The organism is Notoacmeibacter marinus, assembly GCF_002238045.1.
GTDB classification, from domain to species: domain Bacteria; phylum Pseudomonadota; class Alphaproteobacteria; order Rhizobiales; family Rhizobiaceae; genus Notoacmeibacter; species Notoacmeibacter marinus.
On sequence record NZ_NBYO01000001.1, the window covers coordinates 1,082,252 to 1,305,253 of the forward strand.

A 223,002-nucleotide genomic window follows, 5' to 3' on the forward strand; every position below is an offset into this window, starting at 1 on the left:
ACCGGGCGGCCGGCACCGCGCGGCGGAAAGCGGAACAGCCATTTGCGAGTGCCGTCCTCGGAAATGCGCTCTTCGACGATCTCCGGCCGGGCAATGGTGAAATGGCTGTCGAGCTTGACCCGCAGATCCTTGCCGACATTGGTCATATCCGCGAAATCGGAAACGCCGCGCACATAGAGCCAGTGCCAGAGCTGGCTGACACGCATCTTCTGCTGCCGTTCCGGCACGCCGATCTCGCCAAGCGCATCGGCCATCTCATCACGCGTCAACCCGATCAGAGCCGGCTTTTCCGCCATGTTTGCGGGCATGGGCGACACAGGCGGGGCGGAAAGTGCCTCGCTCTTCGGATCGGTCAGATCGATGGAAACGGCCATGAATGCGGTTCCGCTGGTTACAAGAAACAGGTTGCGTCCGGCAGAGCCGGTAACGTCGGTTTTAGGGGCCACACATACGTTTCGCCCGCCCGAAGCGCAAGAAACGCTCCCGACGGGCTCATTCAACCGATGTCAAAGCCGTCTGGCTCTACGGCGTCAGCAGCCGGAGAAGCCGTCAATCGTGGCCGTTACGCCCGACAGCGAGAAGGTGTAGCTCGTATCGTTGCCGCGGCCGGACTGCGCCTTGACCGTCATGTTCGAGCCGGCCTTCATCGCCGCGACCAGGGCGTCGGACTTGCTGGAATCGGCAAGCCAAGCGCGGTTGCCTTCGGCGAACATGTCGAAGCTCTCATCGCCGACCGTGACCTTGACGGTGAACTTCTCGTTCATCGAATAGCCGGAAACGAATTGCGGAGAGACCTTCGCCTCATCCTTCATGACCATAAAGAAATTGTCGCCATGATTGAGGCTGGGCGGCTGCTTGCTTTTGGCCAGCGTGGCGGCGAAGCAGGTGCCGCCTTCCTGCGCCTTGTAGAGCGACCAGTCATTGTTGGCCTTGACGAGTTTGGCCTGGGCCATCGCCGGCCCGGCCATGATGCTGGCGATGAGAAAGGCGGCGATCGCTTTTCCTGTTAGGCTCGGCATGGTCTACGAAACCCTTTCAATCTCTTGGAAGCCGGCCCGAATGGCGAGCCGTTCTGATTTGGGCCAGTGTCGAACCGTCACGGTTAAGGAAACGTGAAGGATTGGAATGGTGGCTGCCGCTCCCCGCCGGTTCGACCCCGCCCAGCGTTCGCTGTCACTGAAACGCGGCAAATTCGGCAATTCTTTGGCCTTTGGCGATAGATCGGTCGCCACCGGCGCAGTGGTTCGGAGCATACGGCGTGCCGGGCGGGAAATGAGAGCGGTCAGGCGCGGCCCGGCTCTGCCGTGCCAATATCGATCTCTTCTTCGGCCAGCGCCTTTCTTGCGGCGGCGTAGTGCGCGTCGGTCATATGGCTTCGAATGGTCGAGATCGCATACATCAGGACGGCCATATCGTCGGTGAAGCCGATGCCCAGAATAATGTCCGGCAACAAATCGAACGGCAGGATGAAATAGGCGAGCGCAGCCAGAAGGATGCCCCTGGCGCGCACCGGAACGTTCGGGTCGAGCGCGCAATAATAGGCTGCCACAAGATCTTCGATGAACGGAATACGGCGCGCAACGCGTTTGAGCTTGGTCCAGAAAGAGCGGCGGACATGGTCTTCGCGCTCGGCCCGCTTCTTGTCCGAAACAGGCGCCAGAATGGTTTCGATCCGCGATTTCTCCATAGCCAGTGCTCCCGGACACTCTTTCCAGCCGTCGTGGCGATAGCCGACAAATGGGCATCTGGAACGCCTGGCGCAATATTAAACCATGTTTACGGGCCTTTGGGAGCGTGGTTCTCCATGGCTCGCGCCAGTTCGATATCGCGCTCGGTGACGCCGCCGGCATCGTGCGTGGCAAGCTCCACCTCGACCCGGTTGTAGCTGTTCGACCAGTCAGGATGATGGTTCATCCGCTCCGCATCCTCGGCTACCGCATTCATGAAAGCCATCGCCGCGCGGAAGTCGGTGAATTTGAAACTTTTGCGGATGGCCCTGCTCGATGGCGCCGCTTCCCAGTCGGGCAACCAGTCGCGAAGCGCTTTTTGCAGATCGTCGCCGGTCATGATGTTCGCCATCGCCATGCTCCATATGTTTATCGTAGAAGGCGTCAAAGGTTCGATCGCTCCAGCCGAAAATTGAAAGCAACGGACGATCCGCAGATTGTCTACAGGCAGAAAGATCGGCCGGCTCGGCCCGGCATGAGATGTTGGACTTATACGCGGTTTATCCACGTTCGAACATGCGTCAGCGTTCCGTTAAATTGCTATCTACCGGTGGATGTGGTTGCCTGCCGGCCAAACTGCATTTGGTAGTGGCGGGAGATTGGCGTGACGCAACAGGAACATGAGCTGGAAGAGATGCATCAGGGGGAGCCCTCTCCGCCGGACACCATTACCTATGAGACCGATTACGAACTGGGACAGGACAATATTCGCCCCTTCGGTCTCGATATTCACAATCCGGTCTTTCTGATTTCCGGGATCTCCATCGTCCTGTTCGTGGTGATTTCGCTCTTGAACCAGGAAGCGTCGGCGACGCTGTTCGGATGGCTGCGTCCATGGCTGACCAGCACGTTCGACTGGTTCCTCATGATCGCGGTGAACATTATCTTCCTGTTCTGTCTGGCGGTCGCCGTTTCGCCGCTCGGCAAGGTCACGATCGGGGGAGAGGACGCATCGCCCGATTATGGCTATCCGTCATGGATCGCCATGCTGTTTTCCGCCGGCATGGGCATCGGCCTTCTCTTCTTTTCCGTTCTGGAGCCGATGTATTATTCGCTACCGGAGCTGGAATCGCTGCCGCTCGGCGTCAATCCGATCGGCCCGGACGGCACCATTGGCAATATGGGACTGGCGGGCACCGTGTTTCACTGGGGATTTTCGGCCTGGGCCGTCTATGTGGTGGTCGGGCTGAGCCTGGCTATCTTCTGCTATAATCTCGGCCTGCCGCTCACTCTGCGCTCTGCCTTCTATCCCGTTCTGGGCGAGCGCGTCTGGGGCTGGTGGGGCCACGCCATCGACATTCTGGCGGTTTTCGCCACGCTGTTCGGCCTGACCACCACGCTCGGGCTCGGCGCGCAGCAGATCGCGGCAGGGCTGACCGACGTCTTCGGTATGGAGATCGGCCAGGGCGGAACGGTAATTCTCATTCTCGTCATCACCGCCGTTGCGCTCGGCTCGGTCATGCTCGGCATGGATGCCGGGGTGAAACGGCTGGCCGAGATCAATATGTGGCTGGCGCTGGGTCTATTCTTCTTCGTGCTGCTTGTCGGCCCGACACTGACCCTGCTCGGCCGCTTCGGTGGAACGATGGTGGATTACATCGTCAACTTCATCCCGCTTTCGAACCCGTTCGGGCGCGAGGATACCGGCTATATGCATGGCTGGACCACCTTCTACTGGGCCTGGTGGATCGCCTGGTCGCCCTTTGTCGGCATGTTCATCGCCCGCGTGTCGCGTGGCCGCTCGGTTCGCGAATTCATCGTCTGTGTGCTGATCCTGCCGTCACTCGTCTGCGCACTCTGGATGAGTGTTTTCGGCGGCATGGCGCTGGAGCAGCTGGCGGGCGGCTATGAAGGCGCAAAGGAAGTGGTCGTCGCCTATAAGCCGGAACTCTCATTCTTCCGCATGATCGACCAGTTCCCGCTCTACAATATCGTGGCGCCGATCTGCCTTGTCCTGATCGTGGTGTTCTTCGTCACTTCGTCGGATTCCGGCTCGCTCGTGATCGATACGATCACGGCCGGCGGCAAGATGGATGCGCCGGTGGCGCAGCGCGTCTTCTGGTGCACCTTCGAAGGGTTGGTCGCCATCGCGTTGCTTCTGGGCGGTGGGCTGAATGCGCTGCAGGGGGCTGCCGTTTCCATGGGCATTCCCTTCACCGTGGTGGTGCTGGCCATGTGCTGGTGCCTCTTCCTGGCGCTGCGGGCCGAGCGAACGAAGCTCGGCATGGCGGCAGGCGAAGAGGCAACCGCGCCGCAACCCGTGCGCAAGGACGAAGCGCCGCGCGGGGAGGCCTGGTGACAACATGCATTGACGGTCCGCCTGGCGGACCGTCATCTTCACGTTTCCGCGAACCGGTCAGACGGTATAGGCGTCCGCATAAGACTGGGACTGCCTTGCCCTTCCGGGTTCGGCCTTGAGCGCCCAGCTTTCCTCGACGACATAGGGCCCACCGCCCACACTGTCGCGCGAACTCATCAGCACGAAGCGCGAAACGGGGAAGGGCAGGGTCCGAAAGCCGCCTCGTCCGGAGAGCCAGCGGGCGACTTCGCGGCTATCGGGATTGCGCAGCCGGGCGAGTGTCACATGCGGGGTGAATTTCCGTTTGTCCGACGGTAGGCCAAGGCGCTTGGCGCGGCGGTCGATATCGGCAGCCAGTTCACTCAGCGGTACCGACGGCCAGACGCCGGCATAGATGGAATGCGGCTTCTTGCTGCCGAAGGCGTGAATGCCATCCAGTTCGATATCGAAGGCCGGCCGGCGTATCTGGTCCAGCGTCTCGACGATCTGATCGGCGACATGGCCTTCGACATCGCCGAAAAAGCGCAGCGTGATGTGGTAATTTTCGGGATCGATCCAGCAGGCGCCGTGCAGGCCGCCCTGAACAAGGGTGAGATTGCGCGCCGCGTCCTGCGGCACTTCGAGGGCGGCGAACAGGCGCGGCATGGCAGTCTCCCAAATCACCTCGGGTGCGTCAGCCGACCATCATTTTTCCGGCGCGGCAAGCCGGCGGAATGTTTTTCCCCGGCCTGTTGCGAATGGCCAAGCGGCTAACCCGGCAGGTCCTGCTGCCGTTCCAGCGCCTTCACCACGACCGGCAAAGCGTTGTTCACCATGGCTTTGACGCCTTTCGGATTGGGATGCATCCCATCGTCAAGAAGCATGGACCGGTTTGCGGCCACCCCATCCAGGAAGAACGGAACGAGCGGCACATCGTGCTTTTTGGCGAGTTCCGGATAGATCGAATCAAAGGAAGACACGTAATTGTCTCCGAGCTGCGGCGCGGCCTTCATGCCGAACAGAATGGCGGCAATGCCGCGTTCCGACAGGCGGGTCAGCATCGCATCAAGATTGGCGCGCGTCGCATCCGGCGGCTGGCCGCGCAGCATGTCATTGGCCCCCAGTTCCAGCAGAACCAGATCGGCATCGTCCGGCACGCTCCAGTCGATGCGCGCCTTGCCGCCGCTGGTCGTATCGCCGGATACCGCGCCGTTGATCACCTCGACCTGGAGGCCCCGCTCGCGCAGCGCAGCCTGCATCTGAGGGACGAACCCTTCCTGCGGGCCGAGCTGGTAGCCGGCCATCAGACTGTCGCCGAACGCGACGATCTTGAACGACTTGGCGGCAGCGGGGTGGGACATGGCAAGCACGCCCAGGAAAACAAAAATGGCGAAAACAACCGGCAGACTGGCCCGATTCGGTATCCATGCTGGTTTGAAGCCCATCGATGCGATCCCATATGCGAAACGCGCAGCGGCGTTTTGCCGTTCACGTATTATCCGACTCCATATAGGACATGCATCCCGTGAGCCCCAGCCCCGCCGAACCTGTCGTTCTTTCCCAGGCCCAAACGCCGGAGGAGACAGCGCCGGCGGTCATCTTTTCAGATGTCAGCCTGACACTCGGTCGTGACGCCGCGGCGGTTTCAGTGTTGAAAGACATCGATCTGACCATTCCCGCCGGCCAGTCGGTCGGGATCGTCGGGCCGTCTGGGTCGGGCAAGACGACGCTCCTAATGGTGATGAGCGGGCTGGAACGGGTGGATCGCGGCCGGGTTCACATTGCCGGCACGGACATCACCGATCTGTCCGAAGACGAGATGGCCAGGTTTCGCGGCCGTCATATCGGTATCGTCTTTCAGAACTTTCATCTGGTGCCCAATATGACGGCGCTCGAAAACGTCGCCGTGCCTCTGGAACTGGCGGGCCGGGCCGATGCGTTCGACGTGGCGCGGCGCGAACTCGATGCTGTGGGTCTTGCCGATCGCGTGACGCACCGTCCGAGCCAGCTTTCCGGCGGCGAACAGCAACGTGTCGCCATTGCCCGGGCGCTTGCTCCGACGCCAAGCCTTCTGATCGCCGATGAGCCGACCGGCAATCTCGATCAGGAAACGGGCCGGCAGATCGCCGACCTTCTCTTCCGGCGGGCCGATGAGGCCGGCACCACACTGGTTCTCGTTACCCATGACCCGACGCTGGCCGGACGTTGCGTCCGTTCGGTCGCCATGCGTTCGGGCCATCTGCAGGACGGTGTCGCCGCCGACCGTGGCGCGGCATGAACGCGACCGCGCAGAATTTACGGCTGGCCTGCCGCTTCGCCCTGCGCGAATTGCGGGGCGGGCTTTCCGGCTTCGTCATCTTCGTTTCCTGCATTGCGCTCGGCACCGCCGCCATTGGTGGGGTGAACGCGCTGTCTGCGGCCATTCAGGACGCGCTGTCATCGGAAGGCCGAACGCTGCTCGGCGGCGATCTGCGCTTTGAGATCGACCAGCGCGAAGCGCGCGAAGAACAGCGGGCCTTTCTTGCGCAGCAGGGCGAACTGTCCGAGACAATCGTCCTGCGCTCCATGGCGCGCCTGCCGGACGGTTCCGATCAGACGCTGGTCGAGGTCAAGGCCGTGGATGACAACTGGCCGCTGGTCGGGACGGTGGAGGTCGAAGCCGAGGAAACGCCTTTGCCGGCCCTTCTGGCAGAGGATGACGGTGTTCATGGCGCTCTCGTGCCCGACCTCCTTTTACAGCGTCTGGATGTGGCGGTCGGCGATACGATCGCGCTCGGCAATGCGCGCTTTCGGATCGCAGGCGAACTTCTAACCGAACCGGATGCCGCTTCGGAAGGTTTCGCTTTCGCGCCGCGCTTCCTGACTTCGCTCGACGGGCTGCGGTCCGCCGGCCTGCTCCGACCAGGCGCGCTGAGCGAATGGCAATACCGCCTCAAGCTGCCGGGCGATCCGTCCGACCGGGCGGTGGCCACGGTCCGCGAGAGCGTCGAAACGGCTTTTCCCGAAGCCGGCTGGTCGATCCGCGACCGCAATCGCGCGGCGCCCGGCCTTGCCCGCAATATCGACCGGTTCAGTCAGTTTCTCACACTCGTCGGCCTGACCGCGCTCGTCGTCGGCGGGGTCGGCGTCGCCAATGCCGTGCGCTCCCATGTGAGCGGTCGGCGCGAGGTGATCGCGACCTTGCGCAGTCTCGGTGCGTCGGGGGCCCTCGTATTCCAGGTCTATCTCATCCAGATCCTGATCATCGCCGCGCTCGGCATCGTGATCGGCTGCGCCATCGCCGCCTTCGTGCCCCCCTTTGCCGGTTTCTTTCTTCAGGGCCTTTTGCCGGTGTCCGTGTCGGGCACGGTGCAATGGGCGCCGCTTCTTACGGCGGCCCTTTGCGGCCTACTCGTCACGCTGGTCTTTGCCATTCCAGCGCTCGGACTTGCGGCGCGCATCCGCCCCGCCGAACTCTTCCGCGATGCGGCCAGCGGCGCGCTGACCGGACAGGCGGAACGGCGCTACCTCATCGCTGCCGCCATCGCAGCAGGGCTACTGGCGGGCCTGGCACTACTCATCGCCGGCAACCGAACGGTGGCGCTCACCTTCATGGGCGGGGTTCTCTTCGCCTTTCTGGTCCTGCGCATCGTGGGCTTTGGTCTCCAGGCGCTGGCGCGGCGTGCGCCGGCTGTCCGTTCCACGCCGCTGCGCCTTGCCATCGGCAATATTCACCGGCCCGGTGCGCTGACGCCATCGGTGGTGCTGGCGCTCGGCCTGGGGCTGACGTTGCTGGTGGCTATCGGCTCGATCGACACCAATCTGCGTAAGCAGATTTCCGGCTCGCTCCCTGAGATCGCGCCGAACTTCTTCTTTCTCGACATTCAGAGCGACCAGATCGAAACTTTCCGCGCTATCGCGGCGCAGACCGCTCCGAACGGCGAACTGGACGCCGTGCCCATGTTGCGCGGCCGCATTCAGGCAATCAACGGGATCGATGCGCAGGAATGGGCCGAAACGCGGGCCAATGGCGGCGAATGGGTTCTTCGCGGCGATCGGGGGCTCACCTATTCACCCGGCCTGCCCGACAATTCGAGCCTTGTGGACGGCGAATGGTGGTCGGAGGATTACGATGGCGCGCCACTGGTGAGTTTTGCCGAAGAAGAGGCGCTCGAACTCGGCCTGTCCATTGGCGACAAGGTCACCGTCAATGTGCTTGGCCGCGAAATTACGGCGGCCATCGCCAATCTTCGACGGGTCGAATGGGAGAGCCTGTCGATCAATTTCGTCATGGTGTTTTCGCCCAACAGCTTTGCCGGCGCCCCGCATAGCTGGCTGGCAACGCTGACCGACCCTTCGGCGACGGGGGACGATGAGGCAACCATTCTCCGCGCGGTGACCAATACGCTGCCGACGGTGACCACCATCGCCGTCAAGGACGCCATCTCCATCGTCGACCGGATTGTCGGCCAGCTCGCTGCCGCCATCCGCGCTGCGGCGGCTGTCGCCCTGGTCGCTTCGGTTCTCGTGCTCGCCGGGGCGCTGGCGGCCGGGCAGGCGGCACGGCGCCGCGATGCGACGGTCCTCAAAATGCTGGGCGCGACCCGCAACACGCTGATCGCCGCCTTCGCATCGGAATATGCGCTGATCGGCCTTGCGACGGCACTTTTCGCGCTGGCCGCTGGCGGCGCGGCGGCAGCCTACGTGATTTCGGGGTTGATGGATTTGCCGTTCACCTTCGATCCGGTGCTCGCGCTCACCATCATCGGAGCGGCGCTCGTTCTGACGGTCGGTTTCGGGCTTCTGGGCACATGGCGCATTCTGGGCGAAAAGGCCGCGCCGGTGTTGCGCAATTTGTAAGAGGGATATTGCCGGCGTCGGGGACACTTCATCAAGTGCACCAAAAAGAAAAGGGCCGGCGGATCGCTCCGCCGGCCCTTTCTCGATGCTTGTGCGATGGCTCAGGCCGCTTCGGCGGTGTCCGCCAGATCGCGCAGCACATATTGCAGAATGCCGCCATTCTTGAAGTAGTCGAGCTCGTCCAGCGTATCGATGCGGCAGAGCAGTTCGATATCCTTCTCTGTGCCATCGGCATATTTGATGTTCGCCTTGGCGGTCTGGCGCGGCTGCAGGCCTTCGAGGCCGACGATGGAGACCTGCTCGTCGCCCTTCAGTTCCAGATCGGCCCAGCTCATGCCGTCCTTGAAGACGAAGGGCAGAACGCCCATGCCGATCAGGTTGGAGCGGTGGATGCGCTCATAGCTCTCGGCGATGACCGCCTTGACGCCCAAGAGGATCGTGCCCTTGGCCGCCCAGTCGCGGGACGACCCATTGCCGTATTCCTTGCCGCCGAAGACCACCAGTGGCGTGTTCTCCTGCCGATACTTCATGGCGGCGTCATAAATGCTCATCTCTTCGCCATCCGGCTGGAAGATGGTGTAGCCGCCCGTCTTGCCGTCCTCGCCGAGCATGTAGTTCTTGATGCGGATATTGGCGAAGGTGCCGCGCATCATGACCTCATGATTGCCGCGCCGCGTGCCGTACTGGTTGAAGTCCAGCGGCTGGACGCCGTTATCCATCAGGTAGCGGCCCGCCGGAGAATCCGCCTTGATCGAACCGGCCGGTGAGATGTGGTCGGTCGTGATCTTATCGCCGAGCAGCGCCAGAATGCGGGCGTTCTCGATATTGGTGACGGGCTCGGGCGTCTTGCCCATGCCGACGAAGTAGGGCGGGTTCTGCACATAGGTGGAGTCATCGTCCCAGGCGTAGGTCTCGCCTTCCGGCACATCGACGGCCCGCCAGTTCTCGTCGCCCTCGAACACTTCGGCATATTTGGTCTCGTAGAGATCGCGGGTGACGTATTTGCTGATGAACTCCTGGATCTCGTGGCTGGTCGGCCAGATATCGCGCAGGAAGACGTCATTGCCGTCCTTGTCCTGGCCGATCGGCTCCTGGGTCAGATCCTTATTGACCGTGCCGGCAAGGGCATAGGCAACGACCAGCGGCGGCGACGCCAGATAGTTGGCCTGAACGTCCGGGCTGATGCGGCCCTCGAAATTGCGGTTGCCGGACAGAACGCCGGCGGCAATCAGGCCCTTGTCGTTGATCGTCCGGGAGACCGGCTCGGGCAGCGGGCCGGAATTGCCGATGCAGGTGGTGCAGCCAAAACCGACCAGATTGAAGCCGATCTTGTCGAGCTCGTCCTGCAGGCCGGAATTGGCCAGATATTCGGCGACGACCTGCGAGCCCGGCGCCAGCGACGTCTTCACCCAGGGCTTCTGCTTGATGCCCAGGCGGTTGGCGTTGCGCGCGACGAGGCCGGCGGCGATCAGCACCGAGGGGTTGGAGGTGTTGGTACAGGAGGTGATGGCGGCAATGGCGACGTCGCCATGGCCCAGATCGTAGTCCTGGCCCTCGACCTGATGGCGGTCGTGAAGCGTAGACGCGTCCTTCTTGTATTCGTCGGCCAGGCTTTTTTCGAAGCCGGCGGCGATGTTCTCCAGCGCGATGCGGCCTTCGGGACGCTTCGGACCGGCCATGGAGGGCACCACGTCACCGAGGTCGAGATCGAGCGTGTCGGTGAAGACCGGATCGTCGCCGGCGCTTTCACGGAACATGCCCTGCGCCTTGCAGAACGCCTCGACCAGTTCGATGCGGTCGGCTTCGCGGCCCGACATGTGCAGATAGTTCAGCGTCTCCGTGTCGACTGGGAAGAATCCGCAGGTCGCGCCATATTCCGGGCCCATATTGCCGATGGTCGCGCGGTCGGCGAGCGTCATGGAGTCGAGGCCCTCGCCGAAGAATTCGACGAATTTGCCGACGACACCCTTCTGGCGCAGCATCTGCACCACGGTCAGGACGATATCGGTGGCGGTGACGCCTTCCTTGGCCTTGCCGGTGAGGCGGAAGCCGATGACCTCCGGCAGCAGCATGGAAATCGGCTGACCGAGCATGGCAGCCTCGGCCTCGATGCCGCCGACGCCCCAGCCGAGCACGCCGAGACCGTTGATCATGGTGGTGTGCGAATCGGTTCCGACGCAGGTGTCGGGATAGGCGACGGTCTCGCCGTCCTCTTCCTTGGTCCAGACGGCCTGGCCGAGATATTCCAGATTGACCTGATGGCAAATGCCGGTGCCGGGCGGTACGACGCGGAAATTCTCGAACGCTTTCTGACCCCATTTGAGGAAGCGGTAGCGCTCGCCATTGCGCTCATATTCCAGTTCTACATTGCGAGCGAAGGCGGACGGCTTGCCGAATTCGTCGACGATGACCGAGTGGTCGATGACGAGATCGACGGGCACAAGCGGGTTGATCTTCTGGGCGTCGCCGCCAAGGGCGCGGATGCCGTCACGCATGGCGGCCAGATCCACCACCGCGGGCACGCCGGTAAAATCCTGCATCAGCACGCGCGCCGGCCGATAGGCGATCTCATAGCCGGACTCGCCCTTGTCATCGATCCATTTGGCGACGGCCTGTATGTCTTCCTTCTTGACCGTGCGCCCATCTTCGTTGCGCAGCAGGTTTTCCAGAAGCACCTTCATGGAGAAGGGCAGGCGGGAAATGCCGTCGAGACCGTTCTTCTCGGCTTCCGTCAGGTCGAAATAAACGTAATCCTTGCCGCCGGAATTGAGCGTCTTGCGGCACTTAAAGCTATCCAGGGATTTTGACATAGAACCTCACTCACTTTTGCGGAGCCAGAAAAGGGCAGAGTGTCGCGGCGCCAGATGCAAAAACTGGCACGGACATGCGGGTGCGGCCATTTCCGCCTGGTGTCCCTTACCGAAAGGCCCGACAGAGCGGGCGTCGTCCGGTTCGGCTCCAAAAAAGTTTCCACGCCGGCCGCTGGCATGGTTGCCGGGTTTATATGGACTTCGCTAGAAGGATTCCAGACTGGAAGCGTGGTTTTTCGCCCGTTCGATGCACGACTATGGGTCAACACAGGATCGGGCGCCCCTCGGCCAAGGGTTCCCGGAGCCAGGATTTAAGCAATGCGCCTTGTTCTCGACGGCCTGTCCGGCGCCCGTGGCGGGCAAACGCTCTTTTCGCCCATCTCGCTCAGTCTGGAGGCCGGCGACGCGCTGCTGGTAACGGGTCCCAACGGCTCCGGCAAATCGACCTTGTTGCGCATCATCGCCGGACTTCTGGCGCCAGCGAGCGGCCAGGCTCGGCTCGAGGATGCGGACAACGCCTTTCCCGATCTGGCGTCCGCCTGTCATTTCCTGGGCGATGGAAACGCGCTGAAGGCGGGGCAGACCGTTCGGCAGAATCTGGAGTTCTGGGCCAACTATCAGGGCCGTTCGGGCCGCTCCATCGCCGAAGCGCTAGACATGATCGAACTGCCGACCATCGCCGACCTGCCGACGGAGGCGCTTTCGAAAGGGATGCGCCGGCGAGTCGCCATCGCGCGCCTTCTGGTCTCGGACCTGCCGGTCTGGCTGATGGATGAGCCGACCAGCGGGCTCGACAGCGCGTCGGTGGAACGGGTGGAGCGGCTCATTGTGGACCACCGCGCCAAAGGCGGAATCGTGATCGTCGCCAGCCATCACGATTTGCGAATCGAAGGGGCGCTGTCGCTTGATCTGTATCATCGCCACCTCGGCCGGACCTCTCTACAAGACAATTCCGCATGACCGGTTTGTTCCTCAGAGATGTCCGCCTTTCGATCGCCGCTGGCGGCGGCGCGTTCGTCGCGCTGCTGTTCTTTCTGGCGATCGTCGCGATCATTCCGTTCGGGGTCGGCCCCGATCTGAAGCTCCTCGGCGAGATCGGTCCGGCGGTGCTCTGGATCGGCGCGCTGCTTTCTGGCCTTCTCGGGCTGGACCGGCTCTTCGCGCTAGACCGGGAAGACGGTTCACTCGATTTGTTCCTGATGGCTGCGGGGCGCCAGCCTCTCGTCCTGACGGTTTTCACCAAATGCCTGGCGCATTTTGCCGGGATCGTACTGCCATTGGTGCTGGCAGCGCCGCTGCTCGGCCTTCTTCTCAACATGACGCCGCTGTCCATCGGCGCGACGGTGCTGACCCTCCTTGTGGGCGCGCCAGCTATCAGCTTCGTCGGCGCGGTCGGCGCCGCCGTGACAGTTGCGCTGCCACGCGGCGGATTGCTGGTCGCCATATTAGTGCTGCCGCTTCTCATTCCGGTTCTGATCTTCGGCGTCGCGGCGGCCAATGGCGCGGTGCGCGATCCGGACCCCTTTCTGGCGCCCTTCCTCATTTTGGCGGCGCTTACCCTGTTTTTTGCTGTTATCGGCCCCGTGGCCGCCGCCTACGCCCTTCTGGTGGAAACGCATCCAATTGCTGACAATGCCGCCGATCCTTATGAAGAGGATGGCTGGTTCGAGCACTCCGACACGGTGGGTCAGGAAAAATGAACGAAAACACAGCGACCGCGAAACCGTCCTTCATCACGCGACTGGCCAATCCGTCGCGATTCATCGGCCTGGCCGACCGGCTGATTCCGTGGCTGACGGGCATCGGCCTGATCCTGACGGCGATCGGGCTTGTCGGCGGTTGGCTGGCGCCGGAGGATTACCAGCAGGGCGCGACCGTGCGGATCATGTATCTGCACGTGCCCTTCGCCTGGCTGGCGATGATGATCTATGGCGTGATGACGCTGGCGGCGCTCGGCACGCTGGTCTGGCGCCACCCGATCGCCGATATTTCGCTCAAGGCGGCGGCGCCCATCGGCGCGGTGTTCACGCTTCTGTCGCTCTTCACCGGTTCGGTCTGGGGCAAGCCGATGTGGGGCACATGGTGGGTCTGGGACGCGCGGCTGACCTCCATGTTCGTGCTGTTTCTGATCTATCTCGGCCTGATCGCGCTGACCCGCGCAACGCCAGAGCCGGGACAGGCGGCACGTGCGGCCGCCATCGTTACGCTGGTGGGCGCGCTGAACCTGCCGATCATCAAATTTTCGGTCGACTGGTGGAACACGCTGCATCAGCCGGCGAGCGTCTTCCGCGCCGGGGGGCCGACCATCGACTGGTCCATGCTGTGGCCACTTCTGGTCGCGGCGATCGGCTTCACGATCCTTTTCAGCGCCCTGCATCTGACCGCCATGCGCACGGAGATCTGGCGCCGACGGGTCCATACGATGCGCCGCCTTGCCGCCCAGCGCGCGGATCGCACGATGGGAGGGACGGCCTAATGTCGCATTTTGCCTATATCGCCGTAGCCTATGGCGGGTCCGCACTCGCTCTGGCCGGCCTGGCCTTGTGGCTGGTCAGCGATATGCGGGCGCGCCGCCGCGAACTCGATCATCTGCATGATGCCGGCCACCGTCGCCGGTCGGACCGTCAGGAGACGCTTCGTGAAGCCAAGTGAGAAGAAAGCGTCCCAACCTTCGGGGCCGCCACAGCCCGAACGCAAACGAGCCGTTCTCTTTCTGCCCGTCATTCTGTTCGCTCTGGTGGCGGCCATCTTTCTGGCCATGGAGATTTCCGGGCGCGACACCAGCACGGTGCCAAGCGCGCTGATCGGCCAGCAAGCGCCGCGCACCACGCTGACACCGCTGGAGGGGCTGGAACAGCCCGGTCTCGATACGGAGAAGCTGAAGGGCCAGGTGGCGCTCGTCAACGTCTTCGCTTCCTGGTGCGCGCCTTGCCGTGTGGAGCACCCAGTCCTGATGGATCTGTCGGAAGACAACCGGTTTCTCATGGTCGGTCTGAATTACAAGGATGCGTCGGACAATGCGCGGCGGTTTCTTGGGGAACTGGGCGATCCCTACGATGCGGTGGGCGTTGACCCCTCAGGCCGCGCTGCCATCGACTGGGGCGTCTATGGCGTGCCGGAGACCTTTCTGCTGGATCGTAACGGCATTATCGTCTGGAAACATGTCGGCCCGCTGACCACCGAGCGGGTACAGTCCGAACTCATGCCGCGCATCGAGGAGGCGCTGGAGGCGTCGCCGGGCGAAGAGCCTGGAATGGAAGCGCCGCCATCCAGCTGATCTTTAGCCATGATTTGGCGTTCGGACGCCGGTCAGGCGGCGATCCGCAGGCGATTGCGACCCTCGGCCTTGGCTTCGTAGAGGGCGCGGTCGGCGGCGATCAGCATCTGGGAGGGGTCCAGGCTGGCGTTGCTGCTCGTATGTGTGATGCCGAAGCTGGCGGTGCAGTGAATGGCCTGACCCGCTGTGATGACCGGATTTCCTTGAATTTCCCGGCGAATGGCCTCGGTGCGCCGTAACGCGGTCTCGAGGCAGACGTCGCTCAACAACATGCAGAATTCTTCGCCGCCGATCCGCGCGACAATATCGTCCGGCTGAATCGAGCCTGTCAGAACGGCGGCGACATTTCTCAGAACCTCGTCTCCGACCGCATGGCCATGGGTATCGTTGATGCGCTTGAAATGGTCGAGGTCGCAAAGAATGATGCCGAAGGCGGTTCCTTCGTCCGAGAGCGCTTTCAGCTTCTCCTCGAAAGCCAGACGATTACCAAGCCCGGTCAGAGGGTCGGTATTGGCCAGGTCGGACAGGATCAGGCGGGATTTGTGAAGCTGCTCGAGCGTCCAGATGAACCGCATTTCGATGATGACAATCAGGATCGACATGGTCGAGAGCGTGACGCAATAGGTAACGAAGCCGGCAACCGACATGGCCGAAAGCGAAAACGTCGCCGCAGCCAGCGATAGGATGGCGGTCACAAGAATGAACAGGCCGCCGGGAATACCGCCAATCACGAACGCGGCGCCCAAGGCCGGAAAGTGCCAGGCAAAGCGCATCTCGTCTGCCAGAACGAGCATATCGGCGGACAGCAACACGGTCGCCAGTCCGACAATATAGATCGGCACCGTATGGCGCATCGTTTCAGGTCGACGCGTGACAAGCATGTTCAGCCCGACAGACAGGAAGCCCAATGCGATCGTCAGCCAAAGATGAAGATCCGGCAGTACCCACAGACCACCCGCCGCTCCAAGGGCGGCTATGATGGATATGACAGCCGTGGCGTGCAGCATTCCATAGGACATCCAGGAACGGAAAGCTTCCAGTTCCGGAAATGTTCGGACGGCCCGGCGGCCGCCGAGCGTCTGGACGAAATGATTCATTGCCCCTTCTGGCATGTGCCAGATCCCTACCTAAGGTAAGGAAATTAGGAGAGAAATCTTAATCAGGAGTTTCAGATTTTACTTATCGCCCGTTCGAACGCTCATCTGGCAGGCTGTTTCTGGTGATGATCGGCAGCATGGCGAGCGTGAAGGCGAAGGTGATGGGCATGATACCCCAGACCTTGAAGGCCACCCAGAAATCGGTCGAGAAATTCCGCCAGACGATTTCGTTCAGAACGGCCAAGACAATGAAGAAGAGGCCCCAGGCCAATGTCAGCTTCTTCCATCCCTCGTCGGTCAGGCGAAAGGCGCTGTCGAAGACATAGGCCAGAAGCGAGCGGCCGAACAACAGTCCGCCCAGCAGGATGAAGGCGAACAGGCCGTTCACGATGGTCGGCTTGACCTTGATGAAGGTCTCGTCCTGCAGCCACAGCGTCAGGCCGCCGAACACCAGAACCACCACGCCGGAAACGAGCGGCATGATCGGCAGTTTTCGTGTCAGGAGCCATGAGACGGATAGAGCAATGGCGGTTGCGACCATGAAGGCGGCCGTCGCCAGAAAGAGCGGGCCGCCCAGTTCGCCGAGCGCGGGAAAGCGTTCGGCCAATGCCGGTCCCCGTGAATTGGCGAAGAAGAAGATCATCAGCGGGCCGAGTTCGAGCGTCAGCTTCAGGAGCGGGTTCATCTCCTTGCGTTCCGGACTGCCGGGCTTGGCCTCGAATAGATTGCCACCTGTCATGAATCGTTCTCCTGTCGCGCACGGCCACACATAGGGTATGTCGCAGCTGGATGGAAACTCTGTTGTTTACGCCGCTCCGAGAAGCGATCCGAACACGCCTATGGGTCGATCAGGCCCGGTCCGGCTCCATGCCGGCAATGACGCGTGCAAAATCGCGCGCCTCGAATGGTTCGAGATCCTCGACGCCCTCGCCGACGCCGATGAAGAAAACCGGCAGGCGGAATTTCTCGGCAATGGCAACGAGAATGCCACCGCGCGCCGTGCCGTCCAGCTTGGTCATGACAAGGCCGTTGACGCCGGAGATTCGCTGGAACATCTCGACCTGGCGCATGGCGTTCTGCCCGGTCGTGGCGTCCAGCGTCTGCAGGACCGTATGAGGCGCGCTGTCGTCGATCTTTCTTAGCACACGCACGATCTTGGCCAGTTCATCCATCAGCTCGGCCTTGTTCTGCAAGCGGCCCGCCGTATCGATGATCAGGACATCGGAGCCGTTCTCCCTGGCCCGTTCATAGCCGCGATAGGCAAGGGCGGCGGCATCGGCGCCGATCTCGCTGGCGACCAGCTCCGATCCCGTGCGCTCGGCCCATATCTTGAGTTGCTCGATCGCTGCGGCGCGGAATGTGTCGCCCGCCGCCATCGTTACTTTCAATCCACCGGCGGTCAGTTTGGAGGCAAGCTTGCCGATGGTCGTCGTCTTGCCGGTGCCGTTGACCCCGACGACGAGAACGACATGAGGCGCATGGCCGAGATCGAGTTCCAGAGGCGTCGCCACAGGAGCCAGGGTCTGTTCGACTTCGCGGGCGACGACTTTCCTGACATCGTCCATTGTCAGATCGCCACCGAAACGCGCATCGCGCAACGTCTCGAGAATGGACGATGCGGTCGGCACGCCGAGATCGGCGGAAACCAGCGCGTCCTCGATATCGTCGAGCGCGTCTTCGGTCAGCTGACGGCCGGCGAAAGCGACGGAAAGGTTCTCGCCCATGGCGCGGGAGGATCGTGCGAGCCCGCCGGTCAGCCGGCCCAGCCATGACGCGCGCGAAGGGGAAGCCGACGCGTCGCCCAGCCGTTCGACCGATCTGCCGACGCGGACGCGGTCCTCGCCGAGGCGACGTTCCTGCCGGCTCGGCGCATCGGGCTCAATCGGCGTTTCGGGGTCAGTCAGCTTCTCGTCGCCGCTGGCGAAGTCGCCGCTCTGCCGGTCCTCGGCCACCTCTTCGGCGAGCGTTTCGACAAAAGGCTCGGGGTTCGCTTCGGCGGCGATCTGCTCTTCCGTCGGCGGGGCCGGTGCCGCATCGTCGATATTGGCGGTTTCCGCACTCGGCTGAAAAGTGCCGTCCGGCGCGAAGCCCTCGGCCTGTGCGAAGGATTGGTCCTCGGAAACATCGTTCGGAGCGTCTGGCGCGCGTGGCTCGTCCTCCTCTTCCGCCTTGCGTCCGAAAGAGAAAACCTTGCCGAGAAATCCGCGCGCCATTGTGATCCGTTCGTCAGGTAAGAGGTCTATTTGCCGCTTTTGGCAGCGTCTTTACCCTCGGCATAGTCCTCGGGCATGTTCTTGATCGGCTCCGCGCCAGCCGTATCATTTGGTTCCGCGCCGGCCTCGGCATCGGCGATGACGTTGGCAGCAGCCGAGCCATGGGCGTCGGCATCCGGCGCGTCTGTCACATGGATGGCCGGTTTTTTCGGCTGGCCGGTCGCGGTTTCGACGTCGCCGTCCTCGCCGGGCTTGCGGTCGATCGTGTCTTTCTGAATGTCGCTCATGAATGGACGGGCTCCCTTTTGTCCAGAGCCGTCAGGCGGCCCTGAAGAGTCAAACCGTCATGGCCCGTGATGGTTGCCGAATGAACGGCGCCAGGTTCGATATCGGGCCGGTTGTTGAGCTGCACCGGCGTATAATCCGCCGTCCGTCCGAAGCCGTCCTTTTCTACCAGGACCGGTTCGGTCGCGCCGACCTTGCGCCGCAAATGGGCGGCAAGCGCCGCATCGCCGGCGCGGCGAAGACGGGCCGCGCGATCCTTGACGATGGCGCGGGACAATTGCGGCATACGCGCGGCCGGCGTGCCCTCGCGCGGCGAAAACGGGAAGACGTGCAGGAAGGACAGGCCGCATTCCTCGACCAGCGACAGGCTGTTTTCAAACGCTTCGTCGGTCTCGGTTGGAAAGCCGGCGATGAGATCGGCGCCGAAGGCGATGTCGGGACGCAGTTCGCGCGCTTTCCTGCAAAAGGCGATCGCATCGTCGCGCAAGTGCCGCCGCTTCATGCGCTTCAGGATCAGATCGTCGCCATGCTGCAGCGACAGATGCAGATGCGGCATCAGCCGCTCCTCATCGGCAAGCGCGGCCAGCAGATCGTCATCGGCTTCGATGGAGTCGATGGAAGACAGGCGCAGGCGCTTCAGTTCCGGCACGCCCTTTAGAATGGCGCGGACGAGGCGGCCAAGCTTCGGGCCGCCGGGCAGGTCGCCGCCCCAACTCGTCATGTCGACGCCGGTGAGCACCACTTCGCCATAGCCATTGCCGGTGAGGCGCTTGACCTCTTCGACGACGCCGCCAGCCGGAACGGAGCGCGAATTGCCGCGGCCATAGGGAATGATGCAGAAGGTGCAGCGATGGTCGCAGCCATTTTGGACCTGCACGAAAGCGCGCGCTCGGCCCTCGATGGCGTCGACCATATGGGCGGCGGTCTCGGTCAGTTCGAAGATATCGTTGACGCGGACCTTCTCATAAGCGTTGACGCCGAAATCCGGCAAGGCGCGATAGCTCTGCGCCTTCATCTTGTCGCCATTGCCGATGACGAGATCGACCTCATCCATCGCGCCGAAGGCCGCCGGCTCGGTCTGCGCCGCGCAGCCGGTGACGATGATCCGCGCATCGGGGTTCTCGCGCCGTGCCTTGCGGATCGCCTGACGCGCCTGACGGGTCGCTTCGGCGGTGACGGCACAGGTATTGAAGACCAGCGCGCCGCCCGGCAGTTCGCCAAGGCCGGCGGCATTCGCCTCGCGCTTCATCACCTCGCTCTCATAAGTGTTGAGCCGGCAGCCGAAGGTCACGACCGAAACGCCGGCCTTGCCATCGGGCCGTTCCTCTTCAGCGGCGTGCCAGTCCGAAGGAGCGAAAGCGTGGCTCATGCGCTCGCGTCTTCTCTATCGCGCATGAAAGCGCCGGTGATCGGGTTCACGCGGCCGGACCATTCCCATTCGGCCGGGCCGGTCATGATCACGTGATCGTCTCCCCGCCAGAGAAGGTCGAGCGGTCCGCCCGGCAGATTGACCGTCACGTGCCGGACGGTGCGATGACGGCGGACGCTAGACACTGCCGCTGCGCAGGCAGCGGAGCCGCAGGCCTCGGTCAGGCCGACGCCGCGCTCCCAGGTGCGCAGATCGATGGTCTGCTTGTCGCGAACATGCGCGAGAGAGACGTTCACCCGTTCCGGGAAGAGCGGATGATTCTCGACCAGCGGACCAAACTTCTCCAGCTCGTAGGACCAGACATCGTTATCGACGAAGAAGACCGCATGGGGATTGCCCATAGAGACGACCGCCGGCGAGTGGACGATAGGGTCGTCCGCCGGGCCGACCGCCAGTTCGATATGGCGAGTGTCCTGAAATGGTTCCGACAGCGGAATATCCTGCCAGCCGAAACGCGGCACGCCCATGTCGACGGCAATCTGGCCGCCATCGGTTTCCTCGGCATTCAAGATGCCGGCGGCGGTCTCAAAGGTGAAGCGGCTCTGCCCGGTCTCGGCGGAAAGCGCGCTGACAACGCAGCGCGTACCATTGCCGCAGGCGCCGGCTTCCGAACCATCGGCATTGAGGATGAGGATGCGCTGGTCGGTGCCGTTCAGACGCGGATCGTGAACCGCCATGATCTGATCGAAGGCCGTCTGCGGGTTGTTGGCCAGGGAAATGGCAGCCTGCGAAGTCACGTGCTCGCTCCGCCCGCGCATATCCACGACGAGGATGCGGTTGCCGAGCCCGTTCATGCGGGCGAATGGGACGGTCGTGTCGTCGGTCATCGGGCCGGTCGGTCAGGGTGGCACGGCATAGCGCAGCCGAAATGCCGCGCGATCTCCGCCGCTATATGGCGGAAACCGGCAGCTTTTTCCAGAGCGGACGGCCAGCCGAACTAGGCGATGGCAATAATGCCGAGCACCGCCAACAGGAAGAGAATCAGGACAATTGCGATGAGAATCTTCGCGCCGGTCATAGCAATGCCGGATATGCGGCCCAGACCGAGAAGCCCGGCGACGGCGGCGACGATGAGAAGAATGAGAATCCATTTGATCATTGCAAATCTCCCGATAGCGTAATGATTGAAACTAGTTGGCGTGCTGGGGATCGCCGACAAGTGCGGCTTGGATCGACTGTTGCCCTATGGCAACATGTGGCCTGCCGCGGGACTCGCTGGCATTTTGTTCTTCTCCTGCTCTTGCGGCGACCCCAAAACCGCCCTTTTCTGTGGCAAGAGGGACACAATGATTTGCGTAAGCGGTGGGGAACGACCCAATGATTCTTAAACGCCGAGGCGGAGCACGCGCTCCGCTGGTTCTGACAATCGCGGTAAGCGTGGCGGCGCTGACCCTGGCAGGCTGCACGTCCAGCCGCTTTGACGGCGCCTATAATCAGCCAGCGGCCTCGCCCGCGCCTCAGCCACTGCAGCCGGCTCCGGTTCAGACAGTGCAGAGCAACCAATTGCCGCCACCGGTCGATCCGGCGACGGCGGCACAGAGTGCCGATCCGCTCGGTAACCCGACGGACGGCTCCGTGGACGTCGCCGCGGTGAGCCCTACGCCGGAATCCAGCCCATCCGTTTCCGCTGCCGGCGCGCCGATCAGCAAGGGTGAGGTCGTTGGCAACTGGAAGACGCAGGCTGGCGGCGCAAGCTGCCAGATGTTCCTGACGCTGACGAAATATGGCAGCGCATCGCGCGGCGGCACCCGCGGCTGCTCGGGCGATCTGGCCAATCTTCGCGGCTGGGACGTCAAGGGCAGCCAGCTCGTGCTCTATGATGAAAGCGGCGGCACCATCGGTCGCCTCTATGGCGCAGGACCGGGCCGCTATTCCGGTCAGACCTCGTCCGGCACGCCCGTCACGCTGTCACGATAAGAGAAGGCCGATAGACGGAGTATGAAGGGCGTGGCGGTTGCTGCGCCTTTTCGCCATTCAGAGCATTCTTGACGCCATGGAAAGCGCGGCCTAATCGCCCAAATCATGAGCCATTCTTCCGCCGCCGATCACGCGCTTGCCGAGCCTTGCCCCGTCCGCAACGCCTATGAGCATAAGGTCTCGGCGGATGGGCTGATCGCCGATGCGATCCAGCGCAAGGCCGCCGACCGGCTCGACCGGCTCGTCAACGATCTGGCCGAAGCACGCCCGGCGACCAAGAGCAGCGCGCTCGGCTGGCTGTTCGGCAAGCGACGCGAAAAGAAGAATGTGCGCGGCCTTTATCTGCATGGGGGCGTCGGGCGCGGCAAAACCATGCTCATGGACATGTTCTTCGATCACGCGCCGCTCAAGCGCAAGCGGCGCAGCCATTTCAACGACTTCATGGCCGATGTGCACGACCGGATCGGCGCGCATCGCGAGGCGCTGAAGAATGGCGAGGCGAAGAGGGACGATCCCATCCCACCCGTCGCCGAACAGATCGCCGAGGAAAGCTGGCTGATCTGCTTCGACGAGTTCACCGTCACCGACATCGCCGACGCCATGGTGCTGTCGCGGCTGTTCTCGGCGCTGTTCGACAATGGCTGCGTGCTCGTCGCCACCTCCAATGTCGCGCCTTCCGATCTCTACGGGGACGGGTTGAACCGACCGCTCTTCACCCCGTTCATCGACGTTTTGAAAGCGCATACCGATGTGATGGAACTGGATAGCGGGCGGGACTACAGGCTCGACAAGCTGTCCGCCCTGCCGGTCTATATGAATCCGCTATCGGAGGAGACGGCACAGCGAATGGACGAAGCCTGGCAGACGGCAATCGATGGCGAGAATGAAGCGGCGGTTGCTGTCGAAGTGAAGGGCCGGACGATCGACGTTTCCCGCGCCGCTGGGCCAATGGCTCGCTTCACCTTCGAGGAATTGTGCGCCCGGCCCCTCGGCGCGCGTGACTATATGGCGCTGGCCGACCGGTTCGATCATTTCTTTATCGACGGTGTGCCGCAGATGGATCTGGACCGGCGCAACGAGGCCAAGCGCTTCATCCTTCTCGTCGATACGCTTTACGACCGGAAGAAGAGCCTGCATCTGTCTGCGGCCGCGTCGGCGGAAGAGCTCTATGTCGGAAAGAGCGGCACCGAATCCTTCGAATTTGACCGGACAATCAGCCGGCTGATCGAAATGCGCGATGAAAGCTGGCCACCACAGGCTGGCGATGCCGTCGAGTATTAGGCGACGCGCTGCCGACAGTGCGGATCGGACGCCTTGCCGGTAACGAAACAGGATAATCGTCTCGTCCGCCGACGATCCGAAGGAACGTTTCGCGTCCTGGAACATTGAGCGAACACGAAACAGGAGTGTTTGCATGATCAGGACCGAAGCCAAAGCGAAGCCGAAGGCCGAACCGGCCGGCAATGCCGAAAAGGATCCGGAGGACTGGGTCACCGGCGACGAGACGATGACCGGGGCGCAGGCAAGCTATCTGAAGACGCTCAGCGAGGAAGCCGGCGAGGCGTTCGATCCAAATATCACAAAGGCCGAAGCAAGCCAGCGGATCGACGAATTGCAGGCGAAAACCGGCCGGGGTCAGGCAGGCTGATCGTACAGGCAATCCGGCCTGAACGCTCTGGCCGAACCGGGCAAAGCGATGTAGAGCGCAGGCGGCGTGTCCCTGCCTCGTAAACCGTCGAGTTCCGCATGGCTCTTTCGATTGCCCTCGTTACCCTTGTCGTACCCGATTACGATGAGGCGATCGCCTTCTATTGCGGCGCGCTCGGCTTCCGGCTCCTTGAGGACACCGATCTCGGCGATGGAAAACGCTGGGTGCGCGTAGCGCCGGACGGCGTGGGAACAGCGCTTCTTCTTGCAAGAGCAGTGACGGACGAACAATCGGCCTCCATTGGTCGCCAGGCCGGCGGACGCGTTGCCTTCTTTCTGCAGACCGAGGCGTTCGCCCGCGATTGGCAGGCGATGAGCGCGGCTGGTGTTCATTTCGTGGAAGCACCCCGCAACGAAAGCTACGGCACAGTCGCCGTCTTTGAAGATCCGTTCGGCAATCGCTGGGACCTGATCGAACGGTCGCGGCCGTCCGAGGAGGGGCAATGAACCGCCCCATTCCGCTTCTACTCATCACCGGTGTCCTGCTCGGTCTCATCTTTCCGATGGGGCGCGTTGCCGTTGAATCCGGCGTACCGCCCATCGTCTGGACCTTTCTCATCGCCGTCGGATCGGGGGTCGGGCTCAGCCTGCCTTTGATCCGCCGCCTCGGCCGTCGCGACTGGCCCCGCGGTTTCTGGATCTACGCCGTCATTTCCGGCCTCGTCTCGAACGTGCTGCCGAACCTGCTGGTGTTCGCCAGCGCGCCGCGCCTCGGCGCCGGCCATGTCGGGCTGATGTTCACGCTATCGCCGGTCTGCACCCTCGCCCTGTCCCTTGCTGCCGGTATGCGGCGACCGAGCGGGATTGCGCTGGCCGGGATCGCGATCGGCTTCATCGGCGCCGTTATCCTCGTACTTGGAAAGGGTGAGACGCGCCCGGTCGCTGCGGAAACGCTCTGGCTTGCACTTGCCCTTCTCATCCCGGTCTTTCTGGCGCTCGGCAATATCTATCGGGGATTGGCCTGGCCGACAGGCGCGGGCGCGATGGAACTGGCCTCGGCCAGCAATCTGACCTCGGCGATCATGCTTTTGGCCGCTATTGCGATCTCCGGCGAGGGTCTCGCCCAGATCGTCAGCGTCGCCAATGTGCCTATGCTGGGTGCGGTGCAGCTCGTCCTGTCATGCGTCTACTATCTGGCGCTATTCGCCTTGCAGCGCGTTGGCGGACCCGTCTATCTCAGCCAGATCGGCTATGTGGGTGCGGCCGTGGCGCTGGCTGCAGGCGTTATTGCGCTTGGCGAGCGTTACGGCGCGTTGACCTGGACGGGCGCGACGATTGTTCTTGTCGGGATCGGCTTCACGATCCGCGCGCAAATGCGGCGGTGAGCGGCGCGCCATTCCATCGCGCGAGGCCACTCAGGAGGATTGCTTCGAAACGACGGAGCATATTTGACGTTTACGTAAGAAAAGTTTTGTTCAACCGTTTGAAATTCTTTGCGCCAAAAGAATCGGTTGCGGAACCGCCGTGTTCATCCTAATTCCAGTCCACCTTTTCGGCGCTGGTCTCCGCACGGGCCGGCGCCATTCAACACGCCGGCACTGGCCGGCATCGACCGGGAGACACTGTCCATATGGCACGCAACAAGATCGCTCTTATCGGGTCCGGCATGATCGGCGGCACGCTCGCTCACATGATCGGCCTGAAGGAACTCGGAGACGTCGTTCTCTTCGACATTGCGGAAGGTGTGCCGCAGGGCAAGGGCCTGGACATCGCCGAAAGCGCGCCGGTCGACGGCTTCGATGCCAACTTCACCGGAGCCAACGATTATAGCGCCATCGAAGGCGCCGATGTCTGCATCGTGACCGCCGGCGTGCCGCGCAAGCCCGGCATGAGCCGTGATGATCTGCTCGGCACCAATCTGAAAGTGATGGAGCAGGTCGGCGCCGGCATCGCGAAATATGCGCCGAATGCCTTTGTCATCTGCATCACCAACCCGCTCGACGCGATGGTCTGGGCGCTTCAGAAGTTCTCCGGCCTGCCGAAGAGCCATGTTTGCGGCATGGCGGGCGTGCTCGATTCGTCCCGCTTCCGGCACTTCCTCGCCGATGAGTTCGATGTCTCGGTCGAAGACGTCACCGCCTTCGTGCTCGGCGGCCATGGAGACACGATGGTGCCGCTGACCCGCTATTCGACTGTCGCCGGCATTCCGCTGCCCGATCTCGTCAAGATGGGCTGGACAACGCAGGGCAAGCTCGACGAAATCGTCCAGCGCACCCGCGATGGCGGCGCGGAGATCGTCGGCCTGCTGAAGACCGGCTCGGCCTTCTATGCCCCGGCCTCCTCCGCCATCTCGATGGCCGAAGCCTATCTGAAGGACAAGAAGCGCGTTCTGCCCTGCGCCGCCTATCTCAATGGCGAATATGGCGTGAAGGACATGTATGTCGGCGTGCCGACCGTGATCGGCAAGGGCGGCGTCGAGCGTGTGATCGAGATCGATATGAATGGCGACGAGCAGGCGCAGTTCGACAAGAGCGTGGAATCGGTTCAGGGTCTTTGCGACGCCTGCCGCAATATCGCGCCGCAGCTCGGCGAATAAATCGTCGCCAGGCGGTTTCGGGAGGACAGGGATGAGGCGATGGGCTCCGGCTTTGCTTCTGCTGGTGGCGGGGACGCTGCCGGCACAGCCTGCCGAATCCGCCTATTCCAAGTGCGACCACGCCAACCTTCATTTCATCACTGGCGGCCCGGAAGGTTTCGGCCGCCCGCTCCATCCCACCGAGCCGGAAGGCCGCTGAGCGAAACCTGCCCCCAGAGGAGTCAGAATGAACATTCATGAATATCAGGCGAAGGCGCTGCTGAAGGAGTATGGCGCGCCGGTTGCGGACGGCGTGCCGGTCTTCGAGGCGTCGGAAGCCGAAAGCGCGGCGAAGAAGCTGCCCGGCCCGCTCTATGTGGTGAAGAGCCAGATCCATGCCGGCGGGCGCGGCAAGGGCAAGTTCCGCGAACTGCCGGCGGACGCCAAGGGCGGCGTTCGGCTGGCCAAGAGCCTCGAAGAGGTCGTCCAGAACGTCAACGAGATGCTCGGCAACACGCTCGTCACCAAGCAGACGGGCGATGAGGGCAAGCAGGTCAACCGCCTCTATATCGAGGATGGCGCGGATATCGACCGCGAGCTCTACCTCTCCATTCTCGTCGACCGCTCGACCGGCCGCAACGCCTTCGTGGTCTCCACCGAGGGCGGCATGGATATCGAGGCCGTCGCCGAAGAGACGCCAGAGAAGATCCTGACCCTGCCGATCGATCCGGCAACGGGCGTCACCGAGGCCGATTGCAACAGGCTCTGCGAGGCGCTGAAGCTGGACGGCGCGGCGAAGGAAGACGGCAAGACGCTCTTCCCGATCCTCTACAAGGCCTACACCGAGAAGGATATGAGCCTTCTCGAGGTCAACCCGCTGATCGTGATGACCGACGGCCATCTGCGCGTTCTCGACGCCAAGGTCTCCTTCGACGGCAATGCGCTGTTCCGCCATGACGACATCATGGAGCTTCGCGACAAGAGCGAAGAGGACGAAAAGGAAATCGAGGCGTCCAAATACGATCTCGCCTATGTCGCGCTCGACGGCAATATTGGTTGCATGGTCAATGGCGCGGGCCTGGCCATGGCGACGATGGACATCATCAAACTCTATGGCGCCGAGCCGGCCAACTTCCTCGATGTCGGCGGCGGCGCGACGACCGAGAAGGTCACCGCGGCGTTCAAGATCATCACCGCCGATCCGGCGGTCGAGGGCATTCTGGTCAACATTTTCGGCGGCATCATGCGCTGCGACGTGATCGCCGAAGGCGTGATCGCCGCAGTCAAGGAAGTCGGCCTGAAAGTGCCGCTCGTCGTGCGCCTCGAAGGCACCAATGTGGAAAAGGGCAAGCAGCTCATCAATGACAGCGATCTGAACGTCATCGCCGCCGACGATCTGGACGATGCGGCGCAGAAGATCGTCAACGCGGTCAAGGGCTGAGGGACAGATTCGATATGAGCATTCTCGTCAATAAAGACACCAAGGTCCTCGTGCAGGGCCTGACCGGCAATACCGGCACGTTCCACACCGAACAGGCGCTGGCCTATTACGGCACGCAGATGGTCGGTGGCACGCACCCGAAGAAGGGCGGCCAGACCTGGCAGGGCTCCAATGGCGAAGAGCTTCCGATCTTCGCCTCCGTGAAAGAAGGCAAGGACGCCACCGGCGCCAACGCCTCTGTCGTCTATGTGCCGCCGGCAGGCGCCGCCGCCGCGATCATCGAGGCGATCGAAGCCGAGATTCCGCTGGTGATCTGCATTACGGAAGGCATTCCGGTTCAGGACATGGTCAAGGTGAAGGCCCGCCTCGCGGACAGCAATTCGCGCCTGATCGGGCCGAACTGCCCGGGCGTGCTGACGCCGGAAGAGTGCAAGATCGGCATCATGCCGGGCTCGATCTTCAAGAAGGGCTCGGTCGGCATCCTGTCGCGCTCCGGCACGCTGACCTATGAGGCGGTCTTCCAGACCACCAATGAGGGGCTCGGCCAGTCGACCGCCGTCGGCATTGGCGGCGATCCGGTCAAGGGCACCGAATTCATCGACATGCTCGACATGTTCCTCGACGATGACGAGACCGAGTCGATCATCATGATCGGCGAGATCGGCGGCTCGGCCGAGGAGGATGCCTCGGAATGGCTGAAGGAACAGGCCGCGAAAGGCCGCAAGAAGCCGATGGTCGGCTTCATCGCGGGCCGCACCGCGCCTCCCGGACGGACCATGGGCCATGCCGGCGCCGTCATCTCCGGCGGCAAGGGCGGCGCGGACGACAAGATCGCGGCGATGGAAGATGCCGGCATCACCGTTTCGCCGTCGCCCGCGCGTCTGGGCAAGACGCTGGTTGAGGTTCTGAAGGGTTAGACCCATTTAAGATCGATCACGGCCGATAAGGATCGGCCGTGATCACCACAAGCGGCCCTAAAGTCGCAGAAGCATAAGGCGAGGGCGCTGCCGGACCGGTCGGCGACGAATGATCAGGAGCCGGGCGACAGGCCCGGATGAGTGCCATGGCACGTAACGACCAACAGAACGAAACCTTCGCCGAAAGCTCGTTTCTTTATGGCGGCAATGCCGACTATCTGGAACAGATTTACGCGCGCTGGCAGGACGATCCGTCCTCGGTGAGCGAGGACCTCCGCAGTTTCTTTGAAAGCGTCGGCGACGATGCCGCGATCGTGAAGAAGAACGCGGAAGGGCCCTCCTGGGAGCGCCCCGACTGGCCGATCGCCGAGAATGGTGAAATGGTTTTGGCGCTCGACGGCGACTGGGGCGCGGTCGAGAAGACGCTGGAACAGAAGATCCGCTCGAAGAACGAGAAGGTTGCGGCGCTGCGCGGCGAAGCCGCCGTGTCGCAGGAACAGATCCACCAGCAGACGCGCGATTCCGTGCGCGCGACGATGATGATCCGCGCTTATCGCGCGCGTGGCCATCTGCACGCCAATCTCGATCCGCTCGGTCTGGCGGGCGACAAAGAAGATTACGACGAATTGTCGCCGTCCAATTACGGCTTCGAGGAAAAGGACCTCGACCGGCCGATCTTCATCGACAACATGCTGGGGCTGGAAACCGCGACCGTCCGCCAGATGCTCGACATTCTGCGACGGACCTACTGCTCGTCCATCGGCGTGGAGTTCATGCACATCTCCAATCCGGAGGAGAAACTCTGGATCCAGCAGCGCATCGAAGGCCCTGACAAGGGCGTCGACTTCACCGATATGGGCAAGAAGGCGATCATGCAGAAGCTGGTCGAGGCGGAAGGCTTCGAACAGTTTCTCGACGTCAAATATCGCGGGACCAAGCGTTTCGGTCTCGATGGCGGCGAATCGGTCGTGCCGGCGCTGGAGCAGATCATCAAGCGCGGTGGCCAACTCGGCCTGAAGGAGATCGTCTTCGGCATGGCCCATCGCGGCCGGCTCAATATTCTCAGCCAGGTGATGGCCAAACCGCATCGCGCGATCTTCCACGAGTTCAAGGGCGGCTCGTTCAAGCCGGACGAAGTCGAGGGATCGGGTGACGTCAAATACCATCTCGGGGCGTCGTCCGACCGGGAGTTCGACGGCAACAATGTGCATCTGTCGCTGACGGCCAATCCATCGCATCTGGAGATCGTGAACCCGGTGGTACTGGGCAAAGCGCGCGCCAAACAGGACCAGCATTTCGACCGCAAGCGCGAGGAGGTCGTGCCGCTGGACGATCGCGCCAAGGTGCTGCCGCTGCTCATTCATGGCGACGCGGCCTTTGCCGGCCAGGGCGTGGTGCCGGAGTGTTTCGGCCTGTCGGCGCTGCGCGGCCATCGCGTCGCCGGTTCGATCCATTTCATCATCAACAACCAGATCGGCTTCACGACCAATCCGCGCTTTTCGCGCTCTTCGCCCTATCCGTCCGATGTCGCCAAGATGATCGAGGCGCCGATCCTGCATGTGAATGGCGACGACCCGGAATCCGTGGTCTATGCCGCCAAGATCGCCATCGAGTTCCGGATGAAGTTCCACAAGCCGGTGGTGATCGACATGTTCTGCTACCGCCGCTTCGGCCACAATGAGAGCGACGAGCCGAGCTTCACCCAGCCGAAAATGTACAAGGTCATTCGCCAGCATCCGACGGTCGTGTCCCTTTACGGCGAGAAACTCGTCAATGACGGGCTGGTCAGCACGGACGAACTGGAAGCGATGCAGAGCGAATGGCGCAAGCATCTGGACGAGGAGTTCGATGCTGGCGATGCCTATGAGCCGAACAAGGCCGACTGGCTGGACGGCGCGTGGCGCGGGTTTCGCAAGGCCGATGTGGCCGATGAACAGCGGCGTGGCAAAACGGCCGTGCCCAAGAAGACGCTGGAGGAGATCGGCCGGAAGATTTCGACCGTCCCCGACGATCTCGAAGCGCACAAGACGGTGCGCCGCTTCATGGACAATCGCCGCAAGATGATCGAGAGCGGCGAGGGGATCGACTGGGCAACGGCCGAGGCGCTGGCCTTCGGTTCGCTCCTGATGGAAGGCAGCCCCGTACGGCTGTCCGGCCAGGACAGCGAGCGCGGCACCTTCAGCCAGCGTCATTCGGTGCTCTACGACCAGCGCACAGAAGACCGCTATGTGCCGCTCAACAATATGGGACCGAACCAGGCCTATTTCGAAGTCATCAATTCGATGCTCTCGGAAGAGGCGGTGCTCGGTTATGAATACGGCTTCAGCCTGGCCGAGCCGCGCGCGCTGACGCTCTGGGAAGCGCAGTTCGGCGACTTCGCCAATGGCGCGCAGGTGGTGTTCGACCAGTTCATCTCGTCGGGCGAGCGCAAATGGCTGCGCATGAGTGGCCTCGTCTGCCTTCTGCCACACGGCTATGAGGGGCAGGGCCCCGAGCATTCGTCGGCACGGCTGGAGCGCTTTTTGCAGCTTTGCGCCGAAGACAATATGCAGGTGGCCTACTGCTCCACCCCGTCGAACTATTTCCATATTCTGCGCCGTCAGCTGGTGCGCGATTTCCGCAAGCCGCTGATCCTGATGACGCCGAAGAGCCTTCTGCGCCACAAGCGCGCCGTCTCCAAACTGTCGGAGATCAGCGGCGAGAGCACGTTCCACCGCCTGCTTTACGACGATGCGGAGTACAACCCCGATTCGGTGAAGACCAAGCTTGTCAGCGACAGCAAGATCCGCCGCGTCGTGATGTGTTCCGGCAAGGTCTATTACGACCTTCTGGAAGAGCGCGAGGAACGCGGCATCGACGATGTCTACCTGCTGCGGATCGAACAGCTTTACCCGTTCCCGGCCAAGGCGCTGATCAATGAATTGTCGCGCTTCAAGAATGCCGAGATGGTTTGGTGCCAGGAAGAGCCCAAGAATATGGGCGCCTGGAGCTTCATCGACCCTTACCTGGAGTGGGTGCTGGCCCATATCGATGCCACGCATCAGCGGGTTCGCTATACGGGGCGGGCGGCAGCCGCCTCGCCAGCGACGGGCCTGATGAAGAAACATTTGGAACAGCTCGAGGCTTTCCTCGAGGACGCTCTCGGCGACTGAGCGGATCCACGAACACGAAGGACGGATCGAACATATGGCAACCGAAATCCGCGTTCCCTCTCTCGGCGAAAGCGTAAGCGAGGCCCAGATCGGCGAAATCTACAAGAAGGTGGGCGATACGGTCGCCAAGGATGAGAGCCTTCTTGAACTGGAAACGGACAAGGCGGCGCAGGAGCTGCCCTCGCCCGTCTCCGGCACCATTGCCGAGATTGCCGTCGAGACCGGCGACGAGGTCGAGATCGACACGCTGCTGATGACGATCGAGGAAGGCGATGGCGCTTCGCAGACCGATAAGGGTGACGATGCGGTGGCGCAGGCTGCCGGTTCGGCCGCGGCGGATGCCGATTCCAAGCCGGGCGAAGCCCATAGCGAAGACCAGTCCGGCGGCAAGGCGGACGAAGGCAAGGGTGGCAAGCTCGTTGCCGTGGAAACGCCCTCGGCCGGCGAGAGCGTCAGCGAGGCCGATGTCGGTGAAATTTTCGTCAAGGTGGGCGACACGGTGAAAGCCGACGATCCGCTGCTCGAACTGGAAACCGACAAGGCTGCGCAGGAAGTACCGGCTCCGGTCTCCGGCGTTGTGCGCGAGATCGCCGTGTCCGAAGGCGACACGGTCGAGCCCGGCGATCTGCTGCTCAAGATCGAAGAGGGTGCGCAGGGCAGCGCCAAGTCCGGCGATGAAAAGACGGCCGATTACGGCGGGGGCAAAGACATTCAGGGCGAATCCGGCACCACGGCCAGCCGGGACGAACGCCACGCCGGGGATATGGATGGCGAAGGCCGCGATCCGGCGCCGGCGGCGGCCAAGCTGATGCGCGAGAACGATCTGACGAAAAGCGAGATCGCCGGTTCAGGCAAGGGCGGGCAGATCCTGAAGGGCGATGTGCTCACGGCCATCGAGCGCGGCAAGGATGAGAACGGATCGTCTGCCGGCAAATCCTCTTCGAAGGAGAGCAAGCCCGCACCGAAGCGCGCCCCGTCCACGCCGGACGATGCGGAGCGCGAAGAGCGGGTCAAGATGAGCCGCCTGCGCCAGACCATCGCCAAGCGGCTGAAAGGCGCGCAGGACACCGCCGCCATGCTCACCACCTTCAACGAGGTGGATATGAGCGCGGTCATGGACCTGCGCAAGAAATACAAGGAGCTGTTCGAGAAGAAGCACGGCGTGAAGCTCGGCTTCATGGGCTTCTTCACCAAGGCCGTCTGCCACGCGCTGCAGGAAGTGCCGGCGGTGAATGCCGAGATCGACGGCACCGACATCGTCTACAAGCATTTCGCCCATATCGGCGTGGCCGTCGGCACCGATCGCGGCCTTGTCGTGCCGGTGGTGCGCGATGCCGACCAGATGACGATCGCCGAGATCGAAAAGGAAATCGGACGGCTCGGTCTGGCGGCCCGTGACGGCGACCTTACCATGGCCGACATGCAGGGTGGCACCTTCACGATTTCGAATGGCGGTGTTTATGGTTCGCTCATGTCGACGCCGATTCTGAACAGCCCGCAATCGGGCATTCTCGGCATGCACAAGATTCAGGAACGGCCGATGGTGGTCGGGGGCCAGATCGTGGTGCGGCCGATGATGTATCTGGCGCTTTCCTATGACCATCGGATCGTCGACGGCAAGGAAGCGGTGACCTTCCTCGTGCGCGTCAAGGAAAGCCTGGAAGACCCCGAACGCCTCGTTCTGGATCTTTAGAAGACATGCGGCCCGGCCTGTCAGCGCTGATCGTTCTGGCGGCCGGGTCTGCGACCATGCCGGCCCATGCCAGTTGTTCGCAGGGCCGGGCCATCTATCACACGCCCATCAGCCGGACAGAGCTTGCCTTCGTTACGCCGGAGGACGCGGCGGCCAAGACTCACGAAGTCGATGTTCGGCTCGGCGCGCTCGAAAGCCGGGCCTATATCAACCCGTCGGCCGATCTGAACCAGCCCGTAATGACGCTGCCTTACCAGTGTCCCGAGGACGATCTGACCGAAGCCGATCTGGACGCGTGCATCCTCTATCGCGGCGTCGTCTACGCGCTGTCGGCCGGCGAGACGCTGCGCACTCTGCCCGATGCCGACAAGGCGGCTGCCACGCAGATCCTCCTGCCGAATTTCAGCGCGTCGCTCTACGGCAATCCGGTACTCGACGCGATCGAGGCCGATGGCAAACAGGGCGACATCTTCACGCTATCGGGGTGCGGGGACGAATGATTTCTTGCGGGTCCGGCGAAGGCGCCGCCTGTGATGCGAACGAAGTGACGACAAGAACGGAAGTGACGACAAGAACGGAAGTGACCTTATGGCCTATGATGTCATCGTAATCGGAAGCGGGCCTGGCGGCTATGTCTGCGCCATCAAGGCTGCGCAGCTCGGCCTCAAAACCGCGGTGATCGAAAAACGCGAAACCTTCGGCGGCACATGCCTGAACATTGGCTGTATTCCCTCCAAAGCGCTGCTTCACGCCTCCGAAGAGTTCCACAAAGCCGGTCATGAATTCGGAGAGCTCGGCATCAAGGTCGGCACGCCCGAACTCGATCTGTCGGAGATGATGGTGCACAAGGACAAGGTGGTGAAGTCCAATGTCGATGGCGTGCAGTTCCTCTTCAAGAAGAACAAGATCGACAGTTTTCACGGCACAGGTCGCATTGCCGGCCAGGGACAGGTGATCGTTACCAAGGAGGACGGTTCGGAGGAGACGGTCGAAGGCAAGAACATCGTCATCGCCACCGGTTCCGATGTGGCGGGCATTCCCGGCGTCGAGGTCGATATCGACGAAAAGATCATCGTGTCATCGACTGGTGGGATCGCGCTCGACAAGGTGCCGGAGCGGATGATCGTGGTCGGCGGCGGCGTGATCGGTCTGGAGCTCGGTTCGGTCTGGAAGCGGCTTGGCGCCGATGTCACCGTGATCGAATATCTGCCGAAGATTCTGGGCGGCATGGATGGCGAACTCTCCAAACAGTTCCAGAAGCTGCTGAAAAAGCAGGGCGTCGATGTGCGGCTGTCGTCCAAGGTGACAGGCGTGGAGAAGGGCGATGGCGGTGCGGCGGTGACGTTCGAGCCGGTCGATGGCGGTGATGCGGAGAACCTGGACGCCGATATCGTGCTGATTTCGACGGGGCGGCGGCCCTACACCGATGCGCTCGGTCTGGACGAAGCGGGAATCGAGACCGATCGCGGACGGGTCGCGATCGACGATCATTTCCGCACCAATATAGAGGGCATCTATGCGCTCGGCGATGTCGTGCGCGGGCCTATGCTGGCCCACAAGGCCGAGGACGAGGGCATTGCCGTGGCGGAGATCATCGCCGGCCAGTCCGGCCATGTGAATTATGATGTCATCCCATCGGTTGTCTACACGGCGCCGGAAGTCGCGTCCGTCGGCAAGACAGAAGAGGAGCTGAAGGATGCGGGCGTCGACTATAATGTCGGCAAGTTCAGCTTCTCGGCCAATGGCCGTTCACGCGCCATGCTCACGACCGACGGGTTCGTCAAGGTACTGGCCGACAAGACAACGGACCGGGTGCTCGGCGTGCATATTCTTGGCCACAATGCCGGCGAGATGATCCATGAGGCCGCCGTGCTGATGGAGTTTTCCGGCTCGAGCGAAGATCTAGCGCGTACCTGCCATGCGCATCCGACCATGAGCGAAGCGGTGCGCGAAGCGGCTTTCGCCTGCTTCGCCAAGCCCATCCATAGCTGAGGCAGGGTATTGTCCCCTACAAAACAAGGCCCGCCAAACCGGCGGGCCTTTTTCGTTGAGGTCTCCATGCGACCGATGAGGCCAGGACGAGGGTGCTCAATTACCGGTCGGCGCGTCCGGCACTTCCGGTGCTTCGATATTGACGTCGACATCGCCGCCCCCGGCCATCTCGCCGAAGCCGCCGCCGAAGAACCACCACAGGCCCAGGGCGATGAGGATGATGAGGATGATGGCGAAGATCCATCCGCCACCACCGCCGCCGCCATTATTGGTGACGATTACTTCCCGTTCACGTTCAGCCATTGTAATCTCCTAAATAAATTAAGTCCCTGCGGAGAAATGAGTGTCCCCGGGGAAAGGTTCCCGAAGGTTGGCGGGCGTGTCCGGACCCATCGTCACCCGGTCCGGCGACCCCCTCGCTACCGTCGCTGGGCATCCTATCCCAGAAAGGCGATCCATCCGGTAATCGTGAAGATCGACAACATGGTGGAGACCATCACCACGGACGCCGAGAGGCGGACGCCGCGGTCATAGAGAAGGGCGAAGAGATAGGCATTCACGCCGGCAGGCATCGCCGCCAGCAATGTCGCGCCGCGGATCTGCGTTTCGCCGAGGCCCAGACCAAAGCGGCCCATCGTCCAGGCGAGGGCGGGATGGACGATCAGAAGCAGGCCGCAGACGATCAACGTCTCGGACAGTTCGCTTCTTATCCGAAGTGTGGACAGACTGACGCCGATGCCGATAAGCGCCGCCGGAATGGCGCTGGCCGCCAGCATGTCGATCGCCATCATGATCGGTTGGGGAAGGGGCAGGCCCGCAAGATTGGCGACGATGCCCGCCGCCACGCCGGCAAGAAGCGGATTGCCGACGATCCGGCGGAGGCCCGCTGCGATCCGATGGCGCTTATCGCCATTGTCGGGATGCGCGAATTCCATCGCCGTCATGCCGACCGTATAGACCGTCAGAGCATGGATGGAGACGATGCCGTACGCCACGGTCAGTTCCGCGTCGCCATAGACGCGATCCGTGATCGGCAAACCCAGCAGAACAGTGTTCGAAAAGGTTGCGGCGAAGCCGACGGCGACAGCTCGTTCGGGGCTGCCGGAAAATACCAGGCGGCTGATGGCGAAGCCGAGAACGAAACAGGCCAGCGCGCCTGCATAGAACGCCAGCAGGACCGGCGGCGCGAAGGCCTGCGAGAAATCCAGCCGGACCATGGCTGCGAAAAGCAGGGCCGGAACCGCGATGCGGACCGCATACTGGTTCAGAACATGGCCGGCGCCGTCCGGCAGCCAGCCCGTCTTGGCCGATGCGAAACCGACGAGTACGAGCAGAAAGACCGGCAGAATAGCGAAGAATGTCTCAAACACAGCGATCCGGTGGGCTGACCAAGGGGTGGTGCCGGCTTTCGATAACCGGACGCTCACTTTTCAGGCCATAGACCCTGACCGGGCCGACAACAAGCGTGGGCTTACCGTCTGCCTCGAACGGTCACGTTTTGCCGAATGCCGATTGTCACGTCTCCATAGCGGCCGTGGCCGCCATTGAAGATGATGGTGGAATCTCCAGAACGATGACGGCGATGAGCGTTGGAATGTGCCCGGACGATTCTCGGGCGTACAATTTTCGGACGCTGAACCGTCGGCCGCTCCAATGTCGGTACGATCGGCGCGCGGTAATAGGGATATGATACGTTCGGTCTAATCACGATCACCGGTTCGTCGGCCGCTCGAGACCGGCGTCCGGGACCGCGGACGATCACCGGCAGGCCGTCGCCCTGAATATCCGCGCTCGCCCTCTCGCCAGCCAGAACGCGCTGATCGTCATTGCCGAGATAGCGCTCCTCAACATTGCCGTCTTTGTCGATCTGAATGATCTTGGGCGCGGCCTGAACCGCTTCTGCCGCCAGAGCGACGAAGCCAAATCCAATTGATAAGGCAAGGATCGTGCTGGTTCTTTTCATCGCCTAGCCTCGCTCTGAGCAAATCCCGTAATTGTCTTTACACTCTTTTAACCCTTTCTGTCGGCCGTGTGATCTACCCGTTGGCGGTTTTCCGCAAAGTCGTTAACGGTTAAAAAACGTTGAAAATGCTATCGATCGTGGGGGAATGATCGTGATGAAGAATATGTGTCCGGCAGGTGCGTTCTATGCGTAAATCGATGGTGCCAAACCTGGCGATGGCGGGATGCCTCGCCGTAATTGCCGGCTGCACATCAGGCTCGGTCGGGAGCCGGTCCGGCGGCCCGGGCGGCAATCCCTATGGCATGTTTCGATGCGATGGCGGCACTGCAATGGAAGTGCGCCGCGCCTCCGGCAACGCGATCGCCGTCTCGGCGCCGAATGGCGAAAGCATCGTCTTGCCAGCCTCGCCCGCCGGTCAGCGCGCCCGTTACGGGGCCGATGCCTATGCGCTCGTGATCGAAGGCCGTGATGCGCTCTTCATGAAGAGCGGAGCAATGCCGCTGAACTGCCGGCGATAATAACTGCAAGCAAGTTCAATCGATTCAATCGGATGGGCATCCTTTTTCAGTGCTACTTCCGGCCTAGATGATCCGTCAATCCTTTGACGCGCTGCGGTTTCTGGCCTATCAGACCAAGCACATAATCTCTGGTTGAACCTGACAGCGTCAGTCAGTTTACGCCAGTCAGCCGTCTATAACGGGGGGAAGATGAGCACGAACGCGCCCATGCGACCACGGCCCTTGTCGCCGCATCTGCAGATTTACAAGCCCATCCCATCCATGATGATGAGCATTGCCCACCGTATCAGTGGCATCGGCCTCTATTTCGGCATGGCCATAGTTGCTCTCTTCTTTCTGGCGATGGCCAGTGGCGAAAACGGGCATAACCTGTTTTCCGAGCTCTTCGGCTCGATCATCGGGATGATCATATTGTTTCTGTTTTCCTGGGTGCTGTTCCATCACATGCTCGGCGGCATCCGCCATCTGATCTGGGATTTCGGCCACATGCTTTCGCGCGAACAGAGCCGGTCGATGTCAATGGCGCTGCCGGTTGCTTCGCTGGTTCTGACCGTTGTGGCCTGGCTGATCGCCTGGGTCCTGGTCTGAGGAGGGGCGGATGAGCATTCAGAACGACATGCGCACACCCTTGAAGAAGGTCCGAGGTCTCGGCGCGGCGCGGGACGGTACCGATCATTTCTGGCACCAAAGGCTGACCGCGGCGCTGAATGTGCCGCTGATCCTCATCCTTTTCGGCGTCATCGCCGCGATGTTCGGCCTCGGTTTCGAAGGGTCGCGCGCGCTTCTGGCCAATCCCTTCATAGGCATCCTGCTCGCAGCCGCTTTCCTGAATATCTGCTGGCACATGAAGCTGGGCATGCAGATGGTCATCGAAGATTACATCCATTCCGACGGCATGAAGGCGCTGCTCCTTCTGGCCAATGGCGCCTATTGCGCGGCACTGGCGCTCATCGCCCTTTACGCACTTATCAAGCTCGCCCTTCTGGGTTGAGGAGAAAACGAACCGATGGCTGAACCCAACAACGCCTATACCTATATCGATCATCAGTTCGACGTGGTTGTCGTCGGCGCCGGCGGCGCGGGACTTCGCGCCACGCTCGGCATGGCCGAGCAGGGCCTGAAGACGGCCTGCGTGACCAAGGTCTTTCCGACACGCAGCCACACCGTCGCGGCGCAGGGCGGCATCGCCGCCTCGCTGAAGAACATGACGCCCGATAGCTGGCAATGGCACATGTACGATACCGTCAAGGGATCGGACTGGCTCGGCGATGTCGACGCCATGCAGTATCTCGCCATGGAAGCGCCCAAGGCGGTCTATGAGCTGGAGCATTACGGCGTGCCGTTCTCGCGCACCGAAGACGGCAAGATTTACCAGCGCCCCTTTGGCGGCCACATGCAGAATTACGGCGAAGGCCCGCCTGTGCAGCGCACCTGCGCGGCTGCCGACCGGACCGGCCACGCCATTCTGCACACGCTTTACGGCCAGTCGCTGAAGAACAATGCGCAGTTCTTTATCGAATATTTCGCGCTCGATCTCATCATGGACGAAGATGGCCGCTGTACCGGCGTCGTCGCCTGGAACCTCGATGACGGCACGATCCATCGCTTCTCCGCCAAGATGGTGGTGCTGGCGACCGGCGGCTATGGCCGCGCCTACTTCTCGGCGACGTCCGCCCATACCTGCACGGGCGATGGCGGCGGCATGGTGGCGCGCGCGGGTTTGCCGCTGCAGGACATGGAATTCGTGCAGTTCCACCCGACCGGCATTTACGGCGCGGGCTGCCTCATTACCGAAGGGGCGCGCGGCGAGGGCGGCTATCTCGTCAATTCCGAAGGCGAGCGCTTCATGGAGCGCTATGCGCCCTCGGCCAAGGATCTCGCCAGCCGCGATGTGGTCTCGCGCTGCATGACGATGGAAATTCGCGAAGGCCGCGGTGTCGGCAAGAACAAGGACCACATCTATTTGCATCTGGATCACCTCGATCCGGACGTGCTCGGCGAGCGCCTGCCGGGCATTTCGGAAAGCGCGAAGATCTTCGCCGGCGTCGATGTCACCAGGGAGCCGATTCCGGTGTTGCCGACCGTCCATTACAATATGGGCGGCATCCCGACCAATTATTGGGGCGAGGTGCTGAACCCGACCGCCGAGAATCCGAACGCGACCGTGCCCGGTCTGATGGCCGTCGGCGAAGCCGGTTGCGCCTCCGTGCACGGCGCGAACCGCCTCGGCTCCAACTCGCTGATCGACCTCGTGGTGTTCGGCCGCGCCGCGGCGATCAAGGCGGCGGAGGTTGTCGACAAGGATGCGCCCGTGCCGCATCTGAACGAAACGGCCTGCGACGCCATCATGGAGCGCTTCAACGAGACGCGCTACGCCAAGGGCGGCACGCCGACCGCCAAGCTGCGCGAGAAGATGCAGAAGGCGATGCAGGAAGAGGCAGCCGTCTTCCGCACCCAGGAAACGCTGGAGGCCGGCTGCAAGCGGGCCAGCGAAATATGGGGCGAGATGGGCGACATTGCCGTGACCGACCGCTCGATGATCTGGAATTCCGACCTGGTCGAGACGCTGGAACTGCAGAACCTGATGGCGAACGCGATCACCACGGTCTATTCGGCCGAAGCGCGCAAGGAGAGCCGCGGCGCGCATGCGCGCGAGGATTTCTCTGAGCGCGACGACAAGGACTGGCGCGTCCATTCGCTGGCGACGGTCAGCGATGCGGGTGACGTGACGCTCAGCTATCGCCCTGTCCATGTCGAACTGATCGCGGACGGAATCGAACTGGAAAAGATTGCGCCCAAGAAGCGGGTGTATTGATGAATCGTTCTTACTGTCTTGTCTCTGTCATCCTGTTGTCTGGATTGGCCGGATGCCAAGCTGCCTCCTACGATTATTCTGGCATTCCTGCTGCGCCGGTATCGCCGCCTGAGGGAGTGCTTAGCAGTTACGATCAAACGGCTAGATTGTCGTTTATTAGATACAAGGAGTATCGCGGCGAAGAAGATCTCGGCGCATACTCTGTCTTTTCATCCTACGGGAAATGGACCCGCAGGCCTAAAGACGGAAAGATGACGACCGTGAAAGCTCGATTTCTTTCCGATGGACGTATTTGCCGCTTGGAAGATCAATACTGTTTCTACCTTCGACCGATTGGGCGTAGTCGCTATGAAATGGTGAGTCCGACCGGCGCGACCCTAAAAACTCTAGTTCCAGGCTAGGACGTGACATATGGTTGAAATCACGCTTCCCAAGAATTCGCAGGTCACGGACGGCAAGGCCTGGCCGAAGCCGACCGATGCGGAGAACCTGCGCGAGTTCCAGATCTATCGCTGGAGCCCGGACGATGACGATAATCCGCGCATGGACACCTATTGGGTGGATCTCGACGATTGCGGGCCGATGGTGCTCGACGCGCTCCTCTATATCAAGGACAGGATCGACCCGACGCTGACGCTGCGCCGCTCGTGCCGTGAGGGCATTTGCGGCTCCTGCGCGATGAATATCGGCGGCACGAACACGCTCGCCTGCACCAAGGGCATCGACGAGTTCGAGGGCGCGATCAAGATCTATCCGCTGCCGCATATGCCGGTGGTGAAGGATCTGGTGCCGGACCTGACACAGTTCTACGCGCAGCACCGCTTCATCGAACCATGGCTGAAGACGACGACGCCGGAACCGGCGACCGAATGGCGCCAGAGCCATGACGATCGCGCCAAGCTCGACGGGCTCTACGAATGCATCCTGTGCGCCTGCTGCTCGACATCGTGCCCGTCCTACTGGTGGAACGGCGACCGCTATCTCGGCCCGGCGGCGCTGCTACAGGCCTATCGCTGGCTGATCGATAGCCGCGACGAGGCGACCGGCGAGCGGCTCGACGATCTGGAAGATCCGTTCCGGCTCTATCGCTGCCATACCATCATGAACTGCACCCAGTCCTGCCCGAAGGGGCTGAACCCGGCCAAGGCGATTGCCGAGATCAAGAAGATGATGGTGGAGCGGCGGGTCTGAGCCTGCCGCTTGTTCATTCTATAGATTGGTGATCGGCGTTCTCACTCTGCCTGCGGCTCGGCGGCGGGCGGGCGCTTCTGCGTAAACGGCTTTTGCTTCACTCCACAAACTGATGCTTCTCGATTGGCTCGGCGCAGCTTTCACTTTGAGGGCGCTTGCCGGACATTCGCGAAACGCGGCGCACCGGGTGCCCTGTAAGCCCAAGATTTGACTGATGTTTTTCCAGAATTAAAGAATAGGAAAAACTATATTCGACGAGGTCTGTTGCGTTCTGGTCACAGCCGCCTGCCTTAATGTCGTCATATGACGAAAAACTGACATTGCCGATTGTTCATCCTCGCCGAATCCCGCAAGCTACGTAAACGTCAACGCCAAACGACTGGTTCGGGGGAAATCACTTATGAAATATTTGGCTACACTCACAAGCATTCTTGCACTCGGCACGGTTGCCGCCAACGCTGCGGACGTCTATGTCGACGATACGCCCGTGATCGTTGAAGCGCCGGTCGAAGAGCCAGGTCGTTTCTACATCGAAGCGCGTTTCGGCTATGGCCCGGCCCTTGCCGATCTCGACATTGAAACTGAAGAGACCGCTGGGACGGTGGCGACGGGTACTGTGCTGGGTACGGTTCCAGTGACGATCCCTGCGACGACCGGCACGATCGAAAGCGATTACCTATATGGCGGTGTGCTGGAAGCCGGTTATTTCGTGACCGACATCTTCCGTATCGGTGTCGAAGGCGGCATCGGCCGTCTTGAAAACAGCTATCTCGACATCGACACTCCTGCCGCTGTTACGACGACTGCGCCAGTACCAGGTGGCGCAGTGGGCACCATTGAGGATGCGCAGCTTGATGGCGGCGCAACGATCTATCAGGGCTTCATCAAGGGCGCCGTCGAAGTTCCCGTTCTGCACGATGTTGGTTTTGCTAAGAAAATTTCCATTTTCGGCACGGCCGGTATTGGTCTGATGCACATCGTGACCGATGTCACGGAGCGGAACTCCGCTGCCAATAATGGCGGTCGGATCGACGACAGCGACACGGTTCTGGCCGGTAAGGTCGGCCTCGGTGTCGCCACGCAGCTGACCGATCGCATCTCGCTCGTGACCGAGGCGAACTACATCTTCGGCGAAGACGCCGAGTTCACTCTCGTCACCTCTTCGGGCAACGAGGTCGCGACGAAGTTCGAGACGGAAGCCATCACACTTCAGACCGGTATTCGTATCCGCTTCTAAGCGAACGATACGGCACCGAAAGAAAAATGCGGCTCCAACCGGAGCCGCATTTTTTTGTTATTCGGTGACGATGAAAGAAGTGAGGCCGAGCCTCACTTCCATTCGCGAATATCGACAAAATGGCCGGCAATCGCCGCGGCTGCCGCCATAGCCGGCGAGACGAGGTGGGTGCGACCCTTATAGCCCTGCCGGCCCTCGAAATTGCGGTTCGAGGTGGAGGCGCAGCGCTCTTCCGGCTTCAGGCGATCATCGTTCATGGCAAGGCACATGGAGCAACCCGGCTCGCGCCAGTCGAAACCGGCCGCTTTGAAGATCGCGTCGAGACCTTCCTCTTCCGCCTGCTGTTTGACGAGGCCCGATCCCGGCACGACCATGGCGTCGATGTGATCGGCGACAGTTCTGCCCTCGACGATTTTGGCTGCGGCGCGCAGATCCTCTATCCGACCATTGGTGCAGGAGCCGAGAAAGACCCGGTCGAGCTTGATGTCGGTGATCTTCGTTCCCGGCGCCAGGCCCATATAGGCGAGCGCCCGCTCCTTGCTGGCGCGCTTGTTCTCATCGGCGATCTCGGCCGGGTCCGGCACCACGCCGGTCACCGAAACCACATCTTCGGGCGATGAGCCCCAGGAGACGATGGGCGGCAGATTGGCGGCGTCGAGTTCGACCACGCGGTCGAAATGGGCGCCTTCGTCGCTCGTCAGCGTCTTCCAATAGGCGATAGCCTGTTCCAGATGCTCGCCCTTCGGCGCGCGCGGCCGGCCCTTGATATATTCGAACGTCTTCTCGTCGGGCGCGATGAGGCCGGCGCGGGCGCCGCCCTCGATCGACATGTTGCAGACGGTCATGCGACCTTCCATGGACAGCGCGCGGATCGCTTCGCCAGCATATTCGATCACATGGCCGGTGCCACCGGCCGTGCCGATCTCGCCAATGATCGCCAGGATGATGTCCTTGGCCGTCACGCCGTCCGGTAGCTGGCCGTCAACCTTGACCAGCATGTTCCTGGCCTTCTTCTGGATCAGCGTCTGCGTGGCCAGAACGTGCTCGACCTCGGACGTGCCGATGCCGTGCGCAAGCGCGCCGAACGCGCCATGCGTCGAGGTGTGGCTGTCGCCGCAGACAATCGTCATGCCCGGCAGGGTGAAGCCCTGTTCCGGTCCGACGATGTGGACGATGCCCTGTCTGATGTCGGCTTCGTTGTAATACTCGATGTCGAAGTCTGCGGCGTTTTTCGCCAGCGCCTCGACCTGAATGCGGCTTTCCTCGTTCTTGATTCCGAGATGGCGATCGGGCGAAGTCGGCACGTTATGATCGACCACGGCGAGCGTCCGCTCCGGATGGCGGACCTGCCGGCTCGCCAAGCGCAGCCCCTCGAAGGCCTGCGGGCTCGTCACCTCGTGAACCAGATGGCGGTCGATCCACAGAAGGACGGTCCCGTCTTCCTGGCGGTCGACGACGTGGTCGTCGAAAATCTTGTCGTAAAGCGTGCGTGGTTTGTCGGTCATGTTCGGCGTCCCTTTCAGGGAAGAAGAAATAGGTCGGTTGGCTTGGCGTCTCGGAGATCGGCGCTCAGCCGAGGCGAGCGAGCGCGCTGCCGACGCGGTGCGCGTCGAAACGGCCCGGCAGGCGCTTTCTGTCCTGCAGAACGAAACCGGATGCCGCAATGCGTGCGCGTCTGATCATGGTTCTCTTCTTATCAAGCCGCTGTGCCTGCTTCAATCCACCAGTGGGGCGTAGACAACCATCCGCCGCAACGAAAAAAGCCGCGATGCGTATGCATCGCGGCTTTTTTCACAAATAGGAGGCCAGGCTATCAGCCTTCGGCGTTCTCGGCAGAAGCGGCCTGCGCCTGCTTCTCGGCGGCCTTCGCGGCGCGCGCTTCACTGGCTATGGCGCGGGCTTCGTCATTGAGCTTGCGGGCGCGGGCATTGGTCGCCTCGGCGATACGGGCCGACTTGCCGCGACGATCGCGCATGTAATAGAGCTTCGCACGGCGAACCTTACCGCGGCGCACGACCTCGACCTCTTCCACCATCGGCGAATAGATCGGGAAGACGCGCTCGACGCCTTCGCCATAGGAGATCTTGCGAACGGTGAAGTTCTCGTTGATGCCGCCGCCGGAGCGAGCGATGCATACGCCTTCGAACGCCTGCAGACGGGTGCGCTTGCCTTCGGTCACACGCACCTGGACGCGCAGCGTATCGCCGGGCGAAAAAGTCGGGAATTTGCGTTTTTCTTCGATGCGGGCGCATTCTTCCGCCTCGATCTGACGAATCATATCCATGTCTTCGATCCTTGTTCTTCTTCGGACCGCCAGAGCGACACCCGCCCGCAGCCGGTGTGTGCCGGCCTGCATGATTGAAGCGGTGCGGCAGGCGAAAGGTCCGCCGCAGGGTCGTGTTCACGGAATCCGTGGATGTTTCGTCCGGTCGTTTCGCCGGATTTTCGCCAGCCCTTACAGCAAAGGCTGTTCGGGATCAAGCTGCCGGTTCGAACCAACGCTAGGGCCGGCGTCAGATGTGAGACGCCTTAAAGCGCCCAACGAAAGGCGCGCTTCAACTCTGCCAGACCATTGCTTTCGTAACACCGGCCATGGGCGAACACGATCCGCTCCGGCGCCCATTCGACAAGGCGGCGCGAGGCCGCCCTCACCGCGTCTCCCCGGCCGATGAAATTCCAGCGCATGTCGAACGGCGCCTTTCCGTCCGGATGGGTCGGCCCTGCCAGCCTGATCGCCCAGCGCAACAGCCGGCGGCGAATACGCTCCGGTTCGAAATTCTCGATCAGATCGGTCAGGATCAAGGTGGCCGACGGTCGGTGGAAGAAGGCGATTTCGGTCAGGATCGTACCGGGAAACAGACATTGCTCGAAAGCGTCCTGCCAGGCCGGAGGAGCCGTCTCGGCCAGCGTCTCGTCGATTTGCAGCTTGCGACGCGCCCGTTTCTGCAAATCCGCCGGTCCATAAGTCCGAGCTTCGGGGAACCGCTCGTGCCAGTCGGGCACGTACCAGTAATGCAGCGTGTTCGGCGCGACGATGTGACGAACCGGACCAAGCTCGGCAAGAGCGCAACCGAGATCGTCGTTCCAGGCGATCGGCGAGTGAATCCAGAGCGAACCGTCAGGTAGTCGCACAACCGTCATCCGCGTCGGAAACGGGATGCGCAGGCCAAGATAATTCATGCGAATTTCCGGCCCGTCGACGATCCAGATGTCTTCGGCAAAAGGTTTCAGTGTATTAAGCGGTGCGTAGGGTTCGTAGGCTTGTTCGGTCATGGGGGTCACTGCCTGCTCGTGTCGGCGCGACGAGCCAGCAGATCGGGACGCCGCTCTTCGGTCAACCGTTCCGCCTGTTCGCGCCGCCACGTATCGATGGCCGCGTGGTTGCCGCTCTTCAGAATGTCGGGGACGGCCCGATCCTCCCATTCGGCGGGTTTGGTGTAGTGGGGGTGTTCCAGAAGGCCGGTCTCGAAGCTTTCTTCCGCGCCGCTTTCCTCATTGCCCATCACGCCGGGCAGAAGGCGGATCACCGCGTCCAGAAGGGTAAGCGCGGCCGGTTCGCCGCCAGAAAGGATGTAGTCGCCGATGGAGATTTCCGTCAGGCCGCGCGCTTCGATGACGCGCTCATCGACGCCCTCGAACCGCCCGCAGACGATCAGCGCACCGGGTCCGGCGGCGAGGTCGCGGACGAGCGCCTGCGTCAGCGGCTTTCCGCGCGGGCTCATCAGAAGGCGCGGCGTCTCGGCAGCCACACCGGCGCTGTCGATGGCTTCGGCAAGGCAGTCGGGCCGGAGTACCATGCCGGCGCCGCCACCGGCGGGGGTGTCGTCCACCGCACGATGCTTGCCCAACCCGAACTGGCGAAGTTGCACGGTCTGCAGCGACCAGGCTCCGTTGGCGAGCGCCTTGCCGGCGAGCGAGTGGCCGAGATGGCCCGGAAACATTTCCGGGTAGAGCGTAACGATGGTAGCGGCAAAACTCATGGCTCGCCCACCGCGCCGTCATCGCCCTCGTCGCGTTCGGAGACTGCTTCGGGAAGGATGAGCGTCAGCGTGCCGGCGTCCAGATCGATGGCGGGCACGGTCTCCTTGGTAAAGGCGACCATGTCGCTGCCGCCATCTGACATGCGGATTTCGAGAATGTCGCCCGCGCCGAAATCATGGACGGCAGCGACCTTGCCCAACGCTGTGCCTTCGCTGTTCTTGGCGCTCAGGCCGACAAGATCGGCGAGGAAGAACTCATCCTCCGTCGTTTCGCCTAGCGCCTCGCGGGGCACGGACAATTCCACGCCGTTCAGCGCTTCGGCCGCCTCGCGGGTCGACACGCCCTTCAGCCGAGCGATCATCATACCCTTTTGCGGACGGGCGCTCTGCACCTCGAAGACGCGACCATCGGCGGCCGCGAGCGGGCCGTAGGCGGCGAAGTCCGCCGGGTTTTCGGTGAAGCTCTTGATCCGCACTTCGCCCCTGATGCCGTGCGCCGCGCCGATCCTTGCCACGACCACCTGTTTTTCATCGCTTTTCGCCATTTCGGCGCGGTCCTCCCATCGGTCTCGTACAAGCCAGAAGCACGGCTGCTTTCATTCCGTCAACCTTCGGGCGTTAGGATGGGATATGAGCCGCGATGATTCGATTCTGACCTTCGCTACGCCGGATCTCCTGGCCGCCCGCCAATCGTGGCTGAAGAACTTGGCCGAAGAACGCCGCGTGGCCGATCTGACGCTCGACGCCTATGAGCGCGATACGCGGCAGTTTCTGACCTTCATGACGCAATATCACGGCCAGCTGGCGAGCTTTGCCATTCTGACAAAACTGAAGCCGACCGATTTCCGGGCCTTTCTGGCCAATCGCCGGAAGGGCGGCACGGCAGCGCGTTCGCTCGGGCGTAACCTTTCAGGCATCCGGTCGCTGCTGAAGTTTCTGGAGAGGCAGGGCCATGCGTCCAGCGCTGCGGCAACGGTTGCCAGGACGCCGAAGAAGAAGCGTAGCCTGCCGAAGCCGCTCTCCGTCGACGAAGCGCAGCAGGTGGTCGAGCTGGGCGAGCAGATCGAGGAAGAGGGTTGGATCGCAGCGCGCAATGCGGCGGTTCTCACTCTGCTCTACGGTCTCGGTCTTCGCATCTCCGAAGCGCTCGGCCTGCCGGGCGACGCGCTGATCGATCCGCGCCAGGCGACGCTGCGGATCACCGGCAAGGGCAGCAAGACACGCATGGTGCCGGTGCTGCCGGCCGCGGTGGAGGCGGTCGCCGCCTACCGCAAGCTCTGCCCTTACGACCTTTGCGCCGACGGCCCACTGTTCCGCGGCGCGCGGGGCGGGGCGCTCAATCCCGGCGTCCTGCAACGGGACATGCAGCGGCTGCGCCGCGCGCTCGGCCTGCCGGAAAGCGCTACGCCCCATGCGCTCCGCCATTCCTTCGCCACCCATCTGCTGTCGGCGGGCGGCGATCTGCGGACCATTCAGGAACTGCTCGGTCATGCCAGCCTCTCCACGACGCAGCTCTACACGGAAGTCGAGACGGCGCGGCTGATGCAGATCTATGACAGCGCCCATCCGCGCGGGCGGGCACGCTAGCCGCTTCCGAAAATGTATCGCGGCGGCACAGAGTGCGTTTACCGTTTGTCATGGCTATCGGTGGGATAAAGGCATCATGAACCCGATTCCCTTCTTTCTCGGCCGGTTGTCCGGCCCTGCTTTGATTATCGTCAGCCTGTTGCACGGCGTTCTCTTTGCCGCCTTCGTGGCAAGCCTCCTGCTGCTCGCGCCGGCAGCTGCTCGCGCGGAGGAAGCCGTCCGCTGCGAAGGCCGCGATCTCTTCGCCGAACTGAAAGCGCGCGATCCCGATGCCGCCACCGAAGCCGAAAAAGCGTTCGCGGCGACGCCGAACCGACACGGCCGGTTCTGGCAGGTCGAGAAGGAGGGTGTCGCGCCCTCCCATCTGTTCGGCACAATCCATACGACCGATCCGCGCGCGCTTGCCTTGCCGGCGCCCGTTGAAGCGGCGTTTGGCAAGGCGTCGACCTACGTCATGGAAGCGGTGGATGTGCGCAGCACGTTTTCGGCCACGCTCGCCATGGCGCAACATCCCTCGCTCTTCGTCTATACGGACGGAACAAGCGCTTTCGATCAACTGACCGAAGAGGACGGCGCGGCCGTAAGAGCGGCGCTCGAACGGCGCGGCGTCGATCCGGCGACGGCGACCAAGCTGAAGCCCTGGCTCATCGCCGGAATGCTGGCCGCTCCGCCCTGCGAATTGAAGCGCAAGGCGGCGGGGCTGGAGTTTCTCGACAACGCGCTGGCCGACCGGGCCGAGGAGGCCGGCAAGGCTGTCGAGGGCCTAGAGACGATGGTCGAACAGATGCGTGCGCTCGCGGACATGCCGATGGACAGCCACATCGAAGGGCTTGCCAGCGCCGCCGAGCTCGACGCTTATGCGGCGGATATGACCGAAACGCTCACCATCCGCTATCTGAATGGCGAACTGGGGCTCATCATGCCGGCGCTGACGGCCATCGGCGAGGATCTGCAGGGCGAACTCAGCGCCGAGGATCGCGCCTCTGTCGCGGATTTCGAAGAGAAGGTCGTTACGAACCGCAATCACAACATGGCCGAGGCGGCGGAGCCCTTCCTGCTGAAGGGCGAAGCCTTCATCGCCGTCGGCGCGCTTCACCTGCCCGGGCAAGAGGGCGTCGTGGCGCTTCTGCAAAAGGCCGGATGGACGGTTACGGCGGTGCCGCTCGATCCGTTACGGTAACGGTCCTGCGACGCACCGCAATCGCCCGAGACATCAATTCCTATACCTGACCGCGCCGCTCCTCTCGGCATCGAAGCTTCGGCCCCTCTTGCGATATCAAAGGTGCGCTTCGGGCTTGCGCGACCTGCGGTTGCCGCTACTGTGCGGTCAATTATCGAAGCATATGGGAGGAAATTCGATGAAAAAGCTGACTGTGGCCGCTGTTGCCGCCCTTATGACGACCGCTTTGACCGCACCTGCTTTTGCCGTCGAATGGAATGTTTCGGTCTGGGGCAAGCGCCGCGCCTTCACCGAGCATGTCGAAAAGATGAAGGAGCTGGTCGAACAGAAGACCAATGGCGAGTTCACCATGAACATCTCCTATGGCGGGCTGTCGAAGAATCGCGAAAACCTCGACGGCATTTCCATCGGCGCCTTCGAGATGGCGCAGTTCTGCGCTGGCTATCACCGCGACAAGAACCCGACCATCACGGTTCTGGAGCTACCGTTCCTCGGCGTCGACACGCTGGAACTGGAGCGCGAACTGTCGGAAGTCGTCTACGATCATCCGGCGGTGGAGGCGGATCTGGCGCGTTGGAACGCCACGCTGCTGATGCCGTCGCCCATGCCGCAATACAATGTGGTCGGCAAAGGCGACAAACCGTCGAAACTGGAAGACTTCTCCGGCCTTGCCGTGCGGGCGACGGGCGGCATCGGCCAGGCCATGGAAAAGGTCGGTGCGGTGCCGACATCGGTGACCGCGACGGAAGCGCGACAGGCGCTCGATAGCGGCATCGTTCAGGGCGTGGCATTCGCGCCGCACGCCCATATGTCCTTCGGCACGGTCGAGGGCGGCCAGTGGTGGACCACCAACCTCAATCCCGGCACGGTGAACTGCCCGGTGGTCGTCAATACCGATGCGCTGAACGCGCTTTCCGACGAGCACCGCGAGGCTCTGATGAGCTCGGTGGAGGAATCGCTCGACCATTATGTCGAGAACTACAACACCAACACGATGGGCAAATGGGACCCGACGCTCGAAGAGAAGGGTATCGAGAAAGTCACATTCGGAGAAGACGAGATCGCAGCCTTCGAGGAAAAGGCCGCCGGGCCGATCGCCAAGGCGTGGGTGGAGGAGATGAACGGGCGCGGACTGCCTGGCCAGGAACTCTACGATCTCGTCACCAAGACTATCGAAGAGAAGAAGGCACAAAACCAGTAGGGCGGGCGTAGCAGCGCGCAAGGCAGGACCGCCATATGGCGAGCGCATCCTCCGTTCTAGCCGATGACAGCCTGGTTTCCCGGCTCGATCGCAGGCTGTTCCGGGTCGAGGGCTGGTTGGCCCTCGTCTCCGGCCTCGCCGTCTTCTCGCTGATGCTGCTGGCGGTTGTCTCAGTCGGCGGGCGAAACTTCTTTGGCCAGCCCCTGCCTGGCTATGTCGACTGGATCGAACAGGCCATGCCGCTGATCGCTCTCAGCGGTATAGCCTTCGTCCAGCGGCTCGGCGGCCATATCCGCATGGATATCGTCGTTGGCATGCTGAAGGGGCGGGCGCTGTGGGTCACGGAATTCGTGACCACCTTCCTCGTTCTGCTGCTGGTGATCGTCCTGATCTATGGCTCGTGGGCACATTTCCAGCGTTCCTTCGATTTCGCCGCGCCGCTCTGGTCGCGCGATTCTTCCATCGACATCGCCCTGCCGCTCTGGCCGGCCAAGCTGGTGGTGCCGGTGGCACTGTTCATCCTTGGTTTGCGGCTGGTTCTTCAACTTTTCGCCTATGGCAGGGCCATCGCCAGCGGAACGGCGTCACCCGTAGCGGTGCCGCTGATCGAGGACGCGGCGACACAGGCGAGCCGCGAAGCCGAAAGTGTTCACGATGCGCGGGTGGACGAGGAAACCGTCCGCGATACACCACAAAGCAGGGACATTTAGGCGATGGAACCGATCGAAATCGGCATTGCCGTCACGGCCGGTCTGCTCCTCGTGGTGATCCTCGGCATGCGGGTCGCCTTCGCCGCCGCCATTGCCGGTCTCGTCGGTTTGATCTGGATCTTCTGGTCCAAGAAGGGTTATGCGCCCGACCAGTTCGGCTGGGCGTTCACAGTGGCCGCCAAAACCGCCGGGCAGGTGCCTCATTCGAAGGTTGCCAGCCAGGCGCTTAGCCTGATCCCGACCTTCATCCTGATCGGTTATCTGGCCTACTATGCCGGCCTGACGCGTGCGCTCTTCGAGGCCGCAAAACGTTGGATGGGCTGGGTGCCGGGCGGCCTTGCCGTCTCGACCATTTTCGCGACCGCCGGCTTTTCCGCCGTCTCCGGCGCATCGGTGGCCACATCGGCGGTCTTCGCGCGGATTGCGATCCCCGAAATGCTGAAGGTCGGCTACGACAAGCGCTTCGCCGCCGGTGTGGTCGCCGCCGGCGGCACGCTCGCTTCGCTCATTCCGCCATCCGCCATTCTGGTGATCTACGCCATCATCGTGGAGCAGGATGTCGGCATGCTGCTTCTGGCCGGCTTTCTGCCCGGCATGGTCTCGGCCGTGATCTATGCCGGCCTCGTCATCGCGCTTGCCATGACCATCAAAGGGTTCGGCCCGCCTGTCGGCGGGTACTCCTGGCGGCAGCGCTTGGCCGCCGTGCCCGCCACGTTGCCGATCTTCGTCGTGGTCGCCGTGATCATCCTGTTCGTCTACAACCCGTTCGGTGGCGCGGCCTGGGGCACGCCGACGGAGGGCGGGGCGATCGGCGCCTTCGTCGTGTTCTGCATGGCGGTTTATCGGGGCATGCGCTGGCCCGAACTCAAAAAGGCGCTGATCGAAACGGCCAAGCTTTCCGTCATGATCTTTTCGATCATCTGGGGCGTACTGATCTTCGTGCGGTTCCTCGGCTTCGCGCAATTGCCGACCGCCTTTGCCGACTGGATCGGCGGGCTTGAACAGTCGCCGTGGATCACGCTGATCCTGATCCTTCTGGCCTATGCTGTGCTCGGCATGTTCATGGATGCGATCGGCATGATGCTGCTGACCCTTCCGGTGGTCTATCCGGCGGTCATGGCGCTGAATGGCGGGGCGTTCGTTTCGGCCGAAGAGTCCGCCTTCGGCATGAATGGCGTGCTGTGCGGCGTGTGGTTCGGCATTCTGGTGGTCAAAATGGCCGAACTCTGTCTCATCACCCCGCCCATCGGGCTGAACTGTTTCGTGGTTGCGGGCGTGCGGGACGACATTTCGGTCCAGGACGTTTTTCGCGGCGCCTCGCCCTTCTTCGTCGCCGATGCGCTGACCATCGCGACGCTCCTTGCCTTTCCGGCCATCGTGCTGTGGCTGCCGCGCCTCGCCATGGGCAATTGAAGGCGCTGAAGTCCCGCGCCTCCTGCGGCGCGGGCTGATCTCGGGCAATCATTGTTGCGCTCAGACGAGACGCGCATCCAGTGTGATGTCGATGGCTGCCAATGCCTTGGAAAGCGGGCATCCATCCTTCGCCTTGGTCGCCAGCTTCATGAAGGTTTCCTCATCGATACCGGGCACCTGGCCTTCCAGCGTGATCTTCGAGGATCTGATCGCGAAGCCTTCGCCCTCCTGCTCCACTTCGACAACGCTCTTGGCGTCGAGACTGTCGGCGGGCGTGCCGTTCTCGGCGAGCATATGCGACAGCTGCATGGCAAAGCAGCCGGCATGGGCAGCAGCAAGCAGTTCCTCTGGATTGGTGCCTGATTTGCCGTTTTCATCTTCGAAGCGGGACTTGAACGAGTAGCCGTGGCTGGACAATGCGCCGGACTGCGTGTCGAGCGTGCCCTTGCCATCGGCCAGGCTGCCTTGCCAGTTCGCGGTTGCGTGACGTTTCATATTGTAGGCCTTTCAAGTCGGTGAAGATTGCGGCGCGACGTGGTTGCCCGCCGTCCCATCCTCAACGATGGCGGCCACGCCGGGTTGCATTCGTCCTGCGCAGCATCTCCGATCGATGCAGGCCGTTCTTGCCGCAGGGGGCTCGGCCCTTATGTTCTTGCAACTTGAGGCGATCGAAGAGGTAGCGCGCATGGAATCGACCTGGTCCGCTCGGCTGAGAAAGAAGATCCATCACGCGGAGCGGTATCTCGATCGTGGCCGCCGGTCGCTTCGCCGCGGGCTCGGCCTTACGAAACCGGCACTTATCCAGCCCTATCTCGGCTTCGGCACCGCCGACCGCCTCTGGTTTCGCGGCAGGGTCATCGAGGACCGCAACGAGGTGGCGCATTTGAACAGCCAGTCGCTCCTGACCAATCTGCGCTACACATACAAGCGCTACGCCACTCGGGAAATTCCGGGTGCGAAGATCGGGTGGCGGATCGGCAGCCAGAGCGGCGAACTCATTACCGACGATGAAGGCTATTTCGATCTCACCATCGCGCCGGGCGCCGATTTCGACGAGAGCGGGCCCTGGCAGAATGTCGACCTGACGCTGCTCGATGCCGGCCAGGCCGATGCGCCACCGCTCGAAGCGCGCTGTCGCATCCGCACGCCCCGGCCGGACGCGCAGTTCGGAGTGATTTCCGACATTGACGATACGATCGTCAAAACCGGCGCGTTCAATTTCATGAAGCACTGGCGAACGGTCGTCTCTCATTCGGCTGCCGGGCGGCAGGTTCTGCCGGGCACGTCGGCGCTCTATTCGGCTTTAGCTGCCGGCGCTGCGGGACCGGAGACCAACCCGGTGGTTTATGTTTCCTCCAGTCCCTGGAATCTCGCCGATTTGTTCGAACGGTTCATGGCGCTGAACGACATTCCTCTTGGCCCCATGCTGCTGAAGGATTTCGGCCTGGACGAAACCAAATGGTTCACCGGTGGCCATTCGGGACACAAGGGCAAGATGATCGACCGGGTGATGAAAACCTGGCCGGCTCTCAATTTCATCCTGATCGGCGATTCCGGCCAGCGCGACGCTCATATCTATGCCGACGCGATCGAGACCCATCCCGGGCGGGTCATGGCAGTCTTCATCCGCGATGTCGCCCATGTGAACGAAGACCAGATCGCACGGTTGAAGACGGTTGCGGGACGGCATTCCATCCCCGTGGCCGTCACCGATGACCTTTCCGCCGCCTCGGAAATATGTGCGCAAAATGGCTGGATCGGCGGGCAGGAGAAGGAGGAGGTGGAAGCCGAGATCGAGGCAATGGACAACCATCCCGAAGCATGGCTGCATCGCCACGCAGACAGCTAGGTCATGAACTCATAAATGGAACTGTTTTGGCGGCAGAATGGGCAAAGAGATGCGAGGAAGCGCTCGAAAAGCGGGTCGGTCACACGGTTGAGAGAGCTGACAATGAAGATTGAAGGCCATTCGCCGTTCGGGGAATATGGCGGATTTGACCGGCCAATGGGCTGCAAAAATCTGAAAATGCCGACATTTCCGTCGCCTTTGCGCTTGTTGTCCGGACACATCCGCTCATACCGAAATCAACCCCATTATGAGTTCATGACCTAGCCCAGCGCCGGCCATCGATGTGTGAAACAAAGCCACGCCTCCATTCGTTATTGAACAGGTAACGAATGCGAACGCGGCATCCCGCCGGTGTTTCGCCACGCTGGAGGATTTCATGGCCCGACGTCAATTCGCTGCCGCCGCAATCGCGCTGACCCTATCGGGCACCACGCTCGCCGCTCCGGCTTTCGCCGATACCGCCATCTTCGCGGGCGGATGCTTCTGGTGTGTCGAGAGCGACTTCGACAAGGTCGATGGCGTGACCGAAACGGTCTCCGGCTATGTTGGCGGCACGACGGACAATCCGACATACAAGACCTATGAGGCGGGCGGGCACCGCGAGGCCGTCAGGATCACCTACGACCCCGCCAAGGTCAGCTATGGCGAACTTGTCGGCATCCTGCTGCGCAGTATCGATGTAACAGACGATGGCGGCCAGTTCTGCGATCGCGGGCAAGGCTATACATCCGGCATCTATCCGCTTTCCGCCGAACAAGAGACCGAAGCGGAGAAAGCCAAGGCTGCCGCGGCTGAGGAACTGGGCGGCCAGATCGTCACGCCGGTCGAGCCGGTGACGACGAAGGATGCGTTCACCGATGCCGAAGAATACCACCAGGACTACTACATGAAGGACGATTTCCGTCTTTCGCCCGGCGGTGTGACGGCCAAGGCTGCCTATAAATATTACCGGGCCGCCTGCGGGCGCGACGATCGCGTCCGCGAAGTCTGGGGCGACAATGCCTTCAAGGGCATTCCGGGCCTCAGCTAGTGGGAGGCCTCACACAAGGAGACGGAAAGATGAAATATCTTGGACTGACAGGTGCCGTGGCACTCGGTCTTGCCGGCCCGGCCATCGCTGCGGATTCTCAGATGCTTACCAAGAACGCAGAGGGCAGTGTCGACGAGGTTGCCAGCCGGCTGGTTGACGTCGCCAAACAGGCCGGGGCGATGATCGTCGCCCGTGTCGATCATGCGCAGAATGCGGCTTCGGTGGAGGCCGACATGCCGCCCACCGTTCTTGTCATCTTTGGCAATCCCAAGATCGGCACGTCCATTATCCAATCGGACAGGAAGGCGGGGCTCGATCTGCCCATCCGCGTGCTGATCTGGCAGGAGGGTGAAGTCACGAAGATCGGCTATCTTGACCCCACCGTGCTGGCGAGCCGCTACGAGCTGGACGAGGGCGCAAAAGCGTCCATTGAAAAGATGGCGGGCGCGCTGAACAAGCTGACGGATGCCGCGGCAACCGCCAAATAAGGCTACGGTTATCGAATGTGAAAAGGGGCAGCACCGTTACGGAGGCTGCCCTTTTCCGTTTGCCGCCATGGCGGCGATCAGCTGGCCAGGTAGGTCCGCTTGATCTGCGTGGCGATATCCTTGAAAGCCTTTTCGAGACCGCCGCGGATGGCGTTGACGGCCTGGTCCGGATTATCGGCGCAGCCCGACAGAAGCGATGAGTCGCCATCGACGAGGTTGACGGTATAGATCTCCACGCCGTTGGCCTTCGCCGTATTGCAGGCAGCCGATGTCCTGGCGTTGATCCAGTCGCGTGTCGGCTGGTCGACCACCCATTGGCGACCGTTCCAAACGTTGACGTTTTTCCAATAGTTCTGAGTGTTTTCGCCATCGGTCATCAGCACGATAATCTTACGAGAAGTACCAGCCGCACGCGCCCCGCTTAGCGGCGCGTTGGCAGATAAGGTCTCCATGCCCCACGCCACACCGATTGTAATATTCGTCCAGCCGGAGGGCGTCATCGCATTGATCTTGTTCTTGATCGTTGCATGCTGGTCGCTCAGACCGGTGACATAACTTAGCGAGTCTTCAGCACACTGAGCGGGCCTGTAAGCCGTATCCTGACCATCGATCGGTGTGACATAGCCGGTGATGTCATACGGCATAGCGCGATCCACATAGCAGCCCTCATAGGTCGTCACGCCATCCGCGACAAAGATGAGGTCGGCATCGGGCGTATAGGTGTCGCTTGTGATGTCTTTTCCGTTGAGCGGACCGTTATCGTAAGCCGTACTTGTGTCTGTAACGGTCTGTGTAACGGGAGCGGGCTCCGGCTGGTCGAATATCATGGCGTCGTAATAGTGTACTGCTCCGCAGGGTGTCCGATCGCCGCTATTGTAGCTGGATTCGGATTCGCACGTTCCTGAATATCGATAGATGCGGTAGCGATCGTTCTCCTTGGTCGAAATATAAACGCGCGAGTCGATCACATAATAAGTCGAGTAGCTATATCGTTTGCAATAGTAGCCGCTCCACCAATTGCCCCCCCACTTCACGCATTCGGCACGGGTTCTGGCATCGGACGAGACAACCCAGCGGCCCTGCTGTTCGAGAGGCAGTCCAAACCCCAGCTTTCCGGCGTTGCACCATTGCGTTTCATAGGACGAGACATTCGTCAGGAGCGAGCAATCCATCTCGAAGTCGGGCTGTGTTGTAATCGTTCTCGTCGTCGTCGTGGTGGTCTGGTTGGCTTCGCAAAGAGCCTTTTCGAGCCTGCCGCTCTCCGTGCTGTCATCGATATTCGTGCAATCGATGGTATCGTAGACATTATCGACCGCAGGCGCCGTTAGATTCACACGAACCTGCGAATCGAACGGTACGAGGGCGATCTTGATCGAACTGTTGCCGGCGAACTGATCGACGAAGGTCGTGGCGGCATTTTTCAGTTCGGTCATCCGCGTTGTCGACGTGTTATCGTCCCAACCCATCGAACCGGAATTGTCGAGCACCAACGCAATGTCGATCTGCTGATTGCCGGTCTTGACCACGGAATCGATATTGGCGTCGAAAAGCGTGCCGATCGGCAGGATCGTGGCGCCATCGCCGACCGTCGCAACCACACTGTAAGTGTAGGTGTCCGGACTGGAGCCGCCGCTGCTGCTGCTCTCGACCAGCTTGGCCGACGAGATGTTCAGATCCGTCTTCGCGGAATCCAGATTGGCCTGGAAAACGGAATCGGCAAGAGAGCTTCGCTCGGCCGCCGTCGCCAGGCCCGAGGTCGCCGCGGCAAGCGCCGCCGCGTCGGAGGCCTGTTGCACGACTGTTCGAACACCAAGCGCGCGCACCGTATCGATCGGCACGGTCACGGCGATCAGAAGGGGAACCGTCAGGAGGGCGGCCATCATGCCGTAATTGCCCCGCCGATGACGAAGAAAACGCGCGATCGAATAAGAAAGATTGCTCAACATGGTCGTGCCCCGGCATTTCAACATTGCCGAGCATAATGGGGGTCAGCCTAATATCGCGTTGAATGAAAAGGTAAACCCGGCCTAAATACTATGCTTAGAACACGATATGAAAATCTGCTTCCCGGCCGCGCTGGATTGCCAGTGGCGCTTCCAGTTCCTATTGTCCGGCTGTTTCCGATGCAGATGAGCGAGCTGTCGCAATACGCGCCGGCTTTGGCGGTTTGTCACCGGCGGGCCATCCCTCACGCTGGCTCGTCCTGTCTCCATCGACGTCTTCGGTCTGGTCGTGAAAAAGTGAAACCACCGTTTCATAGGGCAGATCGATGCCCGCTTCATCGAGGCCGTTCTTGATCGCCTCGATGACGTTCGATTTGACCTCAAGCACGTCAGCGCGGCGCGGATCGGTCCACCAACGGGCCCGCAACGTCACCCATGAAGCAGCCAGATCCACCACCAGCACGTCCGGTGCAGGGTCGCCCAGCACGCCATTGGTGCCTTCCATAGCTTTCAGGATCGTCGGTTTGGCCTGGGCGATCTCGTCCCCATAACCAATGCCGACATCGTATTCGCTGCGTCGAGATTCAAAGGCGGTGTTGACGATTACGGCATTGGTATAGACGTCGGCATTCGGGATCAGCGCCAAGCGTCCATCATAGGTCCGGATCGCCGTCACGCGCGTTTCGATATGATCGACCGTGCCCTCATAGCCGTCGATGACGATCTGATCGCCCGGCCGGAACGACTGACGAATGAGGATCAGCAGACCCGCCAGCCAGTTTTGAAGAATGTCCTTGAACGCGAAACCGATCGCCACGGAGCCAATGCCGAGACCGGCGACCAGGTCGGCCGGTTTGAGGGTCGGCAGAATGATCGTCATGGCTAGGAGGCCACCAAGAACGATCAGGGCCGCTTTGACAAACCCGCCCAACACTTCGCCGAGATTGGCGCGGTCGTTCCGGCGTGCCCAGAGAAGCAGCGAGCGTTTAGCGCCCATACCGATCAACCAGAGCAGGACGAAGACGACGGTGGCGACCATGATATTGGGCAGCAGCGTCACGAAACCGTCGATCCAGCCATCGAGCTTTTCGTAAAGGCCACGTGGGCTCACATCGATCTGCTCGGGTGTGACCGCGACTTCGCCATCGCTGGCAATCGCGGCGTCCTCAGCGGTCTTGGCACCGCTTTGCGCGAAGGGCATCAGATAGGCCGACATGCTCTCTCCTCGTTCGTTCTCAGGCAGCGGCGGAAATGGCCAGAAGGCGGTCCATCAGCGCGACGTTGCACGGCACGGTTTCGGCCAATGGCTCTTCCAGAAGAAGCAGGCTTTCCACGTCCGCCTTTTCCACGGCAATGCGCTGCGAATGGCGGACGACGTCGGCATCGCCCTCCATTAGCGAGCGCCCTTCGCCGTAGAGAAGCCGCGCCGCTTCCGCCGGCCGGTCGTCCGTGCCGAGAAATGCGATGGACAGATGCTCACCCCGTTCATGGGCACCCATAGCCAGAAAGGCAGCAAAAAGAACCGCGCCGGTCTTCGGCCCATCGATCAGCGCGGGCCACTGGAAGTCGTCGTAGTGGTGATGGATGAACAGGCCGCCGAGAACCGGGTCGCTGAAATGGACGGAACCGTCCTTCTGCGGTTTGGGTTGAGCGGACGTCTGATCGAACCGGCGCGGCGGCTCCAGATGATCGACCATGGACGCAAGGGCCGGAAGGCGGTGCCGTTCGCACCAGAGTGTCATCTCGCCGGCAAGCGAAGCCAGTTGAGCCGGATAGGCGCGGGCGCGGGCCGCCGCCTCCACCGCACCGGACAGTCGATCGAAAGTGACGCGCTGGCGCGACGGTTTGCGCGTATCGGCGCCTGCCCCTGCGCCGTTCTTCATATCGCCTCTCCTCTCAGAAGGCGCGGCATCGGGCCGCCCTTGCCGGCGGCCTGCGCGATAAAGTCCCGTTTCAAGCCAGGCATCCGGTCGACGATGCCGAGGCCGATATCGCGGATGAGACGGATCGGCGCGATGTCGTTGGAGAAGAGGCGGTTCAGAATATCGGTCGTCGCGCCCATGCGCACCGTGTCGAAGCGCCGCCAGCGCTGATAGTCCTCCAGCACGTCCTCCTGACCGAAATCGAGGCCAAGGCGGTCCGCCTCGACAATCACTTCAGCCAGCGCCGCGACATCCTTGAAACCCATATTGAGGCCTTGGCCTGCAATGGGATGAATGCCATGCGCCGCGTCGCCGGCCAGCGCCAGGCGATGGGTGACGAAAGCGCGCGCGAGCGTCAGCCCAAGCGGCCATGCGCGTGGCTTGCTTTCCACCGTGATCGCGCCGAGGTGGCGGCCGAAACGGGTTTCCAACTCCGTTTCGAAGAGGAAGGGGTCGGAATTGACGAGCCGTTCGGCGTCGGCCGTTCGTTCCGTCCAGACGATCGAGGAACGGTTGCCCGGCAAAGGCAGGGTGGCAAATGGACCGGCAGGCAGAAAGTGTTCTTCGGCTCGCCCATTATGCGGCCGTTCATGGGCAACGGTGCAGACGATACCGCTCTGGCCGTATTGCCAGGAAACGGTGCGGATACCGGCCCAGTCGCGCAGTCTCGACCGCGCGCCGTCGGCGGCGATGACAAGGCGCGCGCTGAAGCGTCGGTTGTCTTTGGCAGTCGCCACCGCGCACGCGCCGCTGCGGTCGAGACCGGCAATCGGTGTGCCCTGATGAATCTCGATGCCGAGTTCGTCGCAGCGCCGGCGAAGCGCGCCGTTCAAATCGCGGTTCATGAGCATGTGGGCGAAAGGCTGTCCCGGCTCCACTTCGCCGGAAAAGGTCAGGTAGACGGGGCGGATCGGATCGGAAGCGCGGCTGTCGGTCACGATCATTTCGGTGATCGGCTGCGCACCTTCCTCGAGTTCGTCCCAAACGCCGAGCCGCTGAAGCATCGCACAGGCCGCCGCCGCGATAGCCGATGCGCGGCCATCCTTCTTCCAGACACCGTCCGGCGCGGCGTCCGCCAGCACCACATCCAGCGAAGGGCGCGCCTGCTTGATGGCGACTGCCGTCGCCAGGCCCACATATCCGGCGCCGCAAACCATGATATCGATCTGCCGTTCCCCGGCCTCGTTTTCGTTCATGGCAAACATACTCCTTTACGGTCGATAAGTGCCGGCTTCTTGACTGCCGCTGCACCCTGTCCGACACCGTGCTTACCTGTCCATAGGAGAATTGAACACGTCATGTCGGACCCGATTGCAGAACTTCTTCACACGCTCTCGCTCGAACGGCTCGAACATAATCTTTATCGCGGCAATTCTCCCAAGGTCGGCTGGCAGCGCGTCTTCGGCGGCCAGGTAATCGGTCAGGCGCTCGTGGCAGCACAGCAGACGGTTGAAGAGGCATATGGGGTGCATTCGCTCCACGCCTACTTCCTGCGGCCCGGCGACCCGGCCGTTCCGATCATCTATCAGGTCGACCGTATTCGCGACGGGCGCAGCTTCGTGACCCGGCGCGTCAATGCGATCCAGCATGGCCATGCCATATTCTCCCTGATGGCGTCGTTTCAACTGGAAGAAGACGGGCTGGAACATCAGGCCGAGATGCCTGACGTGCCGACGCCGGAGGAGTTGGACAGCGATGGCGAATTGATGCGCGGCTTTATCGACAAGCTGCCACAGGCGATGAAGAACTGGTGGGAGCGGCCCCGCCCCTTCGAGTTCCGCCCGGTCGTCACCGATCATTATCTGACGCGCGACAGGCTGGAGCCTGTTCAGCACGTCTGGATCCGCACGCTCGGCGAGGTGCCCGACGACAATCCGCTTCGCGCCGCGATCCTCGCTTACGCTTCCGACATGACCCTTCTGGACGCGGCGACCTTTCCGCATGGCCGCTCGGTCTGGGATCCGCAATTGCAGATGGCCAGCCTCGACCACGCCATGTGGTTTCACCGCCATAACGACCTGTCGGACTGGATGCTCTATACATCGGACAGCCCCAGTTCGATGGGATCGCGCGGTTTCACCCGGGGCATGATCTTCAGCCGCGATGGCCAGCATGTGGCTTCAGTGGCGCAGGAAGGCTTGATGCGAGTGCGAACGCCTAAGAATTAGGCAGTTACGCCCAAACAGCCCATTTTTCGAGCACATGAATCGCGATTGGGCAGGCGACCCTGCCCGAGCCGTGGTCTGAACCGCCATCCTTTGCTGCATTGCAGCGCCGCCATCTCCAATTGGCACGATCCTTGAATCTCTCTTCGGGAACCCGCGGGGCAAAGCTCGCATGCGTTCACGAACCACAGCGTGACCTCACGCGAAAGAGAGGGTCGAACCGAATGAAAATAGTGATGGCAATCATCAAGCCGTTCAAGCTGGACGAGGTGCGCGAAGCCCTCACCGGGATCGGCGTACAGGGCCTCACCGTGACCGAAGTGAAGGGTTACGGGCGACAGAAGGGCCATACCGAAATCTACCGCGGCGCCGAATATGCCGTGAGTTTCCTTCCCAAGCTGAAGATCGAAGTCGTCGTCGACACGACCGATGTCGAGAAGGTGGTCGAAGCCATCGCCGGCGCCGCGAAGACCGGTCAGATCGGCGACGGCAAGATCTTCGTCTATTCCATCGACAGCGCCATGCGTATCCGCACCGGCGAAGCCGATTCCGACGCGCTTTGATCCAAGAGGGTGATAGTCATATGAACCGCAAACTTCTCGCCACGGCCACCCTTACGGGTCTTGCCGGCCTGGCCTATCTCGAACCCGCTTTCGCCCAGGATGCGGCGGAAGCCACCGCCGAGGCCGCGCCTGCCGCAGCCGAAGCAGGCACCGGCGGCGGCGTCACGCCGGAAACCGCCTATATCTTCAACACGCTGCTGTTCCTGATTGGCGGCTTTCTCGTCATGTGGATGGCCGCCGGCTTCGCCATGCTGGAAGCCGGTCTGGTGCGTTCCAAGAACGTCTCCATGCAGTGCCTGAAGAACATCGCGCTCTATTCGATCGCCGGGCTGATGTATTGGGTCGTCGGTTACAGCCTCATGTACGCCAATGTCGATGGCGGCTTCATCGGTTCGTTCGCGCCCTACGCCTGGGATCCGGTCGGCGGCAATGCGCTCGATACGGGCTATTCGACCGCCTCGGACTGGTTCTTCCAGATGGTTTTCGTGGCGACGGCTGCTTCGATCGTTTCCGGTACGCTGGCCGAGCGCATCAAACTGCTGCCGTTCCTGCTCTTCACCGTTGTTCTGACCGGCTTCATCTATCCGATTGCCGGTTCGTGGCAGTGGGGCGGCGGCTGGTTGTCCGAGATGGGCTTTTCCGATTTCGCCGGTTCGACGCTCGTTCACTCGGTCGGTGGTTGGGCGGCTCTCGCCGGTGCGTTCCTGCTCGGCGCGCGCAAGGGCAAATACGGCCCCGATGGCGTGGTGCATCCGCTTCCCGGCTCGTCCATTCCGCTGGCCACGCTCGGCACGTTCATCCTGTGGCTCGGCTGGTTCGGCTTTAACGGCGCCTCGCAGCTCGCCATGGGCTCGATCGGCGATGTGTCCGATGTGAGCCGCATCTTCGCCAACACCAATCTGGCCGCTGCAGGCGGTGTCGTTGCAGCGCTCATCCTCACGGCCATCCTCTACAAAAAGGTCGATGTGACGATGGTGCTGAACGGCGCGCTTGCCGGTCTGGTCTCCATCACGGCCGAGCCGCTCCAGCCCGGTCCGCTTGCCGCGATTCTCATCGGCGCAGTCGGTGGCGTGATCGTGGTCTTCACCGTGCCGCTGCTCGACAAGCTGAAGATCGACGATGTCGTCGGCGCCATTCCGGTTCACCTTCTGGCCGGGATCTGGGGCACGATGATCGTGCCGGCAACCAATGGCGAGACGTCATTCGTGACGCAGTTCATCGGTGTTGCGGCCTATGGCGCGTTCACGCTGGTCGCCTCCTTCATCGTCTGGCTGATCCTCAAGGTCATCGTCGGCATGCGAGTGTCCGAAGAGGAAGAGATGATCGGCCTGGACCGCGCCGAAGTCGGTGTGGAAGCCTATCCGGAATTTTCACCGAGCGGCTCGGTCCGCTAAGGACCGACCAGTTCAGCGAGGGTCATCGGACGGCCCATCGATCCAAAACGGACCCGCGCGGCGCCAGCCGGGCGGGTCTTCCTTTACCAGCAGTGCATTGTCGCTCTTGTGGGTGCGTGCCAGCCTCGCTACATCGGGTGCGAACCATCTTGCCGGGACCCCAATATGATCATCCTCATTCCGTTGCTTCAGGTCATCAGCGTTGCGCTTTCGATCTTCTGGTGGATCGTGATCGCGATGATCGTGGTTTCCTGGCTGATCGCGTTCGACATCATCAATACGCGCAACCGGTTCGTCTATACGGTCTGGGACTTCCTGAACCGGATCACCGATCCCGTTCTGGCGCCGATACGCCGCTTCATGCCCAATCTCGGTGGAATCGATATTTCGCCTATCATTCTGTTTCTGATCATCATCTTCCTGCAGTCGATCATCGGACAGCTGCTCATTCGGTTGCAAATGGGCTATTGACGCATTGCGTGCCTGCTTTTCGCCTGACGGCAAAGGGCATCGAACTGATCGTTCGGCTGACCCCGCGCGCCGCCCATGATCGGATCGATGGCTTCGAGACGGGATCGGACGGGCAGAGCCACCTCGCCGCGCGGGTGCGCGCGGTGCCGGAACGCGGTAAGGCCAATGCGGCCCTGATCGCGCTTCTGGCCGACCGGCTCGATCTGCGCAAAGGCGACATCGCCGTTATTTCGGGGCCGACCAGCCGAATCAAAAGACTGGAGATCGCTGGTAATCCGGACGACATCGCCGCCAAGCTGCAGGTGCTTGCCGTTCCTTCCTAATGCCGGCCATCCAGATGCTGGACTTTCGCCAGTTGCGGGAAGAGCCACACCCAGAGGCCCGCGCAACCCATGGCAGCGAAGCCACCCAGCACCACTGCCGGCACCGCCCCGATGAGATAGGCCATCGTCCCGGCGCGGAACTCGCCCAACTCGTTGCTGGCGCCGAGGAAAACGTGATTGACCGCGTTCACCCGCCCGCGCAATTCGTCCGGCGTCCAGAGCTGGATCAGCGTTTCGCGAATGACGACGGAGATCATGTCCGCCGCCCCCATGCCGATGAGGGCAACGATGGACAGCCAAGCCAGCGTCGAAAAGCCGAAGACCACGGTAAAGAGGCCGAACAGGGCGACAGTCGTCAGCATTACCGCGCCGGCATGAGCGCGGATCGGGTAGCGCGCCAGCCAGAACGCCATGGCAAGAGCGCCGATCCCCGGTGCGGCCCGCAACATGCCGAGGCCGACTGGTCCGACGGTGAGAATATCACGGGCAAAGACCGGCATCAGCGCAACGGCGCCGCCGAGCAGCACGGCGAAGAGATCGAGGGAGATCGCGCCGAAAACCACCTTTTCCCGGCGGATATAGGCGAAGCCGGCGAGGACGGTCTGCAGGCCGACCGGCTCGCGCTCGATCCGCTGGGGCGGCTGCGGGATCAAGATCACCAGCAGAGCACCCACAGCGAACATGGCGGTGGCCACGCCATAGGCGACCGTCGCGCCGGCACCGTAGAGGAGGCCTCCGAAGACGGGGCCGACAATGGTCGCGGTCTGCCAGGCCGAGGCGTTCCACGACACCGCATTGGCGAAGACATCCGTCGGCACAAGATTGGCGACGAGAGCGGAACTGGCCGGGCCGTAGAAGGCCCGCGCACTGCCGAATACGATCAGAAGGGCGAAGACCGGCCAGACCTCGGATGGATCGCTCAGCGTGAACACAAGGAGCGCCACGGCGATCGCTGCTTCCACGAGCGCCGACAGCGCCATGATCCGCCGCCGACCGAAGCGGTCGGCCGCCGATCCGGTGACCAGCACAAGAAGAAGCGCAGGCAGGAACTGTGTCAGGCCGATCAGGCCGAGATCCAGCGGATCGCGGGTGATGTCGTAGACCTGCCAGCCTAGCGCCACGATGAAGATCTGCGTGGCGAAGGTAGAGAAGAAACGCGACAGCCAATAGAGCGTATAGGCGCGGTAGCGGAAGGCGGCGAACCGGTCTTCGGGACCATGAGGCCGCGTCGGTGTCAGCTCTGGATCGTCGGCGTCCGTGTCGGCCATTTCGGTTCCGTGGTCTTGAGAATCGGGGGAGGGCGTTGGCCGGGGCGGGCAAATTGCCGGGCGCACGATGTTTTGTCCACCATGCAGTAGGGTCCGTTGGTCGCATGCGCCGACCGGGCGATTTGCTTGACACAAATTGCGCCGCTTCGGTAAATGCAGCTGTCAAACGGGCCCGTTCAGGGCCGTGGCGTGGGGCCGTAGCTCAGTTGGGAGAGCGCGTCGTTCGCAATGACGAGGTCAGGGGTTCGATTCCCCTCGGCTCCACCATTGTTTGCCAGTCTCTTCAGTCGAAGACCACGACCTGACGGATCGCTTCACCGGCGGCGAGGCGTTCGAATCCTTCATTGATGTCCTCGAGCGCGATCGTGTGGGTCATCAGCTTTTCGATCGGTAGGCGGCCATCCATCATCATTGCGGCATAGCGAGGGATATCGCGCACCGGCACGCAGGAGCCGACATAGGAGCCTTTCAGAACGCGCTCTTCGGCCGTCAGCGAGACCGGCGCGAAGGAGAGTTCGGCATCGGGATGCGGCAGGCCAGCGGTCACCGTCGTGCCGCCGCGCCGCGTGATCGTGTAGGCAAATTTCAACGCCGGTACGGCGCCGGCCAATTCCACAGCCAGATCGACGCCGCCGTCGGTCCATTCCTTCACCGTTTCGACAGCGCCATCCTCAGTCGGATCGATGGCATGGGTCGCGCCGAGTTCGAGCGCGAAATCCCGCTTGTCCTTTGCCAGATCGACAGCGACGATCCGTCGCGCGCCGCCGGCCACCGCGCCCAGAAGTCCTGCAAGGCCGACCCCGCCGAGGCCGATGATCGCAACGTCCTGTCCAGGTCGCAACTCGCCGGAGTTGAGGACCGCGCCAACCCCGGTCAGCACCGCGCAGCCGAGCAGGGCGGCCCGGTCGAGCGGGATATCCTTATCGATCTTTACGCAGGAGTTCTGCGAGACCACGACCCGGTCGGAAAAGGCGGAGACGCCGAGATGGTGATTGACCGTTTCGCCTCCGCTTTCGATGCGCCGATCGCCGGACAGGAGGGTGCCCGCGCCATTGGCCGCCGCGCCCGGTTCGCACAGGGCGGGACGTCCCTCCGCACAAGGGACACAATGGCCGCAGGATGGCACGAACACCATGACGACATGATCGCCGGGCGCGAAACGGGCTGCTCCGGGACCAAGCTTTTCGACGATACCGGACGCCTCGTGTCCTATTGCCATCGGCATGGTTCGCGGTCGGTCGGCATTGATGGTCGACAGGTCCGAATGGCAGAGCCCGGCCGCAGCCAGCTTGACCAACATTTCCCCCGGACCCGGCTCATCGAGCTCGGCCTCGACAATCTTGAGCGGGCGGCTCTGCGTATAAGGCCGGGGCAAGCCCATTTCGCGCAAAAGGGCAATGCGGGTTTTCATCGGACATTCCTCCCCTGCCGCGCGAGCGGCATCGCGAACATTTTGTCGGCTTATCGAGGCTAGATCAAACCCCTGCCATTGCATAGGGTTGGCCAATAATCGCCAGGCAATTTAAGAAAATATTCAATTGCCCGCCTTAGTCTGCCCACTAATATATCTGTAGTGGGGCAACATTCAGTGTTCAAGCGAGTTATCGCCGCGTTTCTCGTGGCCAGTGCGCCTTTCGCCGGCGCGGCATCCGCGGCAACGATCGGTGTCGCATTCGCCGACGACGATACGTTTCTCAAATTGCTGCGAGCAGGCGTTGAGGATGAGGCTTCCAAACGCGGTGACGTGTCGCTGACGGTCGAAGTCGCCGGCAAGGATGCCGACCGGCAGATGGACACTCTGAAGAGTTTCATAGACCATAAAGTCGATGCGATGATCGTCAATCTGGTCAATAGCGACAACGGCAAAGCCGTTTCGCAAATGGCGAGCGAGGCCGGTATTCCGCTTGTTTACGTCAACACCCAGCCGATCAATGCCGCCGAACTGCCACGCCGCCAGACCTTCGTCGCATCGGACGACGAGAAGGGCGGCACGCTGCAAGCCAAGGAAGCCTGCCGCCTTTTGAACGGCAAGGGCCGGATCGTGCTGATGATGGGCGAACTGACCAACCCCGCTGCGCGTCGCCGCTCCGATGCGGTAGCGGCTGTCGCCAAGACCGAAGAGTGCAGCGGGCTGGAGATCGTGGAACGCCAGTCGGCCAACTGGAAACGCGACCAGGGCACAAGCGTCATGGGTGAATGGTTGAACGCCGATGTCGCCTTCGACGCGGTGCTTGCCAACAATGACGATATGGCGCTCGGCGCGTTGCGCATCATGTCCCTGCGCGGTTTGCCCATGGACGAGATCGTCGTTGCCGGTATCGACGCAACACCGGCCGCCCTTACCGCCATGAAAACCGAAGAACTGGACTTCACGGTCTACCAGAACGCATCGGCCCAGGGCGCGGGCGCGATCAAGGCCGCCATCGATCTGATCGCCGGGGAAAAGGTGCCGCCAGCGATCGACATACCCTACGAACTCGTCACGCCAGCCAATCTCGCCAATTACGTCGAATAGTCCTTACCGTACACCTCCTACCACACTGAAGGCCAGTGATCGCCATGCTGAAACTATGGAAGACGCTCGGAATACGCAGCCAGATCTCACTTGGGTTTCTCCCGCTCATTTTGCTGATGAGCTTCCTGTCGATCAATGCGGTGTGGGGGGTCAACGGCGTATCGTCCCTGTTCAGCTCGTATCGCGACACCGCAGAAGACAGTCTGATCGTCGCCCACGCGGACTACCAGTTCGGAACGATGCGCCGCGCGGTCAAGGCGTTCGAGGGCGACCCGTCCGAAGAGGTCGTCACATCCTTCGAAACGAGTCTTGATGCGTTGCGCGCTGATGAGGCGGTGTTGTCGGAACGCTTCTACGAACAGGCCGAGTTCTGGGATCTTCTGACCCATCTGCAGGAACTGGTCGAAACCTATGCGGAGAACTTCGAAACGCTGGTCGAACTTGAGAGCCGACGCGGGCTCCTCCAGGCGAAAGTGGACGATTTCGGCCCTTGGACCTCTATCGCCCTGCACGACATCATGCGCTCGGCCTGGCGAAACGACAACACCGAGGCGCTTTATCGCGCGGTTGCCGTCAATGAAGCGCTGACGAGCAGTCTCTACGCGGCGGAACGCTTCGCCAAGAGCAATGATCTTGCGGTCTATGAAGAAGCGCAGGCCCATCTGGCGGAGGCAACCGGGCGGTTCGATGCTTTGAGAGAATCCCTGTTCCGATCCATTCAGATCAATCGGGCGCTCTCGGCCCGCACGCTTCTCGACAATTATGGCCAGCGCCTGGTCGATCTGAAGGATACGGTGGTCGCCAAACAGGCCATAAACACCGAGACGCTGGCGCCGATCGATGCCGAAATGAGCGCCGCCTTTGACGATCTGCGCAACGGTATCGCCGAAAGCCAGCGCGCATTCGGCTCGCAGGCGGAAACCATGGCCGATTCGGCCATGATGAGCACGATCACGATCAGCCTGGCGGTCATCGTCTTCGGCCTGTTGCTGGCCTACATCGTCGGTCGGATGATCGCCCGAACCGTTCGCCAACTGGCGGACGTGACCGAAGAGATCGCTCATGGCAATCACGAGGTCAGCGTCGGCGGAGCCGAGCACCGGCACGAGCTCGGCGCAATGGCCCGTTCGCTCAAGGTTTTCCAAGAGAACGACCGCGCCAGGCAGCAGGCCGAGCACGAAGCGGCGGAGAGTCGCGAGCGAGCCGAAGAAGAGCGTCAGCGGCACGAAGCCCAACGGCTGCGCGAGGCCGAGATCCTGCAAAATACACTCGATGAGATCGCGGCGGCGCTGGACCGCCTCGCTGCCGGCGATCTGACGGTCCGCCTCGGCCCGGTCGACGAGCGGTACGATATTATCCGCACGCAGTTCAACGAGGCCGTCGCAGCCCTCGACAGCGCGCTGGTTTCGGTCGTTGGCTCGGCCGGATCGATCTATAACGGGCTCGGCGAAATCTCCACTGCGGCGAGCGAACTGGCGCGACGGACCGAGCAGCAGGCCGCCAGCCTCGAACAGACCGTGACATCGTTGTCGGAAGTCGCCGCCGCGGTGGACCAGACAGCCGACGGTGCCAGCAATGCGCAGCGTTCTGCGGAAATCGCCCAGCGCAACGCTCAGGAGGGCGGCCGGATTGTCGACGATACCATCGTGGCCATGTCGTCCATCGAAAAATCATCCAATGAGATCGGGCAAATCATCGGCGTGATCGACGACATCGCCTTCCAGACCAATCTGCTGGCCTTGAACGCCGGCGTCGAGGCGGCGCGCGCCGGAGAAGCCGGCGACGGTTTCGCGGTCGTCGCCCAGGAGGTTCGCCAGCTCGCCCAGCGTTCGGCCGAGGCTGCAAAGGAGATCAAGAAACTGATCACCAATTCCGGCGCGCAGGTGAAACAGGGCGTCGGCCTGGCGACGGCTTCGGGGGAATCGCTGAAGACCATCATGGCCGAGATCGCCCAGGTGACCGAGGCCGTCTCGGAGATCGCCGAAAGCACCAAGGAGCAGTCGGTGAGCCTCCGCGACGTATCCGACTCGGCCAACAAGATGGACGAAATGACGCAGCACAACGCTGCGATGGTGGAAGAAACCACGGCGGCCGCCAACACGCTGCTCGGTGAGACGGCGCAATTGACCGAAATGGTCGGTCGCTTCGACGTTTCCGACATGGAAGACGACCAGCAGTGGATGGCTGCCTGAGGGACCGAGCCATCGAATTACAAAGAGTGAGGCTCGGCGCTGCCGGGTCTCCAGTCTTGTGACCCTCCCCGCAATCGGTCGCCGCAGCGGCGCAAGCTGTCACGCCATTGTCACGCAAACTCCCTAGGCGGACGCATACCCCGTCCATCGAAGGAGAAATTCATGACGATCCGCGTCCTGTCATCGGTGTCGCTGGCGGCGCTCCTTGCCGCCACCGCCTTCGCCAGTCCCGCCAAGACCGAACCGGTCTTCAACCGCATCGCCTCCTTTCCGGTGAACACCAATCTCGGCAGCGACGAGGATCAGGCGACGGAGACGAGCGCCGAAATCATCGCGGCGACGGATGACGGCAATATGCTCGTCTATACGGACAGCCCCGCCGGGCGTATCGGCTTCATCGACATTACCGATCCATCGTCTCCGAAGGGCGCGGGCTTCGTGGCGACAGACGGCGAGCCGACCTCGATCTCCGTGACCGGCACGATCGGGTTTGCGGGCGTCAACACTTCGGAGAGCTACACCGCCCCGTCCGGCCACCTGGCCATCGTCGACATTGCGGCCAAGACCATTACCAAAAGCTGCGACCTTGAGGGGCAGCCTGACAGCCTGGCCGTCGCCGAAGATGGCAGCCGCCTTGCCGTCGCCATCGAAAACGAACGCGACGAAGATCTGAACGATGGCGAAATACCGCAAATGCCGGCAGGCTATGTGGCGATCGTGCCGCTTACGGATGGCCTGCCGGATTGCGGCGCGATGATCAAAGCCGACGTCACCGGCCTGGCCGAAATCGCAGGCGACGATCCGGAGCCGGAATTCGTCGACTTCAACGATGCCGGTGAGATCGCGGTGACGCTTCAGGAAAACAACCACATCGTCATTCTCGATGGCGAGACCGGCAAGGTCGTCAGCCATTTTTCCGTCGGCACGGTCGATCTGGAGAAGATCGATATTGCCGAAGACGATGCCATCGCCTTCGACGGTTCGGCAAAGGACGTCCGCCGCGAACCGGACGCGGTGCAATGGATCGACAATGACCGCCTCGCGACCGCAAATGAGGGCGACTATGAAGGCGGCAGCCGCGGCTTTACGATCTTTTCCAAAATCGGCGATGTCGTGCAGGAAAGCGGGCCCTCCTTCGAATATGAGGTCGCGCGGGCCGGCCACTATCCCGAGGGACGTTCGGAGAACAAAGGCGCCGAGCCGGAAGGCATGGAGGTCGCCGTCTTCGGCGACCGGACCGTCATGTTCCTGCTATCCGAACGCGGTTCGGTCATCGGGGTCTACGATCTCGGCGAGGATGGCCAAGCGACATTTCGGCAATTACTGCCAAGCGGCCTTGCGCCGGAGGGCGCCATCGCCATTCCGTCTCGTAATCTGCTGGCCGTTTCCAACGAGGCCGATCTGATCGAGGATGGCGGCGTGCGCAGTCATGTCACGCTCTACAGCCTCGCGGACGGCGAAGCGGATTATCCGCAGATCGTTTCTGCCGACGACGACAATGGCACGCCCATTGGCTGGGGCGCATTGTCCGGGCTGGCTTCGGACCCGACCGATCCTTCGGTGCTCCATGCCGTCAATGACAGCTTCTATGCCGGCGCGCCGTCGATCTTCACAATCGATGCGTCCCAGACGCCTGCGACGATCACCGCCACGACGCCGGTAACGCTGAATGGCCAACCCGCCGAGAAGCTCGATCTGGAAGGGATCGCTCCAGACGGCGAGGGCGGCTTCTGGCTGGCATCGGAAGGCCGGACCGACCGGGATATTCCGCATCGCCTTGTCCGTGTCGACGGCGCGGGTGCGATTGTGGACGAACTCCCCCTGCCGGAAAGCCTGCTAGCGCATGAGAAGCGTTTTGGCATGGAGGGTGTCACGAAGCTGGACGATACGCTCTACATCGCAATCCAGCGCGAATGGGCGGACGATCCGGACGGCATGGCGAAGATCCTAGCCTACGATCTGGCGGCCAGGGTCTGGACCGCAGCGCATTATCCGCTGGAGAGCACGGAAACAGGATGGGTCGGCCTGTCCGAGATCACCGCCCATGGCGACGTGCTCTATGTGATCGAGCGCGATAACCAGATTGGCGAGGCGGCCCGCATCAAGCGCCTTTACCGCATCCCGCTTGCGGACCTGAAGATGGTTGAGCCCGGCTCCGAACTGCCGGTTGTGAAAAAGGAGATGGTCCACGATTTCATGGACGATCTGAAGGCCGGCAACGGCTATGTGGTCGATAAGATCGAAGGTTTTGCCATTGGCGGAGACGGTCGCGGATGGGCGGTTACCGACAATGACGGCGTAGACGATTCCAACGGCGAGACACGTTTCTTCACCATTGGCGAAGTTTCTGTCTCCACCAATTGAGCTCCTTACACCGTTATCGAACGAAAAAGGCCGGGCGCAGTGCCCGGCCTTCTCTTTTCGGCGATACCGTGTGATCGCTGACCTTACTCGGCTGCAGCTTCTTCTTCGCCGCCAGTGGTCTCGGCTTCGGCAGCAGCGGCGGCCGCTTCTTCCTCGGCGGCCTTGCGCTCGGCTTCACGCTCCTGCGCCTTCTTGCCGGGCTTGGCCTTTTCCGGGTTGTTGCGGGCCGGGCGCTTCATCAGGCCGGCTTCGTCCAGAAAGCGCATGACGCGGTCGGTCGGCTGTGCGCCCTTCTCAAGCCATTCCTTGATGCGGTCTTCCTTAAGTTCGACGCGCTTGGCGTCCTTCGGAAGGGTTGGGTTCCACGAACCCAGATCCTCGATGAAACGGCCGTCGCGCGGGGCGCGGGCGTCTGCGGCGACGATATGGTAATAGGGGCGCTTCTTGGAGCCTGCGCGTGCGAGGCGGATTTTGATGGCCATGGTTTTCGTTCTCCTTGAATCTCAGTGAATTGGCTATCGTTGGTGGATTTCAGCTCTCCGCCTTCACATCGTCGGCGATCCGTTTGTGGTGATGGATCACCTCGCGAATGATGAAGGCGAGGAATTTCTCTGCGAAATCGGGATCGAGATCGGCGTCTTCGGCCAGCTGGCGAAGACGTTCGATCTGCTTTTTTTCGCGGTCGGGGTCCGAAGGCGGCAGATCGTGCTTTGCCTTTAGTTCGCCGACTGCCTGGGTGCAGCGGAAACGCTCCGCTAGGGTATGAATCAATACCGCATCGAAATTGTCGATCGAGCGGCGGTAGCCGGCGAGCAATTCGGCGGCGCGGGCACTGTCGTCAGGCTGCGTCATGGAAGCGCTCCCTGAAACGATCGGGCGAGAGGTGCCGCCATATCTGGCCCGTGCGGCCGGGCAACAGCATGAACGTTTCGCCGTTCCATGTAGCGCCAAGGCGTTTCGCAATCTTCTGCGAAGCGGCATTATTCGCGTCGATAGCGGAGATCGCCGTGCTCCAGCCAAGCCGGTCATAGGAGTCGCGGAGCGCGGCGGTTACGGCTTCGAGAGCAAAGCCGTTGCCCTGATGGAGCTTGTGCAGGCTGTAGCCAATCTCGGGCTCGGGTCGTCCTTCCGGATACCATGGGCCGCACCAGCCGATGGTGTCCCGGGTGTCTTTGCGCTCCACGGCGTAGAAGGTGTAGCCACGCAGGCTTTGATGCCCAATAAGGGCTGCAAAGGTCCGCCAACTTTGCCGACGATCCTGAACGCCACCAATATAGGCCGCCGTGTCCGGATCGGCGTAAATGGCAGCGACGGTCTCGAAATCGCTTTCGCGCCAGCCGCGCAGCAGAAGCCGCTCCGTCTCGATATTCGGCGATGGGGTAAGATAGTCGCTCACGACAACCGGCTCACTTCTTCTTGCCCGGCAGACCGGGAAGACCCGGCAGCCCGCCCGCACCAGCGCCCGGCAGTCCAGGAAGGCCGCCCGGCATGCCGCCGCCGAGGCCGCCGGCCTGCGCTTGCTTGGCCATCGCTTCGATCTGCTTGGGGTCCATCTTCGACAGGTCCGGCATGCCGCCCATGCCGCCGGGCATGCCCATCTTGCCGCCGAGCATCCCCATCATCTGGCGCATCTTGCCGCCGCCCTTCTTGCCGCCCATCGCCTTCATCATGTCGGCCATCTGCTTATGCATCTTGAGCAGCTTGTTGATCTGCGCGGCATCGGTGCCGGAGCCGGCGGCGATGCGCTTCTTGCGGCTATGCTTCAATAGGGCGGGGTTCTCGCGCTCTTTCTTCGTCATCGACTGGATGATCGCGATCTGACGCCCGAACAGCTTGTCGTCCAGCCCGGCGGCGGCCATCTGATCCTTCATTTTCCCCATGCCGGGCATCATGCCCATAATGCCGCCGAGGCCGCCCATCTTCTGCATCTGGCGCAACTGGTCGGCCAGATCGTTCATGTCGAACTTGCCGGAGGCCATCTTCCTGGCCATCGCCGCCGCTTTTTCGGCGTCGATCTGTTCGGCGGCCCGCTCGACAAGCGAAACGATGTCGCCCATGCCGAGAATGCGGTCGGCGATGCGGGACGGGTGGAAATCCTCCAGCGCGTCCATCTTCTCGCCGGTGCCGATCAGCTTGACGGGCTTGCCGGTGACCGAACGCATGGAGAGCGCGGCGCCGCCGCGCCCATCGCCATCCATGCGGGTCAGCACGATGCCGGTCACGCCAACGGCCTCGTCGAAATTCTCGGCCAGCGTCACGGCGTCCTGGCCGGTCAGGCTGTCGGCGACGAGCAGAATTTCGTGCGGATTGGCGGCGCGCTTGATGTCAGCGGCCTCGGCCATCAGCTCGGCATCGATGGAGGTGCGGCCGGCGGTATCGAGAATGACGACATCGTAGCCGCCGAGCCTGGCCGCCTGGACGGCGCGCGCGGAAATCTCGACCGGGGTCTGGCCGGCGATGATCGGCAGCGTCGCGACATCGACCTGTTCGCCGATCTGGCGAAGCTGTTCCTGCGCGGCGGGGCGGCGCGTATCGAGAGACGCCATCAGAACCTTCTGGTTCTGGCGTTTCTGCAGGCGCAGACCGATCTTGCCGGTGGTCGTGGTCTTGCCAGAGCCCTGCAGGCCAACCATCATGATGACGACAGGCGCGGCGGCGTTCAGATCGATCGGCTCGGCGTCCGAGCCGAGCATCTCGACCAGTTCATCATGGACGATCTTGACGACCTGCTGGCCAGGCTTGATCGCCTTCAGCGTGGAGACGCCGACGGCCTTTTCGCGAACGCTTTCGGTGAAGGAGCGGACGACCGGCAGCGCGACATCGGCTTCGATCAGCGCGCGGCGCACTTCGCGCAGGGCCGCCTGCACATCCTGGTCGGACAGCGCACCACGACCGGTCAGGCCGTCGAGAATTCCAGACAGGCGATCCGATAGGCTGTCGAACATTCAGTCACTCCTTTGCTCCGCGGGTGGCACGGAGAATGGGAACGGTTGCGCCGTCGAACAAGCGGACAAAGCACAAACGCACCCGAGGGCGCATCGCGCTGTCGGGTGTTGACCTCCGGAATCCCGCGCCGCCTTCCGCTATCGGAAGGGCCGGCCCCGGTCGGCTTCGCAAAGCTGTCCGCTTCTCGAAATCGGCCGGGTCTTAGGCGAAATATGCGGCGATGGCAAGGCGGAGGGGCCGGTTTGTTGGCAGCAAACGCCGTCAGCCGAGCTGTTGCCGTCGACCTGCAAAGCGTTAATCTTCGCGTGCTAGTTCAAATTGCGGCCTCAATGCGTCATTATGGCCGTCACGAACCGTCATTCCCCCCAAGACCCTGGAGGAGCTGCGCCCCATGGCCAAATTTCGCCCGGTCCGTCTCATTACCGGATCCGTACTCGTTCTCGCACTCGGCCTTACCGCCGCCAACGCCGCGCCGCGCTGCGGCAACAATGCGTCCGGCTTCGACCAGTGGAAGCGCGATTTCGCTCCGGTCGCCCAGGCCAACGGGGTCGGGCAGCGCGGTCTGCAGGCTCTGGCCGGCGCGCGCTACAACAGCGCTACCATCAAAGCCGACCGTGCGGTGAAGAAGGGTGGCTCGGCTTTCTCCATGTCGCTTGGCACCTTCTGCAAGAAACGCGGCTGCGATGCCATCGTGCGGATCGGCAAGGACAAGAAGAAAAAGAACGCCCGGCTCCTCGCCAATATCGAGCAGCGCTACGGCATTCCTCCCGGCCCGTTAATGGCTATCTGGGGCATGGAAACCGGTTTTGGCCGCTTTACCGGCAACGAGCCGGTCGTCTCGTCGGCCGCGACGCTGGTCTATGACTGCCGGCGTTCGAACTTTTTCCTGCCACATCTGATCGCTGCGCTCCGCATGGTCGATAGTGGCGTGTTCTCCTCGCGCACCAAGGGCGCGGCCCACGCCGAATACGGCCATACGCAGTTTCTGCCGAACAATATCCTGCGTTTCGGTGTTGACGGAAATGGCGATGGCCGCGTCGATCTGAAAAACGCGACGGATGCGCTTCATTCGACGGCAAACTTCCTGCGTGCGCATGGCATGACGCGGAACTATCAGCCCGGGCAGGGCGGCTTCCGGGGTATTCAGGGCTGGAATGCAGCTTCCGTCTACCAGCAGGCCATCGCCAAGATGGGTGCGCAGATCGACGGTTGATGGATTAGCCCCAAGCATGAAAAAGCCGGCGCGAAAGCGCCGGCTTTTCTTTTGGCCGGAACTGTCAGCCGCCGGCCACCTGTCTTTCGAATTCGCCGCTATCGGTGTTGAGCGTCCAGAGTTCGCCGGTCGAAATATCGAACCAGCCGCCATGCAGCGACAGTTTGCCCTTCTTCTCAAGCTGCTCCACACAGGGGAAAGTGCGCAGATTGGCAAGGGAATGTTTGACGGCGGTGCGCTCCAGCGCGGTCTGCCGCTCGGCGTCGTCCTTGATGGCGCGGCTGCGAACCTGCTCGGCCGGTTCTTCCAGAAGGCCGATCCATTTGCCGATGAAATCTCCCGGCGAAAGCGGTTCGGAAGGGTTCAGCTTGGCGGCGATGCCGCCGCAGCGACCATGGCCCATGACCAGAATGTGCTGAACGCGCAGAGCCTGCACCGCAAATTCCAACGCGGCCGAGGTGGAATGATAGTCGTCGTCCGGCGCGTAAGGCGGCACCAGATTGGCGACGTTGCGGATCACGAAGATTTCGCCCGGGGCCGAATTGAAGATCACTTCCGGCGCGGCGCGGCTGTCGCAACATGCAATAACGAGGGTCGAAGGCTTCTGCCCTTCCTCGGCCAGCGTGCGATAGCGCTCGGTTTCAAAGGAAAACCGGCCGCGCATGAAGGAGGCGTATCCCTGTTCCAGATGATCCGGAAGATGACCCATAATCGTTCGTCCTTTCTCGTTCCTGCCCGCACCCTATGCTATGGGTATTTCAAGCCCAGATGGCAATCGGCAGGCCATGGGAATCGTGCTCCGGCGGGTCTGGATAAGGTCTGGCAAGCCCCATTCTGAACCGCGCCGCGACGGCGAGGCAGGCCAGGGCATCCAGGGCATCGTCCTGTTCCGCGCCACGCGGAATGCTCTCGACGAGTCTGATGGGCAGACCCGCCCGTTCCAGAAGGATGCGCCGCTCGTCAAGGCCGGGGTGCATTCCGCCGATTCGCTTTCTCTTTGCGTAAAGCATTGGCTTGCCGGCATTCAGCGTGGCGAAGGCAAGTTCAGGGTGGACCTCGATAATTCGTTCACAAAGCGTCGGCCTGGCCTGCAGAACTACGTCGATCTCGCGGATCTTCGGGAAGATGTGGAACGCCTGCCTGGCGAAAGCCCGGGACGGATCGCTCGTCTGGCGGGCCAACGCGCATCCCTCGCGATAATCGGTGCTATAGACCGCATTGCGAGAAGGGATGGAGAAGACGCTCGACCGACGTGGGCCAAGAAGCGGCCGGACCAGACGTTCGGGAGCCCGGCCTTTCGGCCCGGACCGATCTGGCAGACCAATTGGCATGTCCACGGCGATGACCGCGTCGTCCGGCAATTCAGTCACAAGATCGGCAAAGCGACCGAACAGAAGCAAATCCGCTTCCCCGTCCGGCAGAAGCACTGCCGCCAACCAACCGCCTCTGGCGCCATCGACCCCGACAATCGGTGCGGTTTGCGCCCAGTCGTTCGGAAGTGGGGGCAGTAGATCGGTCCCCTCAGGCATTGGCGGACAGGGCCAAGGATCGATCGGTCACCATTGCCATCGGACGGACAAGACAGGCCTGTTCGCTCGCGAGCGCCAGTTCGTCGTGGCCGGCCTTGCGCGACCGCGCCAGCATCTCGAACACGGATGCGGTGGCGGCGGAAAGCGCTTTCGCATCGCTCTGGCCTTCGAGCAGGCGCGCCAGAAAAAGAGCGCTGAAGAGGTCGCCGGGCCCGTGCGGCGCATCCGGTACGATCCGGTTTTCGGTCAGATGGGCACAGCCATTTGCGATCAGCAGGTTGCCGATTGTGCCAGCCATCAGTCCGAAAGCGGAAGTGATGACGAGCCGCGGCAGGCCAAGCGCGCAGCCGGCTTCGAGAAGGGCGTTGTTGTCCGGCAGCTTCCGGCCCGTCAGCAGCTCCAGCTCGTAGCGGTTCGGTGTGGCGATGTCGGCCAATGGCAGAAGTCTCTTCGTCATAGCATCGATAACGGACTTTGGACGGTAAGCGCCCTTCGCATCGCCAATGACCGGATCGCACAGGTAAAGCGTTTCCGGCCACCGCGCTTTCAGCGTTTCGACGAAGCCGGCCAGCGCTTCGACCTGGTCCTCATGCGCCAGCCAGCCGGAGAGAACGGCAACGGTCGGCGGATCGAACCTGTTGTGGGACGCCAGATCGTCGAGAAGGCCGCGGAACGCATCCTTGTCTGTCGGCACAAGCGTGCCGGCTCCGCGACCTGGATGCCATGGCAAAAGCGCGGTCGGCACGATAATAAGCTCGCGCTGACGCGCCTGCATGGCAGGCATGATGGCGCGGAGCCCGACCGTTCCGTGCGCCACCATGGAGGACATCGCGATGACCGGCCCCTCGATTGCGGTCATATCGTCTTCCCTTCCATCCTATGCGGCTGAGCGAATTTAGTGGATCGCATCGATTTACGAGCCGACGTGCCATTGTGCATCTTGCCTATCGGCAGATCGGCTCTCTATGGTTAACTAACCATGAATACGCTGTCGATCGACATCAGAAATGCGTCAAGTGCCGACGCCGCCGGAATTGCCACCACGCATCGCGAAGCGTGGCACGGCGCCTATGCCGGCATCATCCCACATCTCGCGCTGAACAGAATGATCGCCCAGCGCAGAGAAGACTGGTGGCAACGCGCCCTGTCGCGGTCGGCCTCGGTACTGGTCGCCGAGTTCGGCGATGAGATCGTCGGTTACGCGACCTATGGGCGGAACCGGACCCGCGAACTGCCGCAAAAGGGCGAAATCTACGAACTCTACCTCCATCCCCAGTATCAGGGGATCGGCATCGGCAGCCGGCTGTTCGAGGCAGCCCGCCAAAGGCTCGAGGACAGCCATCTTTCCGGCATGGTCGTCTGGGCGCTCGAAGAGAACGTGATCGCCCAGCAATTCTATGCCGGTCATGGCGGTCATGACATCGCCGAAGGCGTGGAGCAGCTCGGCGGTGCATCGTTCAAGAAAATCGCCTTCGTCTGGGCCTGATGCTCCGGTTCAGCGACTGACGATTCCGCGCAATTCCTCATCGTCCGGCCGGTAGACCGGCTCATCTTCCCAGCACCGGAAATTCTTTGCGCCGGCATCGGCAATAATGCGTGCGATGACATTTGCGTTCTCCATCCGCCTTGCATCGACATAGCCGGTCGTGCATGCGCCGATGCCGTCTTGTGCGACACGACTGACGACCAGGATCGACCAGTCTCGTTCTTCGGGGCCCGAACCCGTTTGAACGCTCCATCGGCGGATCGTCGCAATCGGCCGGCTGGCGCTGTCCCCATAACGCCATTCGATCGTTTCTGCGGGTTCGTTGAAAGGTCCGAAGCTCTGCCAGATGCGCTCGCTCTGCTGTTCGGAGATGCCGTAGGTGACGCTGGAGCGAAGGTCGCCATAATCCTCGACGAACGGCATGCGACCCGGTCCATGGCAAAGGAAGCTCGCCGAATCGCCTTCGACACCGGTCGAAAGCGTCTCGCAGTCGGCCTCGAGGTCGATCTTCTGATAGCGGCTGTCGGCAGCCTGTGCAGCAAGGGGCAGAAGGCAGATCCATGCGCCGAGCGCGAGGGTCGTCGAGGCGCGTATGACACCATTTGCCGAGAGACGTTGCGATTGCATGGTTTCACCTCCTTCGCTATCAGGACGCCAACACCTATTCAGCCTAACAGACTGGAGCCTGCATGCGTATCGACGCCATTTCCATCGGCGACAACCCGCCAGAAGACGTCAATGTCATCATCGAAGTGCCCGTCGGGGGCCATCCCATCAAATACGAGATGGACAAGGAAGCCGGCGCGCTCGTCGTCGACCGGTTTCTCTATACGCCGATGACCTATCCGGGCAATTACGGCTTCGTGCCCCATACGCTCTCCGACGATGGCGATCCCATCGACGTTATGGTTCTGAATACGAGGCCGCTGGTGCCTGGGTGTATCATCAATGTGCGCCCTGTCGGCGTTCTTCTGATGGAAGATGATGGAGGCGTCGACGAGAAGGTGGTCGCTGTGCCCAACCATCAACTGACCAAGCGCTATGATGGCGTCAATGATTTCAGTGACCTGCCGGAAATCACCCGACAGCAGGTCGAGCATTTCTTCGAGCACTACAAGGACCTGGAACCTGGCAAATGGGTGAAGATCGGCGACTGGCACGGGGCCGAGTTCGCAAAGCAGAAGATCTCGGAAGCCATCGAGCGCGCCAGGAAATAGGCGTCGTCCATCTGAGCGCAGAGCTTTTTGAGGCGGATCGATCTTCGGTCCGCCTTTTGCCTCTCAGGTTTCGGCTTCGATAAACAGGCGGTGAAGCAACGCTACCGCGAATTGCCGAAGGGGCGCGTCATGCATGAGCCGGCCCTGAATGCTTTGCCGAGCGGACTGCGCGCCAGGCATTTCGAAGCGTTCATGAGCTTTGACCACCCAGCGATGCAACATGACCGCCGTCACTTCGGGATGAAACTGCACACCGACAGCATTGTGTCCGAACGAGAATGCCTGGTTGGGAAAGTGATCTTCGCCCTTGGCCAAAAGCGTAGCAGCAGTGGGTAAAACGACGCCTTCCCGATGGAACTGCAGCACTTTGGACGGCCAGTCGGCCATATAGGCGCGGCCATCTAGCGTAGGCTGCAGTTCGTACCAGCCATATTCGGCCCGGCCTTCCGGGTGCGGACGCACTTGCCCGCCGAGATGGTTGACCAGCATCTGCGCACCGAGGCACAGGCCGAGCAATGGACGGCCCTCCTTTAGAGGGACAGCCAGCCAATCGGTCTCGCGCCGGACGAACTCTTCGTCATCATTGGCGCTCATGGGTCCGCCGAAGACGACGACGCCAGCGTGATCGTCCAGCGTCGACGGGAGTCCATCGCCAAGCGGCGGGCGCCGGATATCCAATGCGAAGCCCATTTCGCGGAGCAAGATACCAACCCGGCCCGGCGACGATGTTTCCTGGTGCAGAACGATGAGGACGGGCCTGCTGACAACTCGTCCTTCATGCGATGGCTGAATTGACGGTTCGATCATCGCGGCCCGGGCAGGCTTTCATCATCCTCGCGCCGGGGTCGCAACGAGACACCGAGCCGCGCCACTGCATCCTGGCGCTGATGAACGCGCTCGCGCCCGGCTACGCCCATCAGTTCTGAGATGCGCCAGACCAGATTGTCCTCGAGTTCGTCTGCCATGCCGTCGGCATAGGCCATCTCCCAGAGCATTCCGATAAAATCGTTCCGCTCCTCGATCTCCAGCTCGCGTTTGAGCACCGAAGTGAAGGCGTAAAAGTCGGCGCTCTCGGCCGCCGCAGCCTTGCCTTCGCTCACAAGCGCTTCGAGCGCGTCTTCCGTCAGGCCGAACCGCCCCGCAAGATTGGCGCGCAGCCGCACTTCTTCTTCGGGCTCACGAATACCGTCGGCATCCATAATTATCACCAGTAGCGCGGCCGCAGCGCGGCGCACGCTTTGGTCGCCGGTCTCTTCGTCACGAGGCGCGGGGCTGCCGAAGAGTGCGATCAGACGTTCAAGCATCGTGCTCTCGGGCGTTAAAACAGGCGATAGCGGCTTTCCTTCTGGGGCGGCGGACTGACCGGGCCGGGATCGTCCGGCGGTCCGGGCCTTTCGACGGGTGCGGCGATGGGCTCGTCCGTTGGCCCGGTCTCCGCCAATGCAGGCTCCGTTTCGAGTTCCGCGTCATCGGTGGTGGACGCGCCGTCCGACTCAGGCTGCTCAACCGGCAAGTCGGGCTCGATTTCAGCCGTCGTTAGCGTCACGTCTTCGACGATCGTTTCGGGTGTGCTTTCGGGAATGGCGTTATCGGCTTCGATCATCGGAATAACCGGTACGGTCGCATCATATTCAAAAGCGCCGACCGGCTTGCCGTCGACGAGTGGCAGAACCTGCTCGACGGGAACCTTCCACTCGAACGCATCCAGACGTCCCGAAACAGGGCTGATCGGCGCCCAGTTCTCCGACACATAGCCATCGGCTGTCCAGGCGGGATCGCGCGGCGCCTTGAGCGCCTGCGACAGCCAATGGCGCACACGGCCCTCATCGCCCGTCTGTTCGTCTTCAATGTCGGCCAGAAGCAGGAAGGCGCCTTCCCGTGGCTCGGTTCTGATGATCGGTTCGATCTTCTGCCTTGCCTCGTCATATTCGCCGGCCTCATAGAGCGCGCGGGCAAGAACGAGAGCGGCCACGCTGTTCTGAGGCTTCCACTGTTCCAGCTTTCGCGCGCGGATCAGCCGGTCCTGTACAGGATCGCCCGGACGCAGATAGAGGTAGAGTTCTCCGACCTGCGGGTGCGGCTCGCGCTTCCAAGCCGCTTCCAGCACCTTGCCCGCTCCGCGTGTGTCGCCCTTGCGAATGGCCGCCTTCGCCTGCGCCAGTACCGCTGGCACGAAGTCGGGCTGCATGGAAACAGCTTCGGCGGCCAGAGACCGCGCCCGGGCCGGATCGGTATCGACGATCTCCATCGATTTAGCTGTCATCAGCACCGCTCGCTGACGTTTATAGACATCCTTCGCAATCTGTTTGGTGGCCAGTTGCCGGTCCAGCAGCGTCAGCGCATCATCCCAATCGGCATTGGCCGTGCGGGCCTCCATGGCTGCCCGTGAAGCCCAGTTGAGCTGGGGGGCGTCCTTTGCGGCCAGTTCGGCAAAGTGACGGGCGGCACGCGTCTCACCGAGCTTCTGCGCTTCCAGATAAAGCCCGTGCAGACCGAGCGGCCGGGTTTCCGGATCTTCCAGCATGGCTTCGAATTTCCGGCGGGCCTTGCCGTGATCGCCTTCCAGAAGCGAGGTCTGGGCATCGAGCAGATGCAGCAGCGGCTCCGTCGAGGGGTCGAGATTTTGCAGCGCGCGGGCATTCATCTTGCGGGCCAGGCCGCTATCGCCGGCTCCGATCGCGATCATACCGGTCGAAAGGGCCTGGTAGCCGCGATCGCGCTTGCGCGAACGGAAGTGGCGAGTGAGGCGCTCGGGGCTGCGGATAATGCCCTTGACAAACCACCATGCGATCATGGTCGCGGCAATGAGGCCGACAATGGCCACGACGGCGAAAAGCAGCGACACTTCCATTTCCGTATCGAACAGCGTGACCATCACGCCGCCCGGCACATCCGCCACATAAGCAAAGAGGCCGGCAAGACCGAGAACGAGCAGGAAGAAAAGGATGAGTTTGATCATCGTGACTGCTCCGTCCCGGATGTCGCGGGGTCGATTGGTTCAACTTTGGCGGGCTCGTTTGGCGAAGAAGGTGGTGCGGTATCCGAGCCGGCATCCGGCGCAGCGGCTTCCGAAGGCGTGGCCGCAGGCGCCGTATCTGTATCCGCCGCCTCTGGCGCTTCGTTCGCTGCAGCGGCTTCGCCATCGTTTTCCGTTTGACCCGGTTGAGGCGATGCGTCGTTGGGCGCCGCGCTCGACGTGCCGATCGCGGCGATAACCTCGGGAAGGTTCGCGCGGACTTTGACCGTGGCCCGAAGATCGTCGGCGAAGGTTTCTCCTGCCTGCTTCACATCGGCAGATAGCGTCTCATACTCCGACAGGGCGTTTTCCAACTCGCCCGCGCCGACGGCACTTTCGAATCGGGTGATCGCGCTTTGCGGTCCTTCTCCTGCCGGATCGCCGACCCGGCGTATCTTAACGAGCGATCTGGTGCTCTCACGCAATTGATCGAAGAGGCTGCTAGTTGTCTCGGATGCGGACCGGGGAGTCGCCACTTCCCTCATGGCGTCGGCGACTTTCGATACGGCGGCCGCAAGTTTCTCTTCGGTCTTGACGCCAACGTCCGCATAAGGTTTCAGCGCTTCCACCGGGGCACCGCTGGCACCGAGCGTCTGGGCGGTTTGCAATTCGTTCTCATAGGGCCGGCCGTTCTCGACGGCGCTGCGCAGGGCCGATGCCGCAATTGCGCGGGCGACATTCTCCTGTGCGCGATTGGCGTCGGCAAGGCGTTCCACCTGTCCGATACGATCGTCCAGATCGGCGAGCTTCGCGTTTGCGGCCTCTACATCGTCCCTCGTGGCGGTGACGCCACCGGAGAGCGTCTCGATACGCTGGCCGATCTCGCCGAGCGCCCGGTCGGTTGCCGTCGCTGTGCTTTGGCGATCGCCTGCCATCGCTTCCAATTCCTGCCGAAGGCTGGACAGTTCATCTTGAAGCACGGTGGTTCGCCGGTCCAGTTCGGTTATCGTTTCGTCGGCTGCCGCCAGGGCCTGCTGCGGGCCGGGATCGGCGGACGCTGCAACCGGCTCGGCGTTTTCGAGAGCAGCGATTCTGTCGGAAAGCGCCTGTAGACCCGCTTCCTCTCCCGCGCCACCGCTCGATACGGCTTCGCGCAGTTGCTGCAATTCCACCTGGAGCGCGCCGATTTCTTCAGTGGCGGAGCCATCTGCCGGCGTGGTTTCAGGAAGAGCGGCCAGGTCCGTCCGCAGGGTGTCGATTTCCTGCTGAAGCCTCTCAATCTCCGCGCCGCTTGTCTGCCCGTTGTCGGTCAGGGGAATGTAGCCGAACCACACCGCGGTACCGAGACCGAGCGCAACCAGAAGCGCACCCAGAAGAAATGCCGTTACGCCGCCCATTCCGCCGGATTTCGCCGATGTTGAAGATATTTCCGCACTGTGCCGGGCCGTTTCGGCAGCCTTGGCGCTCTCGTTTTGTGGAGCATCGTCGAGGCCGGAAACCGGTTCTTCCTCTTTCGCCGTGCTGTCGTCTTCGACCAATACCGTTTGATCGGCGATTGCCGGTTCATCGTGGCTTCGGTCGACGAGAGTTTCATGAGATGGTCGTTCCGACACTTCGCCGGCCTCGTGCAGATCTGCCGTATCGTCAGCGATAGCCTGCTCTCCGGCGTCAGGGTCGGCGTCCAACGCATAATCATCCCCGTCACCCGAACCGGGCGTCTCACCGGTGGGAGCATCGGCCGCCGCCTGCTCAGGCGTATCGGCAGGCTGCATGGGTGTCGGTTCGGCAGCTTCGGCCGCTGCCCCATCCGCACCGGTCTCGCTCTCTTCCAGACGCTTCACATCGTCGCCATCCAGGTCGATGGTCACGGGATCACGATTGACAGCTGAGTGGCGGTCGCCAGGCTTTTTCGCCATTCATGGGCTCCGGAAATTCAATGGTTCACAATATGCGCCGGCAACGGTGCGGAGAGCGCTGTCACCAAGCCATAAGCGTAGCGCGGAAAATGCGTTTCGCCAGTTTGTAACAGGGCTTTGGTGAATATCGCTAGTGATCATTCGTCGGCAATTTCGTCGAGAAGGGTTATCGCCGCTTCTTGGCTGGCTGTCTTTGCGATCCTGCAAGCGCCACCGGAGATCTCGGCTATTCTCGTCGAGAAGCATAGGCGAATAGCGCCCTTCGCCAATGCTTCCTTTTGCTCCAATGCGCGGAAGAGTTGCGCCGTCCGCGTGGATGTCAGCATCACCACATCGATGGGCGTAGCGCGCAGTATGTCCAGCGAAGCCGGTGGACAGGCAATGGGCACAGTATCGTAGACTTCCCGCGTGGTGACAGGAATGCCCGCTTCGGTCAGCCGGTCTTCCAATCCGCTACGCCTGACTTTTCCTGCCAAATAGAGAAGGCTTGACGGTTCTCGCTCGATCAGCTTTGCGGCAAGCGTTTCTGCATCGCCACCCAACGCTTCGACCTGTGTGAAGCCGAGGTCTCTTGCGGCCTGCGCCGTCGCCGGTCCGACAGCCCAGACGGGCAGATGGGCGAGGCGGGCTGCATTGCGGGTGCTGAGGTGGCGGATTGCGTTGGCACTGGTGGCGACGATGCCGTCGAAATCGTGTTCGGAGGGGAGGTCGAGTTTCAGACCGATAATCTCGGTCAGCGGCAGAAGATGAGCGATATGGCCGCGCTTCTCGACGGCCCTTGCCGTCAGCTCGGCACCCGGTTGCGGGCGTGTGACGAGAACGGAGAGCCGGCGCGCCATAGCTCAGGACCAGCTGGCGAAGAAGTCCGTCCCGGCGCGGCGGCGTATTTCTTCGCCGGCCTGCCGGCCTATCCTGGCGGCATCGGCGAGGGGGCCGTCCGTTTCAATTTCATGGGCATCCTTGCCGTCGGGCGTCAGGATCATGCCGGCGAAGAGGAGTTTGCCGCCAGCCAGATGGGCATGACCGGCAATCGGGGTACGGCAGGAGCCATCCAGCGCGCCGAGAAAGGCGCGTTCGCAGGCAAGCGCCGCCGCTGTCTCCGCATGGCCGATGGGCGCCAAAAGCGCGTCGATCCGCTCATCGCCGATCCGGCTTTCGATGCAGATGGCGCCCTGGCCGGGAGCGGGTGGAAATGCGGTCAGCGAAAGGGCCTCGGTCACGTGATCGGCAAGGTTAAGGCGGCGAAGCCCCGCCATTGCGAGCATCGTGCCGTCGACCGCGCCTTCGGCAAGCTTGCGCAGGCGCGTCGGCACATTGCCGCGATAGAGGACGACGTTCAGATCGGGTCGCATCCGCCGCAGCAGCGCCTGGCGGCGCAGCGAGGACGAGCCGACCGTCGCGCCTCGCGGCAGGTCCATCAGATTCTTCACCGAATGGCCGATAAAAGCATCGCGCGCGTCCTCGCGAGGCAAAAAGCAGGAAAGATAGAGGCCGTCCGGCAGTTCGGTCGGCATGTCTTTGGCCGAATGGACGGCCAGATCGATACGGCCATCGGAGAGGCGTTCCTCGATCTCCATCGTGAAGAGGCCCTTGCCGCCGACCTCCGCCAGCGGGCGATCCTGAATGCGGTCGCCCGCAGTGGAAACGATCTCGATCTCGAACGCCTCTTTGGGCAGGCCGTGCGCCGTCATCAATCGAGTTCGCGTCTCGTACGCCTGGGCGAGCGCCAGATCGCTGCCCCGTGTCCCGATGCGGATAAGGTCCGTTCCCATCGCCATGCCGTCCGTGTTACGTGCCGCTCGACGCATAGTGCGCCGCCGCTGCCATAAACCGAGCGAAGATGCCCGACAACCCAGCCGCCGAAGATCGACGCCCCGCTTGTGCTTTGCCGAAACGCGCCGGCGAAAGCCTGGTTCTCGGGATCGAAACCAGTTGCGACGAGACAGCCGCTGCCGTGCTCGCGGGGCTGGCATCCGATAGGAACGCCGCACCGACGACGCGGCTTTTATCCAACGTCGTGCTGAGCCAGATCGAAGAACACGCAGCCTTTGGCGGCGTCGTGCCGGAAATCGCGGCGCGCGCCCATGTCGCCGCGCTGGACGGCATTATCGAAGCCGCGCTTTCCGATGCGGGCACTGCCCTTTGCGACATCGACGCGATCGCAGTCACGGCCGGTCCGGGTCTGATCGGCGGCCTGATGGCAGGCTTCACGACCGCCAAGGCGCTGGCCTTCGGAGCGGACAAACCGCTTTTGCCGATCAACCATCTGGAAGGCCACGCGCTGACCGCGCGCATGACGCATGGGCTCGCCTTTCCCTATCTGCTTTTGCTGGTTTCCGGCGGCCATACGCAAATCGTTCTGGTGCGCGGCGTTGGCGATTACGCGCGGCTCGGCACCACGATCGACGATGCGCTCGGCGAGGCGTTCGACAAGACGGCGAAGCTCATTGGCCTTCCCTATCCCGGTGGGCCGAACGTCGAAAAGGCGGCTTTCGCTGGCGACGGCACCCGCTTTGCGCTGCCGCGTCCGCTGAGGGGCACGGCGCGACCGGACTTCTCCTTTTCCGGCCTTAAGACAGCGGTCAGGCAGGCAGCGGAGAGTGTCGCACCGCTTGGCGAAAAGGATGTCGCCGATCTCTGCGCATCGTTTCAGGCGGCGGTGCGCGATACGTTGGCCGACCGGGTCGGCAGGGCGCTCGACCGGTTCGCCGCCGATCATCCATCGGTCGCCACCCCGACTCTGGTCGTTGCAGGCGGGGTTGCGGCCAATGCCTATTTGAGGGACGGCCTGGAAACGCTCTGCCGGGAAAAGGAATGGCGTTTCATCGCACCACCGCTGTCCCTCTGCACCGATAATGGCGCGATGATTGCCCATGCCGGGCTGGAGCGGCTGCTGGCGGGACTGATTCCCGATGTCCGGGCGGTTTTTGCCATGGCGCCGCGTTCGCGCTGGCCGTTGGACGAAAGCGCCACACCTCTTGTGGGGTCAGGAAAACGTGGAGCCAAAGCGTGAGCCTTGCGGAAACGAAGCGAAAGCGGGTTGCCGTTCTGGGCGGCGGTGCATGGGGAACGGCGCTGGCCGTATCAGCCCATCATGGTGGCCGTGACGTCAGGCTTTGGGCAAGAGATCCCGTGCTGGCTGACGAGATCAACCGGCACCGCACCAATCGCCGCTATCTGGCGGATGTCGTACTGCCGCCAGAGCTGAAAGCCTTTGCCTCGCTTGGTGACGCCTTGAAGGATGCGTCCCTTGTTCTATCGGTCGTGCCGGCGCAGGCGACGCGCGCCGTTCTAGCCGAGGCATCCGGCGATTTACCGGCAGGGGTTCCGGTCGTCCTTTGCGCCAAGGGCATCGAACGGGAGACCGGCAAGCTGGTAAGCGAACTGGCTGCCGAAACGCTGCCCAACACGCCGCTCGCTGCGCTTTCCGGCCCGTCCTTTGCCGCCGATGTGGCGCGAGGCCTGCCGACAGCCGTCACCGTGGCCTCGGCCGATGCCGATCTGGCGCAGGATCTTGCCGAAGCGCTGAGTGCGCCTGCGTTCCGCTGCTATTCCACCGACGATCTGGCGGGTGTCGAAGCGGGCGGTGCGCTCAAGAATGTCCTGGCCATCGCTGTCGGTGCGGCGGCTGGCGCCGATCTCGGCGCGAGCGCACGGGCCGCCCTCGTCACTCGCGGTTTCGTCGAACTGCGCCGTCTCGGTGTTGCGCTTGGCGGGCGGGCCGATACGCTGATGGGCCTCTCCGGCCTTGGCGATCTGATTTTGACCTGCAGTTCGGAGCAGTCGCGCAACTTCACCTATGGGGCGACGCTCGGCCGTGGTGGACCGACCATCGGGCTGAAGTTGGCGGAAGGTGTCGCGACCGCATCCATCGCTGCGGAACTTGCCAAACGCCATGGCATCGAAACGCCGATCATCGACGCCACCGTGGCGCTTCTGGCGGGCGAAAGCTCCGTCGGCGAGCTGGTCGGCAGCCTCATGGCGCGCCCCGTCAAACCCGAAGACCATATCTGACATATCGAGGAGAACGACCATGCATTATGCGCTTATCTGCACCGACAAGCCGGATAGCGTGTCGCTGCGCATGGAGACACGCGAGCAGCACCTCATCTGGCTGAAGGCCCATCAGGCGAACGGCCGAGCCGTTTTCGGCGGTCCATTCCTCGACGATGAGGGCACCATGATCGGGTCGCTTCTGATCGTCGACATGCCCGACCGGCAGGCCGCCGAGGCGATGGCGGCCGACGATCCCTACGCCCAGGCCGGGCTGTTTGCCTCAACCGAGATCCGCGCATGGAAATGGGTGATCGGCAAACCGGAGGACATGGCCTGATGCAGTACTGGCTGTTCAAGTCCGAGCCGTTCAAATTTTCGTGGGACGATCTGGTCTCAAAAGGCAAGGCCGGCGAAGAATGGGACGGAGTCCGGAATTATCAGGCACGCAACCATATGCGGGCGATGGAGGTCGGCGACCGGGGATTCTTCTATCACTCCAACAAGGGCCTCGAAGTGGTGGGCGTCTGCGAGGTCTGCGCGCTTGCCCATCACGATTCGACGACCGACGATCCGCGCTGGGAATGCGTCGACATTCGCGCGCTTGCGCCGGTGCCGGAACCGGTCACGCTGAAGGCCGTCAAGGCGAACGAGGCGCTGTCCGACATGTCGCTGGTGACGTCCATGCGCCTGTCGGTGCAGCCGGTGAAACCCGATGAATGGGCGGAAGTCTGCCGGATGGGCGGTCTCGATCCGGACAGTCTGAAGCCGGCATGAGGTTTATGGCGCGCGCGGCGCAACGGGTTGAAAGGGTGCTACGACGGACCAGATAGGCCGGACATTCCATGTTTCGCCAGCCAATGTGTCCTGCCATGAATGTCTTCGCCGGTCTCGGTAGCCTTGTCGTCGAGGACGAAGCCAACCGCGTCTGCAGGGACATTCCGGAAGGCGCCTGCGCGCCGCAGCCGCGCAATGCCGGCCTGCATATCGCTTCGCTCACCGCGACCAAGGCCGGCGATGCGTTGATCGATCCAAAGCTGGTTCTGCCATGGCTGCTAAATGCGGTGGGCGCTCCGGCTGCGGCGATTGGCGTTCTGGTGCCGCTGCGGGAATCGCTGGCGCTTCTGCCGCAGCTCTTCACCAGTCATCGCGTGCGCCGCCTGGCGCAGCGCAAATGGGTCTGGGCCTTCGGCTCGGCCATCGAGGCCGTCGCCGTGGCGGCGATGGCGGCCACGCTGTTCGCTTTCGAAGGCGCGCTCGCCGGCTGGCTGACGGTTGCGTGGCTGGCGGTCTTCGCGCTCGGACGCTCGCTCGCCTCGGTGTCCTACAAGGACGTTCTCGGCAAAACGATCAGCAAGGGCCGGCGCGGTTCCGTGACCGGCCTTGCCGGCTCTGCCGCCGCCGCATTCGCGCTCGCCTTCGGTGTCTCGCTGACCTTCGGTATTCTGCCGCTGGAGAAGCCCGTTCTGCTGGGCGCGCTTGTTGTGGCCGCGCTGCTGTGGGCGGTTGCGGCATTCCTTTTCACGCTTCTGCACGAAGAACCCGGAGCCAATGAGGGCGCCGTGGACGGGCTTGCGGCCATTGCGAACTCGGCTCGAGCCCTATGGGCTGACCGCCAATTTCGCTTGTTCTGCGCGATGCGTGGCCTTTTGACAGTGACGGCTCTCGCGCCGCCCTACCTGCTGCTGTCGGCGGGCGAAGGGGGCAGCCACGCGCTCGGCCAGCTCGGCAGTTTCCTTCTGGCTTCGGCCTTCGCCGCGATTGCCGGCAGTTATGTCTGGGGCCGTCTGTCCGACCGGTCCAGCCGGTGGGTTCTGCTGCTCAGCGCAGCGTCCGCCGCCACGGTGCTCGGTGTCGCTGCCGCCTTCTCCGCGTTCCAGCCCTTCAACGATCTCTGGCCCCTCATGGCGCCGTTTGCCTTCTTTCTCTTGCAGATCGCCTATCAAGGCGTGCGACAGGGCAGAAACACCCATCTGACCGATATGGCGCCGGCGGATGACCGCGCCGTCTATACCGCCTTCTCCAATACGTTTATCGGCATCGTGCTGCTGGCGATGGGCGGTTTCGGGCTGGTCGCCGACTGGCTCGGCACGCCCGCGGTGCTGGCATTGTTCGCGCTCCTCGCCCTGGCGGCGCTGCCTGTCGGCTGGCAGCTCGACGAGGTTCAGCGACAATGAAACGGAAGGCAGAGGACGCCGAGGCGTTCATTCTCGCCAATACCGTATTCCATCGGCCGCCGCATGTGCCCGAGATCGTCCTCCATCTTGCCGATGAGGCCATTGCGCTCTGGCAGAAGACGGAGGAAGAGCTGGAGACCATCGGCGTGCCGCCACCCTTCTGGGCTTTCGCCTGGGCTGGCGGTCAGGGGCTGGCACGCTTCATCCTCGATCACCCCGAAACGGTTGCCGGCAAAACCGTTCTGGATTTCGCCACAGGCAGCGGATTGGTCGCCATCGCCGCCATAAAAGCCGGCGCGACACAGGTGGTTGCCGCCGATGTCGATCCGTTCTGCGGCGCTGCGGTGCGGCTTAATGCGAAGGCCAACGATGTCGCAGTCGACTTCACCGCGGACGATCTCGTTGGCAAGGATGAAGGATGGCCGGTCGTCCTTGCCGGCGACGTTTTCTACGACAGATCAATGGCCGAAGCGCTCGCGCTCTGGTTCGACGGACTTGCCGCACGGGGCGCCACGGTGCTGATCGGCGATCCGGGCCGTGCCTATCTGCCCGAGGACAGGCTAGCCGAACTGGCGCGTTACGAGGTTCCGGTCAGCCGCGCGCTGGAAGATGCCGAAGTGAAGCGCACCACGGTTTGGCAATGGAAAGGACAGGATCATCCATGACCTATTCGATCATTGGGCGCGACAGGGACAGGGGCGAGATCGGCTGCGCCGTCCAGTCGAAATTTCCGGGTGTTTCCTCCATTGTGCTTCATGCGCGCGGTGGGGTTGGTGCGGTGACCACGCAAGGCTTCGCAGACCCATGCGCCGCTGCCAAGATTCTCGATCTGATCGAGCGGGGCGCCAAGGCCGACGAGGCCGTAACCATCGCGGTGCGCGATCTCGATGGCGTATCGGAGCGCCAGTTCGGCGTGATGGCCATGCATGGCGAAGGGGTCGGTCACACCGGTGCGGCGATGGACGACTGGAATGGCTTTGCTGCCTGCATACCCGGTAAGGAGTGTATCGTCGGCGGCAATGCACTGTCTGGCGAGACGGTTCTGACCGCCATGATCGAGGCGTTCGAAGCCACCAGCGAATTGCGACTTCCCGACCGGCTGATCGCCGCCCTGCGGGCCGGACGCGATGCCGGCGGCGAGTTGCGGGGCGAGCAGGCGGCCGGCCTTCTGGTGGTGAAGGAGGAGGGCGGCTATGGCGGCCTTTCGGATCGGATGGTCGACATCCAGATTTACGACCACGAATCGCCGATCGAAGAATTGGCGCGGTGCTTCAAGCTGCACCGCATGTCCTATTTTCCGTCCGATCCCGACAAGATGGTGCCGATTGAGGACGATACTGCCGATTTTCTCAAAACGTTGTTGCAGCGGCAGGGCCATGAAACGTCGGATGGCGGTGAGTGGACCGAGGCTGATACGGACGGGCTCGCTCGCTTCATGGGCGAAGCCAATTACGACAACCGCATCCACTATGACGGTAGGATCGACAGCGAGGTGCTGGACGATCTGCGGCGGCGTCACGGCTGAGCCGGTGATCGCCTTTCACCTTTCACCTTTCGGCTTTCGGCTTTCGGCCTGAGGAAAGGGGGAGGATCATGACCGTCAACCGGCTACCGCTCTTCAAACCCGGCTGATGGGTTGGCCGTGCGTGCCGTTCGGGATGCGCAGATGGCTGGCGACAGTCTCGCCGATATCGGCAAAGGTCTCGCGCATGGCGGACAGCCCCGGCACGGTTTCCGCGCCGGTCATGAGAACGGGAACGCGCTCGCGCGTGTGATCGCTGCCCGGCCAGGTCGGATCGTTGCCGTGATCGGCGGTGATGATCAGAAGATCGTCCGGTCGCATCCTGTCGAGGATTTGCGGCAGCCGCTCATCGAACCATTCCAGCGCGGCGGCGTAACCGGCAGGATTGCGGCGATGGCCGTAAAGCTGGTCGAAATCGACGAAGTTGACGAAAGCGAAGCCGCCATCGGGCAGTTCGTCGAGCGCCTTCAGCGTCTCTTCCATCAAAGCCGGGTGGCCTGACACCTTGCGGCTCTCCGTGACGCCCCGATGGGCGAAGATGTCTGACACCTTGCCGATGGCGCGAACGGCGTGCCCGGCGTCGGCAAGACGCTCCAGAACGGTCGGTTCGGGTGGCGGCACCGAATAATCGCGTCGATTGCCGGTGCGCTCGAATTCCCCGCGTTCCTCACCGACGAAGGGCCGGGCGATGACGCGGCCGATCGTGTGGCCATCGGCCAGTTTCCGGGTGGCTTCGCAGAGATCGTAAAGCCGATCCAGCCCGAAATGGGTTTCATGCGCGGCGATCTGGATAACGGAATCGGCCGAAGTGTAGACGATGGGCTTGCCGCTCTCGATATGCTCCTCGCCAAATTCTTCGATAACGCTGAGACCTTCGGCGTGACGGTCGGCCAGGATACCGGGCAGATCGCCCGCCTCGATCATGCCGTTGCGAATATCGGCCGGCAGCGTGGGGATCTCCTTCGGCAAGTAGCCCCAGTCGAAGGGCACCGGTACGCCGCCAATCTCCCAATGACCGCTGATCGTATCCTTGCCCTTGGAAGTTTCGGTCGCCGCGCAGGCCCGACCGATCAGGTCGGGTTCTTGCGAAAATCCGACGGGCCATTCGTCCGTCGCCTGATGGGCTGCCAATCCGATACCCAGCCGTTCGAGGTTCGGCAAATGCAACGGGCCGCTCCGGCTATCGGTGTCGCAGCGCCCTTCGGCACAGGCTTTAGCGATGTGCTGAAATGTCGCAGCGCCGTGGTCGCTGTCGTCGCCATTGAAATAGTCGGCAGCGTCCGGCGCGCCGCCAATGCCGAAACTATCCATCACAATCAAGAATACTCGCGCCATGACACCCACTCGCCTATCGCTGCACGATCAATGTGCGGCCACGTTTTAAATAGGGTAGAAGCCGCGCCATGTCGCGGGGCGCAAGCGCGATGCATCCTTCCGTCGGGGGATAACCGCGTTCGGCGAGGTGGAAGAAGATGGCGCTGCCGCGATATCTGGCCCTGCTGCTGTAATTGTAGTCCAGAACGATGCAGCAATCGTAGAGCCGGTCGGCGCGGATCATCGTTTCGCACCGGGCCGGGAACGGCAGACGGACCGGCCGGTTATAGGCGGGATGAGCCGGCGCGTCGCACCAGCCATCGGCAGGCCGGGTCGGCGAGAGTGGCAGCGGTCCCCCCTGTGTCCAGCCGCGATCGGCGCGCCGATAGCCAAACAGGATCTGGTGATGGCCGAGCGGCGTTCCGCCATCGCCCTCGCGCTTGTGCGAGACGATGCCAGCCCTGCCCAGAGCACAGGGAAAAGAAAGAGAACCGAGGCGCAGACGGCCACGGTGCTCGCTGCCAGACATGCGGTTGACGACGAGCGGCGCGAGGCAGGATCGGGCCCCGGTGAATGGAACGTTAACGCGCTTCATGTTTCCATAGGGCTTGTGTCTTGCTGTATCCGCAGTATTTTTTACCCTTAATCTTCGAGGCGCCCATGACCACGCGAACCATTCTCGTTGTCGATGACGACGATACCTTGCGGCAGACGCTCGTCGAGCAACTCGGCCTTTATGACGAGTTCGAGGTCATCGAGGCCGACACCGCGACAGAGGGAATCAACACGGCGCGCACCAATGTGGTCGATCTGATCATCATGGATGTCAACCTGCCGGATCTGGACGGGCGCGAAGCGGTGAAGATGCTGCGCAAGAACGGGTTGCGGACGCCGATCATCATGCTGACGGCGCAGGACACCGATTCCGACACCATTCTGGGCCTGGAATCGGGCGCGAACGACTATATCACCAAGCCGTTTCGCTTCGCGGTTCTGCTGGCGCGAATCCGGGCACAGCTGCGCCAGTTCGACCAGTCGGAGGATGCCAGCTTCACCGTTGGTCCCTATACTTTCAAACCAAAGCAGAAGGCGCTGTTCGACCGCGCCGACGGCAAGATCAAGCTGACCGAGAAAGAAGCGAACATTATCCGCTACCTCATTCGCGCCGATCAGCGCGTGGTCACCCGAGACACGCTGCTGGAAGAGGTCTGGGGCTACAATAGCGGCGTATCCACCCACACGCTGGAAACGCATGTCTATCGCCTGCGCCAGAAGATCGAGCGCGATCCGTCCAACTGCGAAATCATCGTGACGGAAGGGGGCGGCTACAAGCTGGTTCCCTGACATGGTGCCCCATGTTAGGACAGTCGGGCGAACCCTCCCCAACAGCGAATATTCATGGCCCTTCGAGACGACATTGCCGCTCTGTCGCAGATTCCGCTGCTCTCCTCATTGAATAATGAGCAGCTGCGCATTCTGGCGTTCGCATCGGATACGGTCGATCTCGGGGATGGCCAGGAACTGTTCCGCGAAGGCGCCAATGCCGATAGCGCCTATGTGGTGCGATCCGGCACGATCGCACTGAAGGGGCGGTCGGATCGCCACGAGGAGCGGTTCGGGCGGGACGCGGTTCTCGGCGAACTTTCGCTCATCGCGACAACCACGCGACCCGGCACGGCCAAGGCGGTCGAGGGGCCGGCGAGCCTGCTGCGCCTCAACCGGACCACGTTGCGCCGGGTTCTCGAAGAATATCCCGATGTCGCCGCAACTATGCATGAAACGATCCGCCAGCGGCTTGCGCGCATGACCGGCCAGATCGGCGCTCTCGCCGGGCGCTTCGAGGGCGATGACTGACCATGACCTGCCTTGACCGCCTCGCCCGCAACGGGCAGATTGCCTTTACGTAAAAGTAAGGCAACTGCCATGGACAGCGAAGCGAACGTCATTCTGGACTTTGCACGGGCCATATTCGACGCGCAGCCCTTCACGCAGTTCCTGACCGCCGAGTTGGTCAGCGCGAGCCGCGAGGCAGTGACCATCCGCCTGCCGATCCGACGGGAAATTCTCCAGCAGCACGGCTTCGTCCACGGCGGAGCGATCTCCTATCTCGCCGATAACGCGATTACCTTTGCCGGTGGGATCGCGCTCAATGGCGATGCGCTGACTTCGGAGTTCAAGGTCAATTATCTGCGCCCCGCAAAGGGGACGGCGCTGATCGCCCGCGCAGCCGTGCGTTCGTCCGGGCGACGTCAGGCCGTGTGCCAGTGCGATATCTTCGTCGAAGATGACGAGGACAAGCCGGTTGCGGTGGCGCAGGGCACGGTCGTGCCGGTCGGATAAGGCCAATCAGCTGAAATCGAACCGGGCGATGACCGGCACATGGTCGCTTGGCCGTTCCCATCCGCGAGCGTGGCGCAGAACGTCCATGCCGGTCAGATGCGGCACGAGCGAGGGGCTGCCCCAGATGTGATCGAGGCGGCGTCCCCGGTCGGATGCATTCCAGTCCCGCGCCCGATAGCTCCACCAGGTGTAAAGCTTATCTTCCGGCGGAATGGCGGTTCGCATCAGATCGGCCCAGCCATTGCCGACCCGCAGTTTCTCCAGCGTTTCGGTCTCGACCGGGGTGTGGCTGACCACTTTCAGAAGCTGCTTGTGGCTCCAGACATCGGTTTCCAGCGGCGCGATATTGAGATCGCCGACAAGGACGGCGGCGTCGGCGCGGTCGTCCTCGGCATGGACACCCTGCATCTCTTCCAGAAAGTCGAGCTTGTGGCGGAATTTCGGGTTGATGTCCGGATCGGGTTCGTCGCCGCCGGCGGGCACGTAGAAATTGTGCAGCAGGATCCGTTTGTTGCCGCCATCGACGATGACGGAGAGATGCCGGCAGTCGCCCTTGGCGCAATATTCGCGCTTTTCCACCAGTTGAAGCGGCCTGCGAGAAAGGGTCGCGACGCCGTGATAGCCCTTCTGGCCATTCACCTCGATCGCTTCGTAGCCCTTCTTGCGCAGGGCATCGAACGGAAATTTGTCATCCGGGCATTTGGTCTCCTGCAGGCACAGGACATCCGGCGCGTAGTCGTCCAGGAAGCTCTCCACCAGCGGCAGCCGAAGGCGGACCGAGTTGATGTTCCAAGTGGCGATGGATAGTGGCATGGCGCTTTGCGATCCTCCTAGTGCGGGCGCAAAGTGACGATGCTCTAGCCATCATGCAACGAAAAAGGCCCGCTTTTCGCGAGCCTTTGCCGTTTATTCCAATGGTTTCGCTTGGAAGGGCGCAATCTACCTGTTCACCGCTTAGCGCTGCTGGCTGCCTCGTTACCAGCCTGCCAATTGTACTTGCTGTAGTCGATGCGGAACCGCGACGTGTCGACACGCGCCCCTTCCTGCACGTTGAAGAGCATGACCGTTGTGTCCTTGCCCTGATTGTCCGTCACCGTCCATTGGCGCAGCGCGTTCGTCTTCGGATCGAACATGATGGTGATCTTCGAATTGCCGAAGACACTCTTGTCGGCCATGACCACCGTGACCAGATCGGGCTCTTCCTTGATGCTCTGCACCTGTCGGCCGGACAGGTTGATCTTGTTGTTGAGCAGCAGTTTGAGCGGCGTCTTGGAGAGCGGATAGAGATCGAACGTGTCGAGCTTCTGGTTGTTGAGCAGCAGATTGCGCCCATCGGAAACGACACGGAATTTCGCTGGCGGCTCGTAGTCGAAGCGGATCTTGCCGGGCCTTGCGATCTGAAACGTGCCGGCGGTCTGTTCGCCGCGCGGGCCGAACTGGACGAACTCGCCCTTCATCGTCTTGACCGAAGCGAAGTGGTTGGCGATCTGCTGCGCGGTCTGGCTGGCCTCGGCCGAAACGCCTGCGCCAAGAGCGATGCCCGCGCCGAATAGCAGAATGGCCAGGCTCTTGAAGGGGCGCATGGTCTTGATCATGGAAATCCTCGTGATTGGCGTCGTCCTCTTCTTCGGCGCACCGATAGCCGCATAGATGGGCAACAGGATGGCACATTTCGAGCGGGAAGCGGTCATTTTACAGGCCGCCATCAATCGTCGAACTCGTCGCGCGGCACCAGAATTTCACGCTTGCCGGCATGGTCGGCGGGTCCGATCACACCCTCTTCCTCCATCTTCTCGATGATTGTGGCGGCGCGGTTATAGCCAATCCCCAGTCGGCGCTGGATGTATGAGGTCGAGGCCTTGCCGTCGCGCAGCACAACCGCCACGGCCTGATCGTAGGGATCGTCGCTATCGCTTGCCGGACCGTCGCCGCCTGCCGCGCCCGGACCGCCTTCCTCGTCCTCATCGGCGTCTTCGGTCACGGAATCGAGATACTCCGGCACACCTTGCGTCTTCAGATGATTGACCACCGTCTCGACCTCCTCGTCGGAAACGAAGGGGCCGTGGACGCGCTGACTGCGCCCGCCGGCGGCCTGATAGAGCATATCGCCCATGCCGAGCAGCTGTTCGGCGCCCATTTCGCCCAGGATCGTCCGGCTGTCGATCTTGCTGGTCACTTGGAAGGAGATGCGCGTTGGGAAATTGGCCTTGATCGTGCCGGTGATGACATCGACCGAGGGTCGCTGCGTCGCCATGATGACGTGAATGCCCGCGGCGCGCGCCATCTGCGCCAGGCGCTGGACCGCGCCCTCGATCTCCTTGCCAGCGACCATCATAAGGTCGGCCATCTCGTCGATAATGACGACTATAAAGGGCATCGGATCGAGGTCCATCTCCTCATGCTCGTAGATCGCTTCGCCCGTTTCGCGGTCGAAGCCCGTCTGCACGGTACGGGTGATGGTTTCGCCCTTGGCCTTCGCTTCGCCGACGCGGCTGTTGAAGCCGTCAATGTTGCGAACGCCGACCTTGCTCATCTTGCGGTAGCGCTCTTCCATCTCGCGCACGGTCCATTTGAGCGCGACGACGGCCTTCTTCGGATCGGTCACGACCGGCGACAGAAGGTGCGGGATGCCGTCATAGACCGACAGTTCCAGCATTTTCGGATCGATCATGATGAGGCGGCACTGCTCCGGCGTCATTCGGTAGAGCAGCGACAGGATCATCGTGTTGATGGCGACCGACTTGCCCGAACCGGTGGTGCCGGCAACCAGCAGATGTGGCATCTTGGCGAGATCGGCAATGACGGCTTCGCCGCCGATCGTCTTGCCGAGGGAGAGGCCGAGCTTGCTCTTGGTCTGCTGAAAATCCTTGCTGGCGATGATTTCGCGCAGATAGACGGTTTCGCGATGATCGTTCGGCAGTTCGATGCCGATGGCGTTGCGGCCCGGCACGACCGCGACGCGGGCAGCGATGGCGCTCATCGAGCGTGCGATATCTTCGGCAAGGCCGATCACGCGCGAGGATTTGACGCCGGGGGCTGGCTCCAGTTCGTAGAGCGTGACGACGGGGCCCGGCCGCACGGTCATGATCTCGCCCTTGACGCCAAAATCGTTGAGGACCGCTTCGAGCTGGCGGGCGTTGTCGGCGAGCTGTGCTTCGGTGACCCGTGCGACGCCGGACAGTTTCTTCGGCTCTGCCAGGAAGCGCTGCGAGGGAAGCTCGAACCGGCTGCCGTGCGCCGCCCTGCCAGTCTGGCGTTTGCGGGTGGGGGCTGCCGCAGCAGCCTTGGCCTTCTTCGGTTCTTCCTTGGAGTGGACCAGTTGCGGGCGGAACGGCACCACTCGATCGTCCGGCTCAAAATCGCCCAGCGTCGCGTCCTCGTCGCCGCCATCTTCATCGTTGTCCCAAGGCGTTTCGTCCTCGGCGAAGGTCGATTCGTCGTCACGTTCTTCCAGATAAGCGGCATCCTCATCGTCGATCAGCAAACCTTCCGGCGGCATATCCGGCAGTGGCTGCTCCCGGGCGTCGTTCCAGTCGACGGCTGGCTGGCGCTCAGCAGGCCGATCGTTGGCCGGGCGCAGACGTGGCGGTTCGAGCCGTTCGCGGTTCGATTGTGCCATGCGACTACGCTTCGCACCTGCCCGGACACGGTAGAAGGTGTGCGTGACAGCGCCCATCATGGCGACCATGGCCCGGCGCCAAGCCGGTTCGTCGCGCGGCTCGTCCAAATCCCATGCGTCGTCGATCTCCGGTTCGTCGTCCAATTCGGGCAATCTCGGCTTCAATGCCGGAAGAAGCGACCAGACGGCGGCGCGGGTGAATAGCCATAGCGCGCTTGCGCTCGCAACCACGCCGAGCGCCGCTGCGATCAGCCCGTCGACTGGCCGTCCAAAAGCGAATGCCGGCAGGCGCAGCAACATGTCGCCGATAACGCCGCCATGGCCTGACGGAATGGGCCAGGCGCGGTGCACCGGTACGCAGGCGAGCGCGAGAGCCGTCATGGCCACGCATCCGAGCCATGCGGCCATCCGCAGGGCCTTCCGGTCGACAGGGCGCGCTGCTGCGAGCAGGAAACCCCATGCGATGGCTGGCAGAAGCGCCACGATGGTGGCAAGTCCTAGAAATTGAACGGCGATATCGGCGAAGGCCGCCCCGGCGAACCCCATCGCGTTTTGTGGTGCGCGCTCGGTCGCCAGGCTGAACGACGGATCGTCGACATGCCAGGACGCCAGGGCGACAACCCCGAAGGTCACAAAGGCCAGAACCACAACACCGAAAAGCCGTCCGACCGCATTGCGTAGAAAAGCCCGGATTGCGCTTTCTTCGTCATCTTCCATGTTGAAGGCGTAACGGTCGTGAATATCGCTCATCACTCGGAAATCCCATGGCGCGGCAAGCGGGCACAGCCTGCTCATTTTCTCGCACAGCCTAGGGCCGAAGGGTTAAACGCCTGTTAACCATCCATGCGCCGTTCAGCCGATCCGAAGCAGGGTTCGTGGATCGGCGGCGGGATAAGGCGTTTTCAAGGCCACGGCAAAGCCGGTGGCCAGGAAGATCAGGATGACCGACATGCCGAGTGCTGCCGATCCGCTTATCGCGGTTACGACGCCCACGAGCAAAGGAGCGAGGAAGCTCGTGGCACGACCCGACAGGGCGTAGAAGCCGAACCAGCGACCCGCTTCCTCTTCCGGCACGCTACGCGCCATCCATGCACGGGAAGAGGCCTGAACCGGGCCGAAGGTCAGCCCGATGATCAATCCGTAGAGAATGTAGGTTTTCTCGGCGGCGGTACCGAACAGCCCGCCGCTATCGGTCATTGGCAGGGTGACCAGGCCGAACAAGGTCGATCCCGGCTGGGTGGAGACTATGCCAACGGCGGCGACGAACAGCAGAAAGACCGATCCGATCACGAGCGCTTTCGAACCAACGCTCCTATCAAGGCGGGCAGCGAGGAAGCAGCCTGGAATCGCGGTCAAGTTGAGAATGATGCCAAAAATGCCGATCTCCATGATCGGCCATAGAAAAAGGCCCGCGGCATAGGTGCCGCCAAGCGCGATGAGCGCACTGATGCCATCCTGATAGATCATTCGCGCAATGAGGAAGCGCGCAATGCCAGGCTGGCTCTTTACCTCCGCCCATGTCGACTTCAATTCGGCCAGCCCGTCGCGAATGGCGCGGCCAATCTTCAGCCGCTGGCGACGGACATCCGGGGTGAAGAGGAACATGGGCAGAACGAAGACCAGATACCAGAGCGCCGCCATCGGTCCGGTAATGCGCGCATCCTCGCCCTTCGCCGGATCCAGGCCGAAGAGCGGTTCGATGCCGATCAGCGTTCGCCCGGTCTCGGGGCTTGCCGCCAGAAAGGCGATCGTGGTGCCCAGAACGATCAGTCCGCCTGCGTAACCCAGTCCCCAGGCGGTGTTCGACACGCGGCCCGCCTGTTCGGCGGTGGCGATGCGCGGCAGCATGGAATCGTTGAAGACGATGGAGAATTCCGCAGCAACGGTGGCGATGGCGAAAGCTGCGACAACCCATACCAGCGATGCGCCGGGTGCGGCGAACCAGAGCGTCAGCAGCATCGTGACCTTGAGAAGGGCGAAGCCGGCGATCCACGGCTTCTTGCGTCCGTTCTGGTCGGCGATCGATCCGAGTATCGGGGACATGACAGCGATGAAAAGGCCCGCCGCCGCAATGCCGAAAGCCCAGGCGGACTGGCCCGCCGCCTGATCGCTGGCAAGGCGGCTGACCACGTAAGGCCCAAAGATGAAGGTGGTGACCACCGTGAAGAAGGGCTGCGCCGCCCAGTCGAAGAACATCCAGCCCCAAAGGCCACGCCTGCTCACATGGCCGCCTGGCGTCGTTCCGTCACGGCTGCCGTTCACGGTCAATGCGCCGTCGCTCATCGCGGGTTCTCCTCCGGCGCTACGCCTTTCTTCCAAGACGTAGCCTCTGCCACGTCGCGGCGAGAGATGGTAGGGGCATCGCCGAGGAAGATACCAGACAGGAGGAGACGTCATGACCGAAACTAGGCAGGAAAAACCCATTCCGCCGGGACAATGGCGGAGCGATGGACTGCCACCGGTGATGGCCATCGATCTGCCGCCGCAGGAGCCGCTACCGGATGGCGTTGCGACCTATTTCGACAAATGCGAGGAGAAGCTGGGCCTCGTGCCCAATGTGCTGGTCGCGCACGCGTTCGACGCCGACCGGCTGAACGCCTTCGCCGCCTTCTATAACGGGCTGATGCTGGCGCCGTCGGGCCTGACCAAGGCGGAGCGCGAAATGATCGCCGTCGCCGTTTCGGCGATCAATCGCTGCCATTACTGCCTGACGGCCCATGGCGCTGCGCTGCGCCAGCTGACCGGCGATCCGGCGCTGGCCGAAACCATCGCCCAGAACTGGCGGGCCGCCGATCTGCCGGCGCGCCAGCAAGCCATGCTGACCTTCGCCGAGAAGCTGAGCGTAAGCCCGGCCGCGATGGAGGAAGCGGACCGGCAGGCGCTGCGCGATGCCGGCTTTTCCGAGCGCGACATTTTCGACATCGCCGCCGTGACCGGCTTCTACGCCATGAGCAATCGGCTTGCGAGCGCGACCGAAATGGCGCCGAACCCGGAGTATCACGCCATGGCGCGCGAGTAGGCGCGCCTACGCCTCCAGCGTGTCGATGGCGTTCTGCGCCTTTTCCAGAAAGTCGGCGATGTGGCCGCCATCGACAAGGCAGTGATGGACCTCGACCGACACCGCGCAGGACCAGCGGCCGGCTCCGTCCTCGACGAACTTGCCCCAGACGACGCGCGGCACGCAGTCGAGCGGGCCCTCCATCGCGTTGGTCAGCGCGGTGAAATCGACCTTCGGCGTGCAGCTCATATAGAGCCAGCCATCGTCCGTTGCAGGATTGTCGAGACCGGCGCTCGAGGCCGCTTCGCCGATCCGCCGCGTGGCATCGGCGGCAAAGGCGGCGTAGTCGGCCGCCTGCGGCACGGCGCAGAAGGCGAAGCTGCCATCGGGACGCGCCACGGTGGGCGACACGCCGATGCTCTCATGCTCCACCGCGCCGAGCGGCTCGCCATCGGTGCCGCCGCGCAGGCGCTGGCGAAAGGGCACCACCGCATTGCCGGCCTGGCAGAACGCATGGAGCATGACGATGAAGGGCCGGTGGCCGGCCGGTTTCAGCACGGTCATCAGACGGGTGAGGTCGAGCCGCGCCGTCAGCCCGTATTGCGGGCGCTCATAACCCGAATAGAGGCGGAACGGGCCAGCATGGTCCCAATGGTCGATGTCGATCTTGGTGGTGCGCATGAGACGCCTTTTGCGCCGAAGCGGCGCGCCGAGCAAGCCCGTTTTCGGCCGCGCCGGGTCCGGTCAGATGAGCCAGAGCACCGCCAGAACGATGAGGCTTGCCGCGGCGAAGAGCGCCGCCAGCCAGGCGAGGTGGCCGCGCGGGATGGGATCGGCGGCGTGGGTGTTGAGCCGGTCCAGCAGGCCGCAACTGTTGCGCCAGGCAAGGTAGAAGATCAGCACGCCGACGGCGATGAAGCCGGTGGCAGCGAGTTTGGCAAGCCATGTCGGCTCGGCGGCGCGAAAGATTGCCTGGCTGGCGAGGCCGATGCCGACCGCGGCAAGGCCGGTGCGCATCCAGCCGGCGAAGGTCCGCTCATTGGCGAGCACCGTCCGGTCCTCGGCCCAGTCCGTCCGCTCCTCCGCCCATTTGGTCTTGGCGTCCTTGTCGCCGGTGTCGTCGCTCGCCATCGCGCCAGTCTGCCCGCCCGCGCGGCAAAAGCAAAGCACGGAGCCCTTGATTTTTGGCAAGGCGCGCGCCGAGAGCGCCACGGGCAGGCGCGCCAGCGACGGGGAAGAAATGAGCGATGGATGGCGGCCGAAAGAGCGCGTCATCTGATGGTGTTGGGTGCGACCTTCCGGCCGCCATCCGGGCGAATTGTGGCGTTCACCGCTGTGACGGGCGGCCTTCCCGGTGGCACATGCCGCCCGTGGCCAAACCCCGCCGCCGACCCCATCGCCCCGCAGGGCTCGAACGGTGCCGGCTGTCGCAAACCCGTAGCCGAAGGGGATTGCTGCACCCCACCGCCGATGACCACGGATTCGCTATCGGCGCGCTACGCTCGCCCCGCCCCCACGACATCTCCGGTTCGCGATCCCGTCGCTCCTGGAAGGCAGTGGATAGGAGGATAAGGCAGGTTTAGGAGGGGTGGATAAGAATGTTTCGACCGCGCCGGCGGCGCGTCACCGTTTTGGCATGGATCCTCGGGTCGGTGCCCGAGGATGACGACCGTGTTTTGTGTTTCGTCTGTCCTGAACCGGTGTCGAATACAGAGCCGCATCGCGGCGCTGGAGAACCCGGCAATCCCATAGCAGCTTCGTCATCCTCGGACCATGTCGTCGGGCTCGATCCGATGATGGATCCGAGGATCCATGCCTGCACCATCAAATGTCATCGCGGCGGTCGGAGAATGCGTGGACGGTAACGATGCGACCCTTTCCATCCCCCACCCCGGACCCATGGTCCGACCCTCCCCACAATGGGGGAGGGTGTGCGTCGCGCTTCCCTCTACCCAACGGGGAGAGGGATAGGCAGGCACGGCGAGGCATCGTCGAGCCGATGCCGCACTTGGGTGAGGGGGCTGCCCTTAGCCCCTCATCCAACTACGCCATCGATCCGCTTCGCGGATCGTGTCTGCGTACCTGGCTCGCGCCACGCGTCGCTCCCCGTCCTGCGGCCCCCCAAAGGGGCGAAGGAAAGCGCCTTCAATTCCGGCCCAGCATCAGCGTCGGGTCGAAACGTTCGTCCTTCTTCAGCGGGCGCGGCGAACGGCCCGTCACGCCATCCTCCCGCCAGCGCAGATCGGCCAGCGTCGCCTCCATCATCCGTTCCCACTCGGCTTCGCACGCGGCACGCTCCATCGCGTCCTGCCGTTCCATGCGCCGCGCGGCGCGGCGGTGATGTAGCAGCAGCCCCAGCAAACCGAGCGCGAAAGCCAGCGGCAGGATCAGCATCAAGGCCTTGATCGCGTCCGGTGCGGACTGGAACGTGTCGAGCAGATCGGCGCGGAAATTGTAGTCGTCCATCGGTCAACTCCCCTTGAGAAAAGGAAATCGGCCACCAGGCTTTGGGCGCTGGTGACCGGGGAGTTGATAAACCGCGTGTACGGCCGCCCCGACCTTTAGGCTTTCGCCCTGAACATACGTCGAGGCCTCCCCGGCCATAGCTGGTCGAGAAGGATATCGGCCGGCGCGATACCGGCCAACACGCGGGGTTATCAAGCCCCAGACCGGAATATTTTCCGGCCCGTGATTCTTATAGGGGAAGAGTTTGGGTGAGGGAAGGGCGGAGAGATCATAGGGAGCCGCCTTGGCCGTAACTGTCCATAATTACATGATATGGCAAAATTACTTGTAATAGGACAAATATTGTATCAAAAGAGATTGTTATAAATAATATTGATTGAACTTCATGATAAAATGAAACGTAAGAAAGAGAAAATTAACGGCGTATGTCGCCTTACAGGCGAGTTCGGCAGGTTTGTCGATTCGCATTTGCTGCCGAAGGCGCTTACGAGAGCGGACGGCGTTGATCCTTACTTGATTCAGGCAGGCTATGGGCGAACGATGAAGCGGTTCAGTAGTTGGTATGATCGGAGATTAGTGACGTCAGCAGGCGAAAAGATTTTGGCCGAGTACGATAACTGGGCAATTCGTGAACTACGTAAGCAGAAGTTGGTATGGAGTGGCTGGGGACCGATGCAGTCCCTCACTGACGTAAATTTCTTTGCTGCCGATCAATGGGGTACCCGGACGTTAAAGGGTACAGATTGGAAGTATCTTCGCCTGTTTTTCTTGAGTCTTTTATGGCGAGCGGCCGCTAGTAACCTGAAAGAATTCTCGGAGATTAGTCTCTCGGACAGCGACCTTGAAAGGCTGCGGAATATGATTGTTGACGGTAATCCCGAGCCTCTAGAATTTTTTCCGACAACCTTGACGCAGCTTTCTACGCTCGGTGTCAATCACAATCACGCGCCTATGGCCGAACAGAAAATTATGCCGAGTACGTCGTTAAACGGAACTACTTGGAAGATGCCGATATTTCGATTTTATATCGATGGGCTTATTATTCATTTTTCTCGTCTTGCGATTGAGGAAAATCAAAATTTTTTCCCAAAATTTCTAACCGTAGGATGTCAGGACGAATTGGTGGTAACTACGCTGCCTTATAAAGGATCGTTTCAAGCCCAGAACCTCATGGTGGTTCAAATGGAATCCACCATAGGGCGGGCGTTGCCTGAAGAGATCAGTCAATTAATCAGCGAGCCGGCAAGGCAGCATATGGAGTCTATTCTGGAATCTTTGGCTACAGAATAGAACGCTGCCGGCTAACAATATTGCAATTCTGACCCGACCGCTTGTTACCACAGCCGATGAAAAAGTTACGGGCCGCCTAACCCTCACCCCGCCTTGGCGGATTTTTCGAAGCGCTTGCGCTCGTGGCTATCCAGGTAGAGTTTGCGCAGGCGGATGGTCTTGGGCGTCACCTCGACCAGCTCGTCATCCTGAATCCATGACAGCGCACGTTCCAGCGTCATGCGGATCGGCGGGGTGAGCTTGACCGCCTCGTCCTTTCCGCTTGCCCGCACGTTGGTCAGCTTCTTGCCCTTCAGCACGTTCACTTCCAGATCGTTGTCGCGGGTATGAATGCCGATGATCATGCCCTGATAGACCTTCTCGCCGGCCTCGATGACCATCGGGCCGCGATCCTCAAGATTGAAGAGGGCGTAGGCGGCCGCCTCGCCATTGTCGTTGCTGATGAGGACACCCTGCACGCGTCCGCCGATCGGCCCGCGATGGGGCGCATATTCGTGGAAGAGGCGGTTCATGATGGCAGTGCCGCGCGTATCGGTCAGAAGCTCGCTCTGATAGCCGATCAGCCCGCGCGTCGGCGCGTGGAAGACGAGGCGCTGGCGACCGCCGCCACTGGGGCGCAGCTCGATCATGTCGCCCTTGCGCTCGCTCATCTTCTGGACGACCGTGCCGGCGAATTCCTCGTCGACGTCGATGACGACTTCCTCGATGGGCTCCATCAGCTGGCCGGCCTCGTCATGATGCATCACGACGCGCGGGCGGCTGACGGCGAGCTCGAAGCCCTCGCGGCGCATGGTCTCGATCAGGACGGCAAGCTGCAATTCGCCGCGGCCGGAGACGTAGAAGCTGTCCTTGTCCTCGGCCTCCTCGATCTTCAGCGCGACATTGCCCTCGGCCTCCTTGAAGAGGCGGTCGCGGATGACGCGGCTCGTCACCTTGTCGCCCTCGGTGCCGGCAAGCGGCGAATCGTTGACGATGAAGCTCATGGTCACGGTGGGCGGATCGATGGGCTGGGCTTCGAGCGGCTCGCTGACGGAGGGGTCGCAGAAGGTGTCGGCGACGGTGCCGTCCGACAGGCCCGCAATGGCGACGATGTCGCCGGCCTCCGCGCTGTCGATGGGCTGGCGCTCCAGACCGCGGAAGCCGAGAATCTTGGAGATGCGACCGGTTTCCTTCAGCGCGCCATCATGGGTCAGCACCTTGACCGCCTGGTTCGGCTTCAGCGTGCCAGAGGCGATGCGGCCGGTGATGATACGGCCGAGGAACGGGTTGGCTTCGAGGATCGTGCCGATCATGCGGAAGGGGCCGGGCGCGGTCGCGGGCTCGGGCACATGCTCCAGCACAAGGTCGAAGAGCGGGGCGAGGCCGTCCGTCGTCGGGCCGTCGGGCTCCTTGGCCATCCAGCCATCGCGGCCGGAGCCGTAGAGGACGGGAAAGTCGAGCTGCTCCTCATTGGCGTCGAGGTTGGCGAAGAGGTCGAAAATCTCGTCCAACACCTCGTCGTGGCGGGCGTCCGGCCGGTCGATCTTGTTGATCGCGACGATGGGCTTGAGGCCGACCTTGAGCGCCTTGCCGACGACGAACTTCGTCTGCGGCATCGGCCCCTCGGCGGCGTCGACCAGCAGCACCGCGCCATCGACCATGGAAAGGATGCGCTCCACCTCGCCGCCGAAATCGGCATGGCCAGGCGTGTCGACAATGTTGATGCGCGTGCCCTTCCACTCCACCGAGGTGGCCTTGGCGAGAATGGTGATGCCGCGCTCCTGTTCGAGCTCGTTGCTGTCCATCGCGCGTTCGGCCACGCGCTGGTTCTCGCGGAAGGCGCCGGACTGCTTCAGCAGCTCGTCGACGAGGGTGGTCTTGCCGTGGTCGACGTGGGCGATGATAGCGATATTGCGCAGGGCCATGGTGGCGCACTTTCTAAGAAGAACTGTCGGAGAAGGGAAAGCTGGCGCGCATATAGCGGCAAATGGTGCGTCGCGAAAGGGGTCGCGGGGGCAGGTTGCGGCCGTTTGGGTAGGCCGGCACGGCGGGCGCTGCTGCCTTGACTTTCAGGTTGGCGCTTGTTTGAAGCGCAAGGGGAGCTCTCCAGGCTATCGTTTCATCAAAAGAGCGGGACAGTGTCATGCGCAGCGACAGTTCGTCTGCAGTTCCCACCAGCTATGCGCGCTATACTGGCTATCTGGTCTATTTCGTGATCGCCGCGCTGCCTCTTTCATTTGCCCTCGCCCATATCCTGATGGAGCTGGCGAATTACCAGACCTATCGCGTACGGCGCGAATTCACCGGCTACAGCCAGGTGGTCCTGATCGCGCTTCTGCTATGGGGATGTCTGAAGAATCGGCAGGTCTTCGATTGGCGCATTCTCGGCTTGATGGCCGTGCCGATCTTGGTCTTGGCCGGTCATTTCCTAACAGGAACCGATGACGATATCGGGCGGGCGCTTTGGCGATGGGTTTTGATATGGCTTTTCGCGCTTGTCTTTTACGGTGCTGTGCGCAGCGGGACGATTGCGGTTGCGGCAAAAGGTGTTGTTTATGCCTTCGTTACCGGTTCGTTGCTCTACACGGTCTTCGCGCTAGTCCATCATTTCGGACTTGGGCATCTGGAAGACCTGAACAGCCAAAATTTACTTGGCTTCGGCAATGTTCGTGCATCAACGAGGCTCTTTGTACCTGCTATCATGTGTGCGATCGTGCCGGCCGCGCTTCCATCGCTGCCGATCCGACGTCGCGTCATGTTTCTCGCTGCCGCTCTCATCATCAGCCTGCTCAGCGGATATACCGGATCGCGCAGCACGATCCTGGCTCTGATGTCGATCAGCGTGATGGCCTTTCTGCTTTCGCGAGGGTTCGGCTACTGGCGCATAGCCGTTACCACCACTGCCGTGGTTGGATTTGGCCTTGTGGCGGCAAGATTTTTGCCAAGCGTCGAGTATTTCGGCTTGGATATAACACGCAATCATGACAGCGGCCGGATGGAGATCTGGTCCGCAGTTTTCGAGTACGTGTTGCAATCGCCGTTCTTCGGATGGGGCGGCATCGGATTTCCCGATCCCGTCCCAGGTGGACCCAGCAATGCCCATAATATCGTTCTGCAGATCTTCTACGAGGTCGGGCTGGTCGGTCTGGTGTCCATGGCGATCCTGGCTGCGCTTTTTCTTCTCCGTGTTCTAAGAATCGTGCAAGACAAGGCCGCATCGCCCTATGTGACAGCGACGGCGCTTGCGGCCTGCGCTATCATGGCCGATGCGCTGGTTTCGCCGGCCCTGTGGTTCCAATATTCCGCCTTTCTCTTCGTCGTGCTGGCTGTCATGATGCTGACGGCAAAACAGGAACCGCGCCCGGTCGGCAATGCTGTACCGCGGGGCGCCGAAGGACCCGCCGACAGCGAAGCGGCAGGGTAGAACGGTCGCGCCGAGCCCTATGGTTTCACGATTTCCCGTGCGCGGCGGTCGATCCCCTCCACCGCGTCCAGGGCCAGCGGTTCCGGCTCCCCCGCCAGCGCGTCCATCGCTGCTTCGACCCGTTCGGCCATATCGAGAAAGCCGATCCTGCCGGCGATGAACCCATCCAGCGCCGCTTCCTTGGCGCCGTTCAGCACGGCACCGGCCGCTTTACCTTCATCGAGCGCGCGGCGAGCGAGCGCAATGGATGGGAAACGTGTTTCATCGGGCGCTTCGAATTCGAGACGGGCGAGCTTTGCGAAGTCGAGACGTTCGACGGGCAGCGGGGCGCGCTCCGGCCAGGTCAGCGCATAGGCGATGGGAATGCGCATGTCGGGCGGACCGAGCTGCGCCAGAACGGAGCCATCGCGGTAGCGCACCATGGAATGGACGATGGATTGGGGGTGGACGATCACTTCGATCTGTTCGGGCGCCAGCTGAAACAGGTGCTGCGCCTCGATCATCTCCAAGGCCTTGTTGAACATCGATGCGCTGTCGATGGAAATTTTCAGCCCCATCGACCAGTTGGGATGTGCCGCTGCGGTCTTTGCCGTGACGGTAGCCATCTTCTCGCGTCTCCAGGTGCGGAACGGCCCGCCCGATGCGGTCAGTACGACGCTCTCGACGGCTTGGCGGTCATGACCGGCCAGAACCTGATAGATGGCATTGTGTTCCGAATCGACCGGCAGGAGCGTCGCGCCATGGGCTTCGCATTCGTTCAAGAAGAGGCGGCCGGCGCAAACGAGACATTCCTTGTTGGCCAAGGCAATGACGCCGCCATTGCGAACCGCCGCCAATGTCGGCGCCAGACCGGCAATGCCGACGATTGCGGCCATGGTGACGTCGACGGGCCGGCTAGCCGCCTCGATGACGGCGTTACGACCGGCGGCGACTTCGATATGGGTGCCAGAGAGCGCTTCCTTCAAATCGCGATAGCGGCTCTCATCCGCCGTGACGGCGATGCGCGCTTTGTGCTTTCTGGCCTGCCTGGCGAGAAGCGCAATGTTGGATGCGCCGGTCAGTGCTTCGACAGTGAAAGCTCCGTCTTCCGTATGACCCAGCACATCAAGCGTCGACACGCCGATGGAGCCCGTCGCGCCGAGAATGGAAACGGAGCGTGGCTCCTGCACCATCAGCAATAATCCTCGACGCCCATCGTCTGGTTCGGGGCGTAACGCGCGCCATGGGCAAAACCGGCGGGCAGGATGGTTTCGACGGCGGCGATCTGCTCCGTCGTCAGCGTAATGGCCGCAGCTTCGGCATTCTGTTCCAGATGAACCGGGCTGCGCGTGCCAGGAATGACGTGGATATGTGGCGCGCGGGCCAGAACCCAGGCATTGGCTAAAACCGGGGCCGGCAGGCCTATTTCGGCCGCCAGGACACGAAAAGCGGCGATCTTCTCTTCGTTGCGGGGGAAATTCTCGGCGCTGAAACGAGGATTGGCGCGGCGGAAATCACTCGCAGCAAATTGTTCGGGGACGAGGGGCGTATCGCCGAACACACCGCGACCAAGCGATGAGAAGGCTACGAACGCGGTTCCCAAACGACCGCAAAGGTCGATCATGCCGAGTTCGGGAAGGCGTGTCCAAAGCGAATATTCGCTCTGAACGGCTCGAATCGGAAAAACGGATGCAGCGCGTTCGAGCGTGTAAGGGCCGCATTCGGAAAGACCGATCCCACCGATCATGCCTTCCTCGACCCAGCGTCCCATGGCTTCGATCGTCGGCTCGATCGGTGTTTCGGGGTTGCGCCGGTGAATGTAATAGAGCTCGACGTGATCGGTGTTCAGCCGTTTCAGCGATTTTTCCAACTCGCCGCGCAGATAGCCCGGATCGTTGTCGATCTGCCGGGGCGGACCGGCTACGATCGCACCTTTCGTCGCCAGGGCGATGCGCGCACGGGTCTCAGGGCGATCGGCGAAATATCGGCCGATGATGGATTCGCAGACCCCGTCGCCGCCATAGATGTTGGCGACATCCCAATGTGTGACGCCAACCTCCAGCGCCTTGTCCATCGTGGCGCGGCTCGTCTCTTCGTTCGTCGCGCCGTACATGCCGCCAAAGCTCATAGCGCCGAGACCGACCGAAAGCACGAGAGGGCCATCGGCTCCCAGCGTTCGATGTTCCATGAGTCATATTCCTTTTCGGTTCGCCGGAAGGTTTAGCGGTGTTCCGGCAACGCGCAAGAGTGAAGATGTCTTCGTTGCGGCACTCCAACCCGAATAGTGAATCTACCGGCTCGACTTTCCAACTGTATCTGTTAATCTCGATATATGGATATTGAAAAGGCCACCCTCGTGCTCACTGCGCTGTCTCAGTCTTCACGATTGGAGGCATTCCGTCTGCTCGTTCGTCACGAGCCGCATGGACTGCCAGCAGGACAGATAGCCGATCATCTGGGAGTGCCACAGAATACGATGTCGTCCCATCTCTCTGTCCTGTCTCGTGCCGGACTGACAAAAAGTCAGCGTCGCAGCCGCTTGATCATCTATCGCGCCGACCTCGCGGCGCTGCGCGAGGTTTTGCTGTTCCTGGCCAAGGATTGCTGCGACGGAAAGCCGGAACTTTGCGGCCCTCTGATAACCAGTCTCGCATCATGCTCGCGACAATCGGAAGGAGTCTGAGAATGGCCGAACCCTATAATGTCCTGTTTCTGTGTACCCGCAATTCCGCCCGTTCGATCATGGCGGAATCCATTCTCAATCATCTTGGCGAAGGACGTTTTCGCGCGTTCTCGGCAGGCAGCCAGCCGGGAGACGAGGTTAATCCTCTCGCGGTCGAAACCTTGCGCAGTTTCGAATGCCCGGTTGGCGATGTCCGGTCGAAAAGCTGGGATGAATTCGCGACCGCTAACGCCCCGGAAATGGATTTCGTCTTCACGGTCTGTGACAATGCCGCTGGCGAAACTTGTCCCGCATGGCCGGGGCAACCCATCTCGGCGCAATGGCCGATCGAGGATCCGGCGGCTGTTGAAGGGGCGCATCTAGAGAAGCTCAAGGCGTTCAACTTGGCTTTTCGATATTTATGGAACCGTATCGAGCTTTTTGTCGCCCTGCCAATCGTATCGCTGGACCGGATCAGCCTTCGCGCCCGACTTGATCAGATCGGAGATGAAGAAGGCACAAGCCGGCCTATGGTCAATCCTGCCTTATCCGAGTGAAAAGCCAGTTCTCGGCGAATGGCGGCCCGCTGTGCATGTCGCTTACCCAGCGGGCCGATCCATACCAAACAGGCGCCCGTTCAGCACGGTTCTTCGAGCTTCAATGCAGGCGGAAATCGCCTGGCCAGTCCTGGCGGGTCTGGAAGTCGTTTTGCTGCGAAGAACCGCTATCGGACCCGCCTTCGTCGACCGGCCAGCCAATATCCTTTTTCTGCCAGTCAGGCATGGCGTCGATTGCTCTCAGAAGCCGTCTATGATCGCGACGGTTCCGAACGCCGATCAATTGCGTTTTTACCCATTCAATGCCGTAAGCCATTGTCCTGTCTCCGTGTCTTCCGTTGACTTGCGGAGAGGCTAGGAGCGCGCTATCGTTCAATCAAACGAATTGTATTGAGAGAGCCATCAATGAAATTGAGCAATAACGACAATGCGCCGTTCGGTGCACCGATGCTGGACGCCGATGTGCTGCGCAGCTTTGTCGCGATTGTCGAGACAGGCAGCTTCGCCAAGGCCGCCGATGCGGTGGGACGCACGCCTTCGGCGATCTCCATGCAGATGAAGCGGCTGGAAGAACAGCTCGGCACCGCCGTGCTGGAACGGGGGCCGCGGCATGTGCGCCTGACGGCGACGGGAGAAACGCTGCTGCGCTATGCGCGACAGATGCTGGAGTTGAACCGCGCGGCGCTGGATACGATTTTGCGGCCGGAAATGGCAGGCAAGCTCAGTCTGGGTCTGCCGGACGATTATGGTGAGACGGTTCTGCCGAACGTTCTGAAAAAGTTCGCCGAAAGCCATCCGAGCGTGGTGGTCGATGTGATCATGAAGGAGAGCGCCGATCTGCGTCGGCTTTTCAAGGAGGGGCGGCTGGATCTTGCGGTCATCTCCTGTGACGAACTCCAGGACAGTGAGCTGGAAGAAGAGGTTCTCATTCGCGAGCCGCTTGTCTGGATCGGGGCTTATGGCGGCACGGCGCATCTGCGCGATCCGTTGCCGGTTTCGATGTGGGAGGACCGGTGCATCTGGCGCAAGCGCGCGGTCGAGGCGCTGGAGAAGGGCGATCGCGACTATCGCGTGGCGTATCTTTGCGCCCATACGTCCGGCCAGCGCGCCGCCGTGAAGGCCGGCATGGCGATCGCGCCGGTCGCCCGCGCCTTTGCCGGCAGCGAGGTGCGGGTTCTCGGCGAAGAGGAAGGACTGCCGCCCATGGGCGATTATTCGATCAATCTTCTGCTGCAGGACAATCCGACCTGCCAGGCCGAAGCCATGGCAGGCCATTTGCGAGTCTTCTTCGAACGCCTAGCGCGGCAACCGGGCATGGTCGTCGCGGCCGAATGACTCCGAACATGGCCCGCCGATTAAAAACCGGCGGGCCTTTTCTGGTCGAGCGCTTCAGCTCTTTTTCGGATCGAGCATGGTCTTCCAGAGTTCGTTGTCGTCGCGATCCATCAGGCGGACCGTCATCTGCTCGGTGCTACCGTCAATATCGACGAGGCCGAAGAACTGCAGGCCGGCTGAGGGCGGCAGGTTGACCTGACCTTCCGGCGGCGCCTTGACGTATTTCACTTCCGGGCCGAACGTCATATCCAGCCCGTTCGGGCCAAAACTTCCGGCGTGAAGAGGGCCGGACACGAACTCCCAGAAGGGTTCGAAATCCTGGAAGGCCGCGCGTTCCGGATGGTACTCATGGGCTGCGGTATAGTGCACGTCCGCCGTAAGCCAGACCGTGTTCGCAATGGCGTTGTCCTTGATGAATTTCAGCAGATCGGCGATCTCCATTTCGCGACCCTTGGGCAGGCCGTCATCGCCATTGGCAATCGCCTCGACATGTTTCGTGGTGTCGTTGATCTTGTCCCAGACCAGAAGGCCGATCGGCATATCGCAGGCGATGATTTTCCAGGTGGCGCGAGACTCGGTCAGCGCCTTCTTCAGCCAGGCGATCTGTTTTGCGCCGAGCAAGGTCGTATTCTCGCCGCCGCTTTCCTGAAGGCCTTCGCTATTGCCGTCGCGGTAGGAGCGCAGATCCAGGAAGAAGATGTCGAGCGAGGGGCCGTAGTTGATCGTCCGGTAGACGCGGCCCGGCTCCGCCGGGGTGTAGGAGATCGGCGTCATTTCGTGGAAGGCGCGGCCAGCGCGTGCCGCCAGAAGGTGAATGTCCTTCACGCTGTAACGATCGTCGGCGGAAAGATCCTTGGCGTCGGACCAGTTGTTGACGACTTCGTGGTCGTCCCATTGGAAGAGGGTCGGCACGGCGGCGTTCATGGCCTGCACATGCTCGTCCAGCATGTTGTACTTCCACTGGCCACGGAACTCGTCGAGCGTTTCGGCGACCTTGCGCTTCTCGTCGGTCAGAACGACGTTCTTCCAGACGCCGCCATCCGGCAGATCGACAGTATCGGTCATCGGGCCGTCGGCATAGATCGTATCGCCCGAATGGATGAAGAAGTCCGGCTCATGCTTCGCCATCGTGGCGTAGGTCTTCATGCCGGTTTCGTCGATGCCCCAGCCCTGGCCGGCAGTGTCGCCCGACCAGACGAAGCGGATATCACGCTTTTGCGTCGGCGCGGTGCGGAACGAACCGGTGACCGGCTCCGATACGCTGTTGATGTCCGACAGATCGGCTGCCCTCATCCGGTAGAAGACCGTCTGATCGGCCGGCAGGTCGTCGATCAGGCGTTTGACCGCGAAATCGCTCTGGGGCAGCGCATCGAGCGAGGCCATCGGGATCGGGTCCGCAAAGCTTTCGGTCGTCGCCGCTTCGAACATGATGCGGGCGGGGCGGTCGGTACGGGTCCAGACCATGCCGGATGCGGGGCCGATATCGCCCGACTGGACGCCGTGGGTGAAGGACGGCGCCTGACCGGCGCGGAGATAGGATGGGAGAGCGAGACCAGAGGCGGCGAGAAGGCCGCCCGCGCCGGTCGTTGCGAGAAAATGGCGGCGGGTCAGGCGATGGGCGCGGTTCATGAATGGCTCCTTTGGCGACACAACGCCGCAAGGATCGCCGAATCTCATGACAGAGCCATTGCGCCGGGATGACAGTTTGGAGACCGGCCCATCGCATTGTGCTTATTTCCGCAGGATCACCCAGAGCGCGTGGATGATGCCGGGCACGTAGCCAAACAGTGTCAGCAGGATGTTCAGCCAGAAGTGCAGGCCGATGCCAACCTGCAGAAACACGCCGAGCGGCGGCAGGAGAATGGCCAGAATAATGCGGATGATGTCCATTGGGGCAGAGTCCTTTCGATCGTCTGTCCTTTTGCAACGCCAGCGGTTAGGCTCGGTTGCCTGCCCGCGATATTTTTCGCTCTAGCGCAGGCCGGGGAGGAGAGCCCGGCAGCACCTTTGAGACCGTTCCAGACCTCTCAACACATGGTCTAAGAACGGGGGAAAAGGCTGGTCTACTTCCGTCATGTTCGTTTAATGAGCATCGATGGAGTTTGTCGGGCGGCCGATGCATTTGGGAGAACGGCTAGTCGCAGCGGTCGTTACAAAGGGGAGGATTTCATGAACGATCAATCATCGAAAGCGGATGCCTATTGGGCCGAAAATAAGCGGCTCATGGTTATTCTGCTCGTTATATGGGCTTTGGTGTCGTTCGGATTTGGCATCATCTTGCGTCCGTTGCTTGCCGGTATCGAAATCGGTGGAACCGACCTTGGGTTCTGGTTCGCCCAGCAGGGATCAATTCTGACATTCATCGCACTGATCTTCATCTATGCGTGGCGCATGAATGCGCTGGATCGCAAATACGATTTTGACGAGGAGTAAGTTCGATGAGCCAGTATGCACTCAATCTGATCTTCATCGGTGGATCCTTCCTCCTCTATGTCATTATTGCCTGGGTCTCCCGGGCCGGTTCGACATCCGAGTTCTATGCCGCGAACCGGGGCGTCCATCCCGTGGTCAACGGCATGGCGACGGCCGCCGACTGGATGAGCGCGGCGTCGTTCATCTCCATGGCCGGCCTCATCGCGTTTACCGGCTACGGCAATTCCTCCTTCCTGATGGGCTGGACGGGCGGCTATGTGCTGCTGGCCATGCTGCTTGCGCCTTATCTGCGTAAGTTCGGCAAGTTCACCGTGCCGGAATTCATCGGCGACCGTTTCTATTCCAGGACGGCGCGTCTCGTTGCGGTGTTCTGCCTGATCGTCATTTCGCTCACCTATGTCATCGGACAGATGACGGGCGTCGGCGTCGCCTTCTCGCGCTTCCTCGAAGTCGACAATGCGACCGGCCTTTTCATCGGCGCGGCGATCGTCTTCTTCTACGCGGTGTTCGGCGGCATGAAGGGCATCACCTACACGCAGGTGGCGCAGTATGTGGTGCTGATCTTCGCCTATACGGTTCCGGCGATCTTCATCTCGCTGCAGCTGACGGGCAACCCGTTGCCGCCGCTGGGTCTCTTCGGCGAGGTGTCGGACGGTACGCCGCTTCTGGTCAAACTCGACCAGGTGGTGACGGATCTGGGTTTTGCGGAATACACGTCGCTCAACTCGTCCATGTTCAACATGGTGCTGTTCACCCTGGCGCTGATGATCGGTACGGCAGGCCTGCCGCACGTCATCATCCGCTTCTTCACCGTGCCTCGGGTGCGCGATGCGCGCTATTCGGCCGGCTGGGCGCTGGTGTTCATCGCTCTTCTTTATCTGGTCGCTCCTGCGGTCGGCGCCATGGCCCGCCTCAATCTGATCGACACCGTCTATCCGAACGGCACGCAGGCCGAAGCGCTCGAATATGAAGAGCGTCCGCAATGGATGAAAAACTGGGAAGTCACCGGTCTTCTGAAGTTCGAGGACAAGAATGGCGACGGGCGGATCAATTATTACAACGACGCCAATGAAGAAGCGGCGGCTGCGCTCGCCGGTTCCCCGCAGGGCAATGAGCTCGACGTCAACCGCGACATCCTGGTGCTTGCCAATCCGGAGATCGCGCAATTGCCGAGCTGGGTGATCGCGCTGGTTGCGGCGGGCGGTATTGCGGCGGCCCTTTCGACCGCCGCCGGTCTGCTGCTCGCCATCGCCTCGGCGGTCAGCCACGATCTGATCAAGGGCGCCATCAATCCGACCATTTCGGAGCGGGCGGAACTGATGTGGGCCCGGATTGCGATGGCGGTGACGATCGGCGTGGCGACCTATCTCGGCCTCAATCCGCCGGGATTCGCCGCTCAGACGGTGGCGCTCGCCTTCGGCCTTGCGGCTGCCTCCATCTTCCCTGTGTTGATGATGGGCATCTTCTCCAAGACGGTGAACCGGACCGGCGCGGTCGCCGGTATGCTGGCGGGCCTGTTCTTCACCGTCATCTACATCTTCATCTACAAGGGCTGGTTCTTCATTCCGGATACCAACCAGCTGGCCGATGTGCCGGAGAACTGGTTCTTCGGTGTCGCTCCGACCTCGGTCGGCGCTGTCGGTGCGCTGCTCAACTTCCTGGTGGCCATCGTGGTCTCCAAGATGACGGGCGATGTGCCCGCACACATCAAGGAGCTGGTGGAAAGCGTCCGTACCCCTCGTGGAGCGAGTGCGGCGACCGACCACTGACAGCGCAGAGTGCTGAACGAAACGAACCCCGCCCGGAGCGATCCGGGCGGGGTTTTCCTTTGAAATCGGAAATTTCGCCCTCTTGCGCGGGCCGTGGAAAATCCCCACACTCCGATTCGTGTTCAACGAACGAAAGGAGGTGATCTGATGTCGAGTGTTTACCAGTTCCGTGATGTGGTCTCGGCGGATTGCCTTCGCGGGAAGCAACCTTCCCGCTGACAGCGCATGACGTGCGGCTATCGCCGACTTCGATCGGCCGGCTGACGACCGCACCATGAACGGAAAACACGGGGCCCGTCTGAAAAGACGGGCCCTTTTCCCTTCCGGTTGCCGCTTCTCCTGGACCATGGCCATCGTGCCGCCATGATCTGGGCGCTTTAGCAACGGACCCGCTCAAGCAAGGGACTGCAACGGGACAGGGCGGCATATGCGGCTTCGTGTTCAATGCGCCATCGCGTCCCACCGATTGGTGACCGACATTCCATGACCCCTTCCGCGCCAACAGTGCGTGATACGCGGATCGACGTGATCCGCGCGCTGATCCTGCTATCGATCTTCATCAATCACGTGCCACAGAATCCGCTGGAGTTTCTGACGCATAAGAATTTCGGTTTTTCGGACGCGGCCGAAGCTTTCGTGCTCATTTCGGGGCTTTCGGCGGGCATGGCCTATGGCTCGAAATTTCGGCCCGGAACGGCGCTCGCTGCGACGCTCAAGGCCTGGCGGCGCGCCGGCGTACTCTACATTGCGCAGCTTTGCACAACGCTCTTCACGCTGGCCAGTTTCGGCTTTTTCGCGGTGCTCTGGGCGCGGCCCGATCTGATGGAGAAGATTGCGATCGGCCCGGTGATGGAGCATCCCGCGAAGGCATTCGCCGGTATCGTCCTGATGACCCATCAGCTCGGTTACAACAATATCCTGTCGATCTATGTCGTCATGCTGCTCATGCTGCCACCGATGATCCTGATCGGCCGGCGCAGCATCAGCGCCATGCTGGGGCTCAGCTTCACGCTCTGGCTCGGATGCGGCCTGATGCGGATCGGCCCGCCCAACTGGCCGATGGAAGGAATCTGGTTTCTTAACCCGCTCTCATGGCAGTTCCTGTTCTTCATCGGTGTGGGGGCGATGCTGCATATCCGCGCCGGCGGCACCCTGCCGCGCCATCCGGCGCTGATCGGCCTTGCCGGCTTCTATCTGATCCTGTCGCTTCTGTGGGTCCGCATACCGCTCTGGGGCATCGACGTGTCGTTCGATCTGCCAAGGGTGCTGACCGGCTTCGACAAGACCTTTCTGTCGACCTTTCGCCTGCTCCACGTTTTGGCGGCGGCCTATCTGATCGTGACGCTTCCGCCGCTGTCGCGACTCTTTCGCCGGGACATCGACAATCCGCTGGCCGTCATGGGGCGCCACGCCTTGCCGGTCTTCATCGCCGGCACGATCCTGGCGATGATCCTGCAGCCGCTGCGGATGGTCGCCGAACCGGGGCCGCTTCCGGATGCGGTCCTCGTTATCGGTGGCTGCGGCCTTCTCTTCGCGCTGGCCTACTGGCTGGAATTCGTCGGGCGCCTGAAGCAAAGGACAGCCAGACCGGCATCGGAAAAGGGGCGTGGGGGCGATGGATCGCTGGTTGCCAGCCCGGATGTGCGGCGCATACCTGACAGGGTCGCCTAGCCGAAGCCTGGTCCCTATCGCTCCGTCGCGCCGACGACGATCCGGTCGATCACCTGCGCGGCCACGCCGCCGCCATCGCACCAGTCGATGCGTTTGCCGCCGCGATAGGGCAGGGCATAGCGCTCGTCGATCATGGTGGTCGCCATATCCTTGGAGCCGTCGATGCGCACATCGGCCAGCACGCGACCGAAATATTTGTCCGCCTCGACATTTTGAAGCGTAACCGGACCGGACCGCAGGAGCGTTTCGGCGCGACGAGTGGCGGCCATGCCGGCTACTTTTTCAGCCTTGCAGCCCGGCCGCCGTGTCTCTGGCGTATCGATCCCCTTCACGCGTACCGTATAGCGAAGGCGCATGCCGGGCCAAACCAGCGCATCGGCAACGAAACTGTCCCCGTCGATCACGTTCACGACCGAAACGGCTACCGGGCCGGAGACAATATCTCCAGCCACGGCGCCGTTCGGAAGCGCCAGGGTGCACAGTATGACAAGGGCGAATCGCATGGTGCGATTCTAACTGTGGTTGCAGCGCCCGTGAATCCGAAAAGGGGTCTCCGGGCCGCTTACCGAACGGTATGCGCCGATCAGAACTTGTAGGCGAGGCCGAAGCGAACCGTGTGCATGTCGAGATCGGTATCGATCTCGTTGCCTGCATCCACAGTGAAGGCTGCGTCCTCGAAATCGTAATAGGCGTATTCCGCGCGCAGAACGAAGTTGGAGCCAAGCATGGTCTCCACGCCGCCGCCGACGGTGTAGCCGAGAAGGACCTTGCTCTCGCTGTTCACATTCGCTGCGAAGTCTTCGGTCTCGGTTTCCATGTGGCCCAGCGCCAGGCCACCGGTGCCGTAAACGAGGAAGCGGTCTGCTGCATAGCCGAAGCGCGCGCGGAGCGAACCGAACGCATCGATTTCCGCCCGGCAGTCGAACAATGCCGAGGGGCAATCTGTCTCGCCGTCAATATCGGCGAGGCTCGCCTCGATCTCGGCACCGGCGACGAAAGAGTCGAACTGAAAACTATAGCCGGCATAGAGACCGCCAAAGACGCCGTCGGGGTCCACATCAAGGGTATCGCCGCCCGTCCGATAGGTCCAGTCGGTATCGGCCCAGCCGTAACCCAGTTGCAGGCCGGCATAGGGACCGGTCCAGCTGAAGCTTTCGGCTACCGGTAGCGGATCGTATACCACCACATCAGCTGCCAGAGCCGCCGTTGCGGAAAATCCCAGCGCTGTTGCGAGAAGCGTGACTTTGAACATGGGTGTGCCTCGTCAATTCATTCTTCGTTCCCGACCCGCCATCCCGGCGAATCCCTGCATTGACAAGCATCTAGCGGACAATTTTCCTTTTTGCTGTAACATTGGCGCAACGCTTTGGATTTGCGTGGTGAAATTGCCTTAAAAATCGATGGCGAGGCCCTTTTTCTCCCAGTCGCCGTAGCGAACCGGCTCGCGGCCGCCACGCCCGTCGATCTCGCGCGGCATGGCATCTTCAAAGGCGTCGATCTTCTCGCGGCGTTCCTGGGCCTCTTTCAATGCGCGCTGGGCGGCGGGCGGCAGATCGTCGAAGCGCCGTTTCGGTTCCGCCCCATCGGCAACCTTGTCGCCGCGTCCTGCATTGTCGGTGTTGTTCGTCATGGCGGCCTCGATTGATCCTTTCAGTCCTGCCTCCCATATATGGCTTCAACCTACACTGTGCATCCCTCGACAAGGACGGGCCGGTTCGATGAATTATGTGAAGACGGCAATGCTCATCGCCTTCATGACGGCGCTCTTCATGGGCGTCGGCTTTCTGATCGGCGGACGCAGCGGCATGATGATCGCCTTCGGCGTGGCGGTCGTGATGAATGCCTTTTCCTACTGGAACGCCGACAAGCTTGTGCTGAAGATGCACGGCGCGCGGCAGGTCGATGCGCAAAGCGCGCCGGGCCTTTACCGCATGGTCGAGCGGCTTTCGCAGAATGCCGGCCTGCCCATGCCCAAGGTCTACATTATGGAGAACGACCAGCCGAACGCGTTCGCCACGGGTCGCAACCCCGAAAATGCCGCCGTTGCCGCGACGACCGGTCTGCTGCGCCAGCTCGACGAGCGTGAACTGGCGGGAGTCATGGCGCACGAGCTGGCCCATGTGCAAAACCGCGACACGCTGATCATGACCATCACGGCGACGCTCGCCGGCGCGATCTCCATGCTGGCCAATTTCGCCTTCTTCTTCGGCGGCAATCGCGGCAACAACCCGCTCGGCGTCATCGGACTGCTGGCCACCATGATTGTCGCGCCCCTGGCGGCGATGATCGTGCAGATGGCCATTAGCCGGACCCGCGAATATGCCGCCGACCGGCGCGGTGCGGAAATCTCCGGCGATCCGCTGGCGCTGGCGAGCGCGCTGCAACGCATTGCCGGCGGCGCCAAAGCGATCCCGAACATGGATGCGGAGCGCAATCCTGCGACGGCTCATATGTTCATCATCAATCCGCTGTCCGGCGAGCGGATGGATAGTCTGTTCTCGACCCATCCGGCGACCGCGAACCGCATTGCCGCGCTCAAGGAGATAGCCGGAGACATGGGCGGGGGCGGTGGCTCTGCGCGCGTCAGCGTCCAGCCGGGCAGGGCGCGTGTGCCGACCGGCGCGGGCCGCCGCGGTCCTTGGGCGTGAGTACCAAACCAGCACGCCGACCCAAACGGCACGGCAAGTCCAAGCCTTACGCCGAGCGGCCTATCGATCCGGATAAGCCAGGTCTCGACGTTCGTCTGGCGGCGGCGCGTCTTCTAGCGGCGGTCGTGGATAAAGCAACGCCCCTCGATGCGCTTACCGACGATGAGAACGGTAATCCAGCCTATCTGGCGTTGGACGGGCGGGACAGGGCGCTCTGCCGCGCCATTCTGCTGACCGCGCTTCGCCATCGAGGCAGCCTGTCGGCCTTGATCGCCGAGATGCTCGATCGTCCCCTGCCGCCCAATGCGCGCGCGCTCGATCATCTGCTGCATGTCGGCGCTACACAGATCGTGCATCTGTCCGTGCCCGACAGCGCGGCAGTCGATCTTGCGGTCACCGCCGCCAATGCCGATCCGCGCCTGTCGCGTTTCGCCGCGTTGGTGAACGCCGTGCTGCGCGGCATCGTACGAATGCCGGCTGACAGGCGCGAGCGGATCATGGCCGCTGTGGCCAACGCGCCCGAATGGTTCGCCGATGCCCTAGAACGCGACTACGGCGCGGAAAAATCGAAGGCCATTCTGCAAGCCCACCGGTCGGAAGCATCGGTCGATCTGACCGTAAAGGACGACGCGACGGGCTGGGCGGAACGACTGGACGCCACGCTTCTGCCGAACGGCTCGCTGCGGCTGCCGCACAATACGCCGTCGATCATGACACTGCCGGGCTTCGAAGAAGGCGCATGGTGGGTGCAGGACGCCGCCGCCACGCTACCGGCGCGCCTTCTTGGCGCGAAACCGGATATGCGCATCGCCGATCTCTGCGCCGCGCCCGGCGGCAAGACGGCGCAGCTTGCCCGGACCGGTGCCGACGTCACGGCGGTGGACATCTCCACCTCCCGGCTGCGCCGGCTTGAAGGCAATCTCCGCCGGCTCGGTCTGAATGCCCGAACGGTGCAGTCGGATCTGCGAAAGTGGCAGCCGGAAACGCCGTTCGATGCCGTCCTTCTCGACGCGCCTTGTTCGTCGACTGGCACGGCGCGCCGCCATCCCGATATCCCCTGGACCAAATCGGACGCTGTCGTGGAGAAGATGGCGGCGTTGCAGGCAAATCTTCTCGAACGGTGTATCGCGTTCGTCAGACCCGGCGGGGTTGTCGTCTTCGCCAATTGTTCGCTCGATCGCCGCGAGGGCGAAGCGGTGGCGGCTGCCTTTGCCGATCACGAGCAGGTTGAACCGCTGCCGGTGACAGCCGACGAGATTTCGGGGTTCGAACAGGCCGTTACGGCGGAAGGTTGGATCCGGACAACGCCAGACGACTGGCCAAATCTTGGCGGTGTGGACGGCTTCTTCGCCGCGCGTTTTCGCAGGCTGTGAAAGAGTTATCCACCGGTGACGCTTGGTGATAAGCCGCTGCCGGGCCTAGAACAACACGTCGATTTTTGAATTTCGAATGGGACATTGGCCATAGTCGGGAATTTCGGATCGCTGTTTCGTCTGTTTGCAGACGTTGCAGGCCGGCAACTGGTCAGCCCGTTGCGGACCGGACGGCTGGCGCGACTGCGCGCGCTTCGCCCCGTCTCCACGCCGCCGGCCCTTCTTTTCTCTCCGGCACGTCTGATGGCGGGCGATCCGGGGCGGGCACGCGCCTATTATTCCGGCGAATGGCAATTGGCCGGCCATACGATCGCGGTCGGCGCTGACGGTCCGTTCGCGCGCGCGGATGTGCCGGATGCCTGGCAACGGCAATTGGAGCGTTTTGTCTGGCTGGCCGATTTCCAGGCAGCCAATAGCGATCTTGCGGCGGCGCAGGCGCGGTTTCTGGTCGAGGATTATCTGGCGCGTCCGCTTTTCGCTACGCGCAATGGCCGCAATGTCGGCATCGCAGCGGAACGGGTGCTGCAATGGCTCATGAGCGCGCCGCTTCTGTTTCGTGGGGCGGAGTCGCGTTTTGCATCACAGCTCGGTCGCGGTTTTGTCCGCCATGCGCGGTGGTTGCGCCGGGCGGTCGCGCCTGCGCCGGAACCGCTCGACCGGCTGCGAGGTCGGGCAGCGCTTTTGGCGCTCGCGCTCTGCCTTTCGGACGGCCGCAAACGACTGGATCGGGCGCAGAAGACGTTTCTTGCGGAGCTGGATAGCCAATTGCTGGCCGATGGCGGCCATGCCAGCCGCGATCCGTCCGCTCTACCGGTCATTCTGGACGACCTTCTCTTGCTTCGCCAGGCCTATGGGCATCTGGGACGGGCCCCGCCGAAACCGATCAACGAAGCCATCGAGCGCCTGTTCGTCCTGCTGCGCTTCTTCGATATGGGCGAAGGGCGGCTGGCGCGCTTCAATGGCGGAGGGTGGGTGAATCCCGACTGGGTCCAGGCGCTTCTGGCGGAAGACGCGACTGCGGGCCAACCCGCTGGTCTCGCCGCCGCCTCCCATTACCTTCGCCTCGCGGCTGGAGACTGTGTTCTTCTGGCCGATGTGGGCGGACCGCCGCGACTGGCGTTCTCCGGCCATGCGCATGCCGGTGCCCTGTCCTTCGAAATGTCCGCCGAGGGCGATCCTCTTGTCGTCAATTGCGGGGCGGCGCGCGATCCGGCATCGACCGTCTTCGGCCTGTCGCGGGTCTCGGCCGCGCATTCGACCCTGACGATCGGGGACCGCTCTTCGGTGCAGTTCGCGAGGGCCGGCGGGCTGCTGGAATGGGCCGGCCGGCCCCTTATCGGACCTCTCAATGTCAGTATCGAGCGCGAGGGACCGCATCGCGCGATCATGACTCATGACGGCTACACGGCCCCTTTCGGAGTCATCCACGAACGCTCGCTCATTCTCGCCCCCGACGGCCGCTCGCTTGCCGGGATCGACCGGCTGACGTCGACAGGGCGGAGACCGGGTCTCCAAATCGATGCGCCGGTGACGCTTCGCTTTCACCTTCATCCGGCGGTCGAAGCCTGGCCGAGCCGGGACGGATCGCTCATCCTTGCCACGAATGGCGGCCGCCGCTGGCGCTTCGTGGTCGATGGCCATCATGCAGAACTGACCGACAGCCTCTATCTCGGGCGGACCGGCGATCCCCTCGCCACCCGGCAGATTGAAATCGCGCTATCGGAGGTGACCGCGCCGTTGGCGGTAGAGTGGGGCTTCGTCTACGAAAACTGACAGGAGCCGCCTTTCGAAACCGGTGAAGGGCGCCCCCCATCTCGCCATCGGACAGACATCGTGCTAGGGGCGCGCCATCTCCACCCGTACGCCTTAGCGAGCCCTTTTCCGGCTTGCCATTCATCGACAGGATATGCCCCATGGCCGTCGCCGCAAAAGCCATCACTCCGCCCGACCGCGTGACCATCCGCCGCGCACTGCTCTCGGTTTCCGACAAGACGGGGTTGATCGATCTGGCAAAGGCGCTGAGCGAAAGGGGCGTGGAACTGCTGTCGACCGGCGGCACCGCCAAAGCGATCCGCGAAGCCGGCCTTGCGGTCAAGGACGTCTCCGACGTGACCGGCTTTCCGGAGATCATGGACGGGCGCGTCAAGACATTGCATCCGAACGTTCATGGCGGGTTGCTCGCCATCCGCGATGATGCCGACCACAGGGGCGCGATGGACGAGCACGGGATCGGCGCGATCGATTTGGCCATCATCAATCTCTACCCGTTCGAAGAGGTGCGCGCGGCCGGCGGTGAATACAGGCTGACGGTCGAGAATATCGATATTGGCGGGCCGGCCATGGTGCGCGCCTCGGCCAAGAATCATGCCTATGTTTCCATCGTTGTGGACCCCTCCGACTACGCGCCGCTTCTGGCGCAGATGGCCGAGAATGACGGCGCGACGACCTACGCGTTCCGCCAGCGGCTGGCCGGCAAGGCGTTCGCGCGCACGGCGGCCTATGACGCGGCCATTTCCGGCTGGTTCGCCGAAACGCTGGAGGTGGACGCGCCGGACTATCGCGCCTTTGGCGGCAAGCTCGCAGCCGTCATGCGCTATGGCGAGAACCCGCATCAGAGTGCCGGCTTCTACGCCGACGGGACCGGCCGGCCCGGCGTCGCGACGGCAACGCAGCTTCAGGGCAAGACGCTTTCCTACAACAATATCAACGACACCGACGCCGCATTCGAGCTCGTGGCCGAATTCGAGCCGGAGACGACCGCCGCCGTCGCCATCATCAAGCATGCCAATCCCTGCGGCGTCGCTGAGGGCGAGACGCTGGTGGACGCCTATCGCAAGGCGCTGCGCTGCGACCCGGTTTCGGCCTTCGGCGGAATCGTTGCGCTGAACCGGGCGCTCGATGCCGAAGTGGCAGAAGAAATCGTGAAGGTCTTCACCGAAGTCATCATCGCGCCGGATGCCAGCGAGGACGCCAAGGCCATCATCGCGGCGAAGAAGAATCTGCGCCTGCTGCTCACCGGCGGGCTGCCGGACGCCGCCGCCCGCGGCGCGATGGTCAAGAGCGTCGGCGGGGGGCTTCTGGTGCAGGACCGCGATTTCGGCCGGATCGACGATCTGGACCTGAAAGTGGTGACGAAGCGCGCGCCGAGCGAGCAGGAAATGGCCGATCTCCGCTTCGCTTTCCGCGTCGCCAAGCATGTGAAGAGCAACGCTATCGTTTACGTCAAGGACGGCGCGACGGTGGGCGTGGGTGCCGGACAAATGAGCCGTGTCGACAGCGCCCGCATCGCTGCGCGCAAGAGCGCGGACGCCGCCGAGGCCGCCGGCCTGTCCGAACCGCTGTCGAAGGGCTCGGTCGTCGCCTCGGACGCCTTCTTCCCCTTCGCGGACGGCCTGCTTTCGGCGGTGGAAGCCGGCGCGACGGCGGTCATCCAGCCGGGCGGTTCGATGCGTGACGATGAGGTGATCGCGGCTGCGGACGAGAACGGCATCGCCATGGTGATGACCGGAATGCGCCACTTCCGGCACTGATCGCTTCGCGCGATCCGGCTGCGGCGAGCGGTTCGTCCCGAACCTGTCAGCGCCGGGGATCGCCTTTCGCTTTTTGCTCTTCCGACAGGGCGCTCCACCACTCCGCATAGGCGGTGTTCCACGGCGCTTTGCGCGTTTCGTCCGGCGCGCCATCGTCCCACCAAACGGGGCCGCGTTCGCCGAGACGGCGCTTGGCGGCGTCCACCCTGTTGCGGGCCGCCCGCTTCGTTTCATCGTCAGGCGCATCGCGAACCGCTCTGCGGGCGTCCATCAGATCGTCAACGGCCGCCTGCCGCTCCTCCTCCGAAAGGCGCGGATCGGATTTCCGCCAAAGCCGACCCTTCGCGACGAAATAGCGCCCGTCCGGCGTTTCGGGATAGTCGGTGCTCAAGACGGCCGCTGCGTCTTCTGCAGATTGGCGATGGTGTTGCGCATGAGTTCGATCAGCGCGGTCCGTTCCCACTGCGTCAGTCCCGCCAGAGCGGCTTCGTTGACAGCGCTCGCAGCTTTCGTTGCCGGCTCTTGAAGCGAGCGCGCCCGCTCGGTCAGCCAGTTCTGCTGGGCGCGGCCGTCTTTCGGATGCGGCTTTCTCTCAATCAGCCCGTCTCGCGCCATGCGCTTCAGCGTATTGGCCATCGTCGCCTGTTCGACATCGAGCCGCCCGACCAGCTCGGCCTGGGTCAGCCCGTCATCCTCCCATAATTCCAGCAGCGTCATGAACTGCGCCGGCGCAAGGTTCAGCGGCGCGATCCTGCGCTGCAAGCCGATCGCGAAAAGGCGGGCCATGTGATTGGCCAGATAACCAGCCGAGAAATCCTTATCGAACATCATCCACCTTATCGAACATCATCCACCTTATCGAACATCATCCACCTTATTGAACATCATCCACCTTATTGAATAGCTGACTATCTATAATTATATATAGCAAGGTATATAAATGGAGCGATTGCCATGACTCGTCTTGTCCATCCCGTTGCCGGCGCTCTCGCCCTGCTGACAATTCTGTCATTCTGGCTGTCGACGGCCCTTGTCGAACTGTTTGGCACCATACCGATGATCGTGCTGGTGAAACAGGCCATACCATGGGGGTTCCTGTTACTCGTTCCCTCGCTGGCGATTGCCGGAGGCTCCGGCATGGCGCTCAACAGAGGGCGCACCGGTGGCCTCGGCATGGAGAAGAAGAGGCGTATGCCCTTCATCGCCGCCAACGGTATCCTGATTCTGGCGCCCGCCGCGTTCTTTCTGGCGTGGAAGGCCGGACAGGGGCAGTTGGATGCGGCTTTTTACGCGGTGCAGATCGTCGAATTGCTCGCGGGCGCGGTCAATGTCGTGCTGCTCGGTCTCAACATGCGGGACGGTCTGCGAATGACTGGCCGCATTGGCAACCGGCGCGCACGTCGCAAACCCGCCTGACGGGCCGTGACGGCAGGAAAGGCAAAGGCGGGCCTGAGCCCGCCTTCCGTCCGGTTTCGATTGGAAGGGTCAGCCCTTCTTGTTCTGCCGGTTGTCGATCAGATCGTCCACGACTTCCGGTTCGGCGAGCGTTGACGTGTCGCCCAGGCTGCCGAAATCGTCCTCGGCGATCTTGCGCAGGATGCGCCGCATGATCTTGCCGGAGCGGGTCTTCGGCAAGCCTGGCGCGAACTGGATCATGTCGGGCGATGCAATCGGGCCAATCTCTTCGCGGACGTGATTGCGCAATTCCTTGCGCAACTCCTCGGACGGCTCCTCGCCCGACATCAGCGTCACATAGCAATAGATGCCCTGACCCTTCACGTCGTGCGGATAGCCGACGACCGCGGCCTCGGAGACCTTCGGATGGGAGACAAGGGCGCTTTCGACCTCGGCGGTGCCCATGCGGTGGCCGGACACGTTGATGACGTCGTCGACGCGGCCTGTGATCCAGTAATAGCCGTCGGCGTCGCGGCGCGCGCCGTCGCCGGAGAAGTAATAGCCCTGATATTGCTGGAAATAGGTGTTGGCGAAGCGCTCGTGATCGCCATAGACGGTGCGCATCTGGCCCGGCCAGCTATCGGCAATGGCGAGGACGCCCTCCGCCTCGGTCGTCTCGATCACCTTGCCGCTCTCCGCTTCCAGCATGACCGGGCGGACGCCGAAGAAGGGGTTGGTGGCGGAGCCGGGCTTGAGCGGTGTCGCGCCGGGTAGCGGCGTGATGAGGTGACCGCCCGTTTCGGTCTGCCACCATGTGTCGACGATGGGCGTCGTTCCCTTGCCGATCTTATGGAAATACCAGTCCCAGGCTTCCGGATTGATCGGCTCACCGACCGTGCCCAGTACTTTCAGCGTCGAAAGATCGTGGCCTTCGACGAAGCTGTCGCCTTTGCCCATCAGTGCGCGAATGGCGGTGGGTGCGGTGTAGAACTGGTTGACCTTGTGCTTGTCGATGACCTGCCAGAAGCGGGATGCATCCGGGTAGGTCGGTACGCCCTCGAACATCAGCGTCGTCGCGCCATTGGCGAGCGGGCCGTAAACGATATAGCTGTGGCCGGTGACCCATCCGATATCGGCGCCGCACCAGTAGATATCGCCGGGATGGTAATCGAAGACGATTTCCTGGGTCATCGACGTCCAGAGCAGATAGCCGCCGGAGGTGTGCACCACGCCCTTGGGCTTGCCGGTGGAGCCAGACGTGTAGAGGACGAAAAGCGGATCTTCGGCGTTCATCACTTCCGGTTCGCAATCGTTTGCGACCGCCTGCTCCATCTCGTGCAGCCAGAAATCGCGGCCATCCTGCATGGTCACATCGTCGCCGACGCGCTTGATTACGAGACATTTGACGTCGTCGCCGCATTTTGCGAGCGCCTTGTCCGCATTGGTCTTGAGCGGCGTTTTGCGGCCGCCGCGCGGCGCGAAGTCGGCGGTGATGAGAAGCTTGGCGTCGCAATCGTTGATGCGGTCGGCCAGAGCGTCCGGCGAAAAGCCGGCGAAGACGATGGAGTGGATGGCGCCGATGCGGGCGCAGGCCAGCATAGCGAAGGCGGCCTGCGGGATCATTGGCAGATAGATAACGACGCGGTCGCCCTTGCCGACGCCCATCTCCTTCAGGACATTGGCGAATTTGCAGACATGCGAATGAAGCTGCTGGTAGGTGATGTGCTGTGCGTCTTCGTCCGGGCTGTCCGGCTCCCAGATGATGGCCGTCTGGTTGCCCTTGTCCTTCAGATGACGGTCGATGCAATTAGCGGAAACGTTCAGTTCGCCGTCCTCGAACCATTTGATCGAAATGTCGGGATAGTTGAAATTGACGTCCTTGATCTTCGTCGGCTCCTTGATCCAGTCGAGCCGCTGCATGTGCTCCTTCCAGAAACCATCCGGATCGTCGATCGAGCGCTTGTACATCTCCTCATACTGCTCGGCATTGACGAGGGCGCGCTCCTTCCATGCATCCTGAACCGGATGCACCTGTACGTCACTCATGATGTCCTCCCTCCAAAAATCTCCGCGGCCAAGCCGCTATCGTTCGCCGGGCGTCTTATCCGACGTCCCGTTTCGTCCATGCGACAAGTAACGCGTGGCGAGCCGCTCTCCAATTGGACATTCGGTGAGTATTGAGCGCGCCGGTCTCCGGCGCAATACCGGTTCGCGTGGACGAGAACAGGCTGTTAGCAGTCATCTTCATAGAGCGGTAACAAACTGAAGAAAAACAATGATCCGGTTCCGTTAACATGCTGTTAACCTTGTTCCACCTTCAATTGTCCGGTGAAACAGGAACAGGAGCGAGCCGAAATGAGCGATCAGCGCGAAATGGAACTCATGCTCAAAGGTTACGGTCTCACCACGGCCGAGATCCTCTACCGTATGCCGGATCACCCCGATTTTCTGCAAACCTATCTGTGGCAGGACTACGATGTGGCGCCGCGCTTTCCGGCCATGAAGAAATTTCTCAATTTCTGGCAGGAAAAACTGGATGGCCCGCTGCATTCGATCCGCTATTGCCATCGCCGACTGATCCGCCCGGGCGAGTGGAAAAACGTGGCCGGGGAAATCCAGCTGCACTGAGCTGGCGTACCCGCGTCGAAAGGCGCCTGGCGATCGGCCCGCCCGGACCGAAATGCCGGCGTGCCGACCCCATAGGTCGACACGCCAGCGGCAGACCGGGACGAAAGAGCGATCGAAACCGACGCGGGCACGATGGGGGTTTCCGCACCTGCGCCGGATCGCCCATCCGAGCGGGAAGCTTCTCCGGCCCGATCTGCGATACCGGATTGTCCGCGGTCAGTGCGCGGTCATCTCCTCGACGATCTGCTCGCCATTCAAGGACGACGGGTAATAAGTCGGCCAGTTGGTCAGCTCGCTCAGAAGAGCTTCGCGGTCGTCGCCCCAGTAGAGGTGATAATGACCGGCTTTGCCCGGCGCGATCTGGTGGTCGCTGAACTGAATGATCTCCGGGGCACTGTCATCGCCATCGACCTTCTTGAAGATAAAGCGGACGCCGCGATTGCCCTTTTCATAATTCAGGATTTCATAGCCATCCTCTTCGTAAAGGCCCGTGGCGGCTTCAGCGCCCTTATGGAAGGTGATGCGATCGCCATCGATGACGATACGGTCCACATCGGTTCTATAGCCGGTGGTGTAGTAGGCCTTGTATTCCTCGGCGGTCTTGTCGCCGGACTCGGCCTTGTGCGCCCAGACCGGTTCGAGCGTGCCGTCTTCCAGATAGGGGTAGACCGACTGCCAGTCGCCCTGCCAGTCGGCAAGCGTTCGGCTCTTGATCTGGCTGTCCTCAAAATAGCCTTTGTAGACCGACTTTTCCGCGGATTTCTCGCCGTGCGCGTGGCTGTTATGATTTGTGGTCTTCTCCGCTGCCTGAAGCGGCACTGGAAGAAGCACCATCGAACTTACGGCAAGGATGCCGGCAGATTTCGCTATGATAGACCGCATTGTTCGTGACCTCATCGGGGTTCAGAAGGGATATTGCTATTATGTTATAACATAACAGTTCTGAGTTATGCGGTATCGCGTTGCGTTGCAATCCCCTGGTATCGAACTTCCGGAAAGCGGGCCCCGATCGGGCTGCCTGTCAGGATCAGCAGCGAAGGAGGCGGCGGTCCACGCTTTGACAGTCGTGCCGATTGCTCGGCGCGAACCGGGCGAAGACCTCAGGCGGTGCCGTAGTCCCTTTCGCCGAAAATGGCCGAGCCGACGCGGATGTGGGTCGCGCCGAAACGTATTGCGGTTTCGTAATCGGCGCTCATGCCCATGGATAGCATGGAAACGCCGGCCTCGTTCGCCAGTTTTTCCAGAAGCGCGAAATGAGGGCCGGGATTTTCGTCGACCGGCGGAATGCACATCAGCCCGTCAATGGTCAGGCCGTGTTCGTCGCGGCAGCGGGCGACGAAGGCGACGGCCTCTTCCGGCGCGATGCCCGCCTTCTGCTCCTCCTTGCCGGTGTTGACCTGCACCAGAAGACGCGGGGCCTTGCCCTGCTTCTCGATTTCTTTGGCCAGTTCCTTCGCGATCTTCTCGCGATCGACCGTTTCGATCACATCGAACAGAGCGACGGCATCGGCCGCCTTGTTGCTTTGGAGCGGGCCGATCAGATGGAGTTCGATGTCCGGATAGTCTTCACGCAACGCCGGCCATTTGCCCTGCGCTTCCTGCACGCGGTTCTCGCCGAAGACGCGCTGACCGGCCTCCAGCACGGGGTGGATGGTCTCGGCGTCATGCGTTTTGGACACGGCGACGAGCGTGATGTCGGTGGCCGGACGGCCAGCCTCGCCGGCGACCGTCTTCATGGCCCGTTTTACCTCATCGAGCCGTTCGGCTGCCCTGCTCATCGTTTCCGCTTCCCTCTCTGCAATGCTGCGACGGTTGACGCTTTTCGCAAAGCATGGTCAAGCATCCGCCGATCATCCGCCAGAACTGACAAGATAGAAAAGCTCCGACCATGGCAACCGAGCGCTACAATTCCCGAACCGTCGAGCCGAAATGGCAGGCTGCCTGGGAGGACAAGAAGCTCTTCGAAACCGACAAGGACGATCCGCGCGAGCCCTATTACGTGCTCGAGATGTTTCCCTATCCGTCCGGGCGCATCCATATCGGCCATGTGCGCAATTACACGATGGGCGACGTGGTGGCGCGCTACAAGCGGGCGAAGGAGTTTGCCGTGCTGCACCCGATGGGTTGGGATGCGTTCGGCATGCCGGCGGAAAACGCGGCGATGGCCAACGAGACCCATCCGGGCGCCTGGACCTACGCCAATATCGATACGATGCGCGGCCAGCTGAAGAGCATGGGCCTGTCGCTGGACTGGTCGCGCGAATTCGCCACCTGCGATGTCGACTACTACCACCGCCAGCAGATGCTGTTCCTCGACATGCTGGAAGCGGGCCTCGTCACCCGCAAGAAGAGCCGTGTGAACTGGGACCCCGTCGACATGACGGTGCTGGCCAATGAACAGGTGATCGACGGGCGCGGCTGGCGCTCCGGCGCCGAGGTGGAACAGCGCGAACTGGTGCAGTGGTTTTTCAAGATTTCCGATTTCTCGGACGATTTGCTGGCATCGCTCGATGAGTTGCCGAACTGGCCGGACAAGGTCCGCACCATGCAACGGAACTGGATCGGCAAGAGCGAGGGGCTGCAGATCCGCTGGGCGCTGACCGAGAGCGCGCCGGACGGGTTCGACGAGATCGAGGTCTATACGACACGGCCCGACACGCTCTATGGCGCGTCCTTCATGGCGATCGCGCCGGACCATTCGCTCAGCGCGAAGCTGGCCGAGGATAATGCCGACCTTGCCGCCTTCAACGCCGAGTGCAAGCGCATGGGCACGTCGGTCGCCGCGCTGGAAACGGCGGAGAAGAAGGGGTTCGACACCGGGCTTTTCGTGCGCCACCCGCTCGACCCTGACTGGAAGGTGCCGGTCTATGTCGCCAATTTCGTCCTGACCGATTACGGCACGGGCGCGCTGTTCGGCTGCCCGGCGCACGATCAGCGCGACTTCGAATTCGCCACCAAATACGATCTGCCGATCGTACCGGTCGTCGCGCCGGGCGGCGAGGCGCCGGACATCTCCAAAAGCGCTTATGATGGCGACGGGGTGATGATCAATTCGCGCGATCTGAACGGTATGACGAGCGATGCGGCCTTCGAGGCGGTGGCCGACAGGCTCGGCGGCGAAATGCTGGACGGCCGCCCGGTTGCCGAGCGGCAAATCAAATACAAGCTGCGCGACTGGGGCGTGTCGCGCCAGCGCTATTGGGGCTGCCCGATCCCGGTCGTCCATTGCGACAGCTGCGGCACGGTGCCGCTGACGAAGGCCGATCTGCCGGTCAAGCTGCCGGAGGACGTCTCGTTCGACAAGCCGGGCAATCCGCTCGACCGTCACCCAACCTGGCGTGACGTGACCTGCCCGAAATGCGGCGGGCCGGCCCAGCGCGAAACCGACACAATGGACACATTCGTCGATTCGTCCTGGTATTTCGCGCGTTTCACCGCGCCGCATGCCGACACGCCAACCGAGCCGGATCTGGCCAATCGCTGGCTGCCGGTCGACCAGTATATCGGCGGCATCGAACACGCGATCCTGCATCTGCTCTATTCGCGCTTCTTCACCCGCGCGATGAAGGCGACCGGCCATCTGGATCTGACCGAGCCGTTCAGGGGGCTCTTCACCCAGGGCATGGTCGTTCACGAGACCTACAAGGCTGCGGACGGGCAATATGTCACGCCCGCCGAGGTGCGCGTCGAAGGCGAGGGCGAGCAGCGCCGCGCGGTTCTGGTCGCGTCGGGCGAGCCGGTCGAAATCGGCGGCATCGAGAAGATGAGCAAGTCGAAGAAGAACGTGGTGGACCCGGAGGAGATTCTGGCTTCCTACGGTGCGGATACGGCGCGGTTCTTCATGCTGTCGGACAGTCCGCCGGAGCGCGACGTGATCTGGACGGAAGGCGGCGTAGAGGGCGCGCATCGCTTCGTGCAGCGCGTCTGGCGGCTTTTGTCGGAAGCCGCACCGGTTTTGAGGGGCGCCGAGCCCAAGCCGGCGACGGAGGGTGAGGCGGCCGCCATCTCCAAGATCGCGCACCGAACGGTGAAGGCGGTCGGCCAAGACATCGAGAAGCTGGCCTTCAACAAGGCTGTCGCGCGCTTCTATGAACTGGTGAACGCGCTGGCGGCGCCGCTTCAGAATGCGGCGACAAGCAACGATGCAGCGATGCATGGCGCATTGGCCGATGCGGCGGACAAGCTGGTCGCCATGCTCGCGCCGATGATGCCGCATCTGGCCGAGGAATGCTGGCAGATGCTCGGTCATGACGAGATGATCGCCGAGACCGCATGGCCCTCTTATGACGAAGCGCTGATCGAAGACGATACGATAACATTGCCCGTCCAGGTGAACGGAAAAAAGCGCGCGGATGTCACAGTGGGCAAGAATGCGGACAGGGAAGAGGTCGAAGCCGCTGCACTTGCTCTCGACGCGGTGGCGAAGATGCTGGATGGTGGCGCGCCGAAGAAGGTGATCGTGGTGCCGGGGAGAATCGTCAATGTGGTCGTATGATCGGGCCAGGGCCGCCCTTCGAACAATCCTTGGCGCTTTGGTTTTGTCGTTGCTGGCTGCCTGCACGGTGCAACCGCTTTATGGCACTGCTGGCGGGCCGACGGCGAACCGCCTTCCAATCGAAGTGGCCGATATCGGCACCCGCGCAGGCTTCATGCTGCGAGACGAACTGGTTTTTCTGATCAATGGTGGTCGCAGCCAGCCGAACGCCGCGCCGTTCCGGCTGGAGGTCGATCTTCGCAAGAAGGTCCGGACGTCCAATACCGCGAAGATCGCCGACGGCGATATCAGCCGGACGTTTGCCGGCCAGGTCGAATTGCGTGGCACCTATACGCTGCTCAATATCGAAACCGGTGAGACCATTGCGACGGGCCAGCGCCGCGCCTTTGCACAATACGACCGTTCGACCCAGCTTTACGCGCTGCGTTCCGCCGAAGAGGACGCCGAGGAAGACGCCGCGCGCGAACTGGCGCGGATCATCGTTCTGGCACTCAATGCGAAGCTGAAGAATTACGCGCCGCCGCAGGTGGTGGCGAAGTAGGTCAAACGAAAGAAGGCAGGCCGGCAGTATGACAACGGGCCGGCCGGCCAAACGGGGGGCAGTGTCTTGTCGCGCAATCGTCTTGTCGTCGCCACGCTACTGTTCGGTCTCAGCCTTCTTGCCGGTGGCTGCGCCACAACGAATGTCTCGACCAGCTATTACGACATTTCGGGAACCAGCAGCAAAGAACTCGATCGGGAGATCAACCGAAAAGGGCCGACCACCCATCAGGGCAAGGCGATCGCCACGGCGGCCATAAGCATGAAGCCGCTGGCCTTCGACCTGGATCGCCGGGGTGGCCGATGCAGCATCCGCCGTGTAAAATTCGGCATCGACGCCAATATCACCCTACCGCGCTGGCGTGAAGAAGCGCTGACCAAGGACAAGAATTTGCGGCGGAACTGGAAGGGCTTTGCCGCCTATGCCCGCGCTCATGAGGAGGCGCATGTCGAGATCGCAAAAGCGTTCGTGCGGCTTCTGGAAAAAGAGCTGCTGGCCATTCCGCCGCAGCCGACATGCGAGGCATTGAAAACCCGCTCCCGCAGGATCACGAAACGGCTCGGCCGTCTGCATGAAGAGGCGCAGAATGCCTTCGACGCCAGCGAGAAGACGCGCATCGCGCGAATCCTCGCCGATGCCAAGCAGACGAAAAAGAACAGTTGAGCGCCTTCGGTTTCCGACGACCTCGGCCCACGATGTACAAAGACAGGGGTCATGCTCAGACGAACCAGTAGAGGGCGAGCGGCAACGTCAGGACAGCCAGCACCGTCTGCGCCGTCGTCAGCCCGGCCATCAGCGTGCCGTCTCCCTTCATTTGCGTCGTCAGCACATAGGCCGTCGCGGCCGTCGGAATCGCGGTGAACGTCACCAGCACCAGCATTTCGGTCCGGCCGAGCCCGAGCAACGTGCCGATTGCGAAGGCCAGCGCCGGTACGGCCAGAAGCCGTGCCGCGCTATTGGCTAGAATGGCGACAGTTTCGCGGCGAGCGGTATCCGGCTTCAGCGCGGCGCCGACGCAGAGGAGGCCCAGCGGCAGGCTGGCCGCCCCCAGGAAATCGAGGATTTCACCGCTATAGGGCGGCGTTCCAATGTCGCTGACCGACAATGCGATGCCGATCAGGCACGCGAGAATCAGCGGATTGCGCACCAGTGGCCGGATCAGCTGGCGCAGTCCGACGCTCCGCCCGCCAGCCAGAGCAAACACTGACAGGACATTGACGGTGGGCACGGCGATGGCCATGAGAACCGCCGCGCGGGCAACGGCGTCCGGACCGCCGAGACTGGCTGCGACCGCCAGGCCAAGATAGGTGTTGAAGCGGATCAATCCCTGCAATAGCGGGCCGTGACGGGCGGCGTTCCAACCACGCATGCGGGCGATCAGCGCCGTGGCTGCGGTGACGATGAGAATCGTTGCAAGAACAGCGCCGCCGAGATTAAGAATCGCCGGATCGTCGAGCGGCGCCTTGGAGAGGTTCAGGACAAGCAGCGCCGGAAAGAGCAGGAAATAGTTGAGCTTTTCCGCCGCCGGCCAGAATGCCGGATCGGGAAATGCCGTCCGTCGCAGCAAAAAGCCGATCAGGATCAGGGCAAAAACGGGCCAGATGGCGGTAATGATCAAAGAACCGGGTCTCTTCTCAAATATCTCTCGTCAACCGGGCCAGATCGAAAGGGCCGGCCTGGTCAGCATCAGCCAGACAATGGCCAGAACCGCGAAGAAGGCTGGAAAGCCGAACGCGAACCAGGTTCTATAGAGACGATCATAGGCGATGGGCAATGGCGTGCTCTGCGCAGCGGCCTGCCGGGCGAGATCGCGCATTCTGATCTGCATCCAGACCACCGGCAGCCAAAACGCGCCGACGAGGAGGTAGAGGCCAAGCGACAGGACGATCCATCCTTCGGTCAGGCTCCAGCCCGCCGCACGAATAAGGAGGTAGCCGGTTACCGGCTGGGCGATGGCGGCCGTCGCGGTGAAGGCGGTATCGGCCAATACCACGATGCCGGCAACGTGGGCGATCAGGACGGGGTCGCGGCTGCGATGGGATATCACCATGAAGAAAGCGATGCCGGCGCCCGTTCCCAGAAGGACGGTAGCGCCGACGACATGCAGGAAAAGAAGCAACTGATAGGTCATCGGTCCTTCGCAATGGCGGCGACGAACAGCGCAAGGCTGATGGATGGCAGAACCTTGACGAAGGGGCCGAGCGGGTCGGCCCAGAGATCGGGCGTCGCAAGCGAACCGCCGGCCAGATAGGCGAGCGAAACGAGGACCATGCCGAGGCAGGCCGCACCAACCCAAGGCCGCCAGAGAATGGCGAAGCCGAGCCCGATGTCGGCGACCGAACCGGCAAGGACGGCGATTCGCGCAGGGCCTTGCGCCATGCCGCTCTCGGTCAGAACCGCCGCCGCTGCATCGAGTTGCACAAGACCGATCGCGCCGGACAGGGCCCAGAAGAGCGAAAGAAGGCCGACACCGAGCGGAAACAGCAGATAGAGGCGGGCGAACCACCGCTCCTGAACCGTCGCCGGCATTGCGGCAAGCGTCTCGTCGAACGACCGACATGAGTGATCGCCGGCCTGTTGCCAGGGCTCTGGGTCGCCTTCGATGCCATCGGCCAAGGCCGCCAGCGCATTGGTGCGGAGAGGCGAACGCCAGCCGAGATGACCGAGCGCATCGGCGCCTTTCGCAAGAAGGGTGAGGAGAGGGCGGGGAACCGGCAGGGTCGCCAGCGGTTCGGGAAAGCCCAGCCAACGGCGCATCATGGCAATGGTGTCCGGTAGCGGACGGCCCCGCGGCTCCGTCAGATCGGCCAGCGTACCGGCGGGTATCCGACCCGTTGCCGCCTGGACCACGGCCTGCGCGACATCGTCGAGAAAAACCGTCTGGATAGCGATCCGCGGGAAAAGATGAGGCGTGACCAGAGGCATCGCCGCCGCCGCGCGCAGCAGCGCCGTGCCACCATAGGCCTCGGGCCCGATGACAAGCGCCGGGCGAAGGATCACCCAATCGGCCGACGATTGGCGGATCGCCGCATCGCCCCTGCCCTTGGTCGCGAAGAAATCGAGGCCGGCCGTCTCCGAAGCGCCGACGGCCGAGATGTGCACAAGGCGCACCGGCTTACCGTTCAGCGCCGAGACCAGACGCTCGACCGCCGTGATGTGGATGGCCTGCAGCGAATCGCGCGCGCCATCCTGAAGCGCACCTGAGGCATTGACCACGACGTCCATCTCCGCGGTCAGCCGGCGCCAATCGTCCACGGAGAGCTTCGTGATATCGCGTATGATCCAGTCATCGTCAGGCGCGACCTTTTGCGCGGCTTCCGCATCGCGCCCCAGCCCGGTGACGCTGAAGCCGGCTTTCCTGAGGGCCCGAAGGCAGGCCGCTCCAATCAGTCCGTATCCGCCGAGAACGAGCGCTTTCACGACGGGCGGTCTTTATCGTCGGCCCGCGCGAAGCTCTCCAATTCGGCGAGAAATCGTTCGCCCCTGAATTTGTCGATATCGTTCTCGGGAATTTGGGGCGGTTTGGCGACGATCCGCCCGATGGCCGTTCCAAGCGCCTCGGCATCCCTGTTCGGTACGAGGAAGGTGCGCTGCTCGCCTTGCAGGATTTCCGACGGTCCGAAGGGGCAATCGGTGCTGACCACGGGTGTGCCAACGATCAGCGATTCGATCAGAACGCCCGGCAGACCTTCCCGCTCGGACGACAGGACGAGCGCATCGGCGTTTCGGATCAACGGGTAGGGATTGTCCCGATAGGGAATGCAAATGACGGCCTCTTCCAGGCCAAGCTGCCTGATCCGCTCCCTGACCGGCTCCTTGATCTTGCCGAGAAGAACCAGCTTATGGTCCACACCACTCGCTCTATAGGCGTCGAGCAGGATGTCGTGACGCTTCTGATGAGCGCTTCGACCGACATGGATGATGTAGCTCTCATCGAGGATTTGGTCGTCGCTTTGCTCGGCGAGCGCACGGATCGCTTCGAAATCGAACGGATTGTAGATCGTTCGAATATATCGGTCGTCCCTTTTGAAGAGCTGACGGACGGCGGCCTCCATGGCTTTCGAAACGCAGAGCAGCCGTTTCTTCCCGTAAAGATGCTGCAGCTTTCTTCGCCGCGACAGAAGGCCAAGCCGCGGGCGGCCCAGATGTTCAGTGAAGTGGTCATTGGCCAACCGAAAGATGAAGCCGCATTCGGGCATGGCGGCGACGATCTTGTCGGCCGGCAGCAGGCAGGAGATCTTGATCGGGAAGCTTTCCGGGCCACCGAGTTCCGCCATGGCCTTCCACAGGGCCTTGGCCTTTTTCCGGCGGTAGAACAGGCCGGGCTCGATGTCGGGCAGAACGATATGGCGCAGGAAATCGGGCGGCGGGAAGTTCTTCCGGTCCGTCAGCGTGATGGCGAAGGTCTCATAGCCGGCTTCATGAAGAATCCCGGCATAACGGGTGATTGCTCGCTCCGCCCCGCCGCCTGCGAAATGCGGCAGGACGAAAAGCGCGCGCCGCGGCCTATCGGTCATGTCCGCAGGCAACCCGTCGTGCTCCAGCGATCAAAGAATGCTCTGGCCGGTCTTCTTCCAGTCGGCGGTAAAGGCATCCAGGCCCTTATCGGTCAGCGGGTGCTTGACGAGCGCATGGAGCGTCGAGGGCGGGACGGTGGCGACATCGGCGCCGATCATCGCTGCTTCCTTGACATGGTTCACGGTGCGGATGGACGCCGCGAGAATCTCGGTCTCGAAATCGTAATTGTCGTAGATGGTGCGGATTTCGCCGATCAGTTCCATGCCGTCGATCGCCATGTCGTCGAGCCGGCCGATGAAGGGGCTGATGAAGCTCGCGCCGGCCTTGGCCGCCAGCAGCGCCTGATTGGCCGAGAAGCAGAGCGTGACATTGACCATTTGGCCGTTGTCGGTCAGCGCCTTACAGGTTCGCAGCCCGTCGAAGGTGAGCGGCACCTTGATGGCGATATTGTCGGCGATCTTCGCCAGAACGTCCGCTTCCTTCATCATGGTCTCGTGATCGAGCGCGGTCACTTCGGCGCTGACCGGACCCTTCACAATGTCGCAGATCTCTTTGGTGACTTCCTTGATGTCGCGACCGGCCTTGGCGATCAGCGACGGGTTGGTGGTCACGCCGTCCAGCATGCCCAGATCGTTTAGTGTGCGAATTTCATCCACATCGGCGGTATCGACGAAAAATTTCATGGTCTAGCGCTCCTTGGCGGCGTGACGAACCCGCTTCGTCCGGTTCGTTCGGGATTTGGCGTTTCCCATATCGCGGAAAGCGGCAAAGGTCACGAGGCTATGGTGGGTGATTCGAAAAAGTCCGGCGGGATGACGACGGGGCAAGTGGTGCCGGTTCTGGTGCCGCTGCCGGTGCCGGGGCCTTACAGCTACGCCGTGCCGGAAGGTATGGACGTCACGCCTGGCGCGATCGTGCAGGTGCCGGTCGGCCCTCGCCAGGTGCCCGGTCTTGTCTGGGACGCCGATGATACTGCCGGCGCCGTCGATCCGGTGAAGCTGCGTCCGATCACGCAGGCGTTCGACTGCCCGCCCATCGATGCGACCATGCGGCGCTTCATCGACTGGGTCGCGGCCTGGACACTGACGCCGCCCGGCCTCGTCGCCCGAATGGTGCTGCGCGTGCCGGCGGCGTTCGATCCAGAGCCTCGGGTTCCCGCGCTTCAGCCCATGCTGGAGACGAAGCCGGAGCGGCTGACGCCGGCGCGCCGGCGCGTCTTCGAACTGATCGAGGACAATCCCGGCGCCTGGACAAAGAGCGGTCTGGCTCATGCGGCGGGCGTTTCGACCTCCGTCATCGACGGGCTGGTCAAAGCGGGCACGTTCAAGCCGGTCATGCTGCCGCCGCCGGCGGTCGTGCCCGACCCCGACACGGGGCGCAAACGGCCGGAACTCTCCGGCGATCAGGCCGAGGCGGCGGAGACATTGCGCCACGCCGTCGGTACCGATTGCTATTCGGCCACGCTGATCGACGGCGTCACCGGCTCCGGCAAGACCGAGGTCTATTTCGAAGCCGTCGCCGCGGCGCTGGACAAGGGCAAGCAGGCGCTGATCCTGCTGCCGGAAATCGCGCTGACGGCGACATTTCTGGAGCGCTTTCACGACCGGTTCGGCGCGCGGCCCGCCGAATGGCACTCCGACATGGCGCCAAAAATGCGCGAAAAGGTCTGGCGTCAGGTTGCCGAGGGCCGTGTGCGGGTGGTGGCCGGAGCCCGCTCGGCGCTCTTCCTGCCGTTCCGGGATCTCGGTCTGATCGTGATAGATGAGGAGCACGACCAAGCCTACAAGCAGGATGAGCGCGTCTTCTACAATGCGCGCGACATGGCGGTGGTCCGCGCCCATCTCGGCGATCTGCCGATTGTGCTGGCCTCGGCGACGCCCTCCATCGAAAGCCGCGTGAATGCCGAAGCGGGTCGCTATGGCGCAGTGCGACTCGCCAGCCGTTTTGGCGAGGCCGCGATGCCAGATCTGCGCACCATCGATATGCGCAAACATCCGCCGGCGCGGGGCGGGTTCCTGTCGCCGGTTCTGCTTGAGGCGGTCGGTCGCGCCATCGAACGGGGCGAACAGGCGTTGCTCTTCCTCAACCGGCGGGGCTATGCGCCGCTGACGCTCTGCCGGGTCTGCGGGCACCGGTTCCAGTGCCCCAATTGCTCGGCCTGGCTGGTGGAACATCGCTTCCGCCAGCAAATGCAGTGCCACCATTGCGGCCATGCGGAGAAGGTGCCGGAAGCCTGCCCGCAATGCGGCACGCTCGACCACTTGGCGGCTTGCGGGCCGGGCGTAGAGCGGCTGGTCGAAGAGGTGGTGCAGCACTTCCCCGATGCGCGGACGGTGATGCTCTCCTCCGACATGCCGGGCGGGGCCAAGCGGCTGCGGCTCGAACTCGACGCCATCGCCAAGGGCGAAGCTGATATCGTGATCGGCACGCAACTCGTCGCCAAGGGCCATCATTTTCCGAAAATGACGGTCGTCGGCGTGGTCGATGCCGATATCGGCCTCACCAATGGCGATCCGCGCGCGGCGGAGCGGACTTTCCAGCTTCTGCACCAGGTGACGGGCCGGGCAGGGCGCACGGGCGAGGCATCGCACGGTCTGATCCAGACCTACCAGCCGGAACACCCGGTGATGGCGGCGCTGGTTTCGGGCGACCGCGAACGCTTCTACGAGCGCGAGATCGGAGAGCGCCAGCGGGCTGGTCTGCCACCCTTCGGGCGGTTGGCGGCCCTCATCATATCCGGGGAAGACAAGGCGGAGACCGAAAAATATGCGCGTTCACTGCGCGCCGCCGCGCCCCGCTCCGACGATATCGACGTGCTCGGTCCGGCAGAAGCGCCGCTGGCGCTGATTCGGGGCCGCTACCGTTATCGACTGCTGATCCATGGCGACCGCAAAAGCGACATTCAGGCCTATATCCGCTCTGTCCTTTCCGCCGGACCAAAGGCGCGGGGCAGTCTGCGGGTTCAGGTGGATGTCGATCCACAGAGCTTTCTTTGATGGACCAAGGACCCGGCACACCCGTCCAGAACCATTGAGACGCTGCCTTAGTGAAGCCTGTTCTCGCCGGTGGCTCTTTGCTCATCGTTCTTTTGCCATAGCTCTATCCTATCCAACGTCCGACAATCATTCGTGGACCTTTCTTCATGCGTCTTCTGCTCGCTTCCAGTATCGCTTTTCTTGCCGGCGGCGCGGTCGTCTATTCGGCGGTCGAAGGCCTGCCCATTTCGAACGACAGGGCTGCCGTCGTCGCGCCGGAGCATGAAAGCGGCGCGGTATCGGGGGTCGAACTGGCCGAGGCGGTATCGACCGGCGCGGCCGAAGCCACCGAAAAACCGGCGACACCCACAACCATGCCGGAGTCCGAGCCCGTCGCCGCCCAGCCTCTGGATGAAGGTGGGGGCGCAGCCGACCCGGCAGGCGATCAGCCCGCAACGCTCAACTCCTTTGCGCCTGTCGACCGACCGGCAGTCAAATTGCCGCCGCTTGGCCTTCCCGACCCGGACGAAGCACAGGCCGCCCTGCCGGACGAGCAAAAGATCGCCCTTGAGCCACCGCCGCGGGAAGCGCCGGAGCTCGGCACTGTGCGCTGGGTGCCCGCATCGCTCTATTGCGGCTTCGTCGAGACAGACCTGCCGGAGCCGGTTGAACTGGCATCGGCAGACGGGGCCGGCGAGGTCGTGGCGGACGAACCGGCTGCGGATGCGGCGAATGTGGAAAAAGAGGCCGTGGCTGTGGAAAAGAAAGCGCCGGAAGATCTGCTCTTCGTCACCGAGCGCCACTATGATGGCCGCGCGGCGGTCGAGCGCGCCTATATGCGGATCGGCGGCTTGATGCGCGAACTGGCGCTGAAGAGCGTCGAGGAGAAGGACGATGGCGAATTGCGCCATTATGCGACTTTTGGCGGGGCACCGATCGACGTTCGCCTCGACATGCAGCGGATCATCACGGATGCCGACAGGAAGTTGAAGGCCTGGCACAAGCCGGACCGGCTTCTCTATCGCGGCGCCATGGCCGTCGGGCGGGGCGATACGATGCGCCAGGTCGGCTTTGTCGGCAGTTGCGGCTAGTGCCGCCACAGTCGAACCGGATCGCGAGCGAAGGCTGAAGCATATGGAATTTGCACTCCCCGTACCTGCCGATCTCGGCGACTGGCTGGCTCTGTCCTCGGCCGTCGTCACCGCCGTTCTCGGCCTCTACATGATGGTAGTCCCGCGACGGGCGCTCGGCCTTCGGAACATGGACGCCGAATTCATCGGTCTGCCGGCTTCGGGCATTGCGCGGGCGCGGGCGGGCGGCTTCCATGTCGGCCTCGGCCTGGCGGCCATTCTGCTGTGGCAGCCGCTTCTCTTTCTGGCGCTCGGTGCGGCCTGGGTGTTCGCGGCGATTGGCCGGCTTCTGTCGGTTTTCATCGATTCGCCCGCGCGCGGGCGCAATGCGGTGCTTCTGATCCTTGAGGCCCTTTTGGCATTCGGCGCGGTGGCCGGTCCGCTCAGCCTGATCTGAGCCTCCTCTCTCTGCGTCGAAAGTCGATCTCCATCGCCGCGCCAAGAGCGCCACAGGCGTGTTGCACGCTCAGAATGGCTCTGCTATAGCGGCCACGAAATCGACGGGAGGATGCCTTTACCAGGCCAGTTTCCGTTGGCTATTTCCAGCGAGATTAAAGGTTTCGCCTCGGCTTTCCGTTTCGATGCCAGGCCTTTTATCTCGGTCGAACGAGAGATTGATCGCCCGTGTCGCAAACCACATCTCCCATTTCCGGTGTTGCTTCCCGCTATGCGTCTTCGCTTTTCGAACTGGCGCAGAATGAAGGCGCCGCCGATCAGGTGGAGAAGGATCTGGCGGGTCTTGGCGAACTGATTTCAGAATCGGACGATCTGTCCCGTCTGATCAAGTCGCCGGTCTTCGCAGCCGACGAGCAGGAAAAAGCCCTGCTCGCCATTGCCGAAAAGGGCGGCTTGGCGCCGCTCACCAAGAATTTCCTTCGTGTCGTGGCCGCCAATCGGCGTCTGTTCGTGCTGCCCGGCATGATCGAAGCCTATAAGGCCATCGCCGCGGACGCCCGTGGCGAGGTGACGGCGAAGGTTGTCGCCGCTCACGATCTGACCGAGGCCCAGCGGGCCGAACTGTCCGAGACCTTGAAGGGTGTCGCCGGCAAGGATGTGGCGATCGAACTATCGGTCGATCCGTCCCTTCTGGGCGGTCTTATCGTCCAGATTGGCAGCCGCCAGATCGATACATCACTGAAAACCAAACTGAATTCGATGAAGCTTGCACTGAAAGAGGTCGGCTGATGGATATCCGCGCGTCGGAAATCTCCGAAATCCTGAAAAACCAGATCAAGAATTTCGGCCAGGAGGCCGAGGTTTCCGAAGTCGGGCAGGTCCTGTCCGTAGGCGACGGTATCGCCCGCATCTATGGGCTGGACAATGTCCAGGCCGGTGAGATGGTGGAATTTGCCGGCGGTATTCGCGGCATGGCGCTGAACCTCGAAGCCGACAATGTCGGTGTCGTGCTGTTCGGCGACGACCGTCAGATCAAGGAAGGCGACACCGCCAAGCGGACCGGCGACATCGTGTCCGTTCCAGTCGGCCCGGAGCTGCTCGGCCGCGTGGTCGATGCGCTCGGCAACCCGATCGACGGCAAGGGCCCGATCGGCGCTTCCCAGACCAAGCAGGTCGACGTCAAGGCGCCGGGCATCATTCCCCGCAAGTCGGTGCATGAGCCCATGGCGACCGGCCTCAAGGCCATCGATGCGCTCATCCCGATCGGTCGCGGCCAGCGCGAGCTCGTCATTGGCGACCGCCAGACCGGCAAGACCGCCATTATTCTCGACACCTTCCTGAACCAGAAACCGGCCCATGATGAGGACCGCGAAAGCGACAAGCTGTTCTGCGTCTACGTCGCTGTCGGCCAGAAGCGTTCGACCGTTGCCCAGTTCGTGAAGGTTCTGGAAGAGCGCGGCGCTCTGCCCTACTCCATCATCGTTGCCGCAACGGCCTCCGATCCGGCGCCGATGCAGTATCTGGCGCCGTTCACCGGCTGCACGATGGGCGAATATTTCCGCGATAACGGCCAGCATGCTCTGATCGGCTATGACGATCTGTCCAAGCAGGCCGTCTCCTACCGCCAGATGTCGCTTCTGCTGCGCCGCCCACCCGGCCGCGAAGCCTATCCGGGCGACGTTTTCTACCTGCATTCGCGCCTTCTGGAGCGCGCCGCCAAGCTGAACGAAGACAATGGCGCCGGTTCGCTGACCGCTCTGCCGGTCATCGAAACCCAGGGCGGCGACGTGTCGGCCTTCATTCCGACCAATGTGATCTCGATCACGGACGGTCAGATCTTCCTTGAGACCGATCTGTTCTTCCAGGGTATCCGCCCGGCCGTTAATGTCGGTCTGTCGGTGTCCCGTGTCGGCTCCGCCGCGCAGGTCAAGGCGATGAAGCAGGTCGCCGGCTCCATCAAGGGCGAGCTTGCGCAGTACCGCGAAATGGCGGCCTTTGCGCAGTTCGGCTCCGATCTCGATGCCGCGACGCAGCGACTGCTCAATCGTGGCGAACGCCTGACGGAGCTGCTCAAGCAGCCGCAGTTCAGCCCGCTCAAGACCGAAGAGCAGGTTGCCGTGATCTTCGCCGGCGTGAACGGCTATCTCGACAAGATTCCGGTCGACCAGGTGACGAAGTTCGAAGCGGGTCTGCTCACCCATATGCGCAATGACGGCAAGGACGTTCTAGACGCCATTGCCCGTGAAAGGGCGCTGACGGACGAGATCAAGGACAAGCTGAAGGCCGAAGTCGACGCTTTCGCCAAAGCCTTTGCCTGATAGCGCTCCGGGAAGGACCATTCCATGGCCAATCTGAAAGAGCTTCGCGTCCGGATCGCCTCGGTCAAGTCGACTGCAAAGATCACCAAGGCGATGCAGATGGTTGCCGCCGCCAAGCTGCGCCGTGCGCAGGAGGCGGCGGAGGCGGCGCGACCTTATTCCCAGCGCATGGGCAAGGTGCTCGCCAGTCTGGCCGGTGGCGGCGAGCCGGCGGATGCGCCGAAGCTGATGACCGGGACCGGCAGCGACGACGTGCATCTGCTCGTCGTCTGCACGGCGGAACGCGGCCTTTGCGGCGGTTTCAACTCTTCGATCGCTCGCCTTGCGCGCGATCATGCGCGCAGGCTTCTTGCAAACGGCAAGACGGTGAAGTTCATCTGCGTCGGCAAGAAGGGCTTCGATATTCTGCGCCGCGAGTTCAGCGACAAGATCATCGACCGCGTGGACCTGCGCAACGTCAAGCGCCTGGGTTTTGCCGATGCCGACGCCATCGGCAAGAAGGTGATCGGACTGTTTGAAGACGGCCAGTTCGACGTCTGCACATTGTTCTATTCCGAGTTCGAGAACGTGGTGACGCAGGTGCCGACGGCACAGCAGATCATTCCGGCCAAGCCGGAAGCGCTGACCGATGGCGAGGCCGATACCGGCTCCGACGTCCTCTATGAATACGAGCCGAGCGAAGCCGATATTCTGCGCTCCCTGATTCCGCGCAACATCTCGGTGCAGATTTTCCGCGGCCTTCTGGAAAACGCAGCGTCCGAACAGGGCGCGCGGATGAGCGCCATGGACAATGCGACACGCAACGCCAACGACATGATCGACCGCCTTACGCTGGACTACAACCGCCAGCGCCAGGCCAAGATCACGACCGAACTGATCGAAATTATTGCGGGCGCCGAAGCGCTCTGACGATATAGGAGGCATTCATGGCCGAAGAAAACACCAACGCGGCTTACACGCTGCCCGAAGGACCGAAGGGCAAGGTCCACTCGGTCGTCGGCGCCGTCATCGACGTCGCTTTCGAAGATCACCTGCCGCCGATCCTCAACGCCCTGGAAGCCAGCAATAACGGCAGCCGGCTCGTGCTGGAAGTCGCGCAGCATCTCGGTCAGAACATCGTGCGCACCATCGCCATGGATTCGTCCGAAGGCCTGGTTCGCGGCCAGGACGTGGTCGATATCGGCGCACCCATCTCCGTGCCGGTTGGCGAAGGCACGCTGGGCCGCATCATGAACGTGATCGGCGAGCCGGTCGACGAGGCCGGCCCGATCCCAAGCGAAGGCGTCCGCGCCATTCACCAGCCCGCTCCGGATTATGTCGACCAGTCGACCGAAGCGCAGATCCTAGAGACAGGCATCAAGGTCGTCGACCTTCTGGCGCCTTATGCTCGTGGCGGTAAGATCGGCCTGTTCGGCGGCGCCGGCGTCGGCAAGACCGTGCTGATCATGGAACTGATCAACAACATCGCCAAGGCGCATGGCGGCTATTCCGTGTTCGCCGGTGTTGGCGAGCGTACGCGTGAGGGCAACGATCTCTACTGGGAGATGATCGAGTCCAACGTGAACAAGGAAGGCGGCGGCGAAGGCTCCAAGGCCGCGCTGGTCTATGGCCAGATGAACGAGCCCCCCGGTGCGCGTGCCCGCGTCGCTCTGACCGGTCTGACCGTTGCGGAACATTTCCGCGATCAGGGTCAGGACGTGCTGTTCTTCGTGGACAACATCTTCCGCTTCACCCAGGCGGGCTCCGAAGTGTCGGCGCTTCTCGGCCGCATTCCGTCCGCTGTGGGCTATCAGCCGACGCTTGCGACCGATATGGGCGCACTGCAGGAGCGCATCACCACGACCAATACGGGTTCGATCACCTCGGTGCAGGCCATCTACGTGCCGGCCGATGACCTGACCGATCCGGCTCCCGCCACCTCCTTCGCCCACCTCGACGCAACGACCGTTCTGTCGCGCTCGATCGCCGAGAAGGGTATCTACCCGGCCGTGGATCCGCTGGACTCCACTTCGCGTATGCTCGACCCGCAGATCGTCGGCGACGAGCATTACGACGTTGCGCGTCGGGTGCAGGTGATCCTTCAGCGCTACAAGAGCCTGCAGGACATCATCGCCATTCTGGGCATGGACGAGCTGTCCGAAGAGGATAAGCTCAGCGTTGCCCGCGCCCGTAAGATCGAGCGTTTCCTGTCGCAACCCTTCTTCGTGGCCGAGGTCTTCACCGGTTCGCCCGGCAAGCTCGTCGCGCTGGAAGACACGATCAAGGGCTTCAAGGGCCTCTGCGACGGCGAATACGATCACCTTCCCGAGTCGGCCTTCTACATGGTCGGTACGATGGAGGAAGCCGTTGCGAAGGCGCAGCGGCTGGCCGAAGAAGCCGCCTAAGAACCGACAATACGCCCTGCCGCCGACATGGCGGCGGGGACTTCATCCTTCGAACAGAGCCGCCGGAGCGCAATTTCCATGGCATTCACATTCGAGCTGGTTTCGCCGGAACGTCTTCTGGTTTCGCGTGAGGTCGATTCGGTGGTCGTGCCCGCCGCCGAGGGCGACATGACCGCCATGCCGAACCACGCACCGACCATGTCGGCCCTGCGCGCCGGAATGGTGACGGTCGAGACTGGTGGCGACAAGGAACAGTTTGTCGTGCTGGGCGGATTTGCCGATGTTCAGCCGGACAGCTGCACCATTCTGGCCGAGACTGCCGCGACGCCGGGCGATTTCGACCGCGATCTTCTGACCTCCCGGATCGAAGAGGCGCAGACCCGTCTGAAAGAGACATCGGACGATGACGAGCGTAGCGAACTGGAAGAAGTTCTCGGCTCGCTGACCACGCTGAACGAGCAGATCCTGCCGGCCTGACCCGCAGAGACGGCCGTTGAACGTATTGAATGACGGACCCTCAAAGGGTCCGTTTTCTTTTGGGCTGACCTCGGGCTTCGCCGCTCTACTTCTTTGTCCGCGGACAGGGAGCACGCCGATGTCAGAGCCAATAGACGTTGCCGTCTTCGACATTATCGAGACGGTTTTTTCGCTGGAGCCGGTGCGTCGCGCCATCACGACATGCGGGCTGGACGGGCGCGATCTGGAAACCTGGTTCGCCTTCGGTCTGCGCGACGCCTTCGCGCTCGACGTCACGCATCGGGCAAAACCCTTTCCCGATATTCTCGCGGACGCACTCGATGAGTTGCTGGCCGTTCGCCGCGTTGGCGCTAATCAGGCTGAAAGGGATGCGGTCCTAGGCGCATTCGCGCAAATGCCGGCGCAAACCGGTGCCGGCGAATGTTTCGATATGCTGCGCGATTCCGGTATCCGCATCGTGGCGCTTTCGAACGGCCCGGCGGAACGAACGAGATCCCTGCTCGAGAGCGCCGATCTGGACACCCATGTTTCGGACATTCTCAGTGTCGAGGCCGTGGGCCGCTTCAAGCCGCATGAAAGCGTTTATCGTCTGGCCTTCGAGGCGACCGGCGCTGCGCCTGCCGCCCATTGCATGATCGCTTGCCACGCTTGGGACCTGAATGGCGCCAAACGCGCCGGAATGCAGACCGCTTTCGTTCAACGGGGCCAGCACTATCCGTCCGTTATGGAGCCCTCCGATATGGCTGGCGACGAATTGGTCGATGTCGCCAGGCTGATTGTCGAGCGGCAGGGGTAGAACGCTAACCTGCCAGATGGTGGAACGCGGCGACGACCTCTTTATAAAGGGGCCGTTTGAACGGCACGATCAGCTCCGGCAGGTCATTCATCGGCTTCCACGCCCAGGCGTCGAACTCGGCTTCATGGCCGTCCGGCGGCGGGTCGATGGCAATCTCGTCTTCATCGCCCTCGAAACGGTAGGCGAACCAGCGCTGCTTCTGGCCCCGATATTTGCCCTTGAGCGCCTTGCCGATCAGATGGTCTGGCAGATCGTAGGTCAGCCAGTCCGGTGTCTCGGCAAGCAGTTTGACGGTGCGGATGCCGGTTTCCTCGTATAGCTCACGCCGCGCCGCGCCTTCCGCGTCCTCGCCCTTGTCGATGCCGCCCTGCGGCATCTGCCACAAGCGGGCCGACCCCTGTTCTTCGGCATCGGGCTTCGGCTTGCGATGACCGGTCCAGACCAGTCCGTGCCGGTTCAGCACCATGATCCCGACGCATGGGCGGTAGGGGAGGTCTTCGGCTATTGGGTTCGCCATGATGGTCTTTCGGTTAGCGATTGTCCTGGGCCAGCGCGCTGACCGGTACGAAGCGGATGCCACGGGCCTCGGCCGCATCCATCCAGCGCGCCAATTCGTCCACCGTAACGCGGAACGCCGAAGCGGTGGCAATGACAGGCCCGCCCTCTTTCGCTCTCGCTTCGAGCGCAGCGAGCGCGCGGCGGATCATTTCGGGCTTGCGAATGGCATCCACCGGATCGCCGGCCATGACGAAGGGAGCGCCTTCCCTGGCAGCCAGTCGGCCCGCTTGGGATGCGGGAGCCGTACCGTCGTCAACGAACATCAGCCCACGCCCGGCAATCTCTTTCATGACCGGCTGGAGCGCCGCATTTTCCGTCAAAAAGCGGCCGCCCATATAATTGATGATTCCGGCATAGTTGGTCATGCTGGCCAACGCCTTGCGCGTCAGAATCAGGGTTTCGTCCGGCTCGGCATCGGCCAGCAGCGTACCGGGGCCCGGATTGGTGCTGGGATAGCCAAAGGGCTCCATCGGCAGTTGCAACAGCAGTTCATGGCCGCCGGCCCGGGCGTCCTGCTGCCATCGCGACAGGCTGTTGCCGGTCGGCGCAAAGGCGAATGTAACCGGTCCCGGCAGGGTTCTGATGGCATGCTGGGTGCCCGTCTGCGAAAGGCCCAGCCCGCCCATAATGAGCGCGATGGCCGGACCATCGATCGCTTCGGCCGGTCTGCGGTAGGCGTCGAAAGGGCGCTCGCCATCGGGCCCGATCTTCGGAAGGAGGCCCGCGGGCGACGGCTCCACCAAGGCGGGTTTGGGTTGACCCGACAGGCGCATGGGGGCGGACAACGAGGCGGCATCGCGTACGATGATTGCGCCGCCCGTTTCGGCAGGATTGGCGCCATCCGGCAGATCGGGAAGGGATGTTTCGTCGGGCGCGACGCGGATGATGGCAGGGCCGGAGCCATTGTCGATGCGTTGGCCCGGGGAACTCACGGTCGGCCCTGCCGGCCTGTCGCTGACGTCTGCTGCGGGAAGTGTCTCGGCGGGCGGGGTCTCAGCGCCAGCCGTGTCCATCTCGATCTCCGCATCCGCCGTTGCCGGCAGTGATCGAAGCGGGTCGCGATGGCTGGCGGTCCAGATCGAACCGGCGAGTAGAAGGAGAGCCAGAAAAGCGGGCCCACCATGGCCGAACAGGCGGAAGCGCCGGGGCGATTTCGGTTTGGCCGGCGGTCGGTCGAGACCGAGCGGCCGGTCTATGGGGCGCGCTGTCGCATCTGTCTGATTCGGCGGGCTCATGAGGGGCAGTCGAATCCGGACAACGGAAAGACGAAGCGGCGGACCTCTCGATCCGCCGCCGTGAACGGCCTAATTACTTGGTTGAACCCGCATCCGCGCGGTCCTGCGATGGCGGAAAGGCCGAGTCCTTGTCTTCGCCGCGCATCAGGCGAAGCGCTGCCTGCAATTGCAGATCGTCTTCGGCTTCGCGTGGCACATAGGCAGAAGAGCCGGAGCCCTCTTCATCTTCCAGATCGCCCGTAATGTGACCACGGAGCGAGGATTCGCTGCGCTTCAGATCGGCCTCGCGGCCCTTCATATCGTCCGGCAGCGGCTGGGTGACGCGAATGTCAGGCGTGATGCCCTTGCCTTGGATCGATGCGTCGGACGGCAGATAATAGAGCGCGGTCGTCAGCTTCAGCGCGCCGTTCTCCGCCATGGGCAGGACTGTCTGAACGGAGCCCTTGCCGAAAGACCGGGTACCGAGCACGGTCGCGCGCCGCATATCCTGCAGGGCGCCGGCCACGATTTCGGAAGCGGAGGCCGAGCCGCCATTGATCAGCACGATTAGTGGCTTGCCTTCGGCCAGATCGCCGGGCGTCGCATCATAGCGCTTATATTCACGGTCGTCGCGACCCCGCGTTGAGAGGATCTTGCCGCGATCGAGGAATGCGTCGGACACGGCAATGGCCTGGGTCAGCACGCCGCCCGGATTGAGACGCAGATCGAGCACGTAGCCCTTCAGCTCGTCTTCCGGGATTTCCTTCTTGATCTTCTTGAACCCCTTCTCGAGGTCCGCAAAGGTCTTCTCCGTAAAGGACGTGATCTTGAGGTAGCCGACATCGCCTTCGGCGCGCACCTTGACGGCCTGCACCTTGATGATGTCGCGGATGACTTCGATTTCCATCGGGGCGGTGGCGCCCTCGCGCAGGATGGTCAGAAGGATCGGCTCGCCACGGGCGCCCCGCATCCTCTCGACGGCTTCCGAAAGGGTCAGGCCGCGCACTTCCTCGCCATCGATCTTGGCGATCAGGTCGCCAGCCAGAACGCCCGCTTCCATGGCGGGTGTACCATCCATCGGCGCGATGACCTTGACGAGGTCGTCTTCCATGGTGACTTCGATGCCAAGGCCGCCGAACTCGCCGCGGGTCTGGACATTCATGTCAGAGGCTTCGTCCGGATCGAGATAGGCCGAATGCGGATCGAGGGAGGCGAGCATGCCCTTGATGGCGCTCTGGATCAGTTCCTTTTCGTCCGGCTCGGTCACATACTGACCGCGCACCCGTTCCAGCACATCACCGAAAATAGCAAGCTGCCGATAGGTCTCGCTGCTGGCGGCTCTGGCCTGAAGGTCCAGGCCATTGGTCACGACGGTCATGGCCGTTGCACCCATCAGGGCGCCTGCACAGAGCAGCGAGAGCTTACGAATCATTATTCGTCCTTCCAAAACTGCGTTCCGACCACCATGCGGCCGGGTTCACTGGCTTTTTATCTTTCCAGAACTCAACGTAAAGAGCCGGCTCCGAAAGCGCATCCTCCAGCGGAGCCAATGCCGCCAGTCGCGTTTCGCCCATCTCGCCGACCGGTTCTCCTGCGAGCACGGACTGGCCGCGCGTCACATTGATCGCGTGCATGCCGCCCATCACAATCGAATAGCCTTCACCCGCATCCAGAATGATCGTCTGGCCGAAACTCCGAAACCGCCCTGCAAACAGCACCGTACCCCCTGCAGGAGCCGTTACGATGGAGCCTGATTGTGACCGAACGGTGTCGCCAAGCCGTTTCTCGCCCGTTTCATCGGTATCGCCATAGCGGCTATCGAACTGTCCGGCTACCGGAAGGATCAGCTGGCCTTTCCGGGCAGAGAAGGGCAGACTAGCCGAAAGTCTATGATCGACATCCTTTTCGTCGGGATCGCGAAGCCGGGCGAGGCGATCGGCGAGTTCCTGGGCGGCCTTTGCCTTGGCCATCGCCTCCTCGGTGCGCTTGCGTTCGGCCTCGAGCGCGGCGATACGCGCGGCCTCGGCAGCCTCATCGGCGCGTCGCTGCGCCTCCGTGCGGGCCGCTTCCTCGGCTTGCTGGCGCTCCTCTTCCAGAGACTGGATCAGTTCGGCAAGGCTGGACGCCTCCTCGGCCAGTTTCGACGCGCGGTCCTGTTCGGCATCGATCTGCGCCTGGCTTTTCTGGCGGGCGGCATTCTTGGCATCGAGAAGAAGCGACAGGCGATCCCGTTCGGCCGCCTGCTCCTGCTTCGCCTGAGACAGTTCGTGCCTTTGATCGGTGATCCGTGCCGTCACGTTTCGCAGATCGGACAGGTCGCGAAGCAGGGCAGTGTTCTCCTGACGCAGTTCGGGCACCACCGCGCCGAGCAGAATGGCGCTGCGGACAGCCGACAGCGCATCGTCCGGGGTAACGAGCAGAGCCGGCGGCGGATTGAGCCCCATGCGCTGCAGCGAGGCCAGCACTTCGGCGAGAAGGGCGCGCCGCGTGACCAGAGACGTTCTGATACCCGACTGGCGTTCGCGCAGTCCCGTCAGACGTGTTTCGATGTCGGCAATGTCTTCGGTCAGCTTGCGCTCGGCCTTGGCGGCGTCGATCAGCGCGGCGCCGATGGCACGCGCATCATTGCCGAGCGCCGCGATTTCGGCGGCGAGCGTTGCTCGGCGGGCAGTGCTTTCGGCAAGCCGGCGGGCCAGCGATTCATACTCGCTGCGCTTGACGTCGCGGCGAAGTGCGATCTTCCGGGCCGTGGTGTAGTCGGGTTCGAACCCCTTTGCCTCGTTGCTGGCTGGCGCATTCTTTTCTTCGGCGGCCATGGGCGCGGTGATGCAGACCGCCGCCAGAATGGAGCCAGCCGACAGAACACGCAGAAAGAACGAGCGGCGCGCAATCATGCCGCTACCCTATCGCTACGGTCGTTAAGTTTCGCTTAACCATATCGGCGTCCCCTCCGATGAGCCGACCCTCTAGGCAATAACCGTGGAGACAATATGACGCTGGCATTGCGGCAGGCTTACCTGCCGCGCGCAGCAGAAACCGGTCAGGCCCGGTGATAGGGATGTCCGCTGAGAATGGTCGTCGCCCGATAGAGCTGTTCGGCCAGGAGAATGCGCACGATCTGGTGCGGAAACGTCGCTGTGCCGAACGACATGACGAGATCGGCATGCGCCCGGAGAGACCGGTCATGACCGTCCGGCCCACCAATCGCAAGGACCAGTAAGCCGTCGCCTTGGTCGCGGTGGCGCGCCAGCGCATCCGCAAATGTCGTGGAAGAAAGACTGCGACCGTCTTCGTCGAGCAGGATCAGTCGTGCGCCGCCGTCCAGGTAGGAAAGCAGCCTGTCCGCCTCCTCGCGCTTCCTTTGCGCGGGCGACGAGGCGCGGCTTTCGGCAGGTTCGATAATGCCACCGAATTGCAGACCGAGCTGGCTGCCGGCGCGCCGGAAGCGATCGATGTAACGATCGCACAGATCGGCTTCGGGACCGGCCTTCATCCGGCCCACGGCATGGATCACGATTCGCATACGCCCGCCTTACAGGGCCGGCGCCGTCCGTTCAATGAACGGTGCCGTCCTCCAGGTCGGGCAACTGCCACATCTTCTCCAGATTGTAGAATTCCCGGACTTCCGGGCGGAAGATATGGATGATGATGTCACCCTGATCGATGAGGATCCAGTCAGCCGAACCATCGCCTTCGACGCGGGCAACGCCCAGACCATTATCCTTGAGCGCCTGTTTGAGGTGCTCGGCAATGGCAGCGACGTGACGGTGCGAACGCCCGGAAGCGATCACCATGAAGTCGCCAAGGCTGGATTTGCCCTGAATGTCGATGGAGAGAATGTCCTCTGCCTTGGAATCGTCCAGGGATGTGAGGACCGTGTTCAGCGTCCGTTCGGCGTTGCTATGGGCCGGGTCGTTCGTGCGTCTCGGCTCCGCCTTGCGATCGGTCGATGTATTGGCCGCGAGGGCCTGTGCGTGCTGTGCCAGCGTCGTTCCTTTCTGTTGCTGCCGTCGCCTTCGGGAGGCGGCACGAATCTGAAGTTGGCAGCGCCGGATGACAATTTCAAGGCGTTGAAATGTTAAAGCCGGTCTGTGCTCTGTTGCGGTTACATATTCACAACAGTAGAAACCGTAGTGTTTTGCGGACGGGAGATCATCTGTGCCGAAGGATGCAAAAGTCGCATTTGTTCATGCCAAAGCGCAGCCAACCCGTGTGAAGCCATCGAACTATCCGCCGCCTTTCGCCAAGCGTGTCGAAGGCCGGATCAAGCGGCCGCTCGGCGACCTGTTCGGGCTGACGAATTTCGGCGTCAATCTCACAACGTTGAAGCCGGGGACCGAATCGGCGCTGCTGCATCGCCATTCGAAGCAGGACGAGTTCGTCTACATTCTGGAGGGCCACCCGACCTTGCGGACCGATGAAGGCGAATGGGCGCTGTCGCCGGGCGACTGCGCCGGCTTCGCGGCCAATGGCGCTGCCCACCATCTGATCAACCGCACGGATGCGCCCGTTACCTATTTGGAGATCGGCGACCGGATGGCGGGCGACGAAGGCAGCTATCCCGAAGACGATCTGAAAGCGGCGATGACGCCCGATGGCTGGGCCTTCACCCAAAAGGACGGCACGCCCTACTGATCCGCTGTCGACCGCGATTCCCGGATCTCCGTCGACGACAGCGCCGAGCGGGGGCCGTGGATGAAGGTCCAGGCCGGCGGATCGAGCCGGGGGAGGAGTGCGGCGTCGTCCTCGTCGATCCGCGCATGATCGAAGGTCTTGGCCATGCGGGACGACAGGAAGGCGAGGGTGGAGCCCGGCCGGTCGATAATGGCGATGGGATAGGTCTCGGCGATTTCGCGCCAGCGTTGCCAGCGATGAAAGCCGGCAAGGCTGTCGGCCCCCATGATCCAGACGAAGTGTACGGTCGGGTTGCGGCGCCGGATATGCGCGAGCGTATCGGCCGTGAAGCCCGCACCGGTCACCGCTTCGAAGGCGGTGACATCGATGCGGGGATTGGCGGCCGTTTCCTCGGACTGTGCGATTCGCTCGGCCAGCGGGGCCAACTCGTTGCGCTGCTTCAGCGGATTGCCGGGCGTCACCATCCACCAGAGCCGGTCCAGTTTCAGCCGCCGCATGGCCGTGTCGGCTGCCAGGGCATGGCCCCCATGCGGCGGATTGAACGAGCCGCCGAACAGGCCGATGGCCAGACCGGACGGCGCTTTGGGCATCTTAAGATAGTTTGGATGCACGCCAGTCAGATCGACCGGCGGGCGGTCGCGGGCCGTTCCGATCAGGCGCATGACGGGCTGTTCCGGTTCACGGGCGTTCGCGTCAGGGCCGGGTCTGGCCGGTGCCGCGAACGCGGTATTTGAACGAGCAAAGCTGTTCGAGCCCAACGGGACCGCGCGCATGCATCTTGCCGGTCGCGATGCCGATTTCCGCGCCCATGCCAAACTCGCCGCCATCGGCGAATTGCGTCGAGGCGTTATGCAGCAGAATGGCGCTGTCGATCTCGGCAAAGAACCGGCCTACCGCATCGTCGTCCTCGGCGACGATCGCTTCGGTATGGCGGGACGACCAGCGATTGATATGCTGAATCGCGCCGGAAATGCCGTCGACCACGGCGACCGAAACAATCGCGTCGAGATATTCGGTCGCCCAGTCCGCGTCTTCCGCCACCTTCGCCTGTGGCCATGCCGCGCAAACGGCTTCGTCCCCACGGATTTCGCAGCCGCGTTCGGCAAGGCGGTTGAGAATGGGGATCAGATGGGTATCGAGCGCCGTGCGGTCGATGAGGAGCGTTTCAAGCGCGCCGCAAATGCCGGTGCGGCGCATCTTGGCATTGGCGACGATCTCGACCGCCATATCGAGCTCGGCCGATTTGTCGACATAGATGTGGCAGAGCCCTTCCAGATGGGCGAAGACCGGCACGCGCGCATCGGCCTCGACCCGTGCGACGAGGCTCTTGCCGCCGCGCGGCACGATCACGTCCACCGCTCCGCTGAGACCGGTGAGCAATTCGCCCACGGCGGCGCGGTCGGTCGTCGGAACCAGCTGGATCGCATCGTCCGGCAGGCCCGCTTCGCGCAGCCCCTCGACGAGCGCGGCGTGGATCGCGCGGGAGGAATGGACGCTGTCCGAGCCGCCGCGCAGGATCACGGCATTGCCGCTTTTCAGGCACAGCGCGCCGGCATCGGCGGTCACGTTGGGCCGGCTTTCATAGATGACGCCGACAACGCCAAGCGGTGTGCGAACCCGCTCGATATGAAGGCCGTTCGGGCGATCCCATTCGGTCATCACCTCGCCGACCGGATCGGGCAGGCCGGCAATGGCGCGAATGCTGTCCGCAATCGCCGCGATCCGGCCCTCGTCCAGCGTCAGCCTGTCGAGAACCGCGGCGGTGAAGCTGCGCGCGCGGCCCGCTTCCATGTCCTTGGCATTGGCCAGAAGAATGGCTTCGCGCGCCGTCTCGACCTGCGATGCCATGGCGTTCAGGGCAGCGTTCTTCGCCTGTGTCGTCGCGATGGACAGCGGCGCTGAGGCAGCGCGTGCACGAAGGCCGATGCCGGCCATCAGCGTACGGATTTCGGAGCCATTATCGTCCACGCGGTCGAGCATGATACCGTCCTTGCCCTGTCCCATTGCCTCGCCGAAACGGCCAATCGCCGCCATTCGGCATGAAGACAGGGTTTTAGAGACCATGGGCGGGGCGGGCAACCCGATTATCGACCATGCGGCCTGTGCTACAACAGCACCAGATCGTCGCGGTGGACCATCGCGCTTCTGGGCGGCTGGTTGAGAATGGCTTCGATCTCGGCATTGCGGCGTCCAGCGATCAGCGCCGCATCGCCGCTATCGTAGGCGGCGAGGCCGCGTGCGATCGGCACGCCGCCCTCATTGCGATGAATGGAGACGGGATCGCCGCGTCGGAACGCACCCTCCACACGGCGGATGCCCGCCGGAAGGAGGCTCTTGCCGGAATGCAAAGCCTTCTCGGCGCCTTCATCGATATAGAGTTGGCCGGTGCAGTCGATCGATCCGGCAATCCACCCTTTCCGGGCTTTTGCGGAACCGGTGGTCTCGAACAAAGTAAGCCGTGTGCCGTTCGCAATGGCGGCAATCGGCGACAGTTCCTTGCCGGAGGCGATGATCATGGCGCAGCCCGCGCCGGTCGCGATCTTGCCCGCCTCGATCTTGGTGCGCATGCCGCCGCGCGACAGTTCCGAGCCGGCATCGCCCGCCATGGCTTCGATCTGCGGCGTGATGCGCGGTACGCTGGCAATGAGTTCGGCATTCGGATCGGTGGCCGGCGGCGCGGTATAAAGACCGTCAATATCGGACAGCAGGATCAGAAGATCGGAGCCGACCATGGTGGCGACGCGCGCGGCGAGTCGGTCATTGTCGCCATAGCGGATTTCTTCCGTCGCCACCGTGTCGTTCTCATTGATGACCGGCACGGCGCCATGTTTGAGGAGGGTGCCGATGGTGGCGCGGGCGTTCAGATAACGGCGGCGGGCTTCGGTATCGGACAGGGTGATGAGGATCTGCCCGGCGCGGATGTCATGGGCGGCGAGCGCATTCGACCAGGCCGAGGAAAGGGCGATCTGGCCCATTGCGGCGGAAGCCTGATTTTCCTCCAGCTTCAGCGATCCGTTCGGCAGGCCGAGAAGTGTCCGACCAAGAGCGATCGCGCCGGAAGAAACGACCAGAATTTCGGTTCCGCCCTGACGAAGATCGGCAATGTCGTTGCAAAGAGCCGCCAGCCACTCGCCGCGCAGTCCGCTCTGCCGGTCGACCAGCAACGCCGAACCGACCTTGATCGTGATCCGCCGCCAGCGGGAAAGATCGATGCCACGCTCCGACATCGTGGTCAGCTTTCCGCGACGCCGCTATCGGGAACGGCCGCCTTCTCCCAGCGGTCGTCCTTGTCGGGTGGGTTATCCCGCTCCCGCTGGCCGACGATCTCGTCCATCAAGGCGCGTTGGACCGTATCGAGATTGTGGTTGGTGGCCGAGGAGATCTGGATGGGCTGGCGACCGGCCACTGCGGCCAGCGCTTCCGCCTTTTCGGCAAGGGTCTCTTCATCGACCGTGTCGGTCTGGCTGAGGGCAAGGATCTCCGGCTTGTCGGCAAGCCCGTGTTCATAGGCCTCGATCTCGCCGCGTACGGTTTTGTAGGCGGTTGCCACATCCTCTTCCTGCGCGGAGACCAGATGCAGCAGGACGCGGGTGCGCTCGACATGGCCGAGGAAGCGGTCGCCGATGCCGACGCCCTCATGCGCGCCCTCGATCAGGCCGGGAATATCGGCGATCACGAATTCGCGATTGTCGATCCGCGCGACGCCGAGATTGGGCGTCAGCGTGGTGAAGGGGTAATCGGCGATCTTGGGTTTCGCGCGCGTGACCGTTGCAAGAAACGTGCTCTTGCCGGCATTCGGCAGGCCGACCAGCCCGGCGTCGGCGATCAGCTTCAGGCGCAGCCAGATCGTGCGCTCCACGGCATCCTGCCCAGGATTGGCATGGCGGGGGGCCTGATTGGTCGAACTCTTGAAATGGGCGTTGCCGAAGCCGCCATTGCCGCCCCTGGCCAGCCGGACGCGCTGGCCCGGCTCGGTCAGATCGGCGATCAGGGTCTCGTTGTCTTCTTCGAAGATCTGCGTGCCGACCGGCACTTTCAGCACCACATCCTTGCCGTGGCGGCCAGTGCGGTTGCGACCCATGCCATGCATGCCGATCTCGGCCTTGAAATGCTGCTGGTAGCGATAATCGATCAGCGTGTTGAGATTGTCGACCGCCTCGGCCCAGACATCGCCGCCCTTGCCGCCATCGCCGCCATCGGGGCCGCCGAACTCGATATATTTCTCGCGGCGGAAGGAGACGGCGCCTGCGCCGCCGGGGCCGGATTTGATCGAGATGCGGGCTTGATCGAGAAATTTCATGACGTCAACGGTCTCTGCGCCGGATCGCGCGTTGGAGAAAGCGGCTTCCTAGCCGAAAAGGGGCGAGGTGGCGAGTGCCGGTTCAGCGCCCGGCGGGGAAGAATGTCACCATCGAGCGGGCGAGCGGCAGCAGCCATTTGGCGAGGGTCACATCGTTGCGAACCGTGCCGTCCGGCTGCGCCGTCATGCGATGGGTGAAGGCGAAGACGGTGTCGCCGCCGCCCGGCGCATAGCCATCATAGGCGAGCAGCGCGCCGTCGGGCCATAACTGGCCGCTGACCGGCACGGGACCGGAAAGGACGCCATTGTCGTCTTCGGTCCGGACGGTGCCGGCGATCGAAGCACCATCGCGGTTCAACTCCCAGATCTGGTCGAACTCGCCATGGGTAAAGGTGAATGTCTCGACCAGGCGAAGCCGTCCGTTTTCGACACGGCCCTCGAAACGGGCGGTAAACATGTCGCGACTTCCGACCAGCGGATCGACGGTTCCTTCCGACCGAGCTTCTCCGTCGAAGAAGGCGAAAAGATCGAAGGACCGGTCCGCCGAGAGACCATGCGTCGGCACGCCGCCATTCAGAGCGATCGCCAGCAGAAGAACGCCAAGCGATTTTGCTACCGGCCTTGCCGCATCCCGCCTTTCTGTTCCTTCAATTGGCATCACGATTGCACCGGTATGGTTTGACCCTTTGTGAACGGCCCGCGACTGGTTCGTGTGAACCTATTCCTATAATTCTCTTGTTCCCAACCAAGGAGGATGACGCCGTGCTCGAAAAAGAAGATTTCGACTTCCAAGACGCCATGATGACACGTTTGACCGCCCCGGTCTCCCGGCCCGACGAGGATGCGATCGAGCGGGTTCTAGACGCAATCGACCCCTATTTCGAACCCATGCTGGAAGGAACCGCGCCACGGGCGAGCCATGCGCCCGTCGGCGCCATGGTGAATGGACTGCACGAGATCGACGACTCACTGTCCGGCCTGAAGATCGATCCGCTCGAGGGCGTCAACCGGACCCATACGGCGATCACGGCTTTTCTGCTTATGCAAGCCATCCAGACGCTGGACGATTACGAAATCGCCGACGAATTCGCCAGCTTCATGGATCTTCGCGCCAATCCGGAAGGCATTATCGCCAATGCCGGCGAAATGGTGGACCTGGCCGCGGCCATCGATCACGACGCTCTTGCCAAACATATTGCGCGAGAGGCGGATCGCGACGAAGCGTTTGTCGAGGCGCTGCGCCATATGCGCGATCTCATCGACCGCAACAGCGAGCGCATCCGCGAATTTTCGCTGAGGGGGGACGGCAGGGAAGGCAGTTGGTCGATCTGGCTGATCGTCACCTGTTCACTGTCGAATGTGGTGTGCGCCGTCGTGGCCGGCGTCGTGCTGGTCATCGTGGCCGGCGTCATTATCTACCGTATCGCCACCCGCCGCCGCCGCCGTCGCAGGCGGGGCTAAGTACGCCGACCGCAAAGAAAAGACCCGGCTGCCGGAAGGACAGCCGGGTCTCATCATAAATGTCCGATCCTACTTACTCGGCGGCCTGCTGCAGTGCGTCCACCGAGACATACACCTTGCCACCGGCGCGGGTACGGAAGGAGACATTGCCTTCGACCAGCGCGAAGATCGTGTGATCCTTGCCGAGGCCGACATTGTCGCCGGGGTGCCACTTGGTGCCGCGCTGACGGATGATGATGTTGCCCGGAATGACCTTTTCGCCACCGAATTTCTTGACGCCGAGACGGCGACCGGCGGAATCGCGACCGTTACGGGATGAGCCGCCTGCTTTCTTATGTGCCATCGTTGTTCTCCTGATGCGCCCATGGCGCGAATAATGCGATCCAATATGGAGGCGAAACCGCCTCCGTTCAAACCGGTCTTAGCCGGCGAGGGCGGCAGCCTGTTCGCGCCAGTCCTTCAACTGGGCGGCCGAGAACGGCATGTTGGCGTCCAACTCCTCGATCCGCTCGTCGCTCAGCGCGGCCAGATCGGCGTATGTGGCGATGCCTGCATCGTTAAGCTGTTCGGCGGCCTTCGGGCCAATCCCCTTGAGCTTCTTCAGATCGTCGGCGCTATCCGACGGGGCGGCCGCCTTTGCCGGCTTGGCAGCGGCGCTCTTCTCTTCGACGGGTTTCGCAGGCGCTTCGGCCTTCTTCGGAGCAGCCTTCTTGGCCGGCTTCTTGGCGCCGTCATTGTCGCCCGCGATCTCGGTGATGCGGACGGTCGACAGAAGCTGGCGATGGCCGCGCTTGCGGCGCGAATTCTGGCGGCGACGCTTCTTGAAGCTGATCACCTTCTTGCCGCGATGCTGATCGACGATCTCGCCGGAGACCGTCAGACCTTCCAGAAGCGGCGCGCCGATCTTGATATCGTCGCCATCGCCGATCATCAGAACATGATCGAAGGTGATGGAATCGCCAACATCGCCCGCCAGGCGCTCAATGGTGATCTGGTCGTCGGCGGCGACGCGATACTGCTTCCCGCCCGTCTTGATAACTGCGAACATTCTCTTCATTCCTTGCGTGTCCGGGTCTGGCAGCCTGATCCTGGAGACCTCGCACCGCCCGTCTTTTTGTCAGTCTTGGCCGCGCGAAGCGGCGTTTGGTTCCGCCGCGACCATAGCGAACGGAAAAACCCGCCGGAGTATGACACTCCCGCAGGCTGGCGTTGCACTAGTGAATTGTCGGCGCGAGGTCAAGCTTTAGCCCGCAGGATGGAGGAGAATTTGCATCATTTGGGCTTGTGAAGCCGGCGTGGCGTGATTATGCAGTGCGCGTTCGATCGCCGGTTCGCACGGGAGCCGGTCGCTGCGGAGAGGTGGCAGAGTGGTCGAATGCACCGCACTCGAAATGCGGCATACCTTCACGGGTATCGGGGGTTCGAATCCCCCCCTCTCCGCCATATCTACCTGCCGGACGTAACGGGATGTTCGGGTTTGTCACATAGGCTGTGAGACATTAATCCCATCGCGGCCGCCGGTTTCCGGCGCCGGATCATCGACCGACGACATTCATGCTCCGACGATCCACCATCGATCAAAACTCCCGCTTCGGCCAATATGGCGTACGCCTGGCCGTCGTCATCTATGTTCTCGTCCTTGCTGCCGTCTCGTGGTTCTACCCCCGCGCTCAATGGGACATGGTGGCCTATACGGCGGTCGCCATCGAGGGCGAGGCCTCATCTGCCAGCCAATTGCACGCGGCGAGCTGGGCGGCGGTCCAGGCCCGCGTCAGTGAGGGTGAGTTCATCGAACTGACGGCCGACCGGCCCTATCGTGTCGCCCAATATGCGGATGCGGATGCGTTTGCGTCGGTTCTGCCGTTCTACCGAATCAAGCTGCTTTACGTCGAACTGGCGTCGCTTCTGTCGGATTTCATGCAGCCGGTCGACGCGCTGCGGCTGATCAGCACGGTGTCCGTTCTAGCGGTCGGGCTGGTCTGTCTTCTATGGGTCTGGCCGTCGGCGCGCGGGGCGGACGGTTTCATCATCGTGCCTCTGCTGGCTCTGTGCGATCTCGGTTATCTCGGGCAGTATGTGACGCCGGATCTCTTCTCGGCGGCGTTTCTGCTTGGCGGGGCTCTTCTTTGGATGCGCGGTGCAGGCTGGATCGCGGTTGTGCCGCTCCTTCTCGCTATTCTGGCGCGGCCCGACCATTTGGTCTTCGCCGGGCTGCTGATGCTGGCGGCTGCCGGGCTGCGCACGGCATGGAGGCCACTGGTGGCTCTGCTCGGCCTTGCTGTCCCTTCCTATTTCGCCATTTCTCATTTTGCCGATCATCCCGGCTGGTGGGTCCATTTCTGGTTTTCCAATGTGGAGATGGTGGCAAGCGTCGAAGGGTTCGAGCCGGCCTTTTCACCGGCGATCTATATGGGAGCCCTTATCAAGGGAGCGGTCCGCAGCCTGGTGACGGAGAGCTGGTGGGCGGTGCTGAGCCTGCAATTGCTGGCGCTCGCTTTCATCGCGCCGAGCTGTCGAACGATGGATCGGCGCGTTCTGACACTCATCGTCGCAGCGATCGGGGCGATACCGGCAAAATTCCTCATCGCACCGATGTATGAGACGCGGTTCTATACGCCCTATCTGCTCATTGCCGGTCTCTGCCTTATCGAGCCGACGCGCAAGGCGTTCCGTGCGCGCCGGTCGGGCGGTGCGTCCGACGGGTTGCCAGAGAATGTTCGGTTATAAATGGCAGGCTGGCGTCAGGCCTGAAGCTGCTGCGACAGCCGTCTGCGGCATGCCGGACCTGGGCCGCGCATGTAATGCTGCTCGGGATGGTACGAGATCGAACGGGAAACAGTCCAGCGACGCAGGCCGACGGCAAGGCGATTTAGACTGGTTCTGAGCGTGGACATCGTGAATGACCCATTGAGAGCGGATCGATTTAAAATACCGGAAAATTCTAAATAACTTGTATAGGGGCGGCTTGTCAGTTTGGCACATCATCGCCCTGCGGCACATTGGCGCGCAGTTCCTCGAGCCAGACATCGGCGACGGCGTCGGATGGCGCGCGCCAGTCGCCGCGCGGGCTGAGCGCACCGCCGGACGAGACCTTCGGCCCGTTCGGCATGGCCGAGCGCTTGAACTGGCTGAACTGGAAGAAACGCCGCAGAAAATTCTCCAGCCATTTGCGGATGGTCTGCAGATCGTAGGCGTTCTTCTGCGCTTCGGGAAACCCCGCCGGCCAGACGCCATGATCGAGATCACGCCAGGCGTGCCAGGCGAGGAACGCCACCTTGGACGGGCGCTGGCCGAAGCGCATGATGTGGTGCAGGAAGAAATCGTTCAGTTCGTATGGCCCGATGATCTCTTCGGTGCTTTGAATCGCGCCATCTTCGCCCGCCGGCACCAGTTCGGGCGAGATCTCGGTGGCAAGGATCGCTTCCAGCACGGCGTCGGTCTGCCGGTCGAACTGGTCGGTGCGGGTCGCCCAACGGATCAGATACTGGATCAGCGTCTTCGGCACACCGGCATTGACGGAGTAATGGCTCATCTGGTCGCCGACGCCATAGGTACACCAGCCGAGCGCCAGTTCCGACAGATCGCCCGTGCCGACAACGAAGCCGCCATGATGGCCGGCGAGCCGGAACAGGTAATCGGTGCGCAAGCCCGCCTGTACGTTCTCGAAGGTCACGTCATAGGTCGGCTCGCCATCGGCGAAGGGATGGCCGATATCGTCCAGCATCAGGCGGGCGGCCGGCTTGATGTCGATCTCTTCGGCGGTGATGCCGAGCGCATCCATCAGCTTCCAGGCATTGGATTTCGTATGGTCGCTCGTGCCGAAGCCCGGCAGGGTGTATCCGCGAATGGTGATGCGCGGCAGGCCGAGCCGGTCGCAGGCCTTCGCCGCGACAATCAGCGCATGAGTGGAATCAAGCCCGCCGGAGATGCCGATGATGAGCGATTTGGCGCCGGTTGCCTGAATGCGCCGCATCAGCGCATCGACCTGGATGTTGAAGGCTTCGAAACAATCCTCATCCAGCCTGTGCTGGCGGTTCGGGACGAAGGGAAAGCGCCGGATCGGGCGGATCAGCCCGAGATCGCCTGCCGCCATCTCGTGGTGGAAGGCAATCGTGCGGAACCGGTCTTCCGGCCGGCCGGCGGCTTCCGCCGCATCGTTGAAGGTCTGCAGGCGAATGCGGTCGCCAACGATCCGCTCGCAATCGATATCGGCGATGCAGAGATCCGGCTCCAGGGTGAAACGTTCCGACTCGGCCAGAAGATCGCCGAGTTCGTAGATCATGCCCTGGCCGTCCCAGGCGACATCGGTCGTACTCTCTCCATGGCCGGCGGCGGAGTAGATATAGGCGGAGGCCGTGCGCGACGATTGCGAGCGCGCCAGCATGTGGCGTTCGTCGGACTTGCCGATGGTGATGTTGGAGGCCGACAGGTTGGCGATGACGGTGGCGCCGGCCAACGCGCCCTCGGATGAAGGCGGAATCGCGGCCCAGTAATCCTCGCAGATTTCGACGAAAAGCTTGAAGTTCGGGAGGTTCTCGGCGGCGAAAATGAGATCGACACCGAATGGCGCCTGCATGCCTGCCACGTCGATGGTGAGGCCGCGAATATTGCGACCGTGAGCGAACCAGCGCTTTTCATAGAATTCGCGATAGTTCGGCAGATAGCTTTTCGGCACGACGCCAAGGAGGCGGCCATGGGCGATGACGAGGGCGCAATTATAGAGGCGGCTATTGTGCCGCAGCGGTGCGCCGATAGTGAGAATCGGCGTCAATCCGGCGCTTGCTTCCACGATATCGGCCACCGCGCTTTCGACCGCGTCGAGCAGGGCAGCCTGCATGTGCAGATCGTCCAGCGCGTAGGAAGAGAGGCACAGTTCCGGATAGACCAACAGGTCGAGCGCAGCCTCATGGGCGCGGCGCGCCTCTGCGAGGATCGCATCGCGGTTGAAGGCGATATCGGCCGTCCGCACTCTTGGCGTGCTGGCGCCGGCCCGCACAAAACCATGCCGGTGCAGCGAAAGGAAATCGTCGGTCGCGGCGTCGGCCATGCACGGTTCTCCATAATTTGGCTTCGCTCAATAAAGGCGGGCGGACCGCCTGTCCAATCCACCGAACCCGTCCTCAGGCGACCTGATCGATCCCGCCTTCTGCGATGGAGGCGAACTGAATGAGACCGCCGTTAGGAATTAGTTCGCTGTTAAGCATGTCGGCTTAAAGTTGCGGCAGTTTTCTCAAGGGGTCTTGTCCGATGGCCAAACGTTTCTTCCGATCACGCGAAAATGAAAGCGGATCGAAACCGGATCATCTTGCGCTTGCCGCGCTCCAACGGATGGCCGTGCCGACTTTCGTTCTCGATGCGGACGGTCGGGTGGTGCTCTGGAATCAGGCCTGCGAGAAACTGACCGGAATCGCGGCGGGCGACGTGGTCGGTACGACGGAGCACTGGAAGGGCTTCTACAAGGAAGAACGGCCCTGCCTTGCCGATCTCGCCTTCGGCAGAAACCCCGAACTCGTCGCCAATCTCTACGCGGCGCAGTCGCGGCAGATGAGCGGTCCGGACCTGCGCGCCGAAAACTGGTGCGATCTGCCCACGGGCGGGCGGCATTACCTTCTGATCGAAGCCTGTCCGATCATGGATGAAAGCGGGGCCATCGTCGCGGTGGTGGAAACCCTTCAGGACGGGACCGAACAGGAAAACAAGCGCCTCGAACAGGACGAAGCACGGCAGGCCCAGACAGCTATCGTCACCGAGATCGGCGAAGCCCTGCGCGGCCTTGCGGATGGCGATCTGGCTGCTGAACTGACGACGCCGTTCCCATCGCAATACGAACCGTTGCGCGAAAACTTCAATTACGCGGTTTCGCATCTTCGTCAGACGATCAGTTCCGTCATCGAAAACACCACTCAGATCGATGAAAGCTGCACCGACCTGCTTTCCGCCTCCGCCAATCTGTCAGAGCGGACGGGGCAGCAAGCGGCCAATCTGCAGCAGACCGTCGCTTCGCTAACGCAGATCGGTGAGGGTTTGCAGGCAACGTCGGAAGGCGCGGCCAAGGCCAATCACGCCATAGACGAAACGATGGCCCAGGCGCGTAATTCAGCGGAGATCGTGCAGGACACCATAGCGGCGATGAAGGCGATCGACGATTTCTCCTCGCAGATCAATCAGGTCGTCGCTGTCATCGAAGAGCTTGCGTTTCAGACCAATCTCCTGGCGCTGAATGCCGGCGTCGAAGCGGCGCGGGCAGGGGATGCCGGACGCGGTTTTGCGGTGGTGGCGCAGGAGGTGCGCGAACTGGCACAACGCTCCGCCAAGGAATCCAACGGTATCAAGACGCTGCTGGAGACGTCCAAATCTCAGGTTCGCAAAGGTGTCGAGCTGGTCGACCGGACCGGCGAATCCCTTCAGGCCATCGTCGAGAAGGCCGGCGTCGTCGATCAGATCGTCGCTTCGCTTGCCAGCGCGACCGTGGAGCATTCGCGCACGGTGACCGACATTCAGACGTCCGCGAAGGATCTGGATCAGCTGACGATGCAGAACGCGCAGATGGCCGAGGAAGGCAAGGACGCCAACCAGAAGCTCGTCGATCAGGCGCGCAGGCTGGCCGCGATGCTTCACCGGTTCGAGGTCGAGACCGTCAGCGGTTCCACCGCCACCGGCGTGGCACGGGCGGCGTAGCCTACTCTTTTGCGGGAGGCAGGCATCTTTTGCCAGATGCCCGACGGGCTTGTGGCCTATTGCTCAGAGGAAGCCGTTCTCGACCTTGTCGTAAACCTGTTCGGAAAAGGTGACGAGGCTGGCGCCGATAAAGCCTGAAAACAGGACGAGCGAAAAGAGCGCCACGAGAATTTTCGGAACGAAGGTCAGGGTGACTTCCTGAATCTGGGTCAACGCCTGGAAGAGAGCGATGGCGAGCCCAGCGAACATGGCCGGCACGACGGCGGGGGCCGACAGGCTGATAACCGTCCACAGCGCCAGTTGCGACAGATCGAGCGCGTCGGTCGCGTTCATCAGGAAATGACCGTTCCGGTGCTGACGGCAATCTCCTTGCCATCCGCCAGAATGGCCACCGGGCCGGACGCATCGATCCGAACCTGGGAGACGGTACCGCCCACCCCTTCGCTATTGGTTATCGTGCGGCCGATCAGCGAGCCGGCCTCGGAGAGCGACGACATGGCCAGCATCTGATCGAGCTTCGCATTCATCTGCACGCCCTGCTCGACATTGGAGAAATTGGCGAGCTGAGCCACATAATCCATGGAATCGGCCGGATTGGTCGGGTCCTGGTTTTTCATCTGGGTGACGAGGAGCTTCAGGAACATGTCGTAATCGACGGTGTTCTGCGCTGCGGCGGTCTTCTTCGGCGCGCTCGTGGTGCTGCCTTGCGTGGCGGAAACCGGGTCCATGATCAGCCCACCGCCCGCTGCAGGGGAGGAACCGGATCTTTCGTAAGCTCGGCCTTGATGCGTGACATCGGATCGAGGATCGCCGTTTCGATCGGAAAGAGCTGGCGGATGCCCCGCATCGCTTCGAAGTAGCGTTTCTCATGAACCTGCTGATCGATGACCTTCAGGTCGGAAACAACCTTCTCGTTCTCGAATGCAGAAAGGAGGGAGGGCAGCAATTGCCGGTACACCGTCATCGACGCATCGATATCGCTCGGCGTCATCAGCATGAGCTGGACCACGAAATAGAGTTGTTTGAGCGGTGTGGTCGCATCCTCCGCCTGGAGAATGTGGTTCTCTAGAAGGAAGTCGACATCGTTCAGAATTTCCATCGACGTTTTACGGTCGAAGCGGATGATCGCGCCGTTGATGTAGATCTTTTCGTTCGCCTTGAGCGAAATCTTGAATCCATTCATTTCAGACCATCCCGAATTATTCCCGTGATTTCGATCACGCCGGTGAAATTGTCGCTTCGGCCCTGGCGGATCGCATCGAGCGTTTTCAATACCCAGATGCCGATCGAGATCAGGTTGGCGCGCAGCTGCTCCGGCAACACATTCTCGTTGTCGGCAAGATCCTCCATCAGCGTCATCCAGAGGCGACTGCTGAAATGGATGGCGCGAATGGCCTCGATGGAGTTCGCGCCTTTTTCCTTGGCCTGGGCGAGAAGGTCGATGGACTGCGTCATCAGTTCCCGCTCGCGACCCCGTGCGTCGCTGAGGGATTCTTCCTGCTGGTCGATGTAGTTCGCCATATACATTGGCTTAGTTTCCCTCTGTCGTGGACGGCCCCATTGCTCAGATGTATTTGAGCAGCGACAGGTTCTGCACCCGCCCCGTCAGCGTGTAAGACGTCTCCAATTGCTGGATCAGATTTTTCAGCCTGGTCGCCGCTTCGTATGGGTCGACGGCGACCATCTCATCGGCGAATTCCTTCATCAGCGACGATTGCTGCGACAGCCGGTCCTGCGCATTCTTCAGGCGTTCTTCCATCCGCCCGATCTCGCCCTGAAGGAGCGTGGTCTCAGCGGTGGCGTTGGCCGCGGTCCGGTGAACGAAGCCGCGGATCGCATCGCCCACGCCCTCGTCAACGTTCAAGTTCAGGAAGGTGGCGCCGAGCCCTGCTGCCGCAAAGGCGAGGCGGAAAGCGTTTTCGTTCGTCCCGACGCTCGTCGGGGTGATCTCGGTCGGTAGAATGCGCGACTGGATGCCTTCATTCGTCGCTCGCGACAGACCGCTCCAGCCAGCACCGGTGAAAAGCGGCAATGCATCGTTCTGAAGAAAGTTCGTCATGTCGGCCGCGCTGACCGTCGAGACGGACGGATCGGTGGTTCCGAAGCCGAACCTGGCGGTGAAGGCGGCTTCGACATCGGCAGCCAACTGGCTCGTTTCGTAGTCCGGAATGGGCGTGACATCGGTGTTGATGCCGGCGAAGACATGAACGCCTTGCTGGGACGTGTTGGCCAGCGAGGTAAGCTGGGTCAGATAGTCCTTCATATTGCCGGAACTTACGGCGCCTATTCCCTCGATATGGGCTGCGGCGGACAGAGCCTGCGTGGTGCTGGCGAAACTGCCGAGCGCCGCCTGGGACGCGCTGAGCCGGCCAACGGTCAGCGAATTGGCCGTGGAGATGCTGTCCAGCCGCTCCGACTGCCGCATCAGATAGCGATAACGGTGCACGGTCGCGCCGAGCTTCTCGGCGGCGTCGGCGGCCTTGCCGGTAACGGCCTCAACATTCGCCTTTTCGATCTTCGCCTGCGTATTGATCAGCGTGGTTCGAAGCGAATTGGCCAGGGAGTATGTCGATGCGCCGGAGACTCTCATCGCTTATCCCGTCGCCTGAAAGAGCTGGGCCAGCATCTCGTCGACCACCGAGACGATGCGCGAGGAGGCTTCATAAGAGTTCTGCAAATCGACAAGAAGAGCGATTTCCTCGTCGAGATTCACATTGACCGTATTGGAAAACCGTTCGGTCAGGCTCGTGGTCAATGCGCTGGCGCGAAGGGCGGTGTCGGCAGCCGCAACGCGGGCGGTCTCCATGTTCGACTCGGTGGAAAGGGCGAAGTCCATCAGGCTTCGTGTCGGACCGCCGGCGGCAGCGGCGTCGAAGGCGAAGGGCGTATCGAAGGCGGACACTACGGCTTCCAGCCGATCCGAGTAGGAGGCGTAACCATTGGTGTTGGCCAAATAGCTTGCGCCGTTGGCGCCGCCATCGCGCAGCGCTGCCGCCGAGCCACCCTGGCTGGACAGAAAAGCAGGATTGACTGAGAGCGACAACGCCATGGACGGCACATGCGATGCGATGGCCGAAATGTCGGGGCCGCCGTTCCATGTGAAGAGCCCGGCCATATCCGGCAGTGCGGCGGATGGGTCGCTTTCACCGAATGTCACGATCAGGCCGCGCGCCATCTCGTCCAGTTCGCGCAGCGCGGTGGGAATGGTCTGCTGGCTCATATTGAGCAGAGCCGAAAGACGTCCATTCGCTGCCGCGCTCTCACCATCGGCGGGAACGCGCATCGCAATTCCATCGATATAAACGGCATTGCGGGAGGAATCGGCCGAATCGATCACGGCGGTGACATCGCGCGGGACCTTGTCGAAAAGGGTCACGCCATTGCCGGTCAGCAGCATCATGTCGCCGTTTTCGCGGTCGATCTGCGAAACCGGTACGATGGCGGACATTTCGTTGAGGATGCGGCTGCGCTGGTCCAGCGCGTCGGACACGTCCTGTCCAATGGTCTGTCCGCTGACGATCGTCTTGTTGACGTTGGCGAAATCGGAGAGCAATTGCTGCAGCTTCGCTGCTTCGTCGCCAATCTCCGAGCCAACTACATGGGCGAAGCCGTGCAGCGATTTCGCATTGCTGCGGATTGTCGTGGAGAGCTGCTCGGCCTTGCCGACGACCGATTCGGCCAGAGCGGTATCCGCCGGCGAGGCGGCATAGAGCTCCATGCTCGATTGCAACCCCTTCATAAGACCCGATGTCGTGCCTTCGGCATTGCCGAGCAGGCGCGACAGCTGCTCCATCTTTTCGGCTGTCAGTTCGGCGCCGGACGAACTGGTCATCGATTCGCGACGCATCAGCTCCATCTGCGGCGCGGCTGCGCGCTGCGTGGCGTAGGCATTGTTGGAGTTGGCGACGTTGTTGACCGCGATGCGCCGCACATAGTTCGGATCGTCAGCATGGGTGATGTTCGATGCGACGGTACTCACGCGCCGTGACACATCGAAGATCGAAGCATGTGCGTTCATCAATGCGGCGGTGAGAGACATTCTACGCTCCGGTCAGCACCGGGAGGCCCGTCATGGGCTCCTTCGATGTCAGCGTTTCAAATTGACGACCACGTCCATGATTTCCGATCCCGTTTGGAAGACCTTGGAATTGGCGGTGTAGCTACGTTGCGCCTGGATCATTTCCGTCAGCTCCTCGGCAATATCGACATTGGACTGTTCCAGGGACGAGGATATGATCTTGCCGAAGCCGTCCGAGCCGGCGTAGCCCACATTGATGTCGCCGGAATCGGCGCTCTGGGTGAACATGGTGCCGGTGACGGGCGTCAGATTGGTCGGGCTCGGAACGTCGGCCAGCGCGACCATGAAGAGGTCCCTGTAGGACCCATCTTCATAGGCGACGCGGACAACGCCCTCATCGCTGATCTCCGTGCCGATGGCGCTGGAAGACGGATTGCCGTTCACCCCAGCATTCTGAACCGTGAACTGTCCGCCGAGCTTCATTCCGGAGAGGTCGACCTGGAGGCTGGAGCCATTGGGCACGGGAACGGTCAGGCTGGTCGGCGAGCCGGCTGTCAGGTCGCCCGTCGCGGTGTTGAACTGAAGGCTCGTTGTTCCAAGAGCGGCATTGCCATATGGAAAGGCCTCGAGTGCGGAATTTGCGTCTGCCTGGTTGTAAACGGTCACTTCCCATGTGTCCGACGCGGTGCGGGTGACGTATACGTCCAGCCGCACCTCATTGCCGAGGCTTTCATAGGCCACCATTGACGTCTTGCCGGTAAATTTGGCGCTGGCGACGTTATCGGACGGCAAGGTGTTGGCCGCGACCGCAGCCGTTTCGATATTGGCCTGGGAATCCAGGGTCGCCTTGAACGTGCCGACCGTCGATGCTACCGGCGGCAGCGGCTCCGTGCTGATCTGAATATCCACCAGGCCGGACAGGCCGTTCGGCACCGGTGTGACGCCGCCCGCCATGCTGTAACCCTGCAGACGAAAGCCGTTCGGGTTGGTGAGGTAGCCTTCGTCATCCTTCTCGAATGCACCCGCACGGGTCATGAAGCCGTTATTCGTGCCATCACTGACCAGAAAGAAGCCATCGCCAAGAATGGCGAGGTTCGACGATGAGGATGTCTTCGTCGGAACTCCCTGCGCCTCGATTTCGATGGTGCTGCTGGTAATGACGCCGCCTGACGTGTTGCCGGCGCCCGTTACCAGCGTGGCGAAGTTGACGCCCTGCCGCTTATAACCGGGCGTATCGGAATTGGAGATATTATCGGCCACGCTGGACAGCCTGGTCGACTGCGCGTTCATGCCAGAGATACTGGTCTGCATCGTGCCGAAAATGCTCATCGTCAATCCCCTCGGATAGCTGCTCTGAGAGAGTAGGAAGCCAAGCTTGCGCGAGGCTGCCTAGTGCCGGAATGCCAGGCGCGAGGCCTCAGGCTTCCAGCGTTTCCCGCGAGAATTTAGCGCTGGCTGGCGTTTCGACCGCCACCGCTTCGTCCGCGTCCACCGGCTCATTCTCCTGTTGAAGAACCAGCCGATAGCCTAGATAGCGCTTGCTATCGACGGGATCGTAGCCCAACTTGACGCGGAGTTTCTTGCGCAGCTTGGAGATATGACTTTCGACAACCGTCTCTTCGACGCCTTCTTCGAGAATACCGTAGGTGGCGGTGAAGATCTGTGCGCGGCTGACGCGGCGCCCGTTGACGGATGCCAAATATTCCAGAATGCGTTGCTCGCGACGGGGAAGCTTTAGCGGTATCCCGTCGATTTCCGGATCCCGTCCGTCGAGATGAATTCTCAACCCGGGTTGGATGTTGTTGTTGTCGGCGATATAGCCCCGGTGCCGCACCGCACTGATCCGGGCCAATATTTCGCGAACATGCACCGGTTTTTTCACGACATCATCGAAACCACGGCTGAAGAGCCGCAACGTTGTTTCCAGATTGCCATTGTCCGCCAGTGCCAGGCGCGGAGATTTACCGATCTTCTTGGCCAGTTCGGCGTCTATACAATCAGAATTGTTCTCCGCAACAAGAACGGCTTCGACGCCTGAGAGTTCTTCATCCGTGGCCCCGCTTGCCCAGATGCTGAATTCTTCGGCTTTGAACCCCACGCAACAAAAACCTTCACGACGGAAGAGGCCTTTATACCCTTCCGTAACCATTTCTCTGTCATCTATAACGACAATCATCCTGTTTCCCCTCGAATCAAACAGTTAATGATTACCTCTTCATGGTTGACAGTTGGCCGAATCGCAGACAACTGCGAAATCTAACAGTTGACTGATCTTACCAAAAACGAATCACCCTAAGTGATTGATTCCGATTCTCTTTGCCTTTCTTGCCTATCGGCAGAAAGCGGCCGCGCGTGGGGTCATCTCACCAAATCCGGTCCGGATCATCCGGCGAATGACCGAACAGACATACCGTTTTTGGGCCGCATCGTTGTTTGCGCCGGCGTGATATCGGGCCACAGCCATCGACCATGTGCCGTGCTGACGGTGCAGCCGCTTGAGAAATCCGGCGGCGTAGGCGACGTTTTTCGCTGGATCGAACATGTCTCTGAGGCTGGCGAATGCCTGCCTGTGATAATGCAGGTTGATCTGCATACAGCCGACATCGATGAGCCGGACACCCTGCCGGCGCTCACGCTGGACCGTCGCCATAGCCGCATCGAGACTCGAGGGCCGAACCGTCCGTCCTGCGACATTCAAAGCGTAAGGTTGCATGCCCGATTTCGCGCCGCTCTCCGTCAGGCCCACCGCGTAAAGGACGCCAAGAGGCACGCCCGAGCGGGCCGACGCGGCGATCATTTCCTTTTCGCAGAGATTGGGTGTGGTCCGGGACACGATCTGACGCCGGTCGAACTCAGATGCGAAGGCCGGCTGGGGCGCGGCCACCGGCAGAACCGCCATCACTACGATCGTCAGAGCCAGCTTCGCCAGCCTCTGCGAAACCGGAAGACGGTTGTCGCGATCGGTTGTCATCGGCCTGGCCGCTCGATCGATGCCCATCGAAACGCTCCCCTGCACCCTGTTGGGCCTGATTGATCGACGAATCGGCTTGCGCGAGGCTGGCGATCGATGCGCGCCGGTCCTTCGGCGCTTCGATCGATAGCGCTTCAACTGTCAGATTGGCTTCGTCGAGAGCGGTCCGCAGCGAGGCTTTCTCGCGTGTCAGAGTGCTCTGGGCATCCAGCGAACCGGTCTGGATCTGAACGCTGAGGCGACCCTTATTGTCCGTCAGGACGATCTCGATCTTGCCCAGATGGGCCGGTTGAAGCTGCAGCTTCAGAACTTTCGTCGCCCCGCCGTTGAATTCCTGGATCTGCGAAACCGTCAATTGCTGACTGATGGCGTGGCTCAAGCTGTTAGCGGCCTGATCGAGACCGGCGGCCGCCATGCTCGGCGAAATGGCTGCGGTACCCGCGGCAGCGATTGGCGCGGCCTGTGCGGCGTTTGCGGCAGGCGGCGCGTTTTTCGGCTGGGCTGCCGTTTCCGCCTCGCTGCCACGCTCGCTCCTCGTCTTTTCGGTTCGCTGTAGACCGATGGCTTCGCTGCGGGGCGTCCGGGCTTTCTCAAGGCTGGCAATGGCCGGATCGCTCTGGGGTGACGGTGCTTGCACCGCGCTTCGATCCTGCAATCCCTCGGCTTCGGTTCGGACCGGCAGCTCCGGTGCCACAACGCCGTTCGCCAGTTTGGTCTGACCGGTATTCGCGCCGTCTCCTCGTGCCGGACCAGTCGGCATATTGGCGGTGTCGAGCACGCGGTTTCGATGCGGTTCCTTCGGCGTTATTTCAGTGCCGGCGCGGCGAGGCTCCGGGTTAGCCAAGCCGGTCTCCAGCCCCAACTCATCGTTCGGATGTACCGAAACGGCTGCCGTTTGCGGCAGTGATTGCTGGCCCGTCCCCGCAATAGCGAGATTGTCCGCCTGTTCGTTTGCTTCGGCGGTATCGGACAGAGATTTGTCGCTCCCGCCCTTTATACGCGTCTCGCCATGCCGGCCGGGTATGCCGCGATCGTCCGAGGTCAACGTCTGCTGAAGCCGGCCAGCCAAAAGAGGCGATGAGATTTGCGGATCGACTTCGTCACTTGCGCCGTGTCCGGTAGCCGGCCCCTCGTCTTTCCGTCGATGGTCTTCATTCAAAAGGCGCCCGAAGGCCTCGCCCTCAGCCTGTCGACCCGTGGCGCGGCTAGGGCCGCTTGGCGTATTGCCAGCCTGTTGCGTAAGCGGGCCGCCGAGTGGGGCAAGGGGGGAAACCGTGATCATTGTTCGCTCAATTTCTCAATAGCGTCCAGCGTCGCACTCAAGCGGCTGCGCAACGCAACCAGTTCCGGATCGAGAACCGGTTCGGATTCCATAGCGGTCGAAACAGGATTTACCTGTGCAGTGGCAAGGCTGCTTAATTTCATGCGGTGATCGGGCTGCAATTGGGCTTTCAGAACCGGTCCGGCAGCTTGATCTCGTCCGGTTACAGGAGCAATCTGCGCCAGTGGCGGCTCCACGCCTTCAATGTGCGCGAGCGCGCGGCGCATGCTCGACAAAAGCAGGCGGTCGCGGCTGGCGAGCGCATCCATCGATATGGCTTCGTCGATCTGTTGCGCCTGCTCGACATTTCGAGCCGCCAATTGCGCCATAGCCTCGTAAAGCTGATCGTCGGCCTGGCCGGGGCCGAACTGTCGCAACCAGCCAACCGCCATCAGGGCCAGTTCGTGATTGCCCCTGATTGCCGCGCCACGCGCGATTTCGCGGGCGACGACACTTGATTGCTGCGGGCTCAACCGCTCCAGTATGGCCGCAAGGCCCCGTGGCGGCACCCAGTCGTTCTGCGTCAGCGTGACCGACAGACGTCGGGCGAACTCGTTCAGAAAGATCGATTTGGGAAAGCGCAGGCCATAGCTCTCGGCAGCCGCGAAGAAGGCTTCGCCGTCCTGCGCCTCTGCATGAATGTCCAGGAGGCGACGCAGCGCGACTTCTTCGACCAGCGTGCCGGTCCCCAGTATCGCAGCCATCTCGAGCGAGCGGCGGGCCACATCACTATCGACGCGCGCATTGGCGGTGCCGGTGGAGAGGGCCAGCAGGGCGCCAAGCGGAAAGGCGTGTTCCGTCGGGTCGTGCCGGAACAGGTCCGGCGCAGAATTTGGATTGCCCTTGAGGTAGCCGATGACCGAACGGCTCAGATCATGCAGTGGATGCTCGGGCGGCACGCGTTCAAGCAGATCGACCGAGACGCGCGCATCACCGCCGGAAAGAGCGAAAATCATCAGCGGCTCGACCGGCGCGTCTTCGTTCTGAAAAAGCTTGCGTTCGCTCAGCAGATTGATCTGCAGGCGGTGAAGGACCTTGCCCTGAAGGGCGAGCGCACTGGTGTCGCCGGCGATGATGGCGTCCTGAAACTCGAACAAGCCGATGATGAAAGCGTCGAACTGCATGTTCGCCGTCGATACCGTCTCCTTGGGCGCATCGCCTTCCGGTTCGGGTGTTGCCTCTTCCGCCTTACGGATCCACGGCTCCGACGGAGCCGGGGAGGGGATGATCGGCGGTAGAGCTTCACCGATCTTCGGCGGCAAAGGCTGATCGGGTACGATCACGGTTTTCGCTTCGCTGGCAAGGCGGATGGGCGTGTCGAATCGGGTTTCCTGAAACACGGTCAGGCGGCCCTTCTTTCGAGCGACGCGAAGGCTGTCTTCGGCGGGCGTCGACATCTCGTGACCGATGGAACTGTCCTGCACGGCGGACGCCGGGGCGCCGACACACAGGCCTGCCGCCAGTAAGGAAAATCCTGTTTTGCGAAGCCCTTTGCGGATCATGGCGCTTCCAGCAGGATTTCGATGCGCCGGTTGCGCGGATCGAGCCCATCTTCCGGCACCATGGGCTTGCGGTCCGCAAAGCCCGCGATCTGGGTGACGCGACTATCGTCCAGACCGCCGCGCAGCAGCATGAAGTAGACGCTACGGGCCCGGTCGGTGGACAGGCGCCAATTGTCGTCGCCCTTCCTGCGCATCGGCCGCGAGTCGGTGTGGCCGTTGATGAGGATGTTGCCCGGCCGGTTCTGCAATTCGCGGCCAACTGCTTCGAGCGCCAGCACAACGGGTCCGGACGGCACAGCCGAGCCGACCTGGAACATCTGGTCGGGGAGATTGTCGGTCAGAGAGATTCTGAGTCCTTCCGGCACTTTGGTAACCGACAGTGCGTCGGCGATCTTGCCGGATGGGTCGGCTTCTTCGGCGACCGCCTCCCGCAGCACGGTTTCCAGACGCTCGGCAGGGCTCTGGGTCGTCTCGGCATCGGCAATATCCGCCCTTTCGTCATCGCCCTGCATGCGAGCCGTTTCGACCATCATTTCCGAACGTTCGTTGTCGCCGGTCTCGGCGGGTTCCGCTCCCTCCACGTCACTCCGAGGTGTTTCGTCAGTGGCTGACGCGTCGGCTTCGGAACCTTCGCTTACGCCCATTTCACCGTCCCGAGCGCCCTTTTCCACGACGCGCGCCTCCGGGTCTCCATCAGACGCGACCACCCGAAGCGGCTGCCAGAAATTTGGCGCGAATGGATCGGCAAATTCCGCCGTCTTTTCCACGCCGGGATCGGCGATCATTTCCCCGCGCGCCGTCAACAAGGCGCGTTCTTCGGCGGCAAGGCTCTCCAGCAATTGCGTCGGATTGGCGAAGTAGGAGGTGTCCTGGGTCTCGTTTTTGGCAGGCTGACTGTGGTCGTATTGCTCGGACTGGGTCTTGTCCGAGTTCGATTCCTTCTTCCCGGATTCCTCGGCGTCTTCGCTCGGTTCGGCGCTCTCGCTCTTGCTCATACCCTTCACGGTGCGTCGGTCATCGACCAGCTTGACCGGGTTGAAGTAGCTGGCGACCGACTGCTTGGTCTCCTCGTTGGCCGCATTGATGAGCCATAGCACCAGAAAAAGCGCCATCATGGCGGTCATGAAATCGGCGAACGCGATCTTCCAGGCGCCGCCATGATGGTCGTCATGGTCTTCGCTCGGACGCCTGACGATGATGATGTCCCCATTGCCGCTGGCGGTCATAGGGCCTCGCAATGGTCTTTGAGACGCGGCAGGTCGATGGCGCGGCTCGTGTTCTCAAGATGCAGCAGAAGTGCGGCATGCCGTCCAGCTTTCACTTCGACTGGCAGGCCCTGTTCTTCTATCATGTTCCGAACGGGTTCCAGAAGGTTCTGGGGCACTTCGGCGTGGAAGACCGTGTCCGTGGATTCTCCGGAAAGGCTTTCGGCGATGTCCTGACCGAACGCTTCGATCGCGCGATCAATTGCCATGCGCGAGACGAGCGGTTCCAGAATGGCGGCCACGCTATCGCCGATGTCCGCCATGAGCCGTTCGCCCAACGCATCCAGCGATTGCTTCATCTCGTCGACAAGCGACTGGGCGATTGCCGCCGTCTGCCCGGCCTCGTCGACAGCCAGGCCGGTAGAGGCCGTTTCGGCCAGTGGCGCTACGTCGACTGCGCCCATTTGGGTTTCGGCGGTTAATTCATCGCCGATCGCTTCGGCAGCGCTTTCCGCTGCATGGCGCAGATTGTCGAGATCGCCGGGTGCGCCGAGCGATGCGGCTTCTCCGCCAAGGGGGTCGGATGAAAGGTCGGACAGCGCCTGGGCCGCATCGCCGAGGCTGTCGCCCGCAATGGGGTGTGCGGGAGGCTGTTCCTCCTGCAGAGCCGTTTCGAAGGCGGTCACGTCTTCGTCCGTCTGCGACGGCGCGAAGGGATCGTCGGGCGATGCTACGGCAAGGGGATCATCCAGAGACGGCAGTTCGGTGCTCGTAGCGGTCTCGCCAAACGGGTCCGAAAAGGCTGTGTCGCCAACAGATGCGAACGGATCGGCGTCCGTTGCGCTGTCGTCCAACGACGGCAGGTCCGGCAGTTCTGCGCCCGGCTCTTCGCCGAACGGATCGGCTCTTGTCTCGCCTTCGCCGCCATCGACCGGATCAAGCGATTGCAGTTCGTCGCCCAGCGATGGCAAACCCTCCAGGTCTGGCAGCCCGCCCGATCCGAATGGGTCGTCGCCACCATCATCCGCAAGCGTGGGCAATTCGCTCAAACCTGCATGGACGGTTTCGCCGAAGGGATCCTCGATGGCCGTGTCGCCGGGCAATGTCGGCAGGTCGGCCAGATCGCCGCCCCCTTGCGCGCTTTCACGAACGGCGTCAGCAACCGCTTCGGGTTCCTGGTCGACCTTCTCGGAAAGCGGATCGGTCGCAAGTGCCGCCGGTTTTGCCAGAGCGACAAGCGTATCGTCCGCGCCAAGTGGTTCGAAATCGGCGGACGGTAAAGCCTGGCCGAACGGTTCGAAGTCATCGGCATTGGCCAATGCGACCTTGGAGCCGGACGGTGATCGAAAACGGGTCATGCCGCCTTACTCTTTTCATGCGCTTTCATGTCGTCGCGAACCCAGCGCCGCAGGAGCTGCAATGTCCGGTCCCTGTCGATCTCCAGCATGGCCAGAACCCGCGCGCGGGGATCGTCGCCAACGTCCGCCATGCGCTGGCGCAGCTCGATCTCGGCGAGCATTTCCGGCGTGTCCGCCATCTGGAAGCCCGCCGCGGGTGAAAAATCATTGTCGAGCGCGAAGTCGCCGTCGGAACCGGAGAAGTCGTTGGTGTTGGAAAAGTCGCTCGGCCCATCCAGTTGCGCAAAGGCGTCGTTATCGTCGTCCTGTGCATTGAGGTCGGGCAGGAGGGACAATTCGCCCGCTTCGCCCCCCTTCAGAGCCGGCTTTTCCTTGCCCGCAGCTTTGTTTGGCAACAGTTCGAGCGAGTTGAGGAGCGGACGAACGCCAAGCAGCAGCACCATGATCGAGACGATGACGAAGACGAGGGCGCGGATCGCCGTAGAAAGATGCGGCGAGACCACTTCCATCCAGCCGCCGCCGAGCGGTGCAAGTGATTCATCGGCGGGGAGGAATTCGATAGCCGTCACGTCGATCCGGTCACCGCGCTCGTTTTCGATTCCGGCAGCCGTCGATATCAGTGTGCGAATGGCGTCCAGACGTTCTTCGACAGTGACGTTGGCCGACGCGGCCGCGCGTTCCAGGATTTCGCGGTTGAGCAGGACCGCCACGTTCAGCCGGCGAATGCGATAGCCATTCGTCAGCGTGGCGATCCGCTTCGAACTGATCTCGAAATTGGTTGTTTCCTCGCGGCGCTCGCGCTCTTCGGAGCTTTTCGCGCCCGTCTCGCTCGCGGTATCGCCGCCCTCGGTCGGGATATTCTGCTCCACACTGGTCGCGTTGCTGCTCTTGGCCTCATTGGCGCGGTCTTCCGAGCGAGAGATCTGAACGCTGCGTTCCACCTTGCTTTCGGGGTCGAAGATCGTTTCCTCGATCTGGCGGCGGTCGGTATCGAGATCGGCCTGGACCGCCACCCGATAGTTCAACTCACCGATATAGGGCCGAAGCGCGTTGCCGATGGTGCGCGACAGATCCGTTTCGATGCGGTTCTTCAGATCGAAGGCCGCGCCGACGGTTTCGGTGCCGCCCGTATCGCCCGATGCGAGAAGACGGCCGGATGCGTCGAGCACGGTCACGTCGGCTTCGTTGAGGGAGGGAATGGCTGCTGCCACCAATTTGCGGATCCCTTCCGCCTTGGCCGCCAGGTTGGAGCCGTTGGACGCCAGCAAGACAGACGCTGTCGGACGGCGATTGCGGTCGCGGAAGCCGGTCTGGTCGGGCATGACGATATGGACGCGCGCCGCCTTGACCCCGTCGATCGACTGGACCGAGCGGGCGATCTCGCCTTCCAGGGCGCGAACCCGGGTGACTTCCTGCATGAAGGAGGTGAGGCCGAGCGAGCCGAGATTGTCGAACAGTTCGTAGCCGGAACTGTTGCTGCCGGGCAGGCCTTTCTCCGCCAGAATCATTCGGGCGCGGGCCGTCTGACCGGCCTCAACCAGAACGGTGCTGCCGCTGGAATCCATATCGTAGGCGATGCCGGCTTCCGACAGGACGATGCCGATCCGGTTCACATCGTCGCGGTCGAGTCCGACATAGAGCGTTTCATAGGTCGGCTGGGCCAGGAAGATGACGCCGCCCATGATAAGCGCCGTCGTCAGAACCGCGACGGTCGCGAAAGTTGCAAGCCGGGCCTTGCCGATGGCGGTTAGGCTTTCAAGGAGAGCCTGAAGGCGTTCTGGCACGGTTCGCACATCCTGTTCTGATCGAACGGCAGACTAGGCGACGAAACTTGCGTGGACTTGGACAAAAAGAGAGAGGGCCCCGAAAGGCCCCCTCAAAACCGTGCTGCGATGGTTACGCTTAGCGGAACAGCGCCAGCAGCGACTGCGAGCCGGAATTGGCCATGGACAGAGCCTGGATGCCGAGCTGCTGCTGCGTCTGCAGAGCCTGCAGCTTGGTCGATTCCTCGGTCATATCCGCATCGACCAGCTTGCCGACGCCGCGAGCGATCGAATCCTGCAACGCACCGACGAAGTCGGACTGGATCGAGACGCGGTTCTTGGCCGAACCGATATCGGCGGCGGCTGTCGTCATGCTTTCCAGAGCCGTGTCGATGTCGGTCAGCAGGTTATCGAGATTGCCGCTCGTGACATTCATGGCAAGTACCGAGGTGCTGCTGGCCGCACCGTTGGCGCCGAGAATACCAGCCGTTGGCGTGGCCGTGCTGTCGACGAGCTGAACACCGCTCAGATCGATATCGATCGAGGTGACAGAGACCGCGCCGGTCGAATCGCGCGTGAAGGACGCAACAAGGCTCTTCGTGCCGCTATCCTTCAGCCAGTTCTCGCCCGAGAAGGATGCGCTGTCTGCGATCGACAGCAATTGCTGCTGCAATGCGCCGATTTCACTCTGAACTTTTGATTTATCGACCCCCGGCTCCTGCGCCGCAACGATTTTGCTCTTCATTTCCTGCACCACGTCGATCGCGGAATTCATGCCCGTATAGGCGACGTCGAGCTTGGCCGCTCCAAGGCCGAGCGCATCTGTGACGGTGCCCAGCGCCTTGCTGTCGGAACGCATGGTGGTGGCGATGGACCAGTAGGCCGCGTTATCGGACGCATCGGAGACGCGGAACCCGGTCGAGATGTTCTTCTGAGTGGCTTCGAGCGCGCTGTTGGTCGCCTGAAGGGACTTCAACGCGGTCATCGCACTCGTGTTTGTCATGAGGCTTGTCATATGAATAATGCCCGTACTCAATACAATCGGGACATGCCTCGATCAAAAGGCAAGACAGACGCTCCGGCATCATGCCGGACTTCGAAAAGAAGCGCATAGCGTTCCGTCATAATGATACTCGCACGGACTTGTTTCCCTGCCGTTGAGGGAGTTGGTGAACAAAAGGAAAAAGCAGTCGCCAAAACCTTAACGTTCCAGACGAAAACGGGCCGCCTCCGAAGAGGCGACCCGTGGTCGTAGGGCTATGTGCTGTGCTGCGACTTCGGATTTACCGGAAGAGCGACAGCAGCGACTGCGAGCCGGAATTGGCCATGGATAGAGCCTGGATGCCGAGCTGCTGCTGCGTCTGCAGAGCCTGAAGCTTGGTGGACTCTTCGGTCATGTCCGCATCGACCAGCTTGCCGATGCCGCTGGAGATGGAGTCCATCAGATTGCCGATGAACTTGGTCTGCATGTCGATACGGCTCTTGCTGGAGCCGAGATCGGCCGCCGCCGTCGTCATGTCCGCCAGCGTGGTCTCCACGTTGGACAGCATACCGTCGATCACCGTGTCGTCCACATTCGTGGCCGTGATGTCGAGCGTGGCGATGGTGTAGGTGACGTTTACGGGCGTCGCAGCGCCATTGGCCGTGGTGTAGTCCTTGTTCAGCATGCCGTTATTGACCGGCGTGCCGGCGCCGTCATTGCCGAAGAGCTTCACGTCGGAAATGTCGATCGAGATCGTGCCAATCGACACGGCGCCACTGGCGTTACGATTGAAGGACGCGACAACATCCTTCGTGGTGCCGGCGGTGTCGGTGAAGTTCAGCCAGTTCTCGCCGGAGAAGGAAGCGCTTTCGGCAATCGAAGTGAGCTGACCCTGCAGCGCCTTGATCTCGCTCTGAACCTTGTCCTTGTCGACGCCCGGTTCCTTGGCGGCAACCAGCTTGGCCTTGATTTCATCGACGACGTCGATGGATGCGTTCATCGCCGTATAGGCCACATCGACCTTGGCGGCTCCGAGACCGAGAGCATCTTCAACGGTGCTCAGCGCCTTGTTGTCGGAACGCATGGTGGTGGCGATGGACCAGTAAGCCGCATTGTCGGAAGCATCCGAAACACGGTAGCCGGTAGAGATGTTCTTCTGGGTCGATTCCAGCGCCGAATTGGTCATCTGGAGCGACTTCAGCGCCGTCATCGCGGCGGTATTGGTATGAATACTGGACATAAAGGGAAGTCCCTAAAATACGCGGATACAGGGACATGCCGAAAGCTCGCTTCGGCCTCGACGATCAGAGGCATCATGCCAATCGCCCAGGTTCGAGACCGGGACGACAACCGTCAGATGCGACTATGCCAACGAAACTCTAAAGAAGCGTAAGTGCCTGCGTAATAAGGTATTAACCGTGTCTAGACGGGTTCCACTCACCCAAACGAAAACGGGCCGCCTCCGAAGAGACGACCCGTGGTCGTAGGGCTGTGTGCTGTGCTGCGACTTCGAATTTACCGGAAGAGCGACAGCAGCGACTGCGAGCCGGAATTGGCCATGGACAGAGCCTGGATGCCGAGCTGCTGCTGCGTCTGCAGGGCCTGAAGCTTGGTGGACTCTTCGGTCATGTCCGCATCGACCAGCTTGCCGATGCCGCTGGAGATGGAGTCCATCAGATTGCCGATGAACTTGGTCTGCATGTCGATGCGGCTCTTGCTGGAGCCGAGATCGGCCGCCGCCGTCGTCATGCTATTCAGCGCGCTTTCAACACCGACGATCATGCCGTCGAGCTGGTCGTCTGTGACGGAGGTGATATCGAGATTGTAGATCGAGACCGTGTAGGTCAACGCTGCGGTGGTCGCGCCGCCATCGCCGTCATGGTCGTAGTCGGCGAGGGTGGAGTCGAGAATGCCGCGGCCCGTTGCCGAGGCGGTGGTCCGGTCGATCGTGGCGCTGTCGAACAGTTTCGAGGAATGGACATCGACGGAAACGGTGCCGATGGATACCGCGCCCGAACTGTCGCGGGTAAAGGAGGCAACAATTTCTTTCGTCGCGCCACTCGTCGCGTTGCTGGCCAGCCAGTTTTCGCCGGAGAAGGAAGCACTGTCGGCAATCGCCTTCAACTGCTCCTGAAGGGCTTTGACTTCGCTCTGGATCTTGCTTTTGTCGACGCCCGGTTCCTTGGCCGCGACCAGCTTCGATTTAATCTCGTCGACCACGTCAATCGCCGATTTCGTCGCCGTATAGGCGACATCCACCTTGGCGGCGCCGAGGCCGAGCGCATCGTTGACGGTGCTCAGCGCCTTGTTGTCGGAGCGCATGGTGGTCGCGATGGACCAGTAGGCGGCGTTATCGGAGGCATCCGAAACACGGTAGCCGGTGGAGATGTTCTTCTGCGTCGATTCCAGCGCCGAATTGGTCATCTGGAGCGCTTTCAGCGCCGTCATCGCAGCAGTATTGGTGTGAATGCTGGACATAAAGAAAGGTCCCTACGAAACGCGAATACAGGGACATGCCGAACGCTGCGGTTGGGCGCGACGATCGAAGGCATCATGCCAATCGCCAGGCCATAGGGCCAAGACGACAATCGTCACCGCATACTCTGATCGAAAACCTCTAAGGAAGCGTAAGTGGAGCGATAACAGCGCGTTAACCATAAAAAGGCAGTGCAATCATGCCGAAAAACGAAACGGGCCGCCCTGATGGGCGGCCCGTTTCCGTTGCGTGGCTGTGCGGCTGGCTCGTCCGCTCTCGCGATCTTACTGGAAGAGCGAGAGGAGCGACTGAGCGCCGGAATTGGCCATGGACAGAGCCTGGATGCCGAGCTGCTGCTGCGTCTGCAGCGCCTGGAGGCGTGTCGATTCTTCGGTCATATCCGCATCGACCAGCTTGCCGATGCCGCTCTTGATCGAATCCATCAGGTTGCCGACAAATTTGGTCTGCATGTCGATCCGACTCTTGGTCGAACCGAGGCCAGCGGCTGCCGTCGTGATGCCTTCGAGCGCGCTCTCAACACCAACGATCATGCCGTCGAGCTGGTCGTCGGTGACGGAGGTGATGTCGAGATTGTAGATCGAGACCGTGTAGGTCAGCGCCGCCGTGGTTGCGCCGCCATCGCCGTCATGGTCGTAGTCGGCGAGGGTGGAGTCGAGAATGCCGCGGCCCGTTGCCGAGGCGGTGGTCCGGTCGACCGTGGCGGTGTCGAACAGCTTGGTGGAATGGATATCCACCGCGACCGTGCCGATGGAAACAGCGCCGGAACTGTCGCGGGTAAAGGACGACACGATTTCCTTGGTGTCGCCCGAAGACGCATTGCTGGTGAGCCAGTTCTCGCTGGAGAAGGAAGCGCTACCGGCAATGGCTTTCAGCTGCTCTTGGAGCGCTTCGACCTCGCTTTGAATCTTGGTCTTGTCGACGCCCGGTTCCTTGGCGGCGACCAGCTTCGACTTGATGTCGTCGACCACGTCGATGGCCGAGTTCATCGCCGTATAGGCCACATCGACCTTGGCGGCGCCGAGGCCGAGAGCGTCGTTGACCGTGCTGAGCGCCTTGTTGTCGGAGCGCATGGTGGTGGCGATGGACCAGTAAGCCGCATTGTCGGAAGCGTCGGAGACGCGGTAGCCGGTGGAGATGTTCTTCTGGGTCGATTCCAGTGCCGAATTGGTCATCTGGAGCGACTTCAGCGCCGTCATCGCGGCGGTATTGGTATGAATACTGGACATAGAAAGGTCCCTGGGGTTCGGCCATAAAGGGACATGCCAATCGGAAGAGGCGGGGCAACCCTGGCATCATGCCGGTCACATCTGTTTGACGTGATAGTCGCCGTCTTGCGCACTCCTCGTCGCCGAGGTTTGCATCGGATGGTCGCCGCCTAACGGCGACCATCGCTTATTTCCGTTCGTTCAACCCGGCCTTACTGGAAGAGCGAGAGAAGCGACTGGGCGCCGGAATTGGCCATGGACAGAGCCTGGATGCCGAGCTGCTGCTGCGTCTGCAGGGCCTGAAGCTTCGTCGACTCTTCGGTCATGTCCGCATCGACCAGCTTGCCGATGCCGCTCTTGATCGAATCCATCAGATTGCCGACGAATTTGGTCTGCATGTCGATGCGGCTCTTGCTGGAGCCGAGGCCCGCAGCTGCCGTCGTCATGTCCTCCAGCGTGGTCTCCACGTTGGAGAGCATGCCGTCGATCACCGTGTCGTCCACATTCGTGGCCGTGATGTCCAGCGTGGCGATGGTGTAGGTCACGTTGACGGGCGTACCCGCACCGTTAGCCGTTGTGTAGTCCTTGTTCAGCATGCCGTTATTGACCGGCGTGCCGGCGCCGTCATTGCCGAAGAGTTTCATGTCGGAAATATCGATGGCGATGGTGCCGATGGAAACGGCGCCCGCACCGGTGCGGGTGAACGAGGCCACGACTTCCTTCGTCGTGCCGCTTGTGTCGGTGAATGTGAGCCAGTTCTCTCCGGAAAAGGAGGCACTCTCCGCAATGGCCGTCAACTGGCCCTGCAGCGCGGTGATCTCGCTCTGGATCTTTTCCTTGTCGACGCCAGGCTCTCTGGCCGCAACCAGCTTGGTCTTGATGTCGTCGACGACTTCGATGGCCGAGTTCATGGCGGTGTAGGCCACGTCAACCTTTGCGGCGCCGAGGCCGAGCGCATCGTTGACCGTGCTGAGCGCCTTGTTGTCCGAGCGCATGGTGGTGGCGATGGACCAGTAAGCCGCATTGTCGGAGGCATCGGAAACGCGGTAGCCGGTGGAGATGTTCTTCTGCGTCGATTCCAGCGCCGAATTGGTCATCTGGAGCGACTTGAGCGCCGTCATCGCGGCGGTATTGGTATGAATACTGGACATTGAAAGAGGTCCCTAGGGTAAGCCGTACAGGGACATGCCGAATTGTAGTAGGCCGGACGATCAAGGGCATCATGCCGATCGCCAAGCCGGGTCTGGCCGGGCGATAATCGTCAGGACCGACAATCGTCGAAAATGGCTAATGAAGCGTAACCGAAACGCTAACAAACGGTAAATGCTGGCGTTTCCCGGGCGCTGATTACAGCGTGCTAAGCGAAGGACCGCACCATCGAGCCGACCAGAAGGTTCCAGCCATCGATCAGCACGAAGAACAACACCTTCAGCGGCAGGGATAGCACGGTCGGCGGAAGCATCATCATCCCCATGGCCATCGTAATCGTCGAGACCACCAGATCGATCACCAGAAACGGCAGCACCACGAGAAACCCGATCTCGAAGGCGCGTCGCAGTTCGGAAATCATGAAGGCGGGGATTAGGATACTGTAGGCGACCGTCTCCTCCTGCGCAGACGCTGCGGAAGCATCGTCGGCGATCGGCTGAACGCCGGCTCCGACGCCGATCAAGGAATCATCCCCTTCGGTCTGCGGGCTGCCGGGTGCAGGCGACGGCGTATTCGGCTGCGCGGGCACTTCGGCCTCATCGTCCCCTGCCGCCGGCGCCGGCGAAAGATCGGCGAAGAGCCGCAGATCGGTATCGCGCACATTGGCCAGCATGAACTGGCGGAAGGGTTCGGCCGTCTTCCGGAAGCCTTCCTCCTGGCCGACCTCGTTGCGCATCATCGGCCCGAGACCCTCATTCCACGCCTTGTCGATCACGGGATCCATCACATACCAGGTCATGAACAGCGCCAGACTGACAAGGATGAGGTTTGCCGGCGTCGTTTGTAGGCCCAAACCCGATCGCATGATCGAGAACACCACAATGAAGCGCGTGAAGCTGGTAACGGAGATGAGAATGCCGGGCGCCAGAGACAGGACGGTGAGCAGTCCGAAAAGCTGGACGATATAGCCGGCGGTCTGCCCATCCGCCGCCTCTCCCGGTTGCAGAAGGGCCGGCAGTTGCAGCCCCTGCGCCATGGCCGGTTCGGCTGCTGCGAACAGCAGCGTCGCCGCACCGACCAGGCCAGTCATTGCAGCAGCGCGTATCATTCGAACACCAGCGTCCGGATATAGAGTTTGGAGACGCCGCCCTCGCTGCGCACCTTCGCACGGCGCAGCAGATCGTCGCGGATCCGCAGATAGCCGTTCGGACTGCGTAGCTGATCCAGCCGAAGCTGGCGGACATAGGCGAGAATATCCTGATGGACGTCGTTCAGCGTGCCCTCACTCACGATGGAACTGGTTTCCACCGCGATTTGAAGCCGCATCAGAACGTCTGCCGGCACGGCGAGGTTCACCGTAATCGGTTCCAGATCGACGATGTCCTGCGCCAGGCCGTCCAGCGCGCCTTTCTGATCGGCGGTCGCATAGTTCTCCGTGTCCGCACCGTTCGCTTCGGCCGTGGTGTCGGCATCGGAGGCGGCCTGTTCTTGCGCAGCTTCCATTCGTGGCGCAAGAACGAACGAACCGACGCCGAAACCGACGCCTCCGCCCACCGCCAGCATGATAACAACCGGCAGGATCATCGTTTTGACAATGCCCGGCTTGGTGTTCTTCTTCGTCTTGTCTTTGGCGGCCATGGTTCTTCTCCTGCCCTAGAGCGGGGTGATCAGGTCGATGACCTGCTGGCCCCAGGGCGGCTGCTGGACTTCGCTGATGCGGCCCCTGCCGCCATAGGATATGCGTGCCTCGGCAATGCGCTCATAGGCGATGGTGTTGTTCGGGCCGATGTCGCCGGGCCGCACGATACCCGCGACCTGAAGGATGCGCAGTTCGGCATTGACGCGCACTTCCTGCGTGCCGCGAATGACGAGATTGTCGTTCGGCAGCACTTCGGTCACGACCGCCCCCATGGACAGGCGGATGACCTCGGAACGATTTGTCGAGCCACCGCCGGCGAAGTCGGATGAGGAGGTCGTGCCGAGCGAGCCCTTGCCCGTTGCGTTGCCGGCTTTGGTTTCATCCTTGACGATTTCGTAATCGTAGTTGCCGTTGAGCCCCAGCGACCGGCCCGCCGTCCGTGACCGGTCCGATTTATTGGATATGGAAGCCTTGTCGTTTATCTGGATAAGGACGGTAAGCAGGTCGCCCGGCTCGAGCGCACGCTGCGAGACGTAAAGACCGCTGCCCTTTCTGTTCCAGAGCGAGTAGCCGCGCTGCGGAGGATTCTGGTAGGCGGGATAGGCGTTCCACGCGACGGGCTGTGTCGAAGCGATGCCCGCGCCAACCGGCGACATGTCGGGCGGGCGGTTGATCTCCTTGAAGGATTGCGAGCAGCCGGCCAGAAGAAGGCCGGCGGTCGCTGCAGCGACGATGCTGCGAACGATCCGGTTCGCGGTCATCCGTTCCCCCGATCGGCACTGGCCGCCATGATCGCCGTAATGCCGGCCGCCTTCTTGGCTTCCATCTCGTTGAGAATGGTGCCGGATTTGGCGGGCGGCATTTTCAACAGGATGGAGGAAGCCAGCATCGGGTCGACAATCATCAGCCGTTCAGCTGCGGCATCGGGCCGCATGCGTTCGTAAATCGCGATCAATGCTTCGGAAGCGCGGGTGGCGAACTCTTCACGGCGCTGTACCCATTTCTCGAACTCGGTCTTCTTGCGCTCCATCAGTTCCAGACCACGCTCCAGTTCGCTCTGCATCGTCTGAAGCTCTTCCTCGCGGGCGGAATAGCGCATTTCGCGAGCCTGATCGACGATGGCGTCGCAATAGGCCGCCTCATCGGACACGATGGCTTCTTCCTTGCTGAGCTGGAGGTGCTGCGGCAGTCGGCCTGTGGTCTTTGCGCTCTCAGCATCGCCATCGGCTGCGTAAGCCGGAACGGTGGCGATGCCGATTGCCAGAGAGAGAAGAAGCGGAAAACGCAGGCTCATTGCAATACCAGCTCCGCCTGCAGGGCCCCGGCCGATTTGATCGCCTGGAGGATCGCGATAGTGTCTGTCGGTTTGACGCCGAGGCGGTTCAACCCGGCGGCGATTTCGCTGAGGCTGACGCCGTTAATGATGGAGATCGGACCGTCGGTCTGCTCGACATCGACGATGCTACGCGGTTCGACCGCCGTGACGCCATCGGAGAAGGGGGCCGGCTGTACGACCTGAGGCAGTTCCGTCACGGCGACGGCGAGGGTGCCCTGGCTGATGGCAACCGGCGAAATACGGACGTCGGCGCCGATGACGATGGTGCCCGTGCGCTCGTCGATCACCACCCGCGCCGGCTGATCGACCGTTACGGGAATATTCTCGATGGCGGCGACGAATCGAGCCGGGCTGATACCCCTTGGCACCGATAGCGAGATGGTGCGCGCATCCACTTCTCTGGCAACCGCGTTGGACCAGGTCCGCCTGGCAAAACCGTTGATCGAATCGGTCAGCCGTACCGCTGTCGTGAAATCCGGATTACGAAGCTGGACTGTCAGGTCGTTATCGCCTTCGAACGAAGCCGCCACGGCCCGCTCGACGATGGCGCCGTTTGGAATGCGGGCTGCTGTCGGCACGCCGCGGCTGACTTCCTCCGCCTCGCCCTCAATTGCATAGCCGCTGGTCACGACCTGGCCCTGCGCAGCGGCATAGATTTCCGCGTCGGCTCCCTTGAGCGGCGTCAGAACGAGCGTGCCGCCCAGCAGCGAACTGGCGTCGCCAAGGGAGGAGACCGTTACGTCGATGCGTGTGCCGGGCCGTACGAATGGCGGCAAATTCGCTGTGACGACGACCGCGGCGACGTTGCGTGAGCGCATCTGGCCAAGCTCGGTCGCGATGCCCAAATTGTCGAGCATGGAGCGCATGGACTGCTCGGTGAAGGGCGAGTTGCGCAGGCTGTCGCCCGTGCCCTTCAGGCCGACCACAAGGCCATAGCCGTAAAGCTGGTTGTCGCGAGAGCCCGTGATCGACGCGACGTCCTTCAGACGGGAATAGCCGCCCTTGCCGCTATCGGCGCCGGCAGAGGCACCAAGAGGCGCTGCGAGGACCAGCGCCAGAGCTAGCAGAATGGCGAGCGCCCTGTTCATGGCAAAAGAACCGCCGTGCCATCGGCCTGCGCCAATGCTTCGATCTGGCGGCCGGTATCGCGATTGCGCAGCGTGACGGCTTGGCCTGGAGCGGCGCTCGTCAGCGCCACGGCATCCATGCGGATCGTCAGTGCACCGCTCTTGTAGGTGACAGGAACGAGTGCGCCGGCGTCGATGGCCGATCTCTTGCGCAACGATGACAGGAGAATGAGACGTTGCGGAAGGATCGTGCGGTCGGCGACCTTGCCGTTCGTTTGCGCGATAGCGCTGACGAAGGGGGCGTCGGACAGGACACGGCTCTTGGTGTGAATGGTCGTCAGGACGCTGGCGTCGAGCGGTTCGCCCGGATGGATGACGCGCGTTGCGACGACGACCGGTTCGGCCGCTGCGGGCAACGCGACCGGCGCGGCGAAACCGAGCGCGAACAGAACGGCGAAAACTCCCCGGATCGGGGAGCGCGCCGGCCATCTGGATGCATTTTTCGCCATCACGCTATCTCAGATTTTTCGCGACGGTGGCAGCCATGTCATCGGCAGCCTGAATCACCTTGGAGTTCATCTCATAGCCGCGCTGAGCGGCGATCAGTGCGGTGATTTCCTTGACCGGGTCCACATTGGAACTTTCCAGATAACCCTGCCGGACCGTGCCGAAACCGGGATCGCCCGGAACACCGGTCACCGGCTCGCCGGAAGCTTCGGACTGGCGGAAGAGATTGTCGCCGAGCGGGATGAGACCGGCCTCGTTGGCGAAGCTGGCAAGGCTGATCTGGCCGACTTCCTGCAATTCGGTCTGGCCGTCGATCTGGGCGAAGACCTGCCCGCCTTCGCCGATCGAGATGGCGACGGCTTCGGGCGGCAGAGTAATAGTGTCGGCCAGCGGCATGCCATTCGGCATGACGATCTGTCCTTCCGCATTGGTGTTGAAGGCGCCGGCGCGGGTGTAGAGCGTTTCGTCGTTGGCGCCGGTGATGACGAACCAGCCCTTGCCGTTCAACGCAACGTCGAGCGCATTGCCGGTGTTTTCCAGCGTGCCCTGTTCGTGCACGTTGCGGATGGCGGCGCTTCTGACGCCGAGACCCAGATGCGCGCCTTCCGGAATGACGCCGGTATCGGCGCGCGCCGACGACCCTTTCAGCCGCTCCGTCTGGTAGAGAAGGTCGGTGAACTCGGCCCGCGCCCGCTTGAAGCCCGTCGTGTTGATGTTGGCGACATTGTTGGCGATGACTTCCAGATTGGTCTGCTGGGCGGTCATGCCGGTCGCCGCGATGGAAAGCGCGCGCATCGTTCAGTCTCCTCAGATCTGCATTCGACTGATGTCGAGAAACGCGTTGACGAGCTTGTCGCGAACCGCGATCGCCGTCTGCAAGGACTGTTCCGCCGTCATCACCGCTTCGGCGACTTCGCGCGGGCCGGTCTGGCCGGAGAGTGCCGACATGGCGGCCCGGTCGGCCTCCGACACCTGATCGGCGACGTTGCCGGCGCCCTGCGCCAGCGCGCTGGCGAAATCGCTGGCCACGGCGGCGGAGGATGCGGCGGGGCCGCCAGCTCCGGCGGCGGGCGCGATCCGTGTGGCGGCGATGGCGGAGAGTTTTTCGATCATCGGGCGTTCATCATATCAATGGTGAGTGAGACCAGTTCGCGAACCTGGCGCATGACCTGAAGATTGGCTTCATAGGACTGGTTGGCTTCGCGCATGTCGGCCATTTCGATCAGGACGTTCACATTGGGCAGGCGGACGAAACCGTTCTCGTCGGCAGCCGGATTGCCGGGATCGAATTCCAGTGGAAATTCGCTGTTGTCGCGACCGATTTCGCTCACATTGACCGACACGGCGCCGGTCGCCTTGTCGAGGGTGGATTCGAAACTGACCGTCTTGCGGCGGAACGGGTCCTCGTCCGGCACCGAGGCGGTCGAATTGGAATTGGCGATGTTCTCCGAGACGACCTTCAGGCGCTGGCTCTGAACTTCCAGACCGGATGAGGAGACGCGGAGGGAGGAAAGAAGGGGGTCCATGATCAGGGCTTCGCGACTGAGAGAATCATGCGGTGAAACGCCTTGGCGATCGAGGTGTTCAGCTCATAGCTCTGTCGAAGTTCGGTCTGTTCGACGATTTCCCGCTCCATCGAAACGGGCTTTTCGGTCTGGATCACCTCGGCGGTCCCGTTGACGCCGCCAACATTGCCGGCGCTCGTCAAATGCAGCGGGCTGGTACGGCGCAGGGTGCTAGGCGTCTCTTCCAGAACGGCCTGAAAGGGCGAGACTTCGGCCGCCTTGTAGTCCGGCGTCTGAGCGTTCGCGATGTTGTTGGCCACCGTCTGCTGGCGGACCGTCAACCATTCGGCTTGCTTCGAGGCCAGGGAGAAGATCGGCAGGGAGGACATGGCGCTTTCCTTTCGAAAAGCACCCTAGGCCGGCTTACTTGCGCGTAGCTTGCGCTGTCCCTGCCATGGGATCGGGCGCGATCGGCAGTCGTTCGAGGCTGCCATCCTCGAACACCAGAATGACTTCCCGGCGCTTGCTCCGGACCGAACTGACATGTTTGCCATCGGCCAGGATCGAGCCTTTTCGGATCATCCTGACGGTGCCGCCGTCGACGATTGCGGCGCGACCATTGTGCACGGCAAGCGCCCGGCGACCGGAAATCACGCGGTCGCGCTGCCAGTCGCCGAAAGCGTTGGATGTGCGGAATGCCGAAAATGGCGCGCTCTTTCCTTCGTTGGCAGCAACGAACTGCCTGGCGGTATCGGAGGGGATGACCGTGCCCACGGATACGTCATCATAGGGCGTTGCGATAATGGCGCGCTGTTTCAGATCACTGCTCGAACTCTCCTTGATCGGGCCGACATCGGCAAGATCGATAACCACGCCGTCAAACTGCAGTTCCGGCGGTCCGAAACGCTCTGGATGTGCGGCGACGAAGAACGGCAGCGCAGCGGCGGCGGCGGCCACGCCGGTTCCGCTGAGCGCAAGAAGCCCGTCACCCAGCCAGGAGAGCAGAGGTCGCCCCGAACGCCGAGGCGCTTTGGCCTTTCGCTGTCGAGAAAGCATGCTGAGTGTCCTCTGTGGGGGGCGTGGAAACGGCCTTCAGGCGGCGTGCTATAAGATCGAACGGATCGAGCGGTCCGGTATCGCCCGGACTCTGGCGAATGGCGTCGTAAATCACCGGGACCATCTGCACCGCCTTGTCCAGGAAAGGATCGGCGCCGGGGCGCCACCCGCCAAGCAGGCGCAGATCCTGCGTCTCCTCGTATCGGGCGATCAGCGCGCGCAATTCCGAAACGAAGAGACGGTGCTCGTTCGTCCATGCGCGAAGGGCCAAGCGCGACAACGACTGCGTGACATCGACGGGCGGGTAACGCCCTTCGGCCGCAATGGCGCGCGACAGAACGACATGGCCGTCGAGAATGCCGCGCAGCGTATCGCCGATGGGTTCATTGTGCTCGTCGCCATCGACCAGAACGGTCGCGATCATGGTGATGGAGCCGCCATTGCCGTCGAGCGCCGGTCCGCCGCGCTCCATCAGCTTGGGCAGAGCGGCAAAAACGCTGGGCGGATAGCCGCGCGCGATGGGTGCTTCGCCAAGCGCGATACCGACCTCACGCAAGGCATGCGCATAGCGGGTTACCGAATCGAAGAGAACCAGAACCCGCTGGCCCTGGCCGCGATACCATTCCGCCGTCGTCATCGTCAGTTCCGCGGCACGGGCGCGCATCAGCGCCGTTTCGTCACTGGTCGCGACGATGGTAATCGCCTTCTGGCGCGCCTCTTCCTGCAAGGTCTCGTGCATGAATTCGCGCGCTTCACGCGTTCGCTCGCCGATCAGGCCGATCACCACGACATCGAATGCGCCGGAATTGGCAAGCATCGACAGAAGCGTCGACTTGCCGACGCCAGAGCCGGCGAAGATGCCAAGGCGCTGACCGTAGCAAAGCGGCGTGAAGACATCGATGGCCGTCACGCCGGTTCGGAATGCTTCGTCGACACGGCAGGCGGACAGGATACGCTGATGCCTGGCGGATGGCGCTTGCGGTTCCGTCACGGCATTATCGGGGATGAGAGAACCACCGTCGATGGCTGTGCCGAGGCCGTCGAGCACACGGCCTTTCCAGCTTTCCGCCGGATGGCCCGTCTGCGGGGGGATGCGCAGGACCAGATCGTCGCGCCTGATCCGATAACCATCATGAAACGGGGCTGCACGGATGTCGGCATTATCGATGCGGACCACCTGGAGCGGGACCGGCCCGTCCTGGGTCTGGCAGACAAGGCATTCGCCAAGGCTCACGCTCTTGCCAAGGCCGCGCAGCCGCAATTGGCCAGCTGCGATCGCCACGACGCGGCCCGCCTCGCGAGCCACAGGCTTGGCGTCGGCGGCGAAAGCGGCCAGCGCCTGAAGGCGGGACGGACCGCTCATCGGCCACCCAGGAATTTGATGGCGTCACCTTTTTTCTCGCTCGTGCGCGACATCAGGCTGTTGACCGATTCGAAGCGGCGCTGGAGCGCGATGAGCTGCGTCATCTCGCGAATGGGATCGACATTCGATTCCTCGATGAAGCCTTGCGCGACACCTGCATCGTTTCTGTCAACGATGGGCTGCGGCGCGCTGGACGGAACGATAGCCGATCCCTCGGCACGGCCGATCTCGCCTTGCGGATTATAGGCGAACAGACCCAGCGACCCTGCAATCTTGCCGTTCTGGTAGAGAACGCCGTCCTGGCCGGCTTCGATCGGGCCGGCCGCGCCATCGATCTGAATGGGCGCTCCCCCGGCATCGACCACGGGCTGGCCCTTCAATGTCTGCAATTGGCCCTCATTGCTGATCGTAAAACGTCCGTCGCGGGTCAGGACCAGACCCTGGCCGGATTGAACGCCGAACCACCCATCGCCGCGGATAGCGAAGTCGAGCGCATTGCCGGTCTCGGTCAGGGCCCCGTTTCGCGTATCGATGAAGGTGCCACCTTCCCGCACAAAGGAATTCTCACCGGTCTCGGTCTTCTTCAGCGCTTCCTCGAAGCGCATGCGCGTGGCGCGGAACCCGACCGTATTCACATTGGCGACGTTGTCGGCCAGCGTGGCCATACGCTTTTCGATAGCGATCTGGGCCGAAAGCCCGATGTTCATGCCTTCCTTCATGACGTGACCGGCCGCCCCTATCTTGCCAGAAGAGACATGAGCAGATCGGCCGATAGCGTCGGGCTGGAGCCGCTGAAAAGAAGACCGACCTGCGATTGGGCCGCCGAACTCCCTTTGTTCATGTCCCACATGGCCGAGAAGCGCTCGATCATCTTGGCCAGCTTGTCAGGGTCCTGGAAGTCCTTGATGTCTATCCGGCCTTTCAGCATCTCGATCTGCTTATCGATGTTCAGCATGGCCGTGCTGTCCGGTAGGCCGAGAACCGTCCGGACCACGCTGGAGAGCGCCGAATCGGCCAGAATGCCGGTAACGCTTTTCAGATCGGGGGCCTTGCGTTCGAAATACATGGCAAGGCGCACCGCTTCGTTCTTGGAACCCTCGTTCTCTTCCAAGGTTTGACGCATATAAAGGTCGACCGTGCCCTGCTGAGCCTTGGTGAAGGTCATGGCAGTCTTGCCATGGCGACTGAAATTGAAGGTGTCCGCAAAATCGACATATCGTTTGTCGGCGAGGCGGTTGGCGAAGGCGGTGTTCTCGTCCGTACCTTCCTTCAGCACTTTCAGCATGAACGCCTTGGCGTAGGTCATGTCGTCCAGGCCAAACGCCTTCATGGCATATCCGAAGATACGCGAATCATTGACGAACTCTTCAGGGGTTTTGATCTTGCCGACATTTTCTTTGTAATAGGCCGTTTCGCGTTCGACCATGGGATCGCTTTTGACGATGGTCAGCGAGCGGTCGAGGTTCTGCGTCGTCAGCTGGTAGGCGGCGTAGGTGCTGAGCATGGTTCCATAATCCTCAAGCCGAACGCCGTCATCGGGCGCTTTTGCCGGGACTATCGATGCGCCGCCTTGCGCGAGCCTGACGCTGGCTGCTGTCGGAACCGCCGCATTGCCGACACTCACGAGAACCCGACGTCAGGATCATCGCTCCGTCCAGCCCGGCGCAAGGAATGCAATCTAGCTTGCCGATGAACGGTTCTGCGCCGTCAATGGAGAAAAACCTTGGGTGTCTTACTTGGTATCGTCATCACGTTCGGATGCGTCATCGGCGGTTATATGGCCATGGGCGGTCATGTGGAGGTGCTGGTTCAGCCTTGGGAATACGTCATTATCGGCGGTGCTGCGCTCGGCACGTTTCTGATGGCCAACTCCATGCCTGTCGTAAAGGACACCGGCAAAAGCCTGATGGAGGCCATGAAGGGTAAGGCGTCGACAGAGCAGGATTATCTCAACATGCTCAGCCTGCTCTATACATTGCTCCGCCAGCTCAAGGACCGGCCCAAGAGCGAATTCGAAAACCACATCGACAATCCGGACAGCAGTCCGATCTTCGAAGCCTACCCGACCATTCAGAAGAACGCGGAATTCCGCAATTTCATCTGCGATTACCTGCGGCTCATCATGGTCGGCAATGCGCGGCCACACGAGGTCGAAGCGCTGATGGAAGAGGAAATCCAAACCCTGCGTCGCGATGCGCTGAAAGGTTATCACGCCTTGCAGGCGGTCGCCGACGGTCTGCCGGCGCTCGGTATCGTCGCCGCCGTTCTGGGTGTCGTCAAAGCGATGGGCAAGATCAATTCGACGCCTGAAGTGCTGGGCGGACTGATCGGGGCGGCGCTCGTCGGCACGTTTTTCGGCATTTTTGCCTCCTACGCCATCGTCGGGCCGCTCGCGGCCAAGGTGAAGCTGATCCGCGAAAAGAACATGCGCAAATATTTCGTCGCCAAGCAGACGCTGATCGCACACATGAACGGTTCGGTGCCGCAAGTCGCGCTCGAGTTCGGCCGCAAGGCGATCTCCGCGCATGATCGTCCTTCCATCAACGCGGTCGAAGAAGCGACCGTTACCGCAGGAGTCGTCGCATGAGCGTCAATACGCTGAGCAAACCGGAAAGCCTGTCCCGCTTCGTGGAGGCGTTGCAGGCGCGAACCACGGTGGCGCGGGACACGTCGGATCAGGACGAACGCCTGGGCCGCAGCCTCGCGCAGAAGATGAGCAGCGATCTGGGACCGGACATTGCCGGTCTTGCCCAGTTCCATCTGGAAAGCGCGACACGCACCGAACTGGGCGCTTGGCACGCCGAGCAGCCGGCGCAGGGCCTCATGGTCCGTTGCATGACCGGGACCGAGGAAGAGGTGATCCCGGCGCTCTTGGCGACGATGGAAATGCAGTCGGTTCGTGACGTCGCCACCCTGCTTCTCGGCGGAACACTGTCGGCGAATACCGACAAGGGCGAAAAGCCGCTGACCCGGATCGAGCAGTCGATCTGCGACATGTTATGGCGCGATCTGATCGTGGCCGTCGGAAAGGAAACCCGGCACGAGATCGGCCTGCCCGACCTTTGCCGGCCCGGCGAGATCGATCTGGCCGAGGTCAAGGACAAGCGGGTGCTCGTCCTGCAGTTCACGATCAAAGTCGGCGAGCGCGACGGCATGATGCAACTGGCTATTCCGGCCGACCGCCTTCCCGTCGCCATGCCATCGGCGCCGCCCGTTGCCGCAGCCGGGCATGCAGCTACCGGGACTGGCCATGCCGACCAAGGCAGTCCCCGCTTCGGCAGCCTCAAGGTCGAAGCGACCATAAGGCTCTCCGGCGGCATGCTGACCTATCGACAGATCGAAGAAATGGAAGTGGGCAGCGTTCTGCCTCTGGCCGACGCCGCCTTTTCCAACTGCATCATGCAGGTCGGCCAGGAAGTTCTGGCCACTGCTCGCGTCGGCAAGAGCGGCGATCACTATTGCATAAGGATCAATGACGAGTCGGCCAGCTGAACCGCTCACACGCCAACCGCCATAGAAGAAACGGATGAAAACCATGGGACTGGAAAGTCTTCAGGACGAACTGAGCGAACATATGAGCCAAATGGGCGCATTGTCGGAAACCGGCGAGGAAGCGGCAGCCGGCGGACCCGTATCGGCAACTGCGCCCAAATCCCGTTCGCCCATCGCGATCCAGAACATACCGCTGGAACTGGAAGTCATATTGGGCCGGATCGGAATGACCGTCGCCGAACTCGGGCAGGTCGGTCCCGGCCAGGTACTGTCCCTCAACAAGATGATCGGCGAGCCCATCGACCTGGTCGTCAACGAAACGAAGATCGGCACGGCGGAGCTGATCGCGCTGGAGGGCGAGCCCACGGCTTACGGCCTCAAGATTCTTTCCATCGAAGGTAGCGAAGGCGCCTGAGGGCCCCAGCGGACAATATGATCCAGATGATCGACACTCACCGGGCGATCGCCGTCATCATGGCGATGGGCAAGGAACGCGGCAAGGAGTTCATCCGCAACTTCCAGCCCGATGAGTTGCGTCATATGGCCGGTTGCGCGCGCACCATGTCGCGCCTGACCGAAGACGATCTGTCGCAGGTCGTCAATGATTTCGAAAACGCGTTCGTCTCGGGCGCCGGTCTGGACGAACTCGATGCCAAGGTAGCCGAAATGCTGGCCGACTCCTTCGGCGAGGACGGGCTGGACGATCTTCTGAATGGCGGAGCGGACAACGACAACAGTTCGATCTGGTCGCATCTGTCGAAAGTCGATCCGGAAGCTCTTTCAGAATTTCTCGGCGAGGAAAGCGAACTCGTCACGGCCTATGTTCTGTCACGACTACCGGACCAGCTAGTCGCGCGGCTGCTTCTGACGCTGGAACGCCAGAAGCGTAGCGAGGTCATCGGTTTCATGATCGCTGCGAAGCCGCCAAACGATGCGGTGGTCGCGTTGATCGAAGCCAGGCTGGAAGAAACGTTCGGTGGCGATGAAAGCGAAGATGGCGACCGCGCCGGTGCAGTAGCGGCCGCGCTCAACGAGTTCGATCGCGAAGAGCTCGACGAACTGCTCGACGACCTGAAAGCCATCGTCGCGCCCAAGCGGCTGGCTGCCGTGCGCTCCAAGCTGTTCCGCTTCGACGATGTCGCGCGGCTTGATGAAACAGCTCTCGCCACCATTTTCGACAGCATGGATCAGGAGCTTCTGACCCTGGCGCTGAAGGGCGCGGGAGACGAGGTGAAGGAGTGCGTCCTTACCGCCGTCGGCCAGCGCAACCGCCGCATGATCGAAGCGGAGCTCGCTTCGCCCCGGCCGATCCGCGATGCGGATATCGGCGCGGCCCGCCGCAAGATCGTCGCCGAAATCCTGCGCCGCGCCCATGATGGGGAGTTCTCGCTTCCCGCCGATCAAACCGCCTAAGCGCTTCGGATCGGATCGGGCATGAGCGAGCAGGACAAAGACAGCAAAACAGAGGATCCGACCGAGAAACGGATCCGCGATGCGCTGGAGAAGGGGCAGACCGCAACGTCCCGCGAAGCAACGCTGGCCGTTTCGCTCGGCGTCATGCTGATCTGGCTCTTGCTCTTTGCCGAAGGGTCGATCGGGCGGTTCGCTTCCGACCTTGCCTATGTCGTCGACAACGCCGCGGGCGTTCCGATCGGCTCGGCGGAGGATCTGCGCCGGCTGGTCTGGCATGTGATGCCATTGATCGCGGCCCTGTTGCTGCCGCTCTTCCTGCTGCTCATGTCGGCGGGGATCATCGCATCGGCTGTCCAGAACGCGCCACGCATGGTCATGCAGCGCATCAAGCCGAAGTGGAGCTCCATCTCGCCCGTCAAGGGATGGGCCAAGATCTTCGGCAAACGCGGTCTGATCGAGTTTCTCAAATCGCTCGCTAAATTCCTCTTTGCGGCGTTGCTGTTGAGCGTCCTATTGCGCTCACGGCTGATCGAACTGCCCTCCTACCTCAATCTCGACGTTATGCGGGCGTTGTCGGGGACGGGCCAAACGGCCCAGATGCTCGTCGCCTATCTCTTCATCTTCATGTTGATCGTCGGCGTCGTCGATTTCGCCGTGTCGAAGACGATGTGGAAAGCCGATCTGCGCATGACCAAGCAGGAGGTGAAGGAAGAGCACAAGCAGGCCGAAGGCGATCCGCTGGTCAAATCCCGCATCCGGGCCGTCGCCCGCGCCCGCGCGCGAAGCCGCATGATGGCGGTGGTGCCGGACGCCACGTTGGTTGTCGCGAACCCGACGCATTTCGCCGTCGCATTGCGATACGACACCGAAAAAGACGCCGCACCGCGCGTCGTCGCAAAGGGCACCGACGAGGTGGCGCTGCGCATCCGCCGGGTGGCTGAGGAAGCGGGCGTTCCGGTCTTCGAAGATGTGCCGCTCGCCCGCTCGCTCTATCGCGTCGCGCCGCTGGACGGTCTGATACCCGCCGAGTTCTACCGGGCCGTCGCCGCCCTCATACGCAGCATCCAGAATACGGGATCGACCCATGTTGCCAACTGACCAGAAGCTCGCTCGGGAGGCCATCCTGTCCGAAGGCATCGCGTCCTTCGCGGAGGAGCTTCTTCTGGCCGAGCCGGTTCATTTCGCTGCGTTTATTGCGCTCGATCTGCACGCGTCGCTGGCCGAGATCGTCAATGAGGCGGCCAATTTTCATTTCACGCCGGGGTTCCTCACTCTTGGCAACAGTTCGAGCATCGTGCTCGGCTGGAACAAGCTTCCGGAAATTTGCCTCGATCTGTGTCTCAATCGCGAGGAATTGCAGGCCTATTTCCGCCTGTTCCTGTCTGCGGACGGTGCTCGGGTCCAGCTGGACTACATCGCCTTCGCCAAGAGCGACGGCGACCCCGACGTCAATACGCGCTTTCTGGCCGAAACCCTTCAAGCGCAGCAATTCATGCTGACGTAAGCGGCTCTTTGCCTGCGCGAACGGATAAATTCCACCGGATCGTAGGAAGCACGCCCCTAAAGAAAAAGCCCGGACCGATGATCGGTCCGGGCTTTTGGGTTTCTCAGATGGCCGGCATCAAGGCCATGTGACTTAGCCCTGGAAGAGGGCCAGAATGTTCTGGGCCGAGGCGTTGGCAATCGACAGGGACTGCACGCCGAGCTGCTGCTGCGTCTGCAGAGCCTGAAGGCGGGTGGATTCTTCGCTCATATCCGCGTCGATCAAAGCGGAGATGCCGCGCGTCATCGCATCGATCAGGGTGGCCACGAAGTCGGTCTGCATGGAGAGGCGGCTTTTCATCGCGCCAAGATCTGACGCGCCATTCGTCAGATCGGTAAAGGCGCTGTGAACGAAATCGATCATGTCATCGATCGTCGCATCCGTGACGTTCGCCGCCGTGATGTCCAGTGTGAGAATCGAGAAGGTTACCGCGGTCGCACCTGTGCCGGAAGTCGTGGTCTTCTCCAGAAGGCCATCTGCACCCACCGCCGGATTGCCGTCCATCAGGGCGAGCGTGCTGATATCGATATCGATCGTGTCGACCGTGACGGCACTGCCCGTGCGGTTAAAGGATGAGACGATCTCTTCTGTCGACGAATAACCGGCGTTAGCCGAATTCACGTTAAGCCAGTTTTCGCCGGAAAAGCTTGCCGATTCGGCAATGCCGACCAGCTGCTCCTGCAACTGTTTGATCTCGTCCTGGATTTTTTCCTTGTCGACACCGGGTTCCCGGGCCGCAACCAGCTTCGACTTGATCGAATCGACAACATCGATGGCGGAATTGATTGCCGTATACGTGACGTCGATCTTTGCGGTGCCGAGCCCGAGCGCGTCCTGAACCGTGGAAAGTGCCGCCTTGTCCGACTTCATGACGGTCGCGATGGACCAATAGGCGGCATTGTCGGCCGCTTCGGCCACCCGATAGCCGGTCGAGATGCGTTTTTGCGTATCTTCCAGCGCCTTATTGGTCGTTTCCAGGGTGCGCAGCGCTACCATGGCTGCAGAGTTGGTTCTGATACTTGTCATTGTAGCAGTTCTCTTTGGCACCGCTTCGGCGCGTTTCGTTCAGGACATGCTGGTCCATCCAGCTTCCACCGGGTGGCATCATGCCGGCGTCTGATTCGGCAACGGCACATGCCGTTCGTATCAAGCTATTGGAGCAACCTTGCGCGAAGCGTGCGGTCTATTTGTGCGTCCGCGCGATAAAGCCGATTTCGGTAACTTCGATGGAATGGATGATTTCGCCCTGGCCCATCGTATCGAGCGCAGCCGTAAGCCGCTCCGCCAGACGGCCCCGGTGGGCCACAACATCGGGATCGAGATCCTGAACCTGACGCGTGCTGGCCAGGAGCCCGAGCGCCGCCGTGACATAAGCGGTGGCGGCCGATGCACTCAGGCTGTCATCGTGCATTCCGTTCATATCGATGACGACATAACCATCGGTTCTCTCGCCTTCTCGACGCGGCACCGCGACATTCCGTGCCTCAAACGGGGTGCCGGTCTGTTCCACCTCGACCGTTTCATCGACCGGGGCCGGTGGCAGAGCGGCAAAGGCGGCAATTGCTCCACCGGCGAAAATCGCAACGAATCCCGGGATCAGCATTTTCAATGTCGGTCTCCTTTGCTCTCAACGTAAAGTCGGAAGTTTGCGTCAGACTGGTCAGCCCGGGTTTTACGACTTTTACGCGAGCTGTTTACCCCTGGTTAAGCTCAATCCTTCTATCGTCAGCCTTACTGGGAGCGAGTGTCACTGAACGCTTGTGGCATGAATGCCAATCCCGATGCCTTTTGGCGGATGTGTCATCTTTCCAGATTTGTCGGGGATCCCCATGACCGTTTCGACGGTGGCGGCTTTGCCTGCCGAGAATGACGTATGCGCAGTGTCCGCGGCTCGACCGCTCATGACGCTGATCCATGCCGGACTTGTTGCTCAAGGTTTTGCCATCGGCCTGTTCGCGCTTTCCCTTTCCGGGATCGAAGTGCCGGGCCAAACCTTGCTGCCATTCGGTTTTCTGATCTTTCTCGGCGTCGGTCTCGTCAGCATGATCGCACTGGCGCATCGCCTGCCCCGCCTGATTACCCGCCCGCTCGCCTTTCTGGGCGAAATTGCAAACACGGATCATAAGCCGGTCAATCAGCGTGGTTTTCTGGAAAGACAGGACATTTTCGGGGCTCTTGCACGCAACCTGACGCAGCGCGAACCCGAACCCGTCGCCGAACCCGAACCTACTGTAGTCGAAGAACCGCCCGTCGTCGGTCTGGACGAAGAGAGCCGGCAGGCGCTGTCCGCGTTGAACGACGCGCTCAAGGAACTCGCCAGGGGCAATTTTCAACACGTCGTCGAGACACCCTTCCCCGAAGAGATCGAGACGCTGAAAAGCAGCTATCGAGCGGCTCAAGCGTTCATTGGCGACACGCTCGGCAAGGTCAGCCATAGTGTCGAGGGGCTTGGCACAGGCGTCGGCGAAATCGTCAGCGCATCGGACGATCTGTCCAAGCGGACCGAACGCCAGGCCGTCGCCCTGGAAGAAACGGTCTCGACCCTCGGAACGGTCGTCGATGAAGTCCGCACCTCTGCGGCGCGGCTCGAAGAGACCAGCAGCGTGGCCACCAGCGCGCGGCAGGACGCCGAAGCCAGCAGCCAGGTTGTCGACGAAGCGCTGACCGCCATGGAGCAAATCGAAAATTCGGCGACGAAGATCAACCAGATCATCACCGTTATCGACGAGATCGCTTTCCAGACCAATCTGCTGGCGTTGAATGCCGGCGTCGAGGCGGCGCGTGCCGGTGACGCCGGGCAGGGCTTTGCAGTCGTCGCGTCCGAAGTTCGTGCCCTAGCGCAACGCTCGGCCAATGCGGCGCGGGAGATTTCGAGCCTCATTACCCAGTCCACGCAACAGATCGCGGATGGCTCACGCCTCGTGAACCAGACCGGCTCGGCACTGAAGCGGATCTCCGATCACGTTCTCAATATCAGCCAGAACGTTCAGACCATTACCGAGAGCGCCCAAGAGCAGACCCATGCCCTCGACACGCTGAACAGCAGCGCGGTCGAGATGGACGGCATGACGCAGCAGAACGCTGCGATGGCCGAGGAAGTCACGGCGGCCAGCCATTCGCTTCAGCGTCATACGGTCGAAATCTCAAATCTCCTGCGTGAAGCGCAGACCGGTTCGCCGGAGGCGCGTCGTGCGATCAGACGGACGGCGTCGCCGACCAATGAACGTCCGGCCCGCCGCCAATCCGCTAAGACCGGCAATGTCGGCCTCAATGCTGCGGCGGACGCCCTTCGAAGCGGACAGACGGCACGCTTTGCCGATCTGGCTTCGAGCAGGCAGAGCAGCAGCGAACCACAAGCAAACCGAAGGGCTGGCGAAAAATCGGCCGCGTCAGTCTCCCGCACCGCGCCGCCACGGACGTCGGAAAACGGTTCCAAACCTATCGCGCCAAATCTGACGCTGGGAAATACGGCCATCGATGAGGATTGGGAAGAATTCTGATGAAAGACGATATCCAAGCCTTCACCCCACTGACGGTCGACACGCCCGAAGAACCTGCCGAGCCCGGCGCGTTCACAGACGTTTTCCCGACCGATGGTGGCCCGCGCTTGTCGCTGGACGCCAGCGCGCCGTCGCTCGAGATGGAAGAACTGCCGGCTTTCGATTTGATGGATAGCCTGCCGCCGCTTGACAATCCCGAGGATGCACTGGGGGAGAGCGCACCGGAACAGGACGCATCACCTATCGAACCGCTACCCACCCTGGACGCAGACACTTCTGCGCTGGGCGAGGACAGCGCGGTCGATGCCGATCCGTTTGCCGATCTTGCCATGGATGCGCCGGCAGAAACGGCGGACATCGCCGATGCCGATCCATTCGCCGATCTTGCAGAACTGCCCGATGCGGCTCCCGACATTCAGGTGCAGGTCGAGGGCGGCGAGACGGCCGGTCGGCTGGCGCTGCCGGAAATTCTCGATCTCGATCAGGCTGAAAATCTAAGGGCGACGCTCCTGGAGCGGATCGGCACCAATCTGACGATCGACGCCGCGGCGGTTTCCCGTATCGACACACCCTGCCTGGAAGTCGCCATCGCCGCTGCAAAGCAGTGGTCCGACGACGGGTTTTCGCTGGATTGGGAGAGCCCTTCCGAAGCCTTTGTCGCCTCACTCGACCGCATCGGTCTGTCCATTGATTTTCTTCGTATCGAAGGAGCGCACTAATGTCGCATACGATTCTCGCCGTCGATGATTCCCGAACCATCCGACAACTCGTCGAAGCCTGCCTCAAGGGCGCCGGTTTCAATGTGGTGACGGCTGAGGACGGACAGGATGGCCTGGCCAAGCTGGAAGGCTGCCAGCCGGATGTCATCATCACCGACATCAACATGCCCAATCTGGACGGGTACGGCTTTATCTCCGCCGTTCGTGGCGGCAGCAACAGCGCGGCCGCGCCTATTCTGGTGCTGACCACGGAGTCCAGCCAAGAGAAGAAAGTGCGCGCTCGCGACGCCGGTGCGACGGGCTGGATCGTCAAGCCGTTCAGCCCTGACAAACTTCTGGCCGCCATCAATCGCGTTCTGGCCTGATCGGAGACGGATCAATGGATCTGGACAGCATCAAAGTTACCTTTTTTCAAGAATGTGCCGACCAGCTGGCTGAAGTCGAACAGGGCTTCATGACGCTGCAAAGCGATCCGGAAGAGGTGGATTGCGTCCACGCTATCTTTCGCGCGATCCATTCCATCAAGGGCGGAGCGGGCGCATTCGGCTTCACCGAACTGGTGGAATTCGCTCACAAGGTCGAAAACGGACTCGACGTTATCCGCAACGAGGCCGATCCGGGGCGAGATCCGCGTCTCGACCTTGTCGCGTCGGCCTGCGACCTTCTGAGCGACGTCATCGCCGCGACCCGGGATGGCGGTGAAATTCCCGACACAAGCGAGTTCGTTACCAAGCTGTCGGAAGCCTTTGCCGGCGATATTTCGGACGAGCCGGAGCCCGAGATCGAGTTCGACGCGGTGCCGATCGATCTGGCGCCGCTTGCCCTGGAAGAGGCCGAGCCGGCCGGCACGACCCATATAATCACCATCAAGCCGACACTCGCCTTCTACCAGCGCGGCAACGATGTCCAGAAGCTGGCGCGCAACCTGGCCGATCTCGGCGAATTGAGCGTGGAGACCGACAGCGCCAATCTGCCCAATCTGAGCACCTTCGACAGTGCCAAAAGCTATCTGTCCTTCACGCTACGCCTCGTGACCGAATCGCCGGACGATGAGGTGACGGACATTGTCGAATGGTGCGAAGGCGATTGCGAAATCACCCATTCGACGGACGCGCCGGAGGGCAGCGCGCCGGACGATATGCCCGACCTGGACAATCTGTTAGCCGGCTTTGAGACCGCCGAAGGCGAGGATGACGAGGCAGAGTCCGCCGTCGAGGCGGCACTGGAGCTGCCGGGCGAGCCGCTCGCGGCTATCGAGCCGGCGACTGAAACGCCACCCGTGCCTGCCGCCGCCAAGGACCCTGCGCCCGCGCAGAAGGACAAGCCGGCGACGCTCAAGACGTCGCCCACCATCCGGGTTGAATCCGACCGTGTCGACCGTCTCATCAATCTGATGGGCGAGGCGGTCATCAGCCAGGCCATGCTCGCCCAGAGCCTGTCGACCGAAATGGACAATCGCGATTCGCCCTCGCAGAACATGCTCCGTGAAATCGAGCGGTTGATGCGCGAAATTCAGGAAAGTGTGATGGCGATCCGCGCCCAGCCGGTCAAGCCGGTCTTCATGCGGATGTCCCGCATCGTGCGCGAAGCGTGCAGCGGCACCGGAAAGAAGGCGGTTCTGGCCCTTGAGGGCGAGAACACCGAGGTCGATACAACGGTGATCGAAGGGCTCAGCGATCCTCTCACCCATATGATCCGCAATGCCATCGACCATGGCATCGAGACGCCCGAAGACCGCCGGGCGAAAGGCAAGGATGAGCAGGGCACCATCAAACTCTCCGCCTGCCATCAGTCCGGCCGCATTGTGGTTTCGGTGGAAGATGACGGCGCTGGTCTCAACCGCGAGCGACTGGTTCAGAAGGCGACCGAGAAGGGCATTATCGAACCCGGCGCCGAACTGAGTGAAAGCGAGATCGATAATCTGATCTTTGCCCCCGGCTTCTCGACGGCCGAGCAACTGACTGACCTGTCAGGCCGCGGCGTCGGTATGGATGTCGTCCGCCAGTCGATCCAGGCGCTGGGCGGCCGGGTCTCGATCAGTTCCAACCCCGGCCATGGTACGCAGATCCGGCTCAGCCTGCCGCTGACGCTCGCCATTCTGGATGGCATGGTCGTGCGGGCTGCCGATGAGATCTTCATCGTTCCGCTCTCCTGCGTTCTGGAAACGCTGAGTGTGGCCCGGGACAGCATTCACGATATCGGTGGACAGCCGGTCGTAAAGGTTCGCGATACGCTGGTGCCTGTCATCAATATCGCCGCCCGGCTCGGTTTCCGCACGATGGACGAGATGCCCGAGAAGGCCACTTTGTTGATCGTGGAATCCCAATCGGGCGCATCCGCCGCGCTGCTCGTCGATCAGTTCGACGGACAGCAGCAATTCGTCATCAAGTCTCTGGAAGCCAATTTCGGCCGCGTCTCCGACGTTAGCGCCGCCACGATCCTCGGCACCGGACGAATTGCGCTCATTCTCGATGTCGATGAGATCCTCGAAACGGCATTGGGACTTCGTCAAAACAACAGTTCACTCCTCGTTACAGAAAGGGCCGTGGCATGACCGAGAATCACCACAGCACACGCGAATTCATCGCCTTCATGGTGCAGGGTCGGCAGTTCTGCATCGACATTACCTCGATCCGCGAGATCCGCGGCTGGAACGATGCGACCAAACTGCCGCATGTCCCGGATTATGTGGTCGGCGTGGTGAATCTGCGCGGCACAATTCTGCCGATCATCGATGTGTCGGCGCGCTTCGGCCTGGGCGATTGTGAACCGAGCGCGCAGAGCGTGGTCATCGTGGCGCAGGTCGGCGACCGGATGGCAGGCATGCTTGTCGACAGCGTCTCCGACATCCTCCAGGTGGCGCCTGACGACATTCGCGACCTGCCGGACATGGATACGCCGGTCGGAGCCGAATATCTGCGGCAGGTCATTTTGCACGAAGAAGCGATCATCTGCGAAGTGCTGCTGGAAAACATCATCTCCACAACCCTGCAGGATGCCGCCTGATGAGCCTGCCTGCCCCCGCGGATGTCCTGGCGACTCCCAGTCTGACTACCGATGCTTTCGACACGATCCGCAAAATCGTGTCCGAACGCGCGGGTATCGAATTGTCGGAAAGCAAGCGAGAACTGGTCTCCGGCCGGCTTGCGCGGCGGCTGCGTGCGCTCAAGTGCCATTCCTATGAAGAGTATGCGAAGCTCATTGCCTCGCAGGATGGTGCGGAAGAATGCCATTCGATGATCTGCGCCGTGACGACCAACGTCACCGATTTCTGGCGCGAGCCTCACCATTTCGAGCATGTTCGCGACCATGTCGCGGCGGCGGCCATCGCCGATGCGAAGGCCGGCAAGCCGGTTCGTTTCTGGTCGGCGGGCAGTTCGGACGGTCGCGAAGCGTTCTCGCTCGGCGCGACCCTTCTAGAGGCCGCCAATGGCAATCTGGGAAATGCCGATCTGCGTATCCTGGCGACCGATATCGACACCGATATTCTGCGTAAGGCGCGACTCGCCCAATATGCCGCGGCTGAAGGCGACAAGCTTCCGCCGGCTCTTCGGCAGCGCTGGTTCCGGGAAAGCGGCGGGATGGTCGAGCCGGTCGATGCGCTGCGCAAGATGGTGCAGTTCAACCCGCTCAACCTGAAGGACAAGTGGCCGATGAAGCGGCGCTTCCGGGCGATCTTCTGCCGCAACGTCCTGATCTATTTTCCGAACGACCTGCAAGCCCAACTCATGGAACGCTATGCGGAGATGCTGGAGCCGAACGGTTTTCTTTATCTCGGTCATTCGGAGCGCCTGCACGGTTCTGCGCTTCGCAAATTCAAGCCCTGCTGCCCATCTGGATTTCAGAAAGTGAGCCCGGTCTGATGACACAGAAATACAAGGTTCTCATCGTCGACGATTCACCGATCATGCAGTCGATGATTTCGTTAATCCTGAAGGAAGATTCTTCGCTCGAAATCGTTGGAACCGCAGCCGACCCGTTCGAGGCGCGCGATCAGATCAAGGCGCTCAATCCGGACGCGATCACACTGGACCTGGAAATGCCCAACATGAACGGGCTGGAGTTCCTCAAACGCATCATGAAGCTACGCCCCATGCCGGTCGTCGTGATTTCCGGCCATGCGACCGAGGGCAGTTCGGTTGCCTCCGAAGCGTTTCGCCTCGGCGCCAATGCCTGCCTGCCTAAACCGAATCTGTCCGACGAACACGCCATGCAGACCATGCGCCAGGCCGTTCGCGATGCCTGCCTGATGGGGGTATCCAAGGGCGAGAACCGTCGGTTGTCCGGTGCTTCGACCAAGCCGGCGCTCGCACCTGCGCTGCCGCCTGCCGCACCGGCGAACAGCAGTGCGCCAGACATTATTGCGCTCGGCTCCTCAACCGGCGGAATCGAGGCGCTGGAAGCCATTCTCAGCAATTTCGCCGCGGACTGTCCGCCGACCGTCATCACACAGCACCTTCCAGGCCGCTTTTCGAACGGGCTGGCGGCGCGTCTCGACCGGGCCATCCCGCCGCAACTGAAGGTGGCGGAAGACGGCGAGACGCTGAGACGCGGCTGTGTCTATTTGGCGCCCGGCGAAGTCGGTCATCTGCATATTCGCGGCCGCAGCACGCTTACCTGCCAGATTTCCGAGGGCGATCCGGTACAGGGACATCGCCCGGCAGTCGACGAAATGTTCCGTTCACTGGCGGCCCTCAGTAATTTTTCCATCAGTGCTGCTGTGCTGACCGGAATGGGCGCCGATGGCGCTCGAGGCCTCCTGGCTCTTCGCCAGGCTGGCGCACGAACCTTTGCCCAGGATCAGGCGACAAGCCTGGTCTATGGCATGCCTCGCGTTGCGGCAGAATGTGGAGCCGCTCAGCAGGTTCTCCCACTACAAGCCCTGGCGGACGCTCTGCAAGGTCGTCAGGCAATGAAGAAGGTCGTCAATCAATGAGCATTCAAGATATGTTGCACGTCATGGTGGTCGATGACAACGTGACCAGCCGTATGCTGACGGTAGAGATGCTTCAGGGACTGGGGCTGAAGAACATCCAACTCGCGAAAGATGGGCGGGACGGTTTCACCAAGCTCAACAGCAAGCCCGTCCATATCGTCATCTCCGATCTCTACATGCCCGATGTCGACGGCATGAAGCTGCTGCAGGCCGTGCGCGCCAGCGGCAAGCTTTCCAAGACCGGGTTCATCATGATTACCGGCCGCAAAGACGCCAAGGTGGTCGACCAGGCGCGTAAGCTGGGCGCGAACAACGTGCTGGCCAAGCCGTTTACGCCGGCGGTGCTGAAGGGCGCCCTGGAAGCCGTGGTCGGGAAGTTCGCCTGACATGACGCAGATGGGTTTGCACAAGAAGATCGTCGGACAGGGCGAATACGCCGTGACGAAGGATCTGGACATGACGCTGAGCGCAGTGCTCGGGTCCTGTGTGGCCTGTTGCGCATTCGACCCGGTTCGGGGGCTCGGCGGAATGAATCACATTCTGCTGCCCGGCAAGACTGGCGCGAGCGTTGCCGAGCAGCGCGGCTACGGCGCCTGGCTCATGGAAATGATGCTGAACGAGATGTTCAAGCAGGGTGCGTCTCACGCCGATATTCGCCTGAAGCTGTTCGGCGGCGCGCGCATGTTCACCTCCAACTGCCAGCCCGGTGAGGAGAATATCGCCTTCGTTCGCGATTTCGTAAGAGCCGAACGTTATCAGGTCGTGGCCGAGGATCTGGGTGGCCAGAAGGCTCGCCGGGTCAACTTTCAGGCGGTGACGGGCCGGGCCTGGGTCAAGGCTATTGACGACACGATCATTGAGCAACCGGTTAAACCGTTGCCGAAGCCGGCGGCGACCGGCGATGTGGATTTCTTCTGAGAGGGCGGAACATGGCTAGCGAGATGCGTTTTTTTGACGAAGGCGACGATCTCTGGAGCGAGGATGGCGAAACCACCGCTTCTGGCGCTGAAGAACCGATCGCTGTCAGCTTTTGCAAGCTGGTCGGCGTCGTGGCGGGACAGTTGCGTGACATCGCCGCCAGGCTCGACGTCGATCAGGACTGGCCGGTCGATCAACTCGACAGCCAATCGCTCGATTTCCTGCAGAACCTCGATCTGCATTCGCAACAATTGAAGGAGATGGCCGAATTGCTCTCTCATGTCGACGCGATGCCGAAAGCGCAGGACATGGTGGAAATCGGAACCTGCCTCGAGTCCATCGCTCGATTGATGCGGGACGGCTAGATCCTTCGATCTTTCGAAGTGGCAGCCAAGGCAGAGGGGAAGCGGCTTTGAAAAGCCACTTCCCCTCTGCCTATAGAGAAATCAGCTTGGCGTCAGTTGATAAGGCCGTGGCGCAATGCGTTCGCGACAGCATGAATACGGTTGGTGCATTCGAGCTTCTTGGCCGATGAAATAAGATAGTGATTGACCGTGTGTTCACTCAGTCCGACAATCGTTGCGATCTCGGAGCTGGTCTTTCCCATCGAACACCATAGCAGGCACTCAATCTCTCTTGCCGTGAACCGCGACCGGATCGCGGACACATCTTCATCCATCGCTGCTTGCGCGCTCATCGTCTGCCCCGAATCACTTTCAACCTGAAAGTTGGCTGACGCTACTATCGCGGAGTCGTCGGTTGCAACAGCTGCGAGAGGCTATTTGCGAGCCCCCTGAAACTGCCGTTCGACGCGTAGTTGGATATCCGATAGGCTGCTTCTTGTATAATTACGACTGTGCGGCGTAAAGAAATTCTTGTAATACGCCTATTAATTTGTTTTATTATAAATAAATCAAATCATCTATTACAAAATAGATACTTGAGTATTTGACGATTGATGTCAGCGTGGGGCTGATATTTCTCGGTGTGAATCGTTATTTTCAATTTATATTATCTTTCGATATCAGCGTTGCCGCGTATTCTGAACGACGGCGGCGCGCCGGGCCATTATTCCGCCGCTCGTTGCATGGCACGCGACACCCAAATGCTTTTCGCCCTCGTCCAGGATGTGTTTGCAACCCAAGGTTTGTCGACGGCAATTGTCGACCTATCCCGTAAATGCGGGAGAACGCCTTTTGTAGACCGAATGGTCCATTCGGATCTTCCAAATTTATCGTGCGAAAAAAAGATAGAATTTGATGAATGTTAAATCTGCATTCACTTTTAACGTGCATCGTTTCCGTTACGGCAGAGTGAAGTTTCAATAGTTCGGAGCCAGGGTCGACCCTTCTTCGGAAGGGCAGCAGATTTCCGCCCGTTCCGTCATTCGCCAATATTGCAGAGGTAGAATTTCCATGCTGAGCAGCAAACGGTCCGACGACACCAATGTCCTTGAAGCTCTTCATCGCACACATGCGATTATCGAGTTTTCGCTAGACGGCACAATAAAGCGCGCCAACAGTCTTTTCTGCGAAGCGATGGGCTATAGCGAACCAGAAATCGTCGGCAAACATCACTCCATATTCGTTGCCGACGATTACGTGAAATCCGACGATTATGTGACCTTCTGGAAAAATCTTGCGACGGGAAAGGCGGATCACCACCAGTATCAGAGAATCGCCAAGGGCGGCCGGATCGTCTGGATCGAGGCATCCTATAATCCGGTCTTCCGGAAGGGCGTGCCCTACAAGGTCGTCAAGATCGCGACCGACATCACGGCGGAAAAGATCAAATCTCTTCAGAATGCGGGTCTTTTGCGTGCGATCGATCTGTCCCAAGCGGTCATCAGCTTCAACCCGGACGGCACGATCGTACATGCCAATGAGAATTTCCTTTCGGCTGTGGGCTACTCGCTCGATGAGGTTCGCGGGCATCATCATTCCATGTTTTGCGACCCGTCTTACGTTAAGTCCGTCGAATACGATAAGTTCTGGCAGACCCTCCGCTCGGGACAATTCGTCGCCTCGGAGTTCGAGCGGATCGGCAAGGGCGGCAAGCGCATATTCATTCAAGCGTCCTATAATCCCACATTCGACGAGCATGGCGTCGTGACGGGAGTCGTCAAATTCGCAACCGACGTGACCGAGCGGGTGGAAAATGTGCGCAAATTGGCTGGCGCTATGCGCGCGCTTGCCGAGGGCGATCTGACGCATTCGATCGCAGAAAACTTCGTTCCCGCCCTGCAGCAATTGCGCGACGATTACAACGATACGCTGGTTCAACTGCGAGCGCTGGTCGGCGAAACCCAGACCAATGCCAATTCGATCAGTTCGAGCGCGCATGAGGTGCGCATCGCATGTGACGACCTGGCACAGCGATCCGAAAACGCCGCAGCTTCGATCGAACGAACCGCAGCGGCGCTCGAACAGACCAGCACAAATGTCGAGAACGCCAGCAATCAGGCACAAGAAGCAGCAGATCTTGCCATGCGGACACGTAAGAACGCCATGGAATCCGGCGAGGTCGTTACGTCGGCTATCACGGCAATGAGCCAGATCGAGGAATCGTCGTCGAAGGTTTCCGACATTATCGGTATTATTGACGAGATCGCCTTTCAGACTGGCCTACTGGCGCTCAATGCTGGCGTCGAAGCCGCACGCGCCGGCGAAGCGGGCAAGGGCTTCGCCGTTGTCGCCCAGGAAGTGCGGGAACTTGCGCAGCGCTCATCGACTGCTGCCAAGGAGATCAAGGGGCTTGTCGGCACGTCCGTCGAACAGGTCGATAGCGGTGTCGCGCTCGTCAACCGAGCCGGCGAAGCGCTTCAGCAGATCGTCACGCAGATCGAGGAGATTGACGAACGGATCTCGTCGATCACGGAAGGCTCGAAAGAACAGGCAGTGGGTCTGAGGGAAATCTCCCGCTCGGTCAATCAGGTCGACGAAAACGCCCAGCAGAACGCTGCTATGGTCGAAGAGATGACGGCAGCAAGCCATTCGCTTGCAGGCGATGCGGAGAAGACGCAACGGCTGATCGGGCGTTTCAACCTCGGTGAGCGCGGGGCCAACTCGTCGCTGAGAGCTTCGTCGGCTTCACTGCAGGAGAGGGCGGCTTGACGCCTCACTGTTAGTGATCGGTTGAGCCGTCCGGACCGGGTTTGGCTGGTCCGCCCTTCGGTTCGATCAGGTTCTGCCGGGTTTCGGCCGCGGCAAAGATATCCGACTGCAGGGCGACCAGATCGAATTCGAGATCGATTGCAAGCCGATCACGGGCCTGGCTTTCCAGATGATCTGCCAGGCTGAACAGATCGTCGAAATGCTCGCGCCGATCGTCGTCCGACGATGTCGCAATCCACTCGTTGAAGCTGTCCTCGATGGCGAGTTGCAGCATGCGAAGCGTGCGGGCCGCGGGGGTCTCGACCATGACAACGGACAAAGCGAGGGACTGGTAGCCGACGATCTCGCCATCGCCCGAAATGAGCGGCGCGACCAAAACCGGAAGATCACGGCTGTCGGCGCTTTGAACGACGGTATCTTCGCCGCCTGTTTGCGCCTCGCCATCGGCGGCCGCGCCGGTGCTCGCCGTATCGTCCGGCATCGTAGAGTATGGCTGGGGTGTCGACAGGAGGAGACCAGCGACCAAAGCGCCGGTTCCGATAGCCCCGAACAACAGAGACGGCCACATTAACCGTACATACCCGGCGTCATGGAATAGGTGCCGTCATCTTCCGAATCGCGGGCCATGTCCATCAGCGTATCGGTCACTTTGCGGTTGACGTAGATGCTGATCTCGATCTGACGGCGATTGGCTGCGATCGCCTTGTTCAGATCCGACAGCTTGTTTCGGTCGATGGCCTGGATCTCGTTTTCGTGCAATCGCGCGCCAAGCCGAACGAACTCCGTCAGCAGCTGGTTCTTGCGTGTGTTGAAGTGCGACAATTCGCCCTCTCCATTGACGCGAAGATATTCCGTTTCCTCGGCCAAGCATCGGGAAATCGAACCGATCAAACGCTCGGCTGCGCCGACGCCTTCTGATGTCATCCGCCTATCCAATGGATCATCCTCGCTCACCCGTGTGGTTCTTTATCCGCTTTGCTGCTGGCGCAGCATGCGAAGTGTTATCTTGTCGACGATGGCGGCGCCGTCGGCCGTGCCAGTTCGAACGTCCCCGCCATTCAGTGCGAAGCGCGAGGACACGGCTTCGGCAATGCCGATGCCGCCTCGCTCGGCAAAAGCCTCGCCGATCTTCTCGGCCTGCATGGAGCGCCACATATCGCCGGCAAAGCCTTCGCCATATACGGCGCCCGCCTCTTTGGGCATCATCTGTTGGATCATCTGTTGCAGCATCATCGCTTCAAAACGCTGCATCGCCGGATCTTCCACCTTAGCGGCCGCGGCCTGCGCCGGCTGCTCGGAGGCCCTTGAAAGGTTTGCCGCTGCAGGAGCCTGGGCGACACTGGTTTTCAACTCCTCGGTAAAGGCCTGCGCGGTTCTACCGGTCGCTTCCGCCATGCCCGCCAGACGCGCGCGGGCCTGTTCGACAGTGCGACTATCGGCGGCCCGCGCGACATCGGCGATCAGATCGCCCGGAAAATCGACAGCCATGGCTCATCTCCATCTCTGTTGCGGAGGAACCTAAGCAACGAAGCTTGCAAGAGACTGGTCATCCGATCGAACTCGTCAGTTTTCTCGAGCGGAAAGCCGGTTGATCAGATCCTCGTCGCGTGCCTGATCCTCGCCGGTCTGCTCGGCACGGCGCTGGTCATCGCGTATATTGTCGATCCAGCGCTCCTCGCGCTTGAGATCGAGCGAGAGCGCCTTTATCGAATCGCCAAGGGTTTCGGCCTGCTCGCGCAAAGCGGTCCGCCGTTTACCGATCATGCCGACGAAACGGTCCAGCGTCTGACTGTCCCGGGCAATCAGCGTTTCCATTTCGTCCAGCTCGCGTTCGACGCCCATCAGCAGCATGCGCAGTCGGTCGCGTTCCTGCTCCCGCTGGGCGCGTAGCCGAGAAAGCGTTCTGATCAGCTTTTTGCGGCGAGCAGGAGACTGCATCGATCTTCCTTGTCAGCGAGCAATGAGCGCGAGCAGTCCGCTGCCGAATTGCGAGAGCATTGGCTGGATGGTGAACGCGGCGAGGAGGAGCCCGCCCAAAAGCACGGCGGGCAGTGACATGAAGTAGATCGGAATCTGCGGGGTGAGCTTGTTCACCAGACCGACAGACAGATT

228 protein-coding genes, 2 tRNA genes and 2 pseudogenes (2 of these 232 only partly in view) are annotated in these 223,002 nt (G+C 62.0%); 106 read left to right on the forward strand and 126 right to left on the reverse strand.

Annotated elements, in window-relative coordinates; translation table 11 throughout:
- The 4 genes from rlmN to B7H23_RS05130 form a co-directional block, all read right to left on the reverse strand.
- Positions 1-374: the start of a dual-specificity RNA methyltransferase RlmN gene (gene rlmN, locus B7H23_RS05115; protein ID WP_094076245.1), read on the reverse strand. It extends 874 nt beyond the left edge of the window; the window shows 374 of its 1,248 coding nt (coding positions 1-374); it begins with the start codon at positions 372-374; its stop codon lies beyond the left edge, outside the window.
- Between the two features lie 156 nt (positions 375-530).
- On the reverse strand, positions 531-1,019 hold the full coding sequence (locus B7H23_RS05120; RefSeq protein ID WP_094076246.1) for an invasion associated locus B family protein: 489 nt from the start codon (positions 1,017-1,019) through the stop codon (positions 531-533).
- 263 nt (positions 1,020-1,282) lie between these two features.
- Positions 1,283-1,687, reverse strand: coding sequence for a YkvA family protein (locus tag B7H23_RS05125; protein WP_094076247.1), 405 nt, complete (start codon positions 1,685-1,687; stop codon positions 1,283-1,285).
- Positions 1,688-1,776: 89 nt separating this feature from the next.
- The gene (locus B7H23_RS05130) at positions 1,777-2,079 is read right to left on the reverse strand and encodes a 4a-hydroxytetrahydrobiopterin dehydratase (RefSeq protein ID WP_094076899.1); all 303 of its coding nucleotides are present in this window, start codon (positions 2,077-2,079) and stop codon (positions 1,777-1,779) included.
- A 252-nt stretch (positions 2,080-2,331) separates the two neighbouring features.
- On the opposite strand from B7H23_RS05130, the gene B7H23_RS05135 reads away from it, so the two are divergent.
- On the forward strand, positions 2,332-4,026 hold the full coding sequence (locus B7H23_RS05135) for a BCCT family transporter (RefSeq protein ID WP_338044319.1): 1,695 nt from the start codon (positions 2,332-2,334) through the stop codon (positions 4,024-4,026).
- A 57-nt stretch (positions 4,027-4,083) separates the two neighbouring features.
- Here the strand turns inward: B7H23_RS05135 and thpR are convergent, their stop codons facing one another.
- Together thpR and B7H23_RS05145 are read right to left on the reverse strand one after the other, a co-directional pair.
- Positions 4,084-4,671 (reverse strand): RNA 2',3'-cyclic phosphodiesterase, encoded by a 588-nt coding sequence (gene thpR / locus B7H23_RS05140; protein ID WP_094076248.1) that lies wholly within the window; start codon positions 4,669-4,671, stop codon positions 4,084-4,086.
- 104 nt (positions 4,672-4,775) lie between these two features.
- A complete protein-coding gene (locus B7H23_RS05145; RefSeq protein WP_240534976.1) occupies positions 4,776-5,366 on the reverse strand; it encodes an arylesterase in 591 nt (196 codons plus the stop codon).
- A 236-nt stretch (positions 5,367-5,602) separates the two neighbouring features.
- Between B7H23_RS05145 and B7H23_RS05150 the strand changes: the two genes are divergently transcribed.
- Together B7H23_RS05150 and B7H23_RS05155 are read left to right on the forward strand one after the other, a co-directional pair.
- Complete coding sequence (locus B7H23_RS05150; RefSeq protein ID WP_139945544.1) at positions 5,603-6,283, forward strand: ABC transporter ATP-binding protein; 681 nt, start codon at positions 5,603-5,605, stop codon at positions 6,281-6,283.
- Positions 6,280-8,844, forward strand: coding sequence for an ABC transporter permease (locus tag B7H23_RS05155; RefSeq protein WP_094076251.1), 2,565 nt, complete (start codon positions 6,280-6,282; stop codon positions 8,842-8,844). The genes B7H23_RS05150 and B7H23_RS05155 overlap by 4 nt, the downstream gene beginning before the upstream one ends.
- A 101-nt stretch (positions 8,845-8,945) precedes the next feature.
- On the opposite strand, the gene acnA is transcribed toward B7H23_RS05155, so the two are convergent.
- Positions 8,946-11,654: an aconitate hydratase AcnA gene (acnA, locus tag B7H23_RS05160; RefSeq protein WP_094076252.1), complete on the reverse strand. Its 2,709-nt coding sequence runs from the start codon at positions 11,652-11,654 to the stop codon at positions 8,946-8,948.
- A 318-nt stretch (positions 11,655-11,972) separates the two neighbouring features.
- Between acnA and ccmA the strand changes: the two genes are divergently transcribed.
- The 5 genes and pseudogenes from ccmA to B7H23_RS05185 all read left to right on the forward strand — a co-directional run bounded on the left by ccmA (position 11,973) and on the right by B7H23_RS05185 (position 14,931).
- Positions 11,973-12,614 carry a heme ABC exporter ATP-binding protein CcmA gene (ccmA, locus tag B7H23_RS05165; RefSeq protein ID WP_094076253.1) on the forward strand — a complete coding sequence of 214 codons (642 nt, stop codon included), beginning with the start codon at positions 11,973-11,975 and terminating at the stop codon, positions 12,612-12,614.
- Positions 12,611-13,258, forward strand: a pseudogene (gene ccmB, locus B7H23_RS05170) (heme exporter protein CcmB); the annotation flags it as partial. The gene ccmA and the pseudogene ccmB, both read left to right, overlap by 4 nt.
- Positions 13,259-13,350: 92 nt before the next feature.
- Positions 13,351-14,130, forward strand: a complete 780-nt coding sequence (locus B7H23_RS05175) for a heme ABC transporter permease (protein ID WP_094076255.1) — start codon at positions 13,351-13,353, stop codon at positions 14,128-14,130.
- Positions 14,130-14,306 (forward strand): heme exporter protein CcmD, encoded by a 177-nt coding sequence (gene ccmD, locus B7H23_RS05180; RefSeq protein ID WP_094076256.1) that lies wholly within the window; start codon positions 14,130-14,132, stop codon positions 14,304-14,306. Before B7H23_RS05175 ends, ccmD begins: the two co-directional genes overlap by 1 nt.
- The gene (locus tag B7H23_RS05185) at positions 14,293-14,931 is read left to right on the forward strand and encodes a DsbE family thiol:disulfide interchange protein (RefSeq protein ID WP_240534977.1); all 639 of its coding nucleotides are present in this window, start codon (positions 14,293-14,295) and stop codon (positions 14,929-14,931) included. The genes ccmD and B7H23_RS05185 overlap by 14 nt, the downstream gene beginning before the upstream one ends.
- Positions 14,932-14,963: 32 nt before the next feature.
- Here the strand turns inward: B7H23_RS05185 and B7H23_RS05190 are convergent, their stop codons facing one another.
- The 7 genes from B7H23_RS05190 to B7H23_RS05220 form a co-directional block, all read right to left on the reverse strand.
- On the reverse strand, positions 14,964-16,043 hold the full coding sequence (locus B7H23_RS05190) for a GGDEF domain-containing protein (RefSeq protein ID WP_094076258.1): 1,080 nt from the start codon (positions 16,041-16,043) through the stop codon (positions 14,964-14,966).
- A 67-nt stretch (positions 16,044-16,110) separates the two neighbouring features.
- On the reverse strand, positions 16,111-16,767 hold the full coding sequence (locus B7H23_RS05195) for a septation protein A (RefSeq protein ID WP_094076259.1): 657 nt from the start codon (positions 16,765-16,767) through the stop codon (positions 16,111-16,113).
- A gap of 109 nt (positions 16,768-16,876) precedes the next feature.
- Positions 16,877-18,241, reverse strand: a complete 1,365-nt coding sequence (gene ftsY, locus B7H23_RS05200; protein ID WP_094076260.1) for a signal recognition particle-docking protein FtsY — start codon at positions 18,239-18,241, stop codon at positions 16,877-16,879.
- A gap of 26 nt (positions 18,242-18,267) precedes the next feature.
- Entirely contained in the window at positions 18,268-18,528 is a 261-nt protein-coding gene (locus B7H23_RS05205; protein WP_094076261.1) for a hypothetical protein, read from the reverse strand.
- On the reverse strand, positions 18,525-19,775 hold the full coding sequence (gene mtaB, locus B7H23_RS05210) for a tRNA (N(6)-L-threonylcarbamoyladenosine(37)-C(2))-methylthiotransferase MtaB (protein WP_240535019.1): 1,251 nt from the start codon (positions 19,773-19,775) through the stop codon (positions 18,525-18,527). Before mtaB ends, B7H23_RS05205 begins: the two co-directional genes overlap by 4 nt.
- 116 nt (positions 19,776-19,891) lie before the next feature.
- Positions 19,892-20,782, reverse strand: coding sequence for a diaminopimelate epimerase (gene dapF / locus B7H23_RS05215; RefSeq protein ID WP_094076263.1), 891 nt, complete (start codon positions 20,780-20,782; stop codon positions 19,892-19,894).
- A gap of 110 nt (positions 20,783-20,892) precedes the next feature.
- Entirely contained in the window at positions 20,893-21,054 is a 162-nt protein-coding gene (locus B7H23_RS05220) for a DUF1328 domain-containing protein (RefSeq protein WP_094076264.1), read from the reverse strand.
- Between the two features lie 218 nt (positions 21,055-21,272).
- Between B7H23_RS05220 and B7H23_RS05225 the strand changes: the two genes are divergently transcribed.
- The 13 genes from B7H23_RS05225 to lpdA all read left to right on the forward strand — a co-directional run bounded on the left by B7H23_RS05225 (position 21,273) and on the right by lpdA (position 35,289).
- Positions 21,273-21,872, forward strand: coding sequence for a protease inhibitor Inh/omp19 family protein (locus B7H23_RS05225; RefSeq protein ID WP_240534978.1), 600 nt, complete (start codon positions 21,273-21,275; stop codon positions 21,870-21,872).
- A 105-nt stretch (positions 21,873-21,977) separates the two neighbouring features.
- A complete protein-coding gene (zapE, locus tag B7H23_RS05230) occupies positions 21,978-23,153 on the forward strand; it encodes a cell division protein ZapE (protein ID WP_094076265.1) in 1,176 nt (391 codons plus the stop codon).
- Between the two features lie 133 nt (positions 23,154-23,286).
- On the forward strand, positions 23,287-23,520 hold the full coding sequence (locus B7H23_RS05235; protein ID WP_094076266.1) for a DUF3072 domain-containing protein: 234 nt from the start codon (positions 23,287-23,289) through the stop codon (positions 23,518-23,520).
- 98 nt (positions 23,521-23,618) lie between these two features.
- Positions 23,619-24,026: a VOC family protein gene (locus B7H23_RS05240; protein ID WP_094076267.1), complete on the forward strand. Its 408-nt coding sequence runs from the start codon at positions 23,619-23,621 to the stop codon at positions 24,024-24,026.
- A complete protein-coding gene (locus B7H23_RS05245; protein WP_094076268.1) occupies positions 24,023-24,904 on the forward strand; it encodes a DMT family transporter in 882 nt (293 codons plus the stop codon). Before B7H23_RS05240 ends, B7H23_RS05245 begins: the two co-directional genes overlap by 4 nt.
- Positions 24,905-25,149: 245 nt before the next feature.
- A complete protein-coding gene (mdh, locus tag B7H23_RS05250) occupies positions 25,150-26,115 on the forward strand; it encodes a malate dehydrogenase (protein ID WP_094076269.1) in 966 nt (321 codons plus the stop codon).
- A 31-nt stretch (positions 26,116-26,146) separates the two neighbouring features.
- The gene (locus B7H23_RS16005; RefSeq protein ID WP_158215773.1) at positions 26,147-26,314 is read left to right on the forward strand and encodes a hypothetical protein; all 168 of its coding nucleotides are present in this window, start codon (positions 26,147-26,149) and stop codon (positions 26,312-26,314) included.
- Positions 26,315-26,341: 27 nt separating this feature from the next.
- Positions 26,342-27,535, forward strand: coding sequence for an ADP-forming succinate--CoA ligase subunit beta (gene sucC, locus B7H23_RS05255; protein WP_094076270.1), 1,194 nt, complete (start codon positions 26,342-26,344; stop codon positions 27,533-27,535).
- A 14-nt stretch (positions 27,536-27,549) separates the two neighbouring features.
- Positions 27,550-28,452, forward strand: coding sequence for a succinate--CoA ligase subunit alpha (gene sucD, locus B7H23_RS05260; RefSeq protein WP_094076271.1), 903 nt, complete (start codon positions 27,550-27,552; stop codon positions 28,450-28,452).
- Between the two features lie 146 nt (positions 28,453-28,598).
- Entirely contained in the window at positions 28,599-31,604 is a 3,006-nt protein-coding gene (locus tag B7H23_RS05265) for a 2-oxoglutarate dehydrogenase E1 component (protein ID WP_094076902.1), read from the forward strand.
- 34 nt (positions 31,605-31,638) lie between these two features.
- A complete protein-coding gene (odhB, locus tag B7H23_RS05270) occupies positions 31,639-33,297 on the forward strand; it encodes a 2-oxoglutarate dehydrogenase complex dihydrolipoyllysine-residue succinyltransferase (RefSeq protein ID WP_094076272.1) in 1,659 nt (552 codons plus the stop codon).
- A gap of 5 nt (positions 33,298-33,302) precedes the next feature.
- Positions 33,303-33,797 (forward strand): hypothetical protein, encoded by a 495-nt coding sequence (locus B7H23_RS05275; protein WP_094076273.1) that lies wholly within the window; start codon positions 33,303-33,305, stop codon positions 33,795-33,797.
- Positions 33,798-33,885: 88 nt separating this feature from the next.
- Entirely contained in the window at positions 33,886-35,289 is a 1,404-nt protein-coding gene (gene lpdA, locus B7H23_RS05280) for a dihydrolipoyl dehydrogenase (RefSeq protein WP_094076274.1), read from the forward strand.
- Between the two features lie 96 nt (positions 35,290-35,385).
- Here lpdA and B7H23_RS05285 read toward each other — a convergent pair whose 3' ends face one another.
- The 3 genes from B7H23_RS05285 to B7H23_RS05295 form a co-directional block, all read right to left on the reverse strand.
- Positions 35,386-35,592: a hypothetical protein gene (locus B7H23_RS05285; protein WP_094076275.1), complete on the reverse strand. Its 207-nt coding sequence runs from the start codon at positions 35,590-35,592 to the stop codon at positions 35,386-35,388.
- A gap of 134 nt (positions 35,593-35,726) precedes the next feature.
- On the reverse strand, positions 35,727-36,659 hold the full coding sequence (locus B7H23_RS05290) for an AEC family transporter (RefSeq protein ID WP_158215774.1): 933 nt from the start codon (positions 36,657-36,659) through the stop codon (positions 35,727-35,729).
- A 101-nt stretch (positions 36,660-36,760) separates the two neighbouring features.
- Entirely contained in the window at positions 36,761-37,252 is a 492-nt protein-coding gene (locus B7H23_RS05295; RefSeq protein WP_094076277.1) for a hypothetical protein, read from the reverse strand.
- Positions 37,253-37,437: 185 nt separating this feature from the next.
- On the opposite strand from B7H23_RS05295, the gene B7H23_RS05300 reads away from it, so the two are divergent.
- The 6 genes from B7H23_RS05300 to B7H23_RS05325 all read left to right on the forward strand — a co-directional run bounded on the left by B7H23_RS05300 (position 37,438) and on the right by B7H23_RS05325 (position 43,013).
- Entirely contained in the window at positions 37,438-37,770 is a 333-nt protein-coding gene (locus tag B7H23_RS05300) for a hypothetical protein (protein WP_094076278.1), read from the forward strand.
- A gap of 207 nt (positions 37,771-37,977) precedes the next feature.
- The gene (sdhC, locus tag B7H23_RS05305) at positions 37,978-38,358 is read left to right on the forward strand and encodes a succinate dehydrogenase, cytochrome b556 subunit (RefSeq protein ID WP_094076279.1); all 381 of its coding nucleotides are present in this window, start codon (positions 37,978-37,980) and stop codon (positions 38,356-38,358) included.
- 10 nt (positions 38,359-38,368) lie between these two features.
- Positions 38,369-38,761, forward strand: coding sequence for a succinate dehydrogenase, hydrophobic membrane anchor protein (sdhD, locus tag B7H23_RS05310; RefSeq protein ID WP_094076280.1), 393 nt, complete (start codon positions 38,369-38,371; stop codon positions 38,759-38,761).
- 15 nt (positions 38,762-38,776) lie between these two features.
- Positions 38,777-40,585 carry a succinate dehydrogenase flavoprotein subunit gene (sdhA, locus tag B7H23_RS05315; RefSeq protein ID WP_094076281.1) on the forward strand — a complete coding sequence of 603 codons (1,809 nt, stop codon included), beginning with the start codon at positions 38,777-38,779 and terminating at the stop codon, positions 40,583-40,585.
- Positions 40,586-40,996: 411 nt separating this feature from the next.
- Positions 40,997-41,776, forward strand: coding sequence for a succinate dehydrogenase iron-sulfur subunit (locus B7H23_RS05320; RefSeq protein ID WP_094076282.1), 780 nt, complete (start codon positions 40,997-40,999; stop codon positions 41,774-41,776).
- A gap of 400 nt (positions 41,777-42,176) precedes the next feature.
- Positions 42,177-43,013, forward strand: coding sequence for an outer membrane protein (locus tag B7H23_RS05325; RefSeq protein ID WP_094076283.1), 837 nt, complete (start codon positions 42,177-42,179; stop codon positions 43,011-43,013).
- A 92-nt stretch (positions 43,014-43,105) separates the two neighbouring features.
- On the opposite strand, the gene leuC is transcribed toward B7H23_RS05325, so the two are convergent.
- From leuC to rimM, 5 genes are all read right to left on the reverse strand, one after another.
- Positions 43,106-44,518 (reverse strand): 3-isopropylmalate dehydratase large subunit, encoded by a 1,413-nt coding sequence (leuC, locus tag B7H23_RS05330; RefSeq protein ID WP_094076284.1) that lies wholly within the window; start codon positions 44,516-44,518, stop codon positions 43,106-43,108.
- A gap of 308 nt (positions 44,519-44,826) precedes the next feature.
- Positions 44,827-45,297, reverse strand: coding sequence for a 50S ribosomal protein L19 (rplS, locus tag B7H23_RS05335; RefSeq protein WP_094076903.1), 471 nt, complete (start codon positions 45,295-45,297; stop codon positions 44,827-44,829).
- 245 nt (positions 45,298-45,542) lie between these two features.
- Positions 45,543-46,286: a DUF4336 domain-containing protein gene (locus tag B7H23_RS05340; RefSeq protein WP_094076285.1), complete on the reverse strand. Its 744-nt coding sequence runs from the start codon at positions 46,284-46,286 to the stop codon at positions 45,543-45,545.
- 5 nt (positions 46,287-46,291) lie between these two features.
- Entirely contained in the window at positions 46,292-46,993 is a 702-nt protein-coding gene (gene trmD, locus B7H23_RS05345; RefSeq protein WP_094076286.1) for a tRNA (guanosine(37)-N1)-methyltransferase TrmD, read from the reverse strand.
- The gene (gene rimM, locus B7H23_RS05350) at positions 46,990-47,538 is read right to left on the reverse strand and encodes a ribosome maturation factor RimM (RefSeq protein WP_094076287.1); all 549 of its coding nucleotides are present in this window, start codon (positions 47,536-47,538) and stop codon (positions 46,990-46,992) included. Before rimM ends, trmD begins: the two co-directional genes overlap by 4 nt.
- Before the next feature lie 85 nt (positions 47,539-47,623).
- Here rimM and B7H23_RS05355 point away from each other — a divergent pair, with 85 nt between their 5' ends.
- From B7H23_RS05355 to B7H23_RS05375, 5 genes are all read left to right on the forward strand, one after another.
- Entirely contained in the window at positions 47,624-48,580 is a 957-nt protein-coding gene (locus B7H23_RS05355) for a tyrosine recombinase XerC (RefSeq protein WP_094076288.1), read from the forward strand.
- A 76-nt stretch (positions 48,581-48,656) separates the two neighbouring features.
- Positions 48,657-49,760, forward strand: a complete 1,104-nt coding sequence (locus tag B7H23_RS05360; RefSeq protein WP_158215775.1) for a TraB/GumN family protein — start codon at positions 48,657-48,659, stop codon at positions 49,758-49,760.
- A 178-nt stretch (positions 49,761-49,938) separates the two neighbouring features.
- Positions 49,939-50,961, forward strand: coding sequence for a C4-dicarboxylate TRAP transporter substrate-binding protein (locus B7H23_RS05365; protein ID WP_094076290.1), 1,023 nt, complete (start codon positions 49,939-49,941; stop codon positions 50,959-50,961).
- A 35-nt stretch (positions 50,962-50,996) separates the two neighbouring features.
- Positions 50,997-51,671, forward strand: a complete 675-nt coding sequence (locus tag B7H23_RS05370; RefSeq protein WP_094076291.1) for a TRAP transporter small permease subunit — start codon at positions 50,997-50,999, stop codon at positions 51,669-51,671.
- 3 nt (positions 51,672-51,674) lie between these two features.
- On the forward strand, positions 51,675-53,084 hold the full coding sequence (locus tag B7H23_RS05375; protein ID WP_094076292.1) for a TRAP transporter large permease: 1,410 nt from the start codon (positions 51,675-51,677) through the stop codon (positions 53,082-53,084).
- Between the two features lie 60 nt (positions 53,085-53,144).
- Here B7H23_RS05375 and B7H23_RS05380 read toward each other — a convergent pair whose 3' ends face one another.
- Complete coding sequence (locus B7H23_RS05380) at positions 53,145-53,579, reverse strand: OsmC family protein (protein ID WP_094076293.1); 435 nt, start codon at positions 53,577-53,579, stop codon at positions 53,145-53,147.
- Positions 53,580-53,730: 151 nt separating this feature from the next.
- Between B7H23_RS05380 and B7H23_RS05385 the strand changes: the two genes are divergently transcribed.
- From B7H23_RS05385 to B7H23_RS05400, 3 genes are all read left to right on the forward strand, one after another.
- Positions 53,731-54,933, forward strand: a complete 1,203-nt coding sequence (locus tag B7H23_RS05385; protein WP_158215776.1) for an App1 family protein — start codon at positions 53,731-53,733, stop codon at positions 54,931-54,933.
- A gap of 376 nt (positions 54,934-55,309) precedes the next feature.
- Positions 55,310-55,963, forward strand: coding sequence for a peptide-methionine (S)-S-oxide reductase MsrA (gene msrA, locus B7H23_RS05395; RefSeq protein WP_094076296.1), 654 nt, complete (start codon positions 55,310-55,312; stop codon positions 55,961-55,963).
- 29 nt (positions 55,964-55,992) lie between these two features.
- The gene (locus B7H23_RS05400; protein ID WP_094076297.1) at positions 55,993-56,451 is read left to right on the forward strand and encodes a DUF302 domain-containing protein; all 459 of its coding nucleotides are present in this window, start codon (positions 55,993-55,995) and stop codon (positions 56,449-56,451) included.
- Positions 56,452-56,528: 77 nt separating this feature from the next.
- Here the strand turns inward: B7H23_RS05400 and B7H23_RS05405 are convergent, their stop codons facing one another.
- From B7H23_RS05405 to B7H23_RS05420, 4 genes are all read right to left on the reverse strand, one after another.
- On the reverse strand, positions 56,529-58,397 hold the full coding sequence (locus B7H23_RS05405; protein WP_158215777.1) for a vWA domain-containing protein: 1,869 nt from the start codon (positions 58,395-58,397) through the stop codon (positions 56,529-56,531).
- Between the two features lie 157 nt (positions 58,398-58,554).
- Positions 58,555-59,610 (reverse strand): mechanosensitive ion channel family protein, encoded by a 1,056-nt coding sequence (locus B7H23_RS05410; RefSeq protein WP_240534979.1) that lies wholly within the window; start codon positions 59,608-59,610, stop codon positions 58,555-58,557.
- A 19-nt stretch (positions 59,611-59,629) separates the two neighbouring features.
- Positions 59,630-60,277, reverse strand: coding sequence for a hypothetical protein (locus B7H23_RS05415; RefSeq protein WP_094076299.1), 648 nt, complete (start codon positions 60,275-60,277; stop codon positions 59,630-59,632).
- Positions 60,274-61,512 (reverse strand): ubiquinone biosynthesis hydroxylase, encoded by a 1,239-nt coding sequence (locus tag B7H23_RS05420; protein WP_094076905.1) that lies wholly within the window; start codon positions 61,510-61,512, stop codon positions 60,274-60,276. Before B7H23_RS05420 ends, B7H23_RS05415 begins: the two co-directional genes overlap by 4 nt.
- Positions 61,513-61,614: 102 nt before the next feature.
- Here B7H23_RS05420 and tesB point away from each other — a divergent pair, with 102 nt between their 5' ends.
- The 5 genes from tesB (at position 61,615) to B7H23_RS05445 (ending at position 65,232) form a co-directional block, all read left to right on the forward strand.
- The gene (tesB, locus tag B7H23_RS05425) at positions 61,615-62,484 is read left to right on the forward strand and encodes an acyl-CoA thioesterase II (RefSeq protein WP_094076300.1); all 870 of its coding nucleotides are present in this window, start codon (positions 61,615-61,617) and stop codon (positions 62,482-62,484) included.
- A 221-nt stretch (positions 62,485-62,705) separates the two neighbouring features.
- A complete protein-coding gene (locus tag B7H23_RS05430; protein WP_094076301.1) occupies positions 62,706-63,044 on the forward strand; it encodes a P-II family nitrogen regulator in 339 nt (112 codons plus the stop codon).
- A 20-nt stretch (positions 63,045-63,064) separates the two neighbouring features.
- A complete protein-coding gene (locus B7H23_RS05435; RefSeq protein ID WP_094076302.1) occupies positions 63,065-64,438 on the forward strand; it encodes an ammonium transporter in 1,374 nt (457 codons plus the stop codon).
- A gap of 165 nt (positions 64,439-64,603) precedes the next feature.
- A complete protein-coding gene (locus B7H23_RS05440) occupies positions 64,604-64,909 on the forward strand; it encodes a YggT family protein (RefSeq protein ID WP_094076303.1) in 306 nt (101 codons plus the stop codon).
- Positions 64,910-64,917: 8 nt separating this feature from the next.
- Entirely contained in the window at positions 64,918-65,232 is a 315-nt protein-coding gene (locus B7H23_RS05445) for a DUF167 family protein (RefSeq protein WP_094076906.1), read from the forward strand.
- On the opposite strand, the gene B7H23_RS05450 is transcribed toward B7H23_RS05445, so the two are convergent.
- Positions 65,229-66,500, reverse strand: coding sequence for an MFS transporter (locus B7H23_RS05450; RefSeq protein WP_094076304.1), 1,272 nt, complete (start codon positions 66,498-66,500; stop codon positions 65,229-65,231). The genes B7H23_RS05445 and B7H23_RS05450 overlap by 4 nt on opposite strands.
- A gap of 191 nt (positions 66,501-66,691) precedes the next feature.
- Here B7H23_RS05450 and B7H23_RS05455 point away from each other — a divergent pair.
- Positions 66,692-66,767, forward strand: a tRNA-Ala gene (locus tag B7H23_RS05455).
- 16 nt (positions 66,768-66,783) lie between these two features.
- On the opposite strand, the gene B7H23_RS05460 is transcribed toward B7H23_RS05455, so the two are convergent.
- Positions 66,784-67,911, reverse strand: a complete 1,128-nt coding sequence (locus tag B7H23_RS05460) for a zinc-dependent alcohol dehydrogenase family protein (protein WP_094076305.1) — start codon at positions 67,909-67,911, stop codon at positions 66,784-66,786.
- Positions 67,912-68,088: 177 nt separating this feature from the next.
- Here B7H23_RS05460 and B7H23_RS05465 point away from each other — a divergent pair, with 177 nt between their 5' ends.
- The 3 genes from B7H23_RS05465 to B7H23_RS05475 all read left to right on the forward strand — a co-directional run bounded on the left by B7H23_RS05465 (position 68,089) and on the right by B7H23_RS05475 (position 73,571).
- Entirely contained in the window at positions 68,089-69,015 is a 927-nt protein-coding gene (locus tag B7H23_RS05465; protein ID WP_240534980.1) for a substrate-binding domain-containing protein, read from the forward strand.
- A 44-nt stretch (positions 69,016-69,059) separates the two neighbouring features.
- Positions 69,060-71,207 (forward strand): methyl-accepting chemotaxis protein, encoded by a 2,148-nt coding sequence (locus tag B7H23_RS05470; RefSeq protein WP_094076306.1) that lies wholly within the window; start codon positions 69,060-69,062, stop codon positions 71,205-71,207.
- A gap of 162 nt (positions 71,208-71,369) precedes the next feature.
- Positions 71,370-73,571 carry an esterase-like activity of phytase family protein gene (locus B7H23_RS05475; RefSeq protein ID WP_094076307.1) on the forward strand — a complete coding sequence of 734 codons (2,202 nt, stop codon included), beginning with the start codon at positions 71,370-71,372 and terminating at the stop codon, positions 73,569-73,571.
- 83 nt (positions 73,572-73,654) lie between these two features.
- Here the strand turns inward: B7H23_RS05475 and rpsP are convergent, their stop codons facing one another.
- Genes rpsP through ffh form a run of 4 tightly spaced genes read right to left on the reverse strand, consistent with a single transcriptional unit; the run spans position 73,655 to position 76,516 of the window.
- Entirely contained in the window at positions 73,655-74,053 is a 399-nt protein-coding gene (gene rpsP / locus B7H23_RS05480) for a 30S ribosomal protein S16 (RefSeq protein WP_094076308.1), read from the reverse strand.
- A gap of 49 nt (positions 74,054-74,102) precedes the next feature.
- Positions 74,103-74,423 (reverse strand): chorismate mutase, encoded by a 321-nt coding sequence (locus B7H23_RS05485; RefSeq protein ID WP_094076309.1) that lies wholly within the window; start codon positions 74,421-74,423, stop codon positions 74,103-74,105.
- Complete coding sequence (locus tag B7H23_RS05490; protein ID WP_094076310.1) at positions 74,410-74,967, reverse strand: GNAT family N-acetyltransferase; 558 nt, start codon at positions 74,965-74,967, stop codon at positions 74,410-74,412. Before B7H23_RS05490 ends, B7H23_RS05485 begins: the two co-directional genes overlap by 14 nt.
- Before the next feature lie 10 nt (positions 74,968-74,977).
- Positions 74,978-76,516, reverse strand: a complete 1,539-nt coding sequence (ffh, locus tag B7H23_RS05495) for a signal recognition particle protein (protein ID WP_094076311.1) — start codon at positions 76,514-76,516, stop codon at positions 74,978-74,980.
- 392 nt (positions 76,517-76,908) lie between these two features.
- Here ffh and B7H23_RS05500 point away from each other — a divergent pair, with 392 nt between their 5' ends.
- Complete coding sequence (locus B7H23_RS05500; protein WP_094076312.1) at positions 76,909-77,730, forward strand: lytic murein transglycosylase; 822 nt, start codon at positions 76,909-76,911, stop codon at positions 77,728-77,730.
- Between the two features lie 64 nt (positions 77,731-77,794).
- On the opposite strand, the gene B7H23_RS05505 is transcribed toward B7H23_RS05500, so the two are convergent.
- The 3 genes from B7H23_RS05505 to B7H23_RS05515 are packed head-to-tail and all read right to left on the reverse strand — an operon-like array spanning position 77,795 to position 80,118.
- Positions 77,795-78,439, reverse strand: coding sequence for a carbonic anhydrase (locus tag B7H23_RS05505; protein ID WP_094076313.1), 645 nt, complete (start codon positions 78,437-78,439; stop codon positions 77,795-77,797).
- Positions 78,440-78,488: 49 nt separating this feature from the next.
- Positions 78,489-79,259 carry a DUF429 domain-containing protein gene (locus B7H23_RS05510; protein ID WP_094076314.1) on the reverse strand — a complete coding sequence of 257 codons (771 nt, stop codon included), beginning with the start codon at positions 79,257-79,259 and terminating at the stop codon, positions 78,489-78,491.
- Positions 79,252-80,118 (reverse strand): PfkB family carbohydrate kinase, encoded by an 867-nt coding sequence (locus tag B7H23_RS05515; RefSeq protein ID WP_094076315.1) that lies wholly within the window; start codon positions 80,116-80,118, stop codon positions 79,252-79,254. The genes B7H23_RS05510 and B7H23_RS05515 overlap by 8 nt, the downstream gene beginning before the upstream one ends.
- Before the next feature lie 120 nt (positions 80,119-80,238).
- Here B7H23_RS05515 and B7H23_RS05520 point away from each other — a divergent pair, with 120 nt between their 5' ends.
- On the forward strand, positions 80,239-80,745 hold the full coding sequence (locus tag B7H23_RS05520; RefSeq protein WP_094076316.1) for a GNAT family N-acetyltransferase: 507 nt from the start codon (positions 80,239-80,241) through the stop codon (positions 80,743-80,745).
- A gap of 9 nt (positions 80,746-80,754) precedes the next feature.
- On the opposite strand, the gene B7H23_RS05525 is transcribed toward B7H23_RS05520, so the two are convergent.
- Positions 80,755-81,372 (reverse strand): hypothetical protein, encoded by a 618-nt coding sequence (locus B7H23_RS05525; RefSeq protein WP_094076317.1) that lies wholly within the window; start codon positions 81,370-81,372, stop codon positions 80,755-80,757.
- 62 nt (positions 81,373-81,434) lie between these two features.
- Here B7H23_RS05525 and ppa point away from each other — a divergent pair, with 62 nt between their 5' ends.
- Positions 81,435-81,962, forward strand: a complete 528-nt coding sequence (gene ppa, locus B7H23_RS05530; RefSeq protein ID WP_094076318.1) for an inorganic diphosphatase — start codon at positions 81,435-81,437, stop codon at positions 81,960-81,962.
- A 63-nt stretch (positions 81,963-82,025) separates the two neighbouring features.
- Here ppa and B7H23_RS05535 read toward each other — a convergent pair whose 3' ends face one another.
- The 6 genes from B7H23_RS05535 to hemC all read right to left on the reverse strand — a co-directional run bounded on the left by B7H23_RS05535 (position 82,026) and on the right by hemC (position 88,606).
- On the reverse strand, positions 82,026-82,769 hold the full coding sequence (locus B7H23_RS05535; protein WP_094076319.1) for a glutamine amidotransferase: 744 nt from the start codon (positions 82,767-82,769) through the stop codon (positions 82,026-82,028).
- On the reverse strand, positions 82,766-83,266 hold the full coding sequence (locus B7H23_RS05540; RefSeq protein WP_094076320.1) for a tellurite resistance TerB family protein: 501 nt from the start codon (positions 83,264-83,266) through the stop codon (positions 82,766-82,768). Before B7H23_RS05540 ends, B7H23_RS05535 begins: the two co-directional genes overlap by 4 nt.
- A gap of 14 nt (positions 83,267-83,280) precedes the next feature.
- Positions 83,281-84,921, reverse strand: coding sequence for a heme biosynthesis protein HemY (locus B7H23_RS05545; protein ID WP_094076321.1), 1,641 nt, complete (start codon positions 84,919-84,921; stop codon positions 83,281-83,283).
- Entirely contained in the window at positions 84,918-86,834 is a 1,917-nt protein-coding gene (locus tag B7H23_RS05550; protein ID WP_094076322.1) for a COG4223 family protein, read from the reverse strand. Before B7H23_RS05550 ends, B7H23_RS05545 begins: the two co-directional genes overlap by 4 nt.
- Positions 86,835-86,971: 137 nt before the next feature.
- Complete coding sequence (locus tag B7H23_RS05555; RefSeq protein WP_094076323.1) at positions 86,972-87,673, reverse strand: uroporphyrinogen-III synthase; 702 nt, start codon at positions 87,671-87,673, stop codon at positions 86,972-86,974.
- A 3-nt stretch (positions 87,674-87,676) separates the two neighbouring features.
- Entirely contained in the window at positions 87,677-88,606 is a 930-nt protein-coding gene (hemC, locus tag B7H23_RS05560) for a hydroxymethylbilane synthase (protein ID WP_094076908.1), read from the reverse strand.
- Between the two features lie 68 nt (positions 88,607-88,674).
- On the opposite strand from hemC, the gene tsaD reads away from it, so the two are divergent.
- The 7 genes from tsaD (at position 88,675) to B7H23_RS05595 (ending at position 94,529) form a co-directional block, all read left to right on the forward strand.
- Positions 88,675-89,847 (forward strand): tRNA (adenosine(37)-N6)-threonylcarbamoyltransferase complex transferase subunit TsaD, encoded by a 1,173-nt coding sequence (gene tsaD / locus B7H23_RS05565; RefSeq protein ID WP_094076324.1) that lies wholly within the window; start codon positions 88,675-88,677, stop codon positions 89,845-89,847.
- Positions 89,844-90,848 (forward strand): NAD(P)H-dependent glycerol-3-phosphate dehydrogenase, encoded by a 1,005-nt coding sequence (locus tag B7H23_RS05570; protein WP_094076325.1) that lies wholly within the window; start codon positions 89,844-89,846, stop codon positions 90,846-90,848. The genes tsaD and B7H23_RS05570 overlap by 4 nt, the downstream gene beginning before the upstream one ends.
- Before the next feature lie 19 nt (positions 90,849-90,867).
- Complete coding sequence (locus B7H23_RS05575; RefSeq protein WP_094076326.1) at positions 90,868-91,167, forward strand: YciI family protein; 300 nt, start codon at positions 90,868-90,870, stop codon at positions 91,165-91,167.
- Positions 91,167-91,604: an EVE domain-containing protein gene (locus B7H23_RS05580; RefSeq protein ID WP_094076327.1), complete on the forward strand. Its 438-nt coding sequence runs from the start codon at positions 91,167-91,169 to the stop codon at positions 91,602-91,604. Before B7H23_RS05575 ends, B7H23_RS05580 begins: the two co-directional genes overlap by 1 nt.
- Before the next feature lie 68 nt (positions 91,605-91,672).
- Positions 91,673-93,004: an MFS transporter gene (locus B7H23_RS05585; protein WP_206608852.1), complete on the forward strand. Its 1,332-nt coding sequence runs from the start codon at positions 91,673-91,675 to the stop codon at positions 93,002-93,004.
- The gene (locus B7H23_RS05590; RefSeq protein WP_094076329.1) at positions 93,001-93,669 is read left to right on the forward strand and encodes a class I SAM-dependent methyltransferase; all 669 of its coding nucleotides are present in this window, start codon (positions 93,001-93,003) and stop codon (positions 93,667-93,669) included. Before B7H23_RS05585 ends, B7H23_RS05590 begins: the two co-directional genes overlap by 4 nt.
- A complete protein-coding gene (locus B7H23_RS05595; protein WP_158215778.1) occupies positions 93,666-94,529 on the forward strand; it encodes a DUF1028 domain-containing protein in 864 nt (287 codons plus the stop codon). Before B7H23_RS05590 ends, B7H23_RS05595 begins: the two co-directional genes overlap by 4 nt.
- A 93-nt stretch (positions 94,530-94,622) precedes the next feature.
- On the opposite strand, the gene B7H23_RS05600 is transcribed toward B7H23_RS05595, so the two are convergent.
- Together B7H23_RS05600 and B7H23_RS05605 are read right to left on the reverse strand one after the other, a co-directional pair.
- Positions 94,623-95,861, reverse strand: a complete 1,239-nt coding sequence (locus B7H23_RS05600) for a phosphopentomutase (protein ID WP_094076331.1) — start codon at positions 95,859-95,861, stop codon at positions 94,623-94,625.
- 13 nt (positions 95,862-95,874) lie between these two features.
- Complete coding sequence (locus tag B7H23_RS05605; RefSeq protein WP_240534982.1) at positions 95,875-96,435, reverse strand: L,D-transpeptidase family protein; 561 nt, start codon at positions 96,433-96,435, stop codon at positions 95,875-95,877.
- Positions 96,436-96,500: 65 nt separating this feature from the next.
- Here B7H23_RS05605 and B7H23_RS05610 point away from each other — a divergent pair, with 65 nt between their 5' ends.
- The 3 genes from B7H23_RS05610 (at position 96,501) to B7H23_RS05620 (ending at position 98,180) form a co-directional block, all read left to right on the forward strand.
- Positions 96,501-97,184 (forward strand): response regulator transcription factor, encoded by a 684-nt coding sequence (locus tag B7H23_RS05610; RefSeq protein WP_094076332.1) that lies wholly within the window; start codon positions 96,501-96,503, stop codon positions 97,182-97,184.
- Between the two features lie 54 nt (positions 97,185-97,238).
- On the forward strand, positions 97,239-97,694 hold the full coding sequence (locus B7H23_RS05615; protein WP_094076333.1) for a cyclic nucleotide-binding domain-containing protein: 456 nt from the start codon (positions 97,239-97,241) through the stop codon (positions 97,692-97,694).
- Between the two features lie 69 nt (positions 97,695-97,763).
- Positions 97,764-98,180, forward strand: a complete 417-nt coding sequence (locus tag B7H23_RS05620; protein ID WP_094076334.1) for a PaaI family thioesterase — start codon at positions 97,764-97,766, stop codon at positions 98,178-98,180.
- Positions 98,181-98,186: 6 nt separating this feature from the next.
- On the opposite strand, the gene B7H23_RS05625 is transcribed toward B7H23_RS05620, so the two are convergent.
- The 4 genes from B7H23_RS05625 to B7H23_RS05640 form a co-directional block, all read right to left on the reverse strand.
- Positions 98,187-98,993, reverse strand: coding sequence for an exodeoxyribonuclease III (locus B7H23_RS05625; protein ID WP_094076335.1), 807 nt, complete (start codon positions 98,991-98,993; stop codon positions 98,187-98,189).
- A gap of 134 nt (positions 98,994-99,127) precedes the next feature.
- Positions 99,128-99,775 (reverse strand): outer membrane lipoprotein carrier protein LolA, encoded by a 648-nt coding sequence (locus B7H23_RS05630; RefSeq protein WP_094076910.1) that lies wholly within the window; start codon positions 99,773-99,775, stop codon positions 99,128-99,130.
- Positions 99,776-99,885: 110 nt separating this feature from the next.
- Positions 99,886-102,549 carry an FtsK/SpoIIIE family DNA translocase gene (locus B7H23_RS05635; protein WP_240534983.1) on the reverse strand — a complete coding sequence of 888 codons (2,664 nt, stop codon included), beginning with the start codon at positions 102,547-102,549 and terminating at the stop codon, positions 99,886-99,888.
- A 102-nt stretch (positions 102,550-102,651) separates the two neighbouring features.
- On the reverse strand, positions 102,652-103,995 hold the full coding sequence (locus tag B7H23_RS05640; RefSeq protein WP_420814472.1) for an MFS transporter: 1,344 nt from the start codon (positions 103,993-103,995) through the stop codon (positions 102,652-102,654).
- A gap of 268 nt (positions 103,996-104,263) precedes the next feature.
- Here B7H23_RS05640 and B7H23_RS05645 point away from each other — a divergent pair, with 268 nt between their 5' ends.
- The gene (locus tag B7H23_RS05645; protein WP_094076337.1) at positions 104,264-104,818 is read left to right on the forward strand and encodes a peroxidase-related enzyme; all 555 of its coding nucleotides are present in this window, start codon (positions 104,264-104,266) and stop codon (positions 104,816-104,818) included.
- A 6-nt stretch (positions 104,819-104,824) separates the two neighbouring features.
- On the opposite strand, the gene B7H23_RS05650 is transcribed toward B7H23_RS05645, so the two are convergent.
- The 3 genes from B7H23_RS05650 to B7H23_RS05660 form a co-directional block, all read right to left on the reverse strand.
- Positions 104,825-105,478, reverse strand: coding sequence for a CatA-like O-acetyltransferase (locus tag B7H23_RS05650; protein ID WP_143534727.1), 654 nt, complete (start codon positions 105,476-105,478; stop codon positions 104,825-104,827).
- A gap of 63 nt (positions 105,479-105,541) precedes the next feature.
- Entirely contained in the window at positions 105,542-105,928 is a 387-nt protein-coding gene (locus tag B7H23_RS05655; RefSeq protein ID WP_094076912.1) for a YidH family protein, read from the reverse strand.
- A gap of 1,014 nt (positions 105,929-106,942) precedes the next feature.
- Positions 106,943-107,263, reverse strand: coding sequence for a hypothetical protein (locus B7H23_RS05660; RefSeq protein ID WP_094076339.1), 321 nt, complete (start codon positions 107,261-107,263; stop codon positions 106,943-106,945).
- Positions 107,264-107,656: 393 nt separating this feature from the next.
- Between B7H23_RS05660 and B7H23_RS05665 the strand changes: the two genes are divergently transcribed.
- Positions 107,657-108,553 (forward strand): hypothetical protein, encoded by an 897-nt coding sequence (locus tag B7H23_RS05665; protein WP_143534728.1) that lies wholly within the window; start codon positions 107,657-107,659, stop codon positions 108,551-108,553.
- 83 nt (positions 108,554-108,636) lie between these two features.
- Here the strand turns inward: B7H23_RS05665 and typA are convergent, their stop codons facing one another.
- Complete coding sequence (typA, locus tag B7H23_RS05670; RefSeq protein ID WP_094076341.1) at positions 108,637-110,457, reverse strand: translational GTPase TypA; 1,821 nt, start codon at positions 110,455-110,457, stop codon at positions 108,637-108,639.
- A 218-nt stretch (positions 110,458-110,675) separates the two neighbouring features.
- On the opposite strand from typA, the gene B7H23_RS05675 reads away from it, so the two are divergent.
- On the forward strand, positions 110,676-111,956 hold the full coding sequence (locus B7H23_RS05675) for an O-antigen ligase family protein (protein WP_094076342.1): 1,281 nt from the start codon (positions 110,676-110,678) through the stop codon (positions 111,954-111,956).
- 17 nt (positions 111,957-111,973) lie between these two features.
- On the opposite strand, the gene dxr is transcribed toward B7H23_RS05675, so the two are convergent.
- Positions 111,974-113,128 carry a 1-deoxy-D-xylulose-5-phosphate reductoisomerase gene (dxr, locus tag B7H23_RS05680; RefSeq protein ID WP_094076343.1) on the reverse strand — a complete coding sequence of 385 codons (1,155 nt, stop codon included), beginning with the start codon at positions 113,126-113,128 and terminating at the stop codon, positions 111,974-111,976.
- Positions 113,128-114,123 carry an aldo/keto reductase gene (locus tag B7H23_RS05685; RefSeq protein WP_094076344.1) on the reverse strand — a complete coding sequence of 332 codons (996 nt, stop codon included), beginning with the start codon at positions 114,121-114,123 and terminating at the stop codon, positions 113,128-113,130. Before B7H23_RS05685 ends, dxr begins: the two co-directional genes overlap by 1 nt.
- 144 nt (positions 114,124-114,267) lie before the next feature.
- Between B7H23_RS05685 and B7H23_RS05690 the strand changes: the two genes are divergently transcribed.
- Positions 114,268-114,618 (forward strand): ArsR/SmtB family transcription factor, encoded by a 351-nt coding sequence (locus B7H23_RS05690; RefSeq protein ID WP_094076345.1) that lies wholly within the window; start codon positions 114,268-114,270, stop codon positions 114,616-114,618.
- 2 nt (positions 114,619-114,620) lie between these two features.
- The gene (locus B7H23_RS05695; RefSeq protein WP_094076346.1) at positions 114,621-115,154 is read left to right on the forward strand and encodes an arsenate reductase ArsC; all 534 of its coding nucleotides are present in this window, start codon (positions 114,621-114,623) and stop codon (positions 115,152-115,154) included.
- A gap of 100 nt (positions 115,155-115,254) precedes the next feature.
- Here B7H23_RS05695 and B7H23_RS05700 read toward each other — a convergent pair whose 3' ends face one another.
- Positions 115,255-115,470 carry a hypothetical protein gene (locus B7H23_RS05700; RefSeq protein WP_094076347.1) on the reverse strand — a complete coding sequence of 72 codons (216 nt, stop codon included), beginning with the start codon at positions 115,468-115,470 and terminating at the stop codon, positions 115,255-115,257.
- 89 nt (positions 115,471-115,559) lie between these two features.
- Here B7H23_RS05700 and B7H23_RS05705 point away from each other — a divergent pair, with 89 nt between their 5' ends.
- Complete coding sequence (locus tag B7H23_RS05705; RefSeq protein ID WP_094076348.1) at positions 115,560-116,489, forward strand: LysR substrate-binding domain-containing protein; 930 nt, start codon at positions 115,560-115,562, stop codon at positions 116,487-116,489.
- 54 nt (positions 116,490-116,543) lie between these two features.
- Here B7H23_RS05705 and B7H23_RS05710 read toward each other — a convergent pair whose 3' ends face one another.
- Both B7H23_RS05710 and B7H23_RS05715 read right to left on the reverse strand, forming a co-directional pair.
- Positions 116,544-118,118 carry an alkaline phosphatase D family protein gene (locus B7H23_RS05710; RefSeq protein WP_094076349.1) on the reverse strand — a complete coding sequence of 525 codons (1,575 nt, stop codon included), beginning with the start codon at positions 118,116-118,118 and terminating at the stop codon, positions 116,544-116,546.
- Between the two features lie 102 nt (positions 118,119-118,220).
- Complete coding sequence (locus tag B7H23_RS05715) at positions 118,221-118,379, reverse strand: YqaE/Pmp3 family membrane protein (protein WP_094076350.1); 159 nt, start codon at positions 118,377-118,379, stop codon at positions 118,221-118,223.
- A 195-nt stretch (positions 118,380-118,574) separates the two neighbouring features.
- On the opposite strand from B7H23_RS05715, the gene B7H23_RS05720 reads away from it, so the two are divergent.
- The 3 genes from B7H23_RS05720 to B7H23_RS05730 all read left to right on the forward strand — a co-directional run bounded on the left by B7H23_RS05720 (position 118,575) and on the right by B7H23_RS05730 (position 122,362).
- On the forward strand, positions 118,575-118,922 hold the full coding sequence (locus B7H23_RS05720; protein WP_240534984.1) for a DUF4212 domain-containing protein: 348 nt from the start codon (positions 118,575-118,577) through the stop codon (positions 118,920-118,922).
- Positions 118,923-118,927: 5 nt separating this feature from the next.
- Complete coding sequence (locus B7H23_RS05725) at positions 118,928-120,691, forward strand: sodium:solute symporter family protein (RefSeq protein ID WP_094076352.1); 1,764 nt, start codon at positions 118,928-118,930, stop codon at positions 120,689-120,691.
- Positions 120,692-121,174: 483 nt separating this feature from the next.
- Complete coding sequence (locus B7H23_RS05730) at positions 121,175-122,362, forward strand: OpgC family protein (protein ID WP_094076353.1); 1,188 nt, start codon at positions 121,175-121,177, stop codon at positions 122,360-122,362.
- Positions 122,363-122,376: 14 nt separating this feature from the next.
- Here B7H23_RS05730 and B7H23_RS05735 read toward each other — a convergent pair whose 3' ends face one another.
- The 3 genes from B7H23_RS05735 to B7H23_RS05745 form a co-directional block, all read right to left on the reverse strand.
- Positions 122,377-122,865 (reverse strand): thermonuclease family protein, encoded by a 489-nt coding sequence (locus B7H23_RS05735; protein WP_094076354.1) that lies wholly within the window; start codon positions 122,863-122,865, stop codon positions 122,377-122,379.
- An 80-nt stretch (positions 122,866-122,945) separates the two neighbouring features.
- On the reverse strand, positions 122,946-123,614 hold the full coding sequence (locus tag B7H23_RS05740) for an outer membrane protein (protein ID WP_094076355.1): 669 nt from the start codon (positions 123,612-123,614) through the stop codon (positions 122,946-122,948).
- A gap of 138 nt (positions 123,615-123,752) precedes the next feature.
- Positions 123,753-123,992, reverse strand: a complete 240-nt coding sequence (locus B7H23_RS05745; RefSeq protein WP_094076356.1) for a DUF1674 domain-containing protein — start codon at positions 123,990-123,992, stop codon at positions 123,753-123,755.
- 88 nt (positions 123,993-124,080) lie between these two features.
- On the opposite strand from B7H23_RS05745, the gene htpX reads away from it, so the two are divergent.
- The 4 genes from htpX to purH all read left to right on the forward strand — a co-directional run bounded on the left by htpX (position 124,081) and on the right by purH (position 129,913).
- Positions 124,081-125,010 (forward strand): zinc metalloprotease HtpX, encoded by a 930-nt coding sequence (gene htpX, locus B7H23_RS05750; RefSeq protein ID WP_094076357.1) that lies wholly within the window; start codon positions 124,081-124,083, stop codon positions 125,008-125,010.
- Positions 125,007-126,383: an RsmB/NOP family class I SAM-dependent RNA methyltransferase gene (locus tag B7H23_RS05755; protein ID WP_094076913.1), complete on the forward strand. Its 1,377-nt coding sequence runs from the start codon at positions 125,007-125,009 to the stop codon at positions 126,381-126,383. The genes htpX and B7H23_RS05755 overlap by 4 nt, the downstream gene beginning before the upstream one ends.
- Positions 126,384-126,467: 84 nt before the next feature.
- Positions 126,468-128,156, forward strand: coding sequence for a heparinase II/III family protein (locus B7H23_RS05760; protein ID WP_094076358.1), 1,689 nt, complete (start codon positions 126,468-126,470; stop codon positions 128,154-128,156).
- Between the two features lie 140 nt (positions 128,157-128,296).
- On the forward strand, positions 128,297-129,913 hold the full coding sequence (gene purH / locus B7H23_RS05765; protein WP_094076359.1) for a bifunctional phosphoribosylaminoimidazolecarboxamide formyltransferase/IMP cyclohydrolase: 1,617 nt from the start codon (positions 128,297-128,299) through the stop codon (positions 129,911-129,913).
- A gap of 46 nt (positions 129,914-129,959) precedes the next feature.
- Here purH and B7H23_RS05770 read toward each other — a convergent pair whose 3' ends face one another.
- Together B7H23_RS05770 and B7H23_RS05775 are read right to left on the reverse strand one after the other, a co-directional pair.
- Positions 129,960-130,304, reverse strand: a complete 345-nt coding sequence (locus tag B7H23_RS05770) for a hypothetical protein (RefSeq protein WP_094076360.1) — start codon at positions 130,302-130,304, stop codon at positions 129,960-129,962.
- Positions 130,301-130,744, reverse strand: a complete 444-nt coding sequence (locus B7H23_RS05775; protein WP_094076361.1) for a MarR family winged helix-turn-helix transcriptional regulator — start codon at positions 130,742-130,744, stop codon at positions 130,301-130,303. Before B7H23_RS05775 ends, B7H23_RS05770 begins: the two co-directional genes overlap by 4 nt.
- A 123-nt stretch (positions 130,745-130,867) precedes the next feature.
- Here B7H23_RS05775 and B7H23_RS05780 point away from each other — a divergent pair, with 123 nt between their 5' ends.
- Positions 130,868-131,329 (forward strand): hypothetical protein, encoded by a 462-nt coding sequence (locus tag B7H23_RS05780; protein WP_094076362.1) that lies wholly within the window; start codon positions 130,868-130,870, stop codon positions 131,327-131,329.
- A gap of 69 nt (positions 131,330-131,398) precedes the next feature.
- Here B7H23_RS05780 and acs read toward each other — a convergent pair whose 3' ends face one another.
- Entirely contained in the window at positions 131,399-133,354 is a 1,956-nt protein-coding gene (acs, locus tag B7H23_RS05785; protein ID WP_094076363.1) for an acetate--CoA ligase, read from the reverse strand.
- Between the two features lie 309 nt (positions 133,355-133,663).
- Here acs and B7H23_RS05790 point away from each other — a divergent pair, with 309 nt between their 5' ends.
- Positions 133,664-133,936, forward strand: coding sequence for an usg protein (locus B7H23_RS05790; RefSeq protein ID WP_094076364.1), 273 nt, complete (start codon positions 133,664-133,666; stop codon positions 133,934-133,936).
- A gap of 216 nt (positions 133,937-134,152) precedes the next feature.
- Here B7H23_RS05790 and B7H23_RS05795 read toward each other — a convergent pair whose 3' ends face one another.
- Both B7H23_RS05795 and B7H23_RS05800 read right to left on the reverse strand, forming a co-directional pair.
- Positions 134,153-134,818, reverse strand: a complete 666-nt coding sequence (locus tag B7H23_RS05795) for a ZinT family metal-binding protein (RefSeq protein WP_094076365.1) — start codon at positions 134,816-134,818, stop codon at positions 134,153-134,155.
- A 218-nt stretch (positions 134,819-135,036) separates the two neighbouring features.
- A complete protein-coding gene (locus tag B7H23_RS05800; RefSeq protein WP_094076366.1) occupies positions 135,037-135,714 on the reverse strand; it encodes a YggS family pyridoxal phosphate-dependent enzyme in 678 nt (225 codons plus the stop codon).
- Between the two features lie 110 nt (positions 135,715-135,824).
- Between B7H23_RS05800 and leuS the strand changes: the two genes are divergently transcribed.
- The 3 genes from leuS to B7H23_RS05815 all read left to right on the forward strand — a co-directional run bounded on the left by leuS (position 135,825) and on the right by B7H23_RS05815 (position 139,635).
- Positions 135,825-138,431: a leucine--tRNA ligase gene (gene leuS / locus B7H23_RS05805; RefSeq protein WP_094076367.1), complete on the forward strand. Its 2,607-nt coding sequence runs from the start codon at positions 135,825-135,827 to the stop codon at positions 138,429-138,431.
- Entirely contained in the window at positions 138,418-138,972 is a 555-nt protein-coding gene (gene lptE / locus B7H23_RS05810; RefSeq protein ID WP_094076368.1) for an LPS assembly lipoprotein LptE, read from the forward strand. Before leuS ends, lptE begins: the two co-directional genes overlap by 14 nt.
- Before the next feature lie 66 nt (positions 138,973-139,038).
- Positions 139,039-139,635, forward strand: coding sequence for a DUF922 domain-containing protein (locus B7H23_RS05815; protein WP_094076369.1), 597 nt, complete (start codon positions 139,039-139,041; stop codon positions 139,633-139,635).
- 55 nt (positions 139,636-139,690) lie between these two features.
- Here the strand turns inward: B7H23_RS05815 and B7H23_RS05820 are convergent, their stop codons facing one another.
- The 5 genes from B7H23_RS05820 to fsa are packed head-to-tail and all read right to left on the reverse strand — an operon-like array spanning position 139,691 to position 144,173.
- Positions 139,691-140,590, reverse strand: coding sequence for an AEC family transporter (locus tag B7H23_RS05820; RefSeq protein ID WP_094076370.1), 900 nt, complete (start codon positions 140,588-140,590; stop codon positions 139,691-139,693).
- Between the two features lie 30 nt (positions 140,591-140,620).
- Positions 140,621-141,103, reverse strand: coding sequence for a DUF2269 family protein (locus B7H23_RS05825; RefSeq protein WP_094076371.1), 483 nt, complete (start codon positions 141,101-141,103; stop codon positions 140,621-140,623).
- Positions 141,100-142,392, reverse strand: coding sequence for an SDR family oxidoreductase (locus tag B7H23_RS05830; RefSeq protein ID WP_094076372.1), 1,293 nt, complete (start codon positions 142,390-142,392; stop codon positions 141,100-141,102). The genes B7H23_RS05825 and B7H23_RS05830 overlap by 4 nt, the downstream gene beginning before the upstream one ends.
- Positions 142,389-143,489, reverse strand: a complete 1,101-nt coding sequence (locus B7H23_RS05835) for a glycosyltransferase (RefSeq protein ID WP_094076373.1) — start codon at positions 143,487-143,489, stop codon at positions 142,389-142,391. Before B7H23_RS05835 ends, B7H23_RS05830 begins: the two co-directional genes overlap by 4 nt.
- A gap of 30 nt (positions 143,490-143,519) precedes the next feature.
- Positions 143,520-144,173 carry a fructose-6-phosphate aldolase gene (gene fsa, locus B7H23_RS05840; protein ID WP_094076374.1) on the reverse strand — a complete coding sequence of 218 codons (654 nt, stop codon included), beginning with the start codon at positions 144,171-144,173 and terminating at the stop codon, positions 143,520-143,522.
- 99 nt (positions 144,174-144,272) lie between these two features.
- On the opposite strand from fsa, the gene B7H23_RS05845 reads away from it, so the two are divergent.
- The 9 genes from B7H23_RS05845 to B7H23_RS05885 all read left to right on the forward strand — a co-directional run bounded on the left by B7H23_RS05845 (position 144,273) and on the right by B7H23_RS05885 (position 153,966).
- Positions 144,273-146,486, forward strand: coding sequence for a primosomal protein N' (locus B7H23_RS05845; protein WP_094076914.1), 2,214 nt, complete (start codon positions 144,273-144,275; stop codon positions 146,484-146,486).
- Between the two features lie 146 nt (positions 146,487-146,632).
- On the forward strand, positions 146,633-147,556 hold the full coding sequence (locus B7H23_RS05850; protein ID WP_094076375.1) for a hypothetical protein: 924 nt from the start codon (positions 146,633-146,635) through the stop codon (positions 147,554-147,556).
- Positions 147,557-147,599: 43 nt separating this feature from the next.
- Positions 147,600-147,992 carry a hypothetical protein gene (locus B7H23_RS05855; protein WP_094076376.1) on the forward strand — a complete coding sequence of 131 codons (393 nt, stop codon included), beginning with the start codon at positions 147,600-147,602 and terminating at the stop codon, positions 147,990-147,992.
- 227 nt (positions 147,993-148,219) lie between these two features.
- The gene (locus tag B7H23_RS05860; RefSeq protein WP_094076377.1) at positions 148,220-148,780 is read left to right on the forward strand and encodes a F0F1 ATP synthase subunit delta; all 561 of its coding nucleotides are present in this window, start codon (positions 148,220-148,222) and stop codon (positions 148,778-148,780) included.
- Positions 148,780-150,309: a F0F1 ATP synthase subunit alpha gene (gene atpA / locus B7H23_RS05865; protein ID WP_094076378.1), complete on the forward strand. Its 1,530-nt coding sequence runs from the start codon at positions 148,780-148,782 to the stop codon at positions 150,307-150,309. The genes B7H23_RS05860 and atpA overlap by 1 nt, the downstream gene beginning before the upstream one ends.
- 24 nt (positions 150,310-150,333) lie before the next feature.
- On the forward strand, positions 150,334-151,218 hold the full coding sequence (locus B7H23_RS05870) for a F0F1 ATP synthase subunit gamma (protein ID WP_094076379.1): 885 nt from the start codon (positions 150,334-150,336) through the stop codon (positions 151,216-151,218).
- A gap of 17 nt (positions 151,219-151,235) precedes the next feature.
- Positions 151,236-152,693, forward strand: a complete 1,458-nt coding sequence (atpD, locus tag B7H23_RS05875) for a F0F1 ATP synthase subunit beta (RefSeq protein WP_094076380.1) — start codon at positions 151,236-151,238, stop codon at positions 152,691-152,693.
- A gap of 72 nt (positions 152,694-152,765) precedes the next feature.
- Complete coding sequence (locus B7H23_RS05880) at positions 152,766-153,170, forward strand: F0F1 ATP synthase subunit epsilon (protein WP_094076915.1); 405 nt, start codon at positions 152,766-152,768, stop codon at positions 153,168-153,170.
- Between the two features lie 118 nt (positions 153,171-153,288).
- Positions 153,289-153,966: an HAD family hydrolase gene (locus B7H23_RS05885; protein ID WP_094076381.1), complete on the forward strand. Its 678-nt coding sequence runs from the start codon at positions 153,289-153,291 to the stop codon at positions 153,964-153,966.
- 4 nt (positions 153,967-153,970) lie between these two features.
- On the opposite strand, the gene B7H23_RS05890 is transcribed toward B7H23_RS05885, so the two are convergent.
- From B7H23_RS05890 to rsfS, 6 genes are all read right to left on the reverse strand, one after another.
- Positions 153,971-154,483 (reverse strand): RNA pyrophosphohydrolase, encoded by a 513-nt coding sequence (locus B7H23_RS05890; RefSeq protein WP_094076382.1) that lies wholly within the window; start codon positions 154,481-154,483, stop codon positions 153,971-153,973.
- 13 nt (positions 154,484-154,496) lie between these two features.
- Entirely contained in the window at positions 154,497-155,759 is a 1,263-nt protein-coding gene (locus B7H23_RS05895) for a divergent polysaccharide deacetylase family protein (RefSeq protein ID WP_094076383.1), read from the reverse strand.
- Between the two features lie 73 nt (positions 155,760-155,832).
- Entirely contained in the window at positions 155,833-157,170 is a 1,338-nt protein-coding gene (locus tag B7H23_RS05900) for a S41 family peptidase (protein ID WP_094076384.1), read from the reverse strand.
- Positions 157,160-158,632 (reverse strand): murein hydrolase activator EnvC family protein, encoded by a 1,473-nt coding sequence (locus tag B7H23_RS05905; RefSeq protein WP_094076385.1) that lies wholly within the window; start codon positions 158,630-158,632, stop codon positions 157,160-157,162. Before B7H23_RS05905 ends, B7H23_RS05900 begins: the two co-directional genes overlap by 11 nt.
- A gap of 146 nt (positions 158,633-158,778) precedes the next feature.
- Positions 158,779-159,261 (reverse strand): 23S rRNA (pseudouridine(1915)-N(3))-methyltransferase RlmH, encoded by a 483-nt coding sequence (gene rlmH / locus B7H23_RS05910; RefSeq protein ID WP_094076386.1) that lies wholly within the window; start codon positions 159,259-159,261, stop codon positions 158,779-158,781.
- A 31-nt stretch (positions 159,262-159,292) separates the two neighbouring features.
- Complete coding sequence (gene rsfS, locus B7H23_RS05915) at positions 159,293-159,622, reverse strand: ribosome silencing factor (protein ID WP_240535020.1); 330 nt, start codon at positions 159,620-159,622, stop codon at positions 159,293-159,295.
- A 274-nt stretch (positions 159,623-159,896) separates the two neighbouring features.
- Here rsfS and B7H23_RS05925 point away from each other — a divergent pair, with 274 nt between their 5' ends.
- A complete protein-coding gene (locus B7H23_RS05925; protein ID WP_094076389.1) occupies positions 159,897-160,373 on the forward strand; it encodes a cupin domain-containing protein in 477 nt (158 codons plus the stop codon).
- Here B7H23_RS05925 and B7H23_RS05930 read toward each other — a convergent pair.
- The 5 genes from B7H23_RS05930 to B7H23_RS05950 form a co-directional block, all read right to left on the reverse strand.
- Positions 160,367-161,035 (reverse strand): nicotinate-nucleotide adenylyltransferase, encoded by a 669-nt coding sequence (locus tag B7H23_RS05930; RefSeq protein WP_094076390.1) that lies wholly within the window; start codon positions 161,033-161,035, stop codon positions 160,367-160,369. The two genes, B7H23_RS05925 and B7H23_RS05930, sit on opposite strands and share 7 nt — an antisense overlap.
- 31 nt (positions 161,036-161,066) lie before the next feature.
- Positions 161,067-162,353 (reverse strand): glutamate-5-semialdehyde dehydrogenase, encoded by a 1,287-nt coding sequence (locus B7H23_RS05935; protein ID WP_094076916.1) that lies wholly within the window; start codon positions 162,351-162,353, stop codon positions 161,067-161,069.
- 125 nt (positions 162,354-162,478) lie between these two features.
- Positions 162,479-163,600 carry a glutamate 5-kinase gene (gene proB, locus B7H23_RS05940; RefSeq protein WP_094076391.1) on the reverse strand — a complete coding sequence of 374 codons (1,122 nt, stop codon included), beginning with the start codon at positions 163,598-163,600 and terminating at the stop codon, positions 162,479-162,481.
- Between the two features lie 5 nt (positions 163,601-163,605).
- Positions 163,606-164,673, reverse strand: a complete 1,068-nt coding sequence (obgE, locus tag B7H23_RS05945) for a GTPase ObgE (RefSeq protein WP_094076392.1) — start codon at positions 164,671-164,673, stop codon at positions 163,606-163,608.
- An 82-nt stretch (positions 164,674-164,755) separates the two neighbouring features.
- Entirely contained in the window at positions 164,756-165,331 is a 576-nt protein-coding gene (locus B7H23_RS05950; protein WP_094076393.1) for a DUF3833 family protein, read from the reverse strand.
- 104 nt (positions 165,332-165,435) lie between these two features.
- On the opposite strand from B7H23_RS05950, the gene B7H23_RS05955 reads away from it, so the two are divergent.
- Entirely contained in the window at positions 165,436-166,134 is a 699-nt protein-coding gene (locus B7H23_RS05955; RefSeq protein WP_094076394.1) for a hypothetical protein, read from the forward strand.
- A 73-nt stretch (positions 166,135-166,207) separates the two neighbouring features.
- On the opposite strand, the gene rpmA is transcribed toward B7H23_RS05955, so the two are convergent.
- Both rpmA and B7H23_RS05965 read right to left on the reverse strand, forming a co-directional pair.
- Positions 166,208-166,477, reverse strand: a complete 270-nt coding sequence (gene rpmA / locus B7H23_RS05960) for a 50S ribosomal protein L27 (protein WP_094076395.1) — start codon at positions 166,475-166,477, stop codon at positions 166,208-166,210.
- Between the two features lie 78 nt (positions 166,478-166,555).
- The gene (locus tag B7H23_RS05965; RefSeq protein ID WP_094076396.1) at positions 166,556-167,182 is read right to left on the reverse strand and encodes a 50S ribosomal protein L21; all 627 of its coding nucleotides are present in this window, start codon (positions 167,180-167,182) and stop codon (positions 166,556-166,558) included.
- Positions 167,183-167,487: 305 nt separating this feature from the next.
- Between B7H23_RS05965 and B7H23_RS05970 the strand changes: the two genes are divergently transcribed.
- Together B7H23_RS05970 and B7H23_RS05975 are read left to right on the forward strand one after the other, a co-directional pair.
- Positions 167,488-167,577: transfer RNA gene (locus tag B7H23_RS05970), tRNA-Ser, on the forward strand.
- 111 nt (positions 167,578-167,688) lie between these two features.
- Complete coding sequence (locus B7H23_RS05975) at positions 167,689-168,861, forward strand: hypothetical protein (RefSeq protein WP_094076397.1); 1,173 nt, start codon at positions 167,689-167,691, stop codon at positions 168,859-168,861.
- Positions 168,862-169,102: 241 nt separating this feature from the next.
- On the opposite strand, the gene B7H23_RS05980 is transcribed toward B7H23_RS05975, so the two are convergent.
- Positions 169,103-171,181: an NAD(+) synthase gene (locus B7H23_RS05980; RefSeq protein ID WP_094076398.1), complete on the reverse strand. Its 2,079-nt coding sequence runs from the start codon at positions 171,179-171,181 to the stop codon at positions 169,103-169,105.
- 200 nt (positions 171,182-171,381) lie between these two features.
- Here B7H23_RS05980 and B7H23_RS05985 point away from each other — a divergent pair, with 200 nt between their 5' ends.
- Entirely contained in the window at positions 171,382-172,812 is a 1,431-nt protein-coding gene (locus B7H23_RS05985) for a methyl-accepting chemotaxis protein (RefSeq protein WP_094076399.1), read from the forward strand.
- A gap of 63 nt (positions 172,813-172,875) precedes the next feature.
- On the opposite strand, the gene fliQ is transcribed toward B7H23_RS05985, so the two are convergent.
- The 33 genes from fliQ to B7H23_RS06150 all read right to left on the reverse strand — a co-directional run bounded on the left by fliQ (position 172,876) and on the right by B7H23_RS06150 (position 202,760).
- Positions 172,876-173,145, reverse strand: a complete 270-nt coding sequence (fliQ, locus tag B7H23_RS05990; RefSeq protein WP_094076400.1) for a flagellar biosynthesis protein FliQ — start codon at positions 173,143-173,145, stop codon at positions 172,876-172,878.
- Positions 173,145-173,540, reverse strand: coding sequence for a flagellar hook assembly protein FlgD (gene flgD, locus B7H23_RS05995; RefSeq protein WP_094076401.1), 396 nt, complete (start codon positions 173,538-173,540; stop codon positions 173,145-173,147). Before flgD ends, fliQ begins: the two co-directional genes overlap by 1 nt.
- 2 nt (positions 173,541-173,542) lie before the next feature.
- Positions 173,543-173,995 (reverse strand): flagellar biosynthesis repressor FlbT, encoded by a 453-nt coding sequence (flbT, locus tag B7H23_RS06000; RefSeq protein WP_094076402.1) that lies wholly within the window; start codon positions 173,993-173,995, stop codon positions 173,543-173,545.
- The gene (gene flaF, locus B7H23_RS06005; protein ID WP_094076403.1) at positions 173,992-174,339 is read right to left on the reverse strand and encodes a flagellar biosynthesis regulator FlaF; all 348 of its coding nucleotides are present in this window, start codon (positions 174,337-174,339) and stop codon (positions 173,992-173,994) included. Before flaF ends, flbT begins: the two co-directional genes overlap by 4 nt.
- A 37-nt stretch (positions 174,340-174,376) precedes the next feature.
- Positions 174,377-175,402, reverse strand: coding sequence for a flagellar hook-associated family protein (locus B7H23_RS06010; RefSeq protein WP_094076404.1), 1,026 nt, complete (start codon positions 175,400-175,402; stop codon positions 174,377-174,379).
- 3 nt (positions 175,403-175,405) lie between these two features.
- Positions 175,406-176,851, reverse strand: coding sequence for a flagellar hook-associated protein FlgK (gene flgK / locus B7H23_RS06015; protein WP_094076405.1), 1,446 nt, complete (start codon positions 176,849-176,851; stop codon positions 175,406-175,408).
- Positions 176,852-176,899: 48 nt separating this feature from the next.
- Positions 176,900-178,159 carry a flagellar hook protein FlgE gene (locus B7H23_RS06020; protein WP_094076406.1) on the reverse strand — a complete coding sequence of 420 codons (1,260 nt, stop codon included), beginning with the start codon at positions 178,157-178,159 and terminating at the stop codon, positions 176,900-176,902.
- An 88-nt stretch (positions 178,160-178,247) separates the two neighbouring features.
- Positions 178,248-179,006, reverse strand: coding sequence for a response regulator transcription factor (locus tag B7H23_RS06025; protein WP_094076407.1), 759 nt, complete (start codon positions 179,004-179,006; stop codon positions 178,248-178,250).
- A 153-nt stretch (positions 179,007-179,159) separates the two neighbouring features.
- The gene (locus B7H23_RS06030) at positions 179,160-179,729 is read right to left on the reverse strand and encodes a transglycosylase SLT domain-containing protein (RefSeq protein WP_094076408.1); all 570 of its coding nucleotides are present in this window, start codon (positions 179,727-179,729) and stop codon (positions 179,160-179,162) included.
- Entirely contained in the window at positions 179,683-181,083 is a 1,401-nt protein-coding gene (locus tag B7H23_RS06035; RefSeq protein ID WP_094076409.1) for a flagellar hook-length control protein FliK, read from the reverse strand. Before B7H23_RS06035 ends, B7H23_RS06030 begins: the two co-directional genes overlap by 47 nt.
- On the reverse strand, positions 181,080-182,624 hold the full coding sequence (locus tag B7H23_RS06040; protein ID WP_094076410.1) for a hypothetical protein: 1,545 nt from the start codon (positions 182,622-182,624) through the stop codon (positions 181,080-181,082). The genes B7H23_RS06035 and B7H23_RS06040 overlap by 4 nt, the downstream gene beginning before the upstream one ends.
- Complete coding sequence (locus tag B7H23_RS06045) at positions 182,621-183,850, reverse strand: MotB family protein (protein WP_094076411.1); 1,230 nt, start codon at positions 183,848-183,850, stop codon at positions 182,621-182,623. The genes B7H23_RS06040 and B7H23_RS06045 overlap by 4 nt, the downstream gene beginning before the upstream one ends.
- Positions 183,847-185,187 (reverse strand): hypothetical protein, encoded by a 1,341-nt coding sequence (locus B7H23_RS06050; RefSeq protein WP_094076412.1) that lies wholly within the window; start codon positions 185,185-185,187, stop codon positions 183,847-183,849. The genes B7H23_RS06045 and B7H23_RS06050 overlap by 4 nt, the downstream gene beginning before the upstream one ends.
- Positions 185,184-186,971, reverse strand: a complete 1,788-nt coding sequence (gene fliF, locus B7H23_RS06055) for a flagellar basal-body MS-ring/collar protein FliF (RefSeq protein WP_158215779.1) — start codon at positions 186,969-186,971, stop codon at positions 185,184-185,186. The genes B7H23_RS06050 and fliF overlap by 4 nt, the downstream gene beginning before the upstream one ends.
- A 118-nt stretch (positions 186,972-187,089) precedes the next feature.
- Entirely contained in the window at positions 187,090-187,965 is an 876-nt protein-coding gene (locus tag B7H23_RS06060) for a flagellin N-terminal helical domain-containing protein (protein WP_094076414.1), read from the reverse strand.
- Positions 187,966-188,233: 268 nt separating this feature from the next.
- A complete protein-coding gene (locus tag B7H23_RS06065) occupies positions 188,234-189,172 on the reverse strand; it encodes a flagellin N-terminal helical domain-containing protein (protein WP_094076415.1) in 939 nt (312 codons plus the stop codon).
- A gap of 275 nt (positions 189,173-189,447) precedes the next feature.
- Entirely contained in the window at positions 189,448-190,410 is a 963-nt protein-coding gene (locus B7H23_RS06070) for a flagellin N-terminal helical domain-containing protein (RefSeq protein ID WP_094076416.1), read from the reverse strand.
- 282 nt (positions 190,411-190,692) lie between these two features.
- The gene (locus B7H23_RS06075; protein WP_094076417.1) at positions 190,693-191,655 is read right to left on the reverse strand and encodes a flagellin N-terminal helical domain-containing protein; all 963 of its coding nucleotides are present in this window, start codon (positions 191,653-191,655) and stop codon (positions 190,693-190,695) included.
- A gap of 191 nt (positions 191,656-191,846) precedes the next feature.
- On the reverse strand, positions 191,847-192,785 hold the full coding sequence (locus B7H23_RS06080; RefSeq protein ID WP_094076418.1) for a flagellin N-terminal helical domain-containing protein: 939 nt from the start codon (positions 192,783-192,785) through the stop codon (positions 191,847-191,849).
- Positions 192,786-192,991: 206 nt separating this feature from the next.
- A complete protein-coding gene (locus B7H23_RS06085; RefSeq protein WP_094076419.1) occupies positions 192,992-193,873 on the reverse strand; it encodes a flagellar type III secretion system pore protein FliP in 882 nt (293 codons plus the stop codon).
- A 14-nt stretch (positions 193,874-193,887) separates the two neighbouring features.
- Entirely contained in the window at positions 193,888-194,421 is a 534-nt protein-coding gene (locus B7H23_RS06090; protein WP_094076420.1) for a flagellar basal body-associated FliL family protein, read from the reverse strand.
- A gap of 15 nt (positions 194,422-194,436) precedes the next feature.
- Positions 194,437-195,183: a flagellar basal body L-ring protein FlgH gene (gene flgH, locus B7H23_RS06095; RefSeq protein ID WP_094076421.1), complete on the reverse strand. Its 747-nt coding sequence runs from the start codon at positions 195,181-195,183 to the stop codon at positions 194,437-194,439.
- Positions 195,180-195,716, reverse strand: a complete 537-nt coding sequence (locus B7H23_RS06100) for a MotE family protein (RefSeq protein ID WP_094076422.1) — start codon at positions 195,714-195,716, stop codon at positions 195,180-195,182. The genes flgH and B7H23_RS06100 overlap by 4 nt, the downstream gene beginning before the upstream one ends.
- The gene (locus B7H23_RS06105) at positions 195,713-196,846 is read right to left on the reverse strand and encodes a flagellar basal body P-ring protein FlgI (protein WP_094076423.1); all 1,134 of its coding nucleotides are present in this window, start codon (positions 196,844-196,846) and stop codon (positions 195,713-195,715) included. Before B7H23_RS06105 ends, B7H23_RS06100 begins: the two co-directional genes overlap by 4 nt.
- Positions 196,843-197,334, reverse strand: coding sequence for a flagellar basal body P-ring formation chaperone FlgA (gene flgA / locus B7H23_RS06110; protein ID WP_094076424.1), 492 nt, complete (start codon positions 197,332-197,334; stop codon positions 196,843-196,845). Before flgA ends, B7H23_RS06105 begins: the two co-directional genes overlap by 4 nt.
- Before the next feature lie 4 nt (positions 197,335-197,338).
- Positions 197,339-198,127, reverse strand: a complete 789-nt coding sequence (flgG, locus tag B7H23_RS06115; RefSeq protein ID WP_094076425.1) for a flagellar basal-body rod protein FlgG — start codon at positions 198,125-198,127, stop codon at positions 197,339-197,341.
- 12 nt (positions 198,128-198,139) lie between these two features.
- A complete protein-coding gene (gene fliE / locus B7H23_RS06120) occupies positions 198,140-198,445 on the reverse strand; it encodes a flagellar hook-basal body complex protein FliE (protein ID WP_094076426.1) in 306 nt (101 codons plus the stop codon).
- The gene (gene flgC / locus B7H23_RS06125; RefSeq protein ID WP_094076427.1) at positions 198,442-198,858 is read right to left on the reverse strand and encodes a flagellar basal body rod protein FlgC; all 417 of its coding nucleotides are present in this window, start codon (positions 198,856-198,858) and stop codon (positions 198,442-198,444) included. Before flgC ends, fliE begins: the two co-directional genes overlap by 4 nt.
- Positions 198,859-198,860: 2 nt before the next feature.
- Positions 198,861-199,226 carry a flagellar basal body protein gene (locus tag B7H23_RS06130; RefSeq protein WP_094076428.1) on the reverse strand — a complete coding sequence of 122 codons (366 nt, stop codon included), beginning with the start codon at positions 199,224-199,226 and terminating at the stop codon, positions 198,861-198,863.
- Between the two features lie 34 nt (positions 199,227-199,260).
- Complete coding sequence (locus B7H23_RS06135) at positions 199,261-199,893, reverse strand: hypothetical protein (protein ID WP_139945369.1); 633 nt, start codon at positions 199,891-199,893, stop codon at positions 199,261-199,263.
- Positions 199,823-201,256 carry a hypothetical protein gene (gene fliI / locus B7H23_RS06140; RefSeq protein ID WP_094076430.1) on the reverse strand — a complete coding sequence of 478 codons (1,434 nt, stop codon included), beginning with the start codon at positions 201,254-201,256 and terminating at the stop codon, positions 199,823-199,825. The genes B7H23_RS06135 and fliI overlap by 71 nt, the downstream gene beginning before the upstream one ends.
- Positions 201,253-201,963, reverse strand: a complete 711-nt coding sequence (gene flgF, locus B7H23_RS06145) for a flagellar basal-body rod protein FlgF (RefSeq protein ID WP_240534986.1) — start codon at positions 201,961-201,963, stop codon at positions 201,253-201,255. Before flgF ends, fliI begins: the two co-directional genes overlap by 4 nt.
- A 29-nt stretch (positions 201,964-201,992) precedes the next feature.
- Positions 201,993-202,760 (reverse strand): DUF1217 domain-containing protein, encoded by a 768-nt coding sequence (locus tag B7H23_RS06150; RefSeq protein ID WP_094076917.1) that lies wholly within the window; start codon positions 202,758-202,760, stop codon positions 201,993-201,995.
- A gap of 219 nt (positions 202,761-202,979) precedes the next feature.
- On the opposite strand from B7H23_RS06150, the gene motA reads away from it, so the two are divergent.
- From motA to B7H23_RS06180, 6 genes are read left to right on the forward strand one after another with little or no spacing between them, the layout of a single operon-like run.
- A complete protein-coding gene (gene motA, locus B7H23_RS06155) occupies positions 202,980-203,843 on the forward strand; it encodes a flagellar motor stator protein MotA (protein ID WP_094076432.1) in 864 nt (287 codons plus the stop codon).
- Entirely contained in the window at positions 203,840-204,748 is a 909-nt protein-coding gene (locus B7H23_RS06160) for a FliM/FliN family flagellar motor switch protein (protein ID WP_094076433.1), read from the forward strand. Before motA ends, B7H23_RS06160 begins: the two co-directional genes overlap by 4 nt.
- 43 nt (positions 204,749-204,791) lie before the next feature.
- On the forward strand, positions 204,792-205,163 hold the full coding sequence (locus B7H23_RS06165; protein WP_158215780.1) for a FliM/FliN family flagellar motor switch protein: 372 nt from the start codon (positions 204,792-204,794) through the stop codon (positions 205,161-205,163).
- Positions 205,164-205,180: 17 nt separating this feature from the next.
- On the forward strand, positions 205,181-206,161 hold the full coding sequence (locus B7H23_RS06170) for a FliG C-terminal domain-containing protein (RefSeq protein ID WP_094076435.1): 981 nt from the start codon (positions 205,181-205,183) through the stop codon (positions 206,159-206,161).
- A gap of 21 nt (positions 206,162-206,182) precedes the next feature.
- Complete coding sequence (locus B7H23_RS06175) at positions 206,183-207,259, forward strand: EscU/YscU/HrcU family type III secretion system export apparatus switch protein (RefSeq protein WP_094076436.1); 1,077 nt, start codon at positions 206,183-206,185, stop codon at positions 207,257-207,259.
- On the forward strand, positions 207,246-207,665 hold the full coding sequence (locus tag B7H23_RS06180) for a hypothetical protein (RefSeq protein WP_094076437.1): 420 nt from the start codon (positions 207,246-207,248) through the stop codon (positions 207,663-207,665). Before B7H23_RS06175 ends, B7H23_RS06180 begins: the two co-directional genes overlap by 14 nt.
- A 132-nt stretch (positions 207,666-207,797) precedes the next feature.
- Here the strand turns inward: B7H23_RS06180 and B7H23_RS06185 are convergent, their stop codons facing one another.
- Together B7H23_RS06185 and B7H23_RS06190 are read right to left on the reverse strand one after the other, a co-directional pair.
- A complete protein-coding gene (locus B7H23_RS06185) occupies positions 207,798-208,730 on the reverse strand; it encodes a flagellin N-terminal helical domain-containing protein (RefSeq protein ID WP_094076438.1) in 933 nt (310 codons plus the stop codon).
- A 157-nt stretch (positions 208,731-208,887) separates the two neighbouring features.
- Entirely contained in the window at positions 208,888-209,313 is a 426-nt protein-coding gene (locus tag B7H23_RS06190) for a hypothetical protein (RefSeq protein ID WP_143534729.1), read from the reverse strand.
- Positions 209,314-209,533: 220 nt separating this feature from the next.
- On the opposite strand from B7H23_RS06190, the gene B7H23_RS06195 reads away from it, so the two are divergent.
- The 10 genes from B7H23_RS06195 to B7H23_RS06240 are packed head-to-tail and all read left to right on the forward strand — an operon-like array spanning position 209,534 to position 218,142.
- On the forward strand, positions 209,534-211,204 hold the full coding sequence (locus B7H23_RS06195; RefSeq protein WP_158215781.1) for a methyl-accepting chemotaxis protein: 1,671 nt from the start codon (positions 209,534-209,536) through the stop codon (positions 211,202-211,204).
- Positions 211,204-211,923: an STAS domain-containing protein gene (locus B7H23_RS06200; RefSeq protein ID WP_094076441.1), complete on the forward strand. Its 720-nt coding sequence runs from the start codon at positions 211,204-211,206 to the stop codon at positions 211,921-211,923. Before B7H23_RS06195 ends, B7H23_RS06200 begins: the two co-directional genes overlap by 1 nt.
- The gene (locus B7H23_RS06205; protein ID WP_094076442.1) at positions 211,923-212,288 is read left to right on the forward strand and encodes a response regulator; all 366 of its coding nucleotides are present in this window, start codon (positions 211,923-211,925) and stop codon (positions 212,286-212,288) included. The genes B7H23_RS06200 and B7H23_RS06205 overlap by 1 nt, the downstream gene beginning before the upstream one ends.
- 14 nt (positions 212,289-212,302) lie before the next feature.
- The gene (locus B7H23_RS06210) at positions 212,303-214,477 is read left to right on the forward strand and encodes a chemotaxis protein CheA (protein WP_094076443.1); all 2,175 of its coding nucleotides are present in this window, start codon (positions 212,303-212,305) and stop codon (positions 214,475-214,477) included.
- Complete coding sequence (locus B7H23_RS06215) at positions 214,474-214,929, forward strand: chemotaxis protein CheW (RefSeq protein ID WP_094076444.1); 456 nt, start codon at positions 214,474-214,476, stop codon at positions 214,927-214,929. The genes B7H23_RS06210 and B7H23_RS06215 overlap by 4 nt, the downstream gene beginning before the upstream one ends.
- The gene (locus B7H23_RS06220; RefSeq protein ID WP_094076445.1) at positions 214,929-215,786 is read left to right on the forward strand and encodes a CheR family methyltransferase; all 858 of its coding nucleotides are present in this window, start codon (positions 214,929-214,931) and stop codon (positions 215,784-215,786) included. The genes B7H23_RS06215 and B7H23_RS06220 overlap by 1 nt, the downstream gene beginning before the upstream one ends.
- Positions 215,786-216,859 carry a chemotaxis-specific protein-glutamate methyltransferase CheB gene (cheB, locus tag B7H23_RS06225; protein ID WP_094076446.1) on the forward strand — a complete coding sequence of 358 codons (1,074 nt, stop codon included), beginning with the start codon at positions 215,786-215,788 and terminating at the stop codon, positions 216,857-216,859. Before B7H23_RS06220 ends, cheB begins: the two co-directional genes overlap by 1 nt.
- Entirely contained in the window at positions 216,856-217,245 is a 390-nt protein-coding gene (locus B7H23_RS06230) for a response regulator (protein WP_158215782.1), read from the forward strand. Before cheB ends, B7H23_RS06230 begins: the two co-directional genes overlap by 4 nt.
- Position 217,246: 1 nt before the next feature.
- Positions 217,247-217,777, forward strand: coding sequence for a chemotaxis protein CheD (locus B7H23_RS06235; RefSeq protein ID WP_094076447.1), 531 nt, complete (start codon positions 217,247-217,249; stop codon positions 217,775-217,777).
- Positions 217,778-217,800: 23 nt separating this feature from the next.
- Positions 217,801-218,142, forward strand: a complete 342-nt coding sequence (locus tag B7H23_RS06240; protein WP_094076448.1) for a hypothetical protein — start codon at positions 217,801-217,803, stop codon at positions 218,140-218,142.
- Between the two features lie 92 nt (positions 218,143-218,234).
- On the opposite strand, the pseudogene B7H23_RS06245 reads toward B7H23_RS06240, so the two are convergent.
- Positions 218,235-218,420: pseudogene (locus B7H23_RS06245) on the reverse strand (helix-turn-helix transcriptional regulator); the annotation flags it as partial.
- 772 nt (positions 218,421-219,192) lie between these two features.
- Here B7H23_RS06245 and B7H23_RS06250 point away from each other — a divergent pair.
- A complete protein-coding gene (locus B7H23_RS06250) occupies positions 219,193-220,890 on the forward strand; it encodes a methyl-accepting chemotaxis protein (protein WP_094076450.1) in 1,698 nt (565 codons plus the stop codon).
- Positions 220,891-220,900: 10 nt separating this feature from the next.
- Here B7H23_RS06250 and B7H23_RS06255 read toward each other — a convergent pair whose 3' ends face one another.
- From B7H23_RS06255 to B7H23_RS06275, 5 genes are all read right to left on the reverse strand, one after another.
- Positions 220,901-221,371: a hypothetical protein gene (locus B7H23_RS06255; RefSeq protein ID WP_094076451.1), complete on the reverse strand. Its 471-nt coding sequence runs from the start codon at positions 221,369-221,371 to the stop codon at positions 220,901-220,903.
- A gap of 86 nt (positions 221,372-221,457) precedes the next feature.
- Positions 221,458-221,814 carry a hypothetical protein gene (locus B7H23_RS06260; protein WP_114389845.1) on the reverse strand — a complete coding sequence of 119 codons (357 nt, stop codon included), beginning with the start codon at positions 221,812-221,814 and terminating at the stop codon, positions 221,458-221,460.
- A gap of 42 nt (positions 221,815-221,856) precedes the next feature.
- The gene (locus B7H23_RS06265; protein ID WP_094076453.1) at positions 221,857-222,378 is read right to left on the reverse strand and encodes a rod-binding protein; all 522 of its coding nucleotides are present in this window, start codon (positions 222,376-222,378) and stop codon (positions 221,857-221,859) included.
- 75 nt (positions 222,379-222,453) lie between these two features.
- On the reverse strand, positions 222,454-222,828 hold the full coding sequence (locus B7H23_RS06270; RefSeq protein ID WP_094076454.1) for a hypothetical protein: 375 nt from the start codon (positions 222,826-222,828) through the stop codon (positions 222,454-222,456).
- Between the two features lie 12 nt (positions 222,829-222,840).
- On the reverse strand, positions 222,841-223,002 hold the 3' portion of the coding sequence (locus B7H23_RS06275; protein ID WP_094076455.1) for a flagellar biosynthetic protein FliR. 588 nt of this gene lie beyond the right edge of the window; 162 of the gene's 750 nt are visible here — the last part of the coding sequence; its start codon lies off the right edge, out of view — the gene reads right to left on this strand; it ends in the stop codon at positions 222,841-222,843.

Bases quoted from the DNA above. Each gene is read 5' to 3' on its own strand.
- B7H23_RS05120 (WP_094076246.1), bottom strand. From the start codon at position 1,019: ATGCCGAGCCTAACAGGAAAAGCGATCGCCGCCTTTCTCATCGCCAGC.
- B7H23_RS05125 (WP_094076247.1), bottom strand. From the start codon at position 1,687: ATGGAGAAATCGCGGATCGAAACCATTCTGGCGCCTGTTTCGGACAAG.
- B7H23_RS05130 (WP_094076899.1), bottom strand. From the start codon at position 2,079: ATGGCGAACATCATGACCGGCGACGATCTGCAAAAAGCGCTTCGCGAC.
- thpR (WP_094076248.1), bottom strand. From the start codon at position 4,671: ATGCCGCGCCTGTTCGCCGCCCTCGAAGTGCCGCAGGACGCGGCGCGC.
- B7H23_RS05145 (WP_240534976.1), bottom strand. From the start codon at position 5,366: ATGTCCCACCCCGCTGCCGCCAAGTCGTTCAAGATCGTCGCGTTCGGC.
- B7H23_RS05155 (WP_094076251.1), top strand. From the start codon at position 6,280: ATGAACGCGACCGCGCAGAATTTACGGCTGGCCTGCCGCTTCGCCCTG.
- acnA (WP_094076252.1), bottom strand. From the start codon at position 11,654: ATGTCAAAATCCCTGGATAGCTTTAAGTGCCGCAAGACGCTCAATTCC.
- ccmA (WP_094076253.1), top strand. From the start codon at position 11,973: ATGCGCCTTGTTCTCGACGGCCTGTCCGGCGCCCGTGGCGGGCAAACG.
- B7H23_RS05175 (WP_094076255.1), top strand. From the start codon at position 13,351: ATGAACGAAAACACAGCGACCGCGAAACCGTCCTTCATCACGCGACTG.
- ccmD (WP_094076256.1), top strand. From the start codon at position 14,130: ATGTCGCATTTTGCCTATATCGCCGTAGCCTATGGCGGGTCCGCACTC.
- B7H23_RS05190 (WP_094076258.1), bottom strand. From the start codon at position 16,043: ATGCCAGAAGGGGCAATGAATCATTTCGTCCAGACGCTCGGCGGCCGC.
- B7H23_RS05195 (WP_094076259.1), bottom strand. From the start codon at position 16,767: ATGACAGGTGGCAATCTATTCGAGGCCAAGCCCGGCAGTCCGGAACGC.
- ftsY (WP_094076260.1), bottom strand. From the start codon at position 18,241: ATGGCGCGCGGATTTCTCGGCAAGGTTTTCTCTTTCGGACGCAAGGCG.
- B7H23_RS05205 (WP_094076261.1), bottom strand. From the start codon at position 18,528: ATGAGCGACATTCAGAAAGACACGATCGACCGCAAGCCCGGCGAGGAC.
- mtaB (WP_240535019.1), bottom strand. From the start codon at position 19,775: ATGAAGCGCGAGGCGAATGCCGCCGGCCTTGGCGAACTGCCGGGCGGC.
- dapF (WP_094076263.1), bottom strand. From the start codon at position 20,782: ATGACCGACGACACGACCGTCCCATTCGCCCGCATGAACGGGCTCGGC.
- B7H23_RS05220 (WP_094076264.1), bottom strand. From the start codon at position 21,054: ATGATCAAATGGATTCTCATTCTTCTCATCGTCGCCGCCGTCGCCGGG.
- B7H23_RS05225 (WP_240534978.1), top strand. From the start codon at position 21,273: ATGATTCTTAAACGCCGAGGCGGAGCACGCGCTCCGCTGGTTCTGACA.
- zapE (WP_094076265.1), top strand. From the start codon at position 21,978: ATGAGCCATTCTTCCGCCGCCGATCACGCGCTTGCCGAGCCTTGCCCC.
- B7H23_RS05235 (WP_094076266.1), top strand. From the start codon at position 23,287: ATGATCAGGACCGAAGCCAAAGCGAAGCCGAAGGCCGAACCGGCCGGC.
- B7H23_RS05240 (WP_094076267.1), top strand. From the start codon at position 23,619: ATGGCTCTTTCGATTGCCCTCGTTACCCTTGTCGTACCCGATTACGAT.
- B7H23_RS05245 (WP_094076268.1), top strand. From the start codon at position 24,023: ATGAACCGCCCCATTCCGCTTCTACTCATCACCGGTGTCCTGCTCGGT.
- mdh (WP_094076269.1), top strand. From the start codon at position 25,150: ATGGCACGCAACAAGATCGCTCTTATCGGGTCCGGCATGATCGGCGGC.
- B7H23_RS16005 (WP_158215773.1), top strand. From the start codon at position 26,147: ATGAGGCGATGGGCTCCGGCTTTGCTTCTGCTGGTGGCGGGGACGCTG.
- sucC (WP_094076270.1), top strand. From the start codon at position 26,342: ATGAACATTCATGAATATCAGGCGAAGGCGCTGCTGAAGGAGTATGGC.
- sucD (WP_094076271.1), top strand. From the start codon at position 27,550: ATGAGCATTCTCGTCAATAAAGACACCAAGGTCCTCGTGCAGGGCCTG.
- B7H23_RS05265 (WP_094076902.1), top strand. From the start codon at position 28,599: ATGGCACGTAACGACCAACAGAACGAAACCTTCGCCGAAAGCTCGTTT.
- odhB (WP_094076272.1), top strand. From the start codon at position 31,639: ATGGCAACCGAAATCCGCGTTCCCTCTCTCGGCGAAAGCGTAAGCGAG.
- B7H23_RS05275 (WP_094076273.1), top strand. From the start codon at position 33,303: ATGCGGCCCGGCCTGTCAGCGCTGATCGTTCTGGCGGCCGGGTCTGCG.
- lpdA (WP_094076274.1), top strand. From the start codon at position 33,886: ATGGCCTATGATGTCATCGTAATCGGAAGCGGGCCTGGCGGCTATGTC.
- B7H23_RS05285 (WP_094076275.1), bottom strand. From the start codon at position 35,592: ATGGCTGAACGTGAACGGGAAGTAATCGTCACCAATAATGGCGGCGGC.
- B7H23_RS05295 (WP_094076277.1), bottom strand. From the start codon at position 37,252: ATGAAAAGAACCAGCACGATCCTTGCCTTATCAATTGGATTTGGCTTC.
- B7H23_RS05300 (WP_094076278.1), top strand. From the start codon at position 37,438: ATGCGTAAATCGATGGTGCCAAACCTGGCGATGGCGGGATGCCTCGCC.
- sdhC (WP_094076279.1), top strand. From the start codon at position 37,978: ATGCGACCACGGCCCTTGTCGCCGCATCTGCAGATTTACAAGCCCATC.
- sdhD (WP_094076280.1), top strand. From the start codon at position 38,369: ATGAGCATTCAGAACGACATGCGCACACCCTTGAAGAAGGTCCGAGGT.
- sdhA (WP_094076281.1), top strand. From the start codon at position 38,777: ATGGCTGAACCCAACAACGCCTATACCTATATCGATCATCAGTTCGAC.
- B7H23_RS05320 (WP_094076282.1), top strand. From the start codon at position 40,997: ATGGTTGAAATCACGCTTCCCAAGAATTCGCAGGTCACGGACGGCAAG.
- B7H23_RS05325 (WP_094076283.1), top strand. From the start codon at position 42,177: ATGAAATATTTGGCTACACTCACAAGCATTCTTGCACTCGGCACGGTT.
- leuC (WP_094076284.1), bottom strand. From the start codon at position 44,518: ATGACCGACAAACCACGCACGCTTTACGACAAGATTTTCGACGACCAC.
- rplS (WP_094076903.1), bottom strand. From the start codon at position 45,297: ATGGATATGATTCGTCAGATCGAGGCGGAAGAATGCGCCCGCATCGAA.
- B7H23_RS05340 (WP_094076285.1), bottom strand. From the start codon at position 46,286: ATGACCGAACAAGCCTACGAACCCTACGCACCGCTTAATACACTGAAA.
- trmD (WP_094076286.1), bottom strand. From the start codon at position 46,993: ATGAGTTTTGCCGCTACCATCGTTACGCTCTACCCGGAAATGTTTCCG.
- rimM (WP_094076287.1), bottom strand. From the start codon at position 47,538: ATGGCGAAAAGCGATGAAAAACAGGTGGTCGTGGCAAGGATCGGCGCG.
- B7H23_RS05355 (WP_094076288.1), top strand. From the start codon at position 47,624: ATGAGCCGCGATGATTCGATTCTGACCTTCGCTACGCCGGATCTCCTG.
- B7H23_RS05360 (WP_158215775.1), top strand. From the start codon at position 48,657: ATGAACCCGATTCCCTTCTTTCTCGGCCGGTTGTCCGGCCCTGCTTTG.
- B7H23_RS05365 (WP_094076290.1), top strand. From the start codon at position 49,939: ATGAAAAAGCTGACTGTGGCCGCTGTTGCCGCCCTTATGACGACCGCT.
- B7H23_RS05370 (WP_094076291.1), top strand. From the start codon at position 50,997: ATGGCGAGCGCATCCTCCGTTCTAGCCGATGACAGCCTGGTTTCCCGG.
- B7H23_RS05375 (WP_094076292.1), top strand. From the start codon at position 51,675: ATGGAACCGATCGAAATCGGCATTGCCGTCACGGCCGGTCTGCTCCTC.
- B7H23_RS05380 (WP_094076293.1), bottom strand. From the start codon at position 53,579: ATGAAACGTCACGCAACCGCGAACTGGCAAGGCAGCCTGGCCGATGGC.
- B7H23_RS05385 (WP_158215776.1), top strand. From the start codon at position 53,731: ATGTTCTTGCAACTTGAGGCGATCGAAGAGGTAGCGCGCATGGAATCG.
- msrA (WP_094076296.1), top strand. From the start codon at position 55,310: ATGGCCCGACGTCAATTCGCTGCCGCCGCAATCGCGCTGACCCTATCG.
- B7H23_RS05400 (WP_094076297.1), top strand. From the start codon at position 55,993: ATGAAATATCTTGGACTGACAGGTGCCGTGGCACTCGGTCTTGCCGGC.
- B7H23_RS05405 (WP_158215777.1), bottom strand. From the start codon at position 58,397: ATGTTGAGCAATCTTTCTTATTCGATCGCGCGTTTTCTTCGTCATCGG.
- B7H23_RS05410 (WP_240534979.1), bottom strand. From the start codon at position 59,610: ATGTCGGCCTATCTGATGCCCTTCGCGCAAAGCGGTGCCAAGACCGCT.
- B7H23_RS05415 (WP_094076299.1), bottom strand. From the start codon at position 60,277: ATGAAGAACGGCGCAGGGGCAGGCGCCGATACGCGCAAACCGTCGCGC.
- B7H23_RS05420 (WP_094076905.1), bottom strand. From the start codon at position 61,512: ATGAACGAAAACGAGGCCGGGGAACGGCAGATCGATATCATGGTTTGC.
- tesB (WP_094076300.1), top strand. From the start codon at position 61,615: ATGTCGGACCCGATTGCAGAACTTCTTCACACGCTCTCGCTCGAACGG.
- B7H23_RS05430 (WP_094076301.1), top strand. From the start codon at position 62,706: ATGAAAATAGTGATGGCAATCATCAAGCCGTTCAAGCTGGACGAGGTG.
- B7H23_RS05435 (WP_094076302.1), top strand. From the start codon at position 63,065: ATGAACCGCAAACTTCTCGCCACGGCCACCCTTACGGGTCTTGCCGGC.
- B7H23_RS05440 (WP_094076303.1), top strand. From the start codon at position 64,604: ATGATCATCCTCATTCCGTTGCTTCAGGTCATCAGCGTTGCGCTTTCG.
- B7H23_RS05450 (WP_094076304.1), bottom strand. From the start codon at position 66,500: ATGGCCGACACGGACGCCGACGATCCAGAGCTGACACCGACGCGGCCT.
- B7H23_RS05460 (WP_094076305.1), bottom strand. From the start codon at position 67,911: ATGAAAACCCGCATTGCCCTTTTGCGCGAAATGGGCTTGCCCCGGCCT.
- B7H23_RS05470 (WP_094076306.1), top strand. From the start codon at position 69,060: ATGCTGAAACTATGGAAGACGCTCGGAATACGCAGCCAGATCTCACTT.
- B7H23_RS05475 (WP_094076307.1), top strand. From the start codon at position 71,370: ATGACGATCCGCGTCCTGTCATCGGTGTCGCTGGCGGCGCTCCTTGCC.
- rpsP (WP_094076308.1), bottom strand. From the start codon at position 74,053: ATGGCCATCAAAATCCGCCTCGCACGCGCAGGCTCCAAGAAGCGCCCC.
- B7H23_RS05485 (WP_094076309.1), bottom strand. From the start codon at position 74,423: ATGACGCAGCCTGACGACAGTGCCCGCGCCGCCGAATTGCTCGCCGGC.
- ffh (WP_094076311.1), bottom strand. From the start codon at position 76,516: ATGTTCGACAGCCTATCGGATCGCCTGTCTGGAATTCTCGACGGCCTG.
- B7H23_RS05500 (WP_094076312.1), top strand. From the start codon at position 76,909: ATGGCCAAATTTCGCCCGGTCCGTCTCATTACCGGATCCGTACTCGTT.
- B7H23_RS05505 (WP_094076313.1), bottom strand. From the start codon at position 78,439: ATGGGTCATCTTCCGGATCATCTGGAACAGGGATACGCCTCCTTCATG.
- B7H23_RS05510 (WP_094076314.1), bottom strand. From the start codon at position 79,259: ATGCCTGAGGGGACCGATCTACTGCCCCCACTTCCGAACGACTGGGCG.
- B7H23_RS05515 (WP_094076315.1), bottom strand. From the start codon at position 80,118: ATGACCGCAATCGAGGGGCCGGTCATCGCGATGTCCTCCATGGTGGCG.
- B7H23_RS05520 (WP_094076316.1), top strand. From the start codon at position 80,239: ATGAATACGCTGTCGATCGACATCAGAAATGCGTCAAGTGCCGACGCC.
- B7H23_RS05525 (WP_094076317.1), bottom strand. From the start codon at position 81,372: ATGCAATCGCAACGTCTCTCGGCAAATGGTGTCATACGCGCCTCGACG.
- ppa (WP_094076318.1), top strand. From the start codon at position 81,435: ATGCGTATCGACGCCATTTCCATCGGCGACAACCCGCCAGAAGACGTC.
- B7H23_RS05535 (WP_094076319.1), bottom strand. From the start codon at position 82,769: ATGATCGAACCGTCAATTCAGCCATCGCATGAAGGACGAGTTGTCAGC.
- B7H23_RS05540 (WP_094076320.1), bottom strand. From the start codon at position 83,266: ATGCTTGAACGTCTGATCGCACTCTTCGGCAGCCCCGCGCCTCGTGAC.
- B7H23_RS05545 (WP_094076321.1), bottom strand. From the start codon at position 84,921: ATGATCAAACTCATCCTTTTCTTCCTGCTCGTTCTCGGTCTTGCCGGC.
- B7H23_RS05550 (WP_094076322.1), bottom strand. From the start codon at position 86,834: ATGGCGAAAAAGCCTGGCGACCGCCACTCAGCTGTCAATCGTGATCCC.
- B7H23_RS05555 (WP_094076323.1), bottom strand. From the start codon at position 87,673: ATGGCGCGCCGGCTCTCCGTTCTCGTCACACGCCCGCAACCGGGTGCC.
- hemC (WP_094076908.1), bottom strand. From the start codon at position 88,606: ATGGGAACGGACCTTATCCGCATCGGGACACGGGGCAGCGATCTGGCG.
- tsaD (WP_094076324.1), top strand. From the start codon at position 88,675: ATGCCCGACAACCCAGCCGCCGAAGATCGACGCCCCGCTTGTGCTTTG.
- B7H23_RS05575 (WP_094076326.1), top strand. From the start codon at position 90,868: ATGCATTATGCGCTTATCTGCACCGACAAGCCGGATAGCGTGTCGCTG.
- B7H23_RS05580 (WP_094076327.1), top strand. From the start codon at position 91,167: ATGCAGTACTGGCTGTTCAAGTCCGAGCCGTTCAAATTTTCGTGGGAC.
- B7H23_RS05585 (WP_206608852.1), top strand. From the start codon at position 91,673: ATGTTTCGCCAGCCAATGTGTCCTGCCATGAATGTCTTCGCCGGTCTC.
- B7H23_RS05590 (WP_094076329.1), top strand. From the start codon at position 93,001: ATGAAACGGAAGGCAGAGGACGCCGAGGCGTTCATTCTCGCCAATACC.
- B7H23_RS05595 (WP_158215778.1), top strand. From the start codon at position 93,666: ATGACCTATTCGATCATTGGGCGCGACAGGGACAGGGGCGAGATCGGC.
- B7H23_RS05600 (WP_094076331.1), bottom strand. From the start codon at position 95,861: ATGGCGCGAGTATTCTTGATTGTGATGGATAGTTTCGGCATTGGCGGC.
- B7H23_RS05605 (WP_240534982.1), bottom strand. From the start codon at position 96,435: ATGAAGCGCGTTAACGTTCCATTCACCGGGGCCCGATCCTGCCTCGCG.
- B7H23_RS05610 (WP_094076332.1), top strand. From the start codon at position 96,501: ATGACCACGCGAACCATTCTCGTTGTCGATGACGACGATACCTTGCGG.
- B7H23_RS05615 (WP_094076333.1), top strand. From the start codon at position 97,239: ATGGCCCTTCGAGACGACATTGCCGCTCTGTCGCAGATTCCGCTGCTC.
- B7H23_RS05620 (WP_094076334.1), top strand. From the start codon at position 97,764: ATGGACAGCGAAGCGAACGTCATTCTGGACTTTGCACGGGCCATATTC.
- B7H23_RS05625 (WP_094076335.1), bottom strand. From the start codon at position 98,993: ATGCCACTATCCATCGCCACTTGGAACATCAACTCGGTCCGCCTTCGG.
- B7H23_RS05630 (WP_094076910.1), bottom strand. From the start codon at position 99,775: ATGATCAAGACCATGCGCCCCTTCAAGAGCCTGGCCATTCTGCTATTC.
- B7H23_RS05635 (WP_240534983.1), bottom strand. From the start codon at position 102,549: ATGAGCGATATTCACGACCGTTACGCCTTCAACATGGAAGATGACGAA.
- B7H23_RS05640 (WP_420814472.1), bottom strand. From the start codon at position 103,995: ATGTTCTTCGACTGGGCGGCGCAGCCCTTCTTCACGGTGGTCACCACC.
- B7H23_RS05645 (WP_094076337.1), top strand. From the start codon at position 104,264: ATGGCCATCGATCTGCCGCCGCAGGAGCCGCTACCGGATGGCGTTGCG.
- B7H23_RS05650 (WP_143534727.1), bottom strand. From the start codon at position 105,478: ATGCGCACCACCAAGATCGACATCGACCATTGGGACCATGCTGGCCCG.
- B7H23_RS05655 (WP_094076912.1), bottom strand. From the start codon at position 105,928: ATGGCGAGCGACGACACCGGCGACAAGGACGCCAAGACCAAATGGGCG.
- B7H23_RS05660 (WP_094076339.1), bottom strand. From the start codon at position 107,263: ATGGACGACTACAATTTCCGCGCCGATCTGCTCGACACGTTCCAGTCC.
- B7H23_RS05665 (WP_143534728.1), top strand. From the start codon at position 107,657: ATGAAACGTAAGAAAGAGAAAATTAACGGCGTATGTCGCCTTACAGGC.
- typA (WP_094076341.1), bottom strand. From the start codon at position 110,457: ATGGCCCTGCGCAATATCGCTATCATCGCCCACGTCGACCACGGCAAG.
- B7H23_RS05675 (WP_094076342.1), top strand. From the start codon at position 110,676: ATGCGCAGCGACAGTTCGTCTGCAGTTCCCACCAGCTATGCGCGCTAT.
- dxr (WP_094076343.1), bottom strand. From the start codon at position 113,128: ATGGTGCAGGAGCCACGCTCCGTTTCCATTCTCGGCGCGACGGGCTCC.
- B7H23_RS05685 (WP_094076344.1), bottom strand. From the start codon at position 114,123: ATGGAACATCGAACGCTGGGAGCCGATGGCCCTCTCGTGCTTTCGGTC.
- B7H23_RS05690 (WP_094076345.1), top strand. From the start codon at position 114,268: ATGGATATTGAAAAGGCCACCCTCGTGCTCACTGCGCTGTCTCAGTCT.
- B7H23_RS05695 (WP_094076346.1), top strand. From the start codon at position 114,621: ATGGCCGAACCCTATAATGTCCTGTTTCTGTGTACCCGCAATTCCGCC.
- B7H23_RS05700 (WP_094076347.1), bottom strand. From the start codon at position 115,470: ATGGCTTACGGCATTGAATGGGTAAAAACGCAATTGATCGGCGTTCGG.
- B7H23_RS05705 (WP_094076348.1), top strand. From the start codon at position 115,560: ATGAAATTGAGCAATAACGACAATGCGCCGTTCGGTGCACCGATGCTG.
- B7H23_RS05710 (WP_094076349.1), bottom strand. From the start codon at position 118,118: ATGAACCGCGCCCATCGCCTGACCCGCCGCCATTTTCTCGCAACGACC.
- B7H23_RS05715 (WP_094076350.1), bottom strand. From the start codon at position 118,379: ATGGACATCATCCGCATTATTCTGGCCATTCTCCTGCCGCCGCTCGGC.
- B7H23_RS05720 (WP_240534984.1), top strand. From the start codon at position 118,575: ATGAGCATCGATGGAGTTTGTCGGGCGGCCGATGCATTTGGGAGAACG.
- B7H23_RS05725 (WP_094076352.1), top strand. From the start codon at position 118,928: ATGAGCCAGTATGCACTCAATCTGATCTTCATCGGTGGATCCTTCCTC.
- B7H23_RS05730 (WP_094076353.1), top strand. From the start codon at position 121,175: ATGACCCCTTCCGCGCCAACAGTGCGTGATACGCGGATCGACGTGATC.
- B7H23_RS05735 (WP_094076354.1), bottom strand. From the start codon at position 122,865: ATGCGATTCGCCCTTGTCATACTGTGCACCCTGGCGCTTCCGAACGGC.
- B7H23_RS05740 (WP_094076355.1), bottom strand. From the start codon at position 123,614: ATGTTCAAAGTCACGCTTCTCGCAACAGCGCTGGGATTTTCCGCAACG.
- B7H23_RS05745 (WP_094076356.1), bottom strand. From the start codon at position 123,992: ATGACGAACAACACCGACAATGCAGGACGCGGCGACAAGGTTGCCGAT.
- htpX (WP_094076357.1), top strand. From the start codon at position 124,081: ATGAATTATGTGAAGACGGCAATGCTCATCGCCTTCATGACGGCGCTC.
- purH (WP_094076359.1), top strand. From the start codon at position 128,297: ATGGCCGTCGCCGCAAAAGCCATCACTCCGCCCGACCGCGTGACCATC.
- B7H23_RS05775 (WP_094076361.1), bottom strand. From the start codon at position 130,744: ATGATGTTCGATAAGGATTTCTCGGCTGGTTATCTGGCCAATCACATG.
- B7H23_RS05780 (WP_094076362.1), top strand. From the start codon at position 130,868: ATGACTCGTCTTGTCCATCCCGTTGCCGGCGCTCTCGCCCTGCTGACA.
- acs (WP_094076363.1), bottom strand. From the start codon at position 133,354: ATGAGTGACGTACAGGTGCATCCGGTTCAGGATGCATGGAAGGAGCGC.
- B7H23_RS05790 (WP_094076364.1), top strand. From the start codon at position 133,664: ATGAGCGATCAGCGCGAAATGGAACTCATGCTCAAAGGTTACGGTCTC.
- B7H23_RS05795 (WP_094076365.1), bottom strand. From the start codon at position 134,818: ATGCGGTCTATCATAGCGAAATCTGCCGGCATCCTTGCCGTAAGTTCG.
- B7H23_RS05800 (WP_094076366.1), bottom strand. From the start codon at position 135,714: ATGAGCAGGGCAGCCGAACGGCTCGATGAGGTAAAACGGGCCATGAAG.
- leuS (WP_094076367.1), top strand. From the start codon at position 135,825: ATGGCAACCGAGCGCTACAATTCCCGAACCGTCGAGCCGAAATGGCAG.
- lptE (WP_094076368.1), top strand. From the start codon at position 138,418: ATGTGGTCGTATGATCGGGCCAGGGCCGCCCTTCGAACAATCCTTGGC.
- B7H23_RS05825 (WP_094076371.1), bottom strand. From the start codon at position 141,103: ATGACCTATCAGTTGCTTCTTTTCCTGCATGTCGTCGGCGCTACCGTC.
- B7H23_RS05835 (WP_094076373.1), bottom strand. From the start codon at position 143,489: ATGACCGATAGGCCGCGGCGCGCGCTTTTCGTCCTGCCGCATTTCGCA.
- fsa (WP_094076374.1), bottom strand. From the start codon at position 144,173: ATGAAATTTTTCGTCGATACCGCCGATGTGGATGAAATTCGCACACTA.
- B7H23_RS05845 (WP_094076914.1), top strand. From the start codon at position 144,273: ATGGTGGGTGATTCGAAAAAGTCCGGCGGGATGACGACGGGGCAAGTG.
- B7H23_RS05850 (WP_094076375.1), top strand. From the start codon at position 146,633: ATGCGTCTTCTGCTCGCTTCCAGTATCGCTTTTCTTGCCGGCGGCGCG.
- B7H23_RS05855 (WP_094076376.1), top strand. From the start codon at position 147,600: ATGGAATTTGCACTCCCCGTACCTGCCGATCTCGGCGACTGGCTGGCT.
- atpA (WP_094076378.1), top strand. From the start codon at position 148,780: ATGGATATCCGCGCGTCGGAAATCTCCGAAATCCTGAAAAACCAGATC.
- B7H23_RS05870 (WP_094076379.1), top strand. From the start codon at position 150,334: ATGGCCAATCTGAAAGAGCTTCGCGTCCGGATCGCCTCGGTCAAGTCG.
- atpD (WP_094076380.1), top strand. From the start codon at position 151,236: ATGGCCGAAGAAAACACCAACGCGGCTTACACGCTGCCCGAAGGACCG.
- B7H23_RS05885 (WP_094076381.1), top strand. From the start codon at position 153,289: ATGTCAGAGCCAATAGACGTTGCCGTCTTCGACATTATCGAGACGGTT.
- B7H23_RS05890 (WP_094076382.1), bottom strand. From the start codon at position 154,483: ATGGCGAACCCAATAGCCGAAGACCTCCCCTACCGCCCATGCGTCGGG.
- B7H23_RS05895 (WP_094076383.1), bottom strand. From the start codon at position 155,759: ATGAGCCCGCCGAATCAGACAGATGCGACAGCGCGCCCCATAGACCGG.
- B7H23_RS05900 (WP_094076384.1), bottom strand. From the start codon at position 157,170: ATGATTCGTAAGCTCTCGCTGCTCTGTGCAGGCGCCCTGATGGGTGCA.
- B7H23_RS05905 (WP_094076385.1), bottom strand. From the start codon at position 158,632: ATGATTGCGCGCCGCTCGTTCTTTCTGCGTGTTCTGTCGGCTGGCTCC.
- rlmH (WP_094076386.1), bottom strand. From the start codon at position 159,261: ATGCGAATCGTGATCCATGCCGTGGGCCGGATGAAGGCCGGTCCCGAA.
- B7H23_RS05930 (WP_094076390.1), bottom strand. From the start codon at position 161,035: ATGCGCCTGATCGGAACGGCCCGCGACCGCCCGCCGGTCGATCTGACT.
- B7H23_RS05935 (WP_094076916.1), bottom strand. From the start codon at position 162,353: ATGCTCGACCGCGTGGACGATAATGGCTCCGAAATCCGTACGCTGATG.
- proB (WP_094076391.1), bottom strand. From the start codon at position 163,600: ATGTCGGAGCGTGGCATCGATCTTTCCCGCTGGCGGCGGATCACGATC.
- obgE (WP_094076392.1), bottom strand. From the start codon at position 164,673: ATGAAATTTCTCGATCAAGCCCGCATCTCGATCAAATCCGGCCCCGGC.
- B7H23_RS05950 (WP_094076393.1), bottom strand. From the start codon at position 165,331: ATGCCAATTGAAGGAACAGAAAGGCGGGATGCGGCAAGGCCGGTAGCA.
- rpmA (WP_094076395.1), bottom strand. From the start codon at position 166,477: ATGGCACATAAGAAAGCAGGCGGCTCATCCCGTAACGGTCGCGATTCC.
- B7H23_RS05965 (WP_094076396.1), bottom strand. From the start codon at position 167,182: ATGTTCGCAGTTATCAAGACGGGCGGGAAGCAGTATCGCGTCGCCGCC.
- B7H23_RS05975 (WP_094076397.1), top strand. From the start codon at position 167,689: ATGCTCCGACGATCCACCATCGATCAAAACTCCCGCTTCGGCCAATAT.
- B7H23_RS05980 (WP_094076398.1), bottom strand. From the start codon at position 171,181: ATGGCCGACGCCGCGACCGACGATTTCCTTTCGCTGCACCGGCATGGT.
- B7H23_RS05985 (WP_094076399.1), top strand. From the start codon at position 171,382: ATGGCCAAACGTTTCTTCCGATCACGCGAAAATGAAAGCGGATCGAAA.
- fliQ (WP_094076400.1), bottom strand. From the start codon at position 173,145: ATGAACGCGACCGACGCGCTCGATCTGTCGCAACTGGCGCTGTGGACG.
- flgD (WP_094076401.1), bottom strand. From the start codon at position 173,540: ATGGACCCGGTTTCCGCCACGCAAGGCAGCACCACGAGCGCGCCGAAG.
- flbT (WP_094076402.1), bottom strand. From the start codon at position 173,995: ATGAATGGATTCAAGATTTCGCTCAAGGCGAACGAAAAGATCTACATC.
- flaF (WP_094076403.1), bottom strand. From the start codon at position 174,339: ATGTATATGGCGAACTACATCGACCAGCAGGAAGAATCCCTCAGCGAC.
- B7H23_RS06010 (WP_094076404.1), bottom strand. From the start codon at position 175,402: ATGAGAGTCTCCGGCGCATCGACATACTCCCTGGCCAATTCGCTTCGA.
- flgK (WP_094076405.1), bottom strand. From the start codon at position 176,851: ATGTCTCTCACCGCCGCATTGATGAACGCACATGCTTCGATCTTCGAT.
- B7H23_RS06020 (WP_094076406.1), bottom strand. From the start codon at position 178,159: ATGAGCATTTTCGGCACGATGCAGACCAGTATCTCTGGCATGAACGCG.
- B7H23_RS06025 (WP_094076407.1), bottom strand. From the start codon at position 179,006: ATGATTGTCGTTATAGATGACAGAGAAATGGTTACGGAAGGGTATAAA.
- B7H23_RS06030 (WP_094076408.1), bottom strand. From the start codon at position 179,729: ATGGCGGTTCTGCCGGTGGCCGCGCCCCAGCCGGCCTTCGCATCTGAG.
- B7H23_RS06035 (WP_094076409.1), bottom strand. From the start codon at position 181,083: ATGATCACGGTTTCCCCCCTTGCCCCACTCGGCGGCCCGCTTACGCAA.
- B7H23_RS06040 (WP_094076410.1), bottom strand. From the start codon at position 182,624: ATGATCCGCAAAGGGCTTCGCAAAACAGGATTTTCCTTACTGGCGGCA.
- B7H23_RS06045 (WP_094076411.1), bottom strand. From the start codon at position 183,850: ATGACCGCCAGCGGCAATGGGGACATCATCATCGTCAGGCGTCCGAGC.
- B7H23_RS06050 (WP_094076412.1), bottom strand. From the start codon at position 185,187: ATGACCCGTTTTCGATCACCGTCCGGCTCCAAGGTCGCATTGGCCAAT.
- B7H23_RS06060 (WP_094076414.1), bottom strand. From the start codon at position 187,965: ATGACAAGCCTCATGACAAACACGAGTGCGATGACCGCGTTGAAGTCC.
- B7H23_RS06065 (WP_094076415.1), bottom strand. From the start codon at position 189,172: ATGTCCAGTATTCATACCAATACCGCCGCGATGACGGCGCTGAAGTCG.
- B7H23_RS06070 (WP_094076416.1), bottom strand. From the start codon at position 190,410: ATGTCCAGCATTCACACCAATACTGCTGCGATGACGGCGCTGAAAGCG.
- B7H23_RS06075 (WP_094076417.1), bottom strand. From the start codon at position 191,655: ATGTCCAGTATTCATACCAATACCGCCGCGATGACGGCGCTGAAGTCG.
- B7H23_RS06080 (WP_094076418.1), bottom strand. From the start codon at position 192,785: ATGTCCAGTATTCATACCAATACCGCCGCGATGACGGCGCTCAAGTCG.
- B7H23_RS06085 (WP_094076419.1), bottom strand. From the start codon at position 193,873: ATGACTGGCCTGGTCGGTGCGGCGACGCTGCTGTTCGCAGCAGCCGAA.
- B7H23_RS06090 (WP_094076420.1), bottom strand. From the start codon at position 194,421: ATGGCCGCCAAAGACAAGACGAAGAAGAACACCAAGCCGGGCATTGTC.
- flgH (WP_094076421.1), bottom strand. From the start codon at position 195,183: ATGACCGCGAACCGGATCGTTCGCAGCATCGTCGCTGCAGCGACCGCC.
- B7H23_RS06100 (WP_094076422.1), bottom strand. From the start codon at position 195,716: ATGAGCCTGCGTTTTCCGCTTCTTCTCTCTCTGGCAATCGGCATCGCC.
- B7H23_RS06105 (WP_094076423.1), bottom strand. From the start codon at position 196,846: ATGAACAGGGCGCTCGCCATTCTGCTAGCTCTGGCGCTGGTCCTCGCA.
- flgA (WP_094076424.1), bottom strand. From the start codon at position 197,334: ATGGCGAAAAATGCATCCAGATGGCCGGCGCGCTCCCCGATCCGGGGA.
- flgG (WP_094076425.1), bottom strand. From the start codon at position 198,127: ATGCGCGCGCTTTCCATCGCGGCGACCGGCATGACCGCCCAGCAGACC.
- fliE (WP_094076426.1), bottom strand. From the start codon at position 198,445: ATGATCGAAAAACTCTCCGCCATCGCCGCCACACGGATCGCGCCCGCC.
- flgC (WP_094076427.1), bottom strand. From the start codon at position 198,858: ATGGACCCCCTTCTTTCCTCCCTCCGCGTCTCCTCATCCGGTCTGGAA.
- B7H23_RS06130 (WP_094076428.1), bottom strand. From the start codon at position 199,226: ATGTCCTCCCTGCCGATCTTCTCCCTGGCCTCGAAGCAAGCCGAATGG.
- B7H23_RS06135 (WP_139945369.1), bottom strand. From the start codon at position 199,893: ATGCTTTCTCGACAGCGAAAGGCCAAAGCGCCTCGGCGTTCGGGGCGA.
- fliI (WP_094076430.1), bottom strand. From the start codon at position 201,256: ATGAGCGGTCCGTCCCGCCTTCAGGCGCTGGCCGCTTTCGCCGCCGAC.
- flgF (WP_240534986.1), bottom strand. From the start codon at position 201,963: ATGAACATCGGGCTTTCGGCCCAGATCGCTATCGAAAAGCGTATGGCC.
- B7H23_RS06150 (WP_094076917.1), bottom strand. From the start codon at position 202,760: ATGCTCAGCACCTACGCCGCCTACCAGCTGACGACGCAGAACCTCGAC.
- B7H23_RS06160 (WP_094076433.1), top strand. From the start codon at position 203,840: ATGAGCGTCAATACGCTGAGCAAACCGGAAAGCCTGTCCCGCTTCGTG.
- B7H23_RS06165 (WP_158215780.1), top strand. From the start codon at position 204,792: ATGGGACTGGAAAGTCTTCAGGACGAACTGAGCGAACATATGAGCCAA.
- B7H23_RS06170 (WP_094076435.1), top strand. From the start codon at position 205,181: ATGATCCAGATGATCGACACTCACCGGGCGATCGCCGTCATCATGGCG.
- B7H23_RS06175 (WP_094076436.1), top strand. From the start codon at position 206,183: ATGAGCGAGCAGGACAAAGACAGCAAAACAGAGGATCCGACCGAGAAA.
- B7H23_RS06180 (WP_094076437.1), top strand. From the start codon at position 207,246: ATGTTGCCAACTGACCAGAAGCTCGCTCGGGAGGCCATCCTGTCCGAA.
- B7H23_RS06185 (WP_094076438.1), bottom strand. From the start codon at position 208,730: ATGACAAGTATCAGAACCAACTCTGCAGCCATGGTAGCGCTGCGCACC.
- B7H23_RS06195 (WP_158215781.1), top strand. From the start codon at position 209,534: ATGACCGTTTCGACGGTGGCGGCTTTGCCTGCCGAGAATGACGTATGC.
- B7H23_RS06200 (WP_094076441.1), top strand. From the start codon at position 211,204: ATGAAAGACGATATCCAAGCCTTCACCCCACTGACGGTCGACACGCCC.
- B7H23_RS06205 (WP_094076442.1), top strand. From the start codon at position 211,923: ATGTCGCATACGATTCTCGCCGTCGATGATTCCCGAACCATCCGACAA.
- B7H23_RS06210 (WP_094076443.1), top strand. From the start codon at position 212,303: ATGGATCTGGACAGCATCAAAGTTACCTTTTTTCAAGAATGTGCCGAC.
- B7H23_RS06215 (WP_094076444.1), top strand. From the start codon at position 214,474: ATGACCGAGAATCACCACAGCACACGCGAATTCATCGCCTTCATGGTG.
- B7H23_RS06220 (WP_094076445.1), top strand. From the start codon at position 214,929: ATGAGCCTGCCTGCCCCCGCGGATGTCCTGGCGACTCCCAGTCTGACT.
- cheB (WP_094076446.1), top strand. From the start codon at position 215,786: ATGACACAGAAATACAAGGTTCTCATCGTCGACGATTCACCGATCATG.
- B7H23_RS06230 (WP_158215782.1), top strand. From the start codon at position 216,856: ATGAGCATTCAAGATATGTTGCACGTCATGGTGGTCGATGACAACGTG.
- B7H23_RS06235 (WP_094076447.1), top strand. From the start codon at position 217,247: ATGACGCAGATGGGTTTGCACAAGAAGATCGTCGGACAGGGCGAATAC.
- B7H23_RS06240 (WP_094076448.1), top strand. From the start codon at position 217,801: ATGCGTTTTTTTGACGAAGGCGACGATCTCTGGAGCGAGGATGGCGAA.
- B7H23_RS06250 (WP_094076450.1), top strand. From the start codon at position 219,193: ATGCTGAGCAGCAAACGGTCCGACGACACCAATGTCCTTGAAGCTCTT.
- B7H23_RS06255 (WP_094076451.1), bottom strand. From the start codon at position 221,371: ATGCCGGACGATACGGCGAGCACCGGCGCGGCCGCCGATGGCGAGGCG.
- B7H23_RS06260 (WP_114389845.1), bottom strand. From the start codon at position 221,814: ATGACATCAGAAGGCGTCGGCGCAGCCGAGCGTTTGATCGGTTCGATT.
- B7H23_RS06265 (WP_094076453.1), bottom strand. From the start codon at position 222,378: ATGGCTGTCGATTTTCCGGGCGATCTGATCGCCGATGTCGCGCGGGCC.
- B7H23_RS06270 (WP_094076454.1), bottom strand. From the start codon at position 222,828: ATGCAGTCTCCTGCTCGCCGCAAAAAGCTGATCAGAACGCTTTCTCGG.